This window comes from Clostridium sp. CTA-1 (assembly GCF_054768215.1).
In genome coordinates this window covers 56005-264944 of record NZ_BAAAAP010000003.1, presented here as the reverse complement: position 1 = coordinate 264944, position 208940 = coordinate 56005, and the positions used below count along the sequence as shown (strand labels likewise).

Genomic DNA, 208940 nt, shown 5'->3' with positions numbered 1-208940 from the left:
ATTTAAAATAAATTTATCAACAACACTTTTATATTAGTATTTATAAATAAAAATCCTATCTAGTTAAATTGCTATTATAACTAAATAGGATTTTTATTTATAAATTAATTATTTTTAATAATAAAATTTAAAATATCGAATATTTTCATTTACTATAATAATTTATTAATGTCAATATGGAAATCACCATTAATATACCTTCATATATATAAAAAATATATTAGCTGCAGCAAGAAAAATACAAACTAAAGAATAAAATTTATCTCTTATACCCTTTGAAAAATCTAACATCTTTACGGCCCAAACAATCATAGTAAAAAACATACACCATTGAAGTGTATAATAGCTATCAAAATATTTTATATATGTAAATTGATATATAGTAAGTAAGGTTGCTAGTAATGCCACAGTTGTTATTATAACCATTATCCAACCTAATATATTTATATACTTTCTCATCTTTATCCTCTCCACATTCTTTGAGCTATTATTATAAATTAAGCCAATTAAATAATATACCTTTTTTCATTCATTGTAAATATATGTTTCTACAATGTTATTATTTAATTTTATTGGAAAATTCTTCTTCATTAATTACTTTTACTCCTAATTCAACTGCTTTTTCATATTTAGATCCTGGTTTTTCCCCTACTAAAACATAGTCTGTATTTTTACTTACACTACTAGAAACTTTAGCTCCTAAAGACTGTAATTTATCTTTTATTTCTCCTCTGCTATAATTATTTAAACTTCCTGTTACAACTATAGTTTTACCCATAAAAGGATTCTCATCAATTATTTCTTCTTCATAATAAGGTTTTACACCCAAATTTAATAATTCTTCTATATTATTTATAATCTTTTCATCTTTAAAAAAATCATATACACTCTTAGCTACTATTTCCCCCACATCTGGAACTTCTACTAATTCTTCTATCGTTGCACTTTCTATATTTTCTAAAGTTTTAAATTTCATTACTAAATCATTAGCAGTTTTTTTACCTACATTAGGTATTCCTAATGCATATATAAAGGATGGCAAATCACAATTTTTACTATTTTCTATAGCATCTATAAGATTTTGAGACTTTTTATCCCCAAATTTATCCAAGGTTAATAATTCTTCTTTTTTTATTTTATACAAATCTGCTATAGATTTTATATCTAATTTTTCAAAAAGTTGTTCTGCAGTCTTTTCACTAAATCCTGCTATATTCATAGCCTCTCTACTAGCAAAATGAACTATACTTTTTACCATTTGTGGTTTACAAGATAATGTATTCTCACAATAATAATGTACTCCATTTTGTACTAGATGGCTATTACAATAAGGACATCTATCTGGTGCCTCTATTTCTTTACTTTCCTCTAAGGATTCTTCCACTACTCCCATTATCTCCGGTATAACATCATTAGATCTTCTAACTAAAACCTTAGCACCCAATTTTACATTTTTTCTTTGAATATCGTCCATGTTATTTAGTGTAGCTCTTTTTACCGTAACTCCTCCTAGTTCTACAGGCTCTAATAAGGCTGTTGGAGTAACTCTTCCGCTTCTTCCTACATTCCATTCTACATCTAGAAGTTTCGTGGTAATTTCCTTAGCTTCAAATTTATAAGCTATAGCCCATTTGGGGAATTTTATAGTATATCCTAATACTTTTCTTGTTTTAATATCATCTACAACAATTACTGCCCCATCTATATCATAATCTAGTTCTTCCCTTATAGATTCTATATATTGAATTTCTTTTTCCACTTCCTCCATGTTAGTACATTCTTTAATATACTTATCCTGAGGCAATCCCATATTTTTTATAAATTTCATCATTTCTGTATAACTTTTAAATTCTGGGCCTTCATTATAACCTACATCATAAAAAAATGCTGATAAATTTCTTTTAGAAGTTTCTTTAATGTCTAAATTTCTAAGTGCTCCTGCAGCCCCATTTCTTAAGTTCTTTAGAGGTACTTGAGCAGTTTTATTATATTCTTCGAAAGCTGTTTTAGTCAGTATAGCTTCCCCATGTACCTCTATAACATGGTTGTTCTTTATTTTTAATGGCACAGTTTTTATAGTTTTTATTTGTGCTGTTATATCCTCTCCTATAATACCAGTGCCTCTTGAAGCACCCTTTACTAAAATACCATTCTCATCATATGTACAATTCACTGTTAGTCCATCAAATTTTTTAGTAACTATATATCTTAACTCTGGTAATTTATCTTCATTTATAGAATTATATTGCTCTACAGTTTTTAAATTTCTATTATGCCACTCTGTTAATTGACTCATATTTTGTGCTTTATCCAAGCTCCAAAGTCTTCCTTTATGAGTATATTTACCAAATTCACCTAATATGTTATCTCCTACCCTTTGGGTTGGTGAATAAGGCAATGTAACTTTAGTTTCCTTCTCTAAAACTACCAATTCATCATATTTTAAATCATATTCTTTATCAGATATGCTAGAATTATCTAATACATAATACTCATAAGCATGCTGATTTAATTCCTCTACAAGTTCTTTCATTTTCTCTAACTTGTTATCCATGTATATACCTCCTAAACCGCTTCAATTGGTGCCATACTAAGCATTAATATTTTAACACCTCTACGGTCAAAAGCAATAGTTAACTTTATGTCATCAGAAACCTTACTCATACTAACTATAGTCCCTACTCCAAAATCTTTATGTTTAACCTTTGAACCTACATTAAGCTTATTAGAATCTACACTATTTTTAGGTCCATTATTTAAATTAGGTGATTTATAGGAATTAATACTATTTGTTTTTTGTGACCTTATTCCAAAATTTTTAGGCAATACTTTATCTGTTGCTACTTCTCCAGTAATATTTACGTTGTCCTTTAAGTCTTTTGATATCTCACTTACAAAATCTGATAAAGCATAAGCTACAGTTCTTCCAAATACTTTTCTAATTTCTGCTGAAGTTATATATAACTGCTCTTTTGCTCTTGTTATAGCAACATAACATAACCTTCTAGACTCTTCCATTTCTTTTGGATCTGATAATGATTGCGTTCCTGGAAATATCCCATTTTCCATACCTACCATAAATACTACAGGAAATTCTAATCCTTTAGCACTATGTACCGTCATCATAGCCACACTATCTGAATTTTCATCATAATTATCTATATCTGTAACTAATGCTACCTTTTCCAAAAACATTCCTAAAGATTTATCTTCTGATTCTTTTTCAAAATCAGCTGCTGCAGAAACTAGTTCTTTTAAATTTTCTACCCTACTTACATCATCTGGATTCTTAGAACTTTTTAATTCTTTTAAGTATCCTGTCTCTTCTAATATTTCTTTTATAAGAGCAGATACACTTATCTCATCTTTTTTTCTTATAAAGCTATTCATTATACTTACAAACTTTTTAATAGATGTTATACTTCTTTGAGACAATGTTAATATTTGATCCGCATCTAAAAGCACGCTATACATACATTCATCCATTTCATTTGCAAATTCTTGAACTTTTTTTACTGTAGCATCCCCTATACTTCTTTTAGGTACATTTATTATTCTCCTTAAACTTATATCATCTAATGGATTGTTTATAAGCTTTAAATAAGCCATTAAATCTTTTATTTCTTTTCTATCATAGAACTTTAATCCACCTATTAATCTATAAGGTATATCTCTTTTCATAAATACATCTTCAAAAATACGGGATTGAGCATTAGTTCTATATAAAACTGCAAAATCATTAAAAGATTTGTCACTATCCTTTATTATTTTTTTCATTTCAGATGCTACAAATTTTGCCTCATCTATATCAGAATATGCTCTAAATACTTTTATCTTGTTTCCATTTTCATTTTCAGTTCTTAAAACTTTATTTTTTCTTTGAGAATTATTTTTTATAACCTCATTGGCAGCATTTAATATATTGCCCTTTGATCTATAATTTTGCTCTAATTTTATAACCTTAGCTTCTTTATAATCCTTCTCAAAATTTAATATATTACTTATATCTGCCCCTCTCCATTCATATATGCATTGATCATCATCACCAACTACACATATATTTCTATGAACTGAAGCTAATAATTTAACTAATTCGTATTGAGATTTGTTAGTATCTTGATATTCATCCACCATTATATATTTAAACTTTCTTTGGTAAAATTCTAATGCCTCTTTATTTGTTTTAAATAACTCCACAGTTTTATATATCAAGTCATCAAAATCTAATGCATTATTGGTCTTTAATTTTTTCTGATATAAAATATATGCATCTGCAATTTTGTCTTTTCTATAATTTCCATTAGAAATTTTTTTAAATTCCTTAGGTGATATTAAATTATCCTTTTGAGTGCTTATAGTATTTATTATTTCTCTGTCTGTAATTTCTTTATCATTTATATTTAATTCTTCCATACATTGCTTAACTAAAGTTTTTTGGTCATAGGTATCATATATAGTAAAGTTTTTATCATAACCTAACTTATCTATTTCTCTTCTTAAAATCCTTACACAGCTAGAGTGAAATGTAGAAACCCACATTCCTTCTACCACCTCTCCTACTAGAGCCTTTATTCTTTCTTTCATTTCTCCTGCAGCCTTATTTGTAAAAGTTATAGCCAAAATTTTAGAAGGATATATATTCAAATTTTCTATCATATGAGCTATTCTATGAGTCAAAACCCTTGTTTTACCTGAACCTGCCCCGGCTAGTATTAGTAAAGGTCCATCTATGGTAGTAGCAGCTTCATATTGTTCTTTATTTAATTTATTTTTTAAATCCATTCCATCAGCTCCCTAAGTTTATCTGTTTTACATCTTCTTAATATTATATCATTTTAAATATTAGTTAAACATTCTTATAAATTTAAAATGTGCTAGTAAAAACTAGCACACAATAATTAATCCTATTTATTTGTTCTCTATTCTATTTAATACTATTTTATAGCCTTCACTTCCATAGTTAAGGCATCTATTTACTCTGCTTATAGTAGCAGTACTAGCCCCTGTAGCCGCTGCTATTTCCAAATATGTAATTTTCTTTCTAAGCATTCTAGCTACTTGGATCCTTTGTTCTAAAGCTTTTATCTCGTTAATAGTACATATATCGTCAAAAAACCTATAACATTCTTCTTTAGTTTTTAAACTTAAAAAAGCCTCACATAGAAAGTCCATTTCTTCACTTTCTAATTTAGATTTATACTGCTCCATATGTTTCAGCTCCTTATCCAAACTCCAATTTATTATTATACTTTAATTTTATCATGTATTAACATATTAATCTACAAAATCAAATAAATATATAATAATAAAAAATAAAACAGCCTATTGGGGTTATAGGCTGCTTACAATAAATAAAAAGGGGGCTATTTATTCTTTTTACTTATCCTTGCATAACCTATTATAATGAATGAAAATAATAAATGCAAGATTTTTTTGCAAATTTTATTGTAAACTTTTTTTAAAATGATGTTTTTATATTCATAATATTTTAATATATTTTACATTTATATATTTTTTAATATATATATCTCTTCATCTGTTAATTCCCTATATTGACCTTCTTCTAAGCTTTCATCCAATTTTAGTGGTCCAAATTCTTCTCTTTTTAAGTAAATAACCTTTTTATCAACACTTTCAAACATTCTTTTAACTTGATGAAATTTACCTTCATGTATAGTAACTCTTACTTCTGATTCTTCATTAAATGATTTTATTATTTCAAGCTTTGCAGGAAAACATTCATATCCATCATCTAATACTATGCCTTTTTTAAATTTCTCTATATCTTCATCAGTAACCTTTTTATTAATTTTAGCATAATATATTTTATCCACATGCCATTTAGGAGATATAAGTCTGTGATTTAATTCACCATCATTAGTAAGTAAAAGTAATCCTACTGTATTTTTATCTAACCTTCCTACAGGAAAAGGTTCAAAAATTCTATCTTCATCTTCTAACAAATCTACAATAGTTTCATCATAGTTGTCAAAAGTTGCAGAAACTACCCCTTGGGGTTTATTCATCATTAAATAAATATATTTTTTATAAACCAATTCTTTTCCAAATACAAATATTTTATTTTTTTCTGGATCTATTTGCATACCATTATCCTTAACAACTTCACCATCAACATCAACTTGACCCTTCTTAATCAAGGCCTTAACTTCTTTTCTTGTACCATATCCTAAATTAGCTAATATTTTATCTAAACGTTCCATGAAATTCCTCCTAGTTTTGCTTATTCTATTATTAGTATTACCATTATAACAAATTTAAAGGAAAGTGCATTGCACTTTCCTTTTTTATACTCCATAATTTTTCATTATATTTTTTACATAATTTCTTGTTTCACTTGACAACCTGTTTATATCAGAAACATTCTTTACCCCTCTCCACTGAAGAGTTCCAGGACCTGCATTGTATGCTGCCAAAGCTAACTCTTTTACGTTTCCATGCATATCTAGCATTTTCTTTAAATATTTTGTTCCCCCATCTATATTTTGCTCTATATCAAAGGGATTTGTAACTCCTACTTCTCTAGCAGTACCTGGCATAAGCTGCATTAGCCCCTTGGCCCCTGCATTTGATACACAATTAGGATTAAAATCCGATTCCTGTTTTATAACTGCCATTAAAAGTTCTTTCTCTATACCATATTTTCTTGAAGCTTTTTCTACAGCGCTATCTATAGTTATACTACCGGTTCTAACTTCTGATTTTATATTATTTATTTCTCTTTTCGCATCTTCTAATCTTTGTCCTGCTCCATAATATTTATTTCCACTATTTGCTATACCGTCTAATGATAACATATTATTTGAAGCACTAATATCCTCATTTTCCATGGCCTTTAATAAACTATCTAAAACTATTTGAAAACTTGATGAATCTCCAAAGGATGATTTCATTATCTGTCCCATCAATTGCATTTGTAGCATTTGTTGTAATACCATTTCACTACTGTTTACTTTCATAAGTCCACCACCAATTTTAAACATATATTTAATATTATCGTTTATCTTTCTACTTTATTTACACTTTAAATTTAAATATATCATAATCTTCATAAGCACATTTTAAAAAGCTACTTTTTGATAAAACTAATACTTCATATTCCCCTTCATTAAAAGGCATAAAGGTATAATATTTCTTTCTGCTATAATCTTGAACTAGCTTCCATTCCCCTTTATTCATAATATAAAATTGATAAAGAACTGCATTTCCTCCCTCACTATCTACGCTAAAAGTTACAGTTTCATTACATTTTATATCTGTCCTGCTAGTTTTTATTTTTGTATTTGTTATAGGCAATGCTTCCCTTACATAAAATTTAACTTCTTTTTTGGAATCATAAATTTCTTCACTTTCTTTATTTTTAGCTAATACTTCTATAGTATAAGCTCCACTACATTTAGGTATATATTTAAAATCTTTATTTTCAATATAATCTGTTTCTTCTACTTTTTCATTATTTATTTTTAAAATATATTTTATTAAATTATCCTTTGTATTTTGAATAATAACTTTTAATAATATCTCATCTCCTACTATATAGCTAGTCTTCACTGGACATATAACATAATCAATTATAGCTGGTATATAATTATGACTGTTTATATAAGCTATATAATGAGAATCATATTCTCTAGATGAATATTTATGTTTTGCTAAAACTTCTAGTTCATATGTACCTGTTTCTTTTGGTATAAACTTAGCCCAATTACAGGTACCAAAATCTATTTTTTCTTCTTCTTTTCCATCCTTTTTTATATAAAATGCATATCTTACATTATTTCCTCCATTACTTATGGCTCTTATTTCTACTTCTTCTCCTTTTAAAACATGTTTCCCTTTGTCTAATATTACTTTTTCAATTTTTATAGGTTCCTTAATGTATTCTAAGTTTATCGTATATTCTATAGAAGACTTATCATCAAATTCATTTTCACTAGAAGCATCTTTTACCCAGGCTTCTATAGAATATTTACCTGGAATAGAAGGTGTCCATGTATATACATTGTTTCTTATATATCCAGAATCTTCTATATGCTTACCTTCTATTATAAACTTATATAAAAGTTCCTTACCACCTTCTGCATTTATTTTCAACTCTATAGCAGTATCCGTCATTTGAGGTGAGTTTAAATTAGTTGTAAATTTTCTTATAACGATATCTCTATAGGCTTTAACTGTAAATTTTAACATAGCCCTATCATCAAATTCATTTTGAGAATACATATCCTTTACTAAACATAACAATTTATAATCTCCACTATCTTTTTCTGTATAAGATACTACATTATTACTAGAATAGTCTTGTATACATTCCTGTGTGCCATTACTATCTATTTTTATAAATTTATATAATATATCTCTACCTTCCTCATAAACTGATTCCACTTTAAAAACCAAGTCTTCATCACATATTAATTCTTTAGTTAAGCAATTAAAATCAACTATTTCTACATTATCTATAGAATTAACTTTAAAAACTACTTTAAAAGAATCATCATAATCCTTAACAGATTTTAAATCCTTACATTCAACCATAAGTTCTTGTATACCTGGTTTTTTTACTACAAAGGATATGCTATTTTCTGTAGAATAATCCTTTATAAGCTTCCAATTATCATCTTCCTTTAGCCAATATTTAAGCATTAATGGGAATTTGTTGCTTTCCACTACCGCTTCTATTCTTTCTCCCATATTGAGAGTATCTTTATTCAGATATACATTTCTTATAAACTTTTCCTCTGACTCTCCTATTACATAATCAAATTTGCTAATAAAATCAAAGGGTTTGGTGCTATCTTCCTTCTTAGCTTGTACCATTATTATATAATTGCCCTCTTCTTCAGGTACCCAACTTATAGTGTCATTAAAATTAAAATCACTAACTGTATTCCACATACCTTCTTTTCCTATTATGAATTTATATAAAATTTTTTTATTGCTTTCTATAAAAGCTTTAATTTTTATGCTAGAATTTTTCTCCTGAGGACTTTCCTTATCAAAAATAATATTTAACTCTTCCATTATTACACCATCCTCTCTTAAAAACAGTAACAAGTACATTATACTATAATACCAAATTTTGTAATAGCATTTTATTCTATTTATATTATTATATCACCTTGGGAACACTTATTATAAGGAGGTTGATGATTTTATGAAAGAAATAGATAAATATGATGGAGACTATCCATATAAAAAATCCTCTGTTTTTACTGGTAAATCAGAAAAAGGATATCCTATAATAGAAAGATTAAATAATGGATTAGTTTTTCCTGAAGGACCCCAGGAAAGATTAGAATTTAAAGATATGAGAATGGATTAATATTCTATAAAAATCAGAAAATATTAAAATTTAAAGGTGTAAAATAAGAAATATGACTATAGAATTAAAATAGGGTGTCTCAAAATTAAGGCTATTTTGAGACATCCTCTTCTTTAATTAAAATCTTATATAAATAATTTATAATGATATATTTATATATTTTTTATTGAATTATTAGTTTTATAAGATTTTTCTCTAATCTAGTATCATCTTCTAAATTTCTTTTTTTATGATTAGAAGTATTTTTTATACCTGCTCTTCTCATTTTTGCACTTACATGTCTTTCAAATAACATTCTATCTATATTGTCATTACTAAATATATATCCTTTAGGATTTATAGCTTTAGCTTTTTTTCCAAGAGCCATAGCAGCTACTCCAAAATCTTGAGTTATTATTATATCATTTTCTTTAGTTTCATTTATTAGAACCATATCTACGCTTTGAAATCCATGATCTACATATTTAATAATACTATAATTACTATTTATAACATGATTTATATCACAAAACATCATAACATCTATTTTATATTTTTTAGCTACTTGTTCTATTATGTTTCTTCCAGGGCAAGCATCTGCATCTACTAATATTCTCATAAAAATTCTATTACTTCAATCTTTCTTCTAATGTAGCTTTCATATCTTCATAGCCTGGTTTTCCCAAAAGAGCAAACATATTCTTTTTATATGCTTCTACTCCTGGTTGATCAAAAGGATTAACCCCTTGTAAATATCCACTTATTCCACAAGCTTTTTCAAAGAAATACACTAATTGTCCAAAATAATAAGCTGAAAGCTCTGGAACATTTAATACTATAGCTGGAACACCACCATCATTGTGAGCTAAAACAGTACCTCTTAATGCTTGATGATTCACATAATCCATGTCTTTCTCTGCTAAAAAGTTAAGCCCATCTAAATTCTCTTTATCTTCTTTTATTATAATTGATTTTCTAGGATTTTCTACATTTATAAATGTTTCAAATATATTTCTTAAACCTTCTTGTATATATTGTCCCATAGAATGTAAATCTGTTGAAAAATCTGCTGTTGCTGGGAATATTCCCTTTCCATCTTTACCTTCACTTTCTCCATATAGTTGTTTCCACCATTCTCCGAAATAATGTAGACATGGCTCAAAATTAACTAGCATTTCTGTAGTCTTTCCTTTTCTATATAGAGCATTTCTTACTGCTACATATCTATACACATGATTTTTTTCTATATTATCTGAAGAATATTCTTCCCTGGCATCCGCTGCACCTTTCATCATTTCATCTACATCTATTCCGGATACAGCTATAGGTAATAATCCTACTGGAGTTAAAACTGAAAATCTTCCCCCTACATCATCTGGTATTACAAAGGTTTCATAGCCTTCTAAATCAGCTAAAGTTCTTAGAGCACCTTTAGCTGCATCTGTAGTAGCAAATATTCTTTCTTTTGCTCCTTCTTTTCCATACTTCTTTTCTAATAATTCCTTAAATATTCTAAAAGCTATAGCTGGTTCTGTAGTTGTACCTGATTTAGATATTACATTTACACATATATCTTTATCTTTAACTAATTCTAATAAATCAGCCATATAAGTAGAACTTATATTGTTACCTGCAAAATATATTTGTGGCACTTTTCTTTGGTTTTCATCTAAATTATTATAAAATGTATTGGATATCATTTCTATAGCGGCTCTTGATCCTAAATAAGATCCTCCTATGCCTATAACAATAAACACATCACAATTATTTTTTATTTTTTCTGCTGCCTTTTTTATTCTTGCAAACTCCTCTTTATTATAATTTATCGGTAAATCCATCCAACCCAAGAATTTATTCCCTGGACCTGTTCTTTTACGAAGGGTATTATCCATTTCCCTTATTATTGCTTCTAAATATTGTATTTCATGTTCCTCTACATAAGGTTTAGTTTTTGTCAAATCCAGACTTAAAGAATTTCCCATATTTAATACCTCCAATGTAATTATTTACATTTTAATATAAAAGGCTGTTGAAGTAACTCAACAGCCATTTTTTCATTATTCTATTATCTTCTGAATCCTCTATTGTTGTTTCTTTCTTGTTTTCTTGCTCTTCTGCATTCTGGGCATCTTTGTGGTTCGTTTTCGAATCCCTTTTCTTTATAGAATTCTTGTTCTCCTTCAGTGAAAACGAATTCCTTTCCACAATCTTTACATGTTAGCGTCTTATCTGCCATTATATGATATCCTCCTTTATTTGGGATTTACAACCAGTGAAAAAGAACATACTTCCCAAATTCCAGGGGATATACTTCTTTATATTACCAGTTTAAATCTCACATGATTTTATTATTTTAGTATATTATAACAAAATATTAATGCCTAATCAATAGAAAGCATCTCTATTTTGTTACATTTTATTCCATAGCTTCAATGATTAATAATATTATATTATCAAACAATATATAACCATTATTAAACCTCTAGAAAAATTATTTTTTTAGAAAAATTATTTTTTATTTAATTATTAATTTAGTTTACCCTATATACATTGTATAATCCCTAATCTCAAAATTATTTTATCTTATAAATTTTTTTCACATAAAGGTTCTAATATTTTGCTTATAACATCAAATAAGGATACTTTCATTTCTTCTATAGAATAAGGTTCATCCAATATTATAGAACTATAACAGACTGTCCCTGTTAGTTCTATAATCATAAATAACCTTTTCTCAAATTCCTTCTCATCTATTTGTTGTTTAATTATTATATTCTTAAATATATTTCTTATATCAGTAATTTCCTTTGTTTGACTAGAATTTAATAGGGCCTTTCTAAATATACCCCATGATAAATTCTTATGTATAAGCTTTAATAATCTTTTATTATTTTTAAGATATTCTATTATATAATCTGTAAAACAAAGCACTGATTCTATAAATTCTCCCTTACTCTCATTCATAGTATACTTCAAAGCTTCCTTAATTATACTTAAACTTTTCTTTATTATTATTCTATCAATAATATCATATTTGTTTTTAAAATATAAATAGAAGGTTCCCTTAGCTACCCCTGCTTTTTTTACTATATCGTCTATAGAAGTATCATTTATACCCTTTGTTATAAAAAGTTCATAAGCAGATTCATATAATTTTTTTTCTTTTAATAATTTTTTTTCTAGGAACTTTCCACTAGAAGTAGATTTCATCTTAGATTTTAGAACCATTTTAAGTCCTCCCAACTGATTATTGACTCAAAGTCATTTTTCTCCTAATTTAATTATATATCTTTTTCTAATAGTATCAATAGATATTTACATTTTTATTATGAAAGAAATTGAAAAAATTTAATCTTATTCTATAATAAATTATTCCACAAAGATAATTATATATTAATAAGTTTAAATAAATCAATGTGCATACAATTGAAATTAAATATGTTTTATTTAAAAAATAATATATTTATTTGTTTTATATAGATACATTTTTAACAAAAATAATATATTTTTTATAATTAATTAAGGTAATATTATTTAATTTATATTCATATGTATAAGTACTATAAGGCCAAACTTCGAAAACTAGAGCAAGCATTATTAAAATTTTTCCTAAAATTATGGGTATAAAATATTGTTCCATAAGCATTAGGGCATATTTAAAGTTTTATAATTTAACATATACGCTTTACATCTTTCAATATATTTTTTTTAAACTAGTATGTTAAAAATATATCTAAATATAAAGGGGGAAATTTATTATGAAAATACTAATGTATAGTGTACGCGAACATGAAAAACCAGCTATAAAAAAGTGGTTAGAAGCAAATCCTGAAGTTCAAATTGATCTATCTAATGAGGCTCTTTCTGAAGATACTGTCTGTAAGGTAAAGGGCTATGATGGAATTGCAATTCAACAAACAAATAGCATAGGTGGTGAAACTGTTTATTCTACTCTTAAAGAATATGGAATTAAACAAATAGCTTCAAGAACTGCTGGGGTAGATATGATTGATTTAAAAATGGCTTCAGAGAATAATATTCTTGTAACTAATGTTCCTGCTTATTCTCCAAATGCTATTGCAGAACTTGCTGTAACTCATACAATGAACTTGCTGAGAAACATTAAAACTGTAAATAAAAGAATAGCTTTTGGTGATTATCGTTGGTCAGCTGATCTTATAGCTAGAGAAGTAAGATCTATAACAGTTGGTGTAGTAGGTACAGGTAAAATAGGTAGAACTTCTGCCAAGCTTTTTAAAGGACTAGGGGCAAATGTTATAGGTTATGATGCTTATCCAGACAAAAAATTAGAAGAAAACAATCTTCTTACTTACAAAGAATCATTAGAAGATCTTTTAAAAGAAGCTGATGTTGTAACTCTACACACTCCTCTTACAGAAAATACTAAACATATGATAAATAAGAATAACTTAAAATATATGAAACCAGATGCTTTTATAGTAAATACTGGTCGTGGTGGAATTATCAACACTGAAGATCTTATTGAAGCCTTAGAAGAAAATAAAATAGCTGGTGCTGCACTTGATACATTTGAAAATGAAGGATTATTCTTGAATAAAGTAGTTGATCCAACTAAAATTCCTGATCCTCAACTTGATAAATTACTAAAAATGGATCAAGTCTTAATCACTCATCATGTTGGATTCTTTACTACTACTGCAGTTCAAAATATGGTCGATACTAGCTTGGATAGTGTTGTAGAAGTTTTAAAAACTAGTGATAGTGTAAATAAAGTAAACTAGAAATTATCTTTTTTAAAAAAATGAAAGCGTTTTCAGTATTTACTAGTTTCATAGTAAACAGAAAACGCTTTTTATTACCATTTTCGATTTTATGAATTTCTAAAATTAGAAAATGGAATTCAAATATATTTAATATACAGTATTTTTACGAATTCATTTTTAACAATTCTTTTTTATACTAAAAACATTTAAAATTACTTACATACTCTTTGGTTTTTACAAGTTCCTTTTAATTCAAATTCTTGTAAATTCATAAGAGTAATTTCTACCATATTAGATACAGCTTCATCTGTATAGAATCCTAAATGAGGTGTGATAACTACATTTGGGAAACTCTTAAGTCTTTCTAATGTATCATCTTTCATGATTTCATTCATTTTATTGTTATGGAAAACCCCTTGTTCATATTCATAGGAATCTAAGGCTGCTCCAGCTATTTTACCAGATTTCAGTCCCTCTATTAAAGCTTCACTATCAATTAATGCTCCACGTGCTGCATTTATTATAAATACACCGTCTTTCATTTTGGCAATGCTCTCTTTTCCTATCATATGGTAATTATCATCTGTTAGAGGTGCATGCAATGTTATTATATCTGCTTCTTTATATACTTCATCTAAAGATTTATATTCAATATATTCTTTAGCCTTTTCATTTTCAAAAATATCGTAACCTATCATCTTTTTCATACCAAAGCCTGAAAAACCTTCAATTACTTTTAAACCTATTCTTCCAGTTCCTATAACTCCTAAAGTTAAGTTTCTTAATTCTACTCCTATTAATCCACCTAGTGCAAAATTATTAAGTTCTACTCTTTTTAATGCAAAAGGAATTTTTCTTGTTAGGGATAATGCAAGTCCTACAGTAAACTCTGAAACTGAATTAGGAGAATAAGCTGGAACATTAGCTACATTTATACCAAATTCTTTTGCAGCATCAAAATCTATATTATTTACTCCAGCAGTTCTGGTTGCTAAATATTTTATACCACAATCTTTAATTTTCTCTAATGCTTCTCTGTTACAAGTATCATTTCCTAAGATTGAAATACCATCATATCCTTTAGCTAAATGAGCCACATTTGGGCCAAAAGAATCTGGTATTAAATCAACAGTATGTCCATATTTTTCAGAAAAATTTTTAAATGAATCAATTTCATCAGGTCTTACACAATAAGCTAAAATTTTCATAATTTATACCCCCCATTTGTAAGTTTTCTTTTTCATAATTTTCTATCAAATTCAGCCTATCATATTGTTTAATATTTGTCAATAAAAATGGTATATTACATTATTTTGGTATAAATTTAAAATTTAAAAATTATTTTGTCTTAAATCTCTATTATTAGAATAACAGTAATTAATATTTTGTATTCTCAATAGTATTTGCTAGTTTAATCATAAACTCAAGCAATACTAGTGATTCTTTTTATTTAATATAATATTTAGATATTTCAAGATATTGCAAGATATTTCAAGCTTCGACCATTTTTATTGCTATATTTCTACTTTTCTAATGATTTAAAGAGTTTGTACATAATTTATAATATTGTTAAACTATTATTAAAGTAATATATAGATATTACTTTAATAGTTGATTTGTTTTTTTAATAAAAGTTTAAATTTCCCTACATATCTTAGACATAGTGATTTTGTTAAATAAATCTATTATTTACATCTTAAAGTTAAAAACTACTTATAGGATGAATCTAAAAAAGAATTTTTTCTTCCTACCTTCAGAAACTAATCATATTTTTATAGATGTAAAAAAGATGCTTAACAAGTATTTATATAAGAAGCAGACTTTTTAAAGTCTGTTTCTTATATTTTATGTTCACTCTTACATTCACTTTTATATTCAGTTTTATATAATCCCCTTGTTTTTTTAAATCCAACTAATATTATTGGTATAACTACTATAAATATACAAGCATATCCTAGATATTTATAGCCTTTACTTACAATAGCATCTAATCCTAAGGCAGACACTACTACACACAATATCATTAAAATTAATGTTACAACGAAATCTCTTTTTACTCCTGGCTTCATAGGAAGTTTTTCTCCATATCTTGCAACTACAGAAAATGAAAAAGAAACATTAGTGCTCATAACCGCAAGTAATACCATCACTACATATGAAAATAATAATACAGATGATCCAACTTTATCTGCTACAAAATAATTTGGTAAAGTTTTCTTTATTGAATCTGGATATGCAAATAATAAAAATACTATTCCTAAAATAAGTAATGTATTTAATATAGTACCTATAATTGCTGCTTTTTTAGACTCTTTTCTACCTTCTATACCTTGGCAAACAGATACCGCATTCGCAATATTACCAGCTGATTGAAAGCCTGTATATACAATAGCCATAATTATAGCCTTCATCGGCGAAACTTCACTAAAGGATTTAGATGTCCAGTTACCTGCAAAATCTCCCTGTGGAGAAAGTAATCCAAGCACTACCATAGCTATTAAACAAGCTATAATAAATATTGTCATAATAGTTGATGCAGAACGAACTAAGTTAGCCCCATACATTGATAAAAGTATTGTAGCCACTACTAGTATTATACTTCCTACAATTATGGGAAGACCTGTATACTCATTTAAAACTGCTGCTCCTGTGGCTATACATCCTCCTACAACCATAAGAACAGTTGCCAAAAATGTAATTTCAAAAAATGCAGAAAAAACTTTTTCATATGGATGAAATAAATTATCAGTTAATTCTCTAAAATTTTTTGCCTTTGTGAGACGAGCATATTCTACAGAGTAATAAATACAAAGGCCCATTAACACCATTGCAATAATTGGAGTTATAAAGGCCCATTTTCCAAATTCACTGTAAAAAACAGCTGTTTGTTTGCCTGAAGCTACTCCTGGTCCACAATGAGCTCCAAACCATACACTGGCAATTCCCAAATATATAGGAATACCTGATTTTTTCTGTTTTACTTCATCTGTCATATTTTTTTTACTTGTTGCCATCCTATCTTCTCCTTTCAAATTAATTTTTTTATTATATTATAATAAAACACTTCTGCTTATATTTTATTACCTTTATATACTAAAAATAATATATATTTTAATTACTGTATAAATGAACCTGATTGTTATTTTTTTAACTTTTACGAAAAATATATAAGAAACAAAAGGAGGAAACCCTCCTTTTTGTTTCTTAAAATTAAATTAATTAGCCTTCTTGTTTAATTTTTTTCACTTCTTCTATTAGTATTGGAACTATTTCATATAAGTCTCCAACGATTCCGTAATCAGCTATTTCAAATATAGGTGCATTTTCATCTTTATTTATAGCAATTATTATATCAGAATTTGACATACCAGCAACGTGTTGGATAGCTCCTGATATACCACATGCAATATAAATAACAGGTTTTACAGTAGTTCCAGTTTGTCCAACTTGATGTGAATGCTCTATCCATCCTATATCAACTGCCGCACGGCTACTACCAACTACTCCACCTAATAAATCAGCTAACTCTTTTAATAATTTAAATCCATCTGGATTTCCAAGTCCTTTACCACCAGACACAATAAAGTCTGCATCAACTAAAGAAACTTGTTTTTTAGAAGATTTAATTATTTCTAAAACTTTAGTTCTAATTTCATCTTCACTTAATGTTACTTTTATATCTATTATTTCACCTTTATTGTCTTCATTATGTTTTGCTTTCTCCATAACACCAGGTCTTACTGTAGACATTTGTGGTCTATGGTTTTTACATACTATAGTTGCCATTAAATTTCCGCCAAAGGCAGGTCTAGTTTGTTTTACGTTTTTATGTTCAGGATCTATTTCTAATTTTGTACAATCAGCTGTAAGTCCAGTATCAACTCTTGCTGCAATTCTAGGAGCTAAATCTCTTCCGATATGAGTTGCACCAAATAAAACTGATTCTGGCTTATATTGATCTATAGCATTTGAAATTACAGTAGTATAAGCATCTGTTGTATAATTTTCTAATTTTTTATCATCCGCTACATATACTTTATCCGCTCCATACTTTATTAATTCTTCTGCTAAGTCTCTAACATTATCTCCTAATAAAATTGCAGATAAATCTGTTCCTATTTCATTAGCTAATTTTTTACCTTCTCCTAATAATTCTATTACTACAGGAGTAAGTTCTCCTTGTCTTTGTTCAGCGTATACCCATACACCTTTATATTGACTAATATCCTTTTTTACAACTTTCTTCTCTTCTTTTTCTATTGCATCAAATGGGCAAGCTTCTACGCAGGCTCCACATATTGTACATTTTTCATTTACTTCTGCTAATCCGTTAATTACATGAATTGCATCAAATGGACATTGCTTTTCACATATACCACATGCTTTACATTTTTCTTTAATAATTTTGATAGCCATAATAAACCTCCCAAAACTTAAATATAGTGTTTAGATTGAAGTGCTGATACTAATTTTTCTACCTTTTCTTTAGCTGTTCCTTCTAATATAACACCTTGTGATTTTTTATCTGGCGCGAAGGATCTAAATACTGAAGTTGGAGAAGCATTTAAACCTACTTCATCTGGAGTAACATCTAAATCTTTAATTGTAAATATCTTAATATCTTTCTTATATGCATCTACTATACCTCCAACTGTCATGTAGCGAGGTTTGTTTAATTCACTAATAGCAGTGATTAATGCTGGCATAGATTTAACTTGTAATCTCTCGTAACCATCTTCTAATTGTCTATCTACAATAATTGTTTTATCTTCCTTATTGTACTCAAAACCCATAGCATAAGTTACTTGTGGTATATCAAGTCTCTCTGCTATTTGTGGTCCAACTTGAGCTGTATCTCCATCTATAGCTTGTCTACCAGCAAATATTAAATCATAATCACCAACTTTTCTTAAAGCTGAAGCTAAAGCATTAGATGTTGCCCAAGTATCTGCTCCAGCAAAAGCTCTATCTGTTACCAATATAGCTTCATCAGCTCCCATTGCTAAACATTCTCTTAACATATATGAAGAAGATGGTATACCCATAGTAATCACAGTAACCTTTACATCTTCGTATTTATCTTTTAATTTTAAAGCTTCTTCTAGTGCATTAGCATCATCCGGATTTAATATAGCAGGTACACCTTCACGAATAAGAGTTCCTTTTACAGGATCGATCTTTACTTCATTAGTATCTGGTACTTGTTTTACACATACAACTATCTTCAATTTCTCCACTCCTTACTTTAAAAGATTTGATGCGATTACCATTTGTTGAACTTCAGAAGTTCCTTCATATATAGCAATTACTCTAACATCTCTATATAATCTTTCTATTTTATAATCTTTTATGTATCCATAACCACCATGGATTTGTAGTGCGTCATTTACGATTTGTATAGCAGATTCAGCAGCAAAATATTTTGCCATAGAAGCTTCTTTATCTGCCTTTTCTCCACAATCCATTTTATAAGCAGCATTATACACTAATAATTTTGCTGCATTTAATTTTGTTTCCATATTAGCCAATTTAAATTGAATAGCTTGGAATTTTGCTATAGGTCTATTAAATTGCTTTCTTTGTTTTGCATATTTAACAGCTTCATCTACAGCAGCTTGTGCTATTCCTAAAGCTTGCGCAGCAACTCCTATACGGCCAACACTTAAAGTCTTCATTGCTGTTATAAAGCCTTTATTTAATTCTCCAAGTATATCAGATTTATGGACCTTTACATTTTCTAAAATAATATCACTAGTAGGGCAACCAATCATCCCCATCTTGTCTTCAGGCTTACCAAAAGATACACCTTCTTGTTTACTATCTACTATAAATGTAGTAATTCCCTTTGTTCCTTTGCTCATATCTGTTTTTGCGAACACTATGATATTATCAGATATTGGAGCTCCTGTAATAAAAGTTTTTCTTCCATTTAATATATAATAGTCGCCTTCTTCTCTAGCAGTTGTTGCAACTGCTCCTGCATCTGAACCTGCACCTGGCTCTGTTAAAGCAAAAGCTAATGTCTTTTCTCCTCTAATCATTGGTTTTAAATATTTTTCCTTTTGTTCATCTGTACCAACTAGTAGGAATGGTGTGCCAAGCAATGAATTTGGTGATGATAAATATATACCAGCTACACCAGATGCTCTTGATATCTCTTCCATTATAGTTACATAGGCTCTATTATCTGCTCCAGCTCCACCATATTCTTTAGGCATTTTTATTCCAAAGAAACCATTTTGGGCCATTTTTTTCACAATTTCTTTAGGGAACTCGGCAGTTTTATCTACTTCATCTGCAATAGGCTCTATTTCCTGCTCTGCAAAATCTCTTGCTAATTTTCTAATAAGTTCATGTTGTTCTGTGAAAAACATTATATCCCTCCTAATATATTAATGAATTTGTTAATTTATATAAACATTGATTTCCCTTCGTCCATCCAAAGATAACTTTTTTTGAAAAATAAGTATTATTTTATAAAAAGAGAAGAGAAATCAATGTTTCAATTAATAAAGTTTACAGTAAATTTTGAAAACTTTTATTAAAGTGTTTCTGAAAAAGCCTGAATTGCAGTTCTAGCTTGTTCATAATTTTTCATTTGCATATCGGTTTCTATTAGTACATGTGGAATACCTGCTTCTTCAAAATCCTTTTTCATTTGTGGATAATCATATTCCTCTGGGTCACAGAATTTTGTCATGAAAAATATAATCCCATCTGCTTTTCTCTCTTTAGCCATTTCTACTATATATTTACCCCTTTTCTTTTCAGGGTCATATAAAGTACTACATTCTCTATTAGCAAATTGTTCAGCTAATCTATCCATTGGTGTATTCGCATCTGGAGTCAATGTTCTATATTGTCTAGATTCATGTGCTATATCATCACCAACTATAGCTATATTATTTTCTTCTAAAATTTTAAGTAAATCTTCTGAATCTGCAATTATACCTGTAGTTATAACTCTCTTTCCTTCAAATGGTTTTGGATCTATAGTTTTGATTTCATCCATCAATTGTTTAACTCTTTCAGTATGTTCTTTTTTATCCATATAATAAGCAGACTTCATAACATAATTACGTTTAGTTGGTGTTATTATACTTGGATATTTTGATGTTAACATTGAAAAATCATTCATTACTTTTCTGTGTTCATCATATATTTCTATAGCTTTTTCTAAAGATTCATCTGTTATTTTATTACCAGAAATCTTTTCTAGCTGTTCAATATTCATCTTATATTGACTTTTTAAAAATTCTTTTCCAGCTTCCATTTTTCTGTTTTGTGGAACTGTTACTGGTATAAAATCAATATTTTCAACGGTTAGTTTAAAATTTTGTCCCATGCATTTTAATGAATCACAATAATTTGGAATCATCATGCCAGATAACATATCATATTCCCCATTTAATGCATTTTCCAATGTTGTTTGTAATATTGAACAAATAAATGCTGGGAAATATGTTTTAGCTTTTGAAAGTTCTGTATTGCTTCCCCATACACCTACTGGAAACATTCCAGCAGCTAATACAAGTTCTTCAGGAGTATATAATGGCATACATCCTATAGCTTTTTGTCCAGTTTCTTCCATATGCTTCATTATATATTTTTTAGGATGGTCTATAACATCCTTAAAGTCATTAAAGAATTTATCTGAATTTGACATCTTATTCAGCCTCCTTTTTAGCAACCATTACTTCATTAAGTCCTTGAATTCTAGTATCATATTGTGCTTCTGAGAAATTTCTTGGGTCTGCTTGATCCCCATCAAATGATACTACAGGAATTCCAGTCTCCTTTTCTAATCTTCTTCCTAGCTCATATAAAAATCCACTCCACAGTTTACAGCTTCTATTTATATGAATAACGGCACCTTCTGTATTAGTGCTTGTAACAGCATTTAATCTCATCTTTAATGCATTTTCAAAACTAATTGAATTAGGAACTTTATTATAAGCAGCCATTAATTCATCTGTATTTTCATATATAACACCAAAAGCTTCGGCATATACAGTTGCTGTTACATTCATTCCATATTCACTAAGTTTAGTTAATTTATGTCTTAAATATGGCCAACAGGCAATTCCTTCAAATAATATACGTTGTTTTTCTTCTCCTCTATAAGTAGATTTTCCAGTCTTTACATTTTCCTCATATTCATCTGCTAACATTTTAAATGCATCCGCAGCTTCTTGAGTACCTCTAGCACAAACTGCTACTGCCATATGATTAAACAAATCAAATCCACTAAATGGTGAAGGTTTATATTTTGCATAAGATGCAGCTCTTAACCATTGTTTTGCACTTTCTTGGGATATCTTCATAACTTCTTCAAACTTATTTTCATCCCATTTTTTGCCTGTTATTTCTTCCAATTGTTTTATTGCATTATCAAACTGAGCTCTAATATATTTAACCCTGTCCTGTGAAATAGTATCTTCTGTATTGTATGGTATATCTATAAGAATCATTGGTATATCTAAAGTTTTTGCTATATGTTCATACCATTTAATCATTTGATTACAAATGTTATTACAGCAAAGTACAAAGTCTGGCATAGGTATTGGCTGGTCTTCACTATGACCTATGTCCATAATAGCTAAATTTACTCTTGCATAACCACATACATCATTAGAAAATCCCATAGCCTCAGCATGTTCACACATGTTTTGTCCATTTCCTCTAGCTGCTACAGCTGCTGCATGATTTTCTGGATAAACAACTTTTACCCCTAATGTTGTAGCTATTTCTTGTGGGAAGTTGGATGCACACCAACCAACTTTTTCTCCCCTTTCTTTTGCTTCGAGAGCCTCTTTATAATGCTTTGCAGTAATCTCTCTAAGATAATGCTTTGCTTTTTTTTCTTTTACTTCCTTATTTCTATCACTCATGTTTTTAGCTCCTTTCTTTTTGAAAACTTTCATAAGCGTATAGACTTGCTCCCAATGCTCCATTCAATTGGGAATTTTCAGATATATAAATGTCTTTTCCCAATTCTGCTTCCATTGCCTTTACTACACCTATATTTTTAGCTACTCCTCCACTCATAACTACTAATTCTTCTATACCACTTCTCTTTGCAAGGCTAGCCACTCTTGATGCTACAGACTTACAAATTCCTGCTATCAAATCTTCAGTTTTAACTCCTCTTGCAAGTTGAGAAATTACTTCTGACTCTGCAAATACTGTACAGGTAGAACTAATAGTACAAGGATTTTTGCTTTCTAATGCTTTTTTTCCTAACTCATCAACTGGAATTTCTATTACTCTAGACATTACATCTAAAAATCGTCCCGTTCCTGCAGCACATTTATCATTCATTATGAAATTTAAAAGTCTTCCACTATCTGCTAATTTTAATACTTTAATATCTTGTCCGCCTATATCAATAACTGTTCTAGCTTTATTGTTATGAAAATAGACCCCCTTTGCATGACAACTTAATTCAGAAATTTGTTTGTTAGCAAACTCGAAACTATTTCTTCCATATCCAGTAGATACAACATAATCTAAATCTTCAATAGATAATTTTGCTTCTCTTAATACAGAATCTATAGCTCTTTTGGGGCCGCTTGTTCCGGCCCCTACATTTATTACTGCCTGACTTACAATTTCTTTTCCATTTTTTAATACTACTGTTTTTGATGCAGTTGAACCTATATCTACACCCATAGTATAAATATCTGCCATTATTTTTACTTCCTTACCATAATATCTTTATTTTTTTCTAATTCCTGAATATCTTCTTCTGTGTATCCCATTTCTTTTAAAACTTCTGCAGTATTTTCTGCTATCTGTGGTGATTGCTTATACTCTGGTAATCCAGCTTCTTTAAAGAATACTGGAAGTCTTACTAATGCTCTTTCATTTCCTGTTGGATATTTCATCTTGTATAAATAATCATTTGCCCAAGCTTGTTCATCTTGTAGTAAATCTTCCCAAGTTTGTGCAATAGCAAATGGAATATCCGCTTCTCTAAATATTTTATCCCATTCATCCTTTGTCTTTGTAACCATTTGTTCTTCAATTATCTTATATACTTCCTTCGCACGTCCATCTTTTAAATTTTCTATCTTGTTGTATCTTTCATCTCCAACTAAATCTTCTCTACCTAAGGCAGTCATAAATCTATCATAGAAAACATCATATGGTGGCATACATACTTGAACAAAATAATCATCCTTAGATTTATATGAAACTATAAATGGGTTCGGAGTTTCATTACGATTTATTGGATATACTAAACCATGACCTGTATATTGAGCAGCCTGTATCATAATACCTAATCCATACATAGCGCTATGCATTAAACTTACTGTTACCTTATCTCCTTTTCCTGTTGTTTTTGCTTTATATAAAGCTCCTGCCATACCCGCTGCTAAAAACATGCCAGCTTGATGGTCTCCAAGTCCTGGAACAACATTTGGAGGCACAGTTCCTTTTTCATAAAGAGTACCTGAAACACCACCTCTAGCGAAAAATGCAGTATAATCAAAGCCTGGAAGATCCTTATCTGGACCCTTTTCACCATAGCCAGTTATTTGTGCAAAAACTAGCTTAGGATATTTTTCTTTTAGTGTTTCATAGTCTAATCCTTGTTTAACTAAAGCCTTTGTTCTCCAGTTAGTTAATAATATATCTGCTTCTTTCAACATTTCATGTAATATCTTTTTACCTTTTTCACTTTTGAGGTTTAAAACCATTGCCTTTTTATTTGCATTTTCCAAATCATAAGTAGTATTTTCTTCTTGGCTTAATGGTCTTCCTTCTGATGGAGCAGTATATCTTAAAGGATCTCCAGCAGGTGATTCAATTTTTATTACCTCTGCACCGCCATCAGCAAAAAATCTACCTGCTGCTGGAGCAGCTATAAAATTTGCTAATTCAATAACCTTTACTCCACTAAACATATTTGTATTGTTTTCCATAAAAAAAGCCTCCTTAAATAGATTTATTGTTAATTTAATATATTTATTATTAATTTAAATAGATTGTCTTAATTCAAACTTCTTTTCAAAGCATTCTTTTAGTTCATGTCTCTTAATCTTACCTGTGTCTGTTAAAGGAAATTCATCATAGAACTCTATGTATTTTGGAACTTTATAATGAGCTAAATTTTGAGAAATATATTTTTTTATATCCCCTTTGGTTAAGCAACTCTCTGGCTTAAGAATAATACAGGCTACAATTTCTTCTCCATATCTTTTATCTGGAACACCTATAACTTCCACTTCAGAAATTTCAGGATGGGATAATAACTTTTCCTCAATCTCATGTGGATTTATATTTTCTCCACCTCTTATAATTATATCTTGTATTCTGCCAGTTATATGATAATATCCATCTTTATCTACAAATCCTAAATCACCAGTATGAAGCCACCCTTCTTTATCAATAGTTTTCCTAGTTAGTAGATCATTTTTATAATACCCCTTCATCACATTAAATCCACGGACACAAATTTCTCCAACATTATTTACTGATAACTGTTTTTTCGTATCCATGTCAACAACCTTCATTTCCACAAAAGGTAAGGGCCTACCTACACTGTTATATTTCTTATCAATAGAATCTGTCTTTAAAGTTTGAGTACATCCAGGCGAAGCCTCTGTTTGTCCATATGCAATCTGAATATCCCTTATATTCATTTTTTCTATAATACCATCTAACAGTTCATCTGTAGCATTTGCTCCAGCTAATATCCCTGTTCTTATAGTTTTGAAATCGTTTATATCTATGCTATCATCCTCTAATACTCTACAGAACATTGTAGGAACTCCGTGTAGAACAGTGCAATTAAATGTTTTTATTGTATTTATTAATGGAGCTATTTTATAAGATTCTACTAGTACCATAGAACATCCTCTACCAACAGATAGAAGTATTCCTACTGACAAGCCAAAGCAATGAAAAAATGGAACAACTAAACATAGCTTGTCTTTATCTGTAATGCCTAAAGCCTCGCCAGTTATAAATGAATTGTTTATAAGAGAATAATGTGTTAGCATAACGCCTTTTGGAGAACTGGTAGTTCCAGAAGTAAATTGAATATTAACAACTTCATCTGGTTCTATATCATTGCAAATCAAATTAAATGTTTCTTCCTTTAAACTTTTTCCTAAAGAAATTAAATTATCTATTCCTGTATATTCTGGACGATTTTTCTCTCCAAAATAAATGAAATATTCCATCATTTGTGGTATCTTACATATTCCTTCATTATATCTTTCTTTAACTTTTTCAATAATATCTACATAATTTGTATCGTAAAATGATTCCATAAATGCTATAGCCTTTGCATCAGCTACCTCTAAAATTTTTTCTACTTCTTCTAATAAATAGTTAGTATTTAAAGTAACTGTACATACCCCTATTTTACTTGCTGCTAAAAAGATATAGATCCATTCTTTTTTATTGGAACCCCAAAGTACCAAGTTATCTCCTTTGTTAAGCCCTAATACAACCATACCTTTGGCTATATCATCTGTAATTTTATCAAGTTCACTCCATGAAATACCCTCTGGCATTTCTAAAGACTGAATAGCAACATCATTCGGGAATTTTTTACAAGTTCTTCTAAGATACTCTCCTATAGTAATATTATAAAGTCTCATAACTACACCTCAGATTCCTTAAATTTATTAGTAGAATATTATAAAAAAAATATTTAAATATAGCATGATGGAATATAATATCGTATCATAAGTTTTTCTGTCAAAAACAGATTATCATATCGTTTTATTTTTGTCAATTTAATTTGTAATTTAATAGAACCAGTGAATTAAAATTCCAGTAAAAAATTCATTTTTACTGGAATTTCTATTTTTTACTCTTTTTTCACATTACCCTCCATCCCCTTATTTTATAGTCTAAAGGAACTTTTAACACTCATTCACTTAAATTCCATCTTATGTTCAACATGAATTTTTTTGTATAAATTTTATCAATATTGCTTTTAATTTAAATCACATATTTCAAAATTATCTGACTATAATCCCTATAAAATTTTAATATTTCTATAATTGCTTTTTTATTACTAATATATTGCTTCTACAGTTTAGCAGATTAACGTAGGTTAATTTTTAAAAGAATTTTCGTGTTCTAAGCTTTGAGGTTTATTTTTTTTGCCAAATATAGTGAATAAAATAGCTAATACTATAGTTGGCACAATCCATGGAAATCCGGCTTCAAAAAGAGGTAATTTTTTTACAATTCCCATGGCACCATTTAAAATACCAAATGTACCATTTATATTTATAATTAAACTAATTAAAAATGCTCCTATTACAGCACCAGTATAAGTCATATTATTAGGAATGTGTCGATCAAATAATGTCATTAATATTAGAACAATCATCACTGGATATACAGTAGATAAAATTGGTACAGCTATACTAATTAATCCTTCTACCCCTATTACAGATAACAATAAACTACATAATACTACAGCTATACTAATAGCTTTGTAAGAAAGTTTACCATTACTTACACTATTAAAAAAATTAGCTGCTGTAGAAGTAAGTCCTACCGCTGTAGTTAAACAGGCTAAAGCTACTGCTATGGATATAGCTACAGCACCAGCATTTCCAAAAAGTCCATATACTAATTTTAATAATAAGTCAACTCTACTAATATCACCCTTAAAAATTCCACTTCCAGTAGCTCCTACAAATGTAAGACCTCCATATACCAATAATAATAAAACTCCTGAAACTAAACCTACTCTAATAGTCATATATTCTTGTTCTTTTCTATCTTTATACCCCTTTAAAATTAAATCTGTTAATACTATTCCAGCCATTAATGATGCTCCCAACGCATCCATTGTTTGATATCCTTCCTGAAAACCTATTAAAAAGTATCTATTAGGTTTTGTTGCTACTATTGGCCCTACAGGTGTTACTATACTTGCAATTACTATAGCAGCTAGTATAATTAATAACAATGGTGTTAAAATTTTACCGATATTATCTATTACATGCCCCTGATTACTTACAAATATATAAGTTAATATAAAAAATATTAGTGATATAACTATAATGGGTACACCAGGTGCTATTGGTTTTACTGCTATTTCATATACAGTAGCGGCTGTTCTAGGAATGGCAAATAAAGGACCAATAACCAAAATACAGACAGCTCCTAAAACCTTTGCAAAACCTGGACTAACTCTCTTACCTAAGTCCTCGGCTTTGCCCCCTACTTTAGCTGTTGCAATTACACCTAGAATCGGAAGCACTGGATCTGTAAGTAAGAAACCAAAAGCAGCTAAAGCCCAATTGTCTCCTGCAGCCATTCCTAAACTAGGTGGAAAAATTAAGTTTCCTGCCCCGAAAAAAATTGCGAATAGTGCGAATCCTTGTACAAAAATATCCTTTCGTCTTTTTTGTTCTGACATTTTTCACACTCCTTTTTTAAATTGTTTATTCTTTATCAATGTACCACAGAAATAAATTGTAGTCAATATAGCAATTATTCAGAATTTCTTCAAAATTTAAAATTGTATAAACCATTATTTTTCAGTTTTTTCAAATTCATCATATGAAATCGTTTTACAAGCCATAATAATTATGTTTTTAAATCCTGTATTATCAACGGTTAAAGATGAAATACATTTTAGATGTAAATAAGGTAAATTTTGATAATAAAATTATATTTTACAAATACAAAAATAAGTTTTAAATTTATCAATATTTTTTATAATATTTAATTTTATTTATAATATTTTCTTATTTGTTAAAATTTTAATCTAAATTATTACAAAAAAATATAAAAAGTGCTTTCAATATACTTTAATATAGTAATGAAAACACTTTTTAAATATATAATTTTATATCTTTAAAATATTATTTTATTCCCACTCAATAGTTGCTGGTGGTTTTGAAGTCACATCATAAACAATTCTATTTACTTCTTTAACTTCATTTACTATTCTTCTTGATACCTTATCTAATACTTCATAAGGTATTCTTGCCCAATCTGAAGTCATTGCATCTGAAGATGTAACAGCCCTTAATGCTATTGTATGGCAGTATGTTCTTTCGTCTCCCATTACTCCTACTGACTGTATATTTGGAAGGCAAGCAAAATATTGCCATATTTTTTCTTCTAAGCCTGCTTTAGCTATCTCTTCTCTAAATATAGCATCTGCTTCTCTTGTAATAGCTAATTTTTCCTCTGTAACCTCTCCTAATACTCTTATAGCTAAACCCGGTCCTGGGAAAGGCTGTCTCCATACTAATTTATGTGGTATACCTAATTCTTCTCCTACAGCTCTTACTTCATCTTTAAATAATTCTCTTAAAGGTTCTATTAATTTAAATTCCATATCTTCTGGTAAACCACCTACATTATGATGACTTTTTATAGTAGCTGATGTGTTTGTTCCACTTTCTACTATATCTGGATATATAGTACCTTGAACTAAGAAACTTATATCACCTAATTTTTTAGCTTCTTCTTCAAACACTCTTATAAATTCTTCTCCAATTATCTTTCTCTTTCTTTCTGGGTCTGAAACTCCCTTTAATTTTCCTAAAAATCTATCTTGTGCATTAACCCTTATTAAATTCATATCAAATTGATCTTTAAATATTTTTTCTACTTGATCGCCTTCATCTTTTCTAAGTAAACCGTGATCAACAAATATACAAGTTAATTGTTTTCCTATAGCTTTATGAACAATTACCGCTGCTACTGATGAATCTACACCACCAGATAAAGCACATATTACTTTTTTGTCTCCTACTTTTTCCTTTATAGCTTTTATTTGTTCTTCCGCAAAAGAACTCATAGTCCAATCACCTTTTAAATCACATATGTTGAATAAAAAATTCTTTAGCATTTGTTTTCCAAATAAAGTATGCTCTACCTCTGGATGAAATTGAACTCCATATAATTTTTTTTCTCCATTTTCCATAGCTGCACAAGGACATTCATCTGTTGTTGCTATAGTTTTAAAACCCTTCGGAACCTTTGAAATATAATCTGTATGACTCATCCAACATTGATCTTTTTCTTTTATATTCTTAAACAATAAACTACTATTATCTAAATTTACTTCTGTTTTACCATATTCTCTTTTTTCAGGACTTGTTACTTCTCCATCTAAACTATGAGCCATAAGCTGGTCTCCATAGCATATACCTAAAACTGGGATATCTAAATCGAATAGTTCTTTTTCAACTCTTGGTGCATTTTCTCCATATACACTATTAGGCCCACCTGTAAATATTATTCCTTTTGGTGCTTTTTCCTTTATTTTTTCTATAGATGTAGTATAAGGTATTATCTCACAATATACCCTATTTTCTCTTACACGTCTTGCTATTAATTGATTATATTGACCTCCAAAGTCAACTACTAATACTAATTCTTTATTCATATGTGCCTCCTTTTATTGATTAACACTATAATTTGGTGCTTCTTTTGTTATTGAAATATCATGAGGATGACTTTCTCTTATCCCTGAAGATGTTTGAATTACAAATGTAGCCTTTTCATATAAATCATTCAACGTAGCGGATCCTAAATATCCCATCCCAGAACGAATACCACCTAGCATTTGATATATAGTTTCCATTACTGGTCCTTTAAATGGTACTCTTCCCTCTACTCCTTCAGGTACTAATTTTTTGTTATCTTCTTGGAAATATCTATCTTTACTACCACAGGCCATAGCAGCTAATGATCCCATTCCTCTATATACTTTATAACTTCTTCCTTGATATATTTCTGTTTCTCCTGGTGCTTCTGCACAGCCTGCAAACATTGACCCCATCATAACAGCTTTGGCTCCAGCAGCTAATGATTTAACTATATCTCCTGAATATTTAATTCCGCCATCAGCTACTACTGATATTCCATATTTATTTGCTTCTTCAACGCAGTCCATAACTGCTGTAAGTTGAGGAACTCCAACACCTGAAACTACTCTAGTTGTACATATAGAACCTGGTCCTATTCCAATCTTTATACAATCCGCTCCTGCATTTATTAAGTCTCTAGTTGCTTCAGCTGTTGCAACATTACCTGCAATAATTTGAATATCTGGATATTTTTCTTTTATTTTTTTTACGCCTTCTATAACTCCTTTAGAATGTCCATGGGCAGTATCTACTGTAATTATATCTACTTGTGCTTTTACTAAGGCGTCTACTCTTTCCATCATATCCTTTGTAACTCCAACTGCTGCACCACATAAAAGTCTTCCTCTAGAATCTTTAGCGCTATTAGGAAATTTTTTAACTTTTTCTATATCCTTTATGGTAATAAGTCCACGTAAATTATTGTCTTTATCTACTAAAGGTAATTTCTCTATTTTATGTGACTTTAATATATCTTTTGCTTCTTCTATAGTGGTATTTTCTGGCGCTGTTATAAGATTTTCTTTAGTCATAACTTCTTCTATTTTTTTTTCATAATTATTTTCAAATAATATATCTCTATTAGTTATTATTCCGACTAATTTTTCTCCTTTAGTTATAGGCACTCCAGAAATTCTATATCTACTCATAAGATTTAGCGCATCCTGTATAGTATTATCTGGTGCAAGATAAAAAGGATCTGTTATTACTCCATTTTCTTGTCTTTTTACCTTATCAACTTCACCAGCTTGCTCAGCTATAGTCATATTTTTATGTATTATTCCCATACCGCCTTCTCTAGCCATAGCAATAGCCATTTTGGACTCCGTAACTGTATCCATTCCTGCACTCATAAGAGGTATATTTAATTTTATTTTTTTAGTTAAATTTGTGCTTAAATTAACTTCCTTTGGTAAAACTTCTGATTTATTTGGAACTAAAAGAACATCATCAAAAGTGTATGCTTGTTTTATTATTTTTGCCATTTAAATCATCCTTCCTATAAAATTATAAAAAAAAACACATTAATTACCACTGAAACTATAAGTGAAAATTAATAGGCCTTTATTGTAGCATTATTAATAATCACTCATAGTCGAAAATTTATGGTTTTCGGTAGATACTCCCACCCTTATTATGGGGATATATGAGTCAATTTTGCAAATATTGATTTTTTTATTGCATTTTAAAACAGTAACGAATTTTCTTATGCTTTTTATTAAAAATATTTGTTAGTATTATACTTCATAAAAAAGATAAATTCAATAGTAATTTCGTTTTTAATTTGCAAATTTTATCTTTCACACTAAATATTTATTCTTATTATTGAAAATCTATTTAATATTATTATAGAATCTATTTATATCTACTATTTAGTATTGTAAATTATATATGTTTTTATGTAAACTGAGAAAGGAGTTATTTTATTGATTATATTTGAAAAAAACTATAATAAAAAATTTTTAAAGTATGTAAGAAGAGCTATAGATGACTATAATATGATATCTCCAAGAGATAAAATCGCTGTAGCTGTTTCTGGTGGTAAAGATAGTATATTCTTGCTATTTTGTTTAAAGCTAATACAATTAACAGCTATAAAAGATATTGAAATAGTAGCTATCCATGTAGACTTAGGCTTAGATATGGGTCTAGAACCATTAAAAATTTTTTGCAAGAAAAATGGCATAGACTTAATAATAGAAAAAACCAATATTGCAAATGTAGTATTCAATGAAAGAAAGGATAAAAACCCATGTTCCCTTTGTTCTAAACTAAGAAAAGGTTGCCTTGTAAGAGTTTCTAAATCCATAGGTGCCACAAAAATAGCTCTTGGTCATAATTGTGATGATGTAATAGAAACTTTATTTATGAATGTTTTAAAAATTGGTAAGTTCGGATCTTTCAGTCCACATATAGATTATAAGGATAAATATGTTCATATAATCAGACCTTTAATATATTTAAGAGAAGATTTGATTAAAGATTTGGTAGAAAAATATAATTTACCTGTAATTAAAAGTACTTGTCCTGAGGATAAAAAAACTACTAGAGAAGAAATGAAAAATTTAATGTTTAAACTAGAAGAAGCTTATCCTGAAGCTATAGATAGACTTATGACTTCCTTATGTAATATAGACATGAAAAATATTTGGAAACAAAGAGACAATCATTTTTAATAATAAAAATGATATTAAATATAAAAAAATAAGAAACTCTATACAAAGAGTCTCTCATTTTTATTTTTATTAATACATTCCATCCATTCCCATTCCTGGTGCCATTGGTGGTGTATTTTCTTTTTCTGGGATATCTGCTACTGCAGCTTCTGTTGTTAAGAAAGTAGACGCAATTGAAGCTGCATTTTGTAATGCTGATCTTGTAACCTTAGTCGGATCAACTATACCAGTCTTTAACATATCTACATATTTATCATTTAAAGCATCATATCCAACGCCTGCTTCACTAGCTTTAACTTTTTCAATTATTACTGATCCTTCAGCACCTGCATTATTAGCTATTTGTCTTACTGGTTCTTCTAGAGCTTTTCTTATTATGCCTATTCCTAATTTAACATCTATAATATCAGAAGTTAAATCAGCAATTTTAGGTATAATATCTATATATGCTGTTCCACCACCTGGAACTATTCCTTCTTCTACTGCTGCTTTTGTAGCTGCAAGAGCATCTTCTATTCTTAATTTTTCTTCTTTTAATTCAGTTTCCGTAGCTGCTCCAACTCTTATAACAGCAACTCCACCTGCTAATTTAGCAAGTCTTTCTTGAAGTTTTTCCTTATCAAATTCTGAAGTTGTATCTTCAATTTGCACTCTTATTTGAGATACTCTTTCTTTTATAGCTACTTTATCACCTTTGCCATTAACTATTGTAGTATTCTCTTTAGTAACTTTTACACTGTCTGCTGTTCCTAACATATCTATAGTAACATCTTTTAGATCTCTTCCTAATTCTTCAGAAATAACTTCACCACCTGTTAAAATAGCTATATCTTGAAGCATCTCTTTTCTTCTATCTCCAAAACCTGGTGCTTTTACACCTACACAAGTAAATGTTCCTCTTAACTTGTTAAGTACTAATGTGCTTAAAGCTTCTCCTTCTATGTCTTCACTTATTATTAATAATTTTTTACCTTGTTGAACTATTTGTTCTAAGATAGGTAATATTTCTTGTATGTTGGATATTTTCTTATCAGTTATTAAAATATACACGTCATCTAATACTGCTTCCATTTTCTCAGTATCAGTTACCATATATGCACTCACATATCCTCTATCGAATTGCATACCTTCAACTACTTCTAGGTCAGTTCCCATAGATTTTGATTCTTCTACAGTTATAACTCCGTCATTTCCTACTCTTTCCATAGCATCTGCAATAAGTTTTCCTACTTCTTCACTTGCAGCTGATATAGCAGCAACTCTAGCAATATCTTCTTTTCCATTTACAGGTTTAGAAATAACTTTTATTTCTTCTACAGCCTTTTCTACAGCTTTTCTTATTCCTGTTCTTATTTGGATTGGGTTAGCCCCTGCTGTAACATTTTTTAAACCTTCTCTTATTATAGCTTGAGCTAATAACGTAGCTGTAGTAGTACCATCTCCTGCTACATCATTTGTTTTAGTTGCAACTTCTTTTACAAGTTGTGCCCCCATATTTTCATATGCATCTTCTAATTCTATTTCTCTTGCTATTGTAACACCATCATTTGTTATTAATGGTGATCCAAACTTTTTATCTAAAACAACATTTCTTCCTTTTGGTCCAAGTGTTACTTTTACTGTATCAGCTAATTTATCAACACCAGCTTGCATTGATCTTCTAGCTTCTTCTCCAAACAATAAACTTTTTGCCATTTCTCATACCTCCTAATAAAATATATAATTAACCTTCGACTACTGCTAATATGTCATCTTGCTTTAATATAGTTACTTCTTCACCTTCAATTTTTACTTCATTGCCAGCGTATTTTGAGAATAATACCTTATCCCCTACTTTTAATTCCATCTTAACTTCTTTTCCATCAACTAATCCACCAGGTCCTACAGCTATTACTTCTGCAACCTGTGGTTTTTCTTTTGCAGCTCCTGGTAATACTATTCCGCTTTTTGTAGTCTCCTCTGCTTCTACTCTTTTGATTACTACTCTATCTCCAAGTGGTCTAATCTTCATATAAACCCCTCCTTAAAATATTTTTATATTTTAAATAATTACTATCTTTTTTGTTAGCACTCATTAATCTTGAGTGCTAATACAATTATTATAATAGGCAATAGTGTTTATAATATCAAATTTGAAATAAGAATTTAATAGCTTAATTATAGCCATATTTTAAATTTATAATGCTATATATCGATATTTTGTTATTTTAGTATTATTTTCTATGTTTTTTATACATTTGTATTATTATCATAAAAATATGTTTTTTATACTCCTTTTGGTATAAAATATACATATATATTTTATAATTAGGAGATTCTATTATGATATTAAAAAACAAAGGATTTTTTATAGATATACTATTATCAATTATTTTAACTATTATTTTTATAATTGTTTCCGTAAAATTAACACTTAATTTTAAAATTTTATATTATTGGGATATTACAAATTTATCTATAATAAAAAATACAGATTTGAACATGAAAGAAATAAAAGAAAATTTTAACTACTTAATCTATTATTTAAATTCTCATAAAAACATTGTATTCTGTCTTCCTAGCTTACCTTCATCAAAAGAAGGGATAATCCATTTTAAAGATGTTAAAAATATATTCAATTTTTTAGATAAGTTTTTATTTATAAATATTTTTATTTCTGTACCTGTTATATATTATAAATTAAAAATAACTAAAAATGTTAGTTTTTTAAAATATTCTTCCATTTTAACTATTATTATGCCTCTATCACTAATAATTCCATTAACCTTGAACTTTGACAAGGGATTTACCCTTTTTCATAGGATTTTTTTCTCTAATGACTATTGGATATTTGACCCTAACAAAGATCCTATTATAAACCTATTACCTGAAGCTTTCTTTTTTCATTCTGTTTTACTTATACTATTTTTTATAATACTTTTTTCTTTAATTTCTTACATATTATATAAAAATATTAGGAAATTATAATTCCCTAATATTTTTCCCTATTTTTTTTATTATTTTTTCCCCTTTTAATACTCCTATTATAAAAAGTAAAGATGATATAACTCCTACTGTTATCAGAATAGTCCTATTTCCAGCATGAATATTTGCTCCAAAATATGCAGATGCTAAAACTCCTGGTATTCTACCTAATGTGGATAAAATAAAAAAATCCTTAAATTTAATATCTGATATACCACATATATAACCTAATGCATCTTTAGGTATTCCTGGTATTAAATATAACAAGAATACTATTAATTTTACACTTCCTATATTTAACAATCTATCAAAAAACTTTAAATCTTTTTTAGAAATTATTTTATGAACTAAAGGTCTACCATACATTTGAGCTAATAAAAATACAAAAACACTTCCTAACGTAATCCCTATAAGAGAATATACACCTCCTAGTAAAGTTCCGTATATATATCCTCCAGTTATTTGTATTACTTCTCCTGGTATAAAAAAAGCTACAACTTGAATTATTTGAAATAACAAAAAAACAATAATACCATAACTACCATAGGACAGTATAATATTTTTAATATTTCTAGGATCTTTTAATACTGCAAAATTTTTATAATATATATAACCTACAAAAATTATAAATAAAAAGAATAAAGATAATATTATACTCCCTTTGTTATCACTTAATATTTCTTTAATGATATTTAAATTCTTTTTTATATATTTTCTTATACTTTCCAGCATAATTCTTCCCCTTTATTTATAAAATATTATTTTTTTATTTATATAAATAATATCATATTTTTTTATTTACAAATTACTACTTTATAAATTTTATTAATTCTTTAAAAATCTAAAAATTATATTAAATAGTTTTTGTTAAACTGCAATAAATTATAAAAATAAATATAGCTATAAAAATAAATATAATAATTTATTTTTATAGCTATTTATTGAATAAAAATACTTTTTGTGTTAATTCTATACTTTCTGTTATTTATGCTTATGCATACTTACTTTTTCAAAATTTTCTACTTTTTTATTTTCTATAACATCTTTACTTTCAGATTCCTTACTAAATTTAATTAATTGACCTTTAGCTTTCATAAGAGAAGTCATAGTTGCTGGACCTCCAATACATCCTCCTTCACACATCATTCCTTCTACAAAGTTAAAGGGAATTCTTCCTGCCTTAGCTAGCATAAGAGTTTTCTTTATTTCGTCTTTACCACTTACTTTAGTTGGATTAAATTTTATATCTATTTCTTTAGAATCAATAAAGTTTTGTATTGCAGCTGTAACACCACCACTTTGAGCAAATCCTCTTGCAAAAGCTGAAGCATCCTGAACTTCATCTTCTTCACAATCAGAAGGCTCTATTTGTAGAGCACCTAAAAGAGCTGCTATTTCTTCAAAGGTCATAACATAGTCTACTGCATCTTTTAGTTCATCTCTTAAAACTTCACTCTTTTTAGCAGTACAAGGCCCTATAAATACCACATAGGCATCTTTATCCATCTCTTTTATCATTCTTCCTGTAGCTATCATAGGAGATACCGTAGTAGATATATTTCCTGCTAAATCTTTAAATTGGTTTTCTATATAATTCACAAAGCCTGGACAACAAGATGTAGTCATACATTTTTGTCCTTCTTCCATTCTTTCTACAAACTCTTGAGACTCACTAAATACTACTGCATCTGCTCCACAAGCAGCTTCTACCATATCTTTAAACCCTGCTTTTGTTAAGGCATTCTTTACTTGTCCAACTTTTACTTGTGGACCAAATTGCCCTGTAATAGCTGGTGCTATTACCGCATATACTTTTTTCTTTTCTTTTAATAATCTAGTTATATTGACTATATAACTCTTGTCTGAAATAGCCCCAAATGGACATGCCCCCATACAGGCTCCACAATTAATACAATTTTCTTTTTCTATCATAGCTCTTTTATCATCTGGATTTATTTCTAAAGCTCCTGTAGGACACACTCTCTTGCATGGTCTCATAACCTCTACTATAGCATTATAAGGACACACTTTTTTACACAATCCACATTCCCTACACTTATTTTGATCTATATAGGATTTACCATTTATTCTGGCTAGTGCCTTAGCTGAACAAACTTCCATACATTTATGTTGTATACATCCTCTGCAGGCTTCCGTTACTGTAAATCTATTTATAGGACATTGATCACAGGCAGAAGCTATTACATATATTATTTGGTCATTATCACTTATACTTTCTAATTCATTTGTTAAATTATCGTCTGGCTTAAATCCCGCTGCTAGCTGAGCTCTTTCATATACTACTGTTCTTTCCCTATAAACACAGCATCTGTATTCTGCTTGTTTTTCATTTAATATTTTATATGGTATTTTGAGCATGTCTAGCTTATCCATATTACCTTTAATAGCTAACTGGGCAACTTCTTTTAAAACTAAATATTTTATTCTCTTTAGTTCAGTTTCAAACTTTATCATCAAACATCCTCCATATTCTTAAACTTTATATTAAATATTATTTTGTAATTTATACATATATTTTACATAAGTAAAACAAATAAAAAAATTTTTAAATACAAACATATAAATTATATCAAAAATTTGAACTTATTTTAATATAATATTACTTCCTGCGCTTCATTTTATTAATATTATTCCTCATTAACATCAATTTTGTTTTCTCTTGCATAATAAAACAAATATTGTTGGGCAAATCCTGATAATGTTCCAAATTTTTCCCTGCCAAAATCTCTTATTTTTTTTAGTGATACATCAGGAGCTAGATAAAAATATTGCATAGCTCTTTTTACCCAAACGTCTACTGGAAATGCAGAGTACTTTTCCATAGAAAATAACATAACACAATCTGCAACTTTTGCTCCTATACCATTATAATTTTGTAACATTTTATGACATACATCATCTGGTTGGTTTTTTATCCATAACATATCATATTCTTTTTCATATGAATCATCTTTTATAGAATTTTTATATATTTTATTTACAGTATCTTTTATATATTTAGCTCTAAAGCCAACACCACATGCCTTTAGTTCCTCTTCTGTTGCATCTTTAAGTTGATTTATTGTAGGAAAACTATAATATATCTTACCTTTGTATTCTATAGAATCCCCCCATTTTTCACTTATGTTTTTTATAGCCCTTTTAATCATTGGTATTCTATTATTAGCAGAAATTATAAAAGATACTATCATTTCAAATGGATCTTGCTTTAAAAGTCTTATTCCATATCCAAACTCAACAGATTTGGATAATATTTCATCCTTACTCAGTATATGTTTTATTTCACTATAATCTCTATATAAATCAAAATATTCTGCCCAAATATTTTTAAAATCCTCTTCTGTAGCATTATGTAATATTACATCATTATTTGCTTTTTCTACTTCTATAACCTTTCCGTAGGCTACTCCTATATAAGAACCTTTTTCTTCTCTGTACCATCTAAAACATTGACCACATTCAAAAATATGTGCTAATTCAAAGTTTCTTACATCTTTAATAACTATAGCATTTGTACAATTTTCTATATAATTAAAATCCATATAAATCATTCCTTATAAATAAATTTTTATACTCCTTAAATAGTATATACTAAAATTTGAAAATAAATAAGCTGTACTCTAAATATAAAGTACAGCTTATAGATTATAACTAATTATATATATTTGTCAATATTTATTATAAGATAATATTATTTATTACTTAAATATTCATCTATAGCTTTAGCAGCTTTTTTACCTGCTCCCATAGCCAATATAACCGTAGCAGCACCTGTTACTGCATCTCCCCCTGCAAATACTCCTACCTTTGTAGTAACTCCAGTTTCTTCCTCAGCTACTATACATCCTCGTTTTGTACTTTCTAACCCCTCTGTTGTAGATGCTATAAGTGGATTTGGAGATGTACCTAAAGACATAATAACGCTATCTAACTCTATAGTAAATTCTGAACCTGGTATTTCAATAGGTCTTCTTCTTCCTGATTGATCCGGCTCTCCTAATTCCATTCTAACACATTTCATTCCTTTTACCCAACCATTTTCATCTCCTAAGATCTCTACAGGATTAGTTAGCAAATTAAACTTTATTCCCTCTTCCTTTGCATGATGTACCTCTTCTACTCTAGCTGGTAATTCTGATTCTGATCTTCTATAAACTATATATACTTCAGCCCCAAGTCTTTTTGCAGTTCTTGCAGCATCCATAGCAACGTTTCCACCACCAACTACAGCAACTTTTTCCCCTACTTTAATAGGTGTATCATATTCTTTTTTAAAAGCTTTCATAAGATTAGTTCTTGTTAAAAATTCATTAGCAGAAAATACTCCATTTAGATTTTCTCCTGGTATCCCCATAAATTTTGGAAGTCCTGCTCCAGAGCCTATAAATATAGCTTGAAAATCTTCTTCTTCTACTAATTCATCAATAGTCACAGTCTTTCCAACTATTACATTAGTTTCTATTTTAACGCCCAATTTTTTAACATTATCTATTTCATGCTTTACTACTGTATCTTTTGGCAATCTAAATTCTGGTATACCATAAACTAACACTCCACCTGGTTCATGTAAAGCTTCAAATATAGTAACATCATACCCTTTTTTAGCCAAATCACCTGCACATGTAAGCCCTGCAGGACCACTTCCTATTACCGCTACCTTTTTATTTTTCTTCTCTTCTGTTTTACTTAAATCCACATTATTTTTTCTTGACCAATCCGCTACAAACCTTTCCAATTTCCCTATAGCTACTGGTTCTCCCTTTATTCCAAGAACACATTTACCTTCACATTGAGTTTCTTGAGGACATACTCTTCCGCAAACTGCTGGTAATGCACTATCTTTTGCAATTGCTTTAGCTGCCTTTTCAAACTCACCTTTTTTTATATGTTCTATAAATTCTGGTATATTAACGCTTACAGGACACTTTCCAACACACATAGGCTTTTTACAATGAAGACATCTTTTAGCTTCTTCTATAGCTTCTTCTTCCGTATATCCTAAACAAACTTCATCAAAGTTTGTAATTCTCTTATTAGGATCTTGTTCTTTCACTGACACCCTTTTCATTTTATTCATTATTTATCACCATCCAATCCTACATGGCATACATGTCCTTCTGCTTTTTCTTGATCTTCTAATAATTTCTTTCCTTCTTCAGTTTTATACATTTGTTGTCTTCTAAGAGCCTCTTTGAAATCTACTAAATGTCCATCAAATTCCGGACCATCTACACAAGCAAACTTAGTTTGTCCTCCAACAGTTACCCTACAAGCTCCACACATACCTGTCCCATCTACCATTAAAGTGTTTAAACTTACTATAGTCTTTATGTTGTATTCCTTTGTAAGTAAAGTTACAAATTTCATCATAATCATAGGGCCTATTGCTACTACATGATTATAGGCTTTTCCTTCTTTATCAATTAAATCTTTTAATAAATTAGTTACAAGTCCTTTATATCCATAAGAACCATCATCTGTAGCTACATAAACATTCCCTGCTACCTTCTTCATTTCTTCCTCTAATATTAAATGTTCTTTTGATTTACATCCAATAATAACATCTGCTTTTATTCCATGATCACTAAGCCATTTTACTTGTGGATATACTGGTGCCGCACCAAGTCCCCCTGCTATAAATACCATTTTCTTTTTCTTTATATCATCCAAATTTTCATTTACAAAATCTGAAGGTTGTCCCAATGGTCCTACAAAATCTTTAAAGCTATCCCCTTCTTTAAAAGAATCCATTTTTTTTGTTGAAGAACCTATAGCTTGAATAACAATAGTTACACTACCCTCTTCTTTGTCGTAATCACATATAGTAAGAGGTATTCTTTCTCCTTTTTCGTCCATCTTAACTATAACAAATTGTCCTGGTTTTGCTGACTTTGCTACCCTTGGTGCTTTAATCTTCATGAGAAATATACTAGGTGCTATGTTTTTCTTTTCTAATATTTTGTACATAATAATTATTCCCCCGTATTTATATTCTTTATTTACAATATAATTATAACATAATTATTATATTTTTTTATCCTAATTAAATAAATTGCATATGCTTATACCTGTATTAAACAACATAAATAAGACCCTCTTTAACAGGATTGAAGAGAGCCCTTAAAAGTTTTCAATTTTTTATTTGGTTTGTTAATACAATAACAAACCAAATCTAAAAATAAATAAAGTTTAATGTTTTACTCAGTCTTGTTTATTAAGCAAGTCAAAGTTAAAAGACTATCACTTAAATGTACATTTTCTACTACTACATCTTCTGGAACTGACAAATCTATAGGTGCAAAATTCCATATGCCTTTTATGTCATTTTTAACAAGAATATTGGCTACCTTTTGAGCGTTATCATGGGGTACACATATTATACCTATATCTATATTGTTTTTTTCTAGATAACTAGACAAATAATCAATATCTAATATTTCTATTTCTCTTATTTTTAATCCTATTAATTTAGGATTTGTATCAAACATAGCTTTTACATTAAATCCCAATTTTGAAAATCTAGTGTAATTTGCTAACGCTTGCCCTATGTTACCTGCTCCAATAATTATAATATTGTAAGGATTGTTTAGCCCTAATATATTGCTTATTTGATGATGTAATTCGCTAACATTATACCCATATCCTTGTTGTCCAAAATCCCCAAAACAGTTTAAATCTTGGCGTATTTGAGATGCAGTAAATCCTATTTTTTCACTTAATTCTTTTGAAGATATTCTGTCTACATCATTTTTTAATAATTCATACAAATATCTATGATATTTAGGTAATCTTCTTATAACTGCCATTGAAATATTTTTTTTCTTATCCATATTACACCTCTTAATATCATATTTTTACTATTATTATTACCTATATTGTATCATACAATTAAATATTATACACTAAAATTGCTGAATACTATAGTAATATATTATATTACTGAAGTAAAAAAATCAAATCCTCCTATATAATACTACAAAAAAAATGCAATACATAGTAAAATAGTACTTGTTAAGGATGGTGAAATTAATGGTTGTATTAAGTTGTAAAAATATTTCAAAAGCTTATGGTGTTGATTTGATTTTAGATAATTTAACATTTAACATAAATGAGAATGATAAAGTTGGTTTAATAGGTGCTAATGGTGCTGGTAAATCCACTCTATTTAAAATTCTTACTTCTTCTTTAGAACAGGATAGTGGAGATATATTTATAGATAAATCTAAATCTTTAGGATATCTTGCTCAACATCTTTCATTAGATTCTAACAATACTATTTATGAAGAAGTATTAGATGTTTTTCATGATCTTATAAAAATGGAAGAAAAACTAAATAAATTAGAAAAATTAATGAATGAACCCTATGATAAAAACAATAAAGAATATCATGATAAAATTATAAAAGATTATACTACCTATACAGATTTGTATATAAATAGAGGGGGCTATACTTATAAAGGTGAAATTCATAGAGTATTAAGGGGTTTAAGTTTTGAGGAAGAAGATTTTAATAAACAAATAAATATATTAAGTGGTGGCCAAAAAACTAGAGTAGCCCTTTGTAAGCTTTTACTTCAAAGTCCAGATATATTGCTTCTAGATGAACCTACAAATCATTTAGACTTAACAGCTATAAATTGGTTAGAAGAATATTTAAAAGCCTATAAGGGTACTGTATTAATTATATCCCATGATAGATATTTTTTAGATGAAATCACAAACCAAACCTTTGAACTTATAAGTGGTCATATAAATTGTTATAATGGCAATTACTCTAAATTTATAGACCTTAGAAAAAAAGAATATGAAGTAAAGTTAAAAGCCTATAATCTTCAACAATCTGAAATTAAGAGGCAGGAAAAAATAATAGAAAAATATAGATCTTTTAATAGGGAAAAAAGTATAAAGGCAGCTGAAAGTAGGCAAAAATCTTTAGATAAAATTGAGAAGATAGATGCTCCAGATAAATTACCTAAACCTGTAAAAATAAATTTTGAAACTCAAATAAAAAGTGGAAATGATATACTCCATTTAGAAAATCTAAGCAAAAGTTATGGAGATATAACCTTGTTTACCAATGTTGAAATGGATATAAAAAGAGGAGAAAAAATCGCTTTAATTGGGGATAATGGTAGAGGTAAAACCACATTACTTAAAATAATAATGGATAAAATCCAAAGCAACTCTGGAACAAAATATATAGGTAAGAATGTATTCATTGGTTATTATGATCAAGAACAATCTGACTTAAATGAGTGTAATACTGTATTAGATGAGGTTTGGGACGAGTTTCCTGAAATGACTACTACAGAAGTTAGAAATTCTTTAGCCGCATTTTTGTTTACTGGGGATGATGTATTTAAAGAAATATCAAAGCTTAGTGGTGGAGAAAAATGCAAAGTTAATTTATTAAAATTAATGCTTTCTAAATCCAATTTTCTTCTTTTAGATGAACCTACTAACCATTTAGATATAATGTCTCGTGAGGCTTTAGAAGATGCCTTATTAAATTACGATGGTACAGTTTTAGTTATATCTCATGATAGATATTTTCTAAATAAGGTTATCGGAAAAATTTATGAACTAAATATAGATGGTATAAAAGAATATTTAGGTAATTATGATTATTATATTCACAAAAAAATTAATCCTAATAGATTTGACTATGAAGCTGTAACTTCTGAAAATTCAAAAACTAAAACTCAAATACACCAAGAAAGAAAAAAGAAAAAAGAAGAAGAAAAAAAATTAAAACAAGAAAAGCTTAAAATAAAAAATTTAGAAAAGGAAATAACAGCCCTAGAAGAAGAAGTAAATTCCCTTCAAGAGCAACTTTGTCTTGAAGAAGTATATTCGGATTCTGGTAAAAGTGAAAAAATAAATAAAGATATAATAAATAAACAAAAACTAATAGAAAATCTTTATTCAGAATGGGAAAACTTTATGGAATAGTATCTTAAAATAAATTTAATTTTAACACCGCAAATATAAGGAAAATACACGTAATGAAATAATTCACATGTTTATTACGTGTATTTTTTATATTTGCTATATTAAAATTAAATCTATTTTAAAACAACCTATTATATCTGTATTTACTTGTAATTATAAATTAACCTTGCCATTTTGTTACTATATTAAATTTATATTCCTAATATTTGTTTTACTTTTTTAACATTATTTCTACTAACAGGAATTTCTGATTGTTCTTTGTCATTCATAACTAATTTATATGTACCATTAAACCAAGAATACAATTCCTTTATATTGTCCATATTTACTATATAGCTTCTATGAACCCTAAATAAATCTGTCTTTTTTTCTATTTCTTTTAATGTATTGTGGGTTATATATTCTTCTGAGTCTGTTTTTACATAAGTTTTATCCTCCATTGTATAGCAATAATGGATATTTTTTGTGTCTATTAATATTATTTTACCTCTATATTCACAGGGTATCTTTTTAAGTGTTTTTTCTTCTTTTTCTAATTTATTTAATATATCGCTTATCATAACTGGAATTTTTTCCTTATATTTTTCCTCTATTTTTTCCTGCAATCTTTTTATAGTTACACTTATTCTTTTATCATCAAAGGGTTTTAGTATATAATCTAAAGCGTCTATTTCAAATGCTTCTAGAGCGTATTGTTCATATGCTGTTATAAATATTATATTTATATCTTTGTTAAATTCTTTTATTTTTTTAGATACAATTATACCATTTTCTATAGGTATATTTATATCCATAAAAACTACTTCTGGTTGTAGTTTTTTAACTAATTCATATCCAGCATTTCCAGTCATAGCTACATCTACTATATTTAAAAAATTATACTTAGATAAAACATACTTAAGTTCTTCTATAGCTGGCTTTTCATCCTCTATTATAATAGCTCTAATTTCTTTCATCTAAAATACCTCCTTAGGTATATAAAACATAACTTTTGTTCCTTCATTTAATTTGCTTTTTATGTGTATGAAATTTTTTTCCCCATATAGTAATTTTAATCTTTTATTAACATTTGAAAGTCCTATACCTGGCCAATCTTTTACTACACAATTAAGTGTATTTTCATCCATACCTACTCCTGTATCTTTTATTACAAATTTAATTTTATCTTTTTCATCTATTGCAGTAATTGTTACTTCTCCTCCCTGTGGCTTTATTAATATACCATGCTTCATAGAATTTTCTATTATAGGTTGAAGTACAAATACTGGAACTTTAAAATCTAAAAGTTCTTCTGGTATATTAATATCTACATTTAGCCTTTCTCCAAATCTTGCCTTTTCTATAGCTAAATAGGATTCTAAAAACTCTATTTCCTCTTTCAATATAATTTTTTCCTCTTGTCTTTTTAGGGTTTGTCTAAAATAATTTGAAAGATTCAATATAAGCTCCCTGGCTTTTATTGGATCAGTTCTACAAAAGGATGCTATGGTATTTAGTGTATTAAATAAAAAATGTGGATGTATTTGATTTCTTAACATTTTTAATTCTGCCTTTGAAACTTCTTGAGCCAATTGGTCTAATTCATATAGTTCTATTTGGGTAGCTAAAAGGGCACTTAACTCCTTAGCAAAATCACTAAAATATTTATCTACACTTTTATAGGACTTAATTTGTATTCCTATGACAAACTTAAACTTATCCTTGTCTGTGTATATAGGTATACAATAGAATAATTTTTCTTTATTATTATCTTCAAATTTTATTAACTTATAATCTTTAAAATTAAAATATTCCTTTATTTTATACTTTAATTTTTCCTTGTTCAATTCTTCTCCATTATAAGAAAATATACCATCATTTTCAGCAATAAATATGCTTTCTAAATTTATTGCTTCATATATTATTGAACATACTTTATCTGAAATTTCTTGATTAAATCCACTTCTTAAATAAATAGAAGTTTTTTTAGCTATATTAAGAGCTTTTTGAGATTGTATGGCACCAATTTTCTTATAATGTTCTTGAGTATTATTTATAATATTTATAAATATACCTACTCCAATAGAATTTGTTATTATCATCGGTAATGCTATAACTCTTTCTAATTGTAGAGCATTTTCATAGGGTTTTGCTATTAATAAAATTATTATCATCTGCAATACTTCTGCTATTATTGCTGCTGTAATACCCGTTGAAACATCTAAACTTTTATCCTTTGTAATTACATTAGCTATTCCTCCTACTATACCTTCTATTATAGTAGATATGGCACAAGAAAGGGCTGTGAAACCACCTAAAAAATACCTATGAGTTCCTGCTATAATGCCAACCATAATGCCTACTAATGGTCCACCTATATATCCAGCTACTATAGCCCCTATAGGTCTTGCATTAGCTAATGCATAAGGCTCTATATTAACTCCAGTATAAGTTCCTAACATAGATAGCACACTAAAAAAAGTTATAATTATTAACTTATATTTATAATCAGATTTATTTTTAAGAAATTTATTAAAAGTTTTAGTTTGACTATATAAATAGGCTGCTATACCAATAAGGGACATACTTTCTAATAATTGTATATATATCATAAATTTCTCCCCTTAAATTACATTATTATAAATAATTTATTAAATATTCTTTAATAAATTATACAATAAATAAATATTTTTTCTATGGTAATTTGCTAAACAGGGAATTTTTTTTACAATTCAATGTGTTTTTATGGCCTTTTATAAAAATATTATTAATAAAAATTTAATAATATATTATGATTTAAATGTAATTTATAATTCAATATTGTAATCGATTAAATTTAGTAGGAGGTAATTTTATGATATCATTTTTTCTTTCATTAATAGCACTTATTGTTGGTTATTTAATTTATGGTAAAATAGTAGAAAAAATGTTTGGGGCAGACGAAACAAAAGAAACTCCAGCCATTAGATTAGAAGACGGAGTTGACTTTGTTCCAATGCCAGCTTGGAAAATTTTTATGATTCAATTTTTAAATATTGCAGGTTTAGGTCCAATATTTGGAGCTATAGCTGGTGCACTTTGGGGACCTGCCGCATTTTTGTGGATTGTTTTTGGTTCTATTTTTGCAGGTGGAGTACATGATTATTTTTCAGGTATGTTATCTGTAAGACATGATGGTGCAAGTATACCGGAGGTAGTTGGTAAATATCTTGGACCTGGTTTCAAACAATTTATGAGAGGTTTTTCAGTAATACTTTTAATTCTTACTGGCGTTGTATTTATAATAGGACCTGCTGGTCTTTTAAATACCTTAACTGGTTATAATAAAGTTATATGGATATATGTAATATTTATTTACTATATTCTTGCAACTATGCTTCCTGTAGATAAAATTATAGGAAAAATATATCCTATATTTGGTTTATGTTTACTTATAATGGCCATAGGCGTTGCTACTGGTTTAATAGTTCAAGGATATCACATACCAGAAGTAACTTTAGCAAACCTACACCCTAACAAACTTCCAATGTGGCCTTTAATGTTTGTAACAATTGCCTGTGGAGCTATATCTGGCTTCCACTCAACTCAATCTCCATTAATGGCTAGATGTATAACAAATGAAAAACAAGGAAGACAAATATTTTATGGAGCAATGATAGCCGAAGGAATACTCGCTTTAATCTGGGCTGCTGCTGCAATGACTTTCTTTGGAAGCACTGGAGAGCTTGGCAAACAAATGACTGCTCATGGAGGACAAGCTTGGGTAGTAAATACTATTTCCAATTCATTACTTGGAAAAATAGGTGGTGCCTTAGCAATACTTGGAGTTGTTGCCTGTCCAATAACTTCTGGCGATACAGCTTTTAGAAGCTCAAGGCTTATAGTAGCCGACTTCTTAAACTATGAACAAGGACCTATAAAAAATAGATTAGCAATAAGTATACCTCTATTCGTTATAGGTTTTGTATTAACAAAAATAAATTTTGATATTGTTTGGAGATATTTTGCTTGGTCAAATCAAACCTTGGCTATGATAGTTTTATGGACTGCAGCTGCTTATTTACACAAAATAAATAAATCTCATTGGATGGCTACTATACCAGCCGTATTCATGACTGCAGTTTCTATAACTTATATACTCGTAGCTCCAGAAGGATTTAAACTTAATCCATCAATTGGATATCCTATAGGTATCGTAGTAGCTTTAGCTGTTCTAGCACTATTCTTAAAGAAAACAGCTTCTAGAAAGAGCAATATAAGCATAGCAGAATAGTATAAAAAGAATGTCTCAAAAATAAATTTAATTTTAATATAGTAAATATGAATAATATATGTAATAAGCATATGAATAAGCTTTAGAAGTTCTTAATTTGACGGAATTAAAAATTTTTGTAATTCCTCACAGGACGTGAGGAGCCGGCAGTGAAGACAGGACGTCGCCTCTACCGGGTAAAAAATCTTTAATGTAGTCAAATTTAGAACTTCTTAGCAAAATGAATTGCTTATGAATGTATTATTCATATTTACGGTTTTAAAATTAAATTTATTTTCATTTTGAGACATTCTTTTTTATTATTCAAATAAATTTATTATGTTGTTGAATTTATCCTTGTTTTCTTTTATCTTATCTTCATTTCCAATAACACATATATAATTTTCTTTCATTAACTCTTTAATAACATCACTAAAAGCTTTTATAGCTTCTTTATTAGTAGATAATATCTCTTCTCTTTCCCTTTGCCTATCTTCATAAGATATTCTTCTTAAATAATTTTCAGTAGCTCTTTCCCCTTTGGCAGCAGGTGTTAAAGGAGTATCTAAATCAGAAATAGTTCCTATAATGTACTTTGTCATTTCTCTATCCTCTGGATTAAATTCAGAAACATATTTAAATGCTTCATTGTAAGCTTCTATAGTTTTTATTAAATTAGGATCTCTATAAGATACAAAGAACATATTACCATTCTTTATAAAGGATGAAAAAGCACCGTAAGCTCCTCCTTGAACTCTAATTCTATTCCACAAATAATCATAATTTACTATAGTTCTTAAAACTTGCATGCTTCCACTATATTCATATCCCAATTTAAAGTAATTATATCCCTTAGCCACATACTGAACTTTAGAGGAGGTTGAAAAAGCTTCATTTCTATTATCAAAATTAAATTCATAATTATTATATTGTAATTTCTCTTCACTTAAACTATCATATAATATTTTAAATTCTTTATTTACTTCACTAAATTCTTCCTCTTCTCCAGTAACACTTACCAATAAGTTTGTGGAATTAAATATTTTATTAAATACACTTTGTAAATTTTTACTTATATCCTCAAATCTATCTTCAAAATTTTTCTCTATATCTACAATAAATTTATAAAATTCTACTCCTGATAAAAGTTCATCATATTTACCATAGGATGAAAAATATGAAAACAACCTTTTAACAGCTACACTATGGCCTCTATCAAACATTATCATCTCTAATCTTGATTTTAATTCTTGTATTATTTCCCTTAGTCTATTCTTTTCATCAAATTTAGAATTAGTTAATATTTCTGATAATAGTTTTATAAGTTCTTTAACATTGCTAGTTAAACACTTAGATTTTATAGTAAACATAGACGTATAATCTTCATAGCTTTCTTTTTGACTAAAGATTTCTGCATTATATCTAATCCCGCCTGTATTTATATTAACTTCATTAGATAAATCTTGATAATTATAATTTTCTGTACTTACTTTACCGAGAACAGCTGATAATAATCCTATATAAGGTATGTTTTCTTTTTCTACTGCCCTTGTATTAAAATATAAATTTAAATATGAAATTTTATTAGTAAATACATTATGGTATAAAGTTTTAATACCTAAAATATTTTTTTCTTCTAAAGGAAGTCTTTCTGCTTCTTTATTTATATCTCCTATGGAAAGCAATGGTATTTTACTTAAATTTTCTATAGAATCCTTTTTATTCTGTCTTTCTTTTAGCTTCTTAGTTTGTTGTATTAATAATTCTAGCTCTTTTTCTGTTAAACTGTCTTTGTATTCTTTTAATTTTTTTCTTATGTTTTCTATTCTATTTTCTTCAAGTCCTTTTTCTGGTTTTACTATAAGTACTGAATAATGATTATTGTCTAAAATATATCTTTGAATTAAGTCCTCAAAATAATTAGAGTTTAATGCAGATTTTATTTTTGGTAGTACATCTTCATATTTTAAATGCATTGTAGGCTCTTCATCATAAAGCCAACTTTCCATAGATTTCATATTATATATTAAGCCTTTTGGATACCCTTGATAATCTGCTTCTCTTAAACTAAACTCCTTTATATTTATTGATGATTCTATTAATTTTTTATCTATACCTTCTTTTACTAAGTTTTCAAGTGTATTAAATACTACAGATTTAAATTTTTCTACCTTATCAGTATTAGAATTCTTAACTATTATACTAATTGTAGATTGAAGTATGCTATTATCATAAACTCCAAATACATCTTTACCTAATCCTGCCTCTAATAAAGCTTTCTTTAATGGTGAAGATGGTGTTTCAAGAAGTATATGCTCTAAAATCTCAAATGCCAAATATAATTCTTTATCTGTAGAATTCCCTACTGAAAAATTTAGACTTAAATAAGTTTTATCTTCAATTTTTTCTTCCTTAGATATAGGATATTTAACCTCTACATATTTAGGATCTTTAAACGCTTCTTGAGGTTTTATTTTTGAATCTACTTCTTGTTTATCAAAATCTTTTAAATAATTTTCGTCTATAAATTTTAATTTTTCTAATATATCTAAATCTCCATATAAGTATATATAGCTGTTAGATGGATGATAATATTTTTTATGAAATTCTTTAAAATTATCCTGTGTAAGATCTGGTATATAATCAGGATCTCCACCTGATTCTACCCCATATACAGTATCTGGCAATAAAGATTCTTGTATTTTTCTAAATAGTATAGATTCTGGTGAAGAGAAAGCTCCCTTCATTTCATTATATACAACACCCTTATAAGTTATATCATCTTCCTTATTTTCTATCTCATAATGCCAACCTTCTTGCATCATTATTTCTGGATATTTATATATATTAGGATATAATACTGCATCTAAGTACACATCCATCAAATTTGTAAAGTCTTTATCATTTGTACTCCCTACAGGATACATGGTTTTATCTGGGAAGGTCATAGCATTTAGGAATGTGTTTAGAGAACCTTTTATTAATTCCACAAAGGGTTCTTTAACTGGAAACTTCCTTGATCCACATAAAACAGAATGTTCTAATATATGAGCTACCCCTGTACTATCCTTTGGGGGAGTTCTAAAGCTTATAGAAAAGATTTTGTTGTCATCATCATTTTTTATAAAAAGTAATTTAGCTCCACTTTTTTCATGTAAAAATACTTGGGCTAAAGAATTAATCTCTTTTATTTCTTCTTCATTTATTAATTTAAACCCATTATAGATTTCTTCTAATTTTAAATTCATAGCATTTTTCTCCTTTCTAAATTTACTATCTATGCCTATTATTTTATATAGTGATATTAATTATACCATATATTTCTTATGGTATATATTTCATTAAAATTCTCCTAGGATAATTATATGTTTAACAAATATATTCAAATCATTTACATTTTTAAATTATAATTTAATAATTTAATTTAATAATTATCATAATATATCCATTTTAAAATCTTCTATTTAAATTTTTTTAAATTTTTATTGTTAATGTTTTGACATAGTGTGTTTTTTATTGTATAATAAGTTTATAAGATAGATGAATAAAACTAGTAAAACCCATTATAAACTTCCCATAGTAAAAAGCACCGCTTCCCCAAGCAGTGCTTTTTTTTTATTTATCTAATTATTCTAATTCTAAAAGTAATTGCCCTGACTTAACTTGATCCCCTTCTTTTACTAACAAGTTTTCTACTATTCCTCCAAAACTAGCTACTATATTAGTTTCCATTTTCATAGCTTCTATTACAATCAAGCTATCTCCTTCTTTTATTTTATCTCCTTTATTTACTAAAACTTTTATTACTGTACCCGGTATACTAGATCCTATATGTTTTTTATTTGCAGGATCTGCCATCTTTGTACTATTAGAAGTTATATTCTGTACCATTAAACTAGATTTATCTTTTATTTTTATTTCTCTTCTATTCCCATTTATTTCAAAGACTACTACTCTATTTCCCTCTGAATCTACTTTTCCTATTTCAGATAATTGAACTATAAATGTTTTTCCTTCTTGCAGTTCTATTTCAGCCGTTTCTCCTTCATATAACCCATGGAAGAATACATCACTGCCCATATGACTTAAATCTCCATATTCCTTTAAGAAATCTAAATACTTATCGAAAACCTCTGGATACAATGCGTAACTTATAATATCCTTTTCTGTTGCATCTAAATCATGTTTATCTTTTAAATGTTTTCTTACTTTTTCAAAATCTTCTGGAGGTAACATTTCTCCTGGTCTACAAGTTATAGGTTCTTCCCCCTTTAAAACTAGCTTTTGTAGTTTTTCTGGGAAGCCCCCCATTGGCTGACCCATCATTCCTTTAAAATATGATACAGCTGAATCTGGGAAAGCCATTTTTTCAGCTTTTTCATATATATTTTCAGGTGTTAAATCATTTTTCACCATAAATATAGCTAAATCTCCAACCACCTTTGAAGATGGGGTAACCTTTATAATATCACCAAGCATTTCGTTAACTTTTTTGTACATTTCTTTTACTTCTTCAAATTTATGACCTAATCCAAAGCTTTCTACCTGTGGTTTTAAATTAGAATATTGTCCTCCAGGTATTTCGTATTTATATATTTCTGCAGAGCCTGATTTTAAACCTGACTCAAATTGATTATATACTGGTCTTACAGCACTCCAATAGTCTGATAATCTCTGCATATCTGTTAAATCTAGACCTGTCTCTCTATCCGTATTTTCTAATGCTGCTACTATAGAATTTAAGGCTGGTTGACTTGTAAGACCTGACATACTATTAAAGGCAGTATCTACAATATCAACTCCTGCATGGGCTGCCATAAGTACTGTGGCCACACCATTACCTGTAGTATCATGAGTATGAAGATGTATTGGGATAGATATTTCATTTTTTAATGCCTTTATAAGCTTAACCGCGGCATATGGTTTTAATAAAGCTGACATATCCTTTATTCCAAGTATATGTGCCCCTGTTTTTTCTATATTTTTTGCTAAATCCACATAATATTGTAGGCTATATTTATCTCTATATCCCTCTAGTATATCTCCTGTATAACACATACAAGTTTCTGCTACTTTATTTTGTTTTAAAACTTCATCCGTAGCTACTTCCATTCCTTTTAACCAGTTTAAAGAATCAAATATTCTAAATACATCTATACCTGAATCTGCAGACTGTTTTATAAATTTTCTTATAACATTGTCTGGATAATTCTTGTACCCAACAGCATTAGCCCCTCTTATTAACATCTGGAACAATACATTTGGTATAGATTTTCTTAACTCTTCTAATCTAGTCCAAGGAGATTCTTTTAAAAATCTGTAGGCCACATCAAAGGTTGCTCCTCCCCACATTTCTATGGAGAATAAATCTTTTCCAAGCGCTGATTGAGCCTTAGCTATTTTAAACATATCTATACTTCTCATTCTTGTAGCCATAAGGGATTGATGAGCATCTCTCATAGTTGTATCTGTCAAGAGAAGTTTATTTTGATTTCTTATCCACTGAACTAACCCATCTGGACCTTTTTCATCTAATATTTGTTTAGTTCCTTTTAAGCTTAATCCTTCATCTACAATTGGTATTGTAGGAACATCAAAGTCTTTCTTTATTCCATGAGTTTCATTTACTACCTTTTCGCCTATGAATTTTAATATTCTAACTTCATCATCAGTCTTTGATGTTATTTCAAATAATTCTGGATTTTTTTCTATAAAGTTAGTATCACATTGTCCTTTTCTAAATTGTTCATGATTTAAAACATTTATTAAAAATCCTATATTAGTTTTAACACCATCTATTTTAAATTCCTTTATAGCTCTTATAGATTTTCTTATAGCATCATTAAATGTTCTAGACCAAGATGTGGTTTTAACTAATAAGCTATCATAATATGGACTTATTACAGAACCCGTAAAACCATTTCCACCGTCTAATCTAATACCAAATCCTGAACCTGTTCTATAATCTTCTATTTTTCCTGTATCTGGTGCAAAATTATTAGATGGATCTTCTGTAGTTACTCTACACTGAATAGCATATCCTCTTGTTTGTATAGATTCTTGAGATTTTATACCTACTTCTTCTGAATCTAATTTGTATCCCTCTGCTATTAAAATTTGGCTTTGAACAATATCAATTCCTGTAACCATTTCTGTAACAGTATGTTCTACCTGTATTCTTGGATTCATTTCTATGAAATAATGATGCCCACTAGTATCTACTAAAAATTCTAATGTACCTGCACTTCTATAGCCTACAGTTTTAGCTATTTTTAAAGCATCACTACATATTTCTTCTCTCTTTTCCTTTGGTAGAGCAAAAGCTGGTGTAAATTCTATAACCTTTTGATGCCTTCTTTGTATAGAACAGTCCCTTTCATGTAGATGTACTATATTTCCATGCTTATCTCCTAATATTTGAACTTCTATATGCTTAGGATTTTCTAAATATTTTTCTATAAATATATCATCTATACCAAAAGCTTTTTTAGCTTCATTTTTTGCACTTTTAAAAGAAGATATTAATTCTTCTTCTGTTCTAACTATTCTCATACCTCTACCACCGCCACCGGCAGCTGCTTTGAGCATTATTGGATATCCACAGTATCTTGCAAATTCTAAAGCTTCTTTCTCTGATTTAATTGGTTTTTGAACTCCAGGTATAGTAGGTACACCTGCTTTTTCTGCAACTATTTTAGATTTTATCTTATCTCCTAATTTTTCCATCATATCCGCAGTAGGTCCTATGAACTCTATTCCTGCTTCTCTACATTTTCGTGCGAATTCAGAGTTCTCTGATAAAAACCCATAACCTGGATGTATTGCATCTACCCCTTTTTTTAAAGCCAATTGTATTATTTCTTCAATATTTAAATAAGCATCTATAGGACCTTTATTTTTTCCTATAAGATATGCTTCATCTGCCTTTGTTCTAAATAATGAAAATTTGTCTTCTTCAGAATATATTGCAACAGTTCTAATGCCTAATTCGTGACAGGCTCTAAATACTCTTATTGCAATTTCTCCTCTATTTGCCACTAATACTCTTTTAAATTTGTTCATTGTTATCCCCCTTTTTGTAAATATTGTGCCCTATTCTTAACTACATTACTTTCTAAATTATAGATATACCTTTACATTATATATAATTTATAAAATTTTTTCAATTGAATATTTTTTTTATTTTTCTTTCATTTAACATTTTAGGTTATTACACTTTATAAAAATGATAAAATATTTGAAAATTTACTATCATATTAATATAAACCTAATATAATAATATAATAATTTATCACACTATTCAATGATATAGTAGTATTTTTTCAATATTTTTAACTTATTATTAATTGTTTTTTAATATAATTACTACTATAGTATTAATATTTCAAATTGAATACATTTAAAAAAAGACTTCCTTATAAATAAATAACAGTAGATTTCTATTTTAACCTATCGTTTATTTATAAAAGAAAGTCTTTATTATTATCTAAAATCTTACTTATATTGAAAGTTTAATAGCTTCTATCTTTCTCCAAGTTTTAAATTTGGTACAGCATTTATATCTAAAGAAGTCCTTCTCCCTTTAATATATTCAAAATAAGCTGCACTTCCTATCATGGCTGCATTATCTGTACACAATATAAAAGGTGGTATTAGTACTTCTATTCCTTTTTTCTTACACTCTTTTACCAAAGTCTCTCTTAAGCAGGAATTAGATGCTACCCCTCCTGCTACTGCTACCTTATCTACTTTTTTATCCCTACAAGCCTTTATAGTATTATCTACAAGAACATCCACCACAGACTTTTGAAAGGATGCTGCCACATCTGCTCTATTTATTTCTTCTCCTTTCATTTCTTTCTTATTTAAATAATTTAATACTGCTGATTTTATTCCACTAAAAGAAAAATCTAGAGTATCATTATGAAAATTTGCTCTTGGAAATTTTATAGACTCTTCATTTCCTTCTTTTGATATTTTATCTATTTTAGGTCCTCCAGGATAACCTAATCCTATAGCCCTAGCTACTTTATCAAAGGCTTCGCCTGCTGCGTCATCTCTAGTTTCACCTAACACTTCAAATTCACCATAATCTTTCATATAAACTATAAATGTATGTCCTCCTGATACTACTAAACACATAAAAGGTGGTTTTAAATCTTTATATTCTATAAAATTTGCACTTATATGACCTTCTATATGATTTACTCCTATAAGAGGCTTTCCTGTTGCAAAAGCTAATCCCTTTGCATATTGTAGTCCTACAAGTAAAGCTCCTACTAATCCTGGTCCATAGGTTACACCTATAGCATCTATATCCTCTAAAGTAAAATTAGCTTCATCTAAAGCTTCTTGTACTACTGTACTTATAACCTCTATATGCTTTCTTGAAGCAACTTCCGGCACTACACCTCCAAACTTCTCATGAGTACTTATTTGTGACGCTATTATATTAGATAAAACTTCTCTGCCATTAACAACCACTGCCGCTGAAGTTTCATCACAACTACTTTCTATAGCTAAAATATTTATGTTTTCTTTCATATTTCTTACTCCTTTTTATGTAATTAAATATATATTAACTATGTAATTTATTATTCTTTTATAAATCTAAATTACATTATACTTTATTGAATTTATATATTCAAATATAGTTTTGACATAAAAAATTAATAAGTCACAGTTGAAACAAAATCCAATCTATTAAATCTAAATTTTTAATCAAATATGCTATAATAAAATACAGAATAGTAAAAGGAGCTTAAATATGAAAAATTACGCTAAAGTAATAGTTGAAGGGTCACCTATATCTAAATCTAATTTTAAATTATTCAATTTACAAGGACGAGCTATAATGCCATTAAATTCTGGTAAATATCATGATAGATATGCAGTATATGAAGAAAGAATAGCTTATGAGACAAGACTACAAAATCCTAATACAGTATTGGAAGAATCATTAATTGCAGTATTAAAAGTATATTATAAAAGTGAAAAAAGACATCCTGATACAAACAATATAACTAAAAGTATATTTGATGGAATAGAAAAAAGTGGTCTCATAGTAAATGATGCTCAGATAAGAAGACTAATAATAGAGGAATTTTACGATAAAGAATTCCCACGATTTGAATTAGAGTTATTTGCAGAAAGTATTTTTAAAATGGAATATAATATTATAAAAAAAGAAAATACAGATAAACCAATAAATTATTCTCCTCCTCCAAACAAAAAAGTTAAATTTAATAATAAGAAAGATAAGTCTGTGTTGGTAACAAAAGATAAAATAGTATGTGAAATATGTGGTAAATCCATAAATAAAAATGATATTGTAACAGCAAATAAACAAACAATAATAATCTGTAAAAAATGTCTAACAAAATTATTTTAACAAGATATGTAGACGGATTTGTGTAAAAAGATATTTCCCTACATAACTCTATTAAGAAAGTATAAACTTTAATATATCATATAAAAAATACACTACATAAGCCATATGTTTATGTAGTGTATTTTTATCTTTAAGTCATTAAAATTAAATCTATTTTAGCTCATTTTTTTATTTTATCCCTATAGTTATCTTTTTTAAATCTTTATAGCTTAACAATTTATCTTTAGATATTTCTATATTAATAATATCTCCAGGTTTTATATTTTCATTTGAACTTAATTTTTCTTTAATCTGATCAAAATAAATATAAATATTCTGATTTTCATATAGTTTATCAAATTTTAATTTTAACTGTACATTTTCTTTTAAATTGTGTAAATTTATAAAATTAGGCAACAAATATTTTATACCTTTATCTGCCCATAATCCTATTCTTTCACCTTCTAAAAAACTTTTCCCTTTAATATATTTAGAAGCGCTTTCCCCTACGCTATACCCCTCTTTTGTTACATTATCCGCAGTATCATATACATGTAGAACATTGCCACAAGCAAATATGCCTTCTACCATGGTTTGGAAATTTTCTCCAACCTTAGGTCCCCAGGTAGATTTGTTTAATTCTATATCTGTTTTTCTTATAATTTCACTATCTCCTCTTAGCTCTACAGATAACATTAAAGTATCACAAGGTATATACATTTCTGTACCTTGTATTGGAATTCTATCCTCATCTACTCTTGCTATAGTAACTCCCTCAACTCTATCTTTTCCTTTTATATTTACAACAGTATGACCTAACTTAAGTGGTATATCAAATTCATCTAAACAGTTCACCACATTATTTTCTGTTCCATAGCAATAAGACATAATTTCAACTACAGCTTTTATATTTGCTCCCTCTAAGGCCATTCTTCTAGCCATTACTAATGCTACATCTCCAGAACCTAATATAACCACCTCTTTACCAGGCATATATCCTTCTATATTTATAAACTTCTGTATGGAACCTGCTGTATATATACCTGCGCACTTACTTCCTGGTATATTTATTGCTCCTTTAGGTCTTTCTCTACATCCTGAAGCTAGTATAATAGCTTTAGCTTTTATACTAAACATTCCATCTTCAGGGTTAACCGCTTTAATACTTTTATCTTTATCTATAGATAAAACCATTGTATCTATTTTATATTCTATATCTAGTCTATTTATTTCATTTATTAATTTTTGAGCATATTCTGGACCAGATAAATTTTCTTTAAATACATGCAATCCAAAGCCTGTATGGATACACTGGTTAAGTATGCCGCCTAAAGAATCTTCTCTTTCTAATATCAAAATGTCATCAATACCTTTATTTTTAGCCGAAATTGCAGCAGCCATTCCTGCCGGTCCTCCCCCTATAATTACTAAATCTATTTCCTTCATTATTAGACCCTCCAGCGCAATGCTATTAATATGAATTTAGATTTAATTCCTATATAATTTTATCATATATATGAAAGAAAATAAAATTACTAATTTTTATGTCATATGAAACAATATTAATTATATTATGCTACACTGCACAAATAAATTTATATAAATAATATATAAAAAGTAACGCACAACAAAAAAATAAACTGCCTCCATTAAGTAGACAGATAAACATTTAAATTTAAACACATTGAACTGGCTCACATGCTTGATAATAACCCTAATTTTTCAACTTTAATTTTAAAATATCTATTTTTTTTGCAAATTAGAATATTTACTGCAAATTAGAAATATATTTTTTCATTTGTGACATAAATTCTTTAGAAGAAATTTTTTTACCAGCTTCCATATCCAATACTTTAGAAGCACCTATACTTAAGTATATCTCATCTATATTATTATGAGAAATAACAAATATACCTTGTCCTTCAAATTCAAAATATTTTATATTTTCTTTTGACTTCACATTATTTTTTATATCTTTATATATTTTCATTAAATCTTTACTTCTGTTTTTTCCACCCATTTTTATTGGTCTAACATCGTTTGCCACTACAATTCCTTCTGGTTCATCTTCATTCATCATAAACCATAGCTTTTTATCTGTGCTTTGTAAAAGCTTAGATATGTTTTTTCCGTCACTAGATAAAATATCTTTTGTTTCAGCCATGCTGTAAATTGGAAGTGAAAAATCTGAAAGTTGAAGTCCATCTTGATTTTTTTTAGGTAAAATATATTTTGCACTTTGATTTTGTCCTGCTTTACAATCCTTTTGTCCTGCTTTATAGTCCTCTAAGGCTAAATTTTCTACTCTATCAGAAGCCATAATATTGTAAGAAGTAATTCCAATAGCACCTATTACTACTCCAGCTAAAACTAAAGTTTTAAATATTTTTATCACAAAAAAACCTCCTTTAAAAATTAATTTCTTCTAAAATTACCTATATAAGCTTGCCATGAAAATTCGGAATTTGCTTTATAGTAATCAAAAGCATAATCAAAATGATCTCCATACCAAGGATCCATAATTTTTATATAGTTTCTTCCGCCATTAGTATAGCATCCATCTAATACTTGAGCATGTCCACCCCCACTAGACCAACTAATCATAGTTTCTAATGGATTTCCATTGCCAATTTCAGATTGAACAGCTAAATAGGAAGGTAGAGTATAGAATACTTGAGCATATAATCCAAAATGATTAGCTGCATTTAACATTTCTCTATCTGTTCCAGTTTGATTTACTAAACCTCCTTTTATATAAGAAACTACTTGTTGTTGAGTTACATTGAAACCATAATGCTGAAGGATTGCGCTAGTTGTAGTTGCCCAACACCAGTTGCTCATTTGTTGTTTAATTTCTGGAACTGTGGCACTTCCAGATGGGTCAGATGGATCAGTAGTTGAAGGCGGATTTCCATCTATTCCTGCTGAAGCAATATAAACTTTTCCATAATTTCTATCTGTGTAAAAGAACCATTTGTTATCTGGTTCACCTGTCCAATAATCATATATGGAATCACCAGTTACCCACCCTTCAAAATTTACAGTTGTGTTACCTGGTATAGTGTAAACTGTTTGGCTATTAATACTTGGCTGTAAACGAACATTGCATCCTATGGGGGCTGTAACGCCTGAAAAATTCACATTTTCAGCACAAACTTTTCCCATACTTGTTTCTTGAAAACCAATTAACAGAAAAGTTAAAGTCATCAAAAATACAGTAACTAACTTTTTCATACATTATACACCCTTTCTTATATTATTTTATTGATAATAATATATCAATAAATATAGGAAGTCAATGCCTTTTTGTGAATTTTTTATATAAATTATAATGAAATTTACAATAATTGAACAAATACACTGTGCAGTTTGTTAATTTTATAATAACTTAAACTATTGATGTATAATTTAAATTTCACAAAATTTTTTAGCATATTTTAGTGTATAATCATATATACAGTTAAATATTTATAACACTTCTTAATTTCTATTTATATAAAATTTTATTAACGCTATCGTACTTTATTTAGACACATTGATTATAATTATCCCGCAAATTATGTACAAACTCCTTTTATAATATACATTGAACCATTCCTGTTTAGCTAATGCTTTGATAACAAAGAATATTTCTTTTTAAATTCAATTCATAGAAAATACAGAACAGTTAAAATTAGATAAACATTAAATTTTTAAAAAGATATCATTAATATTAGTACTTTCATATTGAAGATTTATAGTTTATATTTTTTCTAATAATAAAATATAAGAAATGTTATTTTTATTTTTTGTAAATCTTTTGATGAGTTTAAAAAGAACCACTGACATACAATATGAAAGATTAATTATCATGTTAAAATAAGTGTTTTAAGACTTGAAAAAATTTATATAAGCTAATAGAAAAGCCTAAAGAAATTTTATAACATGTTTAAGAGTATTATAAAACTACCTATATAGCAATTAGTTTTATAACAAGTAAAAAGCCAGCAATCTTTACGATTACTGGCTTTTCTAATGGCAGGGGCACGAGGACTTGAACCCGGAACCAACGGTTTTGGAGACCGCTACTCTACCAATTGAGCTATACCCCTATATTAATGTGCTAAGTTTTAATAAATATTTACTCTCAACCTAGTCACCGGTCTAATGACAAGTATTATAATACATTATATTTGCAATTATGTCAATATAAAATTTTATTTTTTAACTAAAAATATCCTTTTAAATATCTACCTAATCATCATATAAAAATAAATTAAAATAGAGGTACTGTACCCTCTACTTTTTTAAAAATATATTTTTTTCCCGCAATGTGGACAATATTTAAAAGAGCTATCTATTTCTTTTCCACAACCATTACAAATTATTATACTATTATTAGCATTTGAATTTTCACTATATATTTCCTCTAAGTCAATGTTATTAAGGCTTCTATCCTCTCTAACCCTATCTAAGTTTTCCTTTGATATAACATATATAGTATTACAACATCTAGATTTTAAATAATACTTTTCTCCCCACTTAATAAGTGGTATAAAGAAAAAATGAAAAACATTATAGGTTTTTATCACAGTGTACCTACTTAAAATACCACACTTTTTACAAACCAAATTTTCAAAATCCTCGATTTCTTCTTGTTTTGTATTTATACCAAATATACCAAAGAAGAACATAACTCTTCTCCTTTCATATTAACATATATAATTTACCAGTAAATTATATATGTTGATTTTACCAACTTTTAAATAACGTAATTTTAATTCAACTTTAATGTTTCCAAAAATCATTCCAATCATCATTGGTATTTAGCCTTCTCCAGGGTCTAAAACTGCCAAACTTACTTCTTATAGGTATACCAATGCTTAGTGGAAATATAAATAATATAATAACAGCATGACCTAACCCTAAAAAGATTACACTCCTTATTACTTCATAAAAGACTACACCAACTAATATAGAAGTCATAGGAGATACCTTTGATTTTAAAAATCTTTTTCCTACATATAGGCACATAGATGTAAATCCCACAAGAAAAGTTATTATGAACACTATTGCTACTATTGGGATCAATATAATGCCTACTATACTAAATAATAAAGTAATCAACAGCATAGCAATCAATATTATAGTACCATATCCATAGATCAAACTTTTCCCCAATTCCTTATCTATAGCAGATGCCATTCTCATTTCATTATAGGGCATTAAGTTATATGTTATAATGCACAATATAAATAATAATATAGCTGATGCTACTCTACTATGATCAAATTTAGTGCTTTCTATATTTTTATTACTATTTATAAAAGGAATCTTGCTTTTTTTAAATCTTTCTTTTATAGTTCCTTTTATGATTCCTTTTGAACCCTTTGTAACTCTTCCACCTATAGCTGTTGCATCTCCTGTAACTTTGCCATTTATATATACATTTCCACCTATAGAAGTTACATCTCCATTTACAGTTCCATTTACATATATATCTGATCCTATACTTATAACATCAGCATTTTCCACTTTATCTGGCTGAATATATATATTTTTATTTAACTTAACTACCCCTTCTGTAATCATATATGTACTATTTGCTTTAACATTTCCCATAGGAATAAGCAATATAACTAACAGTACACCAACTATGTAGGAGTATATTTTTTTCAATACAAACACCGCCTTTTATTTAAAAGTACTTTTTAGTAGTGATATATTATACTGTATCATATCCTCATATAAAATATCATTATCATAAATTTTCAGTAGTAGAGGTTTCATTTTATATTTATCTAATAAATTTTTATTATTTTTTAATATATCATTACTGCTAGATAAAAATACGCATTTCCCTTTATACTTTTTACATATATCTTCTATTTCCTTTTCATTAGTTATATTATCTTTTTCATCTCTCTTAATTTTTAGTGTGTTTACATTTAAATATTTTATAAAATAATCTAATTTATCTTCATCAACTATAAATACAAATTCACCAGTTTTATCGGATATTTTACTAAACTCCTCTTCATAACCTTCTATTCTTTTTAATATATTTGAAAAGTTTTTTTCATAAAAATCTCTATTGCTAGGATCTTTATCCTGTATAGCATTTTTTGTATTGGATAAAACTATTTTATAATTATTCAAGTTCAAAAAATAATAGGGATTATCTTTTAATACTTTATTTTCAAACTTTACTTTTTTCTCATAAGGCATTAGCTTAGATCCTCTAGATACATTGACAACTCCCACTTTGCTTTTATCCAATTTTGATAAGAATTCATCAATCCAAGGTTCAAAACTAGCTCCTACATAAAAAAACAAATCCTTGCTACCTATATTCTCTAATGTATCTTCTTTTATTTTATAATTTATTAATTCCTCTCTATTTTTAAATATATATTCTACATAATGCTTATCTTTTACTATTTCTTTTACTATGTTATATATGTTTTTATCTGTAGTAGCTATATCTAAATAAACTTCTTTTTTTATATTCTCTTCTTCATTATCACTAATATTTGGTTTAGAACATCCAAACAAATTTATACATATCATAAATCCAATTATAAAAATTATAGTTTTTTTCATAAATACACCTCTGTAACATATACATTGAAATATATGTATTATCTAATAACATTATATTATATTTTACATAATAGATTTTTTTATTGCAAATTTTATATATTACTTTATTCATTTTAGCTCATTAAGGGAATTATATTTATTATTTAATGTAGCTATGTTAAAATAATAAGGAAAATTTAGTATTGAGAGGTTTTATTATGTATATAAGCATGGATAAAGTTTTAAGATCTATCTCTATAGCCTTAGACTTAGCTGAAATGAGTTCTATAGGAACTAACAGTATAATAGAAGATGTTACTAACATCGATTATTCAAAGCACCTATTTCTTAATCACTCTCAAAGGACATGCTATATATCTTTATGTCTAGCTAAAGCTTTAAATATAAGTGGTACCCATTTAGAAGAATTATATGTTTCTTCCCTACTCCATGATATAGGTGCTACAAATTTTCTTTCCAAGAGTCACTCTAGCAATGAATTTATTTTAGGACATTGTCTTACTGGTTCTGAAATAACTAAATCTTTCCCTATTTTTAATAATATATCTAACTTTATACTATATCATCATGAAAATTGGGATGGAAGTGGAGCTTTAAAAATAAAAAAAGATAATATTCCTGTTCAAAGTCAAATAATAAGATTAGCAGATTTAACAGACCTTTTATATAATGATGATATACCCTCTTATGCACAAAAAACACATATAGTGAATTGGATTAAAGGGAATAAAAATAAAATCTTTTGTCCTAAAGTTGTAGAAGCCTTTTTAGAAATATCTTCTACAGACATGTTTTGGCTAGATTTAGAAAATACTAGCTATTTAAAATATATTTTAGATAAGGTCAGCCCTATATACAATTATGAATTAGATTTATATAAATTTATGGATATGGCTTATATATTTTCAGAAATAATAGATAATAAGAGTGCTTTTACCGCTGAACATTCCAGAGAAATTGCGGAACTCTGTTACAAAGTAGGTAAAACTATAGGATATGATGAAACAAAATGTATAAAACTTAAAATAGCTGGTCTTCTTCATGATATAGGAAAATTAGCTATACAAAAAGAAATTCTAGATAAAAATGGACCTTTAAATAAAGATGAATTTTCAATTATAAAATCTCATCCTTACTATACTGACATAATATTAAACAGATTCGGTGAAATTGGTGATATCGGATTTTGGGCATGCAATCATCATGAAAAATTAAATGGTAAGGGCTATCCTAGAGGATTAAAAGCAAAAGATTTGTGTGAAGAAGATAGAATTATAGCAGTTTGTGACATATATCAAGCTCTAATAGAAGATAGACCTTATAGAGAAGGAATGGACTTTAAAAGAGCTTTTTCTATATTAGATAAAATGGTATCAGAGGGCTTACTATGTGATAAAGCCGTATACCACTTAAAAAAAGCTATGACACAAAGTAGCTAAAGTTGTTTTTCATCTATCTTTGTGCTATAAATATTTTGAGGTAGGATAAATTAAGATATGAACTATATAAAAATTTAATTGTTATAATATTTTACTTTTCTATGAAATATTATAACTACATTATTCGAGGTGATTATATGGAATTTATAGTTGACTCTATAAATAAAACTATTGATATAGGTAATTTTATAGGGAGCCATTGTAATTCAGGAGATATTCTATGTCTAAATGGAGACTTAGGTGCAGGTAAAACTCACTTATCTAAAGGAATAGCTAAAGGCTTAAATATTAAGGATAATATAACTAGTCCAACTTTCAATATAGTAAATGAATATGATGGAAGATTAAAACTATATCATTTTGATGTTTATAGAGTAAATGATCCAGATGAAATAGAAGCTATTGGATTTGATGAGTACATATTTGGAGAAGGTATAAGTATTATTGAATGGTCTGATTATATAGAAGACCTTATTCCAAATGAACACATGGATATAAGAATAAATAAAATACCGGAAAAGGGAGAAAGTTATAGAAAAGTAACAATAAATTACCATGGCAATAGATATGATTATATAAAGGAGCTAAAAATATGAAAATACTAAGTATAGATTCTGCTACGGAATGTGCTAGTTGTTCTGTACTAGATGAAGATAAATTATATGGCGAAATAAATTTTAACTATAAAAAACAACACTCTACCATATTAATAAATATGATAGATACTTTACTTAAAAACATAAATTGTGATATATCCTCTATAGATGCCTTTGTTATATCTAAAGGACCTGGCTCTTTTACAGGATTAAGAATAGGTGCTGCTACTGTAAAAGGATTAAGTCAAGGCACAAAAAAACCGTTTGTTTCTATATCTTCCCTAGATAGTCTAGCTTTTAATTTAGCTTTTGCAGAGGGGATTATTTGTCCAATATTAGATGCTTTAAGAGGAAACGTTTATACATCATTATACAAATTTGAAAACCATAAGTTGGAAAGATTAATGGACTATAATGTAATATCTATAGAAGAGTTAATAAATATATTAAAATCTAAGAATGAACCTATAACCTTTATTGGTGATGGAATTTTTAAATTTAAAGATACCATTTTGTCTAATATGGATAATGTAAAATTTGCTCCTACTCATTTAAATTTAGCTCGTTCTTCATCTTTAGGTGAACTTGGATTACATTTATTAAAAGAAGGACATAAAGATGATATATATACTTTTGCTCCTTTGTATATAAGAAAATCCCAAGCTGAAAGGGAATACGAGAAAAAAATAGGAATGAAAAATCATGAGTAAAGAAGATATAATTGTATTACCCTTTTCTCTAGAACATATAGATGGAGTAATGGAAATAGATAATTTAAGCTTTTCTGTGCCTTGGAGTAGGAATTCTTATGAAACAGAACTGAAAAATAAATTTGCAAAATATATAGTTGTTGTAGATAAAAAAACTGATAAAGTCTTAGGATTTGCAGGAATGTGGCTTATAATAGATGAATGCCATATAACAAATATAGCAGTTCACCCCTATTATAGAAGATTAGGTATAGGGAATATTTTAATGAATGAAATAATAGAGATTTGTAAAAAATACAATATAACTGGTATAACATTAGAAGTTAGAGAATCTAATGCAGCTGCTAAAAATCTTTATTACAAATATGGATTTAAAGATAGCGGTATACGAAAAGGCTATTATGCAGATAATAATGAAAACGCCTTATTAATGTGGAAAACAGATTTATAACCATAATTAAAAAATACTATTTTAATATACATGCCAACTTTACATATATATTAAAATAGTAAGGTGTCTCAAAATAGATTTATTTTTGAGACACCTTTTTATGCATTACTCTACAACTATTCTGTTAAAGTTCTTTTTACCTCTTCTAATCATTATTCCATCTTCTGTCACATGTTCTTCTGTTACTACTAAATTTATATCTGTAACTTTCTCATCATTTACATAAAGACCACCCTGCTTTATTAGTCTTCTAGCTTCACTCTTAGATGGGAATATTTCACACTTAACTAATAGATCTACTAATGGATTATTTAAATCATCTTTACCTATATAAGCTGTAGGCATATTCCCTAAATCTTTAGCATTTCCTCCAAATAAAGCTTCTGCAGCGACTTTAGCTTTTTCAGCTTCTTCTTCTCCATGTATAAGCTTAGTAACTTCAAAAGCTAAAACCTTTTTAGCTTCATTTATTTCTGCTCCTTCTAATGATGAAAGTCTTCTAACTTCATCCATTGGTAAGAAAGTTATTAGGCGTAAACATTTTTCTACATCTGCATCTGCCACATTTCTCCAATATTGATAAAATTCATATGGTGATGTTTTTTCTGGATCTAACCATAGGGCACCACTTTCTGTTTTACCCATTTTCTTTCCTTCACTATTAGTTAAAAGGGTAAATGTCATACCATAAGCTGATTTGCTTTCTTTTCTTCTTATTAAATCCACACCAGCTAATATATTAGACCATTGATCATCTCCACCTAATTCCATAGCACAATTATATTTTCTATTTAATTCTAAGAAATCATAACCTTGCATTAACATATAATTAAATTCTAAAAAAGATAATCCTTTTTCTAATCTACTTTTAAAACATTCTGCTGTTAACATTTTATTTACTGAAAAATGAACGCCTATTTCTCTTAAGAATTCTATGTAATTTAAATTTAAAAGCCAATCTGCATTATTAACCATAATAGCTTTATCATCTGAAAAATCTATTATTTTTGCTAATTGCTTTTTAAAACAGTTACAGTTATGTTCTATTTGATCTTTTGTCATCATCTTTCTCATATCAGTTTTTCCAGTAGGATCCCCTATCATTCCTGTTCCTCCACCTACTAGAGCTATAGGTCTATGCCCAGCCTTTTGCATATGAGCCATAACCATCATTTGAAGAAAGTGACCTACATGTAGACTATCTGCTGTAGGATCAAAACCTATATAAAAAGAAATTTTTTCTTTGCCTAGAAGTTCTCTTATTTCTTCTTCATGTGTTAATTGTTTTATGTAACCACGTTCTTTTAATATATCATATACATTACTCAATATTCATTCCTCCTAATATTAGTTCCTTTTTTTAGTATATATTGAAAGCTATATTTTATCAATATTCATATAAGCGATTAAGCAATGTTTCATACAATTTAAATCTTAACATAAAAATTATTGTTTGTTTTTCCAATATTAAAGCTATTGAAAATTCCCTTATCAATAGCTTTAATATTTACTATATAAAATTATTCTTTATCTATATAAACTAAAAATTGTTTTCAACTTTAATAATCTTTATGCTACATACTTTTTTATAATCTCAGGTATATCCTTCTCTTCATTTATACTTATATAAAAATTCACATTATATTGTTCCCCAATATCTTCCAAGGAATAAAATAATTGTGCGGCATTACATACACTCTTAGTTACAATATCAAACAGCCCATCAATATATACGCTTTCAATATCATAATCTTTTGATAAAATGCCGCACAAAAATCCATAAAAGCTCTCGCAACTATTAATTTTAAACTCTGAACTATCAATCAACCTTATTTCACTATTAAGCTGAAACATAGCACTATTATCCTCATCGATGTAAACAATATTACCCTCTCTAAACTTAACCTCCTCATTAGCCATATTAATCATAGCCTTTGTTTTTCCTGATCCTCTTTGATCACAAAAAACTTGAATCATCTTTACCACCCCTTTTATAATATTTAGGTGAACTCCTCAATTTAAATTATATAGTAATTAAAAATGTTTTTCAATAATATTGGGAATATTTTAAAAATAAAAAATAATCTAAAATATTACATTTTACAATATTTTTTTATCTATTTTTCTTGTAGAATTTATTTATTCCAGGAAACATAACTTTAAAACAGTTTTCTTTAAAAGAATTTATAAAAATAACCTTTCCCTTTCCCCTAAAGGCTTTTTTCATTCTCCTAAATCCATTACCGGATTTAATGAATCTATTTTTATCATCTAATGATATTAACTTTTCATATATCCACATATTTCTTTTTAGTGTATTAAAAGGACTCATATTATTATCTCTTAAAAGACAACCAGGACTTATTATACTAATAGTTTTATAATCTATTAAAACTTCTATTTCTTCATAAAATATAGAATAATCCCTATATAACACCGCATTGTTTATAGCCTCACATACAGCATCTATAGGATATGATTTTGGTAAAATATTTACCAATATATCTCTAGACTTATCTATAATATATATTAAATCTCCTTGAATTATATTAACTTTATCAAATTTTTTATTTATATTATTGATTATTTTTATTCTATTATGAGGTAAAAACATATTATTTTTTTTACAAAATATGAGTAATCCCCCTAAAGAACCTATAAATTCACCTTTTTCTTTATCATAATTTATTATAGATGCCTTTTCCATCATGCTTACCCTATTGTCTTCATTAACCAACACACCTATAGCATTAAAATATTTATCTACTAAAGATATATCCATATCCCTTTCATCACTTTTGACTATAGAACATAATTCAATATTTAAACTTAAATTATCCTGAAGAGATGATATAATCTCCTCTTTTCTCATAGTATCTGTAGTTGATCCTCTTCTTATATAAAAAACTCCATTTTCTCTTGTTTGATAAGGTTTTTGATCACTATCATATATATTAATAATAGCTAACTTTTTCCCATAGTATTGCAGTGTATCTAAAGATACTGGTACAGGGGGATCTATTCTTGAACTTATAATCTGTTGAATCTGTTCCTCTTTAAAATCCATATTATCTATACCAACTATATTTTTAGTTTTATCCTCTATCCCTATAATAATATATCCTCTACCACCCTTAGAATTAGCAATGGCAGAAACATCCTTTGCTAATTCTTTTTTCCCACTTTCTGTATTAATATCTATCATCTGTTTAAAATCTAATTTTAATCCTTCATTTTTTCTAATTAAACTAGCTAATTTTTTTTCATCCATAACATTACTCCTAAAATACTTATAGCTGATAATATATTATATACATTAAAACCTGTTTATATATTATATTTTAATGTATTTAATTTAATATTTAAAGAGTACAATGAACAAAATAAGGAAAGTGCGTCCCACTTTCCTTATTTTATACTTTTCATTAGATTTGATTTTTTTAATGCTTTTCCTAGTGGCAATGCTATTACAATTCCAACTACTGCTTGTGCTATATTTGATGGTATATCTTTTAAAGCTATTAATAAGGCTTGATTTAAAGCTGCACTTTCAAACATTATAAATCTTGCTATTATAGCTCCTGCTAAATAGTAAGCAACTATCATCCACATCCCTGCTAATATAAATCCTAATAATTTTATAGATAAAGTTTCTTGTTTTTCTTTATTTTTGTATATTATTGTTCCAGCTATAAATGCCATTAAACCCTTTATTACTATTGTGAAAGGTGCCCAAATTAAGTATCCACTTATTATATCCGCCATTCCCATTCCTATAGCTGATGATAAAACTCCCTTTTTTCTTCCTAAAAGTACTACTGATAAAAGTACCATACTATCGCCTAGGTGAGTGTATCCAGCATAGGTTGGAACTTTTATAGTAAAAGTAACAACACATATTATTGCTGCCATAATAGCTACTTGTACTATATCTAATATATTAGTATTATACATAATTTTTTTGTGCTCCATTATAATCCCTCTCTTTAAAATATACTTTATATACAGTATATAAAGTATTTATATTTTTTTAAAATGTATGGACACACTATTTAAATAAATTTTATTATTATAGGAAAAGCTATGTTTATAAATAAATTAAAACATATTATAAGTATAATTGCTAAAGGAGATGACTTCATGAATTTCTTAAAATGGATAGCATCTATTATTCTTATGTTTTCTCTAATATCCTTTGTATTTAAACTAGGGAGTATTTTCATAAATTCTCTTCTATTGCTTGCAACAACAATTTTTATAATTGATATCTTTACGGAAAGGGAAAAAATAAAATAATTATATATATTGCAGTTGTTACTAATCAACTGCAATTTTTAATATGGATATATAAAGTATTTATTAATTTAAACTTAAATAAATATTTTTGTATATACATTTTTTTGTACATATTATATAATTTATTAATGAAAGATTAATTTTTTTAATTTTTTTTAAATTTTATTAATAATGAAAGGAGAATATCATTGGCTAATAATAAAAAAATATCTTTCTTTATGAATAAATGTAAATTAAATTCTGTTTTACATTTTTTGGACAAGTATTATTCAATAATTATAGGTATTATAGTTTTATTTTTCTTTATAAGATCTATAAATATACCTAATTTATCTCAAGATTATAAGTTTTATTTACTTTTACTAGCCATTGCTACTCTTACAGCATATAAGGAAATTAGAAGAGATGTAAAAATATTACCTTTTTTAATACTGGCAGTCCCTTTTTTACTCTTTATAATGTATATAAATAAACACGGGTATGGATTTTGGGGAAAAATGTTAAGTTGGCAAATAAGTAGAGATATCGTGGTGGATCTTAATCCATCCTTTAAAAATATACCTTTTAACGATGCTGGTTTTGCACGAATTTTCCAAACGGAAACTCTTACTTGGTTTTTCAGATTGGTTTACAATAATGGTTTTGTTGTACCTGCTTTAATTCCTATGTATAGAGCAGCTTTGTCTAAAGATTTCAGAAAAATGATGCGATATGCTTTATCTGCCCATGTACTTCAAGTTTTCTTAATAACCCCATTTTATCTAATGTTCCATCTACAAGAAGTTTGGTATGTAAATGGACATCCTGATGGTTTAGCTAGAAACTTAAGTCCTGAAGCTGCTGCTGGAGTTACTTTGAATTGTTTTCCATCCATGCATACATCTATAGCTTTTGCTATGTTTTTAGTTGTATTACATGAAAAAGACAAAATATTTAAATATATATGGTCATTTTTCTGTTTATCTGTAGTCTACTCCACAATGTATCTAGAAATACATTGGATTATAGATGTATTTGGAGGAATGATATTAGCTTTTGTAACTGTAAAACTAGTAGACTTTATATTGGCTAAGGGAAAGATTTTATTAAAGGATAAACTAAATAGGTTTTATTATAAAAAACCTAAGGAAACTGTATGCTTAGATAATGTATTAGTAGGAAACTCTACGTCACTATATTAATATAAAATAAAAAAGAAATGATACTTAAATTATATTTTTAAGTATCATTTCTCTTTTATTATTTAAAAAATATTAACTTCAATATTTAACTATTTAAATTTAATTTTTGCCTATATCTGAAAGCACTAGTCCCTCATTATGCTCCAAAGCCCAGCTTATAGCCCAATCACTTTGGAATAATAATAAATCTCTATCTTTTAAATCTTTTACTATCTTTGTATCACTAGTTATACTTAATTTTTCTGCTTCTTTTTCTGTTTCCTCAATCCATCTTACATATTTATAAGGTACTCTTTCTAATTTTATATCTACATTATATTCATTTTTCATTCTATATTCTAAAACTTCAAACTGAAGAACCCCTACTACTCCAACTACTATTTCTTCTATTCCTATATGAAGTTCTTTAAATACTTGTATTGCTCCTTCTTGAGATATTTGAGTTATACCTTTTATAAATTGTTTTCTTTTCATAGTATCTATAGTTCTAACTCTAGCAAAATACTCTGGAGCAAAAGTAGGTATACCTTCAAATCTAAATTTATCTTGAGCAGAACACAATGTATCTCCTATTCTAAATATACCTGGATCAAACACGCCAATTATATCTCCTGCATAAGCTTCATCAACTATTTCCCTATCTTGAGCTAAGAACTGTTGTGGTTGAGCAAGCTTAACCTTGTTTTCGCCTTGATAATGGTAAACTTCCATGCCCTTCTTAAACTTACCAGAACATATTCTCATAAAAGCTATTCTATCCCTATGAGCTGGATTCATATTAGCCTGAATTTTAAATACAAAGGCAGAAAATTTATCACTAAATACATCTATTTCTCCAATATCTGATTCTCTTGATAATGGTGGTGGTGTTAAATTTAAGAACTCTTCTAAAAATGGTTCTACCCCAAAGTTAGTTAAAGCGCTCCCAAAAAATACTGGTGTAAGTTCACCAACTCTTACTTTTTCTAAATCAAAATCATCTCCTGCAATATCTAAAAGTTCTATATCTTCTTTTAATTTTTCATGTAAATCTTCACCTATTAAATCTTTAAATACATCATCATCTATGTCCCCGGATAAAGATTCTACTGCTGTTTGACCATGGTTTCCGCCATTAAAGGCTTGAATTATCTTTTTATTTCTGTCATAAACTCCCTTAAAGCCTTTACCTGATCCTATAGGCCAGTTTATTGGATAAGATTTTATACCTAATACATTTTCTATATCCTCCATAAGTTCAAAGGGATCTTTACTTTCTCTATCCATTTTATTTACAAAGGTAAATATAGGGATTCCTCTTAAACTACATACATGGAATAATTTTTTTGTTTGCTCCTCTACACCTTTGGCAGCATCTATAACCATTACCGCACTATCCGCCGCCATTAAAGTTCTATATGTATCTTCACTAAAATCTTGATGTCCTGGAGTATCTAATATGTTTATACAATATCCCTCATAATTAAATTGCATTACAGATGAAGTTACTGATATTCCTCTTTGTTTTTCTATTTCCATCCAGTCTGAAGTGGCATGTCTTGATGCCTTTCTAGCTTTTACAGAACCTGCTAGTCTTATAGCTCCTCCGTATAATAATAGCTTTTCTGTTAAAGTAGTTTTACCAGCATCTGGATGTGATATTATAGCAAAAGTTCTTCTTGTTTCTATTTTTTCTCTTAAATCAGCCATTAAATCACTCTCCTTTTTTCCAATAAATATTTATTCTCTAGCTAATTAACATTAAAACTCCATCTACAAAATAATATAGGAATAATTTTTGTAAAGATTGCTTAAAATACTTTTTACATGAAGCCTAATATAAATCAACTTTGAGTTTAATATTATAAAAAATTCTATAAGCATTATGAAATAAAATAGAGGATGTCTAATGAGCTACATCCTCTCCTATTAGATCAAAATTATATATGTATAGTATTTGTATAAATTATGTACATAATACTTCAATAAAACAAGTTAAATTATATCATTTACACAATTTATTTTCAATAAAAATACATTGGCATAATCTCCTAATCCATTTAAATCAACTATTAATTGAAATATAAACACAAATAAAATTTCTAAAAAATTTGTAAATATTAAAATGTAAACAATATCACCAATGCCTATAAAGTTGATTTTAATTACAAAATGATATAATATTTTTATATTATAACTAATATGGAGGTCATAATATGTATAAATTAATAGCATTAGACATGGACGGAACTCTTCTTAATGATAAGAAAACTATCTCTAGAGAAAATAAAGAAGCTATAAAAGCTGCTATATCCAACGGATCTAAAGTAGTTTTAGCTACAGGAAGGCCTCTTAAAGGTATTGAAAAGTATTTAAAAGAATTAAATTTAATTAACAATGGTGATTATGCTATTGCTTTTAACGGTGCTTTAGTTCAGGAAACAAAAACAGGTAAAGTTTTATATGAAAATAATATGACTAAAGAAGATTTAAAAATATTATATAAATTAAGCAAAGAATTAGATGTAGATATTCATTTCTTAACTATTGGTGAATGCTATACACCTAAATTTAATGTATATAGCCAAATAGAAACTACTCTTAATAATATACCTTTAAATATAATAGATTTTGATAATATACCTGAGGATTTAAAAATAATAAAAATAATGTTTGTGGGTAGTGAAGAAAAAATAACTGAAATAATTAAACTAGTACCAAAGGAACTTCAAGAAAAGTATAATGTGGTAAGAACTGCATCTATTTATTTAGAATTTTTAAATAAGGATACAAGTAAAGGCTACGGTATAGAAAAATTATGTAATATTTTAAACATAGATAAAAAAGAAGTAATATGTGCTGGTGATGCAGAAAATGACATACATATGATAGAATATGCTGGTCTAGGAGTAGCTATGGAAAACGCTTATCCCCAAGTAAAAAAAGTAGCTAACTATATTACTAAAAATAATGAAGATCATGGTGTTGCGCAAGTAATAAATAAATTTGTATTAAATAAATAATTAATAAAATTACAGATTATAATAAATAAAAAGTTTTCATTACACTTATGAAAACTTTTTATCTTTACAAAAATTTATCCTATCTAGGTATAAATCCTATCTTTTTTTGCATTTTTCTTAGCATTTTATAAGATACTTTATAAGCTTTTTCTGCTCCTTTTTTATATATAGATTCTAAGTATTCTTTATTAGTTAATAATTCATTTACTTTGTTTTGAATTGGTTCTAGTTCTGAAATTATAGCCTCTGCCACATCATTTTTAAATTGAGCATATCCTTTTCCTTCATATTTCTTTTCTATCTCTTCCATATTCATGCCAGTTATTGTACCTAGTATTGTCATTAAATTTTTAATTCCTGGCTGATCATCTGTATATTTAACTATTCCTAAACTATCTGTTACGCACCTATTAATTTTTCTTCTTATAGCATCTGGTGGATCCATAATTAATATATATGAATTTTCATTATCTGATGACTTAGACATTTTTTTAGTTGGATCTTGAAGATCCATTATTTTAGCTCCAGCTTCTGGTATATATGGATCTGGCATTTTAAAAGTTGGACTATATAAATTATTAAATCTTTGAGCTAAGTCTCTTGTTATTTCTAAATGTTGTTTTTGGTCTTTACCTACTGGTACCAAATCTGTATTATATAATAATATATCCGCAGCCATTAGAACTGGATAAGTTAATAACCCTGCACTTACAGATTCCCCATAGCGTTGAGATTTATCTTTATACTGAGTCATTCTAAACAATTCTCCTATATATGTGTTACAGTTTAAAAGCCACCCTGCTTCACAATGAGTAGGTACATGTGATTGTATAAATATAGTATTTTTATCAGGATCTATACCTGAAGCTATATATATTGCTAATACCTCTAAAGTTCTTCTTCTTAAATCTTTAGGTTCTTGTTTTACTGTTATAGCATGTAGATCCACTACACAATAATAACAATCATATTCATCTTGTAATTTAACCCAATTTTTCAATGCACCTAAATAATTACCTAAAGTTAAATTTCCGGAAGGCTGAATTCCACTAAATATAACCTTTTTATTATCTTCCATACTTCTACCTCCATTTATTTCATTAAAAAAATATATAAAAAAACCCTACAACAAAAGTTATAGGGCGAATTATCGCGGTACCACCTATATTCAAGAAATTTTAAATTTCTCCTCTACGAATATAAAATTCTGTCTTTATAACGTAAGACCTACGCCTAGAGCTACTTTTATTTCACTTAGGTTTTCCGGGGCCCATTCAGCTTAATCATAACTACTGTAATTCCACCCTATACAGCTCTCTTTAAGTTTGTTTTTAAACTTACTTTTTCCCTTCTTAAAATATTAATATGTAAATTTTTGTATTATTACTCATTAATGTTTAAAATACTAATTTGAAGCTATTCTACAATTATATTATACATTATTTAAGTACACTGTTGTCAACAATTGAATTAAAAACTATTTTTTATTATTCTAACCAAATATACTAAAGTTATTATTAAAATTATAAATAAAAATTTATTATTAATTTACAAAATATGCAAAACCCTATTTATCTATATTTAAATAGGGTTTTGTTTAATTATTAATAAAGAATATTTTTTAAACTAGAAAACTACATTTAAAATTTTTAATAAATTTCATACTCCATCTCAAATTATTATATTTTATTTTTTCCATAGTCCATGTATATTACAATATTCTCTAACCTTTGCTACTTCTTCATCTAATTTAAATTCTGCTTCTGGTTTTTCTCCTGGTTTTAAATATTTTTTATAAACTTTGTTTTCTGTAATAACTTCTATCCATTCTATATAGTGTTTTTCTTCCATTGGATGCTCTTTTTCTCCAACTTTTACCTTAACCCCATTCTCTGTTTTTTCAACTACTGGAACATGTTTTTCTAATGCTGCATCTGTTGTATTTTCTTCCAATAGCCTCATAGGCTTACCACAGCACACTAATTGTCCTGCTGAAGCATGAACAACCTGTACTATATTACCACATACTTCACATTTGTATACTTCGTTTAATTTTACCATAAAAATTCCCCCCTATTATTTAAATTTTTATATATTATATGATTTCTCTATTTATTATATTTTTCCTTTTAAAAAGAAAATATTTCATAAACATTTAATATCAGTTAATAATTCATTTACATAATTATTTTTATTATTAGTGGAATAATAAATTATATAATCATTTTAAAAGGAGTGATTTAAATGGATAAAAAACCTTATCTTCCCAAGGAAAGAGACTATTTAGAACAAAACCCTAAAATAATAAAAACTATGTCTCCTACTGGTAAAACTTATTCTAAATTACCTGACAATGTAAGAGATCCCATAGTATGCAATAATATAGCTTGGCCAGAATTTGATTATACTTCAAATGAATTAGGAGAAGATGACATATAAATATTAAAATTAATCTTTAATATAAAAAATCAAATTTTATAATAAAAATTACAAATAAAATCTTATTTAATAGAAACCCTATTTAGTTAAATAAAAATTGTAACTAAATAGGGTCTTCTTGTTAATCAAATATTTAATTTAAAAATCATTATGTTTTACATAACTTTTAAAATTTAAATTAATATATTTTTATCCGCTGACTACCCGCTCTAATACTCCCATCTTCTTCAAAGTGGGAGTAAAGAGCGGGTACGTACCTGAATAACGATTTCTAAGCTTCAGTGGGAGTAAAAACTCCCTCTGAAGCCAAGAACTCTGTTTATATTACAACCTTTATTTCATGAGTACCTTCTTCAAATATTGGTATAATATTTTCCTCTTTTAGTTCACCATCTACCCAAAGTTCTTTTTTATTTTCTCTAATAACTTTTATATTATATTTACAGTTTCCTCTATTGTAGACTATTTCATATTCACTCCAATCTTTAGGAATGCATGGATCTACATAAAAGCCATCTTTCCCCTTTAATTTTAACCCCAATATTCCTTCTATGCCTGTTCTATACATCCATGAAGCAGCTCCTGTATACCAGCTCCAACCACCTCTTCCTATATGAGGTTCTACATCATATATATCTGCAGTCATAACATAAGGTTCAACTTTGTAATTTTGGCAGTTAAAATAAGATTTTGTATGATTTATAGGATTTATCATATTAAATAAGCTCCATGCCTTATCCTCCATTTTTAATTTAGAAAAAGCTAATACTACCCATATTGCTGCATGAGTATATTGTCCTCCATTTTCTCTAACACCAGGTAAATAACCCTTAATATATCCTGGTTGTAGAGTTGACTTGTCAAAAGCTGGAGTTAAGAGAGCAATTATTCCTTTATCCTTTTTAATAAGATTTCTTTCAACAGCTGCCATTGCCTCTTTAACTCTATCTTCTTTACCTGCTCCTGATAACACTGACCAAGATTGTGATAAAGAATCTATGGTACATTCTTCATTTTCTATAGAACCTAAAGGAGTACCATTATCAAAGTAAGCCCTTCTGTACCAACTTCCATCCCAAGCATTTTTTTCTATATTTTCTTTTATAAATTGTAAATATTCTTTATATCGTTCCATATTTACAACATCTTTTTTATAATCACATATATTTATAAATGACTCTAATATAGTATACAAAAACCATCCAAGCCAAACGCTTTCTCCTTTTCCTTGGTTCCCTACTGTACTCATCCCGTCATTCCAGTCACCAGAACCCATTAAAGGTATATTATGTTCTCCAAATTTTAAAGCTCTGTTAATAGCTCTTATGCAATGTTCATATATTGTCCCTTTTTCACTAGATACATAAGCTACATTATATCTTTCATCTTCTCCTTCTTTTAATGGTGGTTCTTCCAAATAATTTGTACTTTCATCTAGAATACTATAATCTCCTGTGTTCTTTATATAATCTATAGTTACATAAGGAAGCCATAATAAATCATCTGAAAATCTAGTTCTTATACCACTTTCCACTACTGGATGCCACCAATGCTGAACATCTCCCTCTTTAAATTGTCTTGAAGAACTATATATTATTTGTTTTTTTGTTATCTCTGGCTTTATATAGCATACTGACATTACATCCTGAAGCTGATCTCTAAATCCATATGCACCTCCTGATTGATAAAAAGCTGTTCTAGCCCATAACCTACACACTATTACCTGATATAAAAGCCATCCATTTAACATTAAGTCCATACTTTTATCTGGAGTTTTTACTTTTATAGTTTCAGTAAGACTTTTCCAGTATTCCTTAGTATTATCTAGCTCTTTAAAGGCTACTATTTCATTGTCATACTTATTAATATTTTCTTTTACAGCCTCTATACTGTCTTCTGCTCCTAATATAGCTATCAATACTTTTTCTTCATTAGGTTCTAAGGTTATTTTTGAATTTTCAGCCATACAAGGATCTATACCTGCACCTACTTCATTACTTAGTTTTTCATAATTTAATGCTTTAGGATTTTCTATAGTACCTTCAATACCTAAAAATTCCTTTCTATTCCCTGTAAAGGATTCTTCTTCTCCTCCTACTATTTTTAAATAAGCGGTAGTTTCTCTAAAACTACTATTATAAGGATTTCTAGAATATATAAAATTTTCTTTATCTAAATAGGTACTTATATATGGTGAACTTAACTGTTTAGATACCCCTAAAACCGTTGAAGCATAATAGGTAACAGATATTTCTCTTTTTATATTAGTGTTGTTCTTAAGTTTTATTAGAGATATTTTGCAGTTATCTTCCATAGGACAATAACTTGTAATTTCTCCAATTATACCCTTTGTATAATGCTTAAAATTAGAATACCCAAATCCATGATTTATTATATACTGCCCTTCATCTCTTATAGGTTTAGGTGTAATACTCCATATTTCTCCTGTTTCCTCATCTCTTATATAAATGTGCTCACTTTCTCCATCTATTACTGGATCATTGCACCAATTAGTTAGCTTATTTTCTCGACTATTTTTATACCAGCTATAGGATGATCCACTCTCTGATACATGAAATCCAAAGTTACCATTAGACATTACATTTATCCATGGTAGGGGAGTATTATTATAATCCTTTAACACTATGGTATATTCATTATTTCCCATATCAAATCCACCTATATCATTAAAATACTCTAATTTAGGCACTTCAAATTTATATGATTTAGCAGTATATTGTATTTCTCTTTTTTGTAACAAATCTAATTCCTTATTTTTATTATTACCTGTATCTATTTGTTCTGCTAAAGAACCTTTATTAGAGTCTATATACAACCTACACATAGCCTTCAATAAACTTAAAGCTTCTTCCTTCATAGTAGATTTATTAAATAGAAATATCCCTGATGATTTATTTATATTATTCATTAATCCTAGAGTATTTATTAAATTTAATATAGAATCTTCTATTGGTTGTATATAAGAACTTTCTTTAGTATTAACTATTATTAAGTCTACATTTATATTTTTCATTTTCCAATATCTATAAGCAATTAACAATTGTCTTACCATATCTATTCCACTTTCTTTATCTAAAGTAGCTAAAACTATAGGATAATCTCCTGATATTCCATAGGCCCAAAGATCTGATTGACCTGATTTTATATATTTTATATAATTTTCTCTTTCCCTCATATTTCTATTTATAAATAATATATTAGATACAATATACTGATACATATTAGCTGCGGTGGATCTTATACCTAAATGTTTCATTTCTAAATTACTGTGACTCCAAGATAAGTTAAAGGCATTTTTTACATTATCTATATTTCTATATTTCTCTGCTATTTTTATTCCTTCTTCTTTAGAATTACAAAAAGCAGTTGTATAAGCTACTATGCAGTTTTCTTTAGCCTTTAATCTTACTCTAGTTCTTATGCTTATAATAGGATCTAGCACCGGTCCTATAGAACTTTTAAGGTTAGCTTCATTATCCATAGCCTGTGGATTAGATAAGTTTCTTCCTCTTCCTATGAAATCTATTCTACTTGTTTCATATTGAAATCCACCAATTTGTTCCCCTTCCACAGCTACAGTTTGAATTAACCAAGGAGATATATCCTTTTCACTTCTTTTTCTCCTATTGGCTAAAACACAAAAAGGTTCTTCCTTCAATTCTGTTTTTACAAATAAATTGCTAAAGCTAGGATGAACTAAATCTGCATTATAATTTGATAATGTAGCCTCACAATAACTAGTTACTTCTATCATTCTGTCATTGCTACTATTATTTTTTAAATTTATGCTTCTTATTTCTGCATCATCTTCTTGAGAAACCGTAACATGAGTTTCAGTTATTATATTGCCATCCACTCTTGAAAAAATAATTTTATCACTAGAAAACTGAGCTTTATAATACTCACCTTCAAATTTACAAGGTTCATAAGTAGCACTCCAATAATTATTAGCATTTATATTTTTTATATAAAAAAACAATCCTTTAGAATCAGAAGTTAAGTCCTCTCTCCATCTATAAATAGTAGTATCATCTTTTTTACTATATCCTCCACCCCTATTAGAAATCATTAAAGAATAACTTCCATTAGATAATAACCCTACTCTAGGTATATCAGTTTTAGCTGTGTTATAGATTCTACTATATTGATTGATATTATTAAGCTTCAATTCTGTGTTATATTTCTTTATACTTCTATTGTATATGATTCTATTACTTTTTCTTTCTTGCAATAATAGTTCTGTAGCTTTAACTTCTGGTTTATTATGAAATCTATTTTGGAGTATATTATTATTAAGAATATTATTTAAAGCCATAAGGCTCATTCCCTGATGATGTACCATAAAAGATTTAATTATAGCTTTACTCTTTCCTTTCGGTATTCTATTTTTAGTATAATCTACAGCCTCATAAAATCCGTATCTATCTAATAATTTAGAATTTATTAGTGTATTTATATTCTCAATACCACTACTTATATCTTTTTGCAAAGCTAATATAGTTGAATAAGGCGATATAACTAAATCCTTAGACAATCCTCTTTTTATTCCTATGCCAGGCACTCCAAAAGCCATATATTGATAGTTTTTATCTCCATCAAAATGATAAAATGCAGATTCGGATATTCCCCAAGGTATCCTTTTATTTTTAGCGTACAATTGCTGTCCTTTTATTACTGATTTATATGTTTGGTCTAATAAAGTACCTTCATAATTCTTCATTATTAATAAAGGCATAAAATACTCAAACATAGTTCCACTCCAAGAAGCTAACCCTTTTAATTTTTTTCCCATATAAGTTATACCTCTACCTAATGTTATCCAGTTATCTTGTGGGATGTCGCCCTTTGCTATAGCAACAAAACTTGCTTGCCTAGCTTCTGAAGCTAGTAAATCATAATAAGAATTTGCCATCTCTCCTGAATCTACATTGTATCCTATAGTAAATAAATTTCTATCCTTATTGTATAGAACTTTAAAGTCTGTATTTTTAGCTAATTCATCTAATTTTAAATTTAATCCATATATACCCTGTATTAAATTTTTAATATTATCACTACTAGTATTTAAATTATTTATAAAATTTAAAATCCATTCTCTTTCATAATTGTCCTTTGTTTTTATTTGTTCTAAATTTTTAGTAATATAATTTATTTTATCTGGCATTTTTTTTATAGGTATCTTTGTAACAAAGTCTCTAATCTCTTCTATTACATCTTTACATAATCCTATATTTTCTATTATTTGATCCTTCCAAGGAATTAATTTTTTAAATTCCTGAAGAGATTCATTTAAAAAATCGTATAACTTTTTATTCCAATAGAAATTATTTATATCTATATTAAAATTATCTAGTTCCTTTTGCTTGTTCAATATTTTTATAAATATGTTGTTTATAAAAACAATATCCGGTTCCATTTCTTTTAAAATAAATATTATATTAAAATAAAAGTTATCTATATCCTCTTCTTTTTTTAATTCTTCATTAGCTAATTCTAGTATACTTAATAACCCATCAATATTTTTTTTGCTTAATAAAGGTTTATTTATAATATCCTTTAAAGATTCTTCTGTAAGCCATAAATATCCTACTAAATTTCCACTATCTACTGCAGATATATATCTAGGATTTAGTGGTTTACCATTTTTTATATCATACCAATTATAAAAATGGCCCTCATATTTATCTAAATTATTCATACTAGATACTATATTTTCCAGTCTATTTATAAGATTTTCTAATGTTATAAATCCTAAATCATAGGCTACAATATTTGAAGTTATTCCCATTCCCATATTGGTAGGTGATGTTCTATAGGCTATTCCTTTATATGGTTCTTTCTGATAGTTATCTGGTGCTAACCATTTAGTATCTTCATAAACAAAATCCTCAAAATAAGCCCAAGTTCTTCTAGCTATATTAAGTAATAGCTTTTTATCATCTTTATTTATATATAATCTATTTTTCTTATCCTTACTTACATAGAAAGCTATATAAGGACTAATAAACCAAATTATACAAGCAGGCACAAGCAATATAGCTAATTCATTAGATCTTATTATAGATAGATAAAGTATAAGAAGAGCTATTAAGCTTCCTACCCACATACTTTTTACATATCCTTTTAAATCCTTTTGGGACATTTTCTCTGCTTCTTCTGCAGTTTGCCATTCTAATAAATTTTTTTTGCTTATAAGAAGTCTATATAAAGTTCTTGTTATAGCATCTAACATTAAATATGCTTTGTGAGGTATAAAAGTAAATATTAAGAAGAATTGTTTTAGTACGTTTTTCACACTATATATCCTACCAGATAAACCTATACCTTTACTTGGGAAAATAATGACCTCTGAAACATTAAACAATATAGGTGCAATAATAGAAAGAAAAGCTACTGTAATCATTTCGTTAGTTCCATAATAACTAATTAATGAAAATAATATAAGTCTAATTATAGCTGGTTCTAAAAGACTTCTCCTTAGGTTATCTATTATTTTCCATTTTGACAATCTATTTATTGCTGTTCTTTTAAATATCCAAGGTATAAGCTGCCAATCACCTCTAACCCATCTATGTAGTCTTTTACAACTTGAATTGTAATAGGCTGGATATCCATCTACTAATTCTATATCTGTAACTAAAGCTGTTCTAACATAAGATCCCTCTAATAAATCGTGGCTTAAAACAGAATTTTCTTTTATTTCTCCATTAAGCATAGTATTAAAAGTATCCACATGATATATCCCTTTTCCTGTAAATATACCTTCTTTAAATACATCTTGATAAATATCAGATACAGCCGTAGTATAAGTATCTAATCCTACCTGTCCGGAAAAAATTTTTGAAAATAAAGTTTTATTAGCATCTTCTACACCTATACTAATTCTAGGCTGCATAAGCCCGTATCCATGAATCACTGATTTTTTCACATTATTTATTATAGGTCTATTAAGTGGATGCTCCATAGCGCCTATTAGACTTTTAGCCACATCTCTTGGAAGTTTTGTATCTGCATCTAGTGTTATTACATATTTAACTTTTTTTAAAATATTTATATCTCCACTTATAGTATTATAGCTAGTATTTTTTTCTCCACGTATAAGCTTATTAAATTCTTCTAACTTCCCTCTCTTTCTTTCCCATCCCATCCATATTTTTTCTTTTTCATTATATTGCCTATATCTATTTAAAAAGAAAAATATTTCTTCTCCTGCTTTGGAATGCTTATTGTTTAACTCCTTTACTCTCTTTAACATTTCTTTTATTATTTCTTCATCATTTTCTTCTTTTTCACTTTTGCTATCTTTAAAATCTCCTAAAATAGCAAAATAAAGATTCTTTTCTTTATTAGCTAAATAATATACTTCCATATCCTTTACTAATTCTTGAGCTCTTTTTTTACTTCCTATTAATGTAGGTATTACAACAACTGTTGAATTTTCCTTAGCTATACCATTTGTAAATTGTAATTTAGGTATAAAATCTGGCTTAGTTAAATTATTCAAACTCCAATTTAGTATGGATATTATGATTTCACTGCTAGGTATTAAAAGTACTCTGATTTGTAACAACATTATATATACATTATTGTATTCTATGGATTTAATGATAAAAAATTCGAATATAAATGTAAAAACTATTATGCTAGTTATATAAGATCTAACTTTATTTTTAATTAAAAAATCTTTTATTTTATCCTTTCCTTCATTTTTTACACCTAATACTTTTTTGAGTAATCTAACCCCTTTTTCTTCAACTATATAATATCCTACATGTTTTTTATAATTATCTTCCTCAGTTTTAACTTCAAATTGTTGTGCACATTCTATACTTTTTTTTGCTATATAACTTTCTGGAAGTTTTAATTTTCTTGAAAGTCTCTCTATTTTACTTCTATAAAAGTCTTTGGATGGAAAATCCATATCATTATAAACTTTTGAAGGGTCTTCTTTTAATATTTCTTCGATAACACTAACATTTTGAAATATATTTTTCCAATTAATAGCTTCTATATCTCTTAATCCATTTATACAATTACCCATAATTATTTGTTGTTTAGATTGCTTTCTATATCCTAAATTTATTATGTTATCTATGTTTTTTTCTTTTATCTCTAATTGTTCTTGTATAAATAGATTTAATTTTTCTTCTTTTATTCCATTATCATTTATTATATTTATAAATGTTTCCATAAAATAAGGACTAATATTTATCCCTTTATCCTTTAATTCATCAATAGTTTTTTCTAAATCTCCATCATTATAATTTTTAATTATTTTATCTGCTAATTCTTCCCCCCTTTTTCTTTCTCTTTGTATATATGTTATTTCTTCTGTTATTATAGATATCTTTTGTATTAAAGCTATTCTCAACATTATAGGCAAAGCCCATACTTCTGAGCTAGTCAATATATTATTTTTCTGATATCCATTCATAAATTTTATTATAAAATCTTTATCCATATTTCCATGAAAATTGTGTATTATGGCTAAAGCTAAATGATATACCCTAGGGTAACATTTCATTATGCCTTTATTTATAACAGGTAATTTTACATAATGAGAAGATGGCATATTTTTTTTTATATCTTTATATTCTTTTTCTATAAGATATATATTGTCTAATAACCACTCTCCAGCAGGTACAGTCATATTTATATCTTCATCTAAAGATACTATGTATTTGTAATTATTCATTATTCTCTCATAACTTTTATCTAAACTTTCCAAAACCAATTTTCTACATTTTCTATTAGATACTATACTATGAAATTCTGAGATATCTTCTGCAAATTGTTCTAGATCCTGTTTATCTTCACTAAAAAATATATTATTTATATCATCTATTAAACTTTCTTTACTATCACTATTCTTATATATTAAATATGTTAAAATAATTAAACTCACACAAATTGGTATAAACACTGTCATAAGAATTCATCCTTTCCTTATCAAGAGTATGCCTAATTTAGTATTTCCAATTAATATAAAAATATTACATTTAAAAACTAACCTATAAACAAACATTAATTACATTTCCTTCAGTTACCACTACTTTAAATTAATATAAAATTAATTAAATAAAAAAAATCTTATTAAGTTAATTTAGATTTAACTCAATAAGATTTTTTATTTATCATTACTAAAAAACATTTATTTTAATAACTATATTATTTTTGATAAATATTTTACACTTCATTTTGTATTAAATTTTCATAGCTTTGTCTTCTACATACTAATTTTACTTTATCATTATTAACAAAAACCACAGATGGTAATAAAGCTTTATTATAATTACTTGCCATAGAATATCCATAAGCTCCTGTATTTAATATTGCAAACAAATCATTAGTTTCTACTATTGGTAATTTTACATTATTTATAAGTACATCTCCTGATTCACAACATTTCCCTACTATTTTTACTTCTTCTAATAAATTATCTAAGGCTTTGTTACATACTACACATTCATATTCTGATTTATATAATGCAGGCCTTATATTATCCGTCATCCCTCCATTTACAGCTACATACTTAGCTACATTAGGAATTTCTTTAATAGAACCTACAGAATATAGTGTAACTCCTGAATTACCTACTATAGACCTACCTGGCTCTATTATTAAAACAGGTTCTCTAACCCCTATCTCTTTTGAATAATTTTTCACTTTATCTAATATAATTTTACAAAACTCTTCTATTTCTTTAGGCTTATCTCCATCCTTATAATATATTCCGAAGCCCCCACCTAAATCCAGCTCCTCTATATCTATATTTAGTTCTTTATTAGTTCTTTTTATTAACTTAAGCATTATTTCTATTTCTTCTTCATAAGGTTTTGTTTCAAATATTTGAGAGCCTATATGACAATGGAACCCAACAAATTGTATATTTTCTAGTTCATACGCTTTTTTTACTGCTTTGATAGCACCATTATCTATTAATGTAAATCCAAATTTAGAATCTATTTGTCCAGTTTTAATATATTCATGGGTATGTGCTTCAATACCTGGAATTATTCTTAAAATTACTCTTTGCTTTATATTTTTATTTTTACAGGCATTATCTATTATATCTAATTCCTGAAAATTATCTGCTACAAAGGTTCCAACACCTAAATTTATGGCCATCTCTATTTCTTCTATAGTTTTATTGTTGCCATGAAAATACACCTTTTCCATAGGGAATCCACTTTTATAAGCAGTAAATATTTCTCCTCCTGATACTACATCTAAATAAAGCCCTTCTTCTTTTATTAGATTACACATAGCCTTAGTAAGAAAGGCTTTTCCCGCATAAGCTACTTTGTTTTTTTCTTTATTAAAGGAAGTTACATATCTTCTACAATTATCTCTTATAAGAGTTTCATCCATTACATATAAAGGTGTTCCAAATTCCGTAGCTAATCCTAAAGTGTTTATTTCACCTATATATAAATTATTGTTCTTTATATTCATACTTCCAAAAAGTTTCATACTCCCACATCCTATTTATAAATTAAATTCTTTTGCTACTAAATTTATAGCATTTATTTTATCTTCTACATTTATTGCGCAAGTAATCCTTATTTCTGAGGTTGTTATCATTTTTATTTTTATATTATTATCACTAAAAATTTTTAACATTTTAGCTGCAACACCGGATGTATTTTTCATTCCTATTCCTACTATAGAAAATTTGGTTAAATTTTCGTCAATTTTTATTTTATCCTTTGGTGCATACCCTTTTATTATTTTCATTCCATCCTGTAAATCTTCTTTTGGTATAGTAAAAGATAAACTTATTCTACTATTTATAGGTGCTGTTTGACTTATCATATCTACATTTATTTGCTTTTCTGCCAATTTCGTAAATATATCCGCTACTATGTTTATGTTCTCATTTATATCTTCCATTGTTATTGCAACATCATCATCACTAGTTGCTAATCCTGTTACTGATTTTATTTCCATATTCATATTATTCATCCCCCTAATAACTGTTCCCTTGATATTGCCATTGCTTAATCCTACATAAATAGGTATATTATATTTTTCAGCTAATTCTATAGATCTTGAATGCATAACCTGTGCACCTAGGCTAGATAATTCTAACATTTCTTCATAGTCTATATAATCTAATTTTTTAGCTTTATTATATACTCGCGGATCTACGCTATATATTCCATCCACATCTGTGTATATTTCACACATGGCATTATTTAGCTTTGCTGCTATTGCTACTGCTGAAGTATCAGACCCACCTCTACCTAAAGTTGTTATATTACCATCACAATTTATTCCTTGAAATCCTGCGACAACAACAACCTTTCCTTCCTTTAGGCTTTTATCTATCTTTTTTTCATCTATATCATTTATTAAAGATTTTCCATGTTGTCCATTGGTGCTTATATTTATTTGATAAGCAGTATAACTTATAGCATCTTCCCCTAGTTCCTTAATTGCCATAGATAAAAGTGATGATGACACCATTTCCCCTGTAGAGATTAATGCATCTAATTCTCTTTTATCTGGTACATTGCTTATATCTTTAGCTAAATTTATAAGATTATCTGTAGTGTGTCCCATAGCAGAAACAACAACTACTATATCATTTCCTTCTTTTTTTCTTTTTACGATAGATTTGGCTACGTTTTTTATCTTTTCTACCGTTGCTACAGATGTACCTCCATATTTTTGAACAATTGTTGCCATATAAATACCCCCTACTTGTAAATAAAATATTTTAAATATTTCTTTAAAATTTAATAAATACTCTAACTTATGTATTTCACAAAAATAAAAAATAATGCAACAAAGGAACACCTTTGCTGCATTATTTCAATAATACAAATAAATAATATGCAACTTCCGTGTACCTATGCAGCTCTCCACTTTTTCAAGTGACAGCCTTACACATATTATGTGCAAAGCCAGGAAAAACTTTTACCAAACCTTTTCCTTCGGCCATAATTCCTTTTTTTATTCCTCAAAGTCTGCCGACTAAGAATAAATACTATTAATTACAGCACCTCTCCATAAGTAGCTTTCATTTAATTAAATTTTCATTAGTTTAACATGAATTATGAAATAAATCAATACTTTTTATTTAAATATTAAAAAATTCTAGAAAAGACCTTATAGCATAAACTTGATCCTTTACTCCTCCTAACTCTCTAATAGAATGCATAGCAAGTAATGCCGTTCCTATATCTACTGATTGTATATTTATATGAGTTCCAGATATAGGCCCTATAGTAGATCCCCCTCTTTCATCAGATCTATTTACAAATTTCTGTACTGGTACTTTAGCCCTGTGGCATATTTCTTCATATACAGAAGAAGAATAGGCATCTGAAGTATAACTCTGACTAGCGCTAATTTTTATAACGGGGCCATTATTCATAATAACTTTATTAGTAGGATCTGATTTTTCACTTACATTAGGATGTATAGCATGGGCTGAATCACAAGATATCATAAATGATTTTGAAAGGGTTCTAAAGTACTCTTCTCTATTTTTGTTTAAACATAATGTTATCCTTTCTAATGTTTGAGATAAGAATGGTGAATCCGCACCTTGTTTTGTTGCACTTCCTACCTCTTCATTATCAAAACATACCATAATTTTTGTAGATTTATTATTAGTGGAAGAAAGTAAAGCCTTTAACGATGCATGAACCATGGATAAATCATCTAATTTACCTGTAGATATAAATTCACTCTTATCTCCAATTAAACATCCCTTCTCAAATTCATATAAGAATAATTCAAAATCTAATATCTCATCTATATTAGCATCTAATTCTTTGCATATTATATTAACCAAGTAATTTTCTTTTTCTAATTTATCCTGAACCATTGAGATTATAGGCAGCATATCCTTCTGTTTATTGAGTTCTATACCTTTATTTATATTTCTATTCATATGAATAGCTAAATTAGGAATTATAAGTATAGGTCTTTTTATATTTACAAGTTCCATTTTAGGTTTTAATGGATTTTCCCCTTTTAAAACTACTCTTCCTGCCAAAGATAAAGGTCTATCCATCCAAGTGTTTAGTATAGGTCCTCCATATACTTCCGTATTAAGTTTAATATAATTACCCTCGGCAAAAATTTCTGGAGCAGGCTTTACTTTAAAAGTTGGAGAATCTGTATGGGAAGCCACTATTCTAAAACCTGAATTCTCTATTTCATCCTCTCCAATAAAAAATGCTACTATTGCAGAATCATTCTTAGTGGTAAAATATTTACCACCTTTTTCCAATTTCCAAGCTTCACTTTCTTTAATCTCTATAAAACCTTCCTTTGTTAATACGTTTTTTAAATTATGTACCACATGATATGGAGATGGACTATCATATATAAAATCTATTAGTTCATTAGATACCTTAGATAGCTTTATTTTATCCATATAAAACACCTACTTTTCATAATATTTTATAAATTTATTATATCAGAGTATATTAATATATTATATGCTATAAAATATTTTAATATAGAAAATTTTACTAAAAAAATATGTTATAATACATTTTATATTGAATTGAAAGTAGGTGCTATTATGTTATCTAAACTTTTAGTGATTAAATTTGTAAAAGACTATAAAAATACTAATCATAAAGAAGTTAGAGATTCTTATGGATATTTAGCTAGTATAGTTGGTATTCTAACAAATATATTTTTATTTATAATTAAAATTTCTGTGGGATTAATATCTCATAGTATTGCAGTTACAGCAGACGCTTTTAACAATTTATCTGATGCTGCATCATCTATAATAACATTCTTAGGCTTTAAATTAGCCTCTAAACCTGCAGATAAAGAACATCCCTTTGGCCATGGTAGAATTGAATACATATCTGGATTAATTGTATCTTTTATGGTACTTTTAGTTGGATTTGAATTTATAAAATCTTCTTTTGATAGAATAAGAAATCCTTCTATAGTAAAATTTCAATGGATACCATTTTTATTAATATTATTTTCTATTATTATAAAATTATGGTTAAGTAATTTTAATAAATATATAGGTAATACTATTAACTCTGGTGCACTTAAAGCCTCTTCTTTAGATGCATTAAGTGATGTTATAACATCTTCCTCTGTTGCCTTATCTTTATTGTTAGCTAAGTGGATTTCCTTTCCTATAGATGGATACTTCGGAATATTGGTTTCTTTATTTATAATATATTCTGGTATTTCACTTATAAAAGAAACTTTAGATCCATTATTAGGTGAAGCTCCAGATAAAGAACTAGTATCTGAAATAATAGAAAGAGTTATGAGTTATGAGTTAATAATGGGCGTGCATGATTTGATAGTACACAATTACGGTCCTGGGAGATGTATGGCTTCTATCCATGCAGAAGTTCCTTCAAATGAATCTATTGTTAAAATTCATGAAGTTATAGATAAAGCTGAAAATGAAATATCTAAAAAATTAGATCTTCTTCTAGTTATTCATATGGATCCTATTAATGTAGATAATAAAGAAGTAGCTTATACTCGTAAAGAGGTAGTTAAAATTTTAGAAGAATTTCCTATAATAAAATCTATGCATGATTTTAGAATGGTTGGCGAAGATGAATATAAAAATCTAATATTTGATATAGTAATAGATCATTCTTTTAAGCTTACTCCTGAATTGGAAAATCAGCTTGAAAAAGATATAGATAACTGTATAAAAAAGTTACATCCTAAATATAATACAGTTATAACCATAGATAAAGATTTTTATTAACTTAATTTTTTTATTTCATATATAAATACTCTAAAATCTATATATGGGAACTTTCATTAGTATACAAAATTATGTTTTGTGCATATTATATATAGTGATTTTAATTAAGGAGTTGATTTTTTTGATAAACCCATCAAAACACTTCTTTGCTGGTGGTAATACCGCTGAAGGTTTCTACTCTCTCTTTAATAATATAATAGATATTAATGATGCTAATAGAATTATATATTTAAAAGGTGGTCCTGGTACTGGGAAATCTTCTCTAATGAAAAGCATTGCTGATTTTTTTATAAAAAGTAATTATACTGTAGAGTTTTTTCACTGTTCTTCAGATAGTAATTCTTTAGATTCTATAAGAATCAAAGAATTAAAGATAGCTATGGTAGATGGAACAGCTCCCCATATGCTTGACCCTAAGGTACCTGGGGCCATAGACAAAATAATAAATTTAGGTGATTTATTAGATGAAAATAAATTAAAGAAACATAAAAATGAAATAATAAAGATAAGCAATGAAATAAGCGAAACCTTCAAAAGAACCTATAGGTACTTAAATGCAGCTAAAACCATCCATGAAGACTGGAGTATTTTAAACTGTAGGGCTAAAAATTATGATAATCTATATAAATTAGAAAAAGAATTAAAAAATAACTTATTTAAAGAAAATATATCTAATGATTCTAGAGGAAAGAAAAGACATCTATTCATCAGCGCTATTAGTCCTGAAGGAATAGTAAGCCACACAGATAGTGTATATATTGGTATAAAAGATATATATGTTTTAAATGGAGCTCCTGGAACTGGCAAAACAGAAATATTAAATAGCATAAGTAATGAAGCTATAAATAGAGGTTTCCTTGTTGAATATTATCATAATCCCTTAATTCCAAATATGCTAGAACATATTGTAATCCCAGATCTTAATTCTGCAATTGTGACCTCTAATGAAATTAACAAACAATTTTTAGATGGTGAACAAATATATATGGACAATTTATTAGACTTATCTATTTTAAATAGTAATAGAACAAAAATAAATGAAGATAAAGAATTATTTTATACACTTATAAATAAAGCTACAGATATACTTCATTCTGAAAAAAGTCTTCATGACGATCTAGAAAAATATTATGTAAATAATATGGATTTTTCTAAAATTCCACAAATTAGAGAATCCATAATTGAAGATTTTTTAAGTTTTAAAACAAATTAATTTAATTATAGCTTTTATTAGTATCATTCATCAATAACTAATTAAAATTATGTGTAAAATTTTAAAAAGATCTTATAAATTTAAATATAATTCGGAAAATTCCACAAAAATAAAGAACTGCTAATTCTTAAGAGTTTATAGACTCTTCGGAATTAGCAGTTCTTTTTATTAATCTTATTTAAACTATTATTAATTACAACTTATAGTGTAAAATTTATCTGTTAGTATTTTTGTATACATAGTCCCCATTATTAGTGCAAAGTTATCCACACTGTTTATAACTTTTCATCTTTTTTGTGTACAACTATCATTTCATGTAAAGCTCTTGTAGCCATTATATATTTTAAGTTTTCTCCTACATTACTATCATCTAATATTAAAATAGTAGCATCAAATTCTAAACCTTTTGATAAATAAGAAGGAATTATTATCTTACCTCCAGAATAAATTATATTTTCTCTTTCTATTAAATTAATATACATTTGCTTTTTTAATTCTGTTCCTATAACTTTCCCCTGTTCTAGTGTAGTTGTTATGATTGCAATACTTTCATAACCTTTATTCTCTAAGTAGCTCAAATAATAATTAACTTTATCTATTACTTCGTCTGTATTCTTTACTATTACTTCTTTTACAGGTTCTCCTTCTCTTACTAAAGGAACAATTTTATTTGTTTTTAAGTATTTATTAGCATACTCCATAATCTCTTTTGTTGATCTATAACTTCTGTCTAAATTAAAATACTCTACATCAACTCTATCAAAGACAGAATCTAAGCATAACATAGGAACTTCATCCTTGCAAGGTAATGTTCTTTGATTAACATCTCCTACTATAGTTATAGATTGACAATCTGTAAGTTCTTTTAATACTACAAACTGTAAAAATGAATAATCTTGTGCTTCGTCTATTACTATATGTTTTATTTCAGTTTTATATCTTAAACCCTCTAATTTTATTTTTAAATATAATATAGCTATAATATCATCTACAGTAAGTTTTTTGTTATTATTAAACTCATTATATATATCCAGAACCTGTGGATTATCTAGCCATACTAATGATTTTTTTACCTCCATAGATTTTTTCACTATGTTTCTTATATTATTCTTTCTTTCAAACTCTAAATTATTTTTATTGAGTTGTAGTTCTTCTTCTGATAGCTTTTTTATCTCTTCTTCATATTGTCTTTGGATTTCATAGACTTTTTTGTTTCTCACATCTCTTATTTTAGAAAATACTATTCTTTTTACCTTTTTACTTCTTTTAAACAAAGGCATATATTTATAATAAGAATAAAGCATTTCATCTATTTCTTTTTTATCTATAGCAACTTCGTCCATTAATACTACGTCTTCTGTAATAAATATGTTTTGTTCTAACTCTTCCATAAAACTATCTAAATCTTCCATATATGCTTTGGATTGTTTATATGTTATATCTTCTATAAATTTATTATCTTTTTGTATAAATCTTTTTATATAATTATCATATTCTAGAAAATTATTTACAGGTAGCAAGTCTTCTATAAAATCCTTAAAGGTAGTTTGCTTAACTCCATTTTCACCTAAACTTGGTAATACTTCTGATATATAATCTACAAAAATATTATTAGGTCCTAGTATTAATACTTTATCTTGTATTTGATTCCTATAATTATATAATAAGTATGCTACTCTATGAAGAGCAATAGTAGTCTTACCACTACCTGCAACTCCATTAACAATCATAGATTTATTTTTAGGTTGTCTAATTAAGTTATCTTGCTCTTCTTGTATAGTCATAACTATATCCTTTAATTTTTCCTTGGTGTTTTCACTTAAAATCATTTGAAGAACTTCATCTTTTACATCTAAAACAGAATCAAACATACCTTTTAATATACCCTTACGGATAACATATTGTCTTTTAGATTTTACATCTACCTCTATTTTACCTTCTGGTGATTCATAGGCTATATTTCCTAATTTACCTTGATAAAATATTTGGCATATAGGAGCTCTCCAGTCTACAATAAAAGGTTTATAATTACCTGTTTCTAAAAATCCGTATCTACCTATATAGATAGAATCTTCATCCCCTTCATCTACAAAATTAACTTTTCCAAAGTAAGGATTCTGTTCTAAAACTGTGAGCTCTTTTAGTTTTTTATCTATAAAACCATAAAGCTTTTCTTTTAAGTATCTTTCATGATCAAAGTATTCTGCTACTTTATCTTCATCATTTTTATCTTCTTCTAAAAATTCTTTTCTATATTCTACTATATCCTTTACTATATCTTTTCTTTTATCTAAATATATTCCTGTCTCTTTTCTTACTTTATCTATTATAAAATCTAAATATTCTCTTTCCATACTTAATTCTATATATTTATCTATGGAATTATTTATCTGATTATTATCCATAAACCTCTCTCCATTCCGGTTTATTCTTCTATAGGTGGTTTATCACTTACTCTTTTTGTCTCCATTATAGATTCATCTATGACCTTTTCATCTAATATTCTATCCTCTATTTCATTTTCGTCTACTTCTTTTTCCTTTTCCTCTACCTTTGTTCCCTTTGATGTAGACTCATCTTCTCCTTTAACCATTGCCATAAATTCATCTCCCATAAGAGTTTCTTTTTCTAATAATTTTTCTGTTATCTTGTTTAATAACTCTTCATTTTCTTTTAGCATTCTCTTTGCTTTTTCATGACATTCTTTTATTATATTTAAAGCCTCATCATCTATTATAGCAGCTGTTTCTGCACTACAATTTTGAACTGGTCTTCCATCTAAATATCTATTTTGAACAGATTCTAAAGCCATCATATCAAATCTATCAGTCATACCATATACAGTAACCATACTTCTAGCAGTTTGAGTAGCTCTCTCTATATCGTTAGCAGCTCCTGTAGATATAGAATTAAATTTAACTTCCTCTGCAGAACGACCACCTAACATAACTGTTATTTTGTCTAACATTTCCTCTTTATTTATTAAATATTTATCTTCTGTTGGAAGTTGCATAGTATAACCTAATGCCCCCATAGTTCTTGGAACAATAGTTATTTTGTGTACTGGATCTGTATTAGGAAGCAATGCTGCTACAAGAGCATGCCCAACTTCATGAAAAGCAACCTGCCTTTTTTCTTGAGGAGATAATATTCTGTCTTTTTTCTCCTTACCTGCAATAATAACTTCCACTGCTTCTTCTAAATCCTCTTGTATTACTTCCTGCCTACCATTTTTAACAGCTCTTAAGGCTGCCTCATTTATTATATTAGCCAAATCAGATCCTACTGCTCCTGGAGTACTTTTTGCAACAGATGACATATCTACTTCTTTTGATATTTTTACTCCCTTTGAATGAACTTTTAATATATCTTCTCTTCCTTTTAAATCTGGTCTATCTACTATTACTCTTCTATCAAATCTACCTGGTCTTAAAAGGGCTTTATCTAATATTTCTGGTCTATTAGTAGCCGCTAATATAACAACACCTTTAGATGAATCAAACCCATCCATCTCTGCTAATAATTGATTTAAAGTTTGTTCTCTTTCATCATTGCTACTCATAGCATTATCTCTACTCTTACCTATAGCATCTATCTCATCTATAAATATTATACAAGGAGCCTTTTCTTGTGCTTGTTCAAATAAGTCTCTTACCCTAGCAGCTCCCATACCTACAAACATTTCCACAAAACTTGAACCAGATAATGAAAAGAAAGGAACCTTAGCTTCTCCAGCAACTGCCTTAGCTAATAGAGTTTTACCTGTTCCTGGAGGTCCTACAAGTAATGCGCCCTTAGGTAGCTTAGCTCCTATTTCTGTATATCTTTCTGGTTTATGTAGAAAATCTACAATCTCTACTAAAGATTCTTTAGCCTCATCCTGACCTGCTACATCTTCAAAAGTAATTCCTGTTTCATTTTCCGCATATATTTTAGCTGTGTTTTTCCCAAAGGACATAACACCGCTACCCATTTTTTTATCTAATTTACCAAACAACATTCTTCCTAAAAACATAAATATTATTATAGGTATGACCCAGTTTACAATAAAACTTTTTATGGCTGAATTTTCCTGAGGAACACCACCATATTTCACCTTAGAATCATCTAATTTTTTTACTAAATTAGGGTCATATATTGACTCTGTGTACATTACTTTCTTTTTTTCGCCTTTATTAATCTTAGGATGAATTATTATTTTATCCCTTGTTAATTGAACTTCTTCTATTCTATTTTCATTTAAATATTTTACAAATTCACTGTATTTTATATGATCTGACTTTATGTTTGTAACATAATCATTAAGCATATATACTATTAGTGCTACTGCTATAGCATAATAAGCAAAATACTTTATTTTGTTCTTGTCAAATTTATTATTTTTAGACATAATTTTTCCTCCATTTTATATTAAATAAATTTACGCCTTAAACACATAGTATATTCTATCATAATTATAAAAAAATAAATATAATTTTTCTCCCCTATAAATACTATTACATTTCTATTATTATTTCCATATTCTTATTTAGAATAATCTTAAATTTATTATTAAATATTTGTTACAAAAAATATTTAATAATAAATTCAAGAAAAAATTATGAATATTATAACTATATATACTTTTAATACCATCTAATTTAGCATACTATATATGTATGTTTGTTTATATTAGGTATATGATTTGTACCATAAACAAAATCATTTACTATTATAATTTTTTATAAATTACTATAGACAAATAAAAGATATGAGCAAATACTATATATTTATCTCACATCTTTTTATAAATAACTATAAAACTTATAAATATACTATTTGGCTAATTCATATATAGCATGTCCGTATATCTTAGAATTTAATACCAAATTTTCTAGTTCTATATATTCATCTTTTTTGTGAATTACATCTGGTTCTCCTGGGAAAAGTGGTCCAAAAGCAACCATATTAGGCATTTCCTTTGCATAAGTTCCTCCACCTATAGCTAATAATTCTGGCTCTTTTCCTGTTTGTTCTTTATATACCTTTTGTAATGATTTTATCAATGGATGTTTATCATCAAAATATAAAGGTTTTTGATCTTGAAAATTTTCTATTTTTATTCCTGTTCCCTCTATTTTTTTATTAAACTTTTCCATAAGATCCTCTGCTTTGTATGTAACAGGATATCTTAAATTTAATGACATTTTTATTTCATTATTTTCCATAGAAATAGTTCCTACATTAAAGCTTAGCTTACCTGAAGGTTCATCCTCTAAATCTACACCAAAAGATTTACCATCAGTTTCATTTCCTACATTATTATTAAAAAATCTTATAAATTGTAATTCATCACAATGGCCTAATGGAAGTTCTGCTAAAAATTTAAACATTTGCATGATAGCATTTTTCCCAATTTCTGGTGTACTCCCATGAGCAGATAGACCAAAAGATTTGACTACTACTAAGCCATCTTTTTCTTCTGCTGTTAATTCTATTCCATTTCTATTAGCACAATACTCTACAGACCTTATTATCATATCTGTATCTGGACATTCTATACCAGCTTCACAATAGTCAGGTACCATATTAGAAGCTTCCCCACCCTTAATATATTTTAATTTAATTGCTTTATCACTTTTTATTTCTAATTTTTTTACTACATCAAATATTGTAATTCCTTTTTCAGCATAGATTATTGGATACTCAGCATCTGGAGTGAATCCAAGTACTGGTGGTTTTTCCTTTGCTAAATAATGTTCTATTTCATTAGATCCTGTTTCCTCATTTGTCCCAAACAAAATTCTAACCTTTTTAGATAAAGGAAGTTTTGCTTCTTTTATAGCTTTTAAACCATAAAGTGCTGCCATTATAGGTCCTTTGTCATCTGTAGTTCCTCTACCATACATTTTTCCATCGTGTATTTCTGCCGCATAAGGTGAATACTTCCATCCATCTCCTTCTGGTACTAAATCCAAATGACCTAAAACACCTACATATTCATCACCTTCACCGTATTCAGCATATCCAACATATCCGTCTACATTTACAGTTTTAAATCCTAACTTTTCGCTTATTTCTAATGCTTTTTCCAATGCACTGGCTACGCCTTCCCCATAAGGTTTACCTTCCTTTGCTTCGTCTTCTATACTTTTAATTTTAATCAATTCTGCAGTAGAGTCTATAAGATCATCTTTTAACTCTTCTATTATTTTATTTATCTCCAAAAAAATACCCCCTCAATATATAATGTATTTTCATATTACAAATACATTATACCTCTTTACTTCCAAAATTTACACCATAATTTACAAATATAAAAGTTAAAGCTTACCACATAAAAGGTATAGAAAAATCATTGATTCCCCTATACCTTTTAATTTTCCAATATATTACTTTATAAGATCTATTAATTAAATAACTTTTTAATTAATATGCTCTTCCCCAGTAAACTAAATTTTTAGCTTTTTTTCCACAACATACACAAGTATCTGATACATCTTCTCCATCAAATGGTATACATCTAGAACTAGCCCCTGTTTCTTCTTTTATTTTTTCTTCACATTCTTTATCTCCGCACCACATAGCCTTTACAAAACCAGCTTTATTTTCAACAACTTTTTTAAATTCATCCATGTTTTTAGCTATACTAGTTTTTTGTTCCATTCTTTCTTTAGCTTTATTAAACATAGATTCATGTATTTTATTTAACAATTCTGGTATAACTACTTCTAGTTCATCCATAGAAACTGTAATTTTTTCTCTTGTATCTCTTCTTACCAAAACCACTTGGTTTTTTTCTATATCTTTAGGTCCAACTTCCAATCTTATTGGAACACCTTTCATTTCATATTCATTAAATTTCCAACCTGGCATCTTGTCTGTATCATCAAGTTTAACTCTCGCTACTTTACCCACTCTTTCTTTTAGTTCATAAGCTTTATCAAGTACTCCTTCTTTATGCTGAGCTACTGGTACTATAACTACTTGTATTGGTGCTATTCTTGGTGGAACTACTAATCCACTGTTATCTCCATGAACCATTATTATAGCTCCTAACATACGAGTTGTAACGCCCCATGAAGTTTGATGTACATTTTGAAGTTTTCCTTCTTTATCTGAATATTGAATTCCAAAGGCACTTGCAAAATGGTCTCCAAGATAGTGAGATGTACCTGTTTGTAGCGCTTTACCATCATGCATTAAACTTTCTATTGTGTAAGTAGCCACTGCCCCTGCAAATTTTTCTTGTTCTGTTTTTTGTCCCTTTATTACAGGTATAGCTAACACATCTTCAACATGTTTTGCATATACATTAAGCATTTGTTCCGTTTCTTTTCTTGCTTCTTCTGCTGTAGCATGAATTGTATGGCCTTCTTGCCATAAAAATTCTGCAGTTCTTAAAAATGGTCTTGTAGTTTTTTCCCATCTTACTACTGAGCACCATTGATTATAAAGCTTTGGCAAATCCTTATAAGATTGAACTATTTTTGCATAGTGTTCACAGAATAATGTTTCTGATGTAGGTCTAACACATAATCTTTCTGTAAGCTCTTCTTCTCCACCATGAGTTACCCAAGCAACCTCTGGAGCGAACCCTTCTATATGATCTTTTTCTTTATTTAATAAACTTTCTGGTATGAATAAAGGCATATATACATTTTCATGTCCTGTAGCTTTAAATCTTTCATCTAAGTCCTTTTGAATCATTTCCCACATAGCATAGGCATAAGGACGTATTATCATACACCCCCTTACACTTGAATAGTCTGCAAGTTCAGCCTTTTTTACTATATCTGTATACCATTGTGCAAAGTCTTCATCCATTGGTGTAATATCTTCAACAAATTTTTTATCTCTTGCCATATTAAATTCCTCCCTAAAATTTATTTTTTTGTAAATAAAAAAAACTTCTAATCCCTATACAGGGACCGAAGTTGTGTCGGCGGTACCACCCTTGTTAACATATATAAAATATGCTCACTTTTATTGATAACGGAATTTTTCCGCTGTATCCTACTTAAATTCAGTACAGAACTCGGAGGCTGGTTCAAAACTTAGCTTTCAGGAATTCTCATCTTACATCCCTCTCTGTAAAAAGCCTAGGAATCTACTATTCCTCTTCTTTGCTATAAAATTATTTAATTTTCTAAGATTTAATTATTATAATAAGTTATATTACAAACATTGTCAATACCTTAACTAAGTTTAATTTTTTTAACTTTATATTGATATTTAACTATGTGCTTTTTCATTATTTTAATGAATAATAATATTATTTGCCAATTAAACTAATTATAATCAAATAATTTTATTTTATCCTTTCTGGATAGTTTTTTTATTTCACATTCTCTTTTCATAGCTTCTCTATTTGTATCAAATTTCTCAGAATGTTTTAAAACTACTGGTCTTCTAACTCTTGTATATTTTGCACCCTTTCCTTTATTGTGCTCACTTATTCTTCTTTCAATATCTGTTGTCCATCCTGTATATAAAGTTCCATCTCTACATTCTACTATATAAACATATGCCATATAAAACAATCCTTTTCTCAATATATTCTACATCTTATATATTCTACATTTATAACAAAATTACTGCTTAATGCATTGTTTTTTATATAACTATTATTTAATTTTATTGAATTATTCTTGATGGAATAAAAATTATTCTTTATTTTATCTCTTCATATTTTAATTTTCTATGTAAAATATAAGTTAATAATGTTCCTAATACAATAGAATAAATTAAAATAAAATAAGGATAAATTAAAGGCTGTCCAAATATATTAATTGTACTAAATACATCATATATTTTTGTAGCATTAAAAATTTGTGTAATACTTAAACTTATCAATGGCTTTTTCCACCAAACATTAGCCACGCCAATGAATTTTTCTACTAACATTGGAAATACAAATATAAAACCAGAAATAAAAAAAGTCATCATAGAGGATTTGGTAATGTTAGATATCAATAATATCAATAATACAAATAAAATAGCTCCTATTATACTTGTAAAAAATAATGTAAGGTAAAACTGTGCTATAGTAAAATTGTACGGAGAGCAGCTAAACTCAAATAAAGATTGCATGGGTGCATTAAATCCTTCTATACCATACATTTTAGTTATTACAATAATACCTATAAGATTACATATGAAAGCTATAAATATAGCATATATAATCGCCGCTAATATTTTTGCTCTAACACATTCACTTCTACCTTTTTTGCTAGATAAAATTATAGTAGATACTTTAGTTTTATATTCCTCTGAAAAAATAGGTGAAATCCCTAACAGAAGCATTATAAATATAATAGTAAAATTCGTCTCATTTACAAAAGAAGATATATATTGCCAACTTTCTACATAAAAAAATTTAGGTTCTGAAAGTTTTTTATACATATTATTAGCTGCATTCTTATTTTTATATTCATAAGTATTTTCTCTTCCTGCTTTTTTAAGTTCTTTTAAATCTTTATTTAATTCATCTAATTTATATCCTTTAAAATCATGTGGTCTATTATCTAGCTTTTCATTATAAAAAGGAGGATCTGCCTGTCTTAAAACATCAGCTATAGCTACAAATCTTGGTCGTTTTTGTTCTGAATAATTACACCATATTCTCTCATATATTCCTGTAACTTTAGAATTTTTATCCTTATCTTTATTACTTTTAAAAATACTAAATATCTTATCTTCTTTTTCTTTAGTTATTTTTCCTTCAAAAGGCTTTGTATAATTATATAATGTATTTGTTAATCCATATTCATCTTTAATATCCGTAATTGACATAAAAAAATTAGGTCCATAGACAAACAAAAGCATCAAAGCCAGTATCAAAACCAAATGCTTCTTGGAAAATATCTTGTATAACTCTTGTTTTAATAACTCCATATTTCACCATCCTGTTATGTTCTCTCTATATAATTTATTTTTAAGTAAATTTGAAAAACAATTTATAATTTTACTTTTTAAACTTTTAAGCTGTTTATTCTATCTTTTCATTAAAATAGTGCATATACATGTCTTCAAAATTAGGTTCAATATCTATAGCACTTTCTACCGGCTTATGGGGACTTAATATTCTAAGCTGAACTTTATCTCCCTTTCTCATAATATTTACTACTTGATATATATCCTCATATTCAACTATATCTTTCTCATCTACTTCTACCTTCCAGACCTTACCCTCCATCTCTTTTAAAAGTCTGTCTCCTGTTGAAGATTTAATAAGTTGTCCCTCTTTTATTAAAATAACCTCTTTAGCAATATATTCTATATCCCCAACAATATGGGTAGACAAAATAATAATTCTATCTTTGGATATATCTGAAATTAAATTTCTAAAACGTATTCTCTCTTTAGGATCTAGCCCTGCTGTAGGCTCATCTAATACTAAAATCTTAGGATTATTTAAAAGTGCTTGAGCTATGCCAACTCTTTGCCTCATCCCACCAGAAAATTTACCTACTTTTTTATTTTTATACTCACTAAGTCCTACGACCTCTAAAAGTTCTTCTATTCTCTCCTTTGATATTTTTTTATTCAGGCCTTTTAACGCTGCCACATACTTTAAAAATCTTTCTGCTGTAAAATTTTTATAGTATCCCATATCTTGTGGCAAATATCCTAATAAGTCTCTATACTCTTCTCCTAAATCATTTTTATCCACATTATTTACTAAAATCTGTCCACAGGTAGGATTAAGTACATCAGAAATCATCCTCATTAAGGTAGTTTTTCCTGCTCCATTGGGCCCTAATAACCCATAAACCCCTTCAGTCATCTCTATAGAAAAATCTTTTACAGCTACCTTATCTGAATATTTTTTAGTTAAATTATCTATTTTAAGTTTCATACAACTCTCCCCTATTATTTTATTAACTATATTTAATACCTAAATATTATCTATTCTTTATTAAAGATTCCTAATTTTAAAGCAATTCTTATGCTCAATTAGAATGTACTTATAAAAATATCCTTCTACATATAATAAAATACTTTATTTCCTGTTTACCTTATTCTTCATACTGAAAGTCTTTCACTTCTGTTTTCATATATTTTTTAAGAGCCATATAGTACAAATATATACCAACCACTGCCATAGTCATATAAACTGCCATGTTTATATACATAATTTTTTGTATAAAATATTCATTTTTAAATAAAATGGATACTAATAAAATCCAAAAACTTATAGCCCCTAATGAAACATAGTATCCCCTAATATTTTTTGCTATAATAAATGTTATAAGATTTATCCAAACAAAAGGAACTATCCACAAAATATTAATTTTTAATAGTTCAACATCTATGCCACTTTTAAAAAATAATAGGCTCATAACAGTATTTAAAATAATATTAAAAATCCCAATTATTATAATCCTACTAATTATTATTTCTTTACCTGAAATTTTAAAACTTAGTTCTAGTTCTAACATATTATTTTCTTTTCCCTTAAAAACTTCTATTAAGCCTAATAATAAAGGAATAGGACTTATTGACATAATAACTTTATAAGGATTAATACTCATATTTATAGCTAATTTAAAAGTTATTAAAAATACTAACATGCTTATAATCCAATATAATTTATTTATATAACTTATTTCTATTTGCCCTCTACTTAACAATTTCTCAAATATCTGTAATAAACTTTTCTTTTTAGAAACATAAATTCTTAAATTTTCTATGCACTGATCTATTTCGTTTTGGGTGGGATACTCAACACTATAGTCATTAAAAACATCTATAAATTGTTCCATTTCTTTCTGTGAAATATCTAAAAACTCTTTATCCTTAAATACTTCTTTTGTTTCTTTCATTACTATCCCCCCTTTGTAATAATGTTTTAAGCTTTCCTATAGCAAGCCTTAATCTTGATTTTACAGTGGACTCCTTTATTTCTGTTATATTAGCTATATCCCTTATTTTCAAATCATTATAGTATCTTAATATAACTACTTCTCTTTGTTCTTCTGGCAATAACATCATGGCTTTTTTAATTTCCTGTCTTTCTTCAATCTTTTCTAAATAATTTATAACATTTTCCTCTTCATAAACCTGCTCTAAAGAGCTGCCATCAACAGTGCTATGTTTAACATAAGCGCTTTTCCAATAATCTTTACAAATATTTAAAGCTATCTTCAAAATCCAACATTGAAAATTACCTTTATGACTTTTAAAGATTTTTAAGTTTTTCATAATTTTTATAAAGCTCTCCTGAGTCAAATCCAGTGTAGTATGATACTCTCCTACATTTCTATATATAAAAGCATATACCAATTTATAATTTCTACTTACAAGTACTTCCATAGCAGATTGGTTTCCACTAATAATTTCATTAACCAATTCTTCATCACTCAGTCCCAAAATTATCCCCCCTCCATAAGTAATACGATATAGCTCTATAAAAGGTTTAAATTTAATTATATTATTTCTTAATTATATAATCCCACCCATTTTTTCTAAAGTGTAGGTGATATCAGTACTTATATACGACATAGGACTTTTAAATAACTGAAGTTGAAAATTTTAAGATACCATACTTTTATATAATCTAGGAAGGATAATAATAGAATAGAATTTTGCTTTATTATAAACAAAAAAGAATCTATAACATAGACCTTTTATAAATGTCTACCTTATAGATTCCATTTCAACTTTACTTAACTTTATTATTTATGTTTTCATATAAAAATTAACTAATACAACAATTATTAGCTGCTTTTATAGCTTCCTCTAAAGTTCTTATAAATCTATTTTCTCCTAATCTTGAAACCATTCCCATATTTTTCATAACCCCCATAGGTTGAGCTTGTACTTCGGACATAATTAATTTTATTTCCTCTTCTATGCACAGTTTTTCTATTTTCTTTAACTCACTATAAGCTGTAACATCTAGTACAGGCATATTTTTCATTCTTAATATAACCACTTTTGACTCTGTATCTAAGCTTTCTATTGAAGATATAAAATTATCTATACCTGCAAAAAATAGTGGACCATTTATGTCATATATTAATATTTCATTACCTATTTTATTTGTATGTATACTTTCTAGACTTAATTTTTTAGAACAATAATTTTCATCCAATTCATTGACTTCTATAGCCAAAGCCATTTTTCTCATAAATAAGCACATGGATATGAATATCCCTACTTCTATAGCTATTACTAAATCAAATATAACTGTTAGAAAAAATGTAGCTAATAATATTATTACATCACTTTTTGGTGCTTTTAACATAGCTTTAAAAATTCTCCATCCACTCATATTATAAGATACAACTATTAATATAGCTGCTAAAGTAGTCAATGGAATGTACTTTGCTAATGGCATAAAAATCTTCATTATTAATAATAATGTTATAGCATGTACCATTCCCGCTATAGGAGTTCTTCCTCCATTTCTAACATTAGCTGCTGTTCTTGCAATAGCTCCTGTAGCTGGTATTCCGCCAAACAAAGCTGACGCAATATTTCCAACCCCTTGTGCTATTAACTCCGTATTTGAATTATGTTTTTCACCTATCATACCATCTGCTACAACTGCAGATAATAAAGATTCTATAGCTGCTAAAATGGCTATAGTAAAAGCTGGCTTAATTAACTTTTGTACCGTGATAATATCTATCCCTGGTAATTTAGGTAGTGCTACTTTTGATGATATTTCCCCAAATTGAGTTCCTATAGTTGCCACATCTAGCTTTAAAAAATAAGCTATAAGAGTAGATAGTATTAGTGCAACTAACGCTCCCGGTACTTTTTTACTAAATTTAGGCCATATTATTAAAACTAATAAAGAAAAAATGCCTAGACTTAAAGTTTGCCAACTTAATGTTCCCATATTAGATATGTACATTGACCATTTTGGTAAAAATTCAGATGGTACTTTATTTATTGCTAACCCTAAGAAATCCTTAACTTGAGTAGAGAATAATGTAACAGCTATTCCTGCTGTAAATCCAACTGTTATTGGATAAGATATGTATTTAATTAAAGAGCCGAATCTTAACAACCCAAAGATGATAAGTATTATCCCCGCCATCAATGTGGCTATTACAAGTCCATCTATACCATATTTTTCTATGATACCATATATAATAACAACAAAGGCTCCTGTAGGTCCTCCTATTTGAACTCTACTTCCACCTAAAAATGAAATTAAAAATCCTGCTATTATGGCTGTAATAAGTCCCTTTTCTGGGGATACTCCCGAGGCTATACCTAAAGCCACAGATAATGGTAAAGCTATTATAGCTACTATAATACCAGCTATAAAATCTTTTATTAATCCTTCTTTGGTTAATCCTCCCTCTTTGCATTTTAATATGTCTAAAATTTCTGGTTTTAACATTTATTTACCTCCTTGTACTCAACTATTATTATACCGCTTTATCAGTGTAAATTCTTTTTTATAATAGGTTGCATTTGTACAAGAATTTAAGTATATAAGAGGTTTTTAATACTATTTAGCATTGTTAACAATTTATTAATTTTTTTATTATGATTTTTAAATAAAAAATAAAGTTCCCCTTTTCCTGGAAACCCTTCTATCCGATGACTACCCGCTCTTTACTCCCATCTTTTTCAAAATGGGAGTAAAGAGCGGGTACGTCCCTGGATAACGATTTCTCCTAAAGGATAACGACTTCTAAGGAGTAAAACTCCTAAGAATTCTGTTAATAAGCTTCAGAGAGAGTAAAAACTCCCTCTGAAGCCAAGAACTCTGTTTATACTATATATGTTATTATAATTTTATTATAATTCCCAATTTCTTATTTTTCATTACTGCATATAACTCTCCTTCATGAAGTTTTATTACCTCTAGAGCTATAGCAAGTCCCAATCCTGCTCCTTTATTACTTCTTGATAAATCTTTCTTATAAAACCTTTTAAATAAAAAATCTAATTCATCTTCCTTTAGAGCTTCTATAGGAGTATTCCAAAATTCCATTACTATTCTATCTTTATTTTCACATAAATTTAAACTAATTTCTGTTCCTTTATAGCTATATTTTATAGCATTAGATATTACATTTTCTAATACTCTCATAAATTTTTCAACATCAACCTCTTTATATAAAGGTTTTTCAGGAAAATTCATAGATATAGTGATACTATTTTCTTTTAGTTGTGGATAAAATCCATCACTTATTTGACGTAGAATCTCTTGGAGATTTATATTTTCTTTATTTAGTTTAACATTTTTCCATTTTAACTTTGAAAATTGAAAAAATTCGTCTATAAGAGTTTTTAAGTATAAGCTTTGCTCTTCAATAGTATTTATATACCCTTCTCTTTCTTCATCTGTATCATACTTTTTCTGTTTTAAAAGATTTAGGAACCCTAATATAGATGTTAACGGAGTTCTTAAGTCATGAGATATATTTAATAAAAATTCTTCCTCATTCTTTTTATTTTCTTTTATTGTATCTCCCATGTCATTTAATGCTACTGCCAAAGATGTAAGTTCATTGTTATATTTTAAGGGTATTTTCTTTTCAAAATTTGATGAATAAAGTTTCTTTACTCCTTTTTCAATAAATATAATATACCTCAATCTTCCTTTTGCAAGTATTGCAAAAATAATCATAAATACAAATAACCCCGTGCACATTACAATAAGATCCCCATCTATAACAGAATCATGATTTATCGCTATATATAGATCACCACTTACCTTCTTTATTTCCCTAATATTTATAGTAATATCATTATCATATTTTTTTATTTCCAGTCCCTCTTTTATTATAGATTTACGTATATTATAAAAATTTTCTTCATTATTGGAACTTAGTATTTCCCCATTAGAATTAATAATAAAAACTAAAGTCTTGCCTCTAAAATCATATGGAAATTCTTTCTTTAGTTGTTCATCCATTTTATGTGGTGTTTTAAGCTCATTTATATGTTTTTTTACAAAACTATCTACCTGTTCTCCAACGGTTTTTTTATATTCTTTTATTATGAAGCTATTTTTAAAGTGTTCTGGAAATAAAAACTTATTGATATTATATGATGAAATATTTAGACTTCTTAAAGCCGCACAGACTCCAAAAACTGTAGTTACCAAAGCTATAATAAAAAGTATCATAAGTTCTGTTGTTAATCCAACTCTAAGCTTCCTTTTCAATCTTATAACCCACTCCCCAAACAGTTTTAATGTATTTTGAATTTTTCACAGTATCATTTAATTTTTCTCTTAAATTTCTAATATGTGTTAATAAACTATTATCATTTTCTAAAAATTCTTGTCCCCATACTCTTTCATATAACTCACTTGAAGGAAAGACTCTCCCTTTATTTCTAGCAAGTAAACATAAAATATCAAATTCTTTTGGAGTAAGTGTTATTTCACCTTCTCCCTTATATAAAGTGTGCTCTTTTAAATTTAATTCTAAATCTTTAATTTTTATAATATATTTGTCATCTTCAAATTCCCTTACATTACTCCTTCTTAAAATAGCAGACATTCTTAAAGAAAGTTCTATTAAATCAAATGGTTTTGTTATGTAATCATCACATCCAGAAATAAATCCTTTAATTTTATCTTGCTGATTATCTTTTGCTGTTAAAAATATAATAGGAGTATTAGTAAATTTTCTTATTACTTTAATAGCCTCAAATCCATCTATCTTAGGCATCATTATATCCATTAAAATCAAGTCAAACTTCTCATTTTTTATTTTGTTTAAAGCTTCTTCTCCATTATAAGAAAACTTTACCTCATACCCCTCTTTAATCAAAAATATTTGCAAAAATTCCACTATAGTTTTATCATCATCTACTATTAATATTTTATAATTCACTTAGCATTCCCCCTATCTGTCTGATATAATTATACCAAATAATTCCCAACATCAGAAAGTTAGGGGGGATTATATACTAAATGAATTATTTAAACTTGATTATGTTTTTAAGTTTTTGAAATTACACAAATATATATCAACGAAAAATATAGTTTGATGATATTTTTATAATATATCTCTTTTTACAAAAATAAAATTAGATATTAAATAACACCCTATAGTCCAGGCCAAAAGAATAAATATGATAAAAGGTATATTTACAAATGGTAATCCAATTTTAGGAATTATCTCTCTACTTATTACAAGTTCTCCAGTACTATAAGTGGAAAACAAGTAAGGCATAACTTTATGAATTACTAAGTTTCCTCCAGTAGCGTTATCTAATTGTTTAGTATTTATAATAGATATTACAGCAAACAATACGCCACTAATACTAATAGAAGTTGAACTTTTTTTAGTTAGTGTAGAAATCAATAAACATATTGATACAGTAGCCATTATAAATAGCATATTTATGCCTTCACTCAATACTACAAATTTAAAAACAGAAGACATTTTTAAACTACTTAAATCCGGTTTTACTCCCAAACCTATATTTGCAATTAAATCTTTATTCGCAATATATCTACTATAATAAGCCATTGGCTCTTTAAAAGATCCAAAACTAAACACTGTACCTAAAACTAAAAATGCTAATATTTTTATAATTAAAAATGATAAAATACAAACTAGAACTGAAGCCATAAACTTTGAAAATAAAACTCTTTCCCTAGAAACTGGTTTAGTTAAAAGAAGTTTTATGGTAGCTGGATTAAATTCTCCTGACACTGAAGTAGATGTCATTATTGCTATAATTATTGAAATTATTAAAAATCCTATAATCATATTCACCTTAGGCATAACATTAAATGCAGTTATTTCATAATTTGGTGTAGGCCTAATATTATTATTTAGATAATAATCATTCATTGCTATTTGCTGCTTATATTCACTTATTGCTGCATTTTCACCATTTTTTTCTGACTCTTTTATCTGCTTTTTTAAATTATTATTATCTTTAGTTAATCTCTTTTTCCAATCTAAATTTTTATTTGCAATTTGAAATTTTAGATCTTTATTTCTTCTTTCTATACTTTTTATATTTTGCTCTATTTCATTTTTTCTTTCTTTAGGTATATCTTTATCTTTCTTTTTATTTTGCCAATACTCTAAATTTTTTTCATTAAAACTTAACATTGTTTCAGGTTTAGATTTCAATGTATCTTTGTACATTAAAACACTAATACATGCATATAAAACAATAAATATGCTCATAACAACTAAATATTTTCTTGATAAAATAATCTTTTTCATTTCATTTTTTATTAATTTCATATTTTTAAGCACCTTCCTCAAGTATTTTCATAAATTTATTCTCAAGATTGCTTTCAACCTTACATATATCATCAATGTTTACATCATTTTTACCTATCTCTTTTATTATCCTGGAAAAGTTTTTAGGACTTATTTCAACAACAATAGAATTTTGCTCTACATTAATATTCCTTACAAAATTTAATTTTGAAAATACATCTTGTATCTTTTTTATTTCATTAGTAGATATTTTTAATCTTTCAATATTAGAAGATTCTTCTGACACTGCTTGTATTGTTTTTATACTACCTTTATTTATAATTGCAAAGTGATCACACATTTGCTCAATTTCAGATAAAATATGTGATGATATAAAAACTGCACTATTATTTTTTTTTGCTATATCTTTTACTATCTCTCTAAACTCATGCATTCCTATAGGGTCTAATCCATTTGTTGGCTCATCTAATATTAATAACTTTGGATTTGATAATATAGCTTGACCTAGTCCTAATCTTTGTTTCATTCCTAAAGAATACTTTTTAACCTTATCATTGATTCTATCTTTTAATCCCACAAGTTCTGCAACTTCATTTATTCTTTCTTTAGTAATATCACCATATAAGTCTGCATAGTATTTTAAATTTTGCATTCCTGTTAAATCATTATACATATCTGGATTTTCAACTATACAGCCTACATTTTTCAAAGCCTTTATTCTTTCTTTTTGTATATCATGACCCATAATTTTAATACGCCCTTTTGTTGGAGCTATAAGACCTACCATCATTCTTATAGTAGTTGTTTTTCCTGCTCCATTAGGCCCTAAAAATCCAAATATCTCTCCCTCTTTCACTGAAAAACTAACATCCTTAATTATTTCTCTTTTCCCAATTTTTTTATGAATATTTTCCACCTGAAGAACTTCCATTTTTTCTCCTCCATTTTAAATTAATATAAATTTAGAAATTATTACTATATATTTAATATACATAACAAAACTAAAGGAAAAAGAAATATAAACTAAAGAAAATATAAAGATTATAGAATAGCATTTAAAAATTAATTCTGTACAAAATTTAAGGTAGTGTTAAGGTAAAATACACCTTTATGTAATATTCAGATGATAACCTAAAAGTCAATAGATAGTTTAACATGTAATAAATTTTTAACTATTTAAGATAAAAAACAAATGAAATTAAAATAGGAAAGGAAGGTGAAATCCCTTATAAGTTTACTAAACTGATAATACAGTTAATTTTTGTAACTTTTATATAAGGATTCTTTATGGCAAATAATTTATTTTTATTTAGTATAATAATTTTATTTATTGGATTTTTTTTCATGGGAATGAGTAAATTATCCTTTAAATGGAGAGCTTTTACAAATACGCCAGCTTGGAATGGAGCAACTATACCATTTTTAATGATAGGACTTGTATTTTTTATAATTGGATTAATATTAGTATATAGTTTTTATCCATTCAAATAACAAGAGCTCCCTAAGGAGCTCCTAATAGCTTTTCTATTTCTCTATAAGCTATAAAAATAGCATAGATCATAAATATAATTTTTCACCAGATAAAAATATTACAATTAATAATACTCTGATATTTTGTAACTAATTTCTAAAAATATGCCACATTGCATTATTTCTGCCTCTAGCGAACACATCTGTTCTGTTTGGCCCCCAGGATACTGCAGCTGGATCAGAGGTTATAATATTTCCTCCAATCATTGACCAATTACTCCAACGTGATCCGTTCCAAGACCTGGTCATCAATTGATTGTTTGCTCCCCTAGCAAATACCTCTAATCTATTAGATCTTCTAGAAGAAACAGCGGGACCAGAAGTTAATCTTCCTCCAAGGTCTTCCCATCTACTCCAGCGAGATCCATTCCACCATAAATGATTCAGACGGTTACCTTGGCCGCGTGCAAATACATCAATTCTATTGTTTCCCCAAGACACGGCTGCTGGTGAAGAGGTTAATCTTCCACCAAGACTTTCCCATTCACTCCAACGAGAACCATTCCACCATTTATGCCAAAGAGCATTATCTGTTCCCCTTACAAAAGTATCTATTCTATTAGGTGCCCATGAAGATGCGGCTGGTGAAGATGTCAAGACACCTCCAAGACTTTCCCAGCTGCTCCAGCGAGAACCGTTCCAAAATATATGCCACATAGCATTATCTGTACCTCTAGCAAATACATCAATTCTATTATTTCCCCAAGATACAGCTCCAGGAGCAGAAGTTAATCTTCCTCCAAGACTTTCCCATTCGCTCCAACGAGAACCATTCCACCATTTATGCCAAAGAGCATCATCTGTTCCCCTTGCAAAAGTATCTAATCTGTTAGGAGCCCATGAAGATACTGCTGGTGCAGAAGTTAAAACTCCTCCAAGATTTTCCCAGCGACTCCATCTACCACTAGGAAATGGTATGTTCACCTGCCTATCTAAAGATCTAGTATCATTAGAATCTTCCTCATCATAAAAAAGATCATCCTCTTCCATGTTACTGTAATTCTCAGTCTCATCATTATAATCTTCAGCGTCATTATAATCTTCAAAATCTTCGATAGATCTCATTTGTTCATTTGGAAATGGACAAGGAAATTGCTGCATGTAACAAGGAAAACAAAAAAATAGATTATTATACATTAGGAACCTCCTTATATTATTGTTCCTGCCTAAACAGTCATCAATTATATTTTATGACTAAAAATAAAACCTGTTACACTTTAATTAGTTAGCAATCTTAAAATAAAAAATCCTATGCTTCTATTAAGCATAAGATTTTTGTTTACAGATTTATTTTTTATTTATTACTATTCATCTACTAATCTATATCCCACTCCAACTTCAGTATAAATATATTCTGGCTGAGCTGGATTCTTTTCTATCTTTCTTCTTAAACTTGCCATAAATACTCTAAGTGATTGAGTTTCATTGCCTATTGCAGAACCCCAAATATCGTGAATAATAAAATTATGAGTTAATACCTTCCCTGGATATTTACAAAGAAGAGCCATTATTTTATATTCTATTGGAGTTAAATGTATCTCTTCATTATTTATCACAACTCGCCTTTTGTTAAAATCAACAATTAAATTTTTAACTTTAAAAATATCTCTATTCTGATTTCCACCTTTATCAATTATTGCATGCCTTAGAGCTACCCTAACTCTTGCTAGTAATTCTCCAATGCCAAAAGGCTTTGTCAAATAATCATCTGCACCTTGATCTAATGCCTCTACCTTTTGTCTCTCATTTTCTCTTGCAGAAACAATTATTATAGGAATATTAGACCATTCTCTTACTTTTTTAACAACCTCAATGCCATCCATGTCTGGAAGTCCTAAATCTAATATTATTAAATCAGGTTTGTATGACATTGAAAGTGCAATAGCTTCGTTCCCTTTATCTGTTTCAATATACTTAAATCCCTGCGCCGCTAAGGATGCCGTAATAAAATTTCTTATGGGTCTATCATCTTCAACTACAAGGATATATTGTTTATTATTCATATTTGCTTTCCTCCTTCGGAATATAAAATCTAAAAACAGCTCCTCCTGCTTTTTTGTTATAAGCATCAATCATTCCATTATGAGCTTCAACTATAGATTTACAAATAGCAAGTCCTAAACCTACCCCTCTCCTTGAATCAGATATTTTACTTCCATTTGTAAAAAATCGATCAAATATATGTGGCAATATTTCTTCAGATATTCCATTTCCATTATCAATAACCTCAAAAAACACCTTTTCTTCCTTTTCATAAGCTCTTACTTCAATCAATGAATCTTTTGGAGTAAATTTCAAAGAGTTGTCAAGCAAATTTATAAGTACCTGCTTGATTAAACTGCCATCCATTGGAGCCATTATAACATTTTCAGGAATTTTTACTTTAATCTTGCGATCTTTAAATCTTTTTGAAGTCCTTTGAACTGCTTCATATATTACTTCTTCCACAAGTTCCATATTTTTCTTTATTTCCATATTTCCTTCTTCAAATCTTGTCATACTTAGTAAATTTTCAACTAATCTTATAAGCCATTCAGTATCATCATAAACACCTTGAAGAAGTTCTTCTTTCTTATCATTAGAAATAAGATTTCCATTTTCAATAATAGTGCTTACTGATCCTTTTATACCTGCCAGAGGGCTTCTTAAGTCATGGGAAATTGATCTTAATAAGTTACTTCTTAATCTCTCACTCTCTATTTCTAATTTAGAATTTTTTTGTGTTTCAGCAAGAATTTCTCTATCTAGTGCAATAGAAATTTGGCTTGAAATAGTCTGAAAAATAAATTTTTCTTCAGTTTTGAGCACCCCATTGATGCATGATATCCCTATAATACCTAATAATTTATCCTGACCTTTTAATGGCATATAATACCCTTTTGCTCCATAAAATGTATTTGTGCCGCTACCTGATTCTTTATCATTTAAAAATGACCAATAAGCAACAGCTTCTTCATCTTTATTCAGTAAAATATTATTTTTTTCTCCCTCGTCTGAATTATAAATAAATGGAGTTGAAAGTTTATTTTCCTGTGATAAATAGCAAACAACCGTTCTTTCCAAAAGTCTAGAAATATACTTTATTCCTATAGCTACGACATCTGCTTTCCCCGTTGCGCTTAGCAATTTTCTACTTACTCTATATAAAATCTGTGTTGTATTTTCCCTTACTAAAGAATTATGTACTTCTCTTTGAATTTTATTTGTAAGTGTTCCAATCATAAAAGTTACAGCTAACATTATAGGAAAAGTAGCTAAATAACTTTTATCATAAACCTGTAGCGAATATATTGGCTCTGTAAAAAAATAATTAAATAGCAGTACACTAATTATAGAAGATAAAAATCCCAAAAAATACCCTTTTGTTTTAATATTTACGATTATAACCCCTAAAATAAAAATCATAATGACATTGGATTCACTAAAACCTAAGTAGTAAAAAAATAATGAAATTGCTGTAGCAATAATCATTATTAAACTTGATAATAAAACTTCTTTGAAAGATATTTTGAAAATTTTATTGCTATTTTGTATATATATTCTATTTTTTTTATTAAACATTGAATTTGGTATGACATAAACATCTATATAATAATTAGATTCCATAAGCTTATCAACTATATCTTTTGCATAAAAGTGAAATAAATTATTGGGTTTCCTATGATTTTTTCCTATTACTATTTTAGTAACATTTCTAAATTTTGCATATTGAATTATTTGCTCAACTATATTATCACCATATAAAGTAACTACTTCTCCCCCTAATTGCTCTGCTAAATTAAAATTTGCATTTAATCTTTCTTTATCTTCCTTACTAAAATTTTGTGCCTTTGTGGTTTCAATATATACTGCTATCCATTTAGAATGATATGCTTCTGCCATTCTTGTAGCAGTACGGATAACTCTGGCAGATGAAGGAGAAGTTCCAATACAAGCTAAGATTGGGTCCGATGTAGGCATTACTGTTATTTGTCCTTTTGATAGTCTCATGCTTTCTACTTCATAATTTACTCTATCTGCTGTTCGTCTAAGGGCAATTTCTCTAAGTGCAAACAGGTTATTTTTAGTAAAAAAGTTATTAAAAGCTTTTTTTATCCGATCTTTACTATATATTTTTCCATCGCTAAAGCGCATTAATAACTCATCTGGTTCAATATCAATTAATTCCACTTTATCTGCTTCGTCAAATATTTTATCTGGAATGGTTTCTCTTACAGAAATATGAGTTATACTTTCAACTATATCATTTAAACTTTCTATATGTTGAACATTTAAAGTAGTATATACATCTATTCCATTATCTAAAAGCTCCTCTATGTCCTGCCATCTTTTTTTGTGTCTTTGATTACCTATATTGGTATGGGCAAGTTCATCCACTAATATTATCTCAGGTTTTCTTAAAAGCGCCTTATCTAAGTCAAATTCTCTTAAAGTTATTCCTTTATAATTAACCATTTTAGATTCTATACTTTCAATACCGTCAATTAAAGCCATAGTTTCCGGTCTTGCATGAGGTTCAATATACCCTATAATTATATCTTTACCTACTTTTTTCATATCATGGGCTTCCATAAGCATTGCATAACTTTTACCTACCCCTGCGGCATAACCAAAAAATATTTTTAGCTTTCCTTTTAAGGATTGATTTTCTTCTTTTTTCACCTGATTTAGAAGATACTCTGGATCTGGTCTTTTATCGCTATCTATTGAAATCATCTCCTACTCTAATATATAAGCTTAAATATTTAATAAAATTATACAACCTTTTATCTAACATAAAAAATTTCCCCATTAATTTGTAATATATATATTTCTTAAATAAACATTCAATTTATTTATGTTCTAAAATTGAAGCTATTTCTATATTTAATTTTAATATATTTACTCTTGGTTCTCCAAATATACCTAAACTTCTTTTTTCAGTATATTTATCTACTATTTTCTCAAGCTTAGCTTTGCTAATACCAGATGCTTTTGAAACCGCTGGTATTTGAATTTTAGCAGCTTTTGGACTTATATTGGGATCAAGTCCTGAAGCTGAACTTGTTAATAGATCTGTTGGAATATCTTCTTTTTTAACGCCAGGGTATAATTTCAAGAACTCTTCCATATCCCTTTGTACTCTTTCTTTAAGCTCTTTATTAGAAGGTGCTAGATTCTCGGAGCCTGAACTAACTCCACTATAAGCTATTTTTCCATACTTATCTAATTTTGTATCTGCTACTTTATAAGTATTGTAATTTATAGCTGAAACTCTTCCTCTAAAAAACTTTGGATCTGTGAAATTTTGTCCTATAAGTTTTGATCCCACTTCTTTTCCATTAATTGAAATCATACTTCCATTTGCTTTTTTATTTAAAACCAGTTGGCTTATTCCTGTTAATGTAAGTGGATATATAATTCCACAAAGTATCATCAAAACAATACTTACAACAATAGCTCTTTTTATTATTTTCATAAGAAATCTTCCTTTCCTTAATTGTGTAAATTTTATACTTTATCCCAAATTAAGAATTCTAACTAATGGAGTTATAGTTATATCTATAAGTTTAATTCCTACAAATGGGACAAGCACCCCTCCTAGCCCAAAAACAAACATATTTCTAAGTAACATTGTTTCTGATTTCATTGGTCTATATTTAACACCTTTCATTGCTATTGGTATAAGTAGTGGTATTATTATTGCATTAAATATTAATGCTGAAAGTATAGCACTATATGGTGTTGAAAGTTTCATTATATTCATAATCTGCATCTTTGGTATAGCCACAGTAAAAACAGCTGGTATTATAGCAAAATATTTTGCTACGTCATTTGCTATACTAAAAGTTGTTAAAGCCCCTCTGGTTATTAACAATTGCTTTCCTATCTCAACTACCTGAAGAATTTTAGTAGGATCTGAATCCAAATCCACCATATTAGCAGCTTCCTTAGCGGCTGTAGTACCACTATTCATAGCAAGCCCCACATCTGCCTGTGCAAGTGCAGGAGCATCATTAGTTCCATCCCCAGTCATTGCCACAAGCTTACCCTCTTCTTGTTCTTTTTTAATGGCTTCAATTTTATCTTCAGGTTTGCATTCAGCTATGAACCCATCAACTCCTGCCTCTTTAGCAATAGTTGCTGCAGTTAAGGGATTATCTCCAGTGCACATTATTGTTTTAATACCAATTTCTCTAAGTCTTGCAAATTTTTCAACTAATCCTGGTTTAACTGTATCTTTAAGATAAATTACCCCATATATTTTATCATTAACACAAACTACGAGGGGAGTTCCTCCTAATTTTGCAACTTTATTAACAGTATCTTCTAACTCCTCTGGTATAATTCCTCCCATTTCCTTTACCCTATTCTTAATGCTATCATAGGCACCTTTTCTTACCATAGAACCATCTTTTAAATCTACTCCACTCATTCTTGTTTGTGCTGTAAATTCTATAAAATCAAGATATTCATAATCTTTAAAATTAATTGTTGCACCTAATTTATTACCAAGTTCAACTATAGATTTTCCTTCTGGTGTATCATCCTTTAATGAACACATAACAGAATAATTTATTAAATCCATAATTTCTGACTTCCCAACAGGCATGAATTCTGATGCAAGTCTATTACCAAAAGTTATTGTGCCTGTTTTATCAAGTATCATGGTATCTACATCTCCACAAGCCTCAACTGCTTTTCCTGACATAGCTATTACATTAAATCTTGTAACTCTATCCATACCTGCAATACCAATAGCTGATAGAAGTCCGCCTATAGTTGTAGGTATTAAACATACAAGAAGTGCAATTAATGTAGATATTTGAATTTTAACTCCTAAATAACTAGCCATAGGATAAAGTGATACTATAACTATTACAAATATAAGAGTTAAACTAACAAGTATAGTATTTAATGCGATTTCATTTGGAGTCTTCTGCCTTGATGCTCCCTCTACAAGATTTATCATTTTATCTAAGAATGATTCACCAGGTGTTGCAGTTATTTTAATTTTTAACCAATCACTTACAACTGTTGTCCCTCCTGTAACAGAAGCAAAATCGCCTCCGCTTTCTTTCATAACTGGAGCTGACTCACCTGTTATAGCAGATTCATCTACAGATGCAATACCATCTATTACCTCCCCATCATTTGGAATTGTGTCTCCATTTTCCACTAAAACTATATCACCTTTTTTTAGTTCATTTGCATTAATAATTTTAATATTTCCCTTAGAATCTAAAAGTTTTGCTATAGTATTTTTTTTTGTCTTCTTTAAATTTTCAGCCTGTGCCTTTCCACGGCCTTCAGCTACTGATTCTGCAAAATTTGCAAACAATATTGTTATAAACAATATTACTGCTATTATAAGATTATAAGTTCTTATATTGTTACCCTGGTCCCCAAATAAATTAGGTAATAATGTAAGTACTAAAGATATAGCCAAACCTATCTCTACCACAAACATTACAGGATTTTTTATCATGTATTTAGGATCAAGTTTTTTAAATGATTCTAAAATAGCTTCATTTACTATTTTTTTTGTAATAAATTTAGATTTCCCATTTTTATCACTCATTATTATTCTCCTCATCTTCCTTTTTCTTAATAATTACTGTTGTGATTAATGCCATAATGTAAGATGCTCTGCAATAGGTCCAAGTGCTAAAGCCGGCAAGAATGTTAAAGCACCTATTATTAAAACTATAAATACTAAAGTTATTGTAAACATTGTATTATCTGTTCTAAAAGTTCCTATAGAAACTGGTATTGATTTTTTTGAAGCGAATGATCCTGCTACTGCCAGAAGTATTATAATTGATAAATATCTTCCATAAAACATTACTATACCTGTAGCTGTATTCCAGAACAGAGTATTGTCAGAAAGTCCCTCAAATCCAGATCCATTATTAGCGGCTGAAGTTGTAAATTGATATATAACTTGTGATATGCCATGGAATCCAGAATTTGATATACTCGCTACCCCTTGATGGACTGCTAAAGCTAGTGCTGAAGACATTAATATTAAAAATGGATGAATAATTATAGCAAGAGCTATAAGCTTAATTTCTTTACCTTCAATCTTTTTTGACAAAAATTCTGGAGTTCGTCCAACCATGAGTCCACATAGGAAAACCGTAAGTATGGCATACATAATCATATTCATAAAACCTATACCCTTTCCACCAAAAACTACATTAAGCATCATATTCATAAGTGCTACAAGGCCTCCTATTGGTGTTAATGAATCATGCATATTATTAACAGAACCTGTAGTAAAAGCTGTTGTTACTGTTGTAAATAATGTAGATTGACCTATACCAAATCTTACTTCTTTACCTTCCATATTACCCATTAATTGATTAAATCCAATATGGGCAAGGGATGGATTTCCTGATTTCTCTGCAAAATAGCATATTGGTAACCCTATAAGAAATAATACTGACATAGCAATAAATATTGCCCATCCTTGCTTTTTATTTTTAAGCATTAATCCAAAAGTATAAACCATCGTACCTGGAAGTATCATCATTGATAAAATTTCTATTAAATTTGATATAGGTGTAGGATTCTCAAAGGGGTGTGATGAATTTGCTCCAAAAAAACCACCTCCATTTGTTCCTATATGCTTTATAGATTCAAGAGCTGCCACAGGCCCTAGTGCTATATCTTGCATCTTACCTTCTATTGTAGTTATAGTTTGTGTACCTGAAAAAGTTTGTGGCACCCCCTGAGCTACTAGTAAAATCCCTACAATCATCGATAGCGGTAATAAAACTCTAGTAATAACTCTTACTAAGTCCACAAAAAAATTGCCCATAGTTTTTTTATTTCCTATAATACCTCTCATAAAAGCCAATGCTGCTGAAAAACCTGTCGCTGCAGATGTAAACATCATAAAAATTATTACAACCATCTGACTAAAATAAGAAAGTCCAGATTCCCCACTATAATCCTGTAGATTTGTATTTGTCATAAAACTTATGATTGTATTAAATGATAAACTTTGTTCCATTCCTCCTATTTTCTTAGGATTTAAAATGTGCAATCCCTGAGTTCTAAGTATGATATATCCTATAAATACCATAACTGCATTTACTACAATAATTGAAATCACATATTCTTTCCAGCTCATTTCTTCATCTTTATTTATTCCACATATTTTATAAATAAAATTATCAATTCTATTAAAAAAATTATCTCCAATTGCTTTGTCGCCAGTGGCTACACAATATACATATTTACCCATTGGCACTACTAAAAGCATAAATATAATTAAGGGTACTATTATCTGTAATAATTCCATATAAGTCTTCCTCCCATATCAATTTCAAACTTAAAATTTTTCCGGATTAAATAATGCATAAGCCAAATATATAAAAAGTGATATAATGACTATAATCAAAATCCACATATTCATTCCTCCACATAGTACTATTTTTTAACAACTTGTTTTTCACACCAATTTGCAAATAACTTTATAGAAGTAAATCCTAAAAAAAGTGATGCTATGAAAATAATATCAACCATAATTAATTGTCCCTCCATTGCTTATTTTATATATTTCACATAATAACATTTATAGTATTAAGAAGGTATTAAGACTGCTTTTCATTGTATAAAGATTGTATAAAGATTTTTAATATATTTATAAAACACAAAAAGACCATGAAGTTTTAAGCCAACATAGGCTTCTTCATAGTCTTTTTTAAATCTATATTATTATATTTATGGAGGCTTTATTAATAATAATGAAAATTTTTAACCCTATATATAATTGATATATATTTAAAACATAAATTAAATAGTAATTCAGGTATATTAATAATAGATAAAATAATATTTTTTATACTATTATACCTTATAGAGTAAATCCAAACTTTTCCCAAGGCTCTAAATAGTCAATAAGAAATATTTCTTCATCTGCTATTCTTCCTACAACATTAGTTTTACCTGAATTTTTCATATCCTTAAGTGCAATTTGTAATTCCCCTGCATACCTTTTATATAATGAAGATTCTATTAACAAATCTCCTCTTTTAATGTCTACAGTATTAAAAGCTTGAAAATTATGATCTTTATATTTAACTCTACTTTGAGTTGATCTTACTAAATAATCAGATACATCCCCTCTATTGAAATGAAATTCATCAAGAATTATTCTTTTTTCAACTTCGGGAATTTCATCTACAAGATTAACTTTAAACTCTAACATATCTTTATTAATTTTACTTAACGCTTTAAGTTCTTCCTCTGAAGCAAATGCATTAGCAATAATAACATCATCTATAAATCCTGTAGCAAATAAATGTTTAGTTTGAACTTCTATAGGCAATTCTCTATGCATTTCTAATGTACTTAATCCTTCTGATACAGGCCATGGTCCATATTTTGCTTCTTTTGAACTTACAAATGCCGCAGTTCTTATGCCTAAATCCTTAAATTGTTTACTACACTTTAGAAAATGTTTATAACTTAATCCAGTATATCTATGTGGATAAAAATTATGGCAGCCTAATATATTTTCTAAGTTAGGCTTATATGTTAAAATATTGTCTATATATTTTGTACCATTACTCATATTCAGTTCTACTTTTATTCCGTATTTGTTAAAGGACATTATAGATTCTTCAACTCCACTAAATCCTAAATCTAATCTTATACCATAAAATCCTATATCCTTAAAAATGGATAAATCTGAATAAGAAGTTTTAAGTCTTTTAAATACTTCTGGTTCAACATCTCCTACAACCTCCATTCCTTTTGTATTTGCAAATTGAATTATATCCTTAAATATACTAATTAATTGATCTATTTCCATTTCTTCTGAAGATATTAAACATGTAAAAATTCTTTTAAACCCATACTTCGCTGCAAGTTCTATATACTCTTTTATTTTTTCACTATTTGTGTTTGATGGATATACAGATATCCCCAATTTCCTCATATAATTCACTCCAAACTTTATTATAAGTTATATACTCTTTTATTTTTAAAACATCAGTAATAAATAATATTTATAATTTTTCATCTTTATTATAAAACTCATCTCTATATATTGAGATGAGTTTCAAATTTATATAAACACAATTCTTAGCATAAACTGGAGTCCTTGAAGCCCTATCTCCTTATTAGAACACATTATCTACAGTCATATTGAACCCATTAAGGATTATAGTCTTAATGGTAGCAAATATAGGATAAAATTTGATTTTTATTCATTATTTAAAACCTAATCTAAAAATAAAACTTCTGTTTATATTTCCTTTAAATACATATAATAAGCTCCTTTACTAGATGATACATCTTCTTGTACTATTTCTACTACTCCTAAATTAGCTAATAAATATTCCTTAAAAGCTTGTCTTAAAACTTTAGCTTTTTCTATAACACTTCCCTTTACTCCTATTAAACATTTATTTTCAAAATTCAACCTTTTATATACTCTTTCTGTTATTAGTCCAAGAGCTTTTCCTTCTTTTTTTAATATATCTATTGCATTTTCCTCTCCTTCTTCTCCTAACTTGGATATTAATGTAGTTAGGGAAGCTATTTTATCTTTTGTAGAAGAGTATACAAATGCGCAAATTTCATCTGTACTTCTTATATTTAGTTCTTTTAAAATTTCTTTATGCAATTTACTTTTTTCTAACTTTAATTCTTCTTCATAAATCATTCTTTTTAATGCATTAATAGCAATAGAATATCCACTGCCTTCATCACCTAATAAATGTCCCCATCCCCCGCATTTATCTTTAATATTATTTCTAATTCCTATACATATAGATCCAGTCCCAGCTATAGTTAATATACCATCTTGCCCTTTTAATACTGCTTTTAATGCTAATTCTCCATCATTTATTACTAATACATCCGCATGAAAATTTTCCTTTATATTTTTTTCTATTACATATGCATTGTTAGCTACTTCCATTCCAGCAGCTCCAATATATATCTTTTTTAATCCTTCTTTACCTAATTCATCTATACAAATTTTTATTGAATTAAGTATATTATTTATAGCTTCTTTTTCATTCAATACTAAGTTGCCAAATCCAGTAACTTTTTTTATTAATTCATGTCCCTTTAAATCATAAGCTATTGCTTCAGTTTTTGTTCCTCCTGCATCTACTCCTATTACATAATCCATATCATAGCCTCCTATAATTAATTATATGAATTTAATAAATATATTTTATTCTTATTAGCTTATAATCTCATATAAACTTCAACTAATTCAATAGCAAGATCTTTTAATGTCATAGTAGTCATTAAGTGATCCTGGGCATGGATTAACAATAGTGATATTTCAGCCTTATTACCTGCAGCCTCTTCTTGAATTAAATTAGTTTGGTAACTGTGGGCTAACCCTAGTTCCTCGTTAGACTTTTCTATAGATTTTTTAGCTTTATCAAACTCACTCTTTTTTGCATATTGTATTGCTTCCATTGCATAAGTTCTAGCTTCTCCACTATGTGTTATAATGTTGAGTATCATCTCTTCCATACTAACCGCTCACTCCTGTTCTTATTTTTTTAAAATATTCTTTACCATGTTTATAATACTTTTTTATTGCTATATCTTTTATATTCAATTTTATTCTATAGTTATAAATACTATATATTGCTGCTTAAAAAAATTAAATGATTTAACTAAAATTGAAAAATCAATTATTCTACCATAATCTTTGATCATTCTCACTATTTATCAATTAAATCTAAAGCAAAATTTAAAACTTTTTCCCCATTCATAGTCCCATAATCCATACTATTTATAACATCTACATTTATTCCTTTTGTTTTTACTTGATCCCTTACTTGATTCAACAAATATCTTACTTGAGGTCCAAGTAAAATTACATCTACATCATCAATATACTTTTTTAATTCTGCTTCTGGAACAGCATTTATTTTAACATCTATTCCATTTTTTATAGCTACTGCATTCATTTTTGTTACCAGTAAGCTAGTAGACATTCCTGCGCAACATACTAATAAAATATTTTTCATTTAAAGTCCCCCTTTAAACATTCTCATAATTATTACTATATTATATTTACAGCAAATTGCATGCCAACTATATATCCAATGTAATTAAGTGTTTGCAACAAAAAAGTGTGTATATTTAATTACACACTTACACTATTATTAATAAACATCTTTAATATATAGGCTCTTTCGCTATCTCCTATAGATATATTATAAGCTTTTTCTATGTTTATAAAATTTTTATCTACGACTTTAAATTCTTTTTCATATTTAGCTATATACTCTCTTAAATTTTCAAAATTATTTTCTAATCCTCCATTTTTTATCTTATCTATCATAAAACTAATGTGAAGTATCATTCCTATCTTCACATCATTGGGAATGTTTACATTTAAATCTTTCTCCATTCTTTCAATGGTTTCTGTTACAAGTTCAACTAAACTATCTGAATCCTTTAAATTTATATGATCTTGTATAGAGTTCTTTATTTTGAAAAAATATCTTTCTTTATCAATTAATTTTTTTAATACATTTATTCCATCTCCACTTAAAATTTCTGCTGCTGATATAAAAGGTATATCTTTTATAAAAATATTTATTGTTCCAACTATTGAAATAATTTTATAGTCCCGACTAAGACTTTCTACATTAGTTAGAAACTTGCTTTTATCTAATATATTAAGAGGTATTACTTTTAATTTTGAATTTTCTTTTATTGAACTTAATATTATATCCTTTATCCTTTCTGCTCCACCATGACCAGTAAAGCATACTGTTATTATTAAAAATTTTTCCAAACCTTTAGGTTTATGTTTTTCTTTTACTATATCTTTAGATTTTACTTGAATTCCAAATTCACTTAGTTCTTTACAAGAATTATATATATAATCTAAACCTCTTCCTAACAAAGATTTTCTACAAGCCTCTATTACTATTGGAGTACTTACCATATCTATAGTTTTTATGTTTACTCCTGTTTCTTCTGAAATCATAGATCCAAAATTATTGAGTGAACCCATATCTACTAATAACAAAACACCTTTACCAATATCTAATTCTTTAATTTTAAGTTTTGCAATTTCGTACATATCTTCAGCTTTCATACTTAAAGGCATATCTAAAGCCTTTGCGCAATCTTCTCCTAATAACTCATTTGATACTTGAACCATACTGCTAGCTGTAGCCTTTCCATGCATTATTACAAGTATACCCACTTTTTGGGGATTATTTACAATATTTTCATATTGATTTGAGGCTAAAAACATAGTCAAATATCCTATTTCGTCTAAGGGAGTTTCTATATTAAATCTATTATCTATTATTTTGGCTATCTCTATTGAAACCATAAATTCATTTTCATATTGTGATCTTATAAAATTTAGTTTAGGATGATATATACTACGCCCTTGTCTTATTCTTTCAATACTTTGTTGTAGGTGTAATGCTAAACCAAAATAAACTTTTTCATCAAATTCTCTATTTAATTTTTTTTGGGCTACATTTAAAATTTTATCTACAACAGTTACTATATCATTACCTACTACTTTTGTTATTTCTTCCTTTCTAAAATTCTGTGGCAAATCACTGATATATTTTTTAAAATGAGATTCTATATCTATATTCAATATATCATTTATATCCTTTTCATTTATTCCTTGATTTTTTAATGTGACAAATTTTTTTTCAATTAAATCATAGAAATAACTGTTTTTATTACTTTCTTCTGATTGATTTAAAAAATTATCTTCAATGTTATTATCATGATAAAATACCAATATATCCCGTTTCTCATTCAGTAAACTATTTACCTTTTCCCTATATTGTTTAATTTGCATAAATCCTCTTTTTACATTCTTAGGCAAATCACTTTGTTTAATCAATATATACTTTAAATTTTTACTCTTGTAATCTAAAAATGCCTTTGCACAAGATAACTGTATGTCACTTTTTAACTGTCCTATATTATTTGGACAATCGTATAGCAAAAATGATATTAAGGCATTTTTATCTATATAAATATTTTTTTCTAACCTTTTAGATTCCATAGTTATAAACTTTTGAATTAAATAATAGCGTTCATTCATAGTACGATCTTTTAAAACTGGAATATTTATTATCATAGGCACTCTTCTTGCAAATGTTTTCAAAAGATAGGATTGTGGATCTTCTGTAGTTGCAGCAATAATCTGCGCTTTAACTTTTATTAAATTTTCTGTATCCCCTAATTTTCTAAAACATCCCTTATCTATGTAAGTAAACAGTATTTCTTGACCTTGAGGAGATAGCCTATGGATTTCATCTAAAAACAAAATTCCTCCATCAGCTTTCTTCAATAATCCCTCTTTTTCATTTTCTGCTCCTGTATAAGCTCCTTTTTTAACTCCAAATATTTGTCCTACTACTAATTGAGGATTATCCGCATAATCTGCACAATTAAATCTTATAAATGGAGCTTCTTTTTTAATTACTCCAGACTCTTTAGCAAAATGATACATAAGCTCTGCAAACATAGATTTACCTACTCCAGTTTCTCCTAATATAAGAGTATGGAGCCCATTAGGAGGATAAAGTATTGCAGCTTTTGCTTGCTGTATTGGTACATTAAGACTCAAGTCTGATCCTATCATTCTATCTAAACTATTCCTTTTATTAAATTTATTTTCATTACTTTTCTGTCTTAAGGAACAATATAATACAGGTCTCCCCTGCATTTTTTCTATTTTTTCATCTTTAACTAGCTGATTAAGGTATCTGCTCACATTAGCTCTATTTAAATGCATATGTTCACTTAAATAAGCAGCAGAAATACCTTCTCCCTTTTGTGACTCCATTTCAATTAAAGACTGGTAAATTTCATCAATTTTACTCATTAGCTCCCCCCTAATTACCACTTTTATCTAATTATATTGTAACATATTAATTTTATGCAAAAATGGTAAATAATTAAAACCGTATGCATTACTGCATACGGCCTTTACTTTGAACAATTTTTTTTAAATTGAATGTGTTTCTTCTACTTTTACTATATTTTTTTGATCTTTCTTTGTTGCCATATGGACAAATGGCATATATATTATTATACTAACTGCCATACAAATAAGAGCTGTAATTCCACCTCTTATCGAATTTGTTGATATAATAGCTCCTAATATTGGTGGTGTTGTCCAGTGGGCCATTACTACAACTTTAGGCGCAAACCCTATAAAAGTCAATACATATGCGATTATCCCAGAAGCTAATGGTGCTAATATAAATGGTATGAAATATATTGGATTTAAAATTATTGGTAAACCAAATATAACGGGTTCATTTATATTAAACATTCCCGGTGCTATACTTAAATTTGCAATAGTCTTTTGTGTTTTACTCTTTTTCCCAATTATGAATATTGCAATTAGCAAAGCTATAGTGGCGCCTGATCCTCCCATATTTACATAAGAATCTAAGAACTGACTATTTATTATATGCTCAGGATTTACTCCATTTTTAAATGCTCTTACATTGGCCTCTGTTAGTGGTAATAATACTGCATTTATAATTGGTGCAAGTATATTTGAACCATGTAAACCAAAGAACCATAAAAATTGTTGTACTAAAACTAATACTAATAAACCACCCAAACTTCCCATTACACCTTGCAATGGTGCCTGTATTACTAAGAATAATGCCTGATGTATATCTGCTACTCCTATCGCTGCAAAAATTTGCTTTACTGCTGCTGTAATAGCTAAAACTATAATTGATGGCAATAATGCTGCAAAGGATTTTGCTACTGCTGGTGGAACTCCCTCTGGCATTTTAATAATTAGTTTTGGATTTCCTACCAATTTAACAAAAATTTCTGTAGCTATTAATGCAACTATCAATGCAACAAATAATCCTTGACCTCCTAAGAAATCCATTGATAATGCCCCATCTTTTGTCGGTTTATATAAAATTAACAAAGCTGCTAGAGATACAATTCCCGCTGATAATCCATCTTTTTCATAGGATTTAGCCAAATGATATGATATAGTAAATACTATTAATAATGACATTATAGCGAAAGTACCATTCCAGACTCCACCACCAAAATCTTTCCAATTAGCAGGTAATAACCAATTCATAAAATTTTGATATGGTTCCCATCCTAAATTATTAAATAATACTGCAAAAGCTCCTGCCATAATAATTGGAGTAATTGAAGCAAAACCATCACGAATAGCAACTAAATGCCTTTGAGAACCTATTTTAGCTGCTATTGGAACAAAATGCTCTTCCATCCAGTCAAAGAACTTTTTCATCTTTTAACCCTCCCCTTATTGTATATATATTTTTTATATATTTATAAGCAATTAATAATAATGATTTATTTTAGATTTTCTTCTATAAATTCTTTAAACTGCGGTAAATAATCCTTATGTGCTATCATAAGTTCATCTACCAATACCTTAGCAAGTTTATCTGATTGAACTAAAGGATTTATAGTTAATGCTAATATTGCTTTATGATAATCCCCAAAAACTGCTGCATCTACTACTAATCTCTCAAATGTTTTTATCTGTTGTATTAGTCCATTTATGGCTACTGGCAATTCCCCTACTACTATTGGCCTAGGGCCATCTCTTGTTATCATACATGAGACTTCTACAGCAGATTCATTTGAAATGCCTATTATAGCTCCATTATTTTTTGTATTTACTGGTTGAATATCTTTTTTATCATTATATATTGAACATATAAGCCTACAAGCGGCATCACTATAATAAGCTCCTCCCCTTTTCTCTAATTCAGAAGGTTTAATATCTAAATTTTCATTCTTATAAAGTTCAAATAATTCTTCTTCTACTTTTTTAACAACTTCTGCTCTGGTTTCACCCTTAGAAAATTGTTCTAGTTCTTCTTTTAGCATATCTTTTGTTTGAAAATAATATTTGTGATATGGACATGGCATCATTCCTAAAGCCTTTATAAAATCTTTATCCCATGTAAAATCCGATATGTTTTTAACTATCTGATCTATATTTCCATCAGCTAATAAATTAATTAGTTTATCTGTAACCCTTACTCCATCTACGTACACTTCTTTTCCGAATACCATATGATTCAATCCTACAAAATCCATTCTTAGTCTTTTATGTTCAATCTCTAAAACATTTGCAACTGCTTTTTCCATACCTATTGGTACATTACATAATCCTATAACCTTTTTATTTTTTCCGTATCTTAGCAGTGCTTCTGTAATCATACCTGCTGGATTAGTAAAATTTATCATCCAAGCATTAGGACACAATTTACTCATATCCTCATCTATATCCAAAATTACAGGAATTGTCCTTAATGCTTTAAACATTCCTCCTGCTCCATTAGTCTCTTGCCCTATAATGCCATGACTTAAAGGAATTTTTTCATCTTTTATTCTTGCATCTAAAAGTCCTACTCTTATTTGAGTTGTTACAAAGTCAGCATCTTTCAATGCTTCTTTTCTATCTAATGTTAAATGTATTTCCATTGGTACTCCTGCTTTTTTTATCATCCTTTTAGCCAAGTTTCCTACAATACATAATTTTTCTTTTCCTTCCTCTATATCTACTAACCATAATTCTCTAACTGGTAACTCATTATACCTTTTTATTAATCCTTCAACTAATTCGGGAGTATAACTTGATCCTCCACCTATAGTTACTATTTTTATTCCTTTCTCCATAGAACACACCCCCTTAATTTTTTATTTGTATGTACACTATTATATATAGCAAACATCATGCCAATATCTTTTTATTACCAAATCCACTTATTCATATACCGTATAGGGTTACACACTCTAGTTATATACTGTGTAAATCAGTTACACTCTTTTAATTTTTTAACTTATTTTATATTTATTTACTTTTACGTATATAATCCCCTCATTTAACCGATGATACTTATTCATAAATGATAATCTTTTTTAAAATCCTCACTTTAAAATATAATTTTCTATATCTATTAACTAATTATTGTGCTTTGTAATTGCACAAATTCTAGTAAGATTTTATATAACAAACTAAAAAGGACTAAGAGATCCCTCCCTTAATCCTTTCAGTTATTATTTTAAAGTACCACCATCTTTAAACAAACTTTTTTGTATATTATTAGATTCTTCTGCTATTAAATTAAGTTTTATGTAAAATCATAATTTCATTCATAATTATTGTTATGTGCTAAATATTATTTAATCTTTTTTACTATATAATAACCTATAATATAATCTCCTCAGCCTAATAGATGTGGCTTAAGGGCCTCAGAAATTTTTCTTATAAAGTTAGATGATTACAACGCAGATAAGGAAGATATTTACTGTAAAAGATTAAAAGGTAGTAATAACAATACAATAAGACTTGATGTCACTACCAAAGAAGCTCTTGATACGTATATAAGGGATTATAAAATATCCTGTAATTCTGAAACATTGTTTAAGAGCCAAAAAACAATCCTATTTCTTGTCAAACCTTAGATTATTTGATGAAAAAATATTGTAAAATTGCTAATATAAGTAATAAAAGCAAACATCATTTTCATACTCTTAAACACACAACTGCTGTTCATTTAGCAGAGTCAGAAATGGATATTAAAGAACTTCAATGGTGGCTTGGACATAAGTCTGTTTCTAATACTGAAATTTATTTTCAATTTACTACAAAACAACAAGAAAAAATGTATATGAAACTTGAAAAAACAAGCGAAATGGTATAGGCGTTGTTATATTTCATATATTTACAATACAAAACGTTATCCATTTTTTTAATATATTTGTACTAACACCAAGCTATTCCCTTGAAAATATAAAAAGCATTGACATTTTGTTTTCAAAATTTCAACGCTTTTCTTTAATTATTTAATACTTGATAGTTTTCCTTGTGGTAATATTAATCAATTTTACCTCTCAGTATTTCCTTGATTTCCATCTTTTTAAATATTAAGTTTTCTTTTAAATAAGCTACTACTTTTCCAGAATCAAAACATTTAGAGCATGTAAATATATCAATTCCTGTATAATCATCTTCCGGCCATGTATGTATTGTTATATGTGACTCTGAAATGATTAATGCACCGCTAAACCCTTGGGGATGGAACTTGTGAAATGCTTTTGTAATGATTGTGGTATCCAGTATCTCTGCTAATTTTTTAAGCATTTCTATAATATATTCTGTATTTTCTAACTGGTCGAAATTACAACCAAATAAATCGATTACTAAATGATATCCTGAGTATTTCAAAATTGAACCTCCTTCCAAACTTAATTCCATTGTTAATTGTGTTGGTTTAAAGTTGTGCCTTAAATTTTGTAAAAATTGATATCAAGTGTTACATCGTCTTGAAAAGAGAGGATTGAAATTTCTTTTTCAAATGCTTCAATTATATATAAATCATTATTTGTAACTTTCCTTATCTCCATTTAACATTTTCTTTTTGCTAACCATATTGAAAAAATGGTGTCCGCAAATTGTACAACCGGCAGTTTTTAATTCTTCTATTGTACTGTAGGTATCTTCCAAGCTAACATAATGTATAGTGTTACAGTTCTTGCAGCCGTATTTCCGACGTGTTTTTTTTATTTCTCCTGTGTATATTGGAATATTAAATTTTTCTCCGATAATTGGAGATCTTGCGGCTGCAGTTGTCTTCAATAAAAACATCTGGCTACTATTTCCTAAAATACCTGCGCCTTCATAACGATTAAACTTGGGCATAATTCTTAACGCAGATAGACCTAATTCGATAAATATCTTGTGGATTTTTAACATTTCTTCTTGTGATTTATGAGCGTAAGATAAGAACACATTCAAAGAAACAGAATTTTTTAGGCACTCCAATCCTCTTGATAAGAATAGCTTCATTCCTGATAATGTATACGGAGGATCTGTGTAAAGGCAGTCCATTTTACTAATATACTCGTTTGGGATTGAGTCACGGAAATCAATATTGTAGCAATTAACAGGTAAGTCATATAGTTTTGCAATTTCACAAATATAATCTAATATTCTTTGATCACTGTCTAAAACATAGATTTTGGTTTTACATAGATTCATGTTGCCGCTATATAAAGTATGCAGCAACATTCCTATGGAAACGCTGATCAAATCATCATCGCCGACACAGAGAATATTTTTCCCAATCAAGCAATTATTTTCAAGACATAATAAAGCTCTTTTTATAGCAGTTTCCAGAGTACATTTAGATTGATCAACAGATACATCCGCCTTTGGCCTGTTCTCAAAGATATTATTAAGATTTAATGATAATCGCTCCTTTATCTTGTCAGCATTACTAATATTTAATGTTTTATATAATTTCACATTAATTCCTCTATATCCTAATTCATTTTCAACAAATTGTTTACCTTTAAGGCTCAAGTGAATACCTGTTGATTTTTCTAAAAGCTTAAGTTTCAACGCTTCATTTTTTATTGCTGTTACCAAAGGGACTGGAATATTGTTCAGTACGGCATAGTCTTTACTGGAATATCCACGGGCAAAATAGAAATCAATCAATAATTTCTCTATGGCCTGCCGTCCTTCTTGAATTTTTACATTTTGATAAATTATATCTACATAGTCATTTCTCATTATTACACCTACCACTTTTTATGATTCTTTTTTAATCGTACATATTGCCAAAAATTAATATTGTTGTTTCATAATCATACTGTATTGCAACACTAGCTTTTAATAATATGTCTATCCTATATATCATTCCTTTATCAATTTAATAAGTACTACCATATTTTATTACTTGTAACTGTTTCTATAAGTAGCTTTGCTCATTTTTTATTATAACAGATAACCTGCATATCACTTCTCTACTCTTTGCTTAACAATCAAATAGGAGTCTTCTTGCTAATTGAATGGCCGACTTTCTACAGCATCTTGCATACCGTTTAGTATTCATTTTAGCAATGTTTTTCAAAATTAATTAACCTTCCATGGCCGACTGTTCAAAAATTTCCATCTACAATCCATTCTTTACCTTGTGTATTTCTTGCCATATCTTCCTCATAGTGTCCTAGATGGGAACGTGCTAGTCTGTAACCAAAGCTGCATTTATTGAAAGCCTTCTCAAATATTGGATCCATCCTATTTTCCAATACTTTCGACAGTTGAAATACTATTCTGCTCTCTAACTCCTTGCACCACATTAACAAACACTTTAAGGTTGACTTGTAATTTTCTTTACTGTATCTGTTTGTCACTACAAACAGCGCTCGAGACTTTTCCCCATTAGATTACTCCACGTTGAGCGCACACAAAAAAGCGACATAGGGAAGTTTCCCATATCGCTTTTCTTAAAATTATAAACTAAATTTTATTTTGTTAATAATTTTATATATAGTTTTTGGAGATAAATAATACATTGATGCAAGTTCTTTTACAGAAATCCCATTGTCATATTTTTTAAAAATCTCAATGTTTCTTTTACTGATTATTTCCTTGCTTCTATTAACTTCCCCCCACATTCTTTGATTACCGTCTTTGCGGGGAATATAAACATATTGTCCATCAACATAGTTTTGTATCTCGTTTAGCAAATCAGCTGGAAATATTTTGTTAGCTTGTTTGTAGCCCATTATGCTCCCTCCTAAAGTTTCTTAGGTTCGAGCAAAGGCTATTTCATTCATTCAGTTGTATGCAATAGCCTTTGCTATGCATAACACACCGGGGAAAATGTACTTAGCATGCTAATAGTGCACTCCTTTCGTTACTTATTCCATTGATTATAATAGTGTTTTATTACAATGTCAACCTGAGTTGCTACGTCCAATGTAAACGTAACATTCAAGCTACTTAACGGCGATTCCTACATCCTTAGAAACATCTTTGCCAAGTAAATACAGCTTTTCAAACTGGTACTGAGCGAACGAAATGTTCTGTAATGCTGATTTTATAAACAGTTCTAAGGCTTATTGTGGTTTTAGCGGAATATTCTGTTGGCTCTGCTAATATACCCAATTACGCTCGGTAATTTATAAATAATCATCAATGAAAGTTTTTATATAACATTTCTCAAATACTTCTTGAAATCTGTAGAAAAACGAATTGGATTAGTCGTATCATATTTAGTTTCTCCATCAATAACTGCTTTATTTAATTAAAAATCTTTAAAATGAGACTATTTCTCTACTTAAATGGATATTTTTGAGCTAACATCATAATTCATTTTCATAACACAATTGTCCGCAAGCAGCACTAATTTCAGAACCAAATTGTGTTCTAACAGTTGCACTAATACCAGCTTTCTTTAGTGTATTGCAAAATTGCTTGATAGCACTTGAAGATTGAAATTTAAAAGTTGTTTTGTCCGTAGAATTATAAGGTATCAAATCAATATGATATAAATGCTCCCATGAACCACGATTTTTCAATAAACCTACAACTGCCTCTGCATGCTCTTTAGAATCATTAATTCCTTCAAGCATAATATAAGCAATAAACACTCGTCGTCCCGTATGAATGATGTGTTCATCTAATGTCTTCATCACCTCATTCAATGGAAATCTTTTATTTATAGGCATTAAATCGCTTCGTTGGCTTTCAAATGGTGAATGAAGTGAAAAAGCCAGATTCACTTGTGGAAATTCTTTGGTCAATCTTTGAATTCCTGGTATAATGCCAATTGTTGAAATAGTAATTCTTCGTTGACTTAACCCAAATAAATTTTCATCAGTTAAAATTTTTACTGCATCAAATAACTCCGGATTTGCAAAAGCCTCACCCATTCCCATAAATGAAATACTATTCAATCTATGGTCATTAAAATAGAAATAAAGTAATTGGTCAGTTATCTCATCAGCAGTAAGATTGCGTCTAAATCCAGCACTTCCCGTTGCACAAAAGCGACATCCAAAACCACAACCGCATTGGGAAGAAATGCAAAACGATTCCCACCCCTGTTTATACTTTAGTCCAACAGCTTCTACTCTTTCTCCATCAGTCAATTCAAATAACAATTTTTGAGCTTGTTTAGAATCTTGTGAAAAAACAGGTATTACACTAGATACATTCTTTCCAAACTCATTTACTAAAGCCATCCTTAACGCTTTTGGTAGTATATGCATATCTTCAAAATTATCTATTCTTTGATGAAAAATAGCTTTTGTAAGCTGCTCGTATCTATAATCAGGTAATTTTAGATTTGATACTATTTGTTTTATTTTTCCGTATTTCGTTTTTGTCTGTTTCATGTCGGCTTCCTCCTCACTATTAATAGTTAGGAAGCAAAGCCAGTATAATTAGCGACTTATATTACTCCATGCAAGCGTCGCCCAAAGCATCTGGCTTTGCATGGAGCCTATTGTGTGTTACTTTTATATTCCCATTAAACATATTAATCGCCATTTCTACCTTTACAATTTTATTGTTTTTGTTGCAACATTTTCACAAAATGCACTATCATGCTCAATAAACAAAATTGTAGGTTCATGTTCAATTAACAATTTCTCAATCTGCATACGAGAAATGACATCAATAAAATTCAATGGTTCATCCCAAATATACAAATGTGCCCGTTCACACAAACTTTTAGCAATCAATACCTTTTTCTTCTGTCCTCCACTAAAATCCTCGATATTCTTTTCAAACTGTTCTCTTGAAAAATCAAGCTTTCTAAGTATCGATTTAAATAAACTCTCGTCAATACAGTTTTTATCTGCATATTCAGATAAGTTACCATATAAATCTGAAGTATCTTGTGAAACATACGAAATGATTAACTTATTATTCTTTCTTACAATTCCACTATGGGGAATGTCTTCTCCATAAATTAATTTCAATATACTTGATTTTCCGCTACCATTCTTTCCTTGAATAGCAATTCTTTCACCTTGCTCTATAGTGAAGTTTACTCCCTCACAGACAATTGTATCATCATATTCAATTGCAACATCTGTAAGTTCTACAAGCTTTTTATCATGGAAAGTAAGCGGTACTATTTTTAAACTTTCATTAGATTCAATATTTTTAAGAAGCTTTGATTTTTCCTCAATCATGCTTTGTTGTCTAGCTTCTATATTTTTAGCACGCTTCATCATTTTTGCAGCTTTATGTCCAACATATCCTTTATCTAATTTGCTCCCAGAATTAGTAGTTCCATGCTTGCTGCTTTCAACACTATCTGACCACGTAGATGTACGTTTTGCTGAGCTGGAAAGTCTGTTAATATCTTTTTTCAATTTCTCGTTTTCTGCTAGCTCAAAACCATCTTGTAATTCTTTGTTTCTCCACCATGAAGAAAAATTTCCTTTTTGTATTTCAATATTAGTTTTATTAATAGACAAGATATGGTCAACACAATTATCCAAAAAAGACCTATCATGTGAAATTAGAATAAATCCTTTCTTTTTTTTCAAGTAATTACTTAGTTTTTGCCTAGCTTCAGCATCCAAATGATTGGTAGGCTCATCAATAAGCAAGAAGGAGCTCTCCTTCAAAAACATAGCAACCAACAGTGCTTTAGTCTGCTCTCCTTTAGATAGTGTATAAAACTGTCTATATAAAGCATCGTAGTCCATATCTAACAAAGATAATTCTTTTACTATTTCCCAATCCATTGAATTTGGACTAATCTCCCTTATGATATCTATGGTGAAATTGCTCTGCTCCTGCACCTCATAAGGAAAATATTCAAAAGTCACATCAGCTGAAATGTTTCCATTATATTCGTATTTCTCAAGCAAAAGATTTAGAAAAGTAGTCTTCCCTCTTCCATTTCTTCCAGTAAAACCCAATTTCCAATCGGTATCAATTTGAAAACTTACATTTTCAAAAATATTATCATAGCTACCTTCATAAGCGAAGGTTAGGTTTGTAACATTTATTAAAGACATATTTTTGTCCTCCTCTGTATTTAATAGTATAAGTAACAAAGTCGGAACAATAGGCGACCTTGTTATTACTCCATATAAGTGTCGCCTGCAATATCCGACTCTATATGGAGATTATCATGTGTTAGCAAAGTATCTTTATTTATCATAATATTATTTATCCTCCTTGTTCGAATTATTTATAAAAAAATAAGAGCTGCAAGAATTAATTATTCTTACAGCTCATAGATATACGTAATTAAGCTAATCATTATAGCATAACACAAGTGCATATATTAAGAGAAAAAAGAATAACTTTCTTGCATAAGTACAACAAAACAAACAGAACACACCTGCTTATCTTTGTATTAAATGTACTTTAAAAATTAGCAAGAAAAATTAATCATTTTTTCACCTCAAATTTCAATTTTTTTATCATTATACTATTATACATTGAAAAAGTCAATAAAGAGTGAATCAAGAAAATCTATTTCTTCTCTATCTTCACAACACTCTCTACATGTGTCGTAACTACTATGGAAATGCAAAGATTGAACCTCGTTCTTTTAATAATTGTTCCTGCTTCTCTGTAAAAGAAGAATATTTCACTTCATAGGAAGCCTTATCAATGGTATATTCAAGCCGCATATCAACCAGTTTGCTTTTCTTTCCTTCGATTGATTCAATATCTTTATCCAGTTTGGAAATCGGGTCAACTGTAAAGGTCTTACCCAGCAATAAATCACTTTTATATTTCTCGTTTTTTATAATACCAAGAATAGTAGAAGATGCCCAAGTCGAGCTGCCGTATTTTGTTACGTATCCAAGATTCACCTTCATTTTCAATTCCTTTTTCACATTGGCAGAAATATTTTCTACTTCCTGCTGTGCGACAGAGCTAAGTACCATTTACAAATTTTAATACCGCACAAAAATTAGCTTTTGTCTTAATAGACTTATACTAACTTTTTAAGATTTTCTAGAAAGCTTCTTAAATGAAGCCACATATAAAACCATTCCTACTAGAGTAAATAGCAACCTACTCATTATAAAATTTAAAGACAAACTAAAAGCAGGTTCACCGAGACTATCAACGGGTAGAACTGTAGGCATATAAGTCACATACCCTTTGGCAAAAATATCAATAAAAAGTGTGCTATTAAAACTTATCAATGACAAAATCAAAACAATTGGAATCCAAGCATAAAGCAAAGTTTGGCTTTTGCTGCCTAAAAACATACTCGTTCCAAAAACAAACACAAAAGTGGGAAGTAGTATTATTAAGATCGGTAATAAGAAGTTTTCAAAATTTGTAAAATTAAAAGTTGTCTTGTAAAACGCCAAACTTATCAAAATACAAAATATCGCAATAATTAAGTAAGAAATAAACAGGGCAAAACTTTTTGTAGCCAAATACTTTTTCTGTGGTAAAGACGTACATGAAGTAATTTCTCTTAATCTTTGTTCGTTTCTAGAAAAAAGTCCTGTGCAAGAAAGCATTAGAATTAATAACATAATCGTATTTATGTCACACAAAAACTTGCAATAACTCCACTTGGAAAAAGGTGCCGTACTAGAAACACCTTGTATTATTTCTGTATAGAGGTCAATCACTGAAAAGGAAAGTGCAATTATGAAAGTTATCACAAACATTTTTGAAAAAATTATTCTTTTTAGTTCGTATTTAAGAATTTTTATATCCATTGACAACTACCTCCTTTTAGCACCAGTAATATTTAAAAACTCAGAAAAAGATAGTTTTTTATCTTTTTTGTCATAATATTCTTTGTAAATAACTTTCATGGAATTAAAATAATTGTCTTCACCAATGTGCTTATAAACATTGTAAACTGTGAGTGGTCCCAAAGCATAAATTTTACTACCTCTTAAAAATAACGACACGTAATACTTTGGAATCATTGGTAATTTGTTCATGTATTCAGGATTTCTTTGATAAAAGTTTCCATTTAATTCATTTGCTCCTTCTTTCCATTTTTTCAGCAATAAATTCTCTGCATAATCTTTTCCAAATTTGTTTTTCAAGAATAAATAAGTGCTAACCTCCGCAAAAGCGTCAGTTGACCATTCATCGTGATTTTTATCTATTTGATTATGGCTGTTTGCGTTAGATACATCTATTCCACCGCCCCACCATTGATGAGCAATTTCATGGGTCAACAAAGCGAAAGTATCAGAAGAAGAGGCTTGCGATAAATCTACATTGGATTTTTTCGTTAAACAATCTTCGGAAATACAAGAAATATTTCCTGCTTGAATTCCAGTTCCTCCATGTACTCCTGATGTTACAACTACTTTAAGATTATCTCTGCCTAGGGGCCCAAATTTTTCCGAAAAGAACGAGAATATATCCAGCGTGTCACTTCCCCTAGATTCAAATTCTTTGCTGGCAGCTAATGGATAGAAAAACTCCACATTTGTGCCCCTTACATTTCTTTCAAATATTCCATATCGTCCGGCTGTCAAAGATAAATCACTTAGTTTATCACAAGAAAAACTCCAAGTAGTAAAACCACTGTGCTCAGAAATTTTGTGATTTTTATCTCCTTGAGTTATGACTGTAAATTTTGAGTCTATTTTTATTTTTCCTTCAATAATCCTATCATTTTGTTTAACACAAACAACTGGAGCAATGTCCATAGCTTTCCCTAAACTTACATAATTTTTGTTAATTCCTTGGGAAAAATCTTTATTTAGACTTATGGCTTTCGGTGTACCTGAATACCTTATACTTAGTTTAGCTTTAGTATTTTTGGGAATGCTTGTTTCAAAAACATTTCCACGTTTTGCGCTATTCAAAATCTTTGACAAAACCTGTGTGTAGTTTATGTCTACATTGTCTAATTTGATTTCATTAATGTGGTAACCGTCTGCTAATTCAAAATATATGTTTTGAGGCTTATCAGTGCTGTTTTGCAGTTCTTGAAAATAAGCTCCGCTAGCACAATTTTTGTCTTTTTCTATCTTAAGATCTACAAGTATATTTGAAGTTCCTATGACATTGGTGTTTACAGGCGTTTCTTTTTTACCACTAATCAACGTTGACGCGACATCCGTAAGCGAAAGTGATTTGAAAATTGGTTCATTTTGAAAAACAAAAAATACTCCAAAAAGAGAAACTAAAAAGCAAATCGGCAACAATTTATATTTTCTACAGTTTTTAAAGAGAGATTTAAATAATCCTTTTTCATAACATCTATTACACAACATTCCAAATAAAAATATGGACATAGCTACCGATAATCCAAACAACCTATTCCAGAGCATTCCCAAAAGGATATTCCCGCTTCCGAAATTTTCAGAAAGTCCACTAGCCCCTGTCTGAACCCACATATATTGATAATTGATATTTCCTGTAAAAAAACTAAAAAGCACCGCTAAAAGCATAATAATGCAGGTTATATTAACGTTCCTAAATATAAGATAAAATCCTGCGGTCATAAGAATTGTTAACACAATGGAACCAAAAATTATTATGGAGTAACTGAGCAGGAAATAACTAAAATTGGTTAGACTACCCATGTTAAATATATAGTGAGGAATCATAATTATCATTGAACCCACTGTTGAAATAAGACCGGCACACATTAAGCCTGTAATTTTGGTTAAATTTATCTTTACAGAACTTGATATTGGTTCAATTATATAATTAACTCTAAACCTAAGTATTTTATCAAACTCAAAAACTGTTAGTGCAGTAAACGCAAGAGTTGAAAGTACTGCCCCTGCCTTTGCCGGAAAAAGTATGGTTTGAGATAAAAGAGTAGAACTATTTATTCCAAGTATCAACTTGCTAATATCTTTGGTAATGTACGGCGAGAGTAGTGCAGCAATCAAAGGAAAAACTGACGCCAACAAGATTATTATTTGAGTAAATCTGGACTTCAGAATTCGCTTTGTTTCATAGGCAAAAAATGCATTTCTCATTTAATGAACACCCCCATTGTGTATGACGTATGTGTACGCATCTTCAAGGGTAGGCTCTATCAGTGGAATAGAGCTTTCTATTTCTCTGCCAATAACACGACAAGAGATGCCATTACCTGTAAACAATTTGGATGTGATTATGTACTTACCTCCAATTCTTTTTTCTAAAGCTTCGTTATCTTTTTCCTCAATAAAACCAACACGTCCGTGTACAGCTTTTATTAAATCCGGCGAAGTTCCGTCAAATAAAATCCTACCGTTATTAATAATTATAATTCTATTGCAAATGGCTTGTATATCATCGATGATGTGAGTGGAAAGTAACACTATTTTGTCATTTGCAGTCTGTGAAAATATATTTCTGAATTTAATTCTTTCTTCTGGGTCAAGTCCAACTGTAGGTTCATCTAAAATGATAAGCTCAGGATTTCCAAGTAATACTTGTGCTATACCAACACGCTGCCTCTGACCGCCTGAAAGAGTTTTAATTTTGAAATTTCTTTTTTCTTGCAAATTAGTCTGTTCAATAGCTTGTCTGATAATACCTTTCACGTTGTTTTTAATTTCTTTTAATGCACACATGTAATCCAAAAACTCATAAACTGTCAATTCATCATATAAACCAAAGCTTTGGGGCAAATAACCCAACTGTTTTCTGAGTTCTTTTTCGTGTTTTGAAATTGGTTTACCATCAACAATTATTTCGCCCGCTGTCGGTATTATCTTCGATACCAATAGTTTCATAAATGTACTTTTTCCAGCACCATTGGGACCCAAAAGCCCTATAAAATTCGGGCTATTAACTTCCAAATTCAAATTGCTTAGTGCCTTTTTTCCTGTTTTATATGTCATGCTCACGTTTTTAATACTGATTTTCATAAATGCTGTTACACTCCTTTTTTAGTATATTTATATCCGATCGCTACCATTGCTAACACCCACACCTTCTATCAAAATGGTGGATAAGTACTGCTACGCGCCTGGATAAGTTCTTCTAAGGTTCAACTGGAGAAAGTCATCCTTATAAGCAAACTCCATCTGAACCTAAGAATCACTTGATTAACTGTAAAATTTGCCGTAGACCTTGCATAAATTTTCAATTTTTAAAAATTCCATTATGTAAGTCTCCTTTCTCATGGTTTACCTATATAATAGAACCTTCAACTTACATCTCTGTGACTTTCAGGTGAGAGATTCGTCACTTTGGGAAATGAATGGAAAATATCATGCCTCCCTGCCATGTTATAATCATCTTGCAGAGAGCCAATCCAATCCCGTATCCTGTAGCGTTTGGGTTTTTCCCACGATAGAACCTGTCAAACAGGCAAGGTTAGCAAGTGAGTACAGCAAAGCATGTCCTCACAAAGGGGTCAGGTACTTGTAAAGAAATGTAAGATGTAAACAGCTGCTGATTTGCATCCGCAGCTAGTAGCAAGCTCAGCCAAGTCTTCGCAACGCCCCCTGGTGGTTGTTAACAAATTGTTTTGCTATTAATATACCTTCCGAATTTCCAATTTTGAAAAATGAAAACGGCGGTTTTGATTGTTATTTCAAAACCGCCACATGGTCACATTTTGGCCGCAAAACATCATCTGCCACAACTGCGGTTTTTTTATTACCTCAGTTGTGATAGCACTTCTTTGTAATTTACATTACTTGTGTAGGATGGATTCTGTATTTTCAATGTCTAAATCGCCTTTCGGGGCTATTGCGAATCACTTGAACCCGATCATGCAAATGTTTTTTGATTTTCTATCAAGTTAATATAGATTTTGAATCAAGTCATGTCATCCCGAAGCGCGTCAATGATATTTTCTTTTTTTATCTTGCGAGTGGCATACAGCATTGTAATGAACACGATAAAGAGCACGCTGAACACGCTGATTGCCATACTGCCCCAAGGGAATACAAAATGGAAGTTATCTATCCTTTCTGCGGAAATCAACCCTTTGTAAATCAGCCAAGAACATATTGCCGATATTGGAATTCCGAATAATAGCGTCCTCATGCCATAAAAGACACACTCGAAATTCATCATCTTTTGGAAATCACGTTCAAACATTCCCACTGAGCGGAGCATGGCAAGCTCTCGTCTGCGCAGCTTGATATTCGTGGAAATGCTGTTGAACACATTGGCAATCGCAATCAGCGAAATCATAATGACAAAAACATAGGTGAAAACATCAATAACAAATGTTAGACTACGGTATTGTTCAACTACCGTGTAGATGTTTTGCAGGGTATACGGAGACGTAATTCCTGCGTCCTGAATCATCGTTTCCATTTTAGTCACCGATTGCGAAGGATTCTTTGACCGAAAGCTCAGGCCTATATCCGCATGGGTATCTGGGGTTTCAAATTTCTCTTTGAGCGAATAGGGAGCCACCACCATAAAAACGTATGGAGTCTTGTCGGAAGATTGATTTACGGGTTTAAGAGGATCCACCGGGTACGTATCGACAAAGGTAATATTTATGCTTTGCCCCTGTTCCATCTTCGGCTTGTCATTTGTTTCAGGAGCCACACTGAAAGTCATGGAAGGACTAGCAAACATATCAAACATTTCACTGGGTCCGTCTTTCTTGGCAACTGGCTTTTTGGCAACGGCAATCATTTTCCCGTCCTTGCCGGTATATTCTTCTGCGAACAAGCCCAATTTTTTGATAAAACCCAGATATTTGCTGTCCTCAATAAACTGGATGTCCATTGGCACATGAACCCTTTGGTCCGGTGCAGCATAACCCGCGTATTTCCGGTAACGGTCTGAAAAATCGCTTGCCTTAACCTCGCAGGAATACGCCAAAATTGCTTGGTACGAGCTTTTGTAAACCCCCTCTGCAGTTTTTAGTTTGTTGTAAAGCGGGAACATTTTGCTGTCGTCCATGTCCTGAGTGGTAAAAACGATGTCATAGTCAAAGTCCATTATGGATCGTTCTGCAAGACGTTTCAGAGTTGTTCCAAAAGCATTTCCCGATACAAACAGTACGACACTTAAAACAAGGGATAGCACAATGCTGCGATAGCGTTTTTTGTTTCTCTTAAAATTCTTTAGCGCAAGAGTTCCTTCCAAACCGTAAATACGCTGTGCCAGTTTTGACGTTTTCACGGCTTTCGATTCGGTTTTGACCTCGCCCGTTTGGCGAATACTCTCCATTACGGGAGTATTTGCGGCTTTCCTGGCTGGGATATAGGCTGAAATCAAAATGGTAACCAAACTGACCGCCGCCGCCGCAACAATGGCGGGGACAGACACCGACAAGGTTAAAGGCACGTTGCTTGGGATAATGTTCCTAAAATTCCCGGCAACAATAGGAATTACAAGCCCGATACTGCCTATACCGACTATAATGCCAATGGGTATGCCGACTGCACCAATGCAAAGTCCCTCAAACAGCACCGAATTTCGCAATTGCCTTGCGGTGGCGCCCACCGACGAGAGAATCCCAAACTGGCGTGTGCGTTCGTTCAGCGAGATGTTGAAGGAGTTATAAATCAGAAAAATCGATCCTACCATTATTATGGAAACCAAAATGCCGCCAACCGTATACAGAAGCGCGTTGAACAGTTTATTGTCGGAAAGGCCCATGAATTTCAGCACACTATCGTTAAAGACGTAAGCTTGGCTGACCGCTGTGCTGCTTGCGTAAGCCTTAACTTTGCGCGGGTTTTTAAGTGTGACAAATATGCTGAAGCTGTCCGCTTTGTTTTGAGTATCTGCTTTCGTTATCAGGGTATATCCCGGTGCGGAATGTTCCTCAAAACCGGGTCTTTCACAGATACCCACAACCTTGTAGGTTCTCTCTGCTTTTGGCACAAGAGTTTCTTTCCCGGAAATGTAAGGGGCGTGTTGACCAAAATTTTTGTTGCCATTCATGCGGCTTCCAACAGCAAGTGAAAGCGTGTCGCCCACTGCGAATTTAACGCCGCCCTTTATCGCCACGTGCGCTGGGATAAGAACCTCCCCACTGTTTTTGGGCAATCTGCCTGAAACCAGGGTTAAGGGTAAGGTATCAAAGGCTTCCTTGCTAAATCCGGCTATAAAAAGATAGGGTTTTTCGGGACTTTTTCCACCCTTAAGCGTTACGTATCCGATATTTTCAAATGTTGCGGTGCTTTCAACTCCCTTGTCGTGGGTTCGCTCCTGCACGAAAGAGGAATTAACATCCAAAAACTCGACGTGCCAACCGCCGTGTTTCACAATAGAACCCTTTACCAGAAAATTTAACAGGGAAGTACCAAAGGTAGCCACTGCTGTAATCATAGCGACAGACAGGATAACTCCGATAACCGTTACAATTGTTCGTGTGCGGCTTTTTTTCATGCCTTTCAGTGTAACTTTGTTGAAAATGTTCATGGTCTCACCCTTTCGTCTCGCACTACTTTGCCGTCTGATATACCTATAATGCGGTCTGCTTGCAGGGCGATATTTTCGTCATGTGTGACGACGATAAGGGTCTGCCTATATTTTTGATTGCTTAATTTCAGCAGATTGATAATTTCATGTCCATTTCGGCTGTCCAAACTGCCCGTTGGTTCATCGGCAAGCATGACCGCTGGGGCATTCATCAAAGCACGTCCTATGGAAACACGCTGTTGCTGACCGCCCGAAAGCTGATTGGGTAAATGCGTTTTTCGGTCTTTTAACCCAAGCAGTTCTAACAAGTCATTCAGCCTCTCCTTGTTGACCTTTCGCTTGTCCATCAGTATAGGCAAGGTGATGTTTTCCACCACATTCAGCGTGGGAATGAGGTTGTGAAACTGGTAAATCAGCCCAACTTGTCGCCTGCGAAAGATGGCGAGTTTTTCATTGCTTTGGGCATATACATCCTGCCCGTCCAAATACACCTTTCCGCTTGTGGGCACGTCCACGGCGCCGATGCTATGAAGCAATGTGGATTTACCGGAGCCGGAGGACCCGATAATTGCGGTAAATTCCCCCTTTTCGATTGTAAGCGAAACATGGTCAAGGGCGGTAACTTGGTTTTCCCCCTTGCCATAGACCTTACATAAATTTTCAACCTTTAAAAATTCCATTATGTGAGCCTCCCTTCTCATGGTTTACCTATATAATAGAACCTTCAACTTACATCTGTGTGACTTTTAGGTGAGAGATTCGTCACTTTGGGAAACGAATGGTAAATATCGCGCCACCATGCGGGTGATTTTTTGCGGTAATCGTCCCTCCCTGCCGTGTTATAATCATCTTGCAAAGAGCCAATCCAATCCCGTATCCTGTAGCGTTTGGGTTTTTCCCACGATAAAACCTGTCAAACAGGCAGGGTAAATCTTCTTTTTCAAATCCCGTGCCGCTGTCGTGGATGGCAATCTCGGTAAACAGTGAGTTGTCCGTGCAGACAATCTCAATCTTCCCGTTCTCGCCTGCGCTCTCCATGCAATTTTTCAGGATGTTTTGAATTGCTTCCGAAAGCCAACCTGAATCGCCCTGAATAATCATGCCTTTTGGCACGTCTGTTTGCAAAGTAATATCGTGCAGCTCCATTGGGATTTGGAACGGACGAAGGGCGGCGCATATCAAGCTGGTTACATCTATCTGCTCCCCTTGGAAAACCACGATGCCCGCGTCTAGGCGGGACAATTTCAACAGCGAAGTAAGCAGCCAATCCATCTGTACAAACAATTCCTCTGTTTCCCGCATCAATGCTTTCCGCTGGTTTTCGTCAGGGTTATTCTCTAACAATGACAGAATGAGGTTCGCGGATGTGAGAGGGGTGCGGAGTTGGTGGGCTATGTCAGCCAGCGAATCGGCAAGATGTTTTTTTTCTTTTTTCAGTGCGTCGTTTTGCTCCCGAATACGCAGCGTCATTTTTGTTATCTCGCTTTGCAGAATGGAAAGTTCGCCCTCGTCTGATTCACCAATATACAGATGATCAGCGTTATGAAGCACAAGATCGATTTGATCTGAAATCTGCGCAATGCTTTTATATCGGGCTTTGGTAAACGCAAAAAACGCTGCTCCAAAGGCGGAGGCAGAAGCAATGGCAAGGATTCCAGCCAACCTATTGATTGCAAATCCCAGCGTTACAGTGGTGGCAGCTATTAAGGAGAACAAAATTGCAAGCTGCCGAAACTCTCTATTCCGAAGCATACCCATCCCCTAATTTATATCCCGTCCCGCGAACGGTCAGAATTATTTGCGGTCTTGCGGGGTTGTTCTCTATCTTCTCCCGCAGGCGTTTGATGTACACGGTCAATGTATTGTCATTGACAAACTCGCCCGCAGCATCCCACAATTCGTCAAGCAGCCTGCTCCTTGTGATAATACTTTTTGGGTTGTTAATAAACACCAACAACAAGCGGTATTCTAACGCTGAAAGAAAAACCTCGCTACCGTCCTTTTTCACGACACCGCTTGCCATATCCACATGAAGCCCGCAGATTTCAAAAGCCGATGGAGAATGTCCGCTTTTTCGCAGGGCACTTCTGATTCGTGCGATGAGTTCACGGGGACGAAAAGGCTTGGTGATATAGTCGTCCGCGCCTATGTTCAGCCCGGTAACAACACTTGCTTCATCGCCAGAAGCTGTCAAAAAGATGACGGGAATATCTTGCGTTTCTTTGATTTCTGTGCAAACCGTAAAGCCATTTCCGTCAGGCAAAGAAATATCAATCAACGCCAAGTCAAATTTATTCCCGGCAAGCGCGGCAAGGGCTTCACTCCGCGTAGGGGCGTGAGTGACTGTAAATCCCTCCGAGCGAAGCAAAAGTATAAGGTTTTTACCGATTGCCTTATCGTCCTCAACCAAAAATATCCGTTTCATTTATTTTCACCATCCTTTACTTTACTGCTCCTATATCGTCCGTCAGCCGGTTTTTCAGCGTCAACCGGAACAAGCCATGTATTTCCCATTTTTTTAGCTTCCTTAATCCGTCCAGCAGAACAATGGTACACTACCATTCTGTCTGTGATTCCCCAATTTTTCGCTGCTTCTTTTGCCGTTATATAATCCACGCATAACACCTCTATAATTTTATTATATTTCTTTTGACGGAAATATACAAACTGAGGTATAAAACAACGTCAGACTGCATTTTTGAGGAATTCTGTGCAAGGGGGAAGGTGTATCTTTTCCCATGCTCTGCCAAATAGTCAAGGAATCCACCACCATAGTTATAGAACTGGATAACAGAATTTAAGTCACAACCCTTTGCATTTGCAGATTCCAGCAAGGAAGCAAAATATTTACACCCTTGTTTGATGGAATCCTCTATACGCAACGTGTTTGGCGTTGGTCATTCCTGTTCTTTTAGTCGCGGCATGACTATCACTTCTTGTCCAATTTTAGAGCAAAAAAAGACGCTCATTTCTGAACGCCTAAACAAGAGAAAAAAAGTACCATTTTCATAGTACCCCTTTGATTCTCCACCTTTATTTTCTTGTATCCCCACATTCTATATCAACCATCACAGAAACATTGATATAATTTTTAATGACCTTATTTCTGATTTTATCCCCCTCACCTGTGAAGACGATATGCTTAAAAAAGTGCCTAAAACAAAGGATTTCTACGTATCGGCTCGTTGTATCAACACAATAGTCTCCACATGGCTGGAGAGGATAGAATGAATGTTTTTAAAACCGTCAGTAGGTGGGAACATATCTATGGAGTTTTTTGAGTTATTGATAGACGGGAACATGTCAATCAGCAACATTCCCGTTTTGAAATGCCTTTTGAAGCTATTTTTCCCTTGGTGGATATCTCTTGCATAAAGTTAGACAAGAAACATTTTATTTAAAATTTCTGCAAGTACAATAAGCATAAAAGAAAAAGACAAAATTAAAAATGTAATACTAATTATCCATTTTGAAACCTATTTCTGCTTATTACCTATTTTATATGCGAAAAATCCTATAGTAGCTCCTATCGAATTTATAATTATATCTTCTATATCAAAGCTGCCAAGATATGTTATCATTTATAAAATTTCTAATGATAATATAGAAATCAAAAAGATAGATATAAACTTATAATACTTAGTACCAAATATCATAGATATTAATAAAGCAAAAGGTACAAAGACTAATAGGTTCCCTAAACTAAAAAACCATAATTTTAAGATATCAAGTGATAAATGTTTTGGAAACCATAAAGGTATTCCAGTAGGAATTATTTGAAAGCGATATTCATGAATACTGTTGCTTATTTGTGGCCTACCGAATCCAAAGAACATAAAATAGATTATAACAATTGTGTATGCTATCAGTATTACTTTAATTCTTTTGCTTGATGATAAGTTTTGTTTCTTAACATCTATGTTTTTACTCCCTATCGTATTATAATTAAATGATTTGTCATCTTTTATATCTTCTCAAGTGTTATACTTCATTATTATAACATAATAAGTTCCAAAACCCTTGATTTATTCAGCCTTTCTGTCTCTCAATCTTCACGCAGTATTCTGTATAGCTCAAGAGGATATCATTGGCTGATTTTGTACCCTGCGTTCCTGGAAACATATCAAGTTTTTTTATCCGACTTTCGGAAACTGACATTCAAGGGAACATATCTATTAAAATCTGGTATGAGGCTATTAAGTAATTACTCCCACCAATGCTTTATTTCTGCGATGCTAACATCCCATACTTTAGCGTTTCCAGTAACTATAATTTTAACATCTTCTATTTCCCCATCAAAAAACGTCTTTACTTTCCATGTATGTTTATCTTCGTCTTTATCATTAAATTGAACCCACTCTTCTCCATTGATCACAATCTTAACTGAACCTTTATATACTTCATTGTCTGGAATACCACAATTGGCATAGAACCATAGATTTTTCTTACCTAAATTAAATAAATACTCCTTACCCATTCCATCCTCGCTGCTAAACAAATTAAATTCGGGCTGTACTTTTTCCCCTTGCACGATAAAAGTTGAAAAATTTTTAGTTATTGGTATGCTTGTATTTATTTCGTTTAATGCTTGAATAGGTCCTATTCTTTTATTCACATTTACACCATAATCAATTGTTTCGGAAACAACCATAACTCCAACGATTAGCATAAGCATAGACGCTACTGATGCAACAAGTTTTTTAAAGTTAAACTTAGAAGAAAATCCTACTCTATGTCCCACAAATCCTATCATTGCGCCTAATGTATTAGATATTACGTCCATAATATCAAACGTACCCATGAAAGTTAAAGATTGCAACACTTCTAAAAATAAAATCGCTGATATAAATAATGCTATAAACTTTCTAAAACGTACACGATACAACAATGGAATTACTATTCCAAAAGGAATAAAAGCAGCGATGTTTCCAAAATCGTATAACCATGACATGGTTAGTTCTGGAAACCTTAAGGGAATTCCTTCTGGGACAAGAATAAACGTATAATGATTATATACGCTTCTACCTTCTATTCTATTAAACCCCAAGAACATGAAATACAATATTAAAGTTGTATATACAATGATTCCTATAAGAATATATATACGTAATTTATCCTTCATAACCTCGGAACTATCCGCTAACACTTCATTGCCCTTTGGAATTTCTTCTTGTCCATTTTTCATACTTTAAATCTCCTTTGAAAAAATATCCTAGATTTTATCTCTGTTATTATTATCAAATACTTTAAGTGCAATAGCATTCCAATTGCTTATATACTCATATCATTATTTGATAATTTCTAAATGATGAGTAGATTGAATAGTTCAACTATCCAAATTCCATTCTCTAGCTTTAATAATTTAATGGCCATACTCTCTACTTACTCCCTTATACTATCATCACACTGCACCTTCAATAAATCTGTCATTTCAACCATTCTTGGACTTGCCTATTTAAGAAGCCCTTTCCGTAACTCGTCCAATTTGTCTTCAATGGCGTCGATTAACATTATCAGTTTCCTCGAGGAGGCTGAGGCATCTCCATACAATGATATACATCTTCAGTTATCTCAGTGTACTCGGATAAATATTTACATCTATCCTATTTCCACAACCTAACAAATGTATCTTTACTGTCCACTCAACCTACTTATTTTTTTGATTCTTTTTCTACACCTCGTCATGTTCTCGTGAACGGATTTTGGTGTTTTAGGTTGAGTAAACAAGGTAGACTTACTTCAGGAAACCCTTTAAAATGAAGGCTTACACCCGCGTAATCAATACTACGCACTCCACATGGCTAGTTTGGGGGAACATATCTACTGGTTGTACTTCTTTAGTTTCATAACCTAATCCATTTAATATACCTAAGTCTCTAGCTAAGGTTCCTGTATCACAGGATACATATACTATTCTTTTAGGTTTTGTAGCTGCTATAGCTTCCAATAAGCTTTTTTCACAGCCTTTTCTTGGTGGATCTACTACTACCACATCTGCTTTTATACCTTTATTTATTAAATGTGGTATAATTTCTTCTGATTTTCCTACAAAAAATTCTGCATTATCTATCTTATTTTCTTTTGCATTATCCTTTGCGTTGTCTATAGCTTCTTTTATTATTTCTACTCCGTATACTTTTTTAGCTTTTTGCGATAAAAATAAGGATATAGTTCCTGTGCCACAATAAGCATCGAATACTATTTCTTCTCCTTTTAGATCTGCAAATTCTAAGGCTTTTTTATACAATATCTCTGTTTGTATGGGATTTACTTGAAAGAAAGATAATGGAGATATATTAAATTTAAATTTATCTATATAGTCAGTTATGGTATCTTTTCCCCATAATGTAATACACTTTTCTCCTAAAATTACATTAGTTTTTTTAGAATTTACATTTTGTATTATACTTTTCATATTAGGTAGTTCCTTTATTACTTCATCTATTAATTCTTCTTTGTGAGGTATCTCCTTTTCTTTATTAGTTACAATAACTAACATAAGTTCTTTATTTTTAAAGGCTTTCCTTACCATTATATGCCTTATAAATCCTTTTCCTATTTCTTCATTGTAGGCAGATATATTATATTTTCCCATCCAATTTCTTATTATTTGTATGATTTTATCTGCTTGTTCATCTTGTATAAAACATTCTTTTACATCTGCTACTTCATGAGTTCTTGGTCTATAAAATCCTATTTTTATTTCACCTTTTTCAAATCTTACAGGCATTTGAATTTTATTTCTATATCTGTAAGGGTTTCCCATACCAATAGTATCCTCTATTTTTATTTTATCTATATCTAGTTTACCTATTCTTTTTAGTGAATCTATAACTCTTTGCTTTTTAAAATCTAATTGAGCCTTATAACTATAGTGTTGAACTTGACATCCTCCACACTGTTTATATATAGGACATACAGATTCCACCCTATTTTCTGATGCTTTATTTAATTTTATAATCTTTCCAAAGGCAAAGTTTTTATTTACTTTAACTATTCTTGTTAATGCACTTTCTCCTTCCATGGCTCCTGGGATAAATACTGTAAAATCATCAATTTTACTTACTCCCTCTCCTTCAAATCCAGTGCCTATTATGTCTAAATTGTATTCTTTATTTTTTTCTACAGGTATATTTCTTTTCATACTCTCTCTCCATTTATGTAATTTTATATCATAACAAAAACACAGGATAAATAGTAACAATTAAACTATCTATCCATAGATTCTTTCCAATATATAAATTATAACAATATTTCAAACAAATTTATAATTATTTTATAAATTTATCTTTATATTTTTTATATACTATTTCTATTTATACAATTTAAAATAAAATTTTATAATCAAGAACTATAATAAATATTTTAAAATGCAGTTTATTTTTCTCTTTTATAAGTTGAACAAATAGTTTCACTACTGTTTCTTGTTCTTATCTCATCTCCATTTATCTCTATGGCATCTGCATTACATCTTCTATCATTATTATGAACACAACTATAAACTTCACAATTAACTTCTGGAACCATATCGCTTTCCTCTGTAAAAATATCTTTAAATCCTTCTATTAAATTTGTATTATGAAATCTACTCATAGTTTCGATGCCTCCTTTTGCTGCAAAGGTTTTGCATTGACTATGAGAATCATTATTCTCTACTTCTATAGAATGTGCTGTACAGCGCCCTTGTAAATTATTTATACAATTTTCAGCACTACAGATTAATTTATCCATCCTAATTACCTCCTAACAAAAATATATCCTTAGTTTTTGTTAATAAGGCTTTTGTATTCATAATATATAAGATATTTTTATTATATATGTCTATGTTAAGAGAATTTTGTAACATAATCTATAAAGTAATTTATAAAAAAATTTTATTATAAAAAACAAAAAGAGCACCATAAAGGTGCTAAAGAAGATCAGTTGCCTATTATTCCCTATTATTTTATTTTTGACACATATCATATTATTATACAATATATTATATAAAACTTTCAATAAAAATATTACACTTTTTTAAAATTTTATAAAAATGTTATTTTTATTTTACAATAAACTTTATTCTTCAAATTCTAATCTTACTCTCTTTAGCATTTCTATTATAGGTAAATCATAAGGGCATCTCTTTTCACAGGCTCCACATTCTATACAATCCTTTGCCCTAGCTTCTAAATTGAAATATCTCCCATCTGCCCAATCTGGTAATCCATATCTAACCTTATAAGCTTCTAATACAAATATTCCCGGAATATCTATATTTTTTGTACAAGGAGCACAATATCCACATCTTCTACAAAATTTTGTTCCTAACTCATTAAATATTTTATCACATTCTATTTTTTCTTCTTCTGTTAAAACTATATCTTCATTACCACATACTGAATTTTCCTCTACTTCTTTTAAATTTGCCATACCTGGTATGGCTGTAGTTATATTTTTATTACTTAGTACATATCTTAAAGCTAAAGTTCCATTATTAAGAGCTCCACCTGCCATAGGTTTCATATCTATTACTCCTATGTTTAACTCCTGTGCTCTTTTAAACAGTTCTTTCCCTTGTCTTTCTACTATATTATAAGGATACATAATAGTTTCAAATTTTCCACTTTCTATAGCTACTTTGAGCACATCTCCACTATGTGATGTAATTCCTATATGACCTATCTTTCCTTCTTGTTTAAGTTCTTCTAATACTTTATATGCTCCATCTTCACTTAATATTTTGTTGTAATCTTCTAAGGTTTTCACATTGTGAAATTGATATAGATCTATATAATCTGTTCTTAAATTTTTAAAACTTGTATTTGTTTCTTTTATCATAGAATTTCTATCTCTAGCCATAGATTTTGTAGCTATAATCCATTTATCTCTTCTTCCATCTAATGCATAACCTATATACTCTTCTGAAACTGTATAGAGTCTTGCAGTATCTATAAAATTCATGCCCAGTTCTTCTGCTTTGTGTATAACCTTAGTTGCTTCTTCACAGATTATTTTCTGAATAGCTATACCTCCAAAAGCTACCACAGAAACCTGTAACCCAGTATTACCTAACCCCTTATACTTCATTTTTCTTCCTCCTTAATACCTAGTAAAGAAAATTATAGGTTACCTAATACTTTAATGTCAAGAAAATAAAATTAAAGAGTCCAAATGGAAAGTTTAATTTTTCCAAATTGACTCTTTATTTTAGTATATAAAATTTTTATTATATTTAAACTATATTAGCTCTTCCGTTGTACACTATTCCTCTTACTGTATCAAGTGTTACATATGTTCCTGTTTTTAAAACATCCATAGCTCCACCTGCATTGCATATGAATGGAATATCTCTTGCTATACATTCTATAGCTAAGTGTGATGTTATTCCACCTTCTTCAGCCACTATGCCTGATACTCTATCTAAAATAGTCATATATCTTCTATCTAAATTTTTTACTACTAATATATCATCTCTTTCAACTATATCTTCTGCTTCTGAAGGACTTTTTACTACCTTTACATTTCCATAAGTTGGTCTAGTTCCTGAACCTCTTCCTTGGGATAATATATCTCCCACTATGTGAACTTTTAACATATTAGTTGTTCCTGAATAAGATACTGGTATTCCACCTGCTATAACAACTAAGTCACCATTTTTAACATATCCTTCTTCTAAAGATTTATTAACAGATTTATCTATAAGTTCATCTGTAGAATTAAATGTTTCTGTTAATAGTGGTACTACTCCCCAATTTAATGCTAATTTTCTAGCAACTACTTCATTCGGTGTTACTGCTATAATAGGGCATTGTGGCCTATATTTTGATACCATTTTTGCAGTATGTCCGCTTTGAGTTGCTGTAATTATAGCTGTAGCATTTAATTCTGATGCTGTAGTACATGCCGATAAGCTTATAGCATTAGGAACATTTAATATATGACTTTCTCTCATCTTACTTAATATAGCATCATAATTTAATTTTGCTTCTGCAGTTTTAGCTATTCTAGACATAGTTGTTGCAGCTTCTACTGGATACTTTCCATTTGCTGATTCTCCACTTAACATTATGGCATCTGTTCCATCAAATATTGCATTGGCTATGTCTGAGGCTTCAGCTCTTGTTGGTCTAGGGTTTCTTATCATAGAATCTAACATTTGAGTTGCTGTAATTACAGGCTTGCCTGCTTTATTACATTTTTCTATTATTCTTTTTTGAACTATTGGAACCTCTTCTATAGGAATTTCAACTCCCATATCTCCTCTAGCTACCATTATTCCATCAGAGAATTTTATTATCTCATCTATATTGTCAACACCCTCTTGATTTTCTATCTTAGAGATTATCTGTATTTCATTTCCACCATTTTCTTCCAATATTTTTCTTATAGCTAACACATCAGAGGCTTTTCTTATAAAAGATGCACTTATTAAATCTACTCCTACTTCGCATCCAAATTTTAAATCTTCTATATCTTTTTCAGTAACTGCTGGAAGTGATACTGAAACTCCTGGAACATTTACTCCCTTATGATTTGAAACAGTTCCTGAGTTTTTAACTATTGTATGAATTTTATTATCTTTTACTGATTCAACTTCTAACTCTACTAGTCCGTCGTCTATTAATATTTTATTTCCTTTAACTACATCTTTATGTAGCTCATCATAAGTAATAGAACATTTTGTTTCATCACCTATTATGTCTTCTCCACAATATATTATAAATTCTGCTCCTTCTTTTAACTCCACTTTATCCACTGAGAAATTGCCTGTTCTTATTTCTGGTCCTTTAGTATCTAACATAATAGCTATGTGTTTGTTATGTTTTTCTCTTAATTTCTTAATCATCATCATTCTTTCTTTGTGTTCAGGATGTGATCCATGAGAAAAATTGTGTCTTGATACGCTCATGCCCGCTTCTATTAATTTTGATACCACTTCTTCTGTTGAACTTGCAGGACCTATTGTAAATATCATTTTAGTTTTTTGCATATAAAACGCCTCCTCAAAATCTAAACTTTTACATTATTTGGATAAAGTAGTTGATATGTCATATAGTTCTTGGTCAAAACTTCTCTCTACTGCTAAAGCTTCATCTATATCCATATCAATTATTTTCCCATTTTTTATACCAACTACTCTTGAAGATTTACCACTAATCAATAATTCCACTGCTTTATAAGCCATTCTTGAAGCCAATATTCTATCCATACAAGTTGGACTTCCACCTCTTTGTATATGTCCTAATATTGTAGATCTTGTTTCTATTCCTGTAACTTCTTCTATATATTTTGCTAATTCATTAGCTCCTCCAACACCTTCTGCTAATAAAACTAAATTGTGCATTTTGCCTTTTAATTTTCCTTGTAATATTTGTTTGCATAGTTTATCTGCATTATACTCTTTTTCTGGTATTATAATACTTTCTGCTCCACCAGCTACTCCTGTATATAATGCTATATCTCCGCAATTTCTACCCATAACTTCTACTACACTTACTCTTTCATGAGAAGTAGATGTATCTCTAAGCTTATTTATAGCATCTAAAACTGTATTTATAGATGTATCAAAACCGATTGTATAATCTGTATATGCTAAATCATTATCTATAGTACCTGGTAGTCCAACAGTATTTATTCCCAGCTTAGATAATAATTGGGCTCCATGAAAAGAACCGTCTCCACCAATTACAACTAATCCGTCAATACCAAAAGCTCTTAATATTTTAGCAGCCTTTTCTCTTCCCTGCTCTGTTCTAAATTCTTCACAACGAGCAGTTCTTAATATAGTACCGCCCCTTTGTATTATATCAGATACGCTATGAGTATCCATTTCAAATATTTCTCCATTTATAAGCCCATTATATCCTCTTTGAATTCCCATTACTTTTAAACCTTTTTCTAAACCTGTTCTAACTACTGCTCTGATAGCAGCATTCATTCCTGGTGCATCTCCACCACTTGTTAATACAGCTATAGTTTTCATATGCTAAATACCTCCTACGACCGCTGGGACATTTGTGGTCCCACTTATATTATAAACCTAATGATATTCTGTTTTGTATATTTTTAATTATAACATACCTTATGCTTTTTTAATATATGTTTTTATTTAACTTTAATATATCTCAAAATAATTCTCTATTAAAAATTCATAAAAAAATATTAGAAGAAACACTTCTTCTAATATTTTTCATTTTATTTAAAAAATTATACACAATACTCAATTAAAGTATTTTTACATTATTTTCTCCAAACATATTTCTTAAATCATCCATCAATTCTATGCTTCCATTTACCCAAAGCTCTCTATCAATTCTAAACTTTTTTCTTTCTTTATTTGTACAAAAATATACAGGAATATTACCCTTATGTTGCAAAAATACACCTTTTGTTTCCTGTAGCTTTAATTTTATATCATTTTTTTCTTCTACTAATATATATAGTTTCTCAGAATTAATTTTTATAAGAGGTTCCATAACTTCACAAATTAGTTTTGGCTGTTCATCCTCCCTTAAACTTACTCTTCCTTTTAATAAAACTACTTCATCTTCATTTATTATACTTCTAGTCATATTAAAAATTTTAGGGAATACTATAACTTCTATACTGGAATATAAATCTTCTAATACTATAAATGCCATCATATCATTATTCCTAGTTAATTTTTTACTTACGTGTGTAATCATACCACCTACTATTACTTTATCTCCATCTTTTATACTATTTATAGCATCTACCATGTTTCCTTCTAAAGATTCCTTAGAAATAATATCTGATATATGATGACTTATTTGAACTTTTAATGTTTCTTCATATTCTTCCAATGGATGACCAGAAAAATATAATCCTGTCATTTCTTTTTCCATTTGAAGTATGTATTTTTTGTCAAATTCCTTTATATTAGGATATTTTATATCCATACTACTTTCTTTGTTATCCATAATATCCATGAATAAATTAACCTGGCCTTCTATATTGTTTCTTTTTTGCTTTTGTATACCATCCATTATTTTTTCAAAAACAGCTAGCATTTTAGAGCGATATATATTTAAACAATCAAAGGCTCCTGCTTTTATTAAGCTTTCTACTAACCTTTTGTTTATAATTGAAGTATCTACTTTATTAAAAAAATCACTTAAATCTGTAAATTTCCCCTTTTGTTCTCTAGATAAAACTATATTATCTATACCCTTTTCTCCTACATTTTTTACTGCAGTTAATCCAAATATTATTCTATTATCTTTTACTGTAAAATTACTATAGCTTTCATTTATATTGGGTGCTACTATTTCTATTCCTAAAATTTCTGCAAAATTAACATAAAAAGATACCTTATCACTATCACCCTTTACACTATTTAACATAGCTGCAATAAACTCTGTAGGATAATATCTAATTAAGTAGGCTGTCTGGAAACCTACTACAGCATAAGCTGCTGCGTGGGATTTGTTAAATGCATAGGAAGCAAAGTCCATCATAGAATCAAATAAATTATTAGCTACTTTTTCATCTATACCATTATTTATGCATCCTCTTACCCCTTCTTCTTTATTACCATATATGAAATTTTTTCTTTCTAGTTCCATTACATCATGTTTTTTCTTAGACATGGCACGTCTTACCAAGTCACTACGTCCCATAGAGTATCCTGCCAAATCCCTAACTATCTGCATAACCTGCTCTTGATAAACTATACAATTGTATGTAACAGACAATATAGGTTCTAGTTTCTCTGTTGCATATTCTATATTTAAAGGATTATTTTTATTAGCTATATATCTTGGTATTTCAGCCATAGGACCTGGTCTATATAAACTTATTCCTGCTATTATATCTTCTAGTGAATCTGGTTTTAACTCTTTCATAAAGGATGTCATTCCAGCAGACTCTAATTGAAATACCCCTACAGTCTTACCCTGTCCTATCATTTTGTAAACTTCTTTATCTTCAAAATCAATAGTATCTAAATCAATATCTATTCCTTTATTTTCTTTTATAATTCTTACTGCATCTCTCATAACAGTAAGAGTCCTAAGTCCAAGAAAATCCATCTTTAAAAGTCCTAGTTCTTCCAAAGTACCCATTGTAAATTGTGTTACTATACTTTCTTCATTTTTTTGAAGTGGTACATAATTTACTAAGGGTTGTGATGCTATAACTACCCCTGCAGCATGAGTAGATGTATGTCTTGGAAGCCCTTCTAAAGCCCTTGCCACATCTATTAGCTCTTTAACTCTTTCTTCGTCATCATAGGTCTCTTTTAATTCTGGATTTAACTCTAAAGCTTTATTTATAGTTATATTTAAAACAGTAGGTATCATTTTAGCTATTCTGTCTACTTCTGCATAAGGATAATTCATAGCTCTTCCTACATCTCTTATACAAGCTCTTGCAGCCATAGTTCCAAAAGTTATTATTTGTGATACATTGGCTTTCCCGTATTTCTCTACCACATAATCTATAACTTCTCCTCTTCTTTCATAACAAAAATCACTGTCTATATCAGGCATAGAGATACGATCTGGATTTAGAAATCTTTCAAATATTAGATTATATTTAATAGGATCAATTTTAGTTATTCCTAAGGTATAAGCTACTAAAGATCCTGCGGCAGACCCTCTTCCTGGCCCTGTCATTATACCTTTTTCATTGGCAAATCTTATAAAATCCCATACTATTAAAAAATAATCTACATATCCCATTTGTTTTATTATAGATAACTCATAATTTAATCTTTCTATTAAATCAAAAGCTTCTTTATTTTCAACCCCATAGGCTAAAACTTCATCTATACTAAAAGGTTTATTCATAAAATCCTTTAGTATATCATATCTTGAAAATAGCCCTTTAAAGCATATTTCTCTTAAGTACTCATAGGGATCTATCCCTTCTTCTAATGGAAACCTAGGTAATTTTGATTCATGAAAGTTATAATCAAAATTGCATTCTTCTGATATCTTAACTGTATTTTTTAAAGCCTCTGGTGCATAAGAAAAGGTTTCATACATTTCCTCTGGTGACTTTAAATAAAATTGATCAGAAGGATACCTCATTCTATTTTCTTCTTCTACAGTTTTACCTGTTTGTATGCATAACAATATATCATGGGATTTATAATCTTCTTTTCTTATATAATGGACATCATTTGTAGCTACTAAAGGTATATCTAACTCCTTAGACATTTGTACTAATGTTTCATTAACCTTTAATTGTTCTTCCATACCATGATATTGGAGTTCTAAATAAAAGCCTTCTTTAAAAATATCTTTATAGATTAATGCTGCTTTTTTAGATTTCTCTAAATTTCCCTTTAATATATTAGCTTGAACTTCTCCCCCTAAACATGCACTTAAGGCTATTAACCCTTCACTATGTTCTTTTAAAAATTCATGATCTACTCTAGGTTTATAATAGAAACCCTCTACAGATGCTTTTGATACTATTTCCATTAAGTTTTTATATCCTATTTCATTTTTTACAAGTAACACTAAATGATGTGTTTCATTTTCTTTATCTTGTTGTTTTATATACATAGATTTTGCAGCTACATATATTTCACAACCTATTATAGGCTTTATTCCTTGTTTTATTGCTTCTTTATAAAAATCTACACATCCATACATAACGCCATGATCTGTAATAGCAATACTTTTCATCCCAAATTCTTTTGCTCTCTTTATAAGATCTGATATTTTTGCTGAAGAATCCAACAATGAATATTCTGTATGTTGATGTAAACTTACCCACTCCGGCTTCTCTTCATCTAATCGATTTTCTTCCATAGTACCCCTCCTTCCTAAGGAAATACAAAACCAAGAACGAATTTTGCTCTTTGTTATTTTATTATAATCTTAAATTTTATATAACTCAAATAAAGAGGATATCTTTAAAATCAAATCTATTTGGAGATACCCTCTTTTATAAAAAATACTATATTATTTTTTTATTTTAAATTCCTTGTTTTAATTCATCTGCAATTTTCTCTATTCTTCTTAGCCTATGATTAACTCCTGATTTCCCTACTGGTGGATTTAGCATCTTTCCTAATTCCCTTAAGGACTCATCAGGATATTTAATTCTTAGTTCTGCTACGTCTCTTAAATTTTTAGGTAATCTTCCTAATCCTATTTCTCTTTCTATAAACTTTATACTTTCTACTTGTCGTACAGCAGCATTAACTGTCTTACTTAAATTAGCAGTCTCACAGTTTACTAGTCTATTAACATTATTTCTCATTTCTTTCATTATTCTAACATTTTCTAGTTCTAGTAATGAAGCATGAGCTCCTATTATATTTAATAAATCTACTATCTGTTCTCCTTCTTTTAAGTAGATTATATAACTATTTTTTCTTTTTATTACTTTAGAATTTAAATTATAGGAATTTATTAAATTGCTTAAGTCTTTGGCATAATCTTCATTATGAGTAACAAATTCTAAGTGATATGTTTTTTCCGGATTACTTATACTTCCTCCACCTAAAAAAGCACCTCTTATATAAGCTCTCCTGCACTCATCACATTCTATAATATTCTTAGGTATGTTGTAATCTAAACTAAATACATTTATGGTCTCTTTTATTATACCAACTTCTTTTAATAAGGATTTTACTCCTTCTTCTTCAGATATCAATATAATATATATATTATTCTTTTTTAAAGAATTGTTTTTCTTTATCATTATTTCTGTATGGATACCGAAATGTTCTTTTAAAATTTTAAAAACTAATCTCGCTATAGCTGCATTTTCGGTAGTTATTTTAAAATTAAATTGTTTATTAGTAAATAATAATGTACCACTTACCTTCATTATTGCTGATAATTCTGCTATGGCTTCTTGTTTATTTATTTCTATATGTTTACATACTTCATTTTTTACTTTCAATGAAAAAGACATAGTTCTCTACCTCTGCTTATTTTTATTTTCCTTTAATCTTTCTGACAAATAGAAGTACTCTATTATTTTCTTCTTATCATATAACAATTTCTTTTCCATTATAGTTTCTATCAATATGGAAGCAAGTTTTTCAGAATTGTGTCTTATCAATTCATTTTTAACTTTCAAGAAATTGCCTCCTATTACATCTACATTTAATTCTCTTATCTTTTCTTCATCAATTTTTACTAACTTAGATTTTTTTTTCTTATATTTTTCTTCTAACTCTTTATCTATTTGACCTACATTAACTATTACATAGTCCACCATTTTTCCATGACAATGTTTATTTATGGTTTTTATATGATCCGAAACAGTAAAATTATCTGTTTCTCCTGGTTGAGTCATTATATTTGATATATATATTTTAGGAGCTTTTGTCTTCTTTAAAGCCTCTTTTATATCCTTTATTAATAAATTAGGAATAACACTAGTATATAGGCTACCAGGGCCTAATATAATAGCATCTGCTTCCTTTATAGCTGTGACAGCCTCAGATAAAGCCTTAGCGTTTTCTGGTTCTATAAATACATTTTGTATTTTACTATTATGCTGTAGACTTTTCTCTGGTATATTAGATTCTCCCTCTACTATCATATTGTTTTCTAGCTTAGCTTTTAACACTATATTTTCTAAAGTTACTGGTACAACTTTTCCTGTAACAGCTAAAACAGAACTAACCTTTTGAACTGCTTCTTCAAAATTATTAGATATTCCATCCATAGCAGCTAAAAATAAATTACCAAAGCTTTGGTTTTTAAGTCTTCCGTCTGTAAACCTATATTGTAAAAGTTCCTCCATTAAAGGTTCTGTATCTGATAGAGATAATATACAATTTCTTATATCTCCTGGGGGTAACATGCCTAAATCTTCTCTTAATTCACCAGAACCCCCACCATCATCTGCAACTGTAACAATAGCTGTTATATTGGATGTATAATATTTAAGTCCTCTTAACATGGTAGATAAACCGGTTCCTCCACCTATAGCGACTATTTTAGGACCTTTAACTAATAGTCTCTTCTCATATATCAAATTTTCTAGTTTCTTAGAGTCTAAAGATATATTTAAATATCCTTTATTCACTAAGGCTATTATTGATTTCATTCCTTGAGTTACAGATATATATAGTACAAATACTCCAGAACCTATTAGAAATACATAAAAAGCTATATAATAATTGCTATAAAATCTGTTTCTAACAAATTCTAACATACCAAACACTATTAAAAGGATACCCATAATAGCTAACAATACCCATCGTTTAACTTTTATACCAGGCCTTAACCAGTCTATAAGCTTCATAGCTTTTTACCGCCTTTATGAATATCTTCATTTATGTCTCTATGATCTATATTTACTTTATGTCCCTTTAACTTTAATCCTTCATATATAGCGTTAGCAATAGCTACTGAACGATGTCTACCTCCAGTACAACCTATAGAAATTATTAATTGTCTTTTACCCTCTTTAAAATAATTTGGTATCAAAAAGTCTAACATATCCTCTAATCTATTTACAAACTTATTTGTCACATCAAAGCTCATTACATAATCACTTACTTTTTTATCTTTACCTGAATATTCTTTAAGTTCTTTTATATAGTAAGGATTAGGTAAAAATCTTACATCAAATACTAAATCAGAATCTAAAGGAATTCCATACTTAAATCCAAAAGATAATACAGTTATAATAAGTTGGTTTTCTATTTGATCCTGTTCTCCATATATTTCATTTATAGCTTCTCTAAGCTCTCTAGTTGCAAGTTCTGAAGTGTTTATTATATTATCTGCCCTATCTTTTACTTCACGCAATCTATTTCTTTCCATAGATATACCATTTAAAATTCTTCCATCCGGTGACAAGGGATGCTTTCTTCTAGATTCTTTAAATCTCTTTATAAGAACTTCATCGGAAGCATCTAAGAATAAAATCTCGTATTTATATCCCTCTTCTTTTAAATATTTTAAACTTTCAAATAGGTCATCGAAAAATTTCCCACCTCTTATATCTATAACTAAAGCTATTTTTTTAATCTTACCCTCTGTTTGATAACAAGCTTCTGCAAACTTAGGTATTAATGTTGGTGGTAAATTATCCACACAGAAGAATCCTAAATCTTCTAAACTTCTTATAGCCTGAGTTTTTCCTGCTCCTGATAGTCCTGTAACTATAACAAACCTCATCTTTTACCTCCCTTTAAAATTAAGGAATATTATTTTATGTTTTATTTAATTATATCATATACCTATTTAACAATAAACTAGGGAAGCCATTTGTTAAGACTTCCCTTATTGCTCATATTTTAATTGTTTTCCTCTCCAATTATTCTAACTTCTGTATGAAGATCTACTTCAAATTTTTCTTTAACCTTATTTTGTACAAATTCTATAAGATTTAATATGTCCCCTGCAGTAGCGCCTCCCTTATTTATTATAAAACCAGAATGTTTTTCTGAAACCTGAGCTCCCCCTATAGATTTACCTTTTAAACCTGTATCTTCTATAAGTTTTGCTGCAAAATGTCCTTCCGGTCTTTTAAAAGTACTACCTGCTGATGGATATTCTAAAGGTTGTTTTTCTGTTCTTCTTCTATTTAAATCCATTATTCTATTTTTTATAGTATCATATTCACTATTATGTAATCTGAAAGTTACTTCTAAAACAATATAGTGATACTTTTGAATAGCACTCATTCTATATCCTAAATCTAACTGTTCTTTGTCTAGTAAAAATACATTTCCATCTTTATCTATAACCTTAGCACTTTCTATAACTTGAGATATTTCTCCATTATAAGCACCAGCATTCATCGTAACTGCTCCGCCTACGCTACCTGGTATACCACAAGCAAACTCCAGTCCACCTAAATTACTTTTTAAGGCTTCATTACAAATATTAGTTAAAGGAGCTCCACTTTGAGCCATTACTCTATCTCCTTCTACTTTTATATCGCCTAATTTTGAAAACTTAATAACTACACCTCTTAATCCACCATCTCTTACCAATAAATTTGAACCATTCCCTATTATATAATAAGGTATACTACTATTTTTACATAAAGCAATACTATCCTTTACTTGTTCTAAAGTTGTAGGTGTAATTAATAAATCTGCTGGTCCCCCAACTTTAAATGAAGTATGATTTTTCATGGGTTCATCTATTAAAACATTATTATTTCCAACTATATCTTGAAATTGCATGATAAAATTTTTATATTGGTTCATAACACATTCTCCTTGATTTTTTTATTACTAAATTAAATACCCTTATTAGTATAATGTATGCTTAGCCCTTAATCAAGATTTAAATCCTTTAACTTTCCTTTATTCTTTAAATATTTTAATATTTTATTCTCTTCATTATTTATAATAAGATCCTCTGGCATACCTACCTCTTTAAGCATATTATCAGCTTTAGGGAATCTTCCTATTTGAAAAGAAACATGTGAATCACTACCTACTATAATATTTACTTTATGCTTTTTACATAAATTTGCCACCTTTTTGCATGTTTCTTCACTGCCCTTTCTAGAACCAAAAGAGCCGTTATTTATTTCTATTAATACATTTTTTTCTTTAGCCTTCTTTACTACTACTTCTTCATTTATTGGAAAGGAAGGATTTCCAATATGCCCTAATATATCTACATAAGGATTTTCCATAACATTAATTAATGCCTCTGTATTTTCTTCTCTGCTACCAGGTCTTACACAAACATCATGTAAACTAGCTATGATTACATCTAATTTTTTTTGAGTAAAATCAGGAATATCTAGCATCCCTTTAAAATCTATAATATTAGCTTCGCAACCATGTAATAAAGTTACTCCCTTTAGTTTTCTAGGCATAACTCTAAAATTATTAAAATAAAATAAATTAGGTCCCCCTGGCATACTTGGCCCGTGATCCGTAGTTCCTAAAACTTTTAACCCTATATTAGAAGCCTCTTGTACATTTTCTAAAAATGTAGTGTATGCATGACCACTTACTATTGTATGTGTATGTGTATCTACTAAATATTTCATTTTAACCCTTCTCTCAATAATTTTATACTTTTTGCTTAAGCACCATTTCTTATAAATTTCTATTCAAAAAATTTAAGTACACTTTCAGCTGACTTTTTATCCATAGATGGTATGCTCAAAAGTTCTTCATAGGTGGCTTTTTTTATGTTATCTATGCTTTTAAAATTAAAAAGTAAATCTTTTTTTCTTTTTTCTCCTATATTAGGGATATCATCTAACAAAGAATGAAAACTATTTTTTCCTCTTAAACTCCTATGATAACTTATGGCAAATCTATGAACTTCATCTTGCACTCTAGTGATAAACTTCATAACACTTCCATATTTATTTATAATTATTTCCTCTCCATTATAAATTAAACCTCTAGTTCTATGTTTATTATCCTTAACCATACCACAAACAGGTATATTTATATTAAAGCTATTTAAAACCTCTAGTGCAATATTTACTTGTCCTTTACCACCATCCATTAATATTAAATCTGGAAAAACAGAAAACTTTCCTGAACTAAAATTTAACTTTCTATCCTGTATAGCCTTTATCTCACTTAATCCATGCTGAAATCTTCTAGTCAGTATTTCTTTCATACTTTTGTAATCATCAGCACCCTTTACTGTATTTATCTTAAATCTTCTATAATCACTAGGTTTTGCTCTGCCTTTTTCAAAAACTACCATGCTTCCCACAGAATCAAATCCTTGTATATTAGATATATCAAAAGCTTCTATTCTTATAGGTTCTTCTTTTAGGTTTAATATATTTTTTAAATCCTTTAAAACATTATCATATAAAGCTTTCTCTTGTAAATATTTCAATTTAAAATTTTCTAATGTGGTTCTAGCATTTTTTTGAACTAAATCTAATATATTCTTTTTTTCTCCTTTTATTGGTACTTTAATTGTAGATTTATTTTCCTTTTTTAATGTCAGCCATTGTTCTAATAATTCTCTATCTTCTACATCAGGAACATATATAATCTTAGGAATATAAGCAGTACCACCATAAAATTCTTTTAAGAAATTAGAAATCAAAGTAGAAGAATTAGTATCAAAAGTATCTTCTATAATAAAATGTTCTCTTCCTACTATTTTGCCGTTTCTTAAAAAGAATACTTGAAAACATGTATCCTTTTCATCACTATATAATGATATGTAATCTTCATTATCAAAATTATTCAAAATTATTTTTTGTTTTTCCCCTATTTTTTCTATGACATTTATTTTATCTCTTAACATTGCTGCTTTTTCAAATTCTAAATTTTCCGCTGCTTTTTCCATGTTTATTTTAAAATTTTCTACTATATCTAGCTGTTTTCCTGATAATAATTTTATAACATCATCTATAATTTCTCTATAGTCACTTTTATTTATGTACTGAGCACATGGAGCTTTGCATAGCCCTATTTGATAATTTAAGCAGGGCCTTATAGGTTTAGCACCCTCTACTATATTTTTTTTGCAAGTTCTTATTGGAAACGTCTTTTTTATTAATTCTATAATATCCTTAACAGAATTCCCATCTACATAGGGACCAAAATACTTACTTCCGTCCTTTGTAACCTTCCTTGTAGAAATTACTCTAGGAAAATCCTCGGATAATGTAACCTTTATAAAAGGATAATGTTTATCATCCTTTAAAAGTATATTATATTTTGGTCTATATTTTTTTATTAAATTACATTCTAATATTAAAGCTTCCATTTCTGAGTCTGTAATTATATACTCAAATTCTTCTATATTTTTCACCATAGCCTTAACTTTTTCAGAATGTTTTTGTGATTTTTGAAAATATTGCCTTACTCTATTTTTTAATACTTTTGCTTTTCCTACATAAATAATTTCCCCTAAATTATTTTTCATTAGATATACTCCAGGTTTATCTGGCAGATTTTTTAATTGATATTCTAAATCAAACACTTAATCACTCCTATTATTTGGGAAAAATTATTGGTAACTTATATATTGTTAATATTAAAACTGAAGTAGTTAATATAGCCTCTATTAATGTTGCTATTTTAGAATTACTTTTATAGGTTAAAGGAAATTTAAATTTTTTTTTGCTAAAGGGATACAAAAGTGGAACCCCTCTATTAGTGGCCATATCACATAAAATATGGCTACCATAACCAATAAAGAGATAATATACCATATAATGTATATTATACATATTTCCTAAATAGCCTGCTATAAATGCAAATATAATCATACCAAATAGACTGTGGGTAAGACCATTCCTATGAGAAGATATAGCTATTACTATTAGCATTATAGCTAAAGCCTTTAGGGCTGGTTCTCTTGTATAAAGATAGTCATACCAAAATACCAAGACACCACTACAACTATAGAAAGCTATTTTTGAAGCTTTATTTTTAAAAAGTAGTATATATTTATTGAATATACTCTTTGGGTGATCTATATCTGGAAGTAAAGAGGATATAAAAACTACAAGCAAACCTAAATAACTAAAGTTTCCTGGCAATCTACTATATATAGATAAAAACACCGCTATCCCTACTCCCGCATGTGTTTTACCTTTCATAAAATTCTCCTCTATTTAAATATTTTTAATTTTTTTATTTAATTCTTTTCTTTATTTCTTATATTATATCATTAAATTGCACTTTTTTGCCCTTTATTTGCAATTTTCGAGTAAATTTAATGGTTTTAAGAAAAAATTTTAAAATTAAATAAACCTTGTGAATTACACAAGATTTATTTAATAAAATTATATTTTGTTTTCTATGGCATTGACTATTTGACTATCAATTATATCTGCCGCATTTAACAATACATCCTCTATTGTTTTAGGCTGAAAGTTACCAAATTCTCCATGATGAGATAATATAGAATAACAAATGTCATCTAACTCCTCCTCATCTAAAACTTTTCCAACTTCACTATTTATTTCATTTATATAGGAAGCTCCCATAACTAAATGGTCCATTTTTATGGACTTTCTTCTTATTATACCTTCATAATCATATTCTTTAATTTTCATTATGTCATGAACAATGGCTTTAAGCATTAATCTATCTTTATTTATAGAATCCTTTGCGCTCATATAAAATGGATTTGTTATATAGTCAGATATTATATTTTCTATGGTTTTCATAACTCCTACTGTATGAAGAAATAATCCACCTCTTTTGTTACCATGAAATTTTTCTGCGGCCACACAGGTTATAAATTCATTCCATCTTTTCTCATCATATCCCATAGCTCCAGTAGCTGCTATAGCTATTTTTTTATATTTATCTTCTAAACTATTTATAGTTTCATTAAAATAATTTATTAAATTTTTAGGTATATTATATTCTGGTACAAAATCAGAATAATTTATATTTCCCTTAAATCCATTTATAACTGGATTTCTTATCTGCATGTTACCATTAAATGTAGCAGCTACTCCCTTTACGGATACAATAGAATTTATCTCTAATAAATTATTTAAATGTTCATATTTATCCCATACTGGAAAAGCTATTGTTCCTGTATTATCTTGTAATATAAGCAGTAGATATGGACTACCATCTTTTTTATAATTTGTCCTTTTATCATTAACTAAGGCATTAAATTCTACTACTTGACCACTGTTTTCACTAATTATATCTGCAATTTTCATATGACTTTATCCTTCACCCCTATTTTATTATTTACTTAAAGCTGCGCTCATTACTTGTGAGGCTATACTAGCTGCAGCTATACCACCTTGGCCTCCGTTTTCTACAATTACTGCTATAGCTACTTCAGGATTATCATAAGGTGCAAAACCTACAAACCAGGAATGGGCTGCCTTGCCTTTACTGGATTCATTATGATCCGCTGTTCCAGTCTTTCCAGCAACTTGAATGCCTTCTATACTAGCATTTCTACCACTACCCTCATTTACAACGCCTCTCATAAAGTCTTTAACTATTCTAGCATTGTTTTTACTTACTATTTCTCCATTAGATTCTGGTGGAATTGTTCTTATTAACTCGCCTTTACTATTTAAAACTTCTCTTACTAAATAAGGCTTCATCATAACTCCATCATTAGCAACTGTAGCTCCAATTAAAGCCATCTCCATAGGAGTTACTAATACAGAGCTTTGACCTATTCCACTTTGAGCTATACTTCCCTTTTCATAGCTCTTTAAAGATGGGAACTTACTACTTTCTATGGCTATACCATCTGTAGGAACTTCTTTATTAAAATAAAATTTTTCTGAAGTCCCCTTTAGTCTTGAATTACCTAGCTCTAACGCCAAACTACCAAACACTACATTACTTGAATGAACAAATGCACCTTTTAAATCAAGGCCTCCATAGGCTGCCCCACCATAATTACCTAAGGTATATCCTCCCCCTAAATCCAAACTACCATTATCTTGAAATGTTCTATTCATTACACCGGACATATTCTCTAAGGCACTTAAAGCAGTTACTATTTTAAAAGTAGATCCTGGGGGGTACAATCCTGCTGTAGCCCTATTTATTAGAGGAATATTCTTATCCTTATTTATACTTCCCCATATTTCATCTAATTTATTAGGATCATAGGATGGCTTAGATACCATTCCTAATACTTCTCCTGTTTTTGGATTTAATACAACTACTGATCCTTTATTGTCCCCTAAGGCATCATAAGCAGCCTTTTGAACTTTATAGTCTAATGTTGTTTTTAAATTATGTCCTACCTTTTGTTCCAACTTACCTTTATTTTTAAAGAAAGTTGTCAAATCATCCTTTATATCTGTTGACATTAGTTCCTTGTCATACTTTTTTTCTAACCCTGTTAGTCCATATTTTACATTAACATATCCTAACACATGGGCAAACATAGAATTACCAGTATATTCTCTTTTTTGCAATTCACTGTTTACTCTCTCACTCTTAGTTAGTGCTTTCATATTTCTATCATATATAGTTCCTCTTAATACTTCATTTCTTTTTACCCATAATCTCCTATTATAAGTACTATCTACTATTTTAGGCCCAACTACTATTTCAAAATAGGTTATATAGGTTATAAGTCCCATAAAGCATATTAAAAAAACTAATAAAACTTTTTTTATATTATTTGAAATATCCTTCATAATTTTATCTACCCTCTTCTGATATCTTTTGCAATATACCTAAACAAATATAAATACTCATCATGGAACTTCCTCCACGACTTACTAGAGGCAATGTTATACCAGTAAGAGGAATCATGTTTATAACTCCACCTACTATTACTAATACTTGAGAAGCTATCATAGCACTATACCCTACTGCTAAAAGTCTTGAAAAATTATTTTCTGCATGTACTGCTGCTCTCATACCTCTATAAAATAAAAGAAAATAAAATATTATTATGGCAAATCCCATTAATATTCCTAATTCTTCACATATAACTGCATATATGAAATCTGTAGTATTTACTGGCACATATTCTGGATGTCCAAGTCCTAATCCAGTTCCACTTAATCCTCCAGATGCTATAGAAAGCATAGATTGAACTATCTGATAACTTTTCCCACTAGCATAAGGCCATGGATTTTTCCATATAAGCACCCTTGTCTGAACATGATCAAACAATTTATAAGATATAACTGATCCTGCGCCAAACAATCCTAAACAAGTTAATACATATTTTAATTTAGAAGTAGCTATGTATAACATAGTTATAGATATACCAAAAAATATTAAAGCGGAACCCAAGTCTCTTTGCAATACCATAAATCCTAAACACATCATAACTACTACAGCTGGTTCTATTAACTTTATAAATTTACCATCATAATCTTTTAATGAAGCAGCTAAATAAGCTACTAAAAATATTTTTCCAAACTCTGATGGCTGAAAAGCAATACCACCTATATTTACCCAGTTCTTTGCTCCATATGTTTCTTTTCCAAATAAAGTTCCAAGACCCATAAATAAAATAGTAATTATTAAAAATAAATACTTGTATTTATCAAACCTTTTTAGATCTGGCAGTAAAACTACCATTAATATAAAAACTGTAACCCCAATAGCAAACCATATTATCTGCTTTATGGAAGTACTTACATCTATTCTGTAAAGCATAACTATGCCTATAACTGATAGTATACTAGAAAAAATAAACATATATTTATCTCCATCGGAGAAAAATTTTCTTATTATAAAATAGGAATATCCTATTAATAAACAAGTAACTGCAGCTATTATCATAGCTCCTTTATCAAAAGGTTGTTTTAATATAGCTAAATTGAAAAAGCATACTATACATAAAAAATAAGTATATCTTAAAAGTCTTTTTTCACCCTTTATAGAATCCATCCTTCTCACCATCCCACATTTCATGGATTTTATCTTATCCTATTACTTTAAAAACTGTACCACCTATTTTTATTAGATCTCCTGGTGATAAATGATTTTTCCCTGTAATGTTTTTATCATTTAATAAAGTTCCATTTGTACTATTTAAATCTTCTATTATATGTTGAGTATTTTTACTATAAATTTTTGCATGATGTCCTGAAACGTAAGGATCATCTAATATTAATACATTATCTGGTTTTCTTCCTATGGTTATATCTCCTCTAATAGGTATGACGGCACCTTTTCTTAATTCAGATTTATTTATAGCATGTATTATTTCTAAACCAAAGGTTCTTCTACCAGTAGGTCTTCTTTTTTTATTTCCGCCTTTCATATCTTTATACATTATTTTCAAAGCCCAAAATATTATAATATATACTACACCTATTATAACTATTTTGAAAATCAGACTTAATTTACTTAAATCCATACTCTCACCTTCTTTACCTTCCCTGTTGGTATATTATGCTAAAATATTTGTATTTAAAGGACTAGCACCTATATGTTTATATGCTAGTCCCAAATAAATTATAACATCTTTTTTAAATATTGTCCTGTATATGAGTTACTAGCTCTTGAAATTTTTTCTGGGGTTCCCTCTGCTATTATAGTTCCTCCCTTTTCTCCACCTTCTGGCCCTAGATCTATTAAATAATCCGCATTTTTTATAACATCTAGATTATGCTCTATAACCACTACGGTATTACCTGAATTTGTTAATCTTTGTAATATACTTATTAACTTATTTACATCTTCCATATGAAGTCCAGTAGTAGGCTCATCTAATATATAGAGAGTTTTTCCTGTACTTCTTTTAGATAACTCATAAGCTAATTTTATTCGTTGAGCTTCGCCCCCTGAAAGTTGTGTAGAGGATTGGCCTAGTCTTATATAACTTAAGCCTACATCCATAAGAGTTTGAAGCTTATTTTTTATACGTGGAATATTTTCAAAAAAGTTTAAAGCCTCTTCTACAGTCATATTTAATACATCTGATATATTCTTACCCTTATATTTTACTTCTAAAGTTTCTCTATTATATCTTTTACCCTTACAAATTTCACAGGGAACATATACATCAGATAAAAATTGCATTTCAATTTTTATAATTCCATCTCCGCTACAAGCCTCACATCTTCCACCTTTAACATTAAAACTAAACCTTCCTGGTTTATATCCTCGCATTTTAGCTTCCTTAGTATTTGAAAAGACTTCTCTTATAATATCAAATACTCCTGTATAGGTGGCAGGATTGGATCTTGGAGTTCTACCTATAGGGCTCTGATCTATATTTATAACCTTATCTACATTTTCTATACCAGTAATTTCCTTATGTTTCCCTGGATTATCCTTTGAATTATTTAACTTTTTATGAATACCTTTATATAATATTCCATTAACTAGAGTACTTTTACCTGAACCAGAAACCCCTGTTACACAAGTAAATAATCCTATAGGGAATTTAGCACTTACGTTTTTCAAATTATTTTCTTTAGCTCCCTTTATGGATATATATTTACCTTCACCCTTTCGTCTTTCTTCAGGTACTGATATTGTTCTAACTCCCTTTATATATTGTCCTGTTATAGACTTTTCAGTATTCATTATATCCTCTAAAGTTCCCGCTGCCACTACTTCTCCGCCATGTTCACCGGCACCTGGGCCTATATCAACAATATAGTCTGCTTCTCTTATGGTATCTTCGTCATGTTCTACAACTACTAAAGTATTCCCTAAATCCCTTAAATTTTTTAATGTTTTTATAAGTCTATCATTATCTCTTTGGTGAAGTCCTATACTAGGTTCATCTAATATATATAAAACTCCCACTAAACTAGATCCTATTTGTGTAGCCAATCTTATTCTTTGAGATTCTCCTCCTGATAAAGTTGATGCATTTCTAGATAATGTAAGATAATCTAAACCTACATCTATTAAAAATTTTAATCTACTACGAATCTCTTTTAGTATTTGATTACTTATTATTTCATCTTTTTTAGATAGCTCTAAAGATTCTATAAAATCTAGTTCTTTTTTTATAGACATACTGCAAAACTCAAATATATTTTTATGTGCCACTGTAACGGATAGTGCTTCATCATGAAGTCTTGCCCCCTTACATTTTGGACAAGGATTGTCACTCATATATCTTTCAATATCTCTTTTTATATAATCAGAATTAGTTTCTATGTATCTTCTTCTAAGATTATTTATAACACCTTCATAAGCATGATTTAATTCCATAGTTCTATTTTCTTTTTTATAATTTACCTTTATTCTTTCTCCATCTAGTCCATATAAAATAATCTTTACTATTTTAGGATCCAATTTTTCTATAGGAGTATTTAAATCAAATTTATACTCCTTTGACAAAGCTTTTAATATACTAAAAGTCCATGAATCTTCTTTTAAACTACCACTACCTAAGGGAACTATTGCTCCTTCTACTATACTCTTACTTTTATTTGGTACAACTAAGTCCTCATCTATTTCCATTAGAGTACCTAATCCATCACATTTATCACATTTTCCATAAGGAGAATTAAAAGAAAACATTCTAGGAGCTATTTCTCCTATACTTATATTGCAATCTACACAAGCAAATTTTTCACTAAAAAGTATATCTTCTTCTCCCACAACATTTATTATTACTATTCCTTCTGATAACTTTAATGCAGTTTCCATAGAATCTGCAAGTCTACTTTCTATGCCTTCTTTAACTACTAATCTATCTACTACAGCCTCTATTGTATGTTTTTTATTTTTTTCTAACTTTATTTCTTCCTCTTCTAGATCTACTATATTTCCATCTATTCTAGCTCTTACATATCCTGATTTTATTATGTTTTCTATGGTCTTAATGTGCTCACCTTTTCTTCCACTTATGATGGGAGATAATACTTGTATTTTAGTTCTTTCCGCCATAGTCATTATTTTATCTACCATTTGATCTACTGTTTGCTGAGTTATTTCTTTTCCACATTTAGGGCAATGAGGTTTGCCGATTTTTGCGTATAATAATCTTAAATAATCATATATTTCTGTCACAGTTCCAACGGTTGAACGTGGATTTCTATTAGTGGTTTTTTGATCAATAGATATAGCCGGTGATAACCCTTCTATATAATCTACTTCTGGTTTATCCATTTGTCCTAAAAACTGTCTGGCATAGGCAGATAAAGATTCTACATATCTTCTCTGTCCCTCTGCATATAAAGTGTCAAAAGCTAATGAGGATTTACCAGAACCAGATAGGCCTGTAAACACTATATATTTATCTCTTGGCAACTGAAGATCTATATTTTTTAAATTATTAACCTTAGCACCTTTAATAATAATTTTATCCTTCATTATTTGTTATTACACTCCTTAAAATTCTGTTTCTTTATCTTTTTTTAATTTGTATATTACATCTCTCAAATGAGCTGCTTTTTCAAACTGTAAATTTTGTGCTGCCTCTCTCATTTCTTTTTCGTATTGTTCTATTAATTTATCTATATCATTATTATAAGATTTTAATGCTTCATTTAAATTGTCATATTCTTCTCTTTCCTCTGCTATATCGCTTATTTGAATTACTTCTCTTATATCTTTTATTATAGTTTTAGGAACAATTCCATGTTTTTCATTATATTCCATTTGTATTTTTCTTCTTCTATTGGTTTCTTCTATAGTCTTTTCCATGGATTTAGTTATAACATCTCCATACATAATTACCTTACTTTCAGAGTTTCTTGCTGCCCTTCCAACGGTCTGTATAAGAGAGGTTTCTGATCTTAAAAATCCCTCTTTATCTGCATCTAATATTGTAACTAAAGCCACTTCTGGTATATCCAATCCTTCTCTTAGTAAGTTTATTCCTACTAAAACATGAAATTCTCCTTTTCTAAGATCATGTATTATCTTCATTCTTTCTATAGTATCTATATCTGAATGTAAGTATCTAGTTTTTATTCCCATCTCTTTTAAATAATCTGTCAAGTCTTCTGCCATTTTTTTTGTTAATGTAGTTACTAAAATTCTAAATCCTCTTTTAATTGTTTCCTGTATGTTAGCATATAAGTCATCTATCTGCCCCTTCACTGGTTTAACAATTATTTCGGGATCTAGAAGTCCTGTAGGTCTTATAACTTGTTCTGCTATATTAGTAGAATGTTCTAATTCATATTTTGCTGGTGTAGCACTTACAAAAACTACTTGATTTAATTTATTTTCAAACTCATTAAAAGTAAGAGGCCTATTATCATAAGCACAAGGCAGCCTAAATCCATATTCCACTAGGGAATCTTTTCTTGATTTATCCCCTGCTTGCATAGCTTTTACTTGTGGAAGAGTTACATGACTTTCATCTATAAAAAGAAGAAAATCATCAGGAAAATAATCTAATAATGTCTGAGGTGATGTTCCCTTAGCTCTTCCATCTAATACTCTCGAATAATTTTCTATGCCTGTACAATATCCAACTTCTCTCATCATTTCTATATCAAAATTAGTTCTTTGTTTCAACCTTTGAGCTTCTAATATTTTATCTTGTGATACTAGCTCTTTCACTCTTTCTTCTAGTTCTTCTTCTATACTTTTTATAGCAATTTCTAGTCTATCCTTTGAAGTTGCAAAGTGGGAAGCTGGGAATATTGATACATGTTTCAATTTAGTTATGGTTTCTCCTGTTAATGAATCAAATTCCTTTATTCTATCTATTTCATCCCCAAAAAATTCAACCCTTATTGCCTTATTGCTAGATGCAGCAGGGAAAATATCTAACACATCACCCTTAACTCTAAAGGTACCTCTAGAAAAATCAATATCATTTCTTTCATATTGTATCTCTACTAACTTTTTAATAATTTCATCTCTATCTTTTTCCATTCCTTCTCTTAAAGATATCGTTAATTTTTTATACTCTTCTGGATTACCAAGTCCATATATACAGGACACAGAAGCTACAATTATTACATCTCTTCTCTCAAATAAAGCTGCTGTAGCTGAATGTCTCAATTTATCTATTTCATCATTTATAGATGCATCCTTTTCTATGTATGTATCACTTTGAGCTACATATGCTTCTGGTTGATAATAATCATAATAAGATACAAAATATTCCACTGAGCTATTAGGGAAAAAATCTCTAAATTCTGAGCATAGCTGAGCTGCTAATGTTTTATTATGAGCTAAAACTAAAGTAGGTTTTTGAACCTTTTCTATAATATTTGCCATAGTAAAAGTTTTACCTGATCCTGTTACACCTATTAACGTTTGAAATTTTTCCCCATTTTCTATACCTTTAGCAATAGCTTTTATAGCTTTAGGCTGATCTCCTGTAGGATTAAATTTTGAAATTACCTTAAACTGGCTCATCTTATTCATCCTTATCTTTGTTTTTAATTTTTTCTAATATATCTTGAAATTTTTCACTCTTAACCTTTATTACAGATGTATTTTTAGGTACATTTTTAGGTACAAATACAATACCTAGTTTTTCGTAAGAAGTTAACATACGATAATTTACAGTCTTTAATCTTCCTACATCATTTTTTATCTTAAAAGATATATGTCCATACATTTGTCCTATAGATTTAACTATGTCTTCCTCACTATCTATCTCTTTATCATTTACTTGTAATAATAAATCTCCACTTTTTATCCCCATTTTATTTGCTACAGAATCTTTTGCTACATCTAATACCATAATGCCTTCTTCTGTGCTTATATATCTAGGCTCTCCTTTTAATTCAAAATATTTTTGTATATATAGCATAGCCTCATGACCTACTGGAGCAAAAATTAATACAACTACTTTAAGTAATGTATTCATAACTGCTAATCTTGAAAGCATAAAAAGTATTAAACTATATATTACTATATATAATCCTGATATAATTTTTTTTTCTTTTCTAGTTTTAGTAAAAGTAACAGCATTATACCCAATTATTCCATAAAAAGATGTTAATGCTATAACAGCCGCATTAAGTACACTTAATGGTAAGCCTGTTTTTAATAAAGGCCACCAATTAGGCATAGGTGCTCCACCTTGACTAATATTTGAAAGAGCTTGATTGTTAATCATAAGCATAAAAGCTATTGGTAATATCCAATATCTTTGAAGTACAAATCCTCCTATTATCTTATCCTCTCTATTTGTAAAAACAGGAACATATCCCCTATCTCCATCTATCATAACTAATATACCCTCAACTAAGTGTAATATAGCAACCATTGACATTAAGGCTGGTATATCTATATTAACAAAATTTAATTGTGGCATATTTAATAATTTAGCCATATTTAAAAGTATTAAGCTAACCATGCCCAATGCAGCTCCAGAGTAGGAAAAGCATATAAATCTAGGATTAAAGATCATAAAAAACATAGATATTAAAAATATTAAATAAATAGCTGAATCTTCTCTAAAAAATATTCCTAAATAGGACATAATTAAACTAGCCGCAGTTCCTGCAAATATTCCTAATACTACTTCAGATATTGTTAATTCAAAGGCTGTAGTTACCTTTTGTCCTATTATCATTTTTTGCATTATGATAGTTTTTCTATTTTTTCTATATAAAATCAATGATAATAATAACAAAACTATTACTGAATAAGGCTCTATCAAAAGATATGCTACTGCCTTTAATGTAATTAGTAATATGTCCATTAAAAATAATTCCCCTCTCCATAACTATGGTTTAGTTAGAAAATCTAACTAAACCATCTATTAAAAATATAAAGATTAAATACAATATTATTTTATCTTTGATTTTGCAATATTTAAAGCTTTATTAAATTGAGGATCTACTTTTCTATCATATTCTTTCTTTCTTAACTCTTCTGGATAATCGATTTCCATATCTGGAGTTATTCCTTTATGATTTATGTTTATACCTTTAGGTGAATAATATTTTGAAATTGTAACTTTAAGAGCTGTATTATCACCGGTCTCTATTATAGTTTGAACTACACCCTTTCCAAAAGTTTTCTTTCCTATGGATGTAGCTGCATTATAGTCTTTCATAGCTCCTAAGAATACCTCTGAAGCACTTGCAGAGCCTTCATCTACTAATATAGTTACTGGAAATCCTATAAAATCTCCACCTTTAGATTTATATTCTTTCTTGTTCTCATATTTATCTATAGTTGATACTACAACTTTTCCCTTTTCTATAAAATTAGAAGCCATATTAATACATTCATCTAATAATCCTCCTGGATTTCCTCTTAAGTCTAATAATAAAGATTTCATACCCTTATCTTGTAAATTATCTAAAGCATTTTTAAAGTTTTTTGAAGTGTGTTCATCAAACATACTTACTTGTATATATCCTATATTATTATCAATCATTTCTGATTTTATAGTAGGTATATCTATTTTTTTTCTTTTTAATGTTACTTCAAAACTACCTTTTTCTTTTCTATACAATTGTAATTTAACATCTGTACCTTCTTTTCCTTTCATTATGGAAACAGCTTTTTCTAATTCCTTCCCTGTTACTGTTGTGTTATTAACCTTTTGAATTTCATCCTTTGGGAGTATTCCCGCCTCTTTAGCTGGAGATCCTTCAAAAGTAGAAGCTACAATTATTTTATCATCTTTAGCTTGTATTTGTATTCCTACGCCACTATAATTACCTTCTGTTTGAGCATTAAACTCTTTGTACTCTTTAGCATTCATAAATACAGTATAAGGATCATTTAAAGATTCTGTCATTCCTTTTACTGCACCTTCTGCCATCTTACTTTCATCTATTTTACCATCGTAATACTTATATATTTGATTTCTTATTAAAAACATCTTTTGATATTTTAATATATCTTTATATTGGTCTGCTCCAATTATAACCTTGCCATTAGGCAAATATAAAGAAACCAAATTTGTACCTAAAAACGTAAAAATATTTGTTACTAATACTATAACTACTGTCCATATAATCCATTTTTTATTTTTTTTCAAATTACCCACCTCTTTGTTTAGCCTTAATATATATTAGTAATATATAAGTATTATATATTAAATAATACATTATTACAGAAAATAAAAAATTAATTTTAAATTAATTTTTTTATTTATAAAACTAGCATGCACCATTTATAAGAAAATATTTAACATATTTCTTATATTGTGCATGCTCTCTTATTTTAATGTTTACTAATATATAATAATTATACTGATAAAAATTTTCTTATAGATAGTATACTTCCTACAGCTCCTATCACTATTCCAACTAGAACAAATATCCATAGTATACTTGATAAAACGTAACTTGGATTTAATAAATTTACAAATATTAATCCAGCTGATGCCTTAGTGTATACTCCTTTATATCCATAATATAATAGTAAAATAGCAATGATAGCTCCTAATATACCTATGATAATTCCTTCAAATACAAAGGGCCATCTAATAAACCAATCGGTAGCTCCTATATATTTCATTATTCCTATTTCTCTTTTTCTTGAATATACTGTGATCTTTATAGTATTTCCTATTAAGAATAAAGATACTCCTATTAGTATTAAAAACAATACTAATCCCATCCATTTTAGTGTGTTTGTTATTTTAGTTATTTTATCAACTATTTCTTTACCATCTTTTATTTGGTCTATTCCCTCCATATTTTTTATAGACCCTACTACTTTTGAAACTAATTCTGGTTTTTCTACCCTTACTATAATTGAATTCGGTAATGGATTTTCTTTTTCCAAACCTTCTGCTAAAGACTTATTATCTTCTCCTAATTGCTTCTTAAATTTATTTAATGCATCTTTTTTACTTTCATAGGATACCTTTTCTACCCCTGTTATAGAATTTATTTTATCTTTTATAGCTTTTTCTTGTTCTGTCTTTATATTGTCTTTTAATACTATTGTTGCTTCTACTTTTGATTCAACTTCTGTAACAGCTTGTTTTACATTCATTATGGAAAGAAGAAATACTCCTAATATAAATAAGGTAGCTGCTACAGTAGCTATAGAAGCTGTACTTAAGGTTTTATGCCTTCTTAATCCCTTTATAGAATCTACAACAAAATATTTTAATGTACTAATCTTCATATCCGTATACACCTCTTTCTGTATCTCTAACTACTGTTCCTTTTTCTATAGCTATAACTCTTTTTCTCATTTTATCAACTATATCCTTTGCATGAGTTGCCATAACTATAGTTGTCCCAGCATGGTTTATATCATTTAATATATCCATTATGCCAAGAGATGTTTCTGGGTCTAAATTTCCTGTAGGCTCATCAGCTATTAATATTGATGGATTATTTACTATAGCTCTAGCTAAGGATATTCTTTGCTGCTCTCCACCTGAAAGTTCATGTGGAAAAGCTTTATATTTATTTGAAAGACCTACTAATGATAAAACCATAGGAACTTTTTTTCTAATTTCTCTATGATTAGCTTCAATTGCTCTCATAGCAAAAGCTACATTTTCGTATACATTTAATGATGGTATTAATCTAAAGTCTTGAAAAACTACTCCAATTTTTCTTCTGTAATGTGGTATTTGTTTTCTAGAAAGTGCTGTTACATCTGTACCATCTACAAGTAGTTTACCTGAAGTAGGTTCTATTTCTCTTAGTAAAAGTTTTATAAAAGTTGATTTACCAGCACCACTAGGTCCAACTAAGAACACAAATTCTCCTTTTTCAATATCTAAGTTTATATCTGATAGTGCATACTTATTTCCGTTGTATATCTTGCTTATATTTCTAAATTCAATCATGAATACCTCTCCTTATTCTGAGTTTTTGCTTCATTTTACTTTAAACAATTCTAACTATCAACATTATATCACAATAAAAGTAAAAATTAAAAACTAAATTATTGTAAAATATAAAAAGATGTTTGTAAATAATACAAACATCTTCCTATAATTTACTAAGCTTCTTCAATTATATCTTTAAAACCTTCTCCTAGAACCTCATGAGCATCACTTACAGTTATAAAGGCTTTACTATCCACTTCCTTTATATGTTGTTTTAATTTTATGAATTCTTTTCTACTTAAAACCGTATAGAGGATATAAGTAGCTTCATCGCTATATACACCTTTACCATGAAATAATGTGCAGCCTCTTTCAAGTTTTTGTATTATAAACTCGCTTATTTCTTTATTTTTTTTACTTATTATCATTATTTGCTTTGACATATTAAGTCCTTCTATCACTGCATCTATAGTAAATCCATTTATAACCACGCACAAAAGAGCATACATACCCTTTTCTACTCCAAAGGATGCCGCTGCAAAAAGAGTTACTAAAAAGTCTACCATCAACAAAGCTTTTCCTATTTCTATATGAAAAAATTTATTTATAATTTTTGCTAATATATCCGTCCCCCCAGTAGAAGCATTTTGATTAAACACTATGCCCATTCCAATAGCTGATATAAAAACTCCAAATAATGAAGCCAAAAGTAAGTCATTTGTAACGGCCTTTCCACCCATAAGATCTAATTTTTCTAATATCCATATAATAGCTGCTAACGTACATCCAGAATAAATTGTTTTTGCACCAAACTTATTTCCTATAACTATAAATGCTATTGTGTACAAAAAAACTTCCATTATTAACATAAGTAGACCTACTGGTAATGAAGGAAAAAAACTATTTATAATTATAGCAATTCCTGTAGTTCCTCCTGCCGCTATATTGTTAGGTTGAAAGAAAAAAACTACTGATGTAGCTACTAAGAAAACTCCAATAGTTATAAATAAGTACTCTTTAAATCTATTATTTTTCATAAAAACCCCCCTATTTTATTTTTATATATAATTTTCACATGAAATTACACCTTCTGTAAAAAGGTGTAATAAATCAAATATATGCATAAATAATTATTATTCCAATTTAAAATATTAATCTAATAATCATTTAATTATAATTCTTAAAAATAAGCGCTGAACTGTATACGATATCATCAATGAAAATATGCTCATTAATAATATTACAAAGGATAAATTTAATTTTTTAAAATAGCTTTTCCATTGTTTTTCATGATGCAGCGGTCTTAAAAGTTCCTCTTTAGTAAAAGATATACCTGCTATAGCCATACCAAAAATAGCTACATATTGAGATACTCTACATCCCCATAAAAATATAACATAAAAGGATCTATTAGGAAATATAACACCTATGAAGCAACCTATTGCAAAGCTTACAAAAAATAGATAAAAGGATAATTTTAAACTATATAATATATCCTTTAAATAATATTTCATATCATATCCTTCCTTTAATTTTAGCAATACAAAAGGGAAGGTAAGGTACCAACCCTTTTTAATAAAAAATCACTATTTTAATTTTAATCCTTTTTTTACAGCCTTTACTATATCTTCTGATATTAATTCATATTTTTTTAATAGCTCTGCAGGTTTACCACTTTCACCAAAGGTATCCTTTATTCCTACTCTTAAAACTGGTGCTGGATGATTTTCACTTAAAACTTCACATACAGCTGATCCTAATCCACCTATTATGCTATGTTCTTCTGCTGTAATTACTACTCCAGTTTTCCTTGCAGCATCTACAATAATATCTTTATCTATAGGTTTTATGGTATGTATGTTTATAACATTTACCTTTATACCCTCTTCAGCTAATATATTATAAGCTTGTAGGGCTGCATCTACCATTATTCCTGTAGCTATTATAGTAGCTTCTTTTCCTTCTCTTAACTTTATTCCTTTTCCTATTTCAAATTTATACTCTTTGTTATCATTTATAACTGGAACTCCTGATCTTCCTAATCTTACATAACATGGTCCATTATATTCTGCTACAGCTCTTATAGCCGCTTCTGTTTCTACTGCATCACTTGGGCAAATAACAGTCATATTTGGTATACTTCTCATTAATGATATATCTTCAACAGATTGATGAGAAGCTCCATCTTCTCCTACTGTAACTCCTGCATGTGTTGCGCATACTTTAACATTTAAGTTTGGATAACATATTGAATTTCTTATTTGTTCAAAAGCTCTTCCTGTAGCAAACATTGCAAATGTACTAGCAAAAGGAATTTTACCACAAGTTGATAGTCCTGCAGCTATTCCCATCATATTACCTTCTGCTATACCTACGTTTATAAATCTTTCTGGACAAACTTTTTTAAAGTCAGCAGTTTTAGTAGATTTTGAAAGGTCTGCATCCAAAACCACTACCTTTGAATTTTCTTCTGCTAATTTAGCTAATGTTTTTCCGTATGCTTCTCTTGTAGCTATTTTAACTCCCATTATTTGTCACCTCCGATTTCACATATAGCTTTTTCACATTCTTCTACACTTGGTGCTTTACCATGCCATCCAGCTTCATTTTCCATAAAAGAAACACCTTTACCCTTTATAGTTTTACATACTATCATAGTTGGTCTTTCTTTAGTATTTTTTGCGCTTTCTATAGCATTTAATATAGCATTAAAATCATGACCATCTATTTCTATAACATTCCAATTAAAAGCTTTAAATTTATCTGCTATAGGTTCTGCTGACATAACTTCACTACAAGGACCATCTATTTGTAATCCATTATAGTCTACAAAAGCAGTCAAATTATCTAATTTGTAATGAGCTGCTGCCATAGTTGCTTCCCAAACTTGTCCTTCCTCTAATTCTCCGTCCCCAAGTAGGGCATATACCCTGTAATCTCTTTCATCAAGTTTTCCCGCTAAAGCCATGCCTACTGCTGTTGATATTCCTTGACCTAAAGAACCTGTTGACATATCTACACCTGGAACATCATTCATATTTGGATGACCTTGTAATATTGATCCGATTTTTCTTAAAGTTTTTAGCTCTTCTGGATTAAAAAATCCTCTTCTTGCTAAAGTACTATATAATACTGGAGCAGCATGCCCTTTAGAAAGAACAAATCTGTCCCTATTTAAATCCCTAGGATTAGTAGGGTCTACATTCATATCATTAAAATATAAAGCAGTCAATATCTCTACTGCTGATAAAGAACCTCCTGGATGTCCAGAAGCAGATTCAGTTAACATTGAAACTATGTCTTTTCTAATAACTTTAGCTATATCTTGTAGCTCTTCTATGTTCTTCTTCATATTTTTACCTCCAAGTATTTTTTAATTACCCTTATTTACTATATTATTGTAACATAAAAATTAATTTTAATATATAGGTGCAAAAAGCTATATATTAAACCAGTATTTTGGGCTATATATAAATATATTAACAAACTATAACTTTCTTATGTATATATTCTTAATTAATCAAAAATATTTTTTATAATTATCTTCTTTATTCTATTAAAATATAATATAAAATCAAAAAAAGATAAGGGTAAAAAACCCTTATCCTATTTAATTCAAAGCCATACTAACTAAAATAGCAGTATCAACTTTTTTCATATCTTCATCTGTCATATGACCTATTTTTTCTTTTAATCTTCTCTTATCTAAAGTCCTTATTTGTTCTAGCAATACTACTGAATCTTTATTTAATCCATAATCCTCTGAGGATATTTCTACATGGGTTGGTAGTTTAGCCTTATTTATTTGTGAAGTTATTGCTGCAATTATTACTGTGGGACTATATTTATTTCCTACATTATTTTGTATAACTATAACCGGCCTTATTCCGCCTTGCTCTGAACCTACTACAGGACTTAGATCAGCATAAAATATATCTCCTCTTTTTACTATCTGTTGTGTCATTTGGAAAATCACTCTCCGAAAGCATAGCTTCATAGTTTTTTAAATCTTTTACATCTTGTTCAAATCCCTGTTCTGCATAGTCTCTATTTATATTTGCCATTTCTATATAACCTTTTTTCATTTCATCCAATTTTATTTGCTTTTTTCTCTCCTCAATATATAGTATTATAGCTTCCCTAAAAAATTCACTTCTTTTTTGGGAATCTTTTTTTATTATTTCATTTATTTCATTATAAAGTGTATTGGGAAGATTTATAACTACCTTCTTTTTATCCGCCATAAAATAATACCTCCTAATAAGGCTATGTAATACCTATAATTTAATTATAAAGTTTTAGGAATTTCAATGTCAAAGTTTATTTTAATACAATTATGTATTATTATGTAAATTGCATATAAATATGCTTTTATATAAATTTTATATGTAATTTACTACATTTATAATTTTACCATCTTTCTTATATACTCTAGGCACTCTCTTATTTACATTACATATAACTTCGTAACTTATAGTGCCTATTTCTGATGCTATATCCTCTGCAGTATAACTTACTCCACTCTCTTCTCCCATAATTGTAACCACATCTCCAACTTTTAAATCTTCTATAGAGGTTACATCTATCATACATTGATCCATACAGACTCTTCCTATCACTGGAGCAAGTTTACCATTAACTATGACTTTTCCTTTATTGCTTAATAATCTATTATATCCATCTGCATAGCCTATAGGTAAAGTAGCTATTATGCTTTCTTTCTCTGTTTTGAAAGTTCTGCCATAGCTTATATATTCTCCTGAAGATACTTTTTTTATGTGTACTATACTAGTTTTTAAAGACATTACTGGTTTTAACTTTGTATTATTTGTTAATACATAATTAGATGGATAATATCCATACATTATAATACCTGCTCTTACTGCATCTAAGTGAGTACTTTCTAAATCTATTATAGCTGCGCTATTAGCAATATGCTTTATAGGTACCTGAATATTTTTCTCTTCTAATTTATTTATAAATTGATTATACTTATTCATTTGATACAGTGTATAATCTTTGTCTAACTCGTCTGCAGAAGAAAAATGAGAAAACACTCCTTCTATTTTAATATTAGGCAACTTACTTATTTTATATACATTTTCTACACTTTCTTTTGTAGGTAAAAAACCAATTCTCCCCATACCCGTATCTACTACTATATGTATTTTTAATATTTTTCTTTTTAGCACCGCTATTCTGGATAGTTCTAAAGCATCGTTATAAGAATATACAGATTGTTCTATATCATTATCTAAAAGCATATCCCCTAAAGCCCATGGTGTATAACCTAGTATCATAATGGGCTCCTTTACTCCACTCATTCTAAGCTCCATAGCCTCACTTAAAACTGCTACTGCTAACCTACTTACTCCATTTGCTAAAAGAGTAGGGGCTATCTCCATGGCTCCATGTCCATATGCATTAGCCTTTATAACCCCTATTATTTCTTTATTTCCACATATTTTTTTTATTTCTTTTAAGTTATGCTGTAAATTATCTAGATCAATTTCTGCCCATACTGCTCTTAAATTTCTAAACAAAATCTTCCCTGCTTTCTAAAATAAATTTTATAAGCTATCTGGATTAAATAATTTTTTATCCAAATTACTATTTGGTATAAAATTTGTATAATTTATAACTGCACTTTCATTATTTTTACTATCATATATTATTAATTTTTTAGGAATATTTTTTTCATCTTCTACAAATAATTCCGCTTTTACTGCATTCCTGTTATTTCCTGGTATAGTTAATGTTATAACCTCATATTTAGAGTTTCCTTCATCTCTTAAATCAACTTTTATCTCCTCATTAGTATATAAAAGACAAATATACTCCCCTATAAATGTTAATCTATAAAATTTATCAAACTCTTTATCTTTATTATACTTTACTCCATTAGCCAAATCCTTAACAAATATTTTATTATTTGTGTATAATAATATTCTATCTTTATTTAATTCAAATCTATAGCCTAATTCCTTATTATAAAATTGCTTTCCTTTATACTGAATTGTTTGTTTTTTGTTTTTTATATTTATATCTACATCACAACTATAACTTTCCAAATTTTTCAAATAATCTATACTATCTCCGTACTCACTATTTTTATTGAAATGTATAAATAAAAATGTAGCTAAAACTATTGCGATAGCTGAACATAATACAAATAATTTTTTCATGTAAGGCCTCCTAAATATTCGCTTCTTATTTCATTAATAATATTATTCTTATTTTCATTTATATATTACTAGGTCCTTACAAAATACTTTTATATTACTTAAAATAAGCCTCATTAAATTAGTTGTATTCTTTAATCTAATTATACATTTCACCTACACTATTAGAAAATTTTTAAGCTGAATAACATATTAATTTGATTGTATATTCTGTAATTCCTTTATAGCAAAAGGTATATAGTCTAATACATGAGTGGCATTTACACAAAACATTTTTAAAGATAATTTTTCACCACAGTACCCATGCAAATATGCTGCAAGGCAAGTAGCTTCTACGAGATTATATCCCTGAGCTATAAAAGATACTATTATTCCTGTTAAGCAGTCTCCCATACCTCCAGATGCCATAGCACTATTACCTGTAGAATTTACAAATACTTCTTCCCCATTTGTAATTATGGTATTGTATCCTTTTAAAAGTAATATAATTTTATTCTCTTTAGCAAATTCTTTAGCTAATTTCAATCTATTTTTTTTAATATAATCTATGCCATAACCTGTTATTCTTGAAAATTCGCCCAAATGTGGAGTTAAAACTATTTTGCCTTTTGCATTTTTTATTATGTCTAAATTGTTTTCTAAAACATTTATACCATCAGCATCTATAACCATGGTTCCATTATAATCCCTTATTATTTTTCTTAACAGTTCCTCTGTGTTATTATTTTTACCCATGCCTGGACCTATTGCTATACAATTGCTTTTTTTCATAATATTTTTAACGTCTTCATAATTCTCATAATTTATAGTCATAGCTTCCTCTAATTTAGAGCTTAGTATATTTTGAATATCATTAGATGTAGCCAAAGTTACAAGTCCTGTTCCACTTTTAACTGCTGCTTCTGTGCATAGGTAAGCTGCTCCTGAGAATCCTTTACTTCCAGCTATAAGTAATACCTTCCCAAAATCGCCCTTATGTGCATATTTATTTCTTTCTTTAAAATTATTTTTAAACATATACTTATCAATAATATAAGAATCATTAGAAAATAAATCTAAAACTTCCCTAGGAATTCCTATGCTTTCAATAATAATATTTCCTAAATATTTATCCCTATCATAAGTTAAAAATCCTTCTTTGTACATTTCAAAAGAAACTGTTATATTGGCCTCTATACAAACCCCTTCTACTTCACCTGTATTAGCATTTAATCCAGAAGGTATATCTATAGCCAGTGTACTTTTACTATTTTCATTTATTACAGATATAGTATCCTTATATATTCCCTCTATTTTTCTACTAAGTCCTATACCAAAAATAGCATCCACAGTCATATCACTTTTGATTATACTATCTCTTAAATAATCTAAATCTTCATAATCCCTTATAGTCTTAATATTTAAATTCATATTTTTTAATATATTATAATTTATTTCAAAATCCTTAGTACTACTTTTACTCTTCTCAATTATAAATACTTCTACTTCTTTATTTGAACAATATAAATGTCTTGCTACAGCTAATCCATCTCCCCCATTGTTACCTTTTCCACAGACTATAACAAATCTATTATTTAATTGTAAGTCTATATTAGATACAACCTTTAATGCTGCATTTTCCATTAGCACAATACTCGGTATACCTATATTTTCTATAGAATAATTGTCCACTTTTCTAAAATTTTCTGAAGAAGTTATTCTCATATAAATACCTCCAATAAAGCATAAGCTATAGCATACTCTTTTTCATGGGATATGCTCAAATGAAATTTATGGGATTTTGATATTTTTCTTATTATATCTTCAGCTTTTGGTTTTAAAATAACCTGTGGTTTCCCTAGTTCATCATTTGTTATTTCTATATCTTTAAAATTAAAATCTCTAATTCCAGTGCCTAAAGCCTTAGATACAGCCTCCTTTGCTGCAAATCTTCCTGCTATAAACTCTAGCTTAAAATTTTTCTTTTCCCAAAGGTCCATCTCATCTTTGGTAAATAATTTATTTGTAAAGTTTTTATTTCTAGTTATGGCTTTTTCTATTCTTCTAATTTCAATAATATCTGTTCCAATACCGTAGATCAAATTATCATCACTTCCTTAAGTTATATTATATAACAAACTATTTATAAGTAAAAAAAGACAAATTTAATAATTTGTTTGTTTCATAATAAAAATAAAGGATAAATAGTTAAAATCTATTACTATTTATCCTTATAAATTATATATAATTATTTCATTTACACATAGAAGATGCATTTTTTAATACATTTTCATAATCAACTACATATTCATCTGCATACTCTCCAATTATGTCTATGAGATGAATAGGTGAAACTGTTTGTTCATAAAGCATTTTTAGTAAATTATGTACTTTATATCTATGAGGACTTATATGTCTTATGTTATTGCTTTCCGAATTTGTAAGTTGCTCTTTTTGAAAATCCTTTCTTATTATTTCTATCCCATAGGATTGAACTTTTATGTCTTCCTCTTGCCAAGAAATATACAAATCACTTTTTATAAGTTTGTAATAATATATATACTCCTTGTCTTCTAAGTTTTGACCTTTAATAAGATTTTCCAATACCACTTCCATAATACTATCCCCCTGCCAACAAAATAACTTTATTAATATGCTAACATAGGTTGCACACAAAAATATGTCATTTAATGAAATGTATTTAGTATTTTCTTATTATTTAAATTGACAATTTAGTATTTTAATTTTCATTTATGATATATTTTTTTCTTATTCGCAATATGAATAACCAATTATAGGAATTTTCAGACTTCTTAATGATATTTATTGTCGAAATTTAAACTAAAAATATATTTTAAATTCATCTTATTGAAATTAAAACCTAATATTGGTACTATTTTAATTGTTTAAATTAATTATTATTACTTCCAATAAAAAAGAATAACACAATTTTACTTTATTTCTATAAAGTTTATTTTGTGTTATCATTTTACTGGTAATATATTTAATTATTATCCTATATTTTCCTCAGCTACTTTTGTAACACTTTTAAATTTAGGCAACCCTACAATTATAGCTATTAATGCACATATACCCATTAAATATGGATAATAAAGATATTGCATTATAGCAAAAGGTGATATCTTAGCAATTCCTGCTGCTGCTAACAATTGAGCACCATAAGGAATTATTCCTTGGCAAAAGCATGAAAATGTATCTAGTAAACTGGCACTTTTTCTTGGATCTACATCATATTTATCTGCTATATCTTTAGCTATTGGTCCAGCCATTACTATAGCTATAGTATTATTAGCTGTACATATATCAACAACACTCACTAACAAAGCAATACCTAGTTCTGCACCTCTTTTGCTCTTTACTTTACTTTTTATTAAATTTAATAGGAAATCTATTCCCCCATTATATTTTATTACCTCTACCATTCCACCTATTATCAAAGATATTATAACTAACTCTGTCATTCCACCAATCCCTTTGCCTATGGACTGGAATAAGCCTACTATATTAAATGTTCCAAAATATAAACCTATAACCGCTGAAAAAACAATTCCACCGCATAGTATAATTATTACGTTGCCACCAAGCAATGCTGCTACTAAAACAGATAGGTAAGGTAAAACTTTTACCAATGAATAAGAATAATTTTCATCTAGTACAGTACCTTTATTAGCTGTTATTACACTAAATATTATTGCTGTTATTATTGCCGCTGGCAATACAATAAAGAAATTGGTTTTAAATTTATCTTTTAAATCGCAACCTTGAGTTCTAGATGCCGCTATAGTAGTATCAGATATCATAGATAAATTATCTCCAAACATAGCTCCACTTATAACAGCTCCTACTGTTAATCCCAAAATTATTCCTGTTTTTTGTGATATTCCCACTGCCATGGGTGCTAGAGCTACTATAGTTCCCATAGAGCTTCCTATAGATAAGGATATAAAACAAGCTATAACAAAAACTCCTGCTATTAATATATTACTTGGAAGTATGCTAAGCCCTAAATTAACTGTTGAATCTACAGCGCCTATATCTTTGGCAACCTGTGCAAAAGCACCTGCTAATATAAATATTAAACACATCAAAATTATATTTGAATCACCTGATCCCTCACAAAATACATCTATTTTTTTTGATAAAGTTTCTTTTCTGTTCATTAATAATGAACTCATAGCTGCTATTAAAAACGGTACACTCATAGGTACAGCATAAAAATCCCTTGATATAACTCCAATGAAAACATAAACTACTAAAAATATTAATAATGGTAACAGTGCTATTGGACTTCCTTTACTAATTTCTCTTCTTTCCAATATTATCCCTCCTATTTTTATATAACAAATATATTATTTTCTATATATTCTATTTTGTTCTTATCCTCTAAAGTTTTTTATTACATATAAATAAAAAAACTTCTTGCAGATAACACAAGAAGTTCATTTCCTCTATATCTTATCTACCAGGTTTAACCTGCTGGAATTAGCACCGTTTAAGGTAATAAAATACCTTAGTGGTTGCCGGGTTTCATAGGGCCAGTCCCTCCACCTCTCTGGATAAGAATCCGTATTTAATTTAATAATAATTATATATTAAAAAATTTGTTTAATCAATACATTTTTATAAATAATTTTTGTTTTTTAAATCTTTTTCTCTACTTGACACTAATAATGCATTTATTTCTCCTCCTGTAATAACTATTATGGATGTTAAGTATAACCACACTAAAAAAACAATAACCGCTCCTATACTACCATACAATCTAGAGTAATTATTAAAATTATCTACATAAAAAGAAAAGCCCATAGAAGCAATTATCCAAGCTATTGTAGCAAATATAGATCCAGGTAATACATCTCTCCATCTTAATCTTTTACTAGGAGTATAGTAATATAATGCAGCTAATATAAATATAGTTACTCCTATCATTATTGTATATCTTATTAAATTCCATATCCTATTAAACTCCCATGAAAAGCCTAGCTTATAAACTAAAGTCCTGCCTATAGTCCTTCCAAATACTAATAAAAAAATGCTCATAACAAGTACAAATGCCATACCTAATGTACAAAAAATAGTCATGATTTGAACTTTTACAAAGGATCTTCTTTCTTTTACATCATAAGCCTTATTTAATCCTCTTACTACAGCTCTAAAACCAGCTGAAGCAGTCCAAATAGTAAATATTATACTGAAAGAAAGTAAATTTCCATTTTGAGTATAAATAATTTCTTCTATAGTATTTTTTAATAATAAATAAGCATTGCTTGGTATTATCTCTTTTAATCCTAATAATAAGTCTTCACTATGTATAGGCAAGTATCCTATTAATGTTATTACAAACATTAAAAAAGGAAATACTGATATAATCAAAGCATAGGCCAACTGTGAGGATAATGCTAATACTTCATCCTCTAAAAATCTGTTTGTTAATTCTTTTATACCCTTAGGTATAATTTTAAAAAGATTTTTATTCAAAGCACTAACTCCTTTTAGTATTTTTAATACAATTATATACTATATAAAGTAATATTAGTTAGTATATTTAAAAATTAAAGATTTATTTCAAAAATATACAATAAAAATGATCCTCTAAATATAGCTTTAATTATAAAATTGAAAAGCTACGAATTGCTAATATGATATTTACCAATTCATAGCTCTTTGTTATTTCATAGTTAATTGTTTTATAAGTGCGTGAAATTACTTTATCTATCTAAAATTTATTTTTATATAACACATTGAAATTCTGTTAACTATTCAGCACAATATATACACTCATATTGTCCATTTTTTACAGAAAATAATTTTTCTATATCTTCTGCCAATATATTATTTAAATTATCCTCATAATTAAATTTAACCCCTATACCACAATTAGAGCTTAACTTCCTAGGCACTGGTATAGTTTGATTATTTATATTTAATTTATTCAAAAATCTACTATACTTTATAGCACCAGAATGAGTAAAAAAACTTGCTATATATTCCATAATCATTACTTCCTTGCAGATAAAATAAAGTCATCTTCTTTTTCTTCTATAGTAACTTTATAACCAGAATTTTTCATAAATCTTTCTACATTCCCTCTAGCAGTCATATTATCTACAATTACATTAATACCTTCTTTATTGTTTGCCAAAGCTTTTTTAGTCATAAGAACCGGTTGTGGACAAGATACTCCTCTAGCATCAATTTGAACCAACACTAACATCCCCCTTCACTTTTACTTTTTCATTTTTTTCTATATTTATATATGAAATAGCACAAACTAATATAAAGCCTATTATTACAGCTATTTTACCATTTGCTGTAGCCCCCTTTGGACTAGCTGCTAAACTAAAATTATGACAAAATGCAGCTCCCACTAACATGCCTAAAACTGTTATAACTGAATCTATATTTCCTTCTGCTGAAAGTATAAGTTGTCTCATAGGACATCCTCCTAAAAGTACAGATCCCCAACCAGCAAGAACCATACCTAGAAAATTCCATAAAGCATTTGTATGGGCAACAGGCTGTCCTACAAATCCTAGTTTAAACTTTCCTATAATTAAATTTCCTATAAGGGCAAATACAAATATGGATACAAATCCTGAAATTAAATAATTATCTTTAAACATTATTAAATCTCTAATTCCGCCTACCATACATAATCTTGTTCTTTGAGCTAAAATCCCTACAATTAATCCTGCTATCAATGCAATTGCTATAGGAGCATGTGCTGCACCAGGCCCTTTTTTACTAAAGAATATAAAAGCTGGTGATGCAACTAATAATATAAATAAACCTATATTTACTATTAGAAATAAATATCCTTCTGATTTATTTAATTTATAATTTCTTTTTAAACTAAATCCTTTGTTTAAGAATGCAATACCAATAATTATACCCACAGCAAAACCTATAAGTCCCATTATTGCATTTAAGTCTCCTCCTGCAAGTCTTAAAACCATCCTTAAAGGACATCCTAAAAACATTAAAGCTCCTACCATAACTATAAAGCCTAAACTAAATCTGATAAAGGGTGATGATCCGCCTCTAGCATCAAATTCATTTTTAGAAAGAGCCATTATAAAAGCCCCTATAACCATTCCTATAATTTCTGGTCTTATATATTGAACTATAGGTGCTCTATGTAGTCCTACAGCTCCTGCTATATCTCTTACAAAACATGCAATACAAAACCCCATATTTACAGGATTACCAAAATAAACTAAAAGTACTGCTATAATTCCTACCACAGCACCAGTAAATATAATGCCTTTTTTACTGTCCATTATTTACAGCCTCCTTTTTATTTGTTAATATTAAAATTAAATTAATGTTATATGCCAATTTCATTTTAACAAATATTTCATATTTAGTTAAATAAGTCTTTTCTATAGAAAAGAAAATAACTATAGTAAAATTTTATAATTATGATTTTATATAATTTTTTAATATAGGGGTGAAAATAATTATGAATGGTATTTATTTAGACAATAGTGCAACTTCTTTCCCTAAAGCACCTAATGTGGGGGAAAACATGCTAAATTATATAAAAAATATAGGATGTAATGTGAATAGAGGGGTTTATACTTCTTCTTTAGCTGCTGAAAATATAGTATTTGAAACAAGAGAATTGATATGTTCTTTATTTAATTTTAATAAACCAGAGAACGTTGTATTTGCTAAAAATATAACTGAAAGTTTAAACTTATTAATTAAAGGTTTATTACAAACCGGAGACCATGTTATTGTTTCTTCTATGGAACATAATGCAGTTATGCGACCCTTAAACTCCTTAATTAAAAATGGTATAGAAATTTCTAAAGTTTCCTGTGATATATTTGGACAACTTAATGTTAATCATATAACAAAAAAAATAAAGTCTAATACTAAAGCTGTTATTATGACTAATTCTTCTAATGTATGTGGAACTATATTGCCTTTAGAAGAAATAGGTAAATTGTGTAAAAAAAACAATCTAATTTTTATAATAGACTCTGCTCAAACCGCTGGATTTTTAAATATTGATTTTGAAAAAACAAGAGCAGATGCAATAGCATTTACTGGGCATAAAGGTCTTTTAGGTCCACAGGGTATTGGAGGGTTTGTAATAAAAGACTCTTTAATTCCTAAAGTTCACCCTTTTATTGAAGGTGGTACAGGAAGCCTTTCAGAATATGAGACTCAACCAAACTATATGCCAGACAAGTATGAAAGCGGTACTATGAATATACCTGGAATTTATGGACTAAATGCAGCCTTAAAATATATAAAACAAAAGTCCTTAAGTTATATTAGAGAAAAAGAATTGTTTTTAACAAAACTTTTTATAGAAGATATTCTAAATTTAGATGATGTAAGATTAGTTGGATTAAATGATATAAATAACAGAACCTCTGTAGTTTCTTTAGATTTTAGTAAAATAGATAATGCTGAAGTTTCTTTAGATTTATCTAATAGATATAATATAATGACCAGATGCGGATTGCACTGTGCTCCTTCTGCTCATAAAACATTGAATACATTTCCACAGGGCACTGTTCGATTTAGCTTTGGACATTTTAATACAAAGGAAGAAATTACCTATACTATAGACTCCTTAAATAAAATTATAAAAAAATATAAATAGTTAATCTTATAAAAAATAAAGGACTAGAATAAACTAATCCTTTATTTTTATACTTTTATTATGAGATTATTAAATTATACAACCTATTTGGTTATTCAAAATTTTTATAAAGTTACTTTTCATAAATAAGTTATACTGTAAATCTTTTGTGATTTCTTTCAAGGTATTTATAGACATACCTATATCTTCCTCTATAACTTCTAAGAAATTTTCTTCTTTTGAAATTTTTTCTATTATTTCTTTGCCACTAGAATATATACTAATATGAAATATTTTAGTCTTTTCTTCCCATTTCCTATTAAACTCTAAGCAATACTTTTTCAATTCATCTATAAGCTGGTATTCGCTTAATTCAGATAAATTATATGCTTTATTAATAAAATATTCTATTTCAATTATAGAACTTTCATTTTTACATAATGTTTTTATTTCTTCTAGCAATTCTTCTTTAAAAGCTATAGGAGTAACTATCTCGTCACTTGTATTATTTACATAACAAAAGAAAACTGTAGGTATAAATATATATTGTATGAACCCCAAAAGGGATTTTACATCTGGATATACAGCCCAATTATTATCAAAAATATTTTTTTCATAATCTATTATGGTAGTGTTAATAAAAAGAGATTTTTGGCTTATAGGTATATCTTTAAAATTTCCACTCCAGATGTTCTCTCTTTCTACCAGCAAATTTTCCCAATAGAAAAGATTATTATATTTGTTATCCATATGGCATACCTCTTGTATAAAGTTTGTATTAAATAATTTTTGTGTTACACATAAATTTTATATAGTTTTTAAATTGATGTATAAAGTTAGTTTTAAGTTGTGTGTTATTTTTTAATTGTGTATAAAGTTAGTTTTAAGTTGTGTGTTATTTTTAATTGTGTACAAAGTCCTTTTTAAGCTGTGTGTTATTTTTAATTGTGTATAAAGTTGTTTTTAAGTTGTGTGTTATTTCTAATATTAATTTGTTCTTTTCTATTTAGAATATAATTCTACTACTAGAGTTTCATTTGCATCTATTGGTATTTCATCTCTTTCAGGTTCTTTAATTAATACACCTGAAAATTTATCATAATCCTTTTCTATATATGGTAGAGTAAATTTTTTTAAAGCTAAGAAATTATCAGCAAACTCATCATTTTTTCTATACTTCTCCCTTAGAGTTATTACATCTCCTGTTTTTACTCCATAGGATGGTATGTTGACTTTGCTACCATTAACTAATATATGTCCATGATTCACCATTTGTCTAGCTTGTCTTATAGAATTAGCAAATCCTATTCTATATACTATATTGTCTAATCTACATTCTAGGCTTCTTAGTAAAACGTCTCCAGTTCTTTCTTTACTTTTCATAGCTTTTTTAACATATCTTAAAAATTGCTTTTCTAAAACTCCATAGTAGGATCTTATCTTTTGTTTCTCTAAAAGTTGTTTACCATAATTTGATAATTTTTTACCTTCCCTACTGTTTTCTCTTGTGGCTCTTTTCATAGCCTTAGGATGTCCATAAATATTTACTCCCAATCTTCTAGATAACTTAAATCTTGGATCTCTTATCTTAGCCATTTCTTCCTCCTAATACTATATTCTTAGCCGCGATAATAGTTTTTGTAAAAACTACTTATATTATGCCACATACTGAAAATGATTTTCAATATCCCCTTTGTATTTTTTGAATATAAATTTAGTTTTTAAGTACCCTTATTCATTTTATTATATATCTAACTTTCAACTTTCTTTAATACACATACACTAATAAAAATCTTCAAATTATTTCCTTTAGTATAATTGCAATGGATCTATACATATGGTATACTTTTCCTAATATTCAAACAATAATAACATTGTTTGAAATCTATATCCATATCTTTTTAAATCACTATCCTTATTTTAAAATGCAATTTTAATATTTACTAATATCATATATATTTTTAAAATTAATTACATATTATTATATAATAATTAATAATTGTATTAATTTAATATTAATCACTTAAATATATAAAAAGGAGGAGAATATCAATGAAAAAATTAGGATTAATACCCAAAATTATTATAGCCATTATTTTAGGTATTCTAATAGGAAGCTTTACACCTGTTCCTGTGGTACGCATATTTAGAACTTTTAGTTCCATATTTGGAGAATTTCTAGGATTTCTTATACCTTTAATAATTCTGGGATTCATTGTTGCTGGTATCGCTGAACTTGGACAAGGTGCTGGTAAGCTATTGGGAATTACTGTTGGTTTAGCTTATTTATTTACATTAATATCTGGGTTTTCTGCTTTATTAGTTGGTAAAACATTATTACCATCAATTATTACTAGTGCTACCCATGTAGAAAAAGCAAAAAAGGCTTTGGACCCTTTCTTTGAAGTCAAAATTCCACCAATGATGGACGTTATGACTGCACTTATATTTGCTTTTATATTAGGATTAGGTATTGCAAAAATACAAAATAAAACTTTAAAAGATGTAGCTGTGGGATTCCAAGAAATAATAACAAAAGTTATTGAAAATGTTGTTATACCGCTGCTTCCACTTCACATATTAGGTATATTCGCTAACTTAGCTTATACTGGTGAAGTATCAACTGTTTTAAAAGTATTCTGGAAGGTATTTATAATTATACTTATTTTACATTGGATTATACTAATTTTCCAATTCTCAGTAGGTGGATCTATTGCTGGTAAAAATCCTTTCAAATCATTAAAAATCCAAATTAAAGGATATCTTACTGCTTTAGGAACTCAATCTTCTGCTGCAACTATTCCTATTAATATTCAATGTTCAGAACAAATAGGAATTAGTAAAGGTATACGAGATTTTGTTATTCCTTTATGTGCAACTGTTCACTTGTCAGGAAGTACTATTACTTTAACTATATGTGCACTAGCTGTTATGATGTTAAACGGTATGCCTATAAGTATGTCTCAGATGGCTGGATTTATAGCTATGTTAGGTGTAACTATGGTAGCAGCTCCTGGTGTCCCTGGAGGTGCAGTAATGGCGGCTCTTGGCATACTTAAATCTATATTAGGCTTTAATGAAGCTTTACTTGGTTTAATGATTGCTCTATACATTGCTCAAGATAGCTTTGGTACTGCTTGCAATGTCTCTGGAGATCAAGCTGTAGCAATGATTGTAGATGCTATACAAAAAAAATGGAATAAAAATCACGAGAAAAAAGCTTAACTAAACAATTTATATAAGATAGGTGTATAAAAGTTTTTACTTCTATACACCTATTTTATTAATATAGTATAAGAACTCTATCCTACCCCTAAATTATTTCTTTAAAATATGAATAATTTTAAGCTTAGAAATAAATGATAAATGTAGGAGGTGTTTATTATGACAAATTTAACTCAAAAAGAACAATTACTTTTACAGGATCAAAAAAGTCATGAAGAATTGTGTATTAAAAAATACACAAATTATGCAAATCAATCAAATGATCCTCAACTAAAACAAATATTTTTAAACAATGCACAGGAGGAACAAGAGCATTTAAACAGCATAAATCAACTTTTAAGTGGTCAGATTCCAAATGTTAATTCACAGCAAAATAATCAACAACAACAAAACTCTCAAATGCAACCTGGTACAGGAACTGGGTTAGAAAGTAAAAATGATGCTGACTTATGCACTGACCTTTTAGCTACAGAAAAATATGTATCTTCAACTTATGATACAGCTATATTTGAATTTAGAGATCCTAATATTAGAAATGTTTTAAATCACATTCAAGAAGAAGAACAACAACATGGAGAGGCTATTTATAAATATATGGAAAGTAAAGGCATGTACAATCCTCAATAATTAAATTATATACTTATATGAATGAAATAAATAAAATAAAATTCTGTTAAAAACAACTATGTTTTTAACAGAATTTTATTTTACACTCTCTTTTTAGTTTTTATTATTTTTTTAAATATAATTCTATTTCATTCTGATTTAATTTTCTTATATTTCTACTATCTATAGGTATGTATTCTTTAGATTTTTATAAATTCTTGCCTCTATAGCTAATTTTTTTATTAATCCTCAATAGGATAGTATATATTTATATTAAATAATCCAGTTTCATAATTAACATTATATTCTTCAAAAGGATTCCCATTAATTTTATAATTATTATCTTGGATCCAATTTATTATGCTTTCATAAACATCTCCCTTTTCACCTATAGAATTAGCTGTTGAAGTTACATATCTTCCCTTTGGTATAATATGAATATTTAGTTTTCCTTCTTTTCGAGGTTCTATTGGAATACATATCTCAACATCTGCATTTTCAGGATCATATTCCTTTTCAAAATATTTTACTATATGCGGCCCTTTTATTCTTAATCCATTCTTATTTATTAATTCATAAAGAGAACCCACAACCTTTGCTATATCTTTAGTATTAATTGTGCATCTTTTACTTATTACATTTATATTATCTAATTGAGCAATTTCAACTTCATGTATTTTATAATTAAATTCCTTGCTTTTAATTACTTTATTTTCTTTTAACATTTTATATAAATTATCTTTCATTACTGTTAAGCGAGCTATTTCACTTTCTATAATCTTTAATCTCTTTTTTATAATTTCATGCCTATTTATATTACTATTAGCTATTATTTCTTTTATTTCTTCAAGAGCCAATCCATAACCTTTAAGTTTTATTATATTTTTAGCTAAACTAAGTTGCTCTTGCCCATAATATCTATAACCATTTTCTTCATTAATACAATACGGCTTTAATAAATCAATATCGTCATAATGTCTAAGGGTTCGTGTTGATACTTTTAATATTAATGCTAACTGTCCAATTGTGTACATATATTTATTCACCTCAAAATCATATAATTCATAGCAATCTTTATTTCCTTTGAAAGTTCTGGCACATATCCATATTGGAGAAATTTAAATATTAATTCAACTGTATTTTTTATCATATCCTCGAATTGTACTTTACCTTTTTCTTTATTTCCTTTTGCTGGAGAACCTATATAACCTTCTTCCATTCCACATTCTCTCCAACATCTTTCACCACTTTTTATAAATTCTTTCATATTCATATAAACAGGTTCTAAATTACTATAACATTCTTTCACTAATTCTGGATGTTTAAATAACATAAATGAAGTTTCTCTCACATCTGCATGTATTTCTCTTTCCATGTTTAAATCATTCTTTACAATTTTAACTTTCTCTTTTGCACTTTGTGAATATATTATACTACTTGCTACCTCTAAAACCTTAAGAGAACACTCTTTATTAAGTATATCTTTTGCATTTTCGATAACCTTTATATGCCCTAAATCTAAATGATGATTAACTATTACCATTTTTTTAAATCCTGCTCTACTAATTGACTCACCCAAATCTACGACTATATTTTCTATGGTTTTTGATTTAAATGATATAGTCCCTGGATAATTCATTACACATTCATTATAACCTATGGGAAACGATGGATGGATAATATAATTATATGCATTATTTTGTTTCTCAAGATTATCTATTACAGCTTTTAATAAATCCTTTGCTGAAATATAATCTGTGCCCAATGGTAAGTGCGGTCCATGTTCTTCAATTGGGCTTAATGCAACAAAAACAGCTGACTTATCTTTGTCAAGATTATGAATGTCTTTCCATGTTACTTTTTCCATATTAAATATTGACATTTAATCATCTCCTCGCTAAATATAATATTATTATTTTACGTTACGTGAAGGTCAATAATATTTATAAAATTAATTTCATAAAAAAAGAAAACCAGAAGTAATCTTCTGATTTTCTCTTCTTATTTTTTAATAACCTTTTTATACTTTAACAAGTTTATTTTCCTTGAATTATCTTTTTTGTAATGTAAATCTGTACTTATATTACCATAAATATGGTATGCACCAATTATAAGGATTTATTATTCCACATGCAATCCTTTTACCAGAATTTCCGGATGGTTGAGATCTATAATCATCTGGATTTTCATGAATAATTATAGACTTTCCGATAATATCTTGCACCTTAAATTTATTAGTAAAAAACCACATAATGGATTTTCCATTATTTGAAAACAAAACTGGAAAATCTCCTGCATGATTTCCATGTGGTTGATTTGTAGGATTCCAATGTTCACCTGCATCTTTAAATGGGTCTTCAGGTGATCCTACATTACAATTTCCAAATTGGTGAATATGAAATCCATGTGGTCCAATAGGAGCTTTTTCTCCTTTTGCAGGCTGATAATCTGGAAGTCCTGTAATGTTTACATATACTGCAGTACCACCAGGGACATCTTGAAATAATACAAATCCTTCAACTTTAGGGTATAAAGGACCCCCTTTTATGTAAGAAATAGCATTCTTACATATATATTTATTTCTCATACAATTCACTCCACTCCTGAAACTAATACATTCCATATTATATTATGTTATATGTACTTGGAGTGTTAAAAATAAAACCGGAAATTATTTATTAAAACTTTTTGTGGGGAAAAAATATATCTATTTTTAGGACTTACCTATTTAAGTAAGCGTAAAAAATAAAATTCCAGTAAAAATTTTATTTTTACTGGAATTTTCATGGAAAATCTCTGATTTCAAATTAGCAAACCATAAATAACTTTATAAAAAGCTTTTTTATTCAACTGTAACTGATTTAGCTAAGTTTCTTGGCTTATCTACATCACGATCTTTTAATATTGCTACATAATATGCTAATAATTGATGAGGTACTACTGCAATAATACTTTGTAATATATCATTTGTTCTTGGTATATAAATTACTCTATCCCCTACTTGCTCTGCTTCTTTATTTCCTTCTTGAGTTATAGCAATAACATGTGCTCCTCTTGATTTAACTTCTTTTATATTAGAAATACTTTTTTCAAATAAATCTGTTTGAGTCATTGTAGCTACTACTGGTGTATTTTCTTCAATAAGAGCTATAGTACCATGTTTTAATTCACCAGCAGCAAAAGCTTCTGCATGCATGTAAGATATTTCTTTTATCTTTAATGAACCTTCTAATGAAAGATTATAATCTAATCCTCTTCCTATATAAAATGCATGTTCATTGTCTTTTATCTCTTTTGCTATTTCTTTTATTTCATCATGTTGATCAAGTATTTTTTGTACTTTTTCAGGTATAAGTTTTAATTCATTTATTATATCATTATAAAATTCTTCAGTTATTGTTCCCCTTTTTATACCCATATCTAATGCAATCATATATAATGCTACAAGTTGAGTTGTATATGCTTTAGTTGATGCAACTGCTACTTCAGGTCCTGCCCAAGTATAAAATACATCATCTGCTTCTCTAGCTATAGAGGATCCTACAACATTAGTAATAGCTAAAACTCTAGCGCCTTTTTCTTTTCCTTCTCTTACAACTGCTAAAGTATCTGCTGTTTCTCCAGATTGACTTACAACAATAATTAATGTTTTGTCATCTATAAATGGATTTCTATATCTAAATTCTGAAGCTACATCTGTTTCTACAGCTATCTTTGCAAATCTTTCAATAGCATATCTTCCTGTTATTCCTGCATTGTATGCAGTTCCGCAAGCAACTATATAAACTTTATTTATTTCATCTAGATCTTCTTTTGTTAGTTTTATATCATCTAATTTTATTTTACCATTCTCATCTAATCTTCTAACTAAAGTTTCTTTTATACCATTTGGTTGTTCATTTATTTCTTTTATCATGAAGTGATCATATCCACCTTTAGAAGCTGCTTCTACATCCCACATTACATGGAAAGGTTCTTTTGTAATTTTTTCTTCTTTTTCATTGTAAATTGTTACTTTATTTTTTTCTAAAGTAACTACTTCTCCATTATCTAAGAAATACACATCTCTAGTATATTTTAAAATAGCTGGTACATCTGACGCAATAAAGTTTTCGTTTTCTCCAATTCCTACTATTAATGGACTATCTTTTCTTACAGCTACTAATTGTTCTGGGTTATCTTTGCAAACAACTCCTAATGCATAAGCCCCTCTTAATTTTTTTATAGCCTTAAATACTGCTTGTAGTAAATCCCCTTCATAATAATGGTCAACTAAATGGGCTATTACT

163 protein-coding genes, 1 tRNA gene, 4 pseudogenes, 3 riboswitches and 2 other annotated features (1 of these 173 running past the window's edge) are annotated in these 208940 nt (G+C 28.9%); of the genes and pseudogenes, 22 read left to right on the top strand and 146 right to left on the bottom strand.

The features are described from left to right. Positions 1 to 189: 189 nt before the first annotated feature. The 7 genes from ACYUEW_RS03990 to ACYUEW_RS03960 all read right to left on the bottom strand — a co-directional run bounded on the left by ACYUEW_RS03990 (position 190) and on the right by ACYUEW_RS03960 (position 9039). Complete coding sequence (locus ACYUEW_RS03990; protein ID WP_003483311.1) at positions 190 to 459, bottom strand: hypothetical protein; 270 nt, start codon at positions 457 to 459, stop codon at positions 190 to 192. A 100-nt stretch (positions 460 to 559) separates the two neighbouring features. Beyond that, positions 560 to 2554 carry an NAD-dependent DNA ligase LigA gene (ligA, locus tag ACYUEW_RS03985; RefSeq protein WP_003483309.1) on the bottom strand — a complete coding sequence of 665 codons (1995 nt, stop codon included), beginning with the start codon at positions 2552 to 2554 and terminating at the stop codon, positions 560 to 562. A gap of 11 nt (positions 2555 to 2565) precedes the next feature. Beyond that, complete coding sequence (gene pcrA / locus ACYUEW_RS03980) at positions 2566 to 4782, bottom strand: DNA helicase PcrA (RefSeq protein WP_265203939.1); 2217 nt, start codon at positions 4780 to 4782, stop codon at positions 2566 to 2568. Positions 4783 to 4908: 126 nt separating this feature from the next. Further along, a complete protein-coding gene (locus ACYUEW_RS03975; RefSeq protein ID WP_030036925.1) occupies positions 4909 to 5208 on the bottom strand; it encodes a YerC/YecD family TrpR-related protein in 300 nt (99 codons plus the stop codon). 296 nt (positions 5209 to 5504) lie between these two features. Continuing rightward, on the bottom strand, positions 5505 to 6221 hold the full coding sequence (locus ACYUEW_RS03970) for a pseudouridine synthase (protein WP_265203938.1): 717 nt from the start codon (positions 6219 to 6221) through the stop codon (positions 5505 to 5507). An 84-nt stretch (positions 6222 to 6305) separates the two neighbouring features. Further along, the gene (locus ACYUEW_RS03965; RefSeq protein WP_265203937.1) at positions 6306 to 6977 is read right to left on the bottom strand and encodes a lytic transglycosylase domain-containing protein; all 672 of its coding nucleotides are present in this window, start codon (positions 6975 to 6977) and stop codon (positions 6306 to 6308) included. 58 nt (positions 6978 to 7035) lie between these two features. Beyond that, positions 7036 to 9039 carry a triple tyrosine motif-containing protein gene (locus ACYUEW_RS03960; protein ID WP_460276253.1) on the bottom strand — a complete coding sequence of 668 codons (2004 nt, stop codon included), beginning with the start codon at positions 9037 to 9039 and terminating at the stop codon, positions 7036 to 7038. A 133-nt stretch (positions 9040 to 9172) separates the two neighbouring features. Between ACYUEW_RS03960 and ACYUEW_RS03955 the strand changes: the two genes are divergently transcribed. Beyond that, positions 9173 to 9340: a hypothetical protein gene (locus ACYUEW_RS03955; RefSeq protein WP_003483298.1), complete on the top strand. Its 168-nt coding sequence runs from the start codon at positions 9173 to 9175 to the stop codon at positions 9338 to 9340. Between the two features lie 163 nt (positions 9341 to 9503). On the opposite strand, the gene ACYUEW_RS03950 is transcribed toward ACYUEW_RS03955, so the two are convergent. From ACYUEW_RS03950 to ACYUEW_RS03935, 4 genes are all read right to left on the bottom strand, one after another. Beyond that, complete coding sequence (locus tag ACYUEW_RS03950) at positions 9504 to 9938, bottom strand: YaiI/YqxD family protein (protein WP_003483296.1); 435 nt, start codon at positions 9936 to 9938, stop codon at positions 9504 to 9506. Positions 9939 to 9948: 10 nt separating this feature from the next. Continuing rightward, the gene (locus ACYUEW_RS03945; protein ID WP_460276252.1) at positions 9949 to 11301 is read right to left on the bottom strand and encodes a glucose-6-phosphate isomerase; all 1353 of its coding nucleotides are present in this window, start codon (positions 11299 to 11301) and stop codon (positions 9949 to 9951) included. Between the two features lie 83 nt (positions 11302 to 11384). Next, complete coding sequence (locus ACYUEW_RS03940; protein WP_003387504.1) at positions 11385 to 11555, bottom strand: zinc-ribbon domain-containing protein; 171 nt, start codon at positions 11553 to 11555, stop codon at positions 11385 to 11387. 347 nt (positions 11556 to 11902) lie between these two features. Next, positions 11903 to 12547 carry a TetR/AcrR family transcriptional regulator gene (locus ACYUEW_RS03935; protein WP_003483294.1) on the bottom strand — a complete coding sequence of 215 codons (645 nt, stop codon included), beginning with the start codon at positions 12545 to 12547 and terminating at the stop codon, positions 11903 to 11905. Positions 12548 to 13077: 530 nt separating this feature from the next. Between ACYUEW_RS03935 and ACYUEW_RS03930 the strand changes: the two genes are divergently transcribed. Continuing rightward, on the top strand, positions 13078 to 14082 hold the full coding sequence (locus tag ACYUEW_RS03930) for a D-2-hydroxyacid dehydrogenase (RefSeq protein ID WP_003483292.1): 1005 nt from the start codon (positions 13078 to 13080) through the stop codon (positions 14080 to 14082). 194 nt (positions 14083 to 14276) lie between these two features. Here ACYUEW_RS03930 and ACYUEW_RS03925 read toward each other — a convergent pair whose 3' ends face one another. The 13 genes from ACYUEW_RS03925 to guaB form a co-directional block, all read right to left on the bottom strand. After that, on the bottom strand, positions 14277 to 15272 hold the full coding sequence (locus ACYUEW_RS03925) for a D-isomer specific 2-hydroxyacid dehydrogenase family protein (RefSeq protein WP_003483291.1): 996 nt from the start codon (positions 15270 to 15272) through the stop codon (positions 14277 to 14279). Between the two features lie 630 nt (positions 15273 to 15902). Beyond that, the gene (locus ACYUEW_RS03920) at positions 15903 to 17078 is read right to left on the bottom strand and encodes a YkvI family membrane protein (RefSeq protein WP_061326785.1); all 1176 of its coding nucleotides are present in this window, start codon (positions 17076 to 17078) and stop codon (positions 15903 to 15905) included. Positions 17079 to 17283: 205 nt separating this feature from the next. Then, positions 17284 to 18480, bottom strand: a complete 1197-nt coding sequence (locus ACYUEW_RS03915) for an electron transfer flavoprotein subunit alpha (RefSeq protein ID WP_003483289.1) — start codon at positions 18478 to 18480, stop codon at positions 17284 to 17286. Positions 18481 to 18497: 17 nt separating this feature from the next. Further along, positions 18498 to 19292 (bottom strand): electron transfer flavoprotein subunit beta, encoded by a 795-nt coding sequence (gene etfB, locus ACYUEW_RS03910; protein WP_003492357.1) that lies wholly within the window; start codon positions 19290 to 19292, stop codon positions 18498 to 18500. A 12-nt stretch (positions 19293 to 19304) separates the two neighbouring features. Then, a complete protein-coding gene (gene acdA / locus ACYUEW_RS03905; protein WP_003483287.1) occupies positions 19305 to 20438 on the bottom strand; it encodes a 3-(aryl)acrylate reductase AcdA in 1134 nt (377 codons plus the stop codon). 167 nt (positions 20439 to 20605) lie between these two features. Further along, positions 20606 to 21730 carry a phenyllactyl-CoA dehydratase subunit FldC gene (gene fldC / locus ACYUEW_RS03900; protein WP_003483286.1) on the bottom strand — a complete coding sequence of 375 codons (1125 nt, stop codon included), beginning with the start codon at positions 21728 to 21730 and terminating at the stop codon, positions 20606 to 20608. Between the two features lies 1 nt (position 21731). Beyond that, positions 21732 to 22955, bottom strand: coding sequence for a phenyllactyl-CoA dehydratase subunit FldB (gene fldB / locus ACYUEW_RS03895; protein WP_003361700.1), 1224 nt, complete (start codon positions 22953 to 22955; stop codon positions 21732 to 21734). Between the two features lie 4 nt (positions 22956 to 22959). Beyond that, positions 22960 to 23754: a phenyllactyl-CoA dehydratase activase FldI gene (gene fldI / locus ACYUEW_RS03890; protein ID WP_003483284.1), complete on the bottom strand. Its 795-nt coding sequence runs from the start codon at positions 23752 to 23754 to the stop codon at positions 22960 to 22962. A gap of 5 nt (positions 23755 to 23759) precedes the next feature. Beyond that, the gene (gene fldA, locus ACYUEW_RS03885; protein ID WP_003483282.1) at positions 23760 to 24992 is read right to left on the bottom strand and encodes a 3-(aryl)acryloyl-CoA:(R)-3-(aryl)lactate CoA-transferase FldA; all 1233 of its coding nucleotides are present in this window, start codon (positions 24990 to 24992) and stop codon (positions 23760 to 23762) included. A 54-nt stretch (positions 24993 to 25046) separates the two neighbouring features. Next, on the bottom strand, positions 25047 to 26678 hold the full coding sequence (locus ACYUEW_RS03880) for an AMP-binding protein (RefSeq protein ID WP_003483279.1): 1632 nt from the start codon (positions 26676 to 26678) through the stop codon (positions 25047 to 25049). A gap of 461 nt (positions 26679 to 27139) precedes the next feature. Next, complete coding sequence (gene brnQ, locus ACYUEW_RS03875; RefSeq protein WP_003483277.1) at positions 27140 to 28462, bottom strand: branched-chain amino acid transport system II carrier protein; 1323 nt, start codon at positions 28460 to 28462, stop codon at positions 27140 to 27142. Positions 28463 to 28915: 453 nt separating this feature from the next. Then, positions 28916 to 30448: a glutamine-hydrolyzing GMP synthase gene (gene guaA / locus ACYUEW_RS03870; protein WP_003483274.1), complete on the bottom strand. Its 1533-nt coding sequence runs from the start codon at positions 30446 to 30448 to the stop codon at positions 28916 to 28918. 12 nt (positions 30449 to 30460) lie between these two features. Then, entirely contained in the window at positions 30461 to 31915 is a 1455-nt protein-coding gene (gene guaB / locus ACYUEW_RS03865) for an IMP dehydrogenase (RefSeq protein ID WP_003483272.1), read from the bottom strand. 87 nt (positions 31916 to 32002) lie between these two features. Then, positions 32003 to 32100: riboswitch (purine riboswitch) on the bottom strand. Between the two features lie 256 nt (positions 32101 to 32356). On the opposite strand from guaB, the gene ACYUEW_RS03860 reads away from it, so the two are divergent. Continuing rightward, entirely contained in the window at positions 32357 to 33106 is a 750-nt protein-coding gene (locus tag ACYUEW_RS03860) for a tRNA lysidine(34) synthetase (RefSeq protein WP_003483270.1), read from the top strand. A 69-nt stretch (positions 33107 to 33175) separates the two neighbouring features. Here ACYUEW_RS03860 and groL read toward each other — a convergent pair whose 3' ends face one another. Both groL and ACYUEW_RS03850 read right to left on the bottom strand, forming a co-directional pair. Next, positions 33176 to 34801 carry a chaperonin GroEL gene (gene groL / locus ACYUEW_RS03855; protein WP_003483269.1) on the bottom strand — a complete coding sequence of 542 codons (1626 nt, stop codon included), beginning with the start codon at positions 34799 to 34801 and terminating at the stop codon, positions 33176 to 33178. Between the two features lie 28 nt (positions 34802 to 34829). Beyond that, positions 34830 to 35117: a co-chaperone GroES gene (locus tag ACYUEW_RS03850; protein WP_003483267.1), complete on the bottom strand. Its 288-nt coding sequence runs from the start codon at positions 35115 to 35117 to the stop codon at positions 34830 to 34832. Positions 35118 to 35428: 311 nt separating this feature from the next. On the opposite strand from ACYUEW_RS03850, the gene ACYUEW_RS03845 reads away from it, so the two are divergent. After that, positions 35429 to 36073 carry a TIGR01906 family membrane protein gene (locus tag ACYUEW_RS03845; protein WP_003483266.1) on the top strand — a complete coding sequence of 215 codons (645 nt, stop codon included), beginning with the start codon at positions 35429 to 35431 and terminating at the stop codon, positions 36071 to 36073. On the opposite strand, the gene ACYUEW_RS03840 is transcribed toward ACYUEW_RS03845, so the two are convergent. From ACYUEW_RS03840 to ACYUEW_RS03815, 6 genes are all read right to left on the bottom strand, one after another. Next, positions 36068 to 36802 carry a TVP38/TMEM64 family protein gene (locus tag ACYUEW_RS03840; RefSeq protein ID WP_003483264.1) on the bottom strand — a complete coding sequence of 245 codons (735 nt, stop codon included), beginning with the start codon at positions 36800 to 36802 and terminating at the stop codon, positions 36068 to 36070. The genes ACYUEW_RS03845 and ACYUEW_RS03840 overlap by 6 nt on opposite strands. 249 nt (positions 36803 to 37051) lie before the next feature. Then, positions 37052 to 38545, bottom strand: a complete 1494-nt coding sequence (locus tag ACYUEW_RS03835; RefSeq protein ID WP_159034708.1) for a 4Fe-4S dicluster domain-containing protein — start codon at positions 38543 to 38545, stop codon at positions 37052 to 37054. A 173-nt stretch (positions 38546 to 38718) separates the two neighbouring features. Beyond that, the gene (locus ACYUEW_RS03830; protein WP_460276251.1) at positions 38719 to 39633 is read right to left on the bottom strand and encodes a DNA-3-methyladenine glycosylase family protein; all 915 of its coding nucleotides are present in this window, start codon (positions 39631 to 39633) and stop codon (positions 38719 to 38721) included. 149 nt (positions 39634 to 39782) lie between these two features. Then, a complete protein-coding gene (gltA, locus tag ACYUEW_RS03825; protein ID WP_460276250.1) occupies positions 39783 to 41168 on the bottom strand; it encodes an NADPH-dependent glutamate synthase in 1386 nt (461 codons plus the stop codon). Further along, on the bottom strand, positions 41168 to 42058 hold the full coding sequence (locus tag ACYUEW_RS03820; RefSeq protein ID WP_003483256.1) for a sulfide/dihydroorotate dehydrogenase-like FAD/NAD-binding protein: 891 nt from the start codon (positions 42056 to 42058) through the stop codon (positions 41168 to 41170). Before ACYUEW_RS03820 ends, gltA begins: the two co-directional genes overlap by 1 nt. Positions 42059 to 42288: 230 nt before the next feature. Beyond that, positions 42289 to 42921, bottom strand: a complete 633-nt coding sequence (locus ACYUEW_RS03815; protein WP_003357537.1) for a redox-sensing transcriptional repressor Rex — start codon at positions 42919 to 42921, stop codon at positions 42289 to 42291. 199 nt (positions 42922 to 43120) lie between these two features. On the opposite strand from ACYUEW_RS03815, the gene ACYUEW_RS03810 reads away from it, so the two are divergent. Further along, positions 43121 to 45043, top strand: coding sequence for an ABC-F family ATP-binding cassette domain-containing protein (locus tag ACYUEW_RS03810; RefSeq protein WP_460276249.1), 1923 nt, complete (start codon positions 43121 to 43123; stop codon positions 45041 to 45043). 191 nt (positions 45044 to 45234) lie between these two features. Here ACYUEW_RS03810 and ACYUEW_RS03805 read toward each other — a convergent pair whose 3' ends face one another. Continuing rightward, positions 45235 to 45999: a LytR/AlgR family response regulator transcription factor gene (locus ACYUEW_RS03805; protein WP_003483251.1), complete on the bottom strand. Its 765-nt coding sequence runs from the start codon at positions 45997 to 45999 to the stop codon at positions 45235 to 45237. After that, the gene (locus tag ACYUEW_RS03800) at positions 46000 to 47634 is read right to left on the bottom strand and encodes a LytS/YhcK type 5TM receptor domain-containing protein (RefSeq protein ID WP_003483249.1); all 1635 of its coding nucleotides are present in this window, start codon (positions 47632 to 47634) and stop codon (positions 46000 to 46002) included. Between the two features lie 242 nt (positions 47635 to 47876). Here ACYUEW_RS03800 and ACYUEW_RS03795 point away from each other — a divergent pair, with 242 nt between their 5' ends. After that, the gene (locus ACYUEW_RS03795) at positions 47877 to 49295 is read left to right on the top strand and encodes a carbon starvation CstA family protein (protein WP_003483246.1); all 1419 of its coding nucleotides are present in this window, start codon (positions 47877 to 47879) and stop codon (positions 49293 to 49295) included. Between the two features lie 299 nt (positions 49296 to 49594). On the opposite strand, the gene ACYUEW_RS03790 is transcribed toward ACYUEW_RS03795, so the two are convergent. The 3 genes from ACYUEW_RS03790 to tsaD form a co-directional block, all read right to left on the bottom strand. Continuing rightward, on the bottom strand, positions 49595 to 52522 hold the full coding sequence (locus tag ACYUEW_RS03790) for an insulinase family protein (RefSeq protein ID WP_003483244.1): 2928 nt from the start codon (positions 52520 to 52522) through the stop codon (positions 49595 to 49597). Between the two features lie 379 nt (positions 52523 to 52901). Continuing rightward, positions 52902 to 56336, bottom strand: a complete 3435-nt coding sequence (locus ACYUEW_RS03785) for a pyruvate carboxylase (protein WP_085333869.1) — start codon at positions 56334 to 56336, stop codon at positions 52902 to 52904. Positions 56337 to 56795: 459 nt separating this feature from the next. Next, on the bottom strand, positions 56796 to 57818 hold the full coding sequence (tsaD, locus tag ACYUEW_RS03780; protein WP_003483239.1) for a tRNA (adenosine(37)-N6)-threonylcarbamoyltransferase complex transferase subunit TsaD: 1023 nt from the start codon (positions 57816 to 57818) through the stop codon (positions 56796 to 56798). 223 nt (positions 57819 to 58041) lie between these two features. Here tsaD and ACYUEW_RS03775 point away from each other — a divergent pair, with 223 nt between their 5' ends. Beyond that, entirely contained in the window at positions 58042 to 58665 is a 624-nt protein-coding gene (locus tag ACYUEW_RS03775) for a RusA family crossover junction endodeoxyribonuclease (RefSeq protein WP_003483237.1), read from the top strand. A 168-nt stretch (positions 58666 to 58833) separates the two neighbouring features. Here the strand turns inward: ACYUEW_RS03775 and ACYUEW_RS03770 are convergent, their stop codons facing one another. The 7 genes from ACYUEW_RS03770 to ACYUEW_RS03740 form a co-directional block, all read right to left on the bottom strand. Continuing rightward, complete coding sequence (locus ACYUEW_RS03770; protein ID WP_003483235.1) at positions 58834 to 60090, bottom strand: NAD(P)/FAD-dependent oxidoreductase; 1257 nt, start codon at positions 60088 to 60090, stop codon at positions 58834 to 58836. A 322-nt stretch (positions 60091 to 60412) separates the two neighbouring features. Next, positions 60413 to 61039 carry a hypothetical protein gene (locus ACYUEW_RS03765; protein WP_003483233.1) on the bottom strand — a complete coding sequence of 209 codons (627 nt, stop codon included), beginning with the start codon at positions 61037 to 61039 and terminating at the stop codon, positions 60413 to 60415. 20 nt (positions 61040 to 61059) lie between these two features. Next, a complete protein-coding gene (locus ACYUEW_RS03760) occupies positions 61060 to 61878 on the bottom strand; it encodes a papain-like cysteine protease family protein (protein WP_003483231.1) in 819 nt (272 codons plus the stop codon). A 781-nt stretch (positions 61879 to 62659) separates the two neighbouring features. Further along, positions 62660 to 62735 (bottom strand) — tRNA-Trp (locus tag ACYUEW_RS03755). Between the two features lie 195 nt (positions 62736 to 62930). Next, a complete protein-coding gene (locus ACYUEW_RS03750) occupies positions 62931 to 63317 on the bottom strand; it encodes a zinc ribbon domain-containing protein (protein ID WP_460276248.1) in 387 nt (128 codons plus the stop codon). A gap of 94 nt (positions 63318 to 63411) precedes the next feature. Further along, positions 63412 to 64302 (bottom strand): bactofilin family protein, encoded by an 891-nt coding sequence (locus ACYUEW_RS03745; RefSeq protein WP_042384197.1) that lies wholly within the window; start codon positions 64300 to 64302, stop codon positions 63412 to 63414. A 15-nt stretch (positions 64303 to 64317) separates the two neighbouring features. Beyond that, positions 64318 to 65226 (bottom strand): metal ABC transporter substrate-binding protein, encoded by a 909-nt coding sequence (locus ACYUEW_RS03740; protein ID WP_460276247.1) that lies wholly within the window; start codon positions 65224 to 65226, stop codon positions 64318 to 64320. A 197-nt stretch (positions 65227 to 65423) separates the two neighbouring features. Between ACYUEW_RS03740 and ACYUEW_RS03735 the strand changes: the two genes are divergently transcribed. From ACYUEW_RS03735 to rimI, 4 genes are all read left to right on the top strand, one after another. Further along, on the top strand, positions 65424 to 66665 hold the full coding sequence (locus ACYUEW_RS03735) for an HD-GYP domain-containing protein (protein ID WP_043032553.1): 1242 nt from the start codon (positions 65424 to 65426) through the stop codon (positions 66663 to 66665). 137 nt (positions 66666 to 66802) lie between these two features. After that, a complete protein-coding gene (tsaE, locus tag ACYUEW_RS03730) occupies positions 66803 to 67261 on the top strand; it encodes a tRNA (adenosine(37)-N6)-threonylcarbamoyltransferase complex ATPase subunit type 1 TsaE (RefSeq protein ID WP_042384191.1) in 459 nt (152 codons plus the stop codon). Continuing rightward, positions 67258 to 67971: a tRNA (adenosine(37)-N6)-threonylcarbamoyltransferase complex dimerization subunit type 1 TsaB gene (gene tsaB / locus ACYUEW_RS03725; RefSeq protein ID WP_003483218.1), complete on the top strand. Its 714-nt coding sequence runs from the start codon at positions 67258 to 67260 to the stop codon at positions 67969 to 67971. Before tsaE ends, tsaB begins: the two co-directional genes overlap by 4 nt. Beyond that, positions 67964 to 68422, top strand: coding sequence for a ribosomal protein S18-alanine N-acetyltransferase (gene rimI / locus ACYUEW_RS03720; RefSeq protein ID WP_460276246.1), 459 nt, complete (start codon positions 67964 to 67966; stop codon positions 68420 to 68422). The genes tsaB and rimI overlap by 8 nt, the downstream gene beginning before the upstream one ends. Before the next feature lie 105 nt (positions 68423 to 68527). On the opposite strand, the gene tyrS is transcribed toward rimI, so the two are convergent. The 4 genes from tyrS to ACYUEW_RS03700 all read right to left on the bottom strand — a co-directional run bounded on the left by tyrS (position 68528) and on the right by ACYUEW_RS03700 (position 72394). Further along, the gene (gene tyrS / locus ACYUEW_RS03715) at positions 68528 to 69751 is read right to left on the bottom strand and encodes a tyrosine--tRNA ligase (RefSeq protein ID WP_460276245.1); all 1224 of its coding nucleotides are present in this window, start codon (positions 69749 to 69751) and stop codon (positions 68528 to 68530) included. Positions 69752 to 69991: 240 nt separating this feature from the next. Then, complete coding sequence (locus tag ACYUEW_RS03710) at positions 69992 to 70399, bottom strand: hypothetical protein (protein WP_003483212.1); 408 nt, start codon at positions 70397 to 70399, stop codon at positions 69992 to 69994. Between the two features lie 136 nt (positions 70400 to 70535). Beyond that, the gene (locus tag ACYUEW_RS03705) at positions 70536 to 71693 is read right to left on the bottom strand and encodes an AlbA family DNA-binding domain-containing protein (RefSeq protein ID WP_460276244.1); all 1158 of its coding nucleotides are present in this window, start codon (positions 71691 to 71693) and stop codon (positions 70536 to 70538) included. Positions 71694 to 71830: 137 nt separating this feature from the next. Then, positions 71831 to 72394 carry an ECF transporter S component gene (locus ACYUEW_RS03700; protein ID WP_460276243.1) on the bottom strand — a complete coding sequence of 188 codons (564 nt, stop codon included), beginning with the start codon at positions 72392 to 72394 and terminating at the stop codon, positions 71831 to 71833. Positions 72395 to 72562: 168 nt separating this feature from the next. On the opposite strand from ACYUEW_RS03700, the gene ACYUEW_RS03695 reads away from it, so the two are divergent. Both ACYUEW_RS03695 and ACYUEW_RS03690 read left to right on the top strand, forming a co-directional pair. Next, the gene (locus ACYUEW_RS03695; protein ID WP_163243976.1) at positions 72563 to 72718 is read left to right on the top strand and encodes a hypothetical protein; all 156 of its coding nucleotides are present in this window, start codon (positions 72563 to 72565) and stop codon (positions 72716 to 72718) included. Between the two features lie 188 nt (positions 72719 to 72906). Then, positions 72907 to 73899, top strand: a complete 993-nt coding sequence (locus ACYUEW_RS03690; protein ID WP_460276242.1) for a phosphatase PAP2 family protein — start codon at positions 72907 to 72909, stop codon at positions 73897 to 73899. A gap of 99 nt (positions 73900 to 73998) precedes the next feature. Here ACYUEW_RS03690 and ACYUEW_RS03685 read toward each other — a convergent pair whose 3' ends face one another. Continuing rightward, a complete protein-coding gene (locus ACYUEW_RS03685) occupies positions 73999 to 75588 on the bottom strand; it encodes a peptide chain release factor 3 (RefSeq protein WP_003483206.1) in 1590 nt (529 codons plus the stop codon). A gap of 506 nt (positions 75589 to 76094) precedes the next feature. Between ACYUEW_RS03685 and yidA the strand changes: the two genes are divergently transcribed. Further along, positions 76095 to 76901, top strand: coding sequence for a sugar-phosphatase (yidA, locus tag ACYUEW_RS03680; RefSeq protein WP_043032556.1), 807 nt, complete (start codon positions 76095 to 76097; stop codon positions 76899 to 76901). A 79-nt stretch (positions 76902 to 76980) separates the two neighbouring features. On the opposite strand, the gene trpS is transcribed toward yidA, so the two are convergent. Both trpS and ACYUEW_RS03670 read right to left on the bottom strand, forming a co-directional pair. After that, the gene (trpS, locus tag ACYUEW_RS03675) at positions 76981 to 77979 is read right to left on the bottom strand and encodes a tryptophan--tRNA ligase (RefSeq protein ID WP_003483204.1); all 999 of its coding nucleotides are present in this window, start codon (positions 77977 to 77979) and stop codon (positions 76981 to 76983) included. Positions 77980 to 78036: 57 nt separating this feature from the next. Continuing rightward, positions 78037 to 78264, bottom strand: a binding site (T-box leader). A 323-nt stretch (positions 78265 to 78587) separates the two neighbouring features. After that, entirely contained in the window at positions 78588 to 78962 is a 375-nt protein-coding gene (locus ACYUEW_RS03670; protein ID WP_003483203.1) for a desulfoferrodoxin, read from the bottom strand. Between the two features lie 183 nt (positions 78963 to 79145). On the opposite strand from ACYUEW_RS03670, the gene ACYUEW_RS03665 reads away from it, so the two are divergent. Further along, positions 79146 to 79340, top strand: a complete 195-nt coding sequence (locus ACYUEW_RS03665) for a hypothetical protein (RefSeq protein WP_003483201.1) — start codon at positions 79146 to 79148, stop codon at positions 79338 to 79340. Positions 79341 to 79659: 319 nt separating this feature from the next. Here ACYUEW_RS03665 and ACYUEW_RS03660 read toward each other — a convergent pair whose 3' ends face one another. From ACYUEW_RS03660 to ACYUEW_RS03645, 4 genes are all read right to left on the bottom strand, one after another. Further along, positions 79660 to 88290, bottom strand: coding sequence for a GH36-type glycosyl hydrolase domain-containing protein (locus ACYUEW_RS03660; protein WP_460276241.1), 8631 nt, complete (start codon positions 88288 to 88290; stop codon positions 79660 to 79662). A gap of 257 nt (positions 88291 to 88547) precedes the next feature. Continuing rightward, the gene (gene lysA / locus ACYUEW_RS03655) at positions 88548 to 89834 is read right to left on the bottom strand and encodes a diaminopimelate decarboxylase (protein ID WP_265203252.1); all 1287 of its coding nucleotides are present in this window, start codon (positions 89832 to 89834) and stop codon (positions 88548 to 88550) included. 15 nt (positions 89835 to 89849) lie between these two features. Next, the gene (locus ACYUEW_RS03650) at positions 89850 to 91052 is read right to left on the bottom strand and encodes an aspartate kinase (protein WP_003483194.1); all 1203 of its coding nucleotides are present in this window, start codon (positions 91050 to 91052) and stop codon (positions 89850 to 89852) included. Positions 91053 to 91213: 161 nt separating this feature from the next. Continuing rightward, a riboswitch (Lysine riboswitch) is annotated at positions 91214 to 91382 on the bottom strand. A gap of 64 nt (positions 91383 to 91446) precedes the next feature. After that, positions 91447 to 92754 (bottom strand): M18 family aminopeptidase, encoded by a 1308-nt coding sequence (locus ACYUEW_RS03645; protein WP_460276240.1) that lies wholly within the window; start codon positions 92752 to 92754, stop codon positions 91447 to 91449. A gap of 150 nt (positions 92755 to 92904) precedes the next feature. Between ACYUEW_RS03645 and ACYUEW_RS03640 the strand changes: the two genes are divergently transcribed. Beyond that, positions 92905 to 94083 carry a cation diffusion facilitator family transporter gene (locus ACYUEW_RS03640; protein WP_460276239.1) on the top strand — a complete coding sequence of 393 codons (1179 nt, stop codon included), beginning with the start codon at positions 92905 to 92907 and terminating at the stop codon, positions 94081 to 94083. A 121-nt stretch (positions 94084 to 94204) separates the two neighbouring features. Then, the gene (locus ACYUEW_RS03635; RefSeq protein WP_042384174.1) at positions 94205 to 95296 is read left to right on the top strand and encodes a PRK06851 family protein; all 1092 of its coding nucleotides are present in this window, start codon (positions 94205 to 94207) and stop codon (positions 95294 to 95296) included. Positions 95297 to 95571: 275 nt separating this feature from the next. Here ACYUEW_RS03635 and ACYUEW_RS03630 read toward each other — a convergent pair whose 3' ends face one another. From ACYUEW_RS03630 to ACYUEW_RS03565, 14 genes are all read right to left on the bottom strand, one after another. After that, positions 95572 to 97701 (bottom strand): HelD family protein, encoded by a 2130-nt coding sequence (locus tag ACYUEW_RS03630; RefSeq protein ID WP_460276238.1) that lies wholly within the window; start codon positions 97699 to 97701, stop codon positions 95572 to 95574. Between the two features lie 20 nt (positions 97702 to 97721). Then, positions 97722 to 99686, bottom strand: coding sequence for an ATP-dependent zinc metalloprotease FtsH (gene ftsH, locus ACYUEW_RS03625; RefSeq protein ID WP_460276237.1), 1965 nt, complete (start codon positions 99684 to 99686; stop codon positions 97722 to 97724). A 424-nt stretch (positions 99687 to 100110) separates the two neighbouring features. Next, entirely contained in the window at positions 100111 to 101502 is a 1392-nt protein-coding gene (gene pepV / locus ACYUEW_RS03620; RefSeq protein ID WP_460276236.1) for a dipeptidase PepV, read from the bottom strand. Between the two features lie 202 nt (positions 101503 to 101704). Then, positions 101705 to 103141, bottom strand: a complete 1437-nt coding sequence (gene proS / locus ACYUEW_RS03615; protein ID WP_043032559.1) for a proline--tRNA ligase — start codon at positions 103139 to 103141, stop codon at positions 101705 to 101707. A 57-nt stretch (positions 103142 to 103198) separates the two neighbouring features. After that, positions 103199 to 103411 (bottom strand) — a binding site (T-box leader). Positions 103412 to 103566: 155 nt separating this feature from the next. Next, positions 103567 to 103809 carry a GIY-YIG nuclease family protein gene (locus ACYUEW_RS03610; RefSeq protein ID WP_003483178.1) on the bottom strand — a complete coding sequence of 81 codons (243 nt, stop codon included), beginning with the start codon at positions 103807 to 103809 and terminating at the stop codon, positions 103567 to 103569. A gap of 139 nt (positions 103810 to 103948) precedes the next feature. Beyond that, positions 103949 to 105172 carry an ABC transporter permease gene (locus tag ACYUEW_RS03605; protein ID WP_460276235.1) on the bottom strand — a complete coding sequence of 408 codons (1224 nt, stop codon included), beginning with the start codon at positions 105170 to 105172 and terminating at the stop codon, positions 103949 to 103951. A 94-nt stretch (positions 105173 to 105266) separates the two neighbouring features. Then, positions 105267 to 106136, bottom strand: coding sequence for an ABC transporter ATP-binding protein (locus ACYUEW_RS03600; protein WP_003483174.1), 870 nt, complete (start codon positions 106134 to 106136; stop codon positions 105267 to 105269). 160 nt (positions 106137 to 106296) lie between these two features. Next, positions 106297 to 107103 carry a hypothetical protein gene (locus tag ACYUEW_RS03595; RefSeq protein ID WP_460276233.1) on the bottom strand — a complete coding sequence of 269 codons (807 nt, stop codon included), beginning with the start codon at positions 107101 to 107103 and terminating at the stop codon, positions 106297 to 106299. Next, complete coding sequence (locus ACYUEW_RS03590) at positions 107078 to 107650, bottom strand: RNA polymerase sigma factor (protein ID WP_460276232.1); 573 nt, start codon at positions 107648 to 107650, stop codon at positions 107078 to 107080. Before ACYUEW_RS03590 ends, ACYUEW_RS03595 begins: the two co-directional genes overlap by 26 nt. A gap of 328 nt (positions 107651 to 107978) precedes the next feature. Further along, the gene (locus ACYUEW_RS03585) at positions 107979 to 109637 is read right to left on the bottom strand and encodes a SulP family inorganic anion transporter (RefSeq protein ID WP_460276231.1); all 1659 of its coding nucleotides are present in this window, start codon (positions 109635 to 109637) and stop codon (positions 107979 to 107981) included. 393 nt (positions 109638 to 110030) lie between these two features. Further along, positions 110031 to 111377 carry a HAMP domain-containing sensor histidine kinase gene (locus ACYUEW_RS03580; RefSeq protein ID WP_042385378.1) on the bottom strand — a complete coding sequence of 449 codons (1347 nt, stop codon included), beginning with the start codon at positions 111375 to 111377 and terminating at the stop codon, positions 110031 to 110033. Positions 111378 to 111399: 22 nt separating this feature from the next. Continuing rightward, positions 111400 to 112092: a response regulator transcription factor gene (locus tag ACYUEW_RS03575; protein ID WP_003483165.1), complete on the bottom strand. Its 693-nt coding sequence runs from the start codon at positions 112090 to 112092 to the stop codon at positions 111400 to 111402. Between the two features lie 165 nt (positions 112093 to 112257). Next, the gene (locus tag ACYUEW_RS03570) at positions 112258 to 113466 is read right to left on the bottom strand and encodes an ABC transporter permease subunit (protein WP_460276229.1); all 1209 of its coding nucleotides are present in this window, start codon (positions 113464 to 113466) and stop codon (positions 112258 to 112260) included. Between the two features lie 4 nt (positions 113467 to 113470). Next, the gene (locus ACYUEW_RS03565; protein WP_003483161.1) at positions 113471 to 114376 is read right to left on the bottom strand and encodes an ABC transporter ATP-binding protein; all 906 of its coding nucleotides are present in this window, start codon (positions 114374 to 114376) and stop codon (positions 113471 to 113473) included. 356 nt (positions 114377 to 114732) lie between these two features. Between ACYUEW_RS03565 and ACYUEW_RS03560 the strand changes: the two genes are divergently transcribed. Further along, positions 114733 to 114936 carry a hypothetical protein gene (locus ACYUEW_RS03560; protein WP_460276228.1) on the top strand — a complete coding sequence of 68 codons (204 nt, stop codon included), beginning with the start codon at positions 114733 to 114735 and terminating at the stop codon, positions 114934 to 114936. A 129-nt stretch (positions 114937 to 115065) separates the two neighbouring features. On the opposite strand, the gene ACYUEW_RS03555 is transcribed toward ACYUEW_RS03560, so the two are convergent. From ACYUEW_RS03555 to ACYUEW_RS03490, 14 genes are all read right to left on the bottom strand, one after another. After that, the gene (locus ACYUEW_RS03555; RefSeq protein ID WP_042384159.1) at positions 115066 to 116112 is read right to left on the bottom strand and encodes a PLL family lectin; all 1047 of its coding nucleotides are present in this window, start codon (positions 116110 to 116112) and stop codon (positions 115066 to 115068) included. Positions 116113 to 116279: 167 nt separating this feature from the next. Further along, entirely contained in the window at positions 116280 to 116978 is a 699-nt protein-coding gene (locus tag ACYUEW_RS03550; protein ID WP_460276227.1) for a response regulator, read from the bottom strand. Then, the gene (locus tag ACYUEW_RS03545) at positions 116971 to 119691 is read right to left on the bottom strand and encodes an ATP-binding protein (RefSeq protein WP_460276226.1); all 2721 of its coding nucleotides are present in this window, start codon (positions 119689 to 119691) and stop codon (positions 116971 to 116973) included. The genes ACYUEW_RS03550 and ACYUEW_RS03545 overlap by 8 nt, the downstream gene beginning before the upstream one ends. 115 nt (positions 119692 to 119806) lie before the next feature. Then, positions 119807 to 120433 carry a K(+)-transporting ATPase subunit C gene (locus ACYUEW_RS03540; RefSeq protein WP_003483152.1) on the bottom strand — a complete coding sequence of 209 codons (627 nt, stop codon included), beginning with the start codon at positions 120431 to 120433 and terminating at the stop codon, positions 119807 to 119809. A 39-nt stretch (positions 120434 to 120472) separates the two neighbouring features. Further along, a complete protein-coding gene (gene kdpB / locus ACYUEW_RS03535; protein ID WP_003483150.1) occupies positions 120473 to 122536 on the bottom strand; it encodes a potassium-transporting ATPase subunit KdpB in 2064 nt (687 codons plus the stop codon). Positions 122537 to 122581: 45 nt separating this feature from the next. Next, the gene (gene kdpA / locus ACYUEW_RS03530) at positions 122582 to 124264 is read right to left on the bottom strand and encodes a potassium-transporting ATPase subunit KdpA (RefSeq protein ID WP_085333848.1); all 1683 of its coding nucleotides are present in this window, start codon (positions 124262 to 124264) and stop codon (positions 122582 to 122584) included. A gap of 30 nt (positions 124265 to 124294) precedes the next feature. Then, complete coding sequence (gene kdpF, locus ACYUEW_RS03525; RefSeq protein ID WP_367397438.1) at positions 124295 to 124372, bottom strand: K(+)-transporting ATPase subunit F; 78 nt, start codon at positions 124370 to 124372, stop codon at positions 124295 to 124297. Positions 124373 to 124819: 447 nt separating this feature from the next. Further along, positions 124820 to 125905, bottom strand: coding sequence for a DUF871 domain-containing protein (locus ACYUEW_RS03520; RefSeq protein ID WP_003483145.1), 1086 nt, complete (start codon positions 125903 to 125905; stop codon positions 124820 to 124822). 309 nt (positions 125906 to 126214) lie between these two features. After that, positions 126215 to 127108, bottom strand: a complete 894-nt coding sequence (locus ACYUEW_RS03515) for an N-acetylglucosamine kinase (RefSeq protein WP_003483142.1) — start codon at positions 127106 to 127108, stop codon at positions 126215 to 126217. Positions 127109 to 127167: 59 nt separating this feature from the next. Continuing rightward, on the bottom strand, positions 127168 to 127464 hold the full coding sequence (locus tag ACYUEW_RS03510; RefSeq protein ID WP_003483139.1) for a PTS lactose/cellobiose transporter subunit IIA: 297 nt from the start codon (positions 127462 to 127464) through the stop codon (positions 127168 to 127170). Positions 127465 to 127658: 194 nt separating this feature from the next. After that, positions 127659 to 127967, bottom strand: coding sequence for a PTS sugar transporter subunit IIB (locus ACYUEW_RS03505; protein ID WP_003483137.1), 309 nt, complete (start codon positions 127965 to 127967; stop codon positions 127659 to 127661). A 119-nt stretch (positions 127968 to 128086) separates the two neighbouring features. Then, positions 128087 to 130816: a sigma 54-interacting transcriptional regulator gene (locus tag ACYUEW_RS03500; RefSeq protein ID WP_043032561.1), complete on the bottom strand. Its 2730-nt coding sequence runs from the start codon at positions 130814 to 130816 to the stop codon at positions 128087 to 128089. Positions 130817 to 130939: 123 nt separating this feature from the next. Then, entirely contained in the window at positions 130940 to 132229 is a 1290-nt protein-coding gene (locus tag ACYUEW_RS03495; protein WP_003483132.1) for a PTS sugar transporter subunit IIC, read from the bottom strand. A gap of 65 nt (positions 132230 to 132294) precedes the next feature. After that, positions 132295 to 133632, bottom strand: coding sequence for a 6-phospho-beta-glucosidase (locus tag ACYUEW_RS03490; RefSeq protein WP_460276224.1), 1338 nt, complete (start codon positions 133630 to 133632; stop codon positions 132295 to 132297). 558 nt (positions 133633 to 134190) lie between these two features. On the opposite strand from ACYUEW_RS03490, the pseudogene ACYUEW_RS03485 reads away from it, so the two are divergent. Continuing rightward, positions 134191 to 134660: pseudogene (locus ACYUEW_RS03485) on the top strand (tyrosine-type recombinase/integrase); the annotation flags it as partial. Positions 134661 to 134833: 173 nt separating this feature from the next. Here ACYUEW_RS03485 and speD read toward each other — a convergent pair. The 57 genes and pseudogenes from speD to yedE form a co-directional block, all read right to left on the bottom strand. Further along, positions 134834 to 135184 (bottom strand): adenosylmethionine decarboxylase, encoded by a 351-nt coding sequence (speD, locus tag ACYUEW_RS03480; protein WP_042384154.1) that lies wholly within the window; start codon positions 135182 to 135184, stop codon positions 134834 to 134836. 153 nt (positions 135185 to 135337) lie between these two features. Continuing rightward, entirely contained in the window at positions 135338 to 136534 is a 1197-nt protein-coding gene (locus ACYUEW_RS03475; RefSeq protein WP_043032562.1) for a bis-aminopropyl spermidine synthase family protein, read from the bottom strand. A gap of 368 nt (positions 136535 to 136902) precedes the next feature. Further along, the gene (locus ACYUEW_RS03470) at positions 136903 to 137103 is read right to left on the bottom strand and encodes a hypothetical protein (protein WP_460276223.1); all 201 of its coding nucleotides are present in this window, start codon (positions 137101 to 137103) and stop codon (positions 136903 to 136905) included. A 153-nt stretch (positions 137104 to 137256) separates the two neighbouring features. Beyond that, the gene (locus tag ACYUEW_RS03465) at positions 137257 to 137532 is read right to left on the bottom strand and encodes a CD3324 family protein (protein ID WP_003483122.1); all 276 of its coding nucleotides are present in this window, start codon (positions 137530 to 137532) and stop codon (positions 137257 to 137259) included. A 579-nt stretch (positions 137533 to 138111) separates the two neighbouring features. Then, positions 138112 to 139146 (bottom strand): Cfr family 23S rRNA (adenine(2503)-C(8))-methyltransferase, encoded by a 1035-nt coding sequence (locus ACYUEW_RS03460; protein WP_460276222.1) that lies wholly within the window; start codon positions 139144 to 139146, stop codon positions 138112 to 138114. A 162-nt stretch (positions 139147 to 139308) separates the two neighbouring features. Next, positions 139309 to 140787 carry an Lsa family ABC-F type ribosomal protection protein gene (locus tag ACYUEW_RS03455; RefSeq protein WP_460276221.1) on the bottom strand — a complete coding sequence of 493 codons (1479 nt, stop codon included), beginning with the start codon at positions 140785 to 140787 and terminating at the stop codon, positions 139309 to 139311. A gap of 675 nt (positions 140788 to 141462) precedes the next feature. After that, positions 141463 to 141672 (bottom strand): annotated as a pseudogene (locus ACYUEW_RS03450) (recombinase family protein); the annotation flags it as partial. A 60-nt stretch (positions 141673 to 141732) separates the two neighbouring features. Further along, positions 141733 to 142467, bottom strand: a complete 735-nt coding sequence (locus ACYUEW_RS03445; protein ID WP_460276220.1) for a hypothetical protein — start codon at positions 142465 to 142467, stop codon at positions 141733 to 141735. A gap of 6 nt (positions 142468 to 142473) precedes the next feature. Beyond that, positions 142474 to 144708: a hypothetical protein gene (locus ACYUEW_RS03440; protein WP_460276219.1), complete on the bottom strand. Its 2235-nt coding sequence runs from the start codon at positions 144706 to 144708 to the stop codon at positions 142474 to 142476. Next, the gene (locus tag ACYUEW_RS03435; protein WP_460276218.1) at positions 144709 to 145587 is read right to left on the bottom strand and encodes an ATP-binding cassette domain-containing protein; all 879 of its coding nucleotides are present in this window, start codon (positions 145585 to 145587) and stop codon (positions 144709 to 144711) included. Positions 145588 to 145906: 319 nt separating this feature from the next. Continuing rightward, positions 145907 to 146038: pseudogene (locus ACYUEW_RS03430) on the bottom strand (sensor histidine kinase); the annotation flags it as partial. A gap of 447 nt (positions 146039 to 146485) precedes the next feature. After that, positions 146486 to 149062, bottom strand: a complete 2577-nt coding sequence (locus tag ACYUEW_RS03425; protein WP_460276217.1) for an ABC transporter permease — start codon at positions 149060 to 149062, stop codon at positions 146486 to 146488. Continuing rightward, positions 149059 to 149742, bottom strand: a complete 684-nt coding sequence (locus ACYUEW_RS03420) for an ABC transporter ATP-binding protein (protein ID WP_460276216.1) — start codon at positions 149740 to 149742, stop codon at positions 149059 to 149061. Before ACYUEW_RS03420 ends, ACYUEW_RS03425 begins: the two co-directional genes overlap by 4 nt. An 82-nt stretch (positions 149743 to 149824) precedes the next feature. Beyond that, positions 149825 to 150814, bottom strand: coding sequence for a sensor histidine kinase (locus tag ACYUEW_RS03415; protein WP_460276215.1), 990 nt, complete (start codon positions 150812 to 150814; stop codon positions 149825 to 149827). Further along, a complete protein-coding gene (locus ACYUEW_RS03410; protein WP_460276214.1) occupies positions 150801 to 151487 on the bottom strand; it encodes a response regulator transcription factor in 687 nt (228 codons plus the stop codon). Before ACYUEW_RS03410 ends, ACYUEW_RS03415 begins: the two co-directional genes overlap by 14 nt. Beyond that, a complete protein-coding gene (locus tag ACYUEW_RS03405; RefSeq protein WP_460276254.1) occupies positions 151484 to 151624 on the bottom strand; it encodes a DNA-binding protein in 141 nt (46 codons plus the stop codon). The genes ACYUEW_RS03410 and ACYUEW_RS03405 overlap by 4 nt, the downstream gene beginning before the upstream one ends. Before the next feature lie 122 nt (positions 151625 to 151746). Continuing rightward, positions 151747 to 151953 (bottom strand): annotated as a pseudogene (locus ACYUEW_RS03400) (lysozyme family protein); the annotation flags it as partial. A gap of 1313 nt (positions 151954 to 153266) precedes the next feature. Next, the gene (locus ACYUEW_RS03395) at positions 153267 to 154247 is read right to left on the bottom strand and encodes a VanZ family protein (protein ID WP_460276213.1); all 981 of its coding nucleotides are present in this window, start codon (positions 154245 to 154247) and stop codon (positions 153267 to 153269) included. 579 nt (positions 154248 to 154826) lie between these two features. Next, entirely contained in the window at positions 154827 to 156206 is a 1380-nt protein-coding gene (rlmD, locus tag ACYUEW_RS03390) for a 23S rRNA (uracil(1939)-C(5))-methyltransferase RlmD (protein WP_460276212.1), read from the bottom strand. A gap of 233 nt (positions 156207 to 156439) precedes the next feature. Further along, complete coding sequence (locus ACYUEW_RS03385) at positions 156440 to 156793, bottom strand: DUF1540 domain-containing protein (protein ID WP_043032571.1); 354 nt, start codon at positions 156791 to 156793, stop codon at positions 156440 to 156442. A gap of 327 nt (positions 156794 to 157120) precedes the next feature. Further along, positions 157121 to 158131, bottom strand: a complete 1011-nt coding sequence (locus tag ACYUEW_RS03380) for an aldo/keto reductase (RefSeq protein WP_043032572.1) — start codon at positions 158129 to 158131, stop codon at positions 157121 to 157123. A gap of 145 nt (positions 158132 to 158276) precedes the next feature. Then, positions 158277 to 160034, bottom strand: a complete 1758-nt coding sequence (gene pyk / locus ACYUEW_RS03375) for a pyruvate kinase (protein ID WP_003483091.1) — start codon at positions 160032 to 160034, stop codon at positions 158277 to 158279. Between the two features lie 33 nt (positions 160035 to 160067). Then, a complete protein-coding gene (pfkA, locus tag ACYUEW_RS03370) occupies positions 160068 to 161027 on the bottom strand; it encodes a 6-phosphofructokinase (protein ID WP_003483090.1) in 960 nt (319 codons plus the stop codon). 241 nt (positions 161028 to 161268) lie between these two features. Continuing rightward, positions 161269 to 164826 carry a DNA polymerase III subunit alpha gene (locus ACYUEW_RS03365; RefSeq protein ID WP_460276211.1) on the bottom strand — a complete coding sequence of 1186 codons (3558 nt, stop codon included), beginning with the start codon at positions 164824 to 164826 and terminating at the stop codon, positions 161269 to 161271. A gap of 166 nt (positions 164827 to 164992) precedes the next feature. Beyond that, entirely contained in the window at positions 164993 to 165940 is a 948-nt protein-coding gene (whiA, locus tag ACYUEW_RS03360; protein ID WP_030037122.1) for a DNA-binding protein WhiA, read from the bottom strand. A 6-nt stretch (positions 165941 to 165946) separates the two neighbouring features. Then, positions 165947 to 167284: a gluconeogenesis factor YvcK family protein gene (locus ACYUEW_RS03355; RefSeq protein ID WP_003483084.1), complete on the bottom strand. Its 1338-nt coding sequence runs from the start codon at positions 167282 to 167284 to the stop codon at positions 165947 to 165949. After that, positions 167281 to 168165 (bottom strand): RNase adapter RapZ, encoded by an 885-nt coding sequence (gene rapZ, locus ACYUEW_RS03350; protein WP_030037126.1) that lies wholly within the window; start codon positions 168163 to 168165, stop codon positions 167281 to 167283. Before rapZ ends, ACYUEW_RS03355 begins: the two co-directional genes overlap by 4 nt. A 119-nt stretch (positions 168166 to 168284) precedes the next feature. Beyond that, positions 168285 to 169205 carry a UDP-N-acetylmuramate dehydrogenase gene (gene murB / locus ACYUEW_RS03345; protein WP_043032575.1) on the bottom strand — a complete coding sequence of 307 codons (921 nt, stop codon included), beginning with the start codon at positions 169203 to 169205 and terminating at the stop codon, positions 168285 to 168287. 68 nt (positions 169206 to 169273) lie between these two features. Then, the gene (locus ACYUEW_RS03340; protein ID WP_043032576.1) at positions 169274 to 170005 is read right to left on the bottom strand and encodes a phosphatase; all 732 of its coding nucleotides are present in this window, start codon (positions 170003 to 170005) and stop codon (positions 169274 to 169276) included. 59 nt (positions 170006 to 170064) lie between these two features. Then, positions 170065 to 171921, bottom strand: a complete 1857-nt coding sequence (uvrC, locus tag ACYUEW_RS03335) for an excinuclease ABC subunit UvrC (protein WP_045516737.1) — start codon at positions 171919 to 171921, stop codon at positions 170065 to 170067. Between the two features lie 13 nt (positions 171922 to 171934). Continuing rightward, positions 171935 to 172543, bottom strand: coding sequence for a metal-dependent hydrolase (locus ACYUEW_RS03330; RefSeq protein ID WP_003483078.1), 609 nt, complete (start codon positions 172541 to 172543; stop codon positions 171935 to 171937). Between the two features lie 186 nt (positions 172544 to 172729). Next, positions 172730 to 173626 (bottom strand): HD domain-containing protein, encoded by an 897-nt coding sequence (locus tag ACYUEW_RS03325; RefSeq protein ID WP_003483077.1) that lies wholly within the window; start codon positions 173624 to 173626, stop codon positions 172730 to 172732. A gap of 27 nt (positions 173627 to 173653) precedes the next feature. Then, positions 173654 to 175081 carry a peptidoglycan D,D-transpeptidase FtsI family protein gene (locus tag ACYUEW_RS03320; protein WP_003483076.1) on the bottom strand — a complete coding sequence of 476 codons (1428 nt, stop codon included), beginning with the start codon at positions 175079 to 175081 and terminating at the stop codon, positions 173654 to 173656. Between the two features lie 4 nt (positions 175082 to 175085). Beyond that, positions 175086 to 176315 (bottom strand): FtsW/RodA/SpoVE family cell cycle protein, encoded by a 1230-nt coding sequence (locus tag ACYUEW_RS03315; RefSeq protein WP_003483075.1) that lies wholly within the window; start codon positions 176313 to 176315, stop codon positions 175086 to 175088. A 10-nt stretch (positions 176316 to 176325) separates the two neighbouring features. Further along, positions 176326 to 176763: an FHA domain-containing protein gene (locus ACYUEW_RS03310; RefSeq protein WP_003483074.1), complete on the bottom strand. Its 438-nt coding sequence runs from the start codon at positions 176761 to 176763 to the stop codon at positions 176326 to 176328. A 98-nt stretch (positions 176764 to 176861) separates the two neighbouring features. Then, a complete protein-coding gene (uvrA, locus tag ACYUEW_RS03305; RefSeq protein WP_003483073.1) occupies positions 176862 to 179684 on the bottom strand; it encodes an excinuclease ABC subunit UvrA in 2823 nt (940 codons plus the stop codon). An 18-nt stretch (positions 179685 to 179702) separates the two neighbouring features. Continuing rightward, positions 179703 to 181691 (bottom strand): excinuclease ABC subunit UvrB, encoded by a 1989-nt coding sequence (gene uvrB / locus ACYUEW_RS03300; protein WP_042384128.1) that lies wholly within the window; start codon positions 181689 to 181691, stop codon positions 179703 to 179705. A 1-nt stretch (position 181692) separates the two neighbouring features. Next, entirely contained in the window at positions 181693 to 182988 is a 1296-nt protein-coding gene (locus tag ACYUEW_RS03295) for a PDZ domain-containing protein (protein ID WP_265203228.1), read from the bottom strand. An 87-nt stretch (positions 182989 to 183075) separates the two neighbouring features. Then, on the bottom strand, positions 183076 to 184281 hold the full coding sequence (locus ACYUEW_RS03290) for a S41 family peptidase (protein WP_265203227.1): 1206 nt from the start codon (positions 184279 to 184281) through the stop codon (positions 183076 to 183078). 209 nt (positions 184282 to 184490) lie between these two features. Continuing rightward, complete coding sequence (ftsX, locus tag ACYUEW_RS03285; protein ID WP_003483066.1) at positions 184491 to 185381, bottom strand: permease-like cell division protein FtsX; 891 nt, start codon at positions 185379 to 185381, stop codon at positions 184491 to 184493. Further along, positions 185371 to 186057, bottom strand: coding sequence for a cell division ATP-binding protein FtsE (ftsE, locus tag ACYUEW_RS03280; protein WP_003483065.1), 687 nt, complete (start codon positions 186055 to 186057; stop codon positions 185371 to 185373). Before ftsE ends, ftsX begins: the two co-directional genes overlap by 11 nt. Before the next feature lie 155 nt (positions 186058 to 186212). Continuing rightward, the gene (locus ACYUEW_RS03275) at positions 186213 to 187076 is read right to left on the bottom strand and encodes a YitT family protein (protein ID WP_003483064.1); all 864 of its coding nucleotides are present in this window, start codon (positions 187074 to 187076) and stop codon (positions 186213 to 186215) included. Positions 187077 to 187202: 126 nt separating this feature from the next. After that, the gene (locus tag ACYUEW_RS03270; protein ID WP_042384124.1) at positions 187203 to 187553 is read right to left on the bottom strand and encodes a hypothetical protein; all 351 of its coding nucleotides are present in this window, start codon (positions 187551 to 187553) and stop codon (positions 187203 to 187205) included. A gap of 72 nt (positions 187554 to 187625) precedes the next feature. After that, complete coding sequence (locus tag ACYUEW_RS03265; RefSeq protein ID WP_460276210.1) at positions 187626 to 188567, bottom strand: transketolase family protein; 942 nt, start codon at positions 188565 to 188567, stop codon at positions 187626 to 187628. Next, positions 188567 to 189391, bottom strand: a complete 825-nt coding sequence (locus tag ACYUEW_RS03260; RefSeq protein ID WP_003483058.1) for a transketolase — start codon at positions 189389 to 189391, stop codon at positions 188567 to 188569. The genes ACYUEW_RS03265 and ACYUEW_RS03260 overlap by 1 nt, the downstream gene beginning before the upstream one ends. Before the next feature lie 258 nt (positions 189392 to 189649). Continuing rightward, the gene (locus ACYUEW_RS03255; RefSeq protein WP_003483056.1) at positions 189650 to 190003 is read right to left on the bottom strand and encodes a type II toxin-antitoxin system PemK/MazF family toxin; all 354 of its coding nucleotides are present in this window, start codon (positions 190001 to 190003) and stop codon (positions 189650 to 189652) included. Further along, a complete protein-coding gene (locus ACYUEW_RS03250; RefSeq protein WP_003483054.1) occupies positions 189960 to 190283 on the bottom strand; it encodes a CopG family ribbon-helix-helix protein in 324 nt (107 codons plus the stop codon). The genes ACYUEW_RS03255 and ACYUEW_RS03250 overlap by 44 nt, the downstream gene beginning before the upstream one ends. Before the next feature lie 138 nt (positions 190284 to 190421). Then, complete coding sequence (alr, locus tag ACYUEW_RS03245; protein ID WP_003483052.1) at positions 190422 to 191582, bottom strand: alanine racemase; 1161 nt, start codon at positions 191580 to 191582, stop codon at positions 190422 to 190424. A 27-nt stretch (positions 191583 to 191609) separates the two neighbouring features. Next, positions 191610 to 192224, bottom strand: a complete 615-nt coding sequence (locus ACYUEW_RS03240; RefSeq protein WP_003483048.1) for a germination lipoprotein GerS-related protein — start codon at positions 192222 to 192224, stop codon at positions 191610 to 191612. 189 nt (positions 192225 to 192413) lie between these two features. Further along, complete coding sequence (locus ACYUEW_RS03235) at positions 192414 to 193925, bottom strand: bifunctional ADP-dependent NAD(P)H-hydrate dehydratase/NAD(P)H-hydrate epimerase (RefSeq protein ID WP_003483047.1); 1512 nt, start codon at positions 193923 to 193925, stop codon at positions 192414 to 192416. Further along, the gene (acpS, locus tag ACYUEW_RS03230) at positions 193922 to 194302 is read right to left on the bottom strand and encodes a holo-ACP synthase (RefSeq protein ID WP_003483045.1); all 381 of its coding nucleotides are present in this window, start codon (positions 194300 to 194302) and stop codon (positions 193922 to 193924) included. The genes ACYUEW_RS03235 and acpS overlap by 4 nt, the downstream gene beginning before the upstream one ends. A gap of 151 nt (positions 194303 to 194453) precedes the next feature. Further along, entirely contained in the window at positions 194454 to 194816 is a 363-nt protein-coding gene (locus ACYUEW_RS03225; protein ID WP_003483043.1) for a DUF6514 family protein, read from the bottom strand. Positions 194817 to 195211: 395 nt separating this feature from the next. Continuing rightward, positions 195212 to 196537, bottom strand: coding sequence for a Na+/H+ antiporter NhaC family protein (locus ACYUEW_RS03220; RefSeq protein ID WP_003483040.1), 1326 nt, complete (start codon positions 196535 to 196537; stop codon positions 195212 to 195214). Between the two features lie 136 nt (positions 196538 to 196673). Next, positions 196674 to 196784: riboswitch (SAM riboswitch) on the bottom strand. Between the two features lie 57 nt (positions 196785 to 196841). Further along, entirely contained in the window at positions 196842 to 197699 is an 858-nt protein-coding gene (locus tag ACYUEW_RS03215) for a YihY/virulence factor BrkB family protein (protein ID WP_003483038.1), read from the bottom strand. A 278-nt stretch (positions 197700 to 197977) separates the two neighbouring features. Further along, the gene (locus ACYUEW_RS03210) at positions 197978 to 198214 is read right to left on the bottom strand and encodes a DUF3343 domain-containing protein (RefSeq protein WP_042384120.1); all 237 of its coding nucleotides are present in this window, start codon (positions 198212 to 198214) and stop codon (positions 197978 to 197980) included. 5 nt (positions 198215 to 198219) lie between these two features. Then, entirely contained in the window at positions 198220 to 198435 is a 216-nt protein-coding gene (locus tag ACYUEW_RS03205; protein ID WP_003483036.1) for a sulfurtransferase TusA family protein, read from the bottom strand. Beyond that, on the bottom strand, positions 198413 to 199501 hold the full coding sequence (yedE, locus tag ACYUEW_RS03200) for a YedE family putative selenium transporter (RefSeq protein ID WP_460276209.1): 1089 nt from the start codon (positions 199499 to 199501) through the stop codon (positions 198413 to 198415). Before yedE ends, ACYUEW_RS03205 begins: the two co-directional genes overlap by 23 nt. A 182-nt stretch (positions 199502 to 199683) precedes the next feature. Between yedE and ACYUEW_RS03195 the strand changes: the two genes are divergently transcribed. After that, a complete protein-coding gene (locus tag ACYUEW_RS03195) occupies positions 199684 to 200841 on the top strand; it encodes an aminotransferase class V-fold PLP-dependent enzyme (RefSeq protein WP_460276208.1) in 1158 nt (385 codons plus the stop codon). A 69-nt stretch (positions 200842 to 200910) separates the two neighbouring features. Here ACYUEW_RS03195 and ACYUEW_RS03190 read toward each other — a convergent pair whose 3' ends face one another. Then, positions 200911 to 201570, bottom strand: coding sequence for a hypothetical protein (locus tag ACYUEW_RS03190; RefSeq protein ID WP_003483030.1), 660 nt, complete (start codon positions 201568 to 201570; stop codon positions 200911 to 200913). Positions 201571 to 201822: 252 nt separating this feature from the next. Beyond that, on the bottom strand, positions 201823 to 202416 hold the full coding sequence (rpsD, locus tag ACYUEW_RS03185) for a 30S ribosomal protein S4 (RefSeq protein WP_003483029.1): 594 nt from the start codon (positions 202414 to 202416) through the stop codon (positions 201823 to 201825). Between the two features lie 456 nt (positions 202417 to 202872). On the opposite strand from rpsD, the gene ACYUEW_RS03180 reads away from it, so the two are divergent. Together ACYUEW_RS03180 and ACYUEW_RS03175 are read left to right on the top strand one after the other, a co-directional pair. Then, positions 202873 to 204045 (top strand): dicarboxylate/amino acid:cation symporter, encoded by a 1173-nt coding sequence (locus ACYUEW_RS03180; protein WP_003483027.1) that lies wholly within the window; start codon positions 202873 to 202875, stop codon positions 204043 to 204045. Between the two features lie 159 nt (positions 204046 to 204204). Continuing rightward, positions 204205 to 204672, top strand: a complete 468-nt coding sequence (locus ACYUEW_RS03175) for a demethoxyubiquinone hydroxylase family protein (protein ID WP_460276207.1) — start codon at positions 204205 to 204207, stop codon at positions 204670 to 204672. A gap of 221 nt (positions 204673 to 204893) precedes the next feature. On the opposite strand, the gene ACYUEW_RS03170 is transcribed toward ACYUEW_RS03175, so the two are convergent. From ACYUEW_RS03170 to glmS, 4 genes are all read right to left on the bottom strand, one after another. After that, positions 204894 to 205685 carry a MerR family transcriptional regulator gene (locus ACYUEW_RS03170; protein WP_003483024.1) on the bottom strand — a complete coding sequence of 264 codons (792 nt, stop codon included), beginning with the start codon at positions 205683 to 205685 and terminating at the stop codon, positions 204894 to 204896. Positions 205686 to 205693: 8 nt separating this feature from the next. Next, positions 205694 to 206533: a creatininase family protein gene (locus tag ACYUEW_RS03165; RefSeq protein ID WP_003483020.1), complete on the bottom strand. Its 840-nt coding sequence runs from the start codon at positions 206531 to 206533 to the stop codon at positions 205694 to 205696. A gap of 201 nt (positions 206534 to 206734) precedes the next feature. Beyond that, positions 206735 to 207238, bottom strand: coding sequence for a superoxide dismutase family protein (locus tag ACYUEW_RS03160; RefSeq protein WP_042384112.1), 504 nt, complete (start codon positions 207236 to 207238; stop codon positions 206735 to 206737). Positions 207239 to 207493: 255 nt separating this feature from the next. After that, on the bottom strand, positions 207494 to 208940 hold the 3' portion of the coding sequence (gene glmS / locus ACYUEW_RS03155; RefSeq protein WP_003483018.1) for a glutamine--fructose-6-phosphate transaminase (isomerizing). The gene runs 380 nt beyond the window's last position; 1447 of the gene's 1827 nt are visible here — the last part of the coding sequence; its start codon lies off the right edge, out of view — the gene reads right to left on this strand; its stop codon occupies positions 207494 to 207496.

What these genes read in the sequence shown, in the direction of transcription:
- ACYUEW_RS03990 (WP_003483311.1), bottom strand. Translation starts at nt 459, where the DNA reads ATGAGAAAGTATATAAATATATTAGGTTGGATAATGGTTATAATAACA.
- ligA (WP_003483309.1), bottom strand. Translation starts at nt 2,554, where the DNA reads ATGGATAACAAGTTAGAGAAAATGAAAGAACTTGTAGAGGAATTAAAT.
- pcrA (WP_265203939.1), bottom strand. Translation starts at nt 4,782, where the DNA reads ATGGATTTAAAAAATAAATTAAATAAAGAACAATATGAAGCTGCTACT.
- ACYUEW_RS03975 (WP_030036925.1), bottom strand. Translation starts at nt 5,208, where the DNA reads ATGGAGCAGTATAAATCTAAATTAGAAAGTGAAGAAATGGACTTTCTA.
- ACYUEW_RS03970 (WP_265203938.1), bottom strand. Translation starts at nt 6,221, where the DNA reads ATGGAACGTTTAGATAAAATATTAGCTAATTTAGGATATGGTACAAGA.
- ACYUEW_RS03965 (WP_265203937.1), bottom strand. Translation starts at nt 6,977, where the DNA reads ATGAAAGTAAACAGTAGTGAAATGGTATTACAACAAATGCTACAAATG.
- ACYUEW_RS03960 (WP_460276253.1), bottom strand. Translation starts at nt 9,039, where the DNA reads ATGGAAGAGTTAAATATTATTTTTGATAAGGAAAGTCCTCAGGAGAAA.
- ACYUEW_RS03955 (WP_003483298.1), top strand. Translation starts at nt 9,173, where the DNA reads ATGAAAGAAATAGATAAATATGATGGAGACTATCCATATAAAAAATCC.
- ACYUEW_RS03950 (WP_003483296.1), bottom strand. Translation starts at nt 9,938, where the DNA reads ATGAGAATATTAGTAGATGCAGATGCTTGCCCTGGAAGAAACATAATA.
- ACYUEW_RS03945 (WP_460276252.1), bottom strand. Translation starts at nt 11,301, where the DNA reads ATGGGAAATTCTTTAAGTCTGGATTTGACAAAAACTAAACCTTATGTA.
- ACYUEW_RS03940 (WP_003387504.1), bottom strand. Translation starts at nt 11,555, where the DNA reads ATGGCAGATAAGACGCTAACATGTAAAGATTGTGGAAAGGAATTCGTT.
- ACYUEW_RS03935 (WP_003483294.1), bottom strand. Translation starts at nt 12,547, where the DNA reads ATGGTTCTAAAATCTAAGATGAAATCTACTTCTAGTGGAAAGTTCCTA.
- ACYUEW_RS03930 (WP_003483292.1), top strand. Translation starts at nt 13,078, where the DNA reads ATGAAAATACTAATGTATAGTGTACGCGAACATGAAAAACCAGCTATA.
- ACYUEW_RS03925 (WP_003483291.1), bottom strand. Translation starts at nt 15,272, where the DNA reads ATGAAAATTTTAGCTTATTGTGTAAGACCTGATGAAATTGATTCATTT.
- ACYUEW_RS03920 (WP_061326785.1), bottom strand. Translation starts at nt 17,078, where the DNA reads ATGGCAACAAGTAAAAAAAATATGACAGATGAAGTAAAACAGAAAAAA.
- ACYUEW_RS03915 (WP_003483289.1), bottom strand. Translation starts at nt 18,480, where the DNA reads ATGGCTATCAAAATTATTAAAGAAAAATGTAAAGCATGTGGTATATGT.
- acdA (WP_003483287.1), bottom strand. Translation starts at nt 20,438, where the DNA reads ATGTTTTTCACAGAACAACATGAACTTATTAGAAAATTAGCAAGAGAT.
- fldC (WP_003483286.1), bottom strand. Translation starts at nt 21,730, where the DNA reads ATGTCAAATTCAGATAAATTCTTTAATGACTTTAAGGATGTTATAGAC.
- fldB (WP_003361700.1), bottom strand. Translation starts at nt 22,955, where the DNA reads ATGAGTGATAGAAATAAGGAAGTAAAAGAAAAAAAAGCAAAGCATTAT.
- fldI (WP_003483284.1), bottom strand. Translation starts at nt 23,754, where the DNA reads ATGGCAGATATTTATACTATGGGTGTAGATATAGGTTCAACTGCATCA.
- fldA (WP_003483282.1), bottom strand. Translation starts at nt 24,992, where the DNA reads ATGGAAAACAATACAAATATGTTTAGTGGAGTAAAGGTTATTGAATTA.
- ACYUEW_RS03880 (WP_003483279.1), bottom strand. Translation starts at nt 26,678, where the DNA reads ATGAGACTTTATAATATTACTATAGGAGAGTATCTTAGAAGAACTTGT.
- brnQ (WP_003483277.1), bottom strand. Translation starts at nt 28,462, where the DNA reads ATGTCAGAACAAAAAAGACGAAAGGATATTTTTGTACAAGGATTCGCA.
- guaA (WP_003483274.1), bottom strand. Translation starts at nt 30,448, where the DNA reads ATGAATAAAGAATTAGTATTAGTAGTTGACTTTGGAGGTCAATATAAT.
- guaB (WP_003483272.1), bottom strand. Translation starts at nt 31,915, where the DNA reads ATGGCAAAAATAATAAAACAAGCATACACTTTTGATGATGTTCTTTTA.
- groL (WP_003483269.1), bottom strand. Translation starts at nt 34,801, where the DNA reads ATGGCAAAAAGTTTATTGTTTGGAGAAGAAGCTAGAAGATCAATGCAA.
- ACYUEW_RS03850 (WP_003483267.1), bottom strand. Translation starts at nt 35,117, where the DNA reads ATGAAGATTAGACCACTTGGAGATAGAGTAGTAATCAAAAGAGTAGAA.
- ACYUEW_RS03845 (WP_003483266.1), top strand. Translation starts at nt 35,429, where the DNA reads ATGATATTAAAAAACAAAGGATTTTTTATAGATATACTATTATCAATT.
- ACYUEW_RS03840 (WP_003483264.1), bottom strand. Translation starts at nt 36,802, where the DNA reads ATGCTGGAAAGTATAAGAAAATATATAAAAAAGAATTTAAATATCATT.
- ACYUEW_RS03835 (WP_159034708.1), bottom strand. Translation starts at nt 38,545, where the DNA reads ATGATAAAGTTTGAAACTGAACTAAAGAGAATAAAATATTTAGTTTTA.
- ACYUEW_RS03830 (WP_460276251.1), bottom strand. Translation starts at nt 39,633, where the DNA reads ATGGATTTTAATTATATAGAAAATTGTACAAATGCTATAGTTATTAAA.
- gltA (WP_460276250.1), bottom strand. Translation starts at nt 41,168, where the DNA reads ATGAATAAAATGAAAAGGGTGTCAGTGAAAGAACAAGATCCTAATAAG.
- ACYUEW_RS03820 (WP_003483256.1), bottom strand. Translation starts at nt 42,058, where the DNA reads ATGTACAAAATATTAGAAAAGAAAAACATAGCACCTAGTATATTTCTC.
- ACYUEW_RS03815 (WP_003357537.1), bottom strand. Translation starts at nt 42,921, where the DNA reads ATGGATAAGAAAAAAAATATTTCAATGGCAGTTATAAGAAGATTACCT.
- ACYUEW_RS03810 (WP_460276249.1), top strand. Translation starts at nt 43,121, where the DNA reads ATGGTTGTATTAAGTTGTAAAAATATTTCAAAAGCTTATGGTGTTGAT.
- ACYUEW_RS03805 (WP_003483251.1), bottom strand. Translation starts at nt 45,999, where the DNA reads ATGAAAGAAATTAGAGCTATTATAATAGAGGATGAAAAGCCAGCTATA.
- ACYUEW_RS03800 (WP_003483249.1), bottom strand. Translation starts at nt 47,634, where the DNA reads ATGATATATATACAATTATTAGAAAGTATGTCCCTTATTGGTATAGCA.
- ACYUEW_RS03795 (WP_003483246.1), top strand. Translation starts at nt 47,877, where the DNA reads ATGATATCATTTTTTCTTTCATTAATAGCACTTATTGTTGGTTATTTA.
- ACYUEW_RS03790 (WP_003483244.1), bottom strand. Translation starts at nt 52,522, where the DNA reads ATGAATTTAAAATTAGAAGAAATCTATAATGGGTTTAAATTAATAAAT.
- ACYUEW_RS03785 (WP_085333869.1), bottom strand. Translation starts at nt 56,336, where the DNA reads ATGAACAAATTTAAAAGAGTATTAGTGGCAAATAGAGGAGAAATTGCA.
- tsaD (WP_003483239.1), bottom strand. Translation starts at nt 57,818, where the DNA reads ATGAAAGAAAACATAAATATTTTAGCTATAGAAAGTAGTTGTGATGAA.
- ACYUEW_RS03775 (WP_003483237.1), top strand. Translation starts at nt 58,042, where the DNA reads ATGAAAAATTACGCTAAAGTAATAGTTGAAGGGTCACCTATATCTAAA.
- ACYUEW_RS03770 (WP_003483235.1), bottom strand. Translation starts at nt 60,090, where the DNA reads ATGAAGGAAATAGATTTAGTAATTATAGGGGGAGGACCGGCAGGAATG.
- ACYUEW_RS03760 (WP_003483231.1), bottom strand. Translation starts at nt 61,878, where the DNA reads ATGAAAAAGTTAGTTACTGTATTTTTGATGACTTTAACTTTTCTGTTA.
- ACYUEW_RS03750 (WP_460276248.1), bottom strand. Translation starts at nt 63,317, where the DNA reads ATGTTCTTCTTTGGTATATTTGGTATAAATACAAAACAAGAAGAAATC.
- ACYUEW_RS03740 (WP_460276247.1), bottom strand. Translation starts at nt 65,226, where the DNA reads ATGAAAAAAACTATAATTTTTATAATTGGATTTATGATATGTATAAAT.
- ACYUEW_RS03735 (WP_043032553.1), top strand. Translation starts at nt 65,424, where the DNA reads ATGTATATAAGCATGGATAAAGTTTTAAGATCTATCTCTATAGCCTTA.
- tsaE (WP_042384191.1), top strand. Translation starts at nt 66,803, where the DNA reads ATGGAATTTATAGTTGACTCTATAAATAAAACTATTGATATAGGTAAT.
- tsaB (WP_003483218.1), top strand. Translation starts at nt 67,258, where the DNA reads ATGAAAATACTAAGTATAGATTCTGCTACGGAATGTGCTAGTTGTTCT.
- rimI (WP_460276246.1), top strand. Translation starts at nt 67,964, where the DNA reads ATGAGTAAAGAAGATATAATTGTATTACCCTTTTCTCTAGAACATATA.
- ACYUEW_RS03710 (WP_003483212.1), bottom strand. Translation starts at nt 70,399, where the DNA reads ATGATTCAAGTTTTTTGTGATCAAAGAGGATCAGGAAAAACAAAGGCT.
- ACYUEW_RS03705 (WP_460276244.1), bottom strand. Translation starts at nt 71,693, where the DNA reads ATGGATGAAAAAAAATTAGCTAGTTTAATTAGAAAAAATGAAGGATTA.
- ACYUEW_RS03700 (WP_460276243.1), bottom strand. Translation starts at nt 72,394, where the DNA reads ATGGAGCACAAAAAAATTATGTATAATACTAATATATTAGATATAGTA.
- ACYUEW_RS03695 (WP_163243976.1), top strand. Translation starts at nt 72,563, where the DNA reads ATGAATTTCTTAAAATGGATAGCATCTATTATTCTTATGTTTTCTCTA.
- ACYUEW_RS03685 (WP_003483206.1), bottom strand. Translation starts at nt 75,588, where the DNA reads ATGGCTGATTTAAGAGAAAAAATAGAAACAAGAAGAACTTTTGCTATA.
- yidA (WP_043032556.1), top strand. Translation starts at nt 76,095, where the DNA reads ATGTATAAATTAATAGCATTAGACATGGACGGAACTCTTCTTAATGAT.
- trpS (WP_003483204.1), bottom strand. Translation starts at nt 77,979, where the DNA reads ATGGAAGATAATAAAAAGGTTATATTTAGTGGAATTCAGCCTTCCGGA.
- ACYUEW_RS03670 (WP_003483203.1), bottom strand. Translation starts at nt 78,962, where the DNA reads ATGGTAAAATTAAACGAAGTATACAAATGTGAAGTATGTGGTAATATA.
- ACYUEW_RS03665 (WP_003483201.1), top strand. Translation starts at nt 79,146, where the DNA reads ATGGATAAAAAACCTTATCTTCCCAAGGAAAGAGACTATTTAGAACAA.
- ACYUEW_RS03660 (WP_460276241.1), bottom strand. Translation starts at nt 88,290, where the DNA reads ATGACAGTGTTTATACCAATTTGTGTGAGTTTAATTATTTTAACATAT.
- lysA (WP_265203252.1), bottom strand. Translation starts at nt 89,834, where the DNA reads ATGAAACTTTTTGGAAGTATGAATATAAAGAACAATAATTTATATATA.
- ACYUEW_RS03650 (WP_003483194.1), bottom strand. Translation starts at nt 91,052, where the DNA reads ATGGCAACAATTGTTCAAAAATATGGAGGTACATCTGTAGCAACGGTA.
- ACYUEW_RS03645 (WP_460276240.1), bottom strand. Translation starts at nt 92,754, where the DNA reads ATGGATAAAATAAAGCTATCTAAGGTATCTAATGAACTAATAGATTTT.
- ACYUEW_RS03640 (WP_460276239.1), top strand. Translation starts at nt 92,905, where the DNA reads ATGTTATCTAAACTTTTAGTGATTAAATTTGTAAAAGACTATAAAAAT.
- ACYUEW_RS03630 (WP_460276238.1), bottom strand. Translation starts at nt 97,701, where the DNA reads ATGGATAATAATCAGATAAATAATTCCATAGATAAATATATAGAATTA.
- ftsH (WP_460276237.1), bottom strand. Translation starts at nt 99,686, where the DNA reads ATGTCTAAAAATAATAAATTTGACAAGAACAAAATAAAGTATTTTGCT.
- proS (WP_043032559.1), bottom strand. Translation starts at nt 103,141, where the DNA reads ATGGCAAGAGATAAAAAATTTGTTGAAGATATTACACCAATGGATGAA.
- ACYUEW_RS03610 (WP_003483178.1), bottom strand. Translation starts at nt 103,809, where the DNA reads ATGGCATATGTTTATATAGTAGAATGTAGAGATGGAACTTTATATACA.
- ACYUEW_RS03605 (WP_460276235.1), bottom strand. Translation starts at nt 105,172, where the DNA reads ATGGAGTTATTAAAACAAGAGTTATACAAGATATTTTCCAAGAAGCAT.
- ACYUEW_RS03600 (WP_003483174.1), bottom strand. Translation starts at nt 106,136, where the DNA reads ATGAAACTTAAAATAGATAATTTAACTAAAAAATATTCAGATAAGGTA.
- ACYUEW_RS03595 (WP_460276233.1), bottom strand. Translation starts at nt 107,103, where the DNA reads ATGAAAGAAACAAAAGAAGTATTTAAGGATAAAGAGTTTTTAGATATT.
- ACYUEW_RS03585 (WP_460276231.1), bottom strand. Translation starts at nt 109,637, where the DNA reads ATGTTAAAACCAGAAATTTTAGACATATTAAAATGCAAAGAGGGAGGA.
- ACYUEW_RS03580 (WP_042385378.1), bottom strand. Translation starts at nt 111,377, where the DNA reads ATGATACTTTTTATTATAGCTTTGGTAACTACAGTTTTTGGAGTCTGT.
- ACYUEW_RS03570 (WP_460276229.1), bottom strand. Translation starts at nt 113,466, where the DNA reads ATGAAATTAATAAAAAATGAAATGAAAAAGATTATTTTATCAAGAAAA.
- ACYUEW_RS03565 (WP_003483161.1), bottom strand. Translation starts at nt 114,376, where the DNA reads ATGGAAGTTCTTCAGGTGGAAAATATTCATAAAAAAATTGGGAAAAGA.
- ACYUEW_RS03560 (WP_460276228.1), top strand. Translation starts at nt 114,733, where the DNA reads ATGGCAAATAATTTATTTTTATTTAGTATAATAATTTTATTTATTGGA.
- ACYUEW_RS03555 (WP_042384159.1), bottom strand. Translation starts at nt 116,112, where the DNA reads ATGTATAATAATCTATTTTTTTGTTTTCCTTGTTACATGCAGCAATTT.
- ACYUEW_RS03550 (WP_460276227.1), bottom strand. Translation starts at nt 116,978, where the DNA reads ATGAATAATAAACAATATATCCTTGTAGTTGAAGATGATAGACCCATA.
- ACYUEW_RS03545 (WP_460276226.1), bottom strand. Translation starts at nt 119,691, where the DNA reads ATGATTTCAATAGATAGCGATAAAAGACCAGATCCAGAGTATCTTCTA.
- ACYUEW_RS03540 (WP_003483152.1), bottom strand. Translation starts at nt 120,433, where the DNA reads ATGAAAATAATAAAAAGAGCTATTGTTGTAAGTATTGTTTTGATGATA.
- kdpB (WP_003483150.1), bottom strand. Translation starts at nt 122,536, where the DNA reads ATGAGTGATAAAAATGGGAAATCTAAATTTATTACAAAAAAAATAGTA.
- kdpA (WP_085333848.1), bottom strand. Translation starts at nt 124,264, where the DNA reads ATGGAATTATTACAGATAATAGTACCCTTAATTATATTTATGCTTTTA.
- kdpF (WP_367397438.1), bottom strand. Translation starts at nt 124,372, where the DNA reads ATGTGGATTTTGATTATAGTCATTATATCACTTTTTATATATTTGGCT.
- ACYUEW_RS03520 (WP_003483145.1), bottom strand. Translation starts at nt 125,905, where the DNA reads ATGAGGAAATTGGGGATATCTGTATATCCATCAAACACAAATAGTGAA.
- ACYUEW_RS03515 (WP_003483142.1), bottom strand. Translation starts at nt 127,108, where the DNA reads ATGGATTATGTAATAGGAGTAGATGCAGGAGGAACAAAAACTGAAGCA.
- ACYUEW_RS03510 (WP_003483139.1), bottom strand. Translation starts at nt 127,464, where the DNA reads ATGGAAGAGATGATACTCAACATTATAACACATAGTGGAGAAGCTAGA.
- ACYUEW_RS03505 (WP_003483137.1), bottom strand. Translation starts at nt 127,967, where the DNA reads ATGAAAAATATTTTATTAGTATGTTGCGCAGGAATGTCTACTAGCTTA.
- ACYUEW_RS03500 (WP_043032561.1), bottom strand. Translation starts at nt 130,816, where the DNA reads ATGAGTAAAATTGATGAAATTTACCAGTCTTTAATTGAAATGGAGTCA.
- ACYUEW_RS03495 (WP_003483132.1), bottom strand. Translation starts at nt 132,229, where the DNA reads ATGAAAAAGTTCTTTGACTGGATGGAAGAGCATTTTGTTCCAATAGCA.
- ACYUEW_RS03490 (WP_460276224.1), bottom strand. Translation starts at nt 133,632, where the DNA reads ATGGAGAAAGGAATAAAAATAGTAACTATAGGTGGAGGATCAAGTTAT.
- ACYUEW_RS03475 (WP_043032562.1), bottom strand. Translation starts at nt 136,534, where the DNA reads ATGAGAAATGACTATGTAGATATAATTTATCAAAATGTAAAAATTCAA.
- ACYUEW_RS03470 (WP_460276223.1), bottom strand. Translation starts at nt 137,103, where the DNA reads ATGTGGTGCAAGGAGTTAGAGAGCAGAATAGTATTTCAACTGTCGAAA.
- ACYUEW_RS03465 (WP_003483122.1), bottom strand. Translation starts at nt 137,532, where the DNA reads ATGGGCTACAAACAAGCTAACAAAATATTTCCAGCTGATTTGCTAAAC.
- ACYUEW_RS03460 (WP_460276222.1), bottom strand. Translation starts at nt 139,146, where the DNA reads ATGAAACAGACAAAAACGAAATACGGAAAAATAAAACAAATAGTATCA.
- ACYUEW_RS03455 (WP_460276221.1), bottom strand. Translation starts at nt 140,787, where the DNA reads ATGTCTTTAATAAATGTTACAAACCTAACCTTCGCTTATGAAGGTAGC.
- ACYUEW_RS03445 (WP_460276220.1), bottom strand. Translation starts at nt 142,467, where the DNA reads ATGGATATAAAAATTCTTAAATACGAACTAAAAAGAATAATTTTTTCA.
- ACYUEW_RS03440 (WP_460276219.1), bottom strand. Translation starts at nt 144,708, where the DNA reads ATGAGAAATGCATTTTTTGCCTATGAAACAAAGCGAATTCTGAAGTCC.
- ACYUEW_RS03435 (WP_460276218.1), bottom strand. Translation starts at nt 145,587, where the DNA reads ATGAAAATCAGTATTAAAAACGTGAGCATGACATATAAAACAGGAAAA.
- ACYUEW_RS03425 (WP_460276217.1), bottom strand. Translation starts at nt 149,062, where the DNA reads ATGAACATTTTCAACAAAGTTACACTGAAAGGCATGAAAAAAAGCCGC.
- ACYUEW_RS03420 (WP_460276216.1), bottom strand. Translation starts at nt 149,742, where the DNA reads ATGGAATTTTTAAAGGTTGAAAATTTATGTAAGGTCTATGGCAAGGGG.
- ACYUEW_RS03415 (WP_460276215.1), bottom strand. Translation starts at nt 150,814, where the DNA reads ATGCTTCGGAATAGAGAGTTTCGGCAGCTTGCAATTTTGTTCTCCTTA.
- ACYUEW_RS03410 (WP_460276214.1), bottom strand. Translation starts at nt 151,487, where the DNA reads ATGAAACGGATATTTTTGGTTGAGGACGATAAGGCAATCGGTAAAAAC.
- ACYUEW_RS03405 (WP_460276254.1), bottom strand. Translation starts at nt 151,624, where the DNA reads ATGGTAGTGTACCATTGTTCTGCTGGACGGATTAAGGAAGCTAAAAAA.
- ACYUEW_RS03395 (WP_460276213.1), bottom strand. Translation starts at nt 154,247, where the DNA reads ATGAAAAATGGACAAGAAGAAATTCCAAAGGGCAATGAAGTGTTAGCG.
- rlmD (WP_460276212.1), bottom strand. Translation starts at nt 156,206, where the DNA reads ATGAAAAGAAATATACCTGTAGAAAAAAATAAAGAATACAATTTAGAC.
- ACYUEW_RS03385 (WP_043032571.1), bottom strand. Translation starts at nt 156,793, where the DNA reads ATGGATAAATTAATCTGTAGTGCTGAAAATTGTATAAATAATTTACAA.
- ACYUEW_RS03380 (WP_043032572.1), bottom strand. Translation starts at nt 158,131, where the DNA reads ATGAAGTATAAGGGGTTAGGTAATACTGGGTTACAGGTTTCTGTGGTA.
- pyk (WP_003483091.1), bottom strand. Translation starts at nt 160,034, where the DNA reads ATGCAAAAAACTAAAATGATATTTACAATAGGTCCTGCAAGTTCAACA.
- pfkA (WP_003483090.1), bottom strand. Translation starts at nt 161,027, where the DNA reads ATGAAAACTATAGCTGTATTAACAAGTGGTGGAGATGCACCAGGAATG.
- ACYUEW_RS03365 (WP_460276211.1), bottom strand. Translation starts at nt 164,826, where the DNA reads ATGGAAGAAAATCGATTAGATGAAGAGAAGCCGGAGTGGGTAAGTTTA.
- whiA (WP_030037122.1), bottom strand. Translation starts at nt 165,940, where the DNA reads ATGTCTTTTTCATTGAAAGTAAAAAATGAAGTATGTAAACATATAGAA.
- ACYUEW_RS03355 (WP_003483084.1), bottom strand. Translation starts at nt 167,284, where the DNA reads ATGAAGCTTATAGACTGGTTAAGGCCTGGTATAAAAGTTAAACGATGG.
- rapZ (WP_030037126.1), bottom strand. Translation starts at nt 168,165, where the DNA reads ATGAGGTTTGTTATAGTTACAGGACTATCAGGAGCAGGAAAAACTCAG.
- murB (WP_043032575.1), bottom strand. Translation starts at nt 169,205, where the DNA reads ATGAACCAATATAAAAATTTTATCATGCAATTTCAAGATATAGTTGGA.
- ACYUEW_RS03340 (WP_043032576.1), bottom strand. Translation starts at nt 170,005, where the DNA reads ATGAAATATTTAGTAGATACACATACACATACAATAGTAAGTGGTCAT.
- ACYUEW_RS03330 (WP_003483078.1), bottom strand. Translation starts at nt 172,543, where the DNA reads ATGAAAGGTAAAACACATGCGGGAGTAGGGATAGCGGTGTTTTTATCT.
- ACYUEW_RS03325 (WP_003483077.1), bottom strand. Translation starts at nt 173,626, where the DNA reads ATGAAAATTGCAGATATAATTAGTGAAAACAGTGGTCAAGTAGTAGAA.
- ACYUEW_RS03320 (WP_003483076.1), bottom strand. Translation starts at nt 175,081, where the DNA reads ATGAAGGATATTTCAAATAATATAAAAAAAGTTTTATTAGTTTTTTTA.
- ACYUEW_RS03315 (WP_003483075.1), bottom strand. Translation starts at nt 176,315, where the DNA reads ATGAAATGTGGGATGGTGAGAAGGATGGATTCTATAAAGGGTGAAAAA.
- ACYUEW_RS03310 (WP_003483074.1), bottom strand. Translation starts at nt 176,763, where the DNA reads ATGGATTTAAGTAAATTAAGTCTGATTTTCAAAATAGTTATAATAGGT.
- uvrA (WP_003483073.1), bottom strand. Translation starts at nt 179,684, where the DNA reads ATGAAGGATAAAATTATTATTAAAGGTGCTAAGGTTAATAATTTAAAA.
- uvrB (WP_042384128.1), bottom strand. Translation starts at nt 181,691, where the DNA reads ATGAGCCAGTTTAAGGTAATTTCAAAATTTAATCCTACAGGAGATCAG.
- ACYUEW_RS03295 (WP_265203228.1), bottom strand. Translation starts at nt 182,988, where the DNA reads ATGGACATATTACTAATTACATTAAAGGCAGTAGCATATCTTTTGATA.
- ftsX (WP_003483066.1), bottom strand. Translation starts at nt 185,381, where the DNA reads ATGAAGATTAGTACATTAAAATATTTTGTTGTAGATTCTATAAAGGGA.
- ftsE (WP_003483065.1), bottom strand. Translation starts at nt 186,057, where the DNA reads ATGATTGAATTTAGAAATATAAGCAAGATATACAACGGAAATAAGTAT.
- ACYUEW_RS03275 (WP_003483064.1), bottom strand. Translation starts at nt 187,076, where the DNA reads ATGAAAAATAATAGATTTAAAGAGTACTTATTTATAACTATTGGAGTT.
- ACYUEW_RS03270 (WP_042384124.1), bottom strand. Translation starts at nt 187,553, where the DNA reads ATGAAATATTATTTAAAGGATATATTATATAGTTTAAAATTATCCTTT.
- ACYUEW_RS03265 (WP_460276210.1), bottom strand. Translation starts at nt 188,567, where the DNA reads ATGGGAGTTAAAATAGCTACAAGAGAAGCATACGGAAAAACATTAGCT.
- ACYUEW_RS03260 (WP_003483058.1), bottom strand. Translation starts at nt 189,391, where the DNA reads ATGAAGAAGAACATAGAAGAGCTACAAGATATAGCTAAAGTTATTAGA.
- ACYUEW_RS03255 (WP_003483056.1), bottom strand. Translation starts at nt 190,003, where the DNA reads ATGACACAACAGATAGTAAAAAGAGGAGATATATTTTATGCTGATCTA.
- ACYUEW_RS03250 (WP_003483054.1), bottom strand. Translation starts at nt 190,283, where the DNA reads ATGGCGGATAAAAAGAAGGTAGTTATAAATCTTCCCAATACACTTTAT.
- ACYUEW_RS03240 (WP_003483048.1), bottom strand. Translation starts at nt 192,224, where the DNA reads ATGAAAAAATTATTTGTATTATGTTCAGCTATCGCAATAGTTTTAGCT.
- ACYUEW_RS03235 (WP_003483047.1), bottom strand. Translation starts at nt 193,925, where the DNA reads ATGAGAATAACTTCTTCAGAAAATTTTAGAAAAGTGGACAATTATTCT.
- ACYUEW_RS03225 (WP_003483043.1), bottom strand. Translation starts at nt 194,816, where the DNA reads ATGGAAGTGGTATTGGAAAATCTTATTAAAGGTCAAAACTTAGAAGAC.
- ACYUEW_RS03210 (WP_042384120.1), bottom strand. Translation starts at nt 198,214, where the DNA reads ATGGAATATATAGCAAGTTTTTTTACTCATTCTGGTGCTATAAAGTAT.
- ACYUEW_RS03205 (WP_003483036.1), bottom strand. Translation starts at nt 198,435, where the DNA reads ATGTTAGTGTTGGTTCAAATTGATGCTAGAGGAGTATCTTGTCCACAA.
- yedE (WP_460276209.1), bottom strand. Translation starts at nt 199,501, where the DNA reads ATGGACAGTAAAAAAGGCATTATATTTACTGGTGCTGTGGTAGGAATT.
- ACYUEW_RS03195 (WP_460276208.1), top strand. Translation starts at nt 199,684, where the DNA reads ATGAATGGTATTTATTTAGACAATAGTGCAACTTCTTTCCCTAAAGCA.
- ACYUEW_RS03190 (WP_003483030.1), bottom strand. Translation starts at nt 201,570, where the DNA reads ATGGATAACAAATATAATAATCTTTTCTATTGGGAAAATTTGCTGGTA.
- rpsD (WP_003483029.1), bottom strand. Translation starts at nt 202,416, where the DNA reads ATGGCTAAGATAAGAGATCCAAGATTTAAGTTATCTAGAAGATTGGGA.
- ACYUEW_RS03180 (WP_003483027.1), top strand. Translation starts at nt 202,873, where the DNA reads ATGAAAAAATTAGGATTAATACCCAAAATTATTATAGCCATTATTTTA.
- ACYUEW_RS03175 (WP_460276207.1), top strand. Translation starts at nt 204,205, where the DNA reads ATGACAAATTTAACTCAAAAAGAACAATTACTTTTACAGGATCAAAAA.
- ACYUEW_RS03170 (WP_003483024.1), bottom strand. Translation starts at nt 205,685, where the DNA reads ATGTACACAATTGGACAGTTAGCATTAATATTAAAAGTATCAACACGA.
- ACYUEW_RS03165 (WP_003483020.1), bottom strand. Translation starts at nt 206,533, where the DNA reads ATGTCAATATTTAATATGGAAAAAGTAACATGGAAAGACATTCATAAT.
- ACYUEW_RS03160 (WP_042384112.1), bottom strand. Translation starts at nt 207,238, where the DNA reads ATGAGAAATAAATATATATGTAAGAATGCTATTTCTTACATAAAAGGG.